Origin of the sequence: Pseudomonas sp. Bc-h (genome assembly GCF_002080045.1) — a bacterium.
GTDB lineage: Bacteria > Pseudomonadota > Gammaproteobacteria > Pseudomonadales > Pseudomonadaceae > Aquipseudomonas.
The window spans coordinates 57,672-288,357 of sequence record NZ_MUIN01000002.1 but is presented as its reverse complement, the minus strand read 5'-3'; the positions used below and the strand labels follow the sequence as shown (position 1 = coordinate 288,357).

The window sequence follows — 230,686 nt, the reverse complement described above, 5'->3', positions numbered from 1 at the left end:
TTCTCGGATCGGACAGCGCTTTTAACCAGCCGGAGGCAGCCCGCTGATGCACCCAGGTTCGCAGGATGCGAATGACCACCAGGTCAATGAGCCGTGAGACCATCAGTGCGCCGCCTGGCTGTGTATTGCCAGCTTCGAGAAGCATGAAGTGAAGAATCCCCTCAGACCACGCTGCAGCATCGTCCTTGGGAATCAAGATCGTCGGTGGAAGGGAGAAAACCATGGCTTCAAAACTGCTTGCGTCGAACCAGAAACGGCAGATCACGATCTCTGCGCGTTCAGCACCTGCGCTCAGGTTTAGCACGGATGACGAATGGGGAAGCAGGAGCACATCACCCGGCTGCATCGCCACCCCTGGATCTGCACCGCAGCGGATGTGCAGCGAGCCTGATCGCAACATGCATACGTGGGCACTTTTCTCATCCAGCATCAGGGGCTTGTTGCTCTCGAGCGTCACTGAATAAACGTGGTCACCGGTCAGACGAATTTTAGCCAGTACCTGAGAGAGCAGGTCCGCTGCTACAAAGCCTTCAAGTTGCATTTCTGGATGAACGATCAAGTTTTCCATGGAATTCATCATGTCTGAATGGGGGCGCGCTCGTTAGCATCCAGTGTCAGCACAAGCTTCTGCGCACAGGTAAGGCAGGATAACTGCTACGTGCCCAAGACGTGCTATGCGTATCATCCATCAAACGGAAAATCGTTGAAATGTTCGGAATCTCACCCATCGGCTGGCTCCATACACTGGGCAGTCTGCCCGCCATCCCACTCGCTGCTTACATGTTCGTGCGTCACGGTCGCATCGTCCCTCGTTCGACACCAGGGGTGCTTTACTTGATTTTCATGCTGATCGGCGCAGTGACGGTGTTTTTGGTGGCAAAGCAGCCCGTGAGCAATTTCATTGGCGTAATCACGCTGGCGTTGCTGCTAGGGGGATACGGTATGGGGCTCTTGGGATGGAAAGGCCGTGCGGTCGCGTATATCGAAACCATCCTCTTGAGCCTCACAGCGTTCTTTTTGATGATCCCAACGGTGTCTGAGACTTTGCGGCGCGTTCCAGACGGTCATCCATTCGTCACCGACCTGAAGTCGCCCCTCCTGATTGGTGCACAAGGTCTCATCTTCCTTGTGCTTGTCCTAGGCGTAGCCACGCAAGTTTACTTCTTGCGAAAAGGCCGTCTAGTTCGCTAGAACGCATACGATTACCACTATGTGTTGAAACCGTCCGATGTCATTGACCTGCTAACACGACTTGGCAAGGGGCCGCCAATGACATCGGCCCGTTTGGGCATTCGCGCTCATTCTTTCTGAACCTCGATGCACTGTGGCGCAATGCCATTCCTGTCTCCGCTCACAATCCTCCTTTTCGACGCTGTCTGCATTATCAAACGTGATCGCGTCAGCTGTGTCGCCTAGGTCTCCCCAATTCCCACAAAAAATCCACAACACCCTGTATCGGGATTGCTTGCAGTTTTGTTGTTATGTAGTTATAACAACATCACGTCAACAATCCGTAACTATTACAAAAGGAGGCGACATGACCCCTTCTACCCTCAGGGAGCAGCTAGAAGCACCTGGCATGATCATCGCGCCCGGCGCTTATGACGGCATCGGCGCAAGGCTTATCGAGCAAGCGGGATTCGGTGCGGTGTACATGACCGGAGCAGGTACTTCTGCGGCCCGCGGATACCCTGATTTTGGTCTGCTGACGATGACAGAGATGGTCGAAAACGCGGCGGCGATGGCCAGATCGATTGGCGTACCGTTGATCGCAGATGCCGATACCGGTTACGGCAATGAGTTGAACGTTACTCGCACTGTGCGTGAGTTTGAGGCCCGTCGGGTGTCTGCCATTCATATTGAAGATCAGGTGGCACCCAAGCGCTGCGGTCACCTAGACGGTAAGCAAGTTATCTCCCGCAGTGAGTTTGTTTCAAAGATCCGTAGCGCTGTACAAGCCCGTCGAAGTTCAGAGTTCGTGGTAATAGCTCGCACCGACGCGCGGGCCATGCATGACCTTGAAGAGGCGATCTGGCGTGCCAACGCGGCCCTGGACGCGGGGGCCGACATGGCGTTTGTCGAGGCGACGCAATCCTTGGCAGAGGCGGTTGCAGTGCCTCAGCAAGTGAATGGTCCTTGCGTCCTCAATGTCGTCCCAGGCGGGCGCACGCCGCTGTTTGACCTTCGTCAGGCTGAAGAATGGGGGTACAAGATGGCGATCCTTCCCGGGCTGATGTTCATGGCGGGTCTGAAGGCAGGAGACGAGGCGCTTGCCGCCCTCAAAGCCACCCTCATTGCCCCTGATTCCAGTGAGTCGGTTGCTCAGTTGTTTCGTCGCTTCGGGGCTGACGAATGGGACGAATTGCGTACGCGTTTCAATGCCGGCGCGACCATGGGGCTCTGATGATGACAAGCACGCTGTTCGATAAGCTGTGGAATGCCCATGTCATTCGAGATCTGGGTGATGGGTGGGCGTTACTGCACATTGATCGTCATCTGCTGCATGACTTGTCGGGGCCTCCTGCGTTAGCGGATGTCGATGCACGCGGGATGAAGCTACACAATCCTGAACTGGTGTTCTCGACTCCGGATCATGCTGTTTCGAGCCAGCCGGGCCGTGTGGCTTCGACTTATCCTGTGGGTGGAAAACTTCATGCGGCGCTTAAATCGCGTAGCGATTTGATGGGTGTGCGCATGTTTGATCTCGGGCAACCGGGGCAGGGCATTGTGCACGTTATGGGGCCGGAACTTGGAATAGTGCTGCCTGGGCTGACTTTGATCTGCGGGGATAGTCATACCTGCACCAACGGCGGGCTGGGTGCGATGGCCTTTGGTGTCGGTTCATCGGAAAGTACTCACGCTCTGGCCACTCAGACGCTGCGGCAGCAAAAACCGAAGCAATTGCGAATTCGTTGCGAGGGCACACTGCGTCCAGGCGTGACGCCCAAAGATCTCGCGCTACATATTATTCGTGAGCTGGGCGCTGCAGCAGGTGTCGGATCAGCGATCGAATTTGCCGGACCGGCCATCGAGGCGATGGAAGTGGAAGGCCGACTTACGCTGTGTAACTTGTCCGTGGAGCTCGGCGCCCGTTTCGGCATCATTGCGCCGGACGAGCGTACTTTCGAGTACCTGCGCGGCAAACCGTATGCTCCCCAAGGGGCAGTGTTTGATGCGGCGGTCAGCGACTGGCGCAAGCTTTTCAGTGATCCGGATGCGCATTTTGATCGAGAGGAAGTCATCGACGCCTCGTTCGTGACTCCGACCATCACCTGGGGAACCAGTCCTGAACATGCCATCCCGGTTGACGGTCGGGTGCCGGATCCAGATGACGTCACCGATGTGGCCCGTCGCGCCACGTTGCGGGCAGCACTCGACTATATGGGGTTGAAGGCTGGCCAGGCTATCGCCGGAACGCCCATCGACTGGGTATTCATAGGCTCCTGTGCGAATTCGCGATTGTCTGATCTGCGTGCGGCGGCCGAAGTGATACGTGGGAAGCAGGTAGCAGACCGAGTAACAGCATGGGTCGTGCCGGGATCGGAACTGGTCAAGCGAGCAGCAGAAGCGGAGGGGCTGGATAAGGTTTTCAAGGCCGCGGGCTTCGCTTGGCGCGAACCGGGTTGCAGCATGTGCGTAGCAGCGAACGGAGAGCAAGTACCGCCACAACAGCGTTCAGTATCGACGTCGAACCGGAATTTCGTGGGTCGCCAAGGACCTGGTGCACGCACGCATCTGGCCAGCCCCGCGATGGCTGCCGCCGCTGCTATTGCTGGTGCGATTACGGACGTGAAAGGGGTAATGCCATGAGCCTTCGACCGTTCACCGTTGTAAGTGGCCCGGCTGCGCATTTGCCACGAACCAATGTCGATACGGATGTGATCATCCGTATCGAACGGCTGACTACCCTGACCAGAGAAGAGCTTGGCCCATACGCGTTCGAAGCCCTGCGCTATCGAGAAGACGGTAGCGAGGATCCGGAATGCGTGTTCAACCGGTCGGAGTTCCGAAATGCCCCGTTTCTTCTCGCGGGCGAAAATTTCGGTTGTGGCTCGTCCCGTGAACCTGCGGTATCCGCGCTTCAGTGTCTGGGTATTCGATGTGTAATCGCGCCGAGCTTCGGCGATATCTTTTTCAGCAACTGTTTTCAGAATGGCGTGTTGCCGATTCGTTTGCCAGCCGCTGACATCGACAGAGTGGCTGCCGCTTGTCGCAACGGCGAACCGCTTAGCGTCGATCTCAATGCGCAAACACTAAATACCCACGATGGATTTTGCGCCAGATTTACGGTTGATCCACTGCGTCGCGAAGCACTGTTGCACGGACTGGACGACATCGGTTTGACCCTTCGAGAAGAGGCATTGATCACCGAGTGGCAACGGCTGGACCGAATATCCAGGCCGTGGGCATGGCCTGTGAAGCGCTGATCGATCACGCGAACGAAGCGCTGCTGCCCACGATTATAAGTGCGGTGAAAGGGTCGTCGCGACCCATGAGCAGACCGGCCGCTGGGTCTGCTCATGACGTACTGCAAGTACGCGTTTTGGATTCAGTGAGCACCGCATTCCAGGCAAACAATGACAACAATAAAGCAGGAGTATTTTTATGCGTGAACACGTCTTCGATGTGTCTGCCGTAACTGTCGACAGTCCCGAGCCTTGCGCGATGACGGCTGGCGACATTGCTGCGCGCTTGGACCGGCTCCCGGCAACGCGCACGATCTGGTCGATGGTGCTGCTGCTGTCGGTAGGGTCGTTCTTTGAATTCTACGAACTTGTCTCAACCGCATACGTCATGCCTGGATTGATCCAGAGCGGAGTCTTCAGCGCGACCACGCAAAGCCTGTTTGGTATGACGGGTGCGGCGAGTTATATCGCGGCAACGCTCGTCGGCATTTTTCTGGGCGTGCTGCTTCTCGGTCCAGCCACCGATCGAATGGGGCGTCGGGCTGTTTTCACATTCGCGTTACTAGGCTACTCGGCAGCCACCGCCATTCTGGCTTTTCAGTCGGATGCGTATGCCCTCAGCTTCTGGCGGTTGGTGGTCGGTATCTTTCTGGGGGTAGAAATCATCACGATCGACACCTATTTGAGTGAGATTGTTCCTCCCAGGATTCGCGGACGTGCTTTTGCAGTTCTGAGAACGTGCAGTTGGGTGGCCGCCCCGGTCGTTGCGTTGATTGCGTATCTGTTGGTGCCCACACAGGTGCTTGGTTTTGATGGCTGGCGCTGGGTGTTCTGGATCGGCGCATGCGGTGCATTTCTTATCTGGTTTTTACGCCGAAACTTGCCCGAAAGCCCCAGGTGGCTGGCCAGTCGCGGTCGCTTAGATGAAGCCCATGCTGTGCTGAGCGAGATCGAAGCCAAGGTGGAGAAAGACTTAGGGGCCGCGTTGCCCAAACCCTTACCAGCGGCTCTGCCAAAATCCAGCAAAGTGGATCGTTTGCCCGGTATCTGGGGTCGGCCTTATCGCGCTCGCACTGTGATGCTACTCGTCTGTCAGATCGGTATGGGCATCGCCTTGTACGGTTTCACTTACTGGATGCCGACCTTTCTCGTCGAGCATGGCATCAGTCTCACCAAAAGCCTGGAATACAGCCTGATCATCTCCTGCATGTATCCGCTGGGGCCTTTTGTGGCGGTTTTCTTTGCGGATCGAGTGGAACGCAAATGGCAACTGCTCTTCGTCGGGAGCATGCTGATTGTGGGAGGGCTGTTTTTCATAGATATGCGGAGCATGGTGCCTCTAATTATCGCGGGATCGGCAGTCTCGCTAGCGATTGCCGTCGTGCCGATGGTGGTCCACACCTATCAGAACGAGCTTTACCCCACACGCCACCGTGCTTTCGCGACGAGCGTTGTGGTCGCAGTGGGGCGTCTTGGGGGCGCGATTAGCGGGTTTCTGATCGCCGCCGCCCTTAGGTATGCGGGAGTGACAGGCGCGCTGACTGTCATCTGTGGGGCGATGGCCGTGTCGATGCTGGCTGTAGTGCTGTTCGGACCCCAAACGCGAGGTCGTTCGTTGGAGGAGTTGAACAACGAGTGATCGAGCTTCTATTTGCTGGTGCATGTGATCCAGCGCAACTGAGACTTGGAAGGAGTCATACAACAATGAAAACCAATGACATCAAAACTGACGCGAGACGTGTCATCGACATCGTGAAAGACGGAGGCATCGGTCTTGTACCGAATGACACTGGCTATGCCTTTGTCGGGTCGTCACTCGAACCGTTGCGCAGGATTTTTGAAACGAAAATGCGCGGTAGTCATAAGCGCAACGCTATGGCGGGCACGCTGGATATGCAGCGCGAGTTACATACGCTCGACAAGCGTGCCCAGCAGATGGTCGACGCGCTGGTACTCGATCACAACTTACCCATAGCTGTGGTTGCACCTTTCCGCCCAGACCATCCGATGATTCAGAAACTGGGTCCGGAACTGCTGCGCGCTAGTTCTGCAAAAGGGATGATCGGCGTGTTGTTGAACGGTGGGACCTTTCACGCCGAACTCTGCCGCCTCAGCTACGAAGAGACGGTGCCGCTGCTGGGCTCTTCGGCGAATTACACCGGGACAGGATCTCCGTTTCGCATTGAAGACATTCCGGATGAGCTTCGCAAGATCGCCGATATTGAGGTCAACCATGGCCTGCGCCGCGGGCACGTCTATCAACGTGCGGGAACGGTCATAAATTTCAGCACGATGGAGGTGATTCGCATCGGTGGCTGTTACGAGCTGATTTCGGACGTTCTGCGTCGCTACTTCGATGTCGAGCTTCCGGCAGATCCAGGGCTGGCCACGTTGCCCTCGGGCCACCTCAATGAATTCGCGCTCAAGGGCGTGGAGTAAGCTCGTTCAACCTCAACCGTGCCCATACGGGCACGGTTCTTAAGGCTCGTGCTGCTACATGAGGTGCACGTCGCATTCGCCGGAATGGTCGGTCGATCCGCGTGACGTTGTCAGGATGGCTGGTCACATTGCGGGCCGATTCGGGGCCTGCTATCTGGAAGGGGCAATCAGGGAAGAGGTGTCGAGGATCACCTGACCGGCCGCCAGTGTGTTGACGTCCTCGCCAGATATCTCCATCAGAATGCTGGAGCGGTCTGCAACCATGTAGATAGTCAGATGCAGCACAGGTCGCTCATCCAGGTCGTGCATCAAGCGGACCATCTTCAGCAGCGGGCTTCCTACTTCCGTGTGTAGCAAACGCGCCCTGTTCGGATCGCCTACGGTTGCGCTGATTTCCTGCACAACGCGCCCGAACTTGATTCCCTGATCCATCAGGATTTCGTAAAGCGCTTTCTGAGCAAGGGCCGCCTCGTTCACGTCTTCGGCGACCGAGGCGAGTACCCAGGCATCCGTCAGCATGGCAGGGACGCCCTTGTGATTACTGCGCAATCTCAACGCGTGGACGGCATGAGCCGTTGGGGGGAGATGCAGCAATTTGGCGATATCTGGCGGAGGCACGGCTTGCTCCACCTCAAGCACCTGCACCACTGTTTCAACTGCGGCCTGGCGCAGGCTGTCAATCAGATTAAGGCTGGGGGGCAGGCGGGTGTAGGCGGGATTTTCCACAACAAAGGTGCCGCGTCCGTGCCGCCGCTCGACGACGCCTTGGGCGGCTAGATCGGCCAGTGCACGGCGGACTGTGATGCGCGATACACCGAAACGCTCGCACAGCGCTTCTTCATTCGGAAGTGCGCCACTGGGGTAAAGCTCACGAGAAATTTCTTCGCGCAAGACGAGATAGATCTGACGATGCAAGGCGGTTCCCTTGGCACCGGATAGCGGGGGAGGCGTCGTCGTTATGTTCATGGTCGCAGCATAGCAGGTAGATCTCTTGTCGATAATCCCGCCGCCAGGGGCCAGTGACGGCCTCTGGCGAGTCCCTGACTGGCGCTCTCGGCAGGAAGTGGGTATCAGGCAGGCAATTCGGTCGGACAGACTTGAATTGCAGTCATTATATGGTTATAACAACGATACATCACCATTTCGTTTTACTACCTGATAAGCGAGGAGTGACCCATAGCACGGGACTGGACGCGGTGGTACCGATCCGGCGGTGAATGAGGCCGGAGCATTACAAAAATAAGATCTACAACGAGAAGGCTGATTCTAATGATAAAAAAACCTTGTCTGCCCGTTCGCACGACCCTGCTTTTGACGGCAGTGATGATAACCCCGCCGGTCAATGCCGATTTTTTCAGCGACGGCAAAGGTCGGCTGGATTTGAAAAACTATTACTTCAGCCGGGATTTTCGCGACGGTTTTCCCTCGCAATCCAGGCGCTCAGAGTGGGCGCAGGGGGTCGAGCTCAACCTCAAGTCTGGATTCACTCCCGGCCCTATTGGGTTCGGAGTGGACGCCGTTGGCTTGCTCGGCATCAAGCTCGACTCCAGTCCCGCTCGCGCCGGAACCGGGATATTGCCACGTGGAGAGCACGGCGCCAGCGATGACTTCTCTACATTGCTCGTGACGGCGAAAGCCAGGTTCCATGAGAGCGAGCTGCGTGTGGGAAGCTTGAATCCGGCGCTGCCGCTGCTGCTTTCAAATAACACGCGACTGTTCGATCAATACTTCAATGGCGCCCAAATTACCTCCAAGGAGGTCAAGGATTTTACGTTTCACTTTGGCAAAATCGACAAGACGAAGCTGCGTGACTCTTCTGGCATGGACCCGCTGACGACATCAGATCACCGCGAAACCAGCGACAGCTACACCTATGGCGGGGTCGACTACAAGGTCCTGCCGAACTTGCAGTTGAGCGCACATGCCAGTGAGCTCAAAGACTTTTACACGCGACACTTTCTTGGGCTGACCTATAACGTCCCTATAGGGCCGGGCAAGGCGTTCACCGACCTGCGTTACTTCCAGGCTAGGCAGACGGGACAGGAGGTTATCGGCAAGCTCGACAACCGCGTCGTCAGCACCAATTTCGGTTACCAAATTGCCGCGCATACCTTCAGCGGCGGCTATCAGAAAGTCATGGGGGACACCGCGTATACCTATTTGGGCGGGACTGGTACTTACCTCTTTAGTGAGCAAATGGCGAGTATCTTTGCCGCCCAGGATGAGCGCGTTTGGCATTTCCGGTACGACTATGATTTTGCAGCGTTGGGTATCCCGGGATTGAAGTTCAACGTCCGCTACGTTACAGGCGATCAGGTGGATCCTGAGAACCTCACCACGCGCAAAGGACGCTTGCTTCGCGCCGCAGGCGAAGAAGGAAAGGAGTGGGAACGCTCCACGGATATTACCTACGTGGTTCAGAGCGGCCCTTTGAAGAATTTCGGTGTGCGCTGGCGTAACAGCACCAATCGCTCCACCTATGCCGACAGCGTCGATGAGAATCGTCTGATATTGACGTATGGCGTCAGCTTCTAGCCGATTTTCTATCTTCCACAAACCCGATATTCATCTCCATCCCTACGACGTGCCGTTGAGCGAGCGTACCCGCGATGCCTGCGTACGTTGGGGGATTGCTACCGGAGTGCCAATGCTGCAACCTCCTCGCACATAATTGTACGGGGTAGGGTGATGGACTGGAGTGATATGCGGGTCTTTCTGGCGATTGCTCGCAGCGGATCACTGGGCGCCGCAGCGAAGCAGTTGCGTGTCAGCCACCCCACAGTCGGTCGGCGCCTGCAAGTGCTTGAACAGACGAGTGGCCAGCCTCTGTTTTTACGCACGGCCCAAGGGCTGGTCCTCACCGACACAGGCGAGCGGATTCTCGGTCTGGCGGAGGAGATGGAGCAGAATGCATTGTCGATCGAACGCCGCCTGGCGGGGGATAGCGACCAGCCTGAAGGTCTGTTGCGGATCTCGTGTGCGGAGTGGTTCGCCGGTTACGTTCTGACACCGGTGTTTCGTGAGTTGGCTCTACGTTATCCATTGATCGCACCCGAGGTGATTCCTGGCCATCGCCTGTTCGATCTGGCGCGGCGTGACGCGGATATCGCCTTTCGCATCGTGCCTTTCACCGAGCCCGATATCGTGCATCGTAAACTGACCACCATGCGTTATGGCTTGTACGCGAGCGCTGGCAGTTCTGCGCCAAAGCCCGATGGCAAGGGCTTGGGGCTGATATTGATGAACATAGCCCAAGCCCACTATCCCGATGTGCACTGGCTGCAGCAGCGATTCCCACTGGCTCGCACCGTGTTTACCAGCAGCAGCCGCACTGTGCAGGCCCAGGTGTGCGCGAGCGGCCTCGGCGTTGCGGTCTTGCCGCGTCCGCTCGGCGATCGCACTCCGGGACTTCAATTGCTAGACCCGGACGAGCCGCCACCGGGTCGTGACATTTGGATGGGTTACCACCAGGACATGCGCCAGATGGACCGGCTGCGAGCGCTCGCTGACCTGGCTTCGAGCATGATTGGCTCCGAGTGATGATGCGCTGATCCCTGTGGGATCGGGCAGATCATTGAAGGGATTCAGGGGGTGGCAGGCTGGCGCAACAGACTGAAGCTCAGCGCTGCGCCCACTGCCAGGAAGGCGGCGATGCAGAGCACGGAAACGCTGAAAGCATGCGTAATCACTAACGCGTCGCTCTGTGTGCCCACGAGCGTGTAGAAGACTCCGCCAATCACAGCGACACTCAGCGATGTGCTGATCTGCAATGACGCGCTGGTGATCCCTGCGATCATGCCCGAGTAGGCTGGTGCTACTCTTCCCGTGACCATCCGCATCAGCGTCGGCAGGGCCAAGCCTTGTCCGAATCCGATCAAAAACAGAATGATAGCCAATAGCGAGGCGGACGGAGCGACGTCAGTGGGCGTCGCCTTCACAAGCCAGGCCAGCGCCAAGAAACCGATGACTTCCAAGGCCATACCCACAGGGTTGACGAAAGCGCCGAAGAGGCGTTTGAACTGTCCGGTCGACAGCGGCCCCAACAGAAAGCCCGCGCCGAAAGGCAGAAAGATCAAGCCCGCGTGGAGTGGGGTTGTGTGTAGAGCGCCTTGCAAGTAAATCGAAAACAGCAGGAAGAAGACGCCGATCGCGTAAAAGCACAGAGCGACCATCAGTGCTCGGCCGAGGCCAGGCGCCTTCAACGCGGCGGGATTTAGGAGTGGTGTGCCACCTGCGCGATGCAAACGGATTTCGTATTGCCAAAACAGCCACGCCAGAACGGGTGCCACAGCTAGCGCTAGCCAGGCCCACAGCGGCCAGCCGGCCTCGCGGCCTTCGATCAAGGGGACGATCAGAGCACCTAGTGTCAGGATCGACAAGCCCGTGCCGCACAGGTCCAGCTTACTAGCATGCGCCGCGCGGGTTTCCTTGAATACGGGAATCCCGAACACCACGACTAACAATGCGATGGGCAAGTTAACCAGAAAGATCGCCCGCCACCCCATACCCATGACGTTGAGGGAAATCAGAATGCCGCCCAGCGCCTGACCGATTACCGATGCCAGCCCGAACACGGCGCCATAGATGCTCAGCGCCAGCGGCTTTTCAGATTCAGGGAAGATCGCCTGTACTGAGGCGAGTGCCTGAGGCGCCATCACCGCTGCGGTTATACCTTGCAGAGCCCGGCCGGCAATTAGCATCCAAGGTGACGTCGCGAGTCCGCAGAGCAGCGATGCCGCCGCGAACCCGACCAACCCCAGAAAAAACATGCGCCCGCGCCCGTAAAGATCACCCAGGCGTCCACCAGTGATCAATGTGACGGCGTAGAGCGTCGCATATGAAGAAATTACCAGTTGTTCTGCGGAAGAGCCTGTTCCCAAATCATTCTGAATGGAAGGCAGCGCAACGTTGACGATGAAGAAATCAAGAGGCGGTAGAAACGCGCCGACCAGCAGGATGACGAACATGAACCATCGCTTGGGATCATGTGTGATATCTGCGTTTTGAGTCATTGTGAAAGACATACGAAGGGTTCCTTTAAGAAACCGTTTGGTTCCAGATAGGTTGATGGATTGATTAGCTGTTGAGCAGATGCATGCTGCGTTCGACCAACGCGGTCATTTGCGCCTCGCGTGCCCCGGTCTTTCCGAGTACTCGCATGCCTTCGATCTGACAGACCAGGAAATGCGCCATTTCCTGTTCATCGCCTTCTCCGAATTCACCGGCTACCTGTCCACGAATGATCGCGCTGGCGTATAGCTGCTGAGTGCGGTGGAGCATACGGGCGATCCGTTGACCCACCTCAGGCTCTTGCGCGACCAGTTCATTAGCCACCGCAACCAGCATGCATCCTCGTCGTCCTTCCTCACCAGAAGAAGCGCGGGCGTGGCGTAGCATGGATTCGTGGATCGCCTGCCTGGCGGTACCCGGCTGGGAAAGGATGTCTGCCGTCACTTTCAATGCGTATGCGCAGTAGATATCAAGGGCTGCCAGGAGCAGGCCCTTTTTATCGCCAAAGGCTTTGTACAAACTTCCGCGGGACAACCCGGTGCCTTCGATCAGGTCGGGCAACGACGCACCTTCGTAGCCGCGATCCCAGAACACGTTCATCGCATTGCGGGCGGCATCCTCCAGTTCGAACTGTCGTGGACGCCCAGGTCCGGGTACATGAGTCATCGATCAGAGCTCCTGAATGTCGGTTCAGGCCAAGAACCGATCGGTTCCAATCTAAAAGAATTTTTGCGGGTTTACGCCTCACAAAAATGTACGGCCCGCGTGCATTTGTGGCAGTGCCCAGCACGCTGAATGACTCCCACAATGGCTCACTGTGGTTCCAGTTGATCCACCCAACCAACACTGAGGAGTCAGACATGCCAGGAAAATTCACTGATCAAATTGCAGTCGTCACAGGCGCATCCACCGGCATCGGGTTTGCCATCGCACAGGGGCTGATCGAGCAAGGTGCCAAACGCGTTTACATCACCGGCCGTTCGGCAGGCACGCTGGAAGCTGCTGTGGCCAAACTGGGTGAGAGGGCAGTGGCGGTAATTTCCGACGTTTCCCGTCAGACTGACCTCGATGAACTCAAGTCGGTGATTAAGGCGAACGGCGATCAGGTGGACGCAGTGTTTGCCAATGCGGGCATCTGCGAAAAAAATCCGGTTGGCGAGACCAGTGAGGCCGCTTACTACACGATGTTCGACATCAACGTGAAGGGTGTCTTCTTCACTGTGCAAACACTGTTGCCGTTGATGAAGAACGGCTCCGCGATTGTTTTGACCGCCTCGATTTGCTCCAGCAATGGTCTGGAAGGATTGAGCCTGTACAACGCATCCAAAGCCGCCGTTCGGTCCTTCGCGCGTACTTGGGCCAACGAGCTTAAAGGCCGCAAGATCCGCACGAATGTGGTCAGCCCCGGTTTCACCCGCACCCCGATCCAGGATAACGGCCTGGGGATGAGCGAAAGCGAGATCGCAGAGCTCCGCAAATATGTTGAGCAGATTACACCGCTTGGTTACATGGCTGAACCGGAGGAAATCGCCTCGTCCGCACTGTTCCTGGCGTCCGACGATGCGCGGTATGTCAACGGTGTCGAGTTGATGGTCGACGGCGGTCTGTCGCAAATCTAAAAATCTACCAAACCTTGAGCAGCCTCTCGCAGTGGGGCTGCTCCCAGCAGGACAACGTCATGAATATTGAACAATTGATAGCCAGGCTGGACGCGCTGGAAAGCCGCGCGGCTATCGACGCCCTCATTGCCTCTTATGCAAATGCTTTTGACCGATTGGACAGGGTGCTTTTGCAGGGCATTTGGCACGCAGACTCGAGCCTTGATTTGCCAGGCTTCGGGAGCGCCTCGAGCCGTGATGAAATTTTGCAGATGGCTGAAAACAGCTGGCGGAAAATGCCCCACATGCATCACTGGATGGCTAACCCCCTGATCCAGATTGAAGGCGACAGCGCGACGGGAACGGTCGCCGCAGACTGCGTGTTTCATGACATCGAACTGGGCCCTGTGCAAGTCAGTGGGCTGTATCACGACAGCTTCGAACGCAGATCAGGGAAGTGGGCATTCAAGTCGAGGTATTTCGAGCTTCACTACCTGACACCTCTGAAAAACTGGTTGCCGGTTGCGGGTAGCGAGCGTTTTGGACAGGAAGAATTGCCTACCGAACAAAGTTGATTGTCCGCTTTAATATCCCCCGCCTGCCCCCTGAAATCTCATTGATGAAGGGGGCAGCTTCAGTCACGCCCGATCCATTCTTCGAAGCCATCGAGCAGTATTGCGACGCCTGTTTCATAAGTGTCAGGGCTGCTTAGAGCTGCAAACGGCGCCGCGAGAAAAGCCGCACCTGGGTAGCTGTCGTCTGCGAAGCGGGCGAGGTAGCCACTGATGAAGTCGCCATGGGTTTGGGGTGACTGGCGGTTCTCTTTCTCCGCCGCGATCACTGTCACGAACAACAGCAACAGGTGATAGATCATCGCCCCCATCACACCGGGCACTCCCATACTCATGAGAATTCGCCCCATGTGATCGAAGTAGGCCAGGCCGTAATCGGTCTCGCCGGGCTGTACCCGCTGAAACAGTCGGAATTTGTTTTCAGTCAGAATGTACGTCGCCAATCCCGGCCAACGTCCCATGGTATCAAGCGACGACAGTGCGAACTGTTCCAGATCGTGACGCCAGGCGCCGGTGGGTGTGGGAAGCCGTTCCAGACGCTCCTTGAATGCTGCATTGATTACCGCGCTGATCAGATCGTCGCGGCTACCCAGATGGTAGTGAACCATGCCCGCAGCCACCCCGATCTCCTTACCGATACGGACCATGCTGACTTCGTTCAACGACTCGCTGCGTGCGATTCTGACAGCGCATTCAATCATTGCGTCCCGCGAAACATCCTGACCGCTCTTGGGGCGACGACCGACCTTTTTGACGGGCGCGGCGCCGGGGGTCTCAGTGGCTTTGGTTTTCTCTGACATCCGACAGTTCTCTGACATTAATTGATACGGCCTCAGATTATCACTGCTCGTGACATTTGCTAAAGCCCTCAGTGGATTCAAGGCAGCAGCAGGGTTTCAGTATCAGGTGGGGAAACCTCGGAAACTATTTTTCAAAGCTCTAATTGACACCCTCTCAGATAGTGATCTATCTTCTGCTCAAGGCTTAATTGAGCCTGTCTCAAAAAGGCGATTTCAACGGCCCTTCGGGGCTTGGCAGGAGGGCCCAAAGTGGCTGATCCCAATAACAAGAGAGTGGCGGTGACGGCGGGGTTGCGCGGCGCGTCCTGGCAGGCGGATCGAATGACTGCACCGTTCAGCTCGACCCCAGTCCCTCTCAGCACGCAAGACGGGCAAGGTGCGTTGGGTGTGCTATTCGCCCGAGGTGGCGAACGCAAGGTCCTGTTCATCATGCACCCCCGGGAGTTAGTGGTGACCCACTATCTGGTGCCGGATGCGCTAGACGCGGGGTGGGCATGCTGGGTGCAAGGCGCCCGTTCCATCGGCAATGACCTACGTCTGGAGCACGAATTCGCTCTCTACGACGTCGCAGCGGGGATGCGTCATCTGCGGTCGGCCGGGTTCGATAACATCGTGCTGCTTGGTAACTCGGGTGGCGCGGGTCTGTTCGCCTACTACAACCAGCAATCGGTGCTTGCAGCGGAAAACCGAGTGGATAAAACCCCAGCTGGCCGTGCTACGAACTTCGACACCGCGCAGTTCCCCGTGGCTGACGGTATCGCGCTGGTGTCGCCGCATCCCGGGCAGGGCGTTTTGCTGATGAATGCACTGGATCCGTCGGTGACTGACGAGCTCGACCCGTTTTCCACTGATCCGACCCTGGATCCGTTCAGCGAAGCGAATGGGTTCCGCATGCCCCCGGATTCGGCCCGTTACAGCGCAGAATTCATCGAACGCTACAGGGCGGGGCAACGTCAGCGGGTCGCCCGGATCGATGCTCACGCGCGGTCGTTGGTGGAGCGTCGTCAGGCAGCACGTCATCGCCTGAAAAACAGTGGCGCGAATGTCGACAGGGCGCTGGCGGCTCACGGGGCGATCTTCCAAGTCTGGCGAACCGATGCTGATCTGCGCAGTTGGGACACCTCGCTCGATCCGTCCGACCGTTTCGTCGGTTCGCTATGGGGTGCCGATCCTTTTGTTTCCAATTTGGGCAGCGTGGGATTCGGCCGCATCGTTACGCCGGAATCGTGGCTGTCGACTTGGTCGGGCCTGTCATCGAACGCATCTCTGGCCAAATGCGCGCAGTTCATCGAGCAGCCCACGCTGCTGATCGAGTACAGCGGCGACAACGCGGTATTTCCGCAGGATGTCGACGCAATTTATGAGGCGATACCGGCCTCGCACAAAGAACGGCACCGCGTACGTGGTAACCACCACGGTCAGGCTCTGGAGGCGGGTGAGACGTCCGGCCAGGTCCTCGCGGGTGAGCACCTGAGACGTTGGCTTCAAGAAAATTTCTGACAAGACAAAGGCGTTAGTCATGACAATTACAAAAAATGAAACCGCTGCTGAACACACACCACGACTAAACCGGGTCACTCAGCCGATTCCGGGTGTTGTCTACCCGCCACAGGCCGATCTCGACCGCTACGTTGCAGGTGGCGCACTGCGTCACGAAACCCTCGTCGACGGGCTCAAAGAAGTGGTCCGGCATCACCCGGACAACATCGCGTTGTTGGGTCCGAACTTACGCATTACTTACCGCGAGCTGGATGCGTTGTCCACTCGGTTGGCCGGCGCGTTCATCAAACAGGGGCTCAAGCCGTTGGACCGTGTCATCTATCAACTGCGTGACAGCGAGCAACTGGTCATTTCGTTCTTCGCTTGCTTGAAAGCCGGACTGATTCCGATCTGCACGATGGCCGCCCACCGCGAGCGTGAAATCGGCTACCTGGCCAATCATGGCGAGGCCAAGCTGCACATCGTGCAGGGTGATGAGGTCGAGAAGTTCGACAGCGTGGCCTTTGCGCGCAAAATGCAGGAAGCAACGCCGTCGCTGAAACTCATCATGCAAGTGCGTGGCGAGCCTCAGGAGGGTGTGCTCTTCCAGGATGCCCTGATCGCAGGCAACGACCTGGCTGAAGCAGAGGCATTGGTTGGCCGGGTGCATCTGGACCCGTTCCAAGTAGCGGTCTTTCAATTGTCGGGCGGCACCACCGGCGTACCGAAGATCATTCCGCGCTTTCATAACGAATACCTTTACAACATGCGCGCCGTTGGCAAGTGGCTGGGCTTCCGACCGGACGACACCTTGTTCATGCCGCAACCGATGGTGCACAACCTGAACATGGGTTGCTGCTTCGGCCCATTCCTGATGACCGGCGGCACTGTGACGGTCACCCCAGACCTGCAACCTGAAACATTGATCTCGTTGATCGCCACCACCAAGCCGACCTGGCTTATGCTGGGTGGCCCGATCATCGCGAGGCTGGAATCGGCGATTCAGGAAGGCCGTGTTGACCTTTCCAAGTCCCGCGGCGTGATCGTTGCCAACAGCGCCGCCAAGCTGCAGAAACTGCTAGGCGTACGCACTCATAACATCTTCGGCATTACCGAAGGCGTGATCGCCCTCACTCACCGCGATGATCCGGCCGAAGCCCACGATACCACCAACGGTCGTCCTGTCTCCGAGTTCGACGAGATCCGCATCGTGGTGCCGGGCACTGAGCAAGATGCCAAGCCCGGTGAAATCGGCGAGCCGGTGTTCAGGGGGCCGTACACCATTCACGGCTACTACAACGCCGAAGAGCGTAATCGCGAAACCTTCACCAGCGACGGCTACTACCGCTCCGGCGACCTGATGTACACCAAGCTCATCGACGGCAAGACCTATTACGTGTTCTGCGGTCGCTTGAAGGATCTGGTCAGCCGCGGTGGCGAAAAGATCAATTGCGAAGAAGTGGAAATGGCGGTCTCTGGCCATCCGGCCGTCGCCGCGGTGGCCGCTGTTGGTTATCCGGACCCCGTCTTCGACGAGCGTCTGTGCGTGACGCTGGTGCTGCGCGAAGGCTTTGCTGCACCCACTGTGACTGAGCTGGGCGAATTCCTCCAGGACTACGGGATGGCCAAGTTCAAGTGGCCCGAGCGCGTGGAGGTGTTGGCTTCGTTTCCGCTGACCGCGTCTGGAAAACTGAGCAAAGAAGGCCTGCGCGATATCGTGAGAAAGAGTGTCGAGCTTGAGCGCGCCCAGCTCGTGGGCTAAGTCCGGCCTGTTGAGTTCATTTGATTAAAGGGGCTGCGCGCCAGCCCCCTGGCAACAGGCGTCACCCGATGCCGTTCAAAGGAGTCGTTCCCATGACTGTAAAACAGCCCGTTCTCAAAGGCGTTCACCACAGCGCCAGGCCCACCTGGAAGCTGCGTGAAACCGTGGAGTTCTATCGGGACAAACTCGGCCTGCCACTGGTGCATGCCATCTCGGCACGTGCTTGGGGGCCCTCCAATCATCCCGATTTCCTGCACTTCTTTTTCGATAGCGGCAACCACAGCACCATCGCGTTCTTCTACTACATCAACACCGAGCAGCCGGACTTCACCCTTCCGGTGGCGGACTACCGCTACGAAGCGACGCACACCGCCTGGCGTGTCGATACCCGCGAAGAGTTGCTGGAATGGCGTGACCGTCTGGAGGCGCAGCAGATTCCGTTGATCTTCCAGATTCGCCACGAGTTAATCGAGTCCATCTACTTCAACGACCCGAATGGCTACTACATGGAAATCACCATTCAGGAGCGTCCGATGAACGCCCTTGATGGTGAGGACGCGACTCGCACGCTGGAAGCGGCCATGGCCCATGAAGACGCCCACCTTGCCGGTACAGCGCCGTTCGTGGGCATCGATCAGGTGTGGTTGAACAAGGCCGCTGATATTGCACCAGACAACACCGACGAGATTGCGCTGTTCGTGCTCGATGCTCCGGAATTCCAGCCGCTGGTGGACGCCGCCCGAGAGAACCCGGACTACGGCCTCGAACAACTGAGCAATGGTTACTGGAAAATCACCGCCCAAGACGCTCTCGTGTTTGAACGCAAAAAACTGGGTTTCGTCCCGGCGCTGTGGAATGCAGCACTGACCGGCGGTTTCGTGGGCCAGGTTACCGAGTTCGACCGCTATCGGCTGCAGATCAGCCGGGGAGCGCGATAATGAAGGTGGCCATCGTCGGCGGCGGTCCGTCCGGTCTTTACCTTGCACTACTGCTCAAGCGCAGCGAACCTGAGTGGACCGTTGAAATCATCGAGCAAAATGCTGCGGACGCCACATTCGGTTTCGGTGTGGTCATGGCAGACACCGGGCTGCAGCAGTTACGTGAGGCCGATGCCTCGTCGTACGACGCGCTGTCCGAGGCTACCCGTCAGCACCAGCATCAAATCATCGTACAGGATGAAACCGCGATCCATTTCCGTCTGCCGGTCAAGGGCGGTGCGATCCCGCGTTTGACCCTGCTACAGATCCTTGAGCGGCATGCCGAGAAAGCGGGTGTAGTCATTCATTACCGCGAGCGAATTGAAAATACTGCCGATCTGGCGCGCTTCGGTTTGCAGGACGCGGACGTGGTCGTAGGGGCCGACGGCATCAACTCGGTCATTCGCCGGGAATTTGAACAAGCTTTCGGCACCACGACGAACATCTTGGGCAATCATTTTGCCTGGTATGGCACGCCGAAAGTCTTCGACGCCTCAGCACTGGTCTTTCGCAAGTACGAGGGCGGGCATTTCGTCGCCCACTATTACGCCTACAGCGATGACATGAGCACCTTCGTCGCCGAGTGCGATGACGCGACGTGGGAGCGCTTGAATCTGGGCGCGCTGTCCGAGGAAGAACGCCAAGCGTTAATGGAGAGGATTTTCGCACCGGAACTCGAAGGTGCGCCATTGTTAAGCGGCAACGTGCGCGTGGTCTGGCGTCAATTCCCGGTGATCCGCAATGCCCAATGGACGTCCGGTCGCCATGTGCTGGTGGGTGATGCCCTAGCGAGTGCGCATTTCTCCATCGGGTCTGGCACGCGTATCGCGATGAATGACGCCATTGCCCTAGCTAATGCATTGCTGGTCCACAAAGACGACGCACTGGCCGGTCTGGAGGCCTACGAAAACACGCACCGTCCAAGCAAGCAAAAGCTGATCGGCGCGTCTGAGCGATCCTACCTCTGGTATGAGCGGATGGGCCAGTGGATGGACAATTACTCGCCCGAAGAATTTGTCTACCAATTCATGACACGTACCGGTCGCGTTGACGACGAACGCCTGCGGGTTCAATACCCCGAATTGATGGCTCGGCTGGGACGTGCGGGAGGTGCAGCATGAGCGGCGGTATCGAGTATGTCATCGACCAACGTCTTTTCACTGTCCGCCGTACGGTGCGTTGGATCGATTGTGACCCTGCCGGTATTGCGTACACCGGTCGCTTCACAGAGTTTCTTATCGGCGCTGTCATGCACTTCTACAACCACATTGGTTGGGGGCCGGAAGCTAAGAGCGGCAATGGCGGACTTGCTTGCAAGCACATGTCGTTGACCTTTCACAAGGCTCTACCCCCGCGCTCGGTTGTGGACATTCGCATCCAGGTAGGCGACATCCGCGAGCGTACTTTCGACTTGCATGCTACGGCGTTTTTGCCAAACGGTACCGTGGCGTTTGAAGGGGTGTTCTCACCGATCTGTGTCACACCGCAGATAACCAGTTTGCCGCTGCCTGACGCCCTGCAAACAGCGCTTCGTGAGCATCAGCGAGCCGCGGGAGGCAGTCATGCGTGAAGCCCTGATAGTTTCAACCGCACGCACGCCCATCGGCAAGGCCATACGCGGTTCGCTCAATAACATCAAGTCTCCGACCTTGATGGCCCACGCGCTGCGGCATGCCGTGGTGCGTGCGGGCATTGATCCTGCGCTAATCGATGACGTTGTGATCGGCACCGTGCTGGCGGCGGGGACGGCGGGGTCGAACCTCGCGCGCAATGCGGTGTTCGCAGCGGGATTGCCGATCACTGTGAGCGGCATGACCCTTGATCGTCAGTGTTCCTCAGGCCTGATGGCAATCGCGACAGCGGCCAAGCAGATTCTGCATGACGGCATGGAGGTTGTGGCAGCAGGGGGGCAGGACAATATTTCCGCTGTGCAGGACGCCTACTTTCAATGGGTGGCCCAAGAAGCCGACATCAATGTCCAGACGGCCGTGCCTCACGCTTACATGCCGATGCTGCAGACCGCTGAACACGTTGCACGCGCCTACGGCATCTCCCGCGAAGCTCAGGACGCTTTTGCCTTGTGTTCGCAATTGCGTACTGCTCTTGCCCAGAAAAACGGAATGCTGAGCGATGAGATTGTACCGATCAGCGCCAAACGGCGTGTAGTCGACAAGGCAACCGGCGACGTCTGTTACGAATCAGTGCTGCTGGAGAGCGACGAAGGCAACCGCCCCGATACCACTTTCGACAGTCTGGCTTTGCTCTCGCCGGTGATCGCTGGCGGCAGCATCACGGCGGGAAATGCCAGTCAATTGTCGGATGGCGCCAGCGCCTGCGTGCTGATGGACAGTCGGCGTGCGGCGCAGGAGGGCATTACTCCATTAGGCATCTACCGCGGTATCGCCGTGGCAGGCCTGGCGCCGGAAGAAATGGGCATTGGGCCAATCTTCGCCATCCCCAAACTGCTTAGGCAACACGGGCTGAGTGTCCAGGACATTGATCTATGGGAGCTCAACGAGGCGTTTGCCTGCCAGGCGCTGTATTGCCAGCAGCAACTAGGCATCGACCCTGAACGTTGCAACGTCAATGGCGGCGCCATATCCATCGGGCATCCGTACGGCATGACCGGTGCACGTCAGGTCGGGCATGTGCTGCTAGAGGGGCGGCGGCGCAAAGCACGGTATGCCGTGGTGTCCATGTGCGTAGGGGGCGGCATGGGGGCGGCAGGGCTGTTTGAAATACTCTGATTTGTCTGAGCTGTGGGTGGCGACGAAGAAGATTTTGTGTGCATGAACAACACCGTCCACCTGAACGGTGATTCCAACTCTCCCTAACAACAAAGGTGGTATGCGACATGTCCTCACAACAACAAAAATACCTGGTAGAGAAGCTGACCGACGGCTTGATTTTCGGTGAAGGAACCCGCTGGAGGGGCGGCAAGCTGTACGTCTCCGACATGCTGGGTAAAAAGGTCTACACCGTCGATGCCAGCGGCAACAAGACCGTGATTGCTGAAATGCCGCACAAGCCCAACGGCATGGGCTTCCTGTCAGACGGCACGCTGATTCTGAGTTCAATGCACGAGACCAAACTGTACCGTTACCTTCCGGGCAGGCCGTTGGGTGAAAACCTCGAAGTGTACGCCGACCTGTCAAGCCTGTTCACTGGCTACATCGGCGACATGGTGATTGATGAAAACGACCGCATCTACGTTGACGACGTTGGCGCCCGCGTTTTTGAAGGCGAAGGTCTGAAGCCGGGTCGTATCGTGATCGTCGAACCCGGGGGCAAGGACATCCATGTTGGGCTTGAGGACTGCCACTTCCCGAATGGCATCGTCATCACCCCGGACAAGAAGCACATCATCTTTTCCGAGACTTTCGTCGAGCAACTGTCGATCGTGGACATCGTCGACGGCAAGCTGGTGAACCGTCGCGTATTTCTCGACATGAAGAAAGCCTTCCCTAGCGATGAAGACCGTGCAGGTCAACTGGGATGCGTGGACGGTATTGCCATCGATGCCGAAGGAGGTATCTGGCTAGCCGTCCTGCGCTCGCACCAATTTGCGCGTATCGATGCCCAAGGCAATATCACCGATCGAGTCCACATTCCGGGTCATGAAGTGGTCTCCGTGGCACTGGGCGGCGAAGATGGCAAGACGTTGTACATGACGGGCACCAAGCTCAAGGGCGATCACCCGAACATATTCCTGGCCATGGTGGCGCTGGACGTTGAAACCACCATCTTTACCACCCGTGTGGCTGTGGGGCGTGGCGAAGGCCGTCCGTAATCCTTTGACGTTTACCGGGGCAGGCGCACTGCCCCGTTTTTAACAAGCATTGATCGTGTCTATCGGCGCCGGCGTCACGCGGACGTTGCGGGATCGGCTTGCCCGACGCAAGGCCGTGGACATTGACCTGTCAAAAATAAATATAAAGGAATCAGGGTCATGAAGAATTTGCTGGGAGTTATCCTTGCGGGAACCGTCATGTTATCGGCAAGGGTAGAGGCGGCAAACGGCGATCAATATGCCGGTTATGGTGTCACTGCCATGGGGATGGGGGGAGCATCCATCGCCAACCCGGTGGAAGCGACGGCGGCTGTGAACAACCCAGCCGGCATGGGTGCTGTCGGATCGCGGGTCGATGGAAACATCATGGCTACCGTGGGACAGTTGCGTTCCAACGTGCATGGCGCCAAGAGCGACGATGATATCTTTCTGCTGCTTCCGGGGTTCGGCGCCAACTATCAATATTCACCCGACGTAACATTCGGGATCACAGCGGCGGGTTACGGCGCGGGTGTTGACTACGGCAAGCCGATTCCCGCATTTGGCACCTCCAAGGTCAAATCCGAACTGGCTCAATTGATTCTTTCGCCAACTGTCACCTATCAGGTGGCGCCGGGGCACTATCTGGGGGTCTCGGTGAAACTGGGGTATGAAAGCCTGATGTTGCATGGGCTGGAAAACTTCGGGGCCACGAATGACACCGACCACGCGTTAGGTATCGGGTTCGGCGTCGGTTACCTGGGAACCATCGCCCCCAATCTTAGATTGGGCCTGACGTACTCGTCCCCGGTGTGGTTTCAGAAACTTGATGCCCACGACGATATCATTCCCGATGGTCGCTTGAATGCGCCGCAGCAGGCGGGGGCGGGCCTTGCCTACGATTGGGGCGACTGGACGTTCGCCTTCGATTATGTGTGGCTGAACTGGGCCAGCCAGAAGACCTTCAACAACTCGCTCGCCGAAGGCGGTGCCCCTGGCTCCAGCAATGGCCCAGGTTTCGGCTGGCAGAATCAAAACGTCTTCCGCTTCGGGGTCAACTACAAGGTCAATGAGCGCCTTCAGATGCGAACCGGGGTATCGCTGGCTAACCATCAAGTGCCTAATGACGAGGCGACCTTGATTGCTATCTGCCCCTGCAATCAACCTAAAACAGTCACCGCTGGACTGACATACACCGTTTCCAACAATCTCGACGTGAGCGGTTCGTACATGTACGACTTTCGCCACATCACCAAAGGCACCGGCCCAAGCGAAGGTACGGAAGCGGGGGGCGAGCTGCATATGCTGGCAGTCGGCTTTGGCTACAAGTTCTGACGCCGGGCTCTGCCACGGTCCGGCACCACGCTGCCGGACCGTGTTTTTTATCACTCCATTACCAAAGATGCGCGCAATCCCATCCCGGCATGCTGGTCTCCCTGGAACATATAGATACTGATCGGTACTCATGTCATTGACCTAGCTGTAGCTGATCATTATATTTATACCGATAGGTATATTAGTGAAGGGAAGGGTGATACATGACTGCAGCCGAACGAAAAAGTACCGAGTTACCGCTCGGGGCATTACTTGCCTTGGCCATGACCGGATTCATCTGCATTTTGACTGAGACGTTGCCAGCAGGCCTGCTGCCGGAAATGAGCGAAGGTTTGGGAGTCTCCTTGTCTCTGTCCGGGCAGATGGTGACGGTGTATGCATTAGGGTCATTGCTGGCTGCGATTCCCCTGACCATCGTGACGCAAAGCTGGCGCCGCAGAACCGTGTTGTTGGTGACCATCATCGGATTTTTTATATTCAACTCGATCACCGCGCTGTCTTCCCATTATTGGCTCACGTTGGTTGCGAGGTTTTTTGCCGGGGTTTCTGCGGGCCTCGCCTGGAGCCTGATAGCAGGCTATGCACGGCGCATGGTGGTGCCGCAATTGCAGGGTCGGGCCTTGGCGGTCGCGATGGTGGGTACGCCGATTGCGTTGTCGCTGGGTGTGCCAATCGGGACGTGGCTGGGTGGGGTCATGGGCTGGCGCATGGCCTTTGGCGCGATGTCCGTCTTGACCTTGGTATTGATCGTCTGGGTGTTGATCAAAGTGCCGGACTACGCTGGCCAATCCTCTTCGCAGCGCTCGGGGTTACGACGGGTGATTCTCACCCCTGGCGTACGCTCTGTACTTGGGGTCGTTTTCACGTGGATGCTGGCCCACAACATACTCTACACCTATGTCTCACCCTTTGTTTCCAAAGCCGGTTTGACCCGTCAGGTCGATCTGGTTCTGCTCGTCTTTGGGGTGGCGGCACTGGCAGGTATCTGGCTGACAGGGCGGCTGGTTGACCGTCATCTACGAACGATGGTGCTGATCAGTCTGGCGACCTTCGCGGCAGTGTCGATATTCCTTGGCGTGTTCTCAAGCGTTGCCCTGGCCATCTATGCGGGCGTGTTTATCTGGGGTCTTACCTTCGGCGGGGCGGCCACGCTCCTGCAAACCGCACTCGCGGATACCGCAGGCGAAGGGGCCGACGTAGCGCTGTCCATGAATGTGGTGGTCTGGAACGGCGCTATTGCCGGAGGAGGATTGCTGGGTGGCGTATTGCTTGAGCAATGGGGCGCAGGTGTATTTCCAAGCGTGCTGCTGGTGTTGCTTTTGCTCAGCCTGACCATTGCGTTTCGGGCCCGGCTACACGGTTTTCCTGGCGGCCAGCGCAGCGGCGGTATGGCGGTGGTGGGTCATTGACTCACCAGCACCATGATGTCCCCATTTCTTTATTTGGGTGTGAGCAACCCAGCGGTTTCCCCGCCGTCGACCGTGATCGTTGTGCCGTTGATGTAGCTGGCGCCCGGCGAGAGTAACCAGCAAATCGCATCCGCGACTTCCGACGCCGAGGCCAGGCGTCCTTCGGGGATTCTTGCGGTGAGGGCTGCCAGGCGGGCTTCATCATTGATGATTTTGTCCATCATGCGGGTGGCTATCTGGCCGGGGCAGACCGCATTGAAACGAACCTGCCCGCCGTATTCGAGGGCAAGGGCCTGGGTCAGGCCGAGGAGGGCAGCTTTGCTCGCGCAGTAGGCGGCCAGACCTTGTTCGCCGGTCTTGCCTGCGATGGAGGAAACGTTTACCACAGCACCACGCCCCGCTATCAGCCCCGGCAGTGCGTGCTTGGTGTAGAAGAATACCGAGCGCGTATTGACCGCGAATAGCTTGTCCCATTCCTCCTGAGATGTCTCGGTAAAGACTTTTCGACCGGACATGCCTGCGTTATTCACCAGCCCCGCCAGCTTGCCATTGCCCAGTTGCAGCGCTGTCTGCACCACGTTGCGGCACTCGTCTTCATTCCTTACGTCGCCTGCAACGAACGTGCAATTGGAAAGGCTGGTGGCCAGTCGGGTGCCTGCTGCCTCATCACGTCCGGTGAACACCACCGGGTGGCCGAGGCTCACAAGTTTTTCCACGGTTGCGGCGCCGATGCCTTGGGTGCCGCCTGTAACGATGTACATGGATACTGCTCCTGAAAGTGTCGCCGGCCATTATCAGGCCGGCAGCTCTGAAAGAGGACGTGGCGCTGAAAATCAGGCGGCCGGTTGATTCAAGGTTCTGCTGGAACGCAACGAGAGCCAGGTCGTTGTCAGCAACCCCGCCAGACCCACTACCAGCAGGAACGATGACATTGCGACAATCGACGGATCGATGGTGTCACGAATGCCATCGAACATCTGCCGTGGCAGCGTGCGCTGGCCGGGGCCGCCGATGAACAGCACGACGACGATTTCGTCGAACGATGTCATGAAGGCAAACAGCGCCCCGGAGATGACACCGGGTGCAATGATTGGCAGGGCGACGTTGATGAACGCGCGCAGCGGCGATGCCCCCGACATCGCTGCGGCCTTCAGCAGGCTCATGTCCAGACCTTGCAGGCTGGCGGCGACGTTGATTAGCACAAACGGTGTCGCCAATACGGTGTGGGCCAGAATTATCCCGGTCAGGGTGCCCGTCAGACCGAGTTGGCCGAACAGAAAGTACATGCCTAGTCCGGAGATCACCGGCGGGATGATCATCGGCGAAATCAACAGCGCCAACACGTTGGTCGCGCCTGGCAGGTTGCGCCTTGCGAATGCCAGTGCCGCCAGGGTGCCTAGCAAGGTGGCGAGCAGTGTCGAAGCGCATCCGACCAGCAGGCTGTTGCGCAAGGCTTGAAGCCAGGGGCCGGCACTGAAGACCTTGTCATACCAGCGAAGGGACAGCCCTGGCAGCGGATACGAGAGGAAAGTGCCGCTGCTGAACGAGATCGGCACCACGGCCAGCAAGGGGAGGATCATGAAGACGATCATAACGATCCCGAACAGGCGCAGCAGATTGCGACTAATGAAGCACAGCGTGAAATGGTTCATGGCAGGTTCCCGATTACTTGAGGCCGGCGATCTGGCGAATGCCGACAAGCCGCGCGGCGACCAGATAGATCGCCATAACGCAGAGGATCAGCACCAGCCCCAGCGCCGAGGCCATGCCCCAGTTGACGGTGGTGTTGGTGTAGAAGGCGATGAAATAGCCGAGCATCTGCTCCCGCGCACTGCCCACCAGCGTAGGCGTGACGTAGTAGCCGGCCGCGACGATAAAGGTCAGCAACGTGCCGGACCCGACGCCGGTGAGGGTCAGCGGCAAATAGACATGCAGGAAGCCCCGAACCGGATGCGCACCCAGGGAACCCGACGCGCGCATGTAGTGGGCCGGAATGCCTTTCATCACGCTGTACAGCGGCAGCACGGTGAAGGGCAGCAGGATATGCACCATGACGATGTAGACCCCCAAGGCATCGAAAATCATTGGCAGCGGTTGGTCGATCAGTCCAAGTTTTAACAGCAAGGTGTTGACGATGCCTTTCTCTTGCAGCACCACGATCCAGGCGGTGGTCCGTGCGAGCAGCGATGTCCAGAACGGCAGCATCACCGCCAAGATCAGCAGCATCTGAAACGGTCGCGAGGCTTTGACCAGCAGGACGGCGAACGGAAACCCCAGCAACAGGCACAACACAGACACGACAAACGCGATCTTCAAGGTTTTGAACGTGAGGTCCAGATACACGCGTTTATCTGGGGCGACGCGCTGGATGCCTTGCGTCGTGCGTTCAAGGTCCAGGGCGGTGAGCAGGTAATAAGAGGTATAGGCCGGTGATGCGCGCTCAAACGCTTCCCATAGCTCAGGCGTTGACCAGCGAGGGTCGATGGCAGTCAGACGCGCGTGGGGTGATTCACCGCTGACCGGTGGCTGATTGGCGGGCCACTGGTAGCGGCGAGCTGTGGCGGTGATGAGGAAACGGTAGCCGCTGTTTTCGTAGTTCATGCGCCGCGCGGCTTCACCGATGACACCCAGATTTTCGACGTGCATGAAGTCCTGTTCAACGGCCTCGAACACGGCATCACCCGGCAGGTTGGAGCTATCGCTGCGCGTTTGCTGTTCCAGCGCCTGAACGGCGCGGGGGAAGGCTTGCACCAGCTCCGGATTGCTGATGGCGCGATACAGCATCATGCCGATGGGGAGAACGAAAAAGACGGCGGTGTAGATCAACAGGGGCAACAGCAGCAACACCGAGACGAGGCGTCTTTGTCGACTCGACTTCTGGTGGGCGCTTGCAAGTGATTCCAGCGCAGGGGCGGACATATCGACTGACCTCGGAATTCGAAGGCAGCGGCTTCGGTTGAACGAAGCCGCCATTCAAGCAAAGGACGGGCTTACTTCGCCGCCCAATTGGTGAAGCGTGCCATCAGGTCTTCCTCGTAGTTGACCCAGAACGGCGTGTCGAGCAACAGGGCGTTTTCCAGGTTCGCGGGGGCTGTGGGCAGATTGCTCAGCGTCTGCTTGTCCAGTGCAGCCTGGGCTTTGGCGTTGACGATGCCGTAGGGGATCGCTTGAGCGAAGGCGGTCTGGGCTTTGGGGCTGACCATGTAGTCGAGCAGGGCGTAGCTGTCTGCGAGGTTTGGCGTGCCCTTGATGATCGTCCAGTAATCCATGCTGTAGAGCTGCTGGTTCCAGATCAGGGGGAAGTGTCCGCCTTGCTGATTGGCGATGGCGATGCGACCGTTATAGGCGGCCGTGACCGCAACACTGCCGGACGACAGCCATTCAAGGGGTTGAGCACCGGTTTCCCACCATTGGATGTAGGGCTTGATCTCATCCAGCTTGGCGAAGGCGCGATCCTGACCCGCCTTGGTCGCCAGTACCGTGTAGACATCGGCAGGCTTGACGCCGTCGGCCATGAGGGCGATTTCCAGCGTCATGCGCGCTTGCTTACGCAGGCCACGCTTGCCGGGCCATTTCTTGACGTTCCAGAAATCGGCCCAGGTTTTTGGGCCGTCGCTGGCGAATTTCTTGTTGTCGTAGGTCATGACTTCCGACCAGACAATCGCGCCGACGCCGCACGGTGCGAACTTGTCCGCGGGGATGTCGGCGGCGTTGCTCAGCTTGCTGTGATCCAGGGGTTCCAGCAGGCCTTGCTCGCAGGCCAGGGCCATTTCGTTTTCGTCCATTTGCACCACGTCCCAAGTGGGGTTGCCGGCCTGGACCATGGCTTTCTGTTTGGCGATACCGCCGTCGTACGTGTCCTGCACCACGGGTTTGCCGCTATGTGCTGCGTAAGGTTTGAAGTAGGCCTTATCGAACGCTTCCTGAGTGGCGCCACCGAAGCCGACGGCGGTCAAGTCTCGGGCCTGTACCGCGTGGCTGGCGAGTAAGGTGGTGGCGCAAATCGAACAGACCAGTGCGGTGCGACGGAATATCGAGGACATGTTTGTCCCTCCTGCTGTTTGAGGATGTAAAAGGAAGACCAGGTTCACAAACGGGCAGTGACGAACTAAACGGTTTCAGGGATGGTGTGCATGGTTGCCTCTCGGATCGTTATTGTTGTCGAGACTTATCGTTATCGGTGCAGCGGTGGATCAGCTCAATTCGAATAGGTGGGCGTCGTCGGTACTCCAGTCAAAGCCGGTCATCTGGCCGGGTTGCAATTGTTTGAAGAGGGCGTTGTTGGGCACTTTCACAATCAGTGGCTGCTGATTGCTCAAACTCAGATGCACCCGCAGGTGGTCACCGAGGTAAACGCTGTCGGTCACCGTGGCCTGCCTGGGCATGCTTGCCACCGGACCCAAGCGAATGTTCTCCGGGCGGATGACCAGTTCGACCCGTTCAGGTCGCAGGCCCTTGAGCGCTTTGGCGGAGCCTGTGACCTGCAGGCCGTTTTCAAGAATCACTTCACAGGTCTGCTCATCGCGATGCCGGGCGGCGCCGATCAGCACGTTGTTCTCACCGATGAAGTTGGCGACGTAGGCGTTTTCCGGTTGCTCGTACAGCGCTGTCGGCGAGCCGATCTGGGCGATGTCACCCTGATGAAACACGGCAACCCGATCCGACATCGTCAGCGCCTCGCTCTGGTCGTGGGTCACATAGACGATGGTGACGCCCAGGGATTTGTGCAGTTGCTTGATCTCGTACTGCATGTGTTCGCGCAGGTTCTTGTCCAGTGCGCCCAACGGCTCGTCCATCAAAATGATTTCCGGTTCGAAGACCATCGCCCTCGCCAGAGCAACGCGCTGTTGCTGCCCACCGGAAAGCTCGGTGATGCGCCGTTGCTGCATGCCATGCAGCTGCACCATGTCGATGGCGCGCTTGACCTTGGCCTGTAGATCCGTGCGATTGAGGCCTCGCATTTTCAGGGGGTAGGCGAGGTTTTCCTCGACACTCATGTGCGGGAACAGCGCGTAGTTCTGGAACACCATGCCCATGCCTCGCTGATGAGCCGGTTTTTTCTGGATCGGCGTGCCACCCATGAGAATCTCGCCCCGGGTCGGAGTTTCGAAACCAGCGAGCATCATCAGCGTTGTGGTTTTGCCGGAGCCCGAAGCGCCGAGCAGGGTCAGGAATTCGCCCCGACTGATGCCGAGATTCAGATCCTTGATGACTAGCGTCTTGCCGTCATAGCTTTTCTGAACGCCTTTGAACTCGATCAACGGCAGAGTGGTTTGAGGGACAGCGGCCTTGGCGTTCATCACAGTGAGAACCCGTTGGCCAGAGCGACGACATCCAGCGCGCGCGTCAGGCGGGCGACCAGTTCGGCGATCTCTTCGGCGGTAATGATGAAGGGCGGCGCGAGGGCGATGGAGTCCCCCATGTTGCGTACGATCATGCCTTGTTCCCGGGCCGCCCGCTCGACTTGGGCGCCGATGCCGATGTGCGCTGGAAAGGACGCACGGGTCGTTTTGTCCGCGACCAGTTCCAGCCCGGCCACCAGGCCGATGCCGCGCAGCTCGCCGATTAGCGGGTGTGCCAGCAGCGGTTCCAGCTGCTGATGCAGCAGGCGGCCCAGCTCCTCGGTGCGCTCAGGCAAATGCATTTCCTGGTAGATGGTCAGGGTTTCCAGCGCTACTGCGGCCGCCACCGGATGGCCCGAGTAGGTAAAGCCGTGGCCGAAACCACCCAATTGCTGGCTCTGCTCTTCAATGGCCTGATAGACATTCCCCGCGACCACCACGCACGAGATGGGTTGATAACCCGATGACAGGCTCTTGGCGCACGCCATCATGTCCGGCGCAAAGCCCAGGGTCTGATGACCGAACCAGCGACCGGTGCGGCCAAATCCGCAGATGATTTCATCGGCCAGGAACAGAATGTCGTGCTTCTTCAGCAGCGCCTGAACGCCTGCGAAGTAGCCCGCAGGAGGGACAATTACGCCACCGGCACCCATCACCGGTTCCGAGATGAACGCGGCGATGGTGTCGGCGCCTTCCGTTTCGATGCGTCGCTCCAGTTCCCGCAACAGGCGCTCGGTGAACTGCGCCTCGCTTTCGCCCTCAGTGCCGTAGCGGTAGAAGTGCGGGCACTGCACGTGCAGGACGCTGTTTTCCAGCGGCAAGCCGAAGGCCGCGTGCATGTTCGGCAACCCCGACAGGCTGGCGCCCATCACCGTCGAACCATGGAAGCCTTTCTGATGAGCAATGACCTTGCGCTTGCTGCCATTGCCGCGAGCCCGATGGTACGCCCAGGCGAGCTTGATCATGGAATCGTTGGCTTCCGAGCCTGAGCAGGCAAAGAAAATCTTCGGTTGTTCGAACGGTACGAGGCTGGCGATGCGTTCGGCCAATTGTGCAACCACGTTCGGCACCCGGTGGTTGAACGTGTGGTAGTAGGGCAGCACGGCCATCTGGCGTTGCGCCGCCTGCACCAGCCGAGGATTGGAAAATCCAAGCCCTGCGCACCACAGCCCCGACATCCCTTCGATGTAATCGCGGCCGTGTTCGTCAGTCACGTAAATCCCTGACCCTCGCTCGATCACCAGCGGGCCGTGTTGTTGATGCGCCCGCAGATTGGTCTGCGAATGCAGATGGAAGCGCACGTCCGTGCGGGCCAGTTCGGTTAGGGGAAGGGTCGTTTCCTGCATCATGAAAGCCTCGTTGAGCGTTGCTGATCACTTATAACTTATATGATTGGCACCGAATCTGATGCCATGCAAGCCCTGGCCGCGAAAAAATAAAAACGTCCCTCGGTGGTTGATTCTACAAAATATAACTTATAAGTTGTAAGAAGAAGGCCGCGTCAGGCCTCGATCAACCCACTCAGGAGTGCCCTCATGCCCGCTGCAAATCTCGCGGTTCGTGATCCCGTAACGCCGTTGACGCCCGAGCAAATCGCTCGTCTGAAAGAGCGCGCACTGTTCGTGCGCCTTGAGACGGTGCGGCTGATTTCCATCGCCAAAGTCGGCCACTACACCTCGGTGTTTTCCTGCGCGGAGATCTTTTCCGCGCTGTACTACGACGCCATGCGCCTCAAACGCGGCGAGCCGAAGTGGCCGAGACGCGACCGTTTTCTGATGGGCAAGGGCCACGCTGCCGTCGGCCTCTACCCGCTGTTGGCCGACTGGGATTTCTTCGACAAGGCCTGGCTGGATGACTACACACGTCTGGGCAGCCCACTGGGCGATCACCCGGACATGCGCAAGGTGCCGGGAGTGGATTTCAGTTCGGGGTCCATCGGTCACGCCTTGTCAGGCGGCCTGGGCATGGCGCTGGGCGGACGTTTGCGGGGTAATGCCTTCGATGTCTACGTGCTGCTGGGCGATGGCGAGATGCAAGAAGGGCAGGTCTGGGAAGCGGCATTGGCGGCAGCGCATCACAAGACCGGCAACCTGATCGCCATCGTCGATCGCAACGGTTACCAGCTCGACGGCAAGGTCGATGATGTGGTGGGTATCGAACCGCTGGCGGACAAGTGGCGGGCCTTCGGTTGGGACGTCCGGGAAGTGGACGGCCATGACGTGGCCGCCGTGGCGATGTTGTTCCGGGAGTTGAAGGCGGAGCCTGCGCGGGAACGGCCGGTCTGCGTGATCGCCCTGACCGCCAAGGGCAAAGGTGTGGAGTACATGGAAACCGAACCCGGCTGGCATCTGGGCTGGCTTGCGCCGGAAGACGAGTTGCTCGCCATCGAAGAAATCAAAGCCAATGGAGGTGTTCAATGAGTGCGCCAGTCAACCCGAAAAGCTGGCAGTACCGCCAACTGAACGCAATCAACCCCGGGCTGGATTACCTCTCGGAAGGATTGCTGGATCTGGTCGCCGACGGCCATCCCATCGCCGTCGGCACAGCCGACTTGCAGTATTCCAACGGCCTGAACCGCTTTGCCGAAAGGCACCCGGATCTGTTCATTCAGTTCGGCATCGCCGAGCAGAACATGGTCAGTGCTGCGGCCGGCATCGCCACCACCGGGACCATACCGTTCGTGGCCACTTTCGCATCATTTCTCGCGTTGTTGTGCTGTGAGCAGATCCGTATGGACGTGGCTTATTCGGCCTTGCCGGTACGCCTGATCGGCCACCACACCGGCATCAGCCTCGGCTTTTATGGCACCTCGCACCACGCCACGGAAGACATCGCGATCATGCGCAGCATCGCCGATCTCACGGTGGTTGCTCCGGCAGACGGTCCACAACTGGCGGCCGCCATTCGTGCCTCGATTCACCATCCGCAGCCGATTTATTTCCGCATCGGGCGTGGGCAGGAACCGGCTGTTTACTCGGATGACGTCACCTTCGAATTTGGCAAGGCCATCGTGCATGCCGTGGGCCGTGATGTGACCCTGATCGCCACGGGCAGCATGCTGCATCCGACTCTGGAAGCCGCCAAAGCACTGACCGAAAGCGGTCTTGCGGTCGGCGTGGTTGACATGCACACCCTCAAACCCATCGACCGCGAGGCGATCCTGAACGCTGCCGCCGGAACCAACCTGCTGATCACCGTCGAAGAACACAACGTCCTCGGCGGCCTTGGGGGGGCCGTGGCCGAAGTGCTGGCCGATGAGGGCGCCGGCGTTCGATTGGTTCGCCATGGCATCCATGACGAGTACAGCCTCATCGCCCCGCCTACGCATCTCTACAAGCATTACCGGCTGGACGCGGCGGGGATCGAAGCGGTCACCCGCGAAGCGTTGGCCAACATTCCAGGCAAGGAGCAGCGCCATGTCGGCTAATCAAGCGTGGTATGCCCGTGCCGAAAAAGTCCTGCCGGGCGGTCATCTGAGCCCCAGCCGCAAGCTTGGACAACCCTATGCATTCGTGCGCGCAGAAGGGGCGTATCTCTTCGACGCCGACGGTCATCGCCACACGGATTTTCACTGTGGATTTGGCGCCCATGTTTTGGGCCACGGGCATCCGGCAATCCGTGATCGGGTCTTCGAAGTGGCGCAGCGCATGGACTTGATGGGGGCGGGCATTACTGACTTGGAAGTCGAAGTGGCCGAGGCGCTGGTCGGTTACATTCCTTGCGCCGAGCAGATTGCGTTCTGCAACAGCGGCTCGGAGGCGACCTATCACGCGCTGCGCCTTGCGCGTGCGGCCACGGGTCGCAAACGGATCCTCAAGTTTCAAGGCGGATACCACGGCTGGCACGATTACGTCGCCATGAACGGTCAGACCGCCAGAGAGAGGATCGGCCAGTTCGATCCGATGTCCGACGGTATTCTCCACGCGGCTGCCGAATACACCGCCGTCCTCCCTTACAACGATGCCGATGCAGTCGAGCAGTACCTCAAGGCTCATCCGGGGGACGTGGCGGCCATAATCGTCGAACCTATCGCGCATAACATGGGGGCGGTGGCGGCGACGGACGCTTTTCTTAAAGACCTGCGTAGCCTGACACGCGACCATGGCGTGGTGCTGATCTTCGATGAGGTGATCACCGGTTTCAGACACGCGCTGGGCGGCTATCAGTCGATCGTCGGCGTGACGCCGGATTTGGCCACGTTCGGCAAGGCTGCCTCGTCCGGCTATCCCGTGGGGTTCATTGCCGGGAAACGTGAGTTGATGCACTTGATCGGTTTGACCGGTCCCAAGGGCGTCTTCATGGGCGGCACCTGCAATGGCACGCCTTCGACCTTGGCGGCGGTGCAGGCCACCCTCGAAGAACTGGCGCGCCCCGGTACGTACGAGAAGCTGTTCGAGTTGGGCGACTACATGCGCGCACAGCTGAACACCATCGTGCAGCGCTTGGGCATTCCAGCACAAAGCGCCGGTTATGGGTCGGCGTGGTTGCTGTATTTCTTCGAAGGGCCGTACCGCCAATACACCGATCTGTTGCGCAATGATGACTCGCGGGATGTGGCGTTTCGTCAGCTTCTGATCGAGAAGCGTCACATCTTCCAGCCGATGCAACTCAAGCGCCTGTACCTATCGACGGCACACACCCGGGAGATACTTGATGAGTCCCTTGGAGTGATAGAGGACGTCTTGAAAACCCTGGTCTAGCCGCTCATGTCGCGATGCGCCGAAGATGGAATTGCAGCCGACTTCGGCGCTGCGTAACCATCGGCACCTCAGTGCCTATATGTTATAAGTGGCACCTTATCGCGTATGGGTGAGCAAGCCGTTGTGCCGCCATCCGGGACCGAAACCATCAGGAGCTAACTGTGCAGATTCAACCCTTGGAGCAAGGCAACCTTTCGGCTCGGGCGTATTTTTCGATTCGTGAAGGACTGATCGCTGGAAACTTCAAACCGGGGGAGCGGTTGGTCATGCAGGACTTGGCGGAGCGACTGGGGACCAGTGTCACGCCTGTGCGGGAAGCCTGTCTCCGGCTGGTCAGCGAACGCGGTCTGGAACTTCGTTCTGGCCGGTTTGCAACCGTGCCGGCATTGACCCGGGCGCGTTATCTGGAGGTTCGTACCATCCGCATTGCGCTGGAAGGGCTGGCCGCCGAAATGGCGACCCATCATGTGACCGACGCCGACTTGGTCAGGCTTCTGGAACTGCACAATCTGTTCGAGGCGGCTGATCGAAAGAACGAAGCCATGGAGGCCATGCAGTACAACCGCGAGTTTCACTTTACGCTCTACAGGCTTTCGGGAATGGACATGCTCACTGCCCAAATTGAAAGCTTGTGGGTATCCATGGGGCCGATTCTCAATCTGTTCTATACCTTTGGCCATAATTCCTACGTCGGAGCGGATGAGCATTTGGTTTTGATCGCCGCTCTACGTGAAAGAAAGCCGGCGAAGGCCCGTAAGGCTATTGCAGAAGACATACTTCGCGGCGGAGTCAGCATCCTTAGATTCATTGATGAAGCACATGAACAATCGGCTTAAGCAGTCCTAAGGTCGCAGATCCGCTGATTGAACCGGCCTGTGTTCATATCATCAGGCCGGCGAACCTGATCTGCGGCGGTAGTCGCCCGGCGTGATGTCCAGATGCTGACGAAAAGCGCTGCCCATGTGGGACTGGTGGGCGAAGCCGACCTCCAGGGCAATGATGGCCAACGGAAGATCGGTCTTTTCAATCAAATGCCTCGCAGCCTGCAGCCTGATTTCGATCAGATAGGCATGGGGCGTAGTGCCCACTGCGCGAGTAAAGTCGCGCAGCAAACGCAGCGCATTGCAGCCATAGGTTGCGGCCAGTTGCTCAAGTGTAAGAGGCTGCCGGTAGAGCTCGCTGATTTGATCCAGCACTGGTTTAAGCGCATTCCACTTGAGGCGTTGTGGACGATCGTGAGCTGGCCTGGCCAGCTCGACCAAAGACATCGCGGTCTGTTCCAAAGACAGGTGATCGACCTGCGGGGAAATCAGCGCACGGCGTATCTTTTGCGCCACGCGCAAAGCCCTGATATTGCCTGCTGATTGAATGCGATGGTCCAGCATCGGCAGGTGACAATTGGCGAAGTGTCGATCCATACGCAGGACCAGATATTCGCCACCGCTCATGGACTCGGAAAATACGTCGACTCCGATGGGGGCTTGCGCGAGCACGCCGGGGAAAGTGTCAAAATCGACCCGGCGATCCGAATTGATGGCGTGCACTCCCTTCTGACGCTCCAAAGTGACGCCCAATGTATGCCACTGTGCAGGGTCATGGGCACTGTAAGCTGCACGCGGCAAGAGTTGGATGCAGACCGCACCGTCCAATATGTCCCGACTCAGCATGTGAAATTTCCTGATAGCTAAGTCTTTTGAAGAATGTGAATCTTTTTCGACACTAATACGTTCATTTTTGGGGAGGCAGCATGCGCACTATTGGCCTTATCGGTGGCATGAGCTGGGAATCCAGTATCGAATACTATCGGCTTATCAACCAGCAAGTTAGAACCCGACTGGGCCGGCTGCGCTCCGCTCAGTTGCTGATGTACAGCGTTGATTTCGGTCCGATCGAGCAAGCGCAACACCTGGGGCGCTGGTGTGATGCTGGCGCTATTTTAGCGGACGCCGCTGGCAGGCTCGAGTCAGGCGGCGCGGATTGCGTTGTTTTGTGTACCAACACGATGCACAAGGTCGCCGAGCAGATTCAGCAGGCGATCGGCATTCCATTTCTGCACATCGCTGATCCCACAGCACAGGCTGCTTTGGAGGCAGGCGTGACAACAGTGGGTTTGCTGGGTACGTCATTCACCATGGAGCAGGACTTCCTCAAGGACCGGTTGAAGACGATGGGCTTGAACGTCTTGGTGCCAGATGCCGATGACCGCCGGGTCGTTCACCGCATCATATACGACGAATTGTGCATGGGAGTCATAAACGAGACGTCTCGGTTGTCGTTTCAGCACGTCATCGAGTCTCTAGCCGCGCAAGGTGCGCAAGCCGTTATTCTGGGGTGTACCGAAATAGGCCTGCTAATCAAACCTGAGCACAGCAGATTGCCCTTGTTCGATACGACCGAACTGCATGCCCGGGCAGCAGTGACCTTTGCCTTGGGTCAGTGATTTGCGAGGCAGAGACATTGCAGAATGGCAATGCTGGCATGATTCAAAGAGAGGTCATGAGTCGCCGCGCCTACCTACCCATCTCGGGGTAGCCGGAATCACTGCCATTGAGCAGTAGAAGAGTAATGGGTGGTGTGTAATGCCCTAGATTCTTTCAGCGCCGGGGGAATAAGTTTAGGGGAGCTTCGTCATACAGGCATCAAAAGATAATGCCTTGTGAAGGAGTTTACATGAAGTCTAATTTGATCGCTTTGACATGCGTTGCTTTGAGCGCCTGGGCCGTGAATGCGTTTGCGGACAACGATCACACCCAGGACGTTCAAGAATATACCTACTCTACAAAACTTGATATCGCTGAGGTGACCATGAGCCCAGATCTGGATTTTTGCGGCGTTCGGCCGGTCGTCATGAGCTACGTTGACCGGATGGGTAAATCTCACAGTCTGCATTATGAGGCCAATGGTAATGCTTGCCTGAATGAAAACTGAGCGGAAAGGTCTGCCGTGTTTAATTGATTAATGAGGACTGACCCGTGTGCAATGGCACCTGGGTTAGTTTTTGAACCCGTTTTATATCTTGGGCTGTACAACCATGACTGATCGTCAGATGATTGTTCCAGATGGCATGAAATTGCTTTACGACCAAGCTGGTTATGCGCCGGCTGTCAAAGTAGGAAAAACGCTTTACTGCGCTGGCCAAGTAGGCCGGACGCCGGAATTATTAGTTATCGCAGATCCAGAGCAGCAGTTTCTAGCGGCATGGGAGAATCTGCGACTCGTACTGGAAGCCGGTGGCTGCGATTTTGCAGATGTTGTCGAAATGACCACTTATCACGTCGATATGCATTGCCATATGCCCATTTTCAGACGCGTGAAGGATGAAATCTTTCCCAGGGGAATCTGTGCATGGACTTGCATAGGTGTCAGTGAGCTGGCTCGCCCTGGACTTCTCGTGGAGATCAAATGCGTCGCTGTGCAGCGATAGTTCCTCTGATCGGCTCATGAGTGTGCAATTCCTTGCGCCGCAAATTGCCCATCACCAGCATGTTCAAACACGCCTCATGACCGATGCTGCGATCATCCTGTTCGGATGACCGCAGTAAGCTTTTAGAATTTGAAGCGTACACCCAGACCGTTCGGCTGCACGGAAATATCGGTCAAACGTACCGAACCTGAGTGAGACGAACTCGCGAATCAGAGGTGGTCTGTTTCTCGTGGTTCTGATCACCTGACCGCCGTTTATTGGCAGAGTGCCCGTCCTCAATCTTGCGCTGGCCACCGCGACATGAACTCGCCGATGGCGCTCAATAGCCTGGCCTTGGATGCGCCGTCGGCCGTTTCAATCGACAGGCCGCTCATGAAAATAAACACCGAGGCCGCCAATGCGTCTACGTCGGTAGAGGGAGGGATCTCTGCTTCAGTAAGCGCACGCTGAAGTCGCGCAGCCAACTGTTCTCGTTTCAACTCCCGTTGCTTACGCATGACTTCTCGAACATTGTCGGGCGATGGTGACATTCCCTTGTCGCCCAATACGAGCAGACAGCCTCTGGGGCGTTCTGTGTGAGTGAGCAAATTCACTGTCTCGATAAGGAGTGATCGCACGCCGTCGCGAAGTCGGTCAGCTTGCTCAAAAGCTTGCCATGATTTCTCTGCCTCGGTCGCCAGGTACAGCGCGACTGCTTCTTCAAACAATCCTTCCTTGCTTCCGAATGCAGCATACAAACTCGCGGGAGCCAGCCCCATTGACTGCGACAGTTCATGAATAGAGCTGCCTTGAAAACCGTTCACCCAAAACACTTCCATCGCTTGAGCGAGGACCTCTGCACGGTTGAAATGGCGCGGCCTTCCTCGTTTGGAAGGCGGGTCCGATTCTTCTTTCACGTGGGAATGCGACATGATCGAGCCTCGGTATCAACGTAGAAATGCATTCATTGCTGCCACTGTTTCCAGTGGGGCCTCTTCAGCATTGAAATGACCGCCAGGAACTTCGACCCCTAACGCCTCCGGGGTAAGGGTGCGGCGCCATGTGTCCAGAGGGGACTCCGGAGACTGGCCCAAAAACGCCTGCCCCCAAATGATTAGGGCAGGGGTCGTGATCCGCTTGCCCGCCTCGAAATCCTTCCTGTCCAACGCCACGTCCGGGCCAGCGCCTGCCCGGTAATCTTCTGCAAAACCATGAATCCGATTCGGGTTCGCCCAGGATTCGCGATACTGAGCCATAGCCTGAGGCGTCAAGCAATCCAAGGAACGACTCTCAGTGTGGTCGCGCATGAGATCCACCATCCATTCCAGGGTCAACATTGATTCACTGGTGGGGGTGGCCATCTCTCGCCAGTGCGGAATGAAACTGGAGTCCTGGTTTATTCGATCCCACAAAACGAATGTGGGCAGATTGTCCATCACGATGAGGCGCATAACGCGCTCAGGTGCAAACAACGCTAGGCGGCATGCGACGAAGGCGCCACGATCGTGGCCAGCCACGCAAAAGCTTTCGATGCCCAATTCGTCCAGCACGGCCAGGCAGTCCAGTGCCATTTCCTGTTTGGAATAACGCAGATGCAAGGCGTCACCTTGAGGGGAATCGGAATAACCATAGCCGAGCAGATCGATGCAGATGACCTCCCGCGTTTCGGCCAGAGCAGGCGCCACCTCACTCCAACAGGCGTGTGACTGAGGGAATCCGTGTATCAGCAGTAAGGGCGTGCCTTCCCCTCGGCGGCGGATGTGGAAACGTCCACGGGTTGTCTCGATGAGCTCAGTGGAAAAACCGGCGAAGTAAGCTGTCGTCATCTTCAGAACCTATTTATTTAGTGATCACTAAATAAATACATGGAATTGCTTGGCAACACAAGCGCCGCCTGCATGCACGTTCTGGGATGCGACTCCGTTGAGGCGGCAGTGGGTTGGCAGAGCGAATCGCGTCCGCCAACCCTGCAGTCTATTGAGAGTGGATCGAAATGCGCCTCCACTCGGCAAAGCTGCGAAATGCCGCAGCCTCAATTAAATGGAAACACCCCCGGCGACTTCAATCCGCTGGGCATTGACCCATCCGAATTCATCGGACAGCAGGCCTGCGATCACTGACCCTACCTCTTCAGGCAAGCCCACTCGACCCAACGCTGTCTGGGCTGCGATGAGCTTGTTGACTTGCGGATTGTCCCGTACAACGCCGCCACTGAAGTCGGTCGCAATGGCGCCTGGAGCCACGACATTAGCAGCGATTTTTCGCGGAGCGAGTTCCAGAGCCATGTAGCGCGTGAGCGATTCAACGGCGGCCTTCATTGAGCCATATGCTGCTCGATTAGGCATTGCGAAGCGTGCCAGCCCTGATGAAAGATTCACAATCCGTCCCCCGTCGCGCATCATGGGTACCAGCCGTTGGGTCAGTAAAAATACGCTTTTGAAATGCACTGCAAACAGAGCGTCCATTTCAGCTTCTTCGGTTTCGTAAAAGCTGGAATTTGAAGATGTTCCTGCGTTATTGACCAGGTAATCGAAGCACTCGACACCCAACTGCGCCAACGACGCCTGTACCCGGCGGGCGAAATCCGCAAATGACGTTGAGTCCGCGACATCCAACTGCAGAGCAATCGCTTTCGCTCCGGCTTCGGCGGTCAACGCAACAACCTCATGCGCCTGTACCTCGCCGGTCTGGTAGGTAAAAATCGAATGCACGCCTCGTCGAGCTAGGCACATCACGGTGTGACGGCCGATTCCTCGGCTGCCACCAGTCACGATGGCTACTTGGGTGGCTTGTTTTACGGGCTGATCTACGGGCATCGTATTGGGCCTTTATCATGGAGGTGCCTCAATGATGAAGCTTATAACGCGCAATCTGGATACCCGAACTCTTCGAGTTTTTGCCTATTCCTGTTCTCAATAATCAGATCACTTGCAGAGTGAGCAGCATGTCACGCCAGTTGATAGATTTGATCTTGCACTACACAGACGCCCAAGCGGGTCACGGCCCTTACGTCACACCCATTGCCGATGTACTCATTCTTCGCTCCGATCAAGAAAAGCCTCCCACGCACCGACTCTTCGCCCCGGCGATCTGCATCGTCGCCCAAGGTGCCAAATGCGCCGTGTTCGGAGATCGTTCGTTCGAATATCGTGCGGGTGAAGCGTTAATAGTGTCCGTCACGGCCCCCTCCCTTGGCCGTGTAATTCAAGCCAGTTCGGCCGAACCCTGTCTGGTTATGGCAATTGCCCTGGACCTGGCCCTGATGCGGGATGTCGCCGAAGGTCTGCACGTTTTAGACTCGATGAGCGCCGATTGCGAACGCGGTGTTCTCGTGACTGATTTCACGGGTCCGTTGAGTGACTGCGCGGTGCGCATCATGCGGCTGTTCGATACACCTCAAGCCATCGATACCATTTATCCGCTGATCATGCGGGAGATGTGTTTCTGGCTAATGGCCGGCCCAAATGGTCAGAGAATTGCTGAACTGCTCGTGGGAAGTCCCTCTGGCAAGCGAGTCAGGGAGGCCTTGGAATGGCTGCGTCACTGCTTCTCCCAGACCGTTCGACTGGAGCAATTGGCGGCGATTGCACAGATGAGTACTTCGGCCTTCCATCGTCAATTCAAAGCGCTGACGTCGATGACGCCTTTCCAGTATCAAAAAAAATTACGACTAATCGAGGCCCGGCGCCTTATGACATCGGAGGGCATCAATGCCGAGTCGGCCGCATTCCGGGTGGGATATGCCAGCCAGTCGCAGTTCAGCCGTGAATATGGACGAACGTTCGGAGAACCCCCAAGACGTCATATTAGAAATTTTTCTATTGGGGAATTTGCGAATTTGTCAGTTGACGATGGGCCGGAGCCGATTCAACTCAGGAACCGGGACACGAGCAACGTGAAGCATTGATCGGCTACAACCACCAAGCACCGGGTCTTCGGTATGGGACTTGAGCCTAACTTTTGCAAGGCGGTTGGGCTCCAATCCTAACAACTGATGCCGAGCTCCTGTCTCACAAAATTGTACGGCCACCGTACATTATTGAATATCCTCGGCAGAGCGCGCGCTTCAAACCGTAGTTCGATCTGAGCAGCCACACCGTTCTAAATAGCGAATCTCGCGGGTCTTCGTCCCGCGGCATGCTGAAAGTGCGAACAGCGCTCTAGGTGGGAGGAGTCAGGCTTTTCAGGAACATAAATACCAAGTGGTACAAATATCATTGACGAGTGATGCCGCTGCTTATACTGTACCGATCGTTACTTATATGACCTACTTAAAATAATTGACGATCACAAGCAGCCGCCTAGCAATCGGGGATAACGATCCGTGAATGGCGAGCCTCAGCCCGAGGGGTACACGACGTGAAAAAGCATTTTAAATGGGCTCTCGCAACGGCAGCGATCACCATGGCTTTGCCATACTTTGCCCAAGCGGCGGAATTTCCTGTTCCGAAGGGGTTCCAGAGTCAGTTCAAAACCGTAGACGGTATCAAGCTCCACTACGTAAAAGGCGGCTCCGGGCCTATGGTTTATCTGGTCCATGGCTTTGGCCAGGCGTGGTACGAGTGGCACAACTTGATGCCAGAACTTGCGAAAAATCACACCGTAGTAGCAGTCGATTTGCCAGGGTTGGGAGAGTCGCAGCCGCCTAAAACCGGGTACTCCGGTACTGCCGTCTCGAAATACCTGTTTGATCTTGCTACGCAGCTAAGCGGCAACCAGCCGTTTGATCTGGTCGCGCACGACATCGGCATCTGGAACTCGTATCCAATGGCAGTGACACATCAAAGCCAGATCAAAAAACTAGTGTTCATGGAGGCGCCGATTCCCGATAAGAGCGTGTACGACTTCCCGGCCTTCTCCCCGGAAGGTGAATCACTGGTCTGGCACTTTAGCTTCTTCGCCGCGGACGATCACATGGCCGAAACATTGATCACTGGGCATGAGAAATTCTTCCTCAAACGATTCATTCAGTCCCATGCTGCCAAGATGGATGCGTTCACGCCCAAGCTGATTGATCTATACGCCAAGTCTTACGCCAAGCCCCAAACGTTGAATGCGTCGTTCGAGTATTACCGCGCCCTGAACAAGTCGATTGCTGAAAACGCTGAACTGTCGAAAACGCCCTTGAGCATGCCGACATTGGCAATCGGCGGTGGTGGACGTAACGGCTTAGGGCAGTTTCAGATTGATCAAACAAAGAAATATGCAACTAACGTACAAGGTGAAATCTTGCCGGGTTGCGGGCACTGGTTACCAGAAGAATGCTCTGCTGGGTTGAATGCGACGGTGGTCAAATTCCTGAATAACTGACGGTATTGTGTCCAGCTGGTCAGGAGTGCGGTCATGGGCCACTCCTGATCAGTGCCACCGTTTATATCAACTGTTGCAGTGACAAATCTCGAGGTATTTGGTGATGTTGTGCGCGGAACCCGTGACGTCGATGTCGTTTCTAGACTCAAGATTGAGAGCTAAAAAATCATGAATGCAGAAGAGTTTCGCAAGTACGGTCATACACTCATAGATTGGTTGGCAGATTATCGGAGTGGCATTGCAGAGCGACCCGTACAAGCTTCCACGCAACCGGGAGAGGTGCGCGCTCTGTTGCCTCAATCACCACCCGGCCAACCAGAGCCCTTCGATGCAGTGATTGCTGATCTTGACACGGTAGTGCTACCGCATTTGACGCATTGGCAACACCCCGCATTCTTTGGCTACTACCCCGCAAATAACTCACTAGCCGGCGTTCTGGGCGAGCTCGTGAGCACGGGGCTCGGAGTGCTTGGCTTATCTTGGCAGTCTTCTCCTGCGGTGACAGAGATCGAGGAGGTGGTAGTCGACTGGTATCGCCAAATGGTCGGGCTCTCTACCAGCTGGGTCGGAGTTATCAATGACACGGCTTCGACGAGCACCTTAGTCTCGCTGATCTCGGCACGCGAGCGCTCTACAGAATATGGCCTGGCTCGTGGGGGGCTTCAAGGGGAGTCTCGGCGGCTCATCGTTTACGCATCAGCCGGTGCTCATTCCTCGGTGGAGAAAGGCGCTCTGCTGGCAGGTTTCGGACGCGAAAACATCCGCTTAGTACCCCTTGACGATAAGCAGGCCATGCGCACATCGGAACTCAAGCGCATGATCGAAGCCGATCTCGCGTCAGGTTATTGCCCTTGTGCTGTGGTTGGATGCCTTGGCGGGACTGCCACTGCGTCGATTGACCCTATCGGCGAGATTGCTGACATCGTTCAGGAGTATGGCCTGTGGTTCCATGTTGATGCCGCTATGGCAGGTGCTGCCATGATCCTGCCTGAATGCAGATGGATGTGGGAAGGCATTGAGGGGGCGGATAGCGTTGTGATCAATGCGCATAAGTGGCTGGGAGCGCCTTTCGACTGCTCGCTTTACTATGTCCGCGATGAACAGCATTTGTTGCGGGTCATGTCCACTAATCCCAGTTATCTACAGTCCTCAGTTGACGGGCAAGTACGGAACTTGCGTGATACGGGCATTCCGTTGGGGCGCCGGTTCCGAGCCTTGAAAATGTGGTTCCTCATCCGCGAGGAGGGCGTTTGCGGACTGCAATCGCGCCTGCGTCGTGATATTTCCAATGCGAAATCGCTTCAGGAAAAAGTCGCAGCAATGCCGGGTTGGAAAGTTCTGGCGCCAGTGCAGTTGCAAACCGTGTGCGTCCGATACGAGCCTCAAGAGGTGAATCCAGAGGCACTTGACCAATACACCCGTGCCTGGGTGGATGATCTGAACCGATCTGGAGAGGGGTTTCTCACGCCTGCAACTATCGATGGACGCTGGATGGTTCGCATCTCTATCGGAGCACTGGAGACTGAAGCCGATCATGTGGACGCAATCTGGGAGGCAATGCAACGACATGCGCAAGCGCAATTGAAGCGGTATGTCAGTTAGTAAACATCAAGGCCTGATTTGAATGGAAAGTTGGTAAGGGGGTAACGCTTCTCCAGTAGGTAACTCGAGTGCATTTGAGGCCCGGCGCAAGTCTACAACCACTGAGCACACCTCTCTGGCTGCCAACTGGCAGGTCGTCCTGATGGGGGCGCTGGTAGCGATGATGACTACCGTGTCGTTTTATACCCTGAAAGGCTACACCCCGACATTTGGGCGTGAAGTCCTGCATCTCACCCGGGTTGAAAGCCTGGCAGTGACCTTCTTCGTGGCGTGCGCAAGCTTTGTCTGGCTACCATTGAGTGGCGCGGTATCCGATCGTCTGGGCAGGTTGCCCGTGCTGCTCACTTGCACGCTGCTTGCAGTGCTGACAGCCTACCCGGCGATGACCTGGCTCGCTGCAGGCCCTTCTTTCGAAAAACTCTTGATCGTCAGCCTGCGGCTGTCCGTCCTCTAAGGTCTGTTAAATGGGGCGATGATTGTCTATCTCATCGAAATCGTGCCTGAGTCGCTGCGCACACTCGGGTTTTCGGTCGCGTACAGCCTTGCAGCCATCGTGGGCGGGTTCACTCCAGCGATCGATACATGGTTGATTCATGAAACAGGCGATCACGGTATGTCGGGGGCATGGATGGGAGCGGCAGGCCTCGTGGCATTACTGCGACACTGGCACTGCGCCGCTACATGAGGAGCAAATGTAGTCACGCGCTGATTGGGGATCAGACAGCCGCAGCGACCAGCGCGATGACGACTCGCAATTAGTTGACAGTTGCGGTAATCGTTAAGAATGGGCGTGCAGACGATAGACAAGTTACATATGCCTACCGACCCCACCAGCAAGTCGATCATCCCGGACATGAGGGTAAATCCGATGGAAAGCTTTGGTCTGCTGTTACTGCGCAACGCTTGGGACTGGCTCGCGGCTGGCGATCGCGTGTTACTGGCGACTAGCGTGCGAACCTGACGTTACTCGCCACATCCGGTGGGTTTGATGATCGCCTTGCGTAACGACGGTCGCGAGATCGGGAGCGTGTCCGGCGGCTGCACGCGGGCAGAAACGCGGTTAATGTCATCGACGGCAGGATGCCCAAAGCCTCGGAGGCCTTGTTGAAATTCTTTGTCTCCACGACCCGGCTAAAAACCTGCATCACTTGCAAGTGGTCTATCTCGATCTCCTAGTCGACTAAAACGAGTCGGTTTCCGTGGCTGAAGCTGGCTAGTAGGGACAATCGAGCAATGTTAGCTGTTGATACCAGCGTCAGCGGAAAGCCGAAAGCCGAAAGCCTGGGTGATCAGCTCAGAATGATCAGCGCCGTGTCGACCAGCGCGATCATGTCGGCTCTGCTGACACCGGTTTTGCCCAACACGCGCATCCCCTGTATATGGCCAACCAAAAAACGCGCCTTTGCTTGTTCATCACCTTCCTTGAATTCCCCGGCGGCCTGCCCACGGATGACCGCACTCGCATACAGTTGCTGAGTGCGTCGGAACATACGGCCTGTGAGCCGCGCAATCTCCGGGTCGTGAGCGGCCATTTCACTCGCTACCGCGACCACCAAACATCCGCGTTTTCCAGCTTCATCTGCGCAGGCGTAGGCGTGGCGCGGTAACGATTGGCGAATGGCGTCTTTGACAGTGCCTGGTTGCGACAGAATGTCTGCAGTAGTCTTCAGCCCTTCGGCCATATAAATTTCCAGCGCTGCGAGCAGGAGGCCTTTCTTATCGCCAAAAGCCTTGTACAGGCTGCCGCGGGACAGCCCGGTGCCTTGAATGAGGTCGGGGAGGGACGCGCCCTCGTAACCTCGATCCCAGAACACGTTCATCGCGTCCCGAGCCGCGTCTTGCAAATCGAACTGCCGCGGGCGGCCGAGATAGGCTGACTTGGTCATAGATCATCCCCGTAAATGAGCGAGCATGCTAGGAACCGGATAGTTCCAATGTCAACGGTATGCCGCTCACTCCATGAGATGAACGTCAAATACTGACCGGCTATTCCAAGCACCAGAACGCACTCGGACGTACGAGAATATTATACTACTCAATACATAAGTTATTGACTGCGGCAGCAGGTTTCTGATTAATTATGTACTGATCAGTATTGATCTTCGGATCAATTCGGACCGTTGTCAATAAAACAGGAGTGCACGACATGGTATCAACTTCCGTAAAGAAAGCCTTGGTGTTGGGAGGTAGCCGCGGCATTGGCGCTGCTATCGTGCGACGTCTTTCCAGCGAGGGCATGCAAGTGACTTTTACCTACTCGGCATCAGAAGAACGAGCCAAGTCACTTGCCGAGGAAACAGGAGGCGATGCTGTTCGGCTGGACAGCAGCGATCGCGAGGCGTTGATCGCAGCAATCGGCCAACAGGGTGCAATCGATGTGCTTGTCGTGAATGCCGGTGTGGCAGTCGCCGGTGATCCACTGGGGATGGATCCGAACGAGGTCGATCGCTTGTTCAGCATCAATATCAACGCGCCTTATCATGCCGCCGTCACGGCCGCACGGCATATGCCCAACGGTGGTCGGATCGTCTTTATCGGCTCCACCAATGCCGACCGTTCTCCAATGAACGGCCTTGCCGCCTACGGTGCCAGCAAAGCTGCGCTTAAAGGTATGGTCAAAGGCCTCGCTCGGGACTTTGGTGATCGCCAAATCACGGTGAACGTTGTCCAGCCTGGCCCCACCGATACGGACATGAACCCGGCCGGTGGGGAAATGAAAGACTTGATGCACAGCTTCATGGCCATTAAACGCCATGCGCATGTTAGTGAAGTGGCCGCGATGGTCGCTTGGCTGGCATCCCACGAGGCAGCGATGGTTACCGGAGCAGCGTTGACAATCGACGGCGGGATGGCTGCCTAATGAACTTTGGACTAGTCAGCTAAGGGGGCTTGGGTTTTCGCAGTCGTGTAATCTGAATTCGTTTCAGACGCTAAAATGGCAATAAAGGAGAAACCAATTCTTGCGGATAGCGGGTAAGAGGAGGCCCGGCCTGATTTCTAAAAGGCATGCCTGTGCAGCCTTGGTTGGGGCAAAGTAAAAATCCCGCGACATACCTCAAAACCGCCGAGGCTGGATTACAGCGTCGGCGTCTGATTCTATGTCATCGTAACTTCGAACGTTTATCCGATATCCCCCCGGGTGGGAGGGCTTGCAGTGGTCGGGTTGGCCAATTCATTGAACACCTGTCGCCATGATAGGTTTCTGACGTTAAGTCAGATGCGGTAACCCTGCCCAAACGTGCCAGAGAACGACTGCTCTTTTTCGCTCCCACGAGTCTTCTGCGCAATCCGCTTGAGTGGATTACACGGAGTGGTGGTGTGTTCAACAGCGCGCCAGCCGTTTGCCGAATCTGCAATTTCTCTTTTCCCTAGCGCGAAGCTGGGAAGGCTTTAAGAGATGCAGGAAATATCACGGGTGGTTGACTTAGGATTGGATGCCAGTGGATTCCAGACCCGTGAATCCAGTTGCGATCCTGCGAGGGATGGCTATTTAGATTTAGGGGGCGAGGGGAGTAGAGCAGATGGTTCGCAATCCAGACTTTGGGCAATTTGATAAAGCTTCTCAAGCGTCAGGTTCACCTCACCTCTTTCAATGCGGCCCATGTAGCTGCGATCAACCCTACACATCAGTGCAAGGCTTTCTTGAGAAATCCCTCTGAGCTTTCGAGCGCCTTTGATTTTCTTGCCCAGCTCCTTCGCCAGATCCCACATAGCTGCCTCTTCTACCTGAGGCGGCACTATCTTGCGTTTGCGGACAGCCAGGCCACGGACTATAATCCGTATTTCTAGATTCACAGCCTCTCTTCACACTCAGTCCGGGAGCCAAATCATTGGCCAATCCGACAGAGCAACTTGCTGGTTCAGAAGTGAGGGCGTTGACAGATCTCAACTCGTGCTGCAGCAGGGAGCCAGCCAAACTCACGATGGTGTATCAGTGATATACGTGCTCGACCCCGCACGCCGCTCAGTTGAAACCCGGTCCCATTGCGAAGTGGAGGGCCTTTGCTTTCTCGCGACGATCACTTCAATTCATACTGGCAAACGGGATCGGGCTGCGATCGTACGTTGCGCCTATGAGCTCCAGAGCTATTTGAATTTTGCGAAGGGCGTGGTCATTGAAGGAGTGCAGATGTTGTGCCCTCCCGATTTAACCGGCCGACCGGCCTGGAGCTTGGAAACGCTGGTCCAGATTGTCTGTTTCAGGGGTGTTGATACCGAGGATTCAGCGGTGGTTTACGAGACCTCCATGGGGACTTACAAGCTTGGAGAGCTGGACCTTCGTAGGAAGAAGACGCGCCATGTGTGGTACTCAGAGCGGCACCTTCGCGCTCATAGCCCACGAGTGTCAAACCACACTGTTGACATAAGCGAGCCGCAGCTCTACGGCTCAATGTTAAAGGATCGCGCCTGAGATATTGCGTGTTGGACTCTTTCAAACCTTGTTGATCAACCCGTTGCTAGAGGGGATTCAGTGGCAATCCTGGAGCAAGCTGCAAAAGCCCTGAATGACGCCAAAACCATTGTGTGCTTTTCCGGCGCAGGCATCTCGGCAGAGAGTGGTATCCCTACCTACCGTGACGGGATGACCGGGCTATGGGCAGGTCACTCTCCTCAACAGATGGAGACAGCTAAGGCGTTCCGACAAAGTCCTCGACTTATTTGGGGATGGTATCTGTGGCGAAGGCAACAGGCGGCCCGTGCACAGCCTAATGCTGCTCATCTGGCGCTCAGCCAACTAATTCGCGGCGAGCAGCCAATCCCAATCATCACGCAAAACATAGACGATCTACATGAGAGAGCGGGATCACTGGAGGTCGTGCATCTGCATGGCAGTTTATCGTCTTCGAAATGCTTTGCCTGCCATCGACCAGCCTTGGTGACGCCAGTTCCCATTCAGGAGGAGGGCCTTCTCGTCGAGCCACCGCGGTGCGTTCACTGTAACGGGAAGCTGCGTCCAGGGCACGTGTGGTACGGGGAGGACCTCCCTGCGGGCATCTGGAAATCATCCGTATCACTGGTAAAAAATTGTGACGTTTTGCTGTCCGTTGGAACATCTGGAGTGGTCACGCCCGCTGCCAACCTTCCAGGGATTGCACTGTCTGCCGGCGCCACGGTTATTCACGTTAATACAGATGACGTAGGCTCAGGCGCGCCCAATGAGCTCATGCTCATTGGCAAAGCGACTGAAATCCTCCCACGGCTGTGCTCACCCTTAGTTACAGAGGAGCATGCTTGATGACGACGACTCATGAGCGAACACGCGGCGTCGTGGATGCGGGAGAGTTTCTTGAAAGGCTTTCGAAAGACAGCTCTCTGCCTCGCCCGGTGAGGCTTGAAGCCAAGCGCCTGCTCCGTCATTTTCCCAGCGGGCAGGACATTTCGCGGGCCGGTCGCCTAGAAAACATCCGACAGCGAGCCATCGATGAGCTGTTGGGTAACGGCGTGGAGTTACCTCCTGTCCTTAGCACTTGGCCGATCAGCGAGACGTTTTTCTCTGGCGATGGCGACGAGGCCGCAACCATCGTTACGATGCGGATCTAGAGAACCGGTTATGTACAACAATTACTCTATGGTGGACTGGTGCTCATCTTGGGCGCTGGTTGGCGGGAACGTAATCTGTGTTTCGTGTATGAAATGGCAGACGCTTTCAGAGGCGCATGAAGGCTTTCCTCACGACCTGACATGTAGGGTAAAGGATGAACTGACTCGTTATCCGTGGGTAGAGCTCCATCAGATTCTCGACAACGACCGTGGGTAATCATCGGCCTTAATTTGAGAATTCTGAAGGTGTGTTCGCTGGCCGCGTACGAATAGGAAAATTCCTGTGACGACCGATTTACTCTGAATGTTGGTCAGGTTGTTCAGGATGGATCGGTACCGAGGGGGAGGGCTTAGGTCCAGATGGAAAGCTTCAAAAAAGACAATACATGTGCCTCAGTCTTATCTGAGGCAGTGGATGAGCGAAGCAAAGGCCCTAACTTACAGGTTGTTGGTGCCGCATGAAAAATGTGAGGCCTGGAAGCCATTATCACCAAAAAACATGCCAAGCTCGAGCACCGGTACACCTATTTCTCCGGCTCAAAGATAGTGATGAAACAGAACGCTGGCTTTAGATCGTGATTTTAAAATACCTGCAGCTTTATCGATCACTTACGTCCCGCTTTCGCCTTGGGTACGTCAAAGCAGGCCAGGAAACAGGGTCATGATGGAGTGCCCAGAAAGCCTCATCGAGACCTGACTGTTATCACCCATCGCTATCAACCCCTCTCTTGCCATCTGGCCGAGTAAATCACGTGTTGTTGATTCACTAAGACCCAACTTGGCTTGGATGTCTGAATATTGCATGGGGCCGGACTCAAGAAGGCTGCGGTAAAGGTGAAGGGCTTCGAGGCGTAGAGTCGGCAGCGATTTACCGTCGGCCCTCGGAAGTCCGGAGCATTGACGCATGTGAAAGTAGTGATCGATACGTCGGTTAAGCGTGCGAGGTTCCAAAAGCGCGCTGACGAAACGCGCCTGCTCGAGCGCGATACTGATGAAGTACTCGGTAAATTTGAGCAGCCCGCGGTCGGAGAGAGCTCCTCGGCCGTCTAGATCGCCTTTACGAACATGGTCGGCAGCTCTCAAGGCAGCATAATATGCATCCGCGTCTCCACCGAATCCGCGGCTCATTGACCACAGTCCGTAACCCTTCAAACCGCCGGCAGTTAAATACTCGTCGGTGAAAAGGCGCCCCGTCCTTCCGTTTCCATCGATAAATGGGTGCAACCAGAGTAAACGATGGTGAGCTCCCGCAGCAGCCAGGAGCGGCGCCAGCCCATGTAGCCGGTTCAGCCGATAAGCATTTTCGAACCACGTCAGGTAGGTCCCGATTTCATCCGCGTGGGGCGGAATGTGAAGGCCCACCTTTACACCTCGAGTTCGGTACTCACCTGGTGCCAGTGAGGCAGGTTCGCCATCAGCCCCGACCTTGATAAGCAAGTGCTTCGCGGGCAGCCCCGTATAGAGCTCGCTATGAAGGCGCGAGATGGATTCGCGAGTGCAGATTGCGGCCGCATCGATCGGATCCTTAGCCAGACGGAGTTGAGCGTCAGCGTGGTGTTTGATTTCCAGTAGGTCCGGCGCCACCTCCGCATCTTTTGAATCATTCTGAGTACACAGCAAGTCGCCGGGCGACGCCCGGTTTCCCTCGATCTTGTTGCTGTAATACGAGTTGGCCAAGCGTTGCAGGCGGATCAACGGTAAGCGCATCGGTTTAGGGATATTTGCATTCAGTGAGGCGTCAAGGTGCATGAGCTCGAGAACGGCGTCCTTGAGGTCGCCGGGCGCGCGGTCTTGCGTGGTGAATGGAGTTAAAGCCATTTGTCCACCATCATAAGCGCACAGTAACAAATTCGTATCCGTTCGCACCAGTTCTCACACGAGTAGAAATGGTGCAGGCGTCGCAAACCACATCAGCGACGGTCTCTATCTCGGCTTTGCCGACAATCTTCATGGTGACCTCATCGCAAGGGGCGAAGGCGAAAGCTTCTCTTGTCAGAACTAGGTCGCTTAGCCAGGATCCGGGGGACAGACAGTGTAGAAATGAGCGGAACATCGAACAAGTCTTTAACAGCGAGAAAAGCCACGACTCTGAATAGACCTACGAGATATTCTTCAACCTGAGCGCAGAGCAGGTCGACCTTTTCAATCTGACAAAGACACGGATGACTTACCAAGGCACAGCAGATACGCCGCGGCTCAGTCGAATTTCCGCCAATTCACATAGGCGGAAATTGGAATATAGGAGGAGGGTGGTCGTCAGCTTTCAGGTTGAGAGGAAGTGGCGGTGTGTATTCCTTTTTCCAATGTGCAGGCTGCCAACATGGCGCAGAAGCTGCTCGACGACTGGGGCTATATACACTGATGCAGGTACTGCCGACCTACTACACGAGCGGATCGACGCGTGCAATCAAGATTAGTAAAGCAGTAATACGGATGCGCCACGTCTTTCGACAACGACTTCAGCAAGCAGGCAGTCAAGCGGGGATGGCCTTGGCTGCGTTGTTTTACCTTGGAAAAAATGGGCTGACTAAATAGGTCGCAGATAAGATCTGCCAACTTGCTCAGTGTTGAGGAGTTCAGGAAGCTCATAGGCTGTAAAATGCCTGGATGGATGCAATCTGGTTTAACGAATTCTGGTAGGGAATCGAAAGCTCGATAGAGACCGTGTCCGGGAAAGGCTGGCTCATTCGTCGGTGGGCAAGACTAAGTGATCACATGCGTACAGCCTTGCCTAGCAAGGAGTTTCACATTTGTGCAGGCGCGAGGGTCGTCGACGCGTGGGTATGAGCGAGGAAGTTTTAAAACGCGCAAGCAATGATTAGTTCCGGTACTAAATACGGAAGCAAAACGAAGAACTGGTGAGAGCTATCGGCAAGGAAAAAACTGGTGGAGTGTTCGGACTAGAGTATCGGATGCATGATTGGTGTTACGAGCACCCCGTCGTGCACGTCAAGTTTTGAGGAACTCCAAGCGTAAGCGGTCAGGAGAAACTTATCCAAATCATAGGCTTGGTCGTGCCACCACACGCCGTAGTATGTCGCGGCGAGGTGGAACAACTGATGACATTCTTTCTATTCAATTGGGCATTAATTATCAGAAGCCGAATACCCCTAGGAAGTAATAGGATGGCCCCGAGTTCGGTAGGAAGCAAGAACCCATTCGTCATGAGCTTCGGAAGGAAAGAATCGGTGCGGTGCGTGTTACGAAATTTTGGCCACATATCCACTCAAATCGCGGAAGCAATTCGTTGGTCAAGTGTAAGACGCGCCAGTGCTCACGATTACTTCACGTTCCGAATATAGAATTGCTTCCGAGGACTTCAGTCGAAAGGCAAGAGAGACGAAGAGGACGTGCATGATTTTATGGGATTTTGGTAATTCGTGGACAAGTCCAGCTTTTAGGTACAGGTCACATATGGAGACCGGCGACCTGAGACATAATTTAACATAATATACATTATACGTAATAACATATTACAGTTCAGGGTGGCAGTCCTCTTGTCGAGATTGCTTAAAGATGCGAAATCTGTGACTGAAGATGCGAAAGCCTTAAAAACCAGGGCCTTGATAAAATTTGCTTGCTCTGGAGATCAAGCCGCATCATTTTTTAAATTTGCGAAACCTCATGTCGAAGTTATCGCTCGCAACGCTCAGGCCATGCCTCAGTCAGACGCTCCATCCATTTTAGCTTACTCATGGCTACTGCCCAGGTCCTCCGTCGGGATGGGTTTCCCGATCTGATCCAGCAGTCCTCGGAAGTGACTTGTAGGACGTTTGCGGAACTAACTTCTAGACTGCGGTATTTTCCCTCCGAGTCCATAAATTACTTCCTACCTCGGTAGCGTCCCGACCCTGTCATCCGCAAGCGTCGTGTTTTCTCTCCGTCTTTACAAATCACTCCCTGCCGCGACTGAGTCCGGCCCTCGACGTGAATTAACCTGGAAGGTGGTAGTTTTTAGATTTCCAGATGTTTACAAGCAGCAGGGTTCACGTTTCGGACATCGCCGAACGGAGTTGATGGGCAAATTAGTGAACGGACCAGCAACAGCGAGCTTGGAGCTGTCTTCTATTGGCAGCGGTTCAGCTGAGATCGGATCCGCATAGCATAGATAGCGCAAGCCAGTTGCCTTCCAGCGGCAATCAGTCCTGAGATTGAGGCGACTAACAGAGGCCCTAAGCAAAATGCCGAAGCGCCAGATGAAGGTGCACCCGCTAAAGGAGGCACCTTCCTTCAGGCTTCATGGAAGACTGTTCAGACGCTTTAATTCCGCTTTGATCCCGTTGAACGCGCCTAGCACAGGCGCGAAATAGATCCTTGGTGCCTGTTTGGCGGCCTTGAGAAATTCCTCGATAAATGTCCTTTGCATAGCGTTCACTCCATTCTCAACTGTGGCGAGTGTACATATAGCAATTTCGGTTGCTTCTTGCCAAGACACGTGTTCGACACCAAATGCATGCCTGCCAGCTTCGGAACATTGCCCCCTCTTCTGACTGGGCACATTGTTTTTTTGTCAGCTAGGTGATTTTGACGCGACGCAGATGAACGTTCATCTGCGTTAACAGATTGAGAAATGCAGCAGAGATATCGGCATGCATTTGAACAGCGATCAGAGCGAGTTCATCGTGACCTTGAGCGGAGTAGAGACCACTGTGCATGTGTAATATCCGATAATTGTCAGACCCGGATATTGCATCTCTGCGCTCTGGAGCTGATCCACACGTCGCTCCTTCATCGTCCTCCCAAACGATCCTAAGTCTACGCCTTCGACTCCGTGCCCGCTTTTCGACACATAAGCCCGGTTTGGCGAACTCGGCTTCAGCTTGCTCAAGCAGAAATAGCTTTACTCAATATTAGATGGCATTTCTCTGCGAAAGCTTGGCTTATCCGGATAATGAATACACCTTCAATCGGTGCTCTGTTCAATAAAGTGCGGCTTGTCGGCACGCGTTTCTATAGACAACAATCGGATGTCATAGCGATTTCAATACTCTATCCACCTGCTGAGATAGCAGCACGAAATCTCCCCTCAACAACTTCCCGTCGAGCTTGAGGACTCGCCCGTCGGCAATCACGGTGTTGACGTCTGCGGGAGTTGTGGACTGAACTACGGTCGCGAACGGGTCATTGTTCGGGAACATCCCCAATCGGCGCGTATCAATCAGGGCAATATCGGCACGTTTCCAGGCGTGATGGAGCCTAGCTCTGATCCAAGTCCCATTGCATCGGCAGCGCCCTGCGTTGCCCAGTAAAGAACATCTCGGGCAGTAAGAGCCTGCTCGTTGCCACTGACACCCACTGCCAGATTCAGCAGCGTCTGCATTACCATGAAGGGATTGGCATCGCCGCTGAGCACCAGTGTGTCGATACCCTGCGTCAGAGGGATTTTCGCCTGATGCAGCGCATTCACAGGAGCGATGCCGTATCCGACGCGCATTTCAGTCAGCGGTGTAAGGCAGACCGAAGCTCCGGACTGAGCGATAGCGTGAATGTCCTCAGCGTCGACGTGAGTGGCATGGACCAACTGCACGCTGGGCCCCAGCAAGCCTTTGCGTGCCAATTGCTGGAGCGCTTTTGCTTTCTGTGCCTGCGCTGTTACGGCGATATGCGTGGAAAGCGGCAACCCTCGAGTACCGGCGAACGCGAACTCCGCTTCCCAGATCCTGCGCTCGGTCCGCTCGGGACCACGGATAGCCAGACCCAGATCAAAACGCGAAGAGGAGACTGATTGAAACTGTAACTGAACCCGCTCAATATCGGCGAAATCTATAGCTGCGCTGGGTGCCAGATCCTGAGGATACCCGTACCAGAATCGTCCACGCAGCCCGCTCTCGAACATGGCCTTCAACTCTGCTTGGGCGAACGCGGGGTTGCGCAGGTTGTGTGCCCAGTTGTTGACCGTCGTGATACCTGCGTTCATTGCCTCCATTAGGCCCATTTGCACACCCAGCGCTGCCATTTCAGGGGTGAAACGTTTGCTGATCGCCACCTGTGATTTGAAGAATGCCTCGCCACCTGGCGCAGGTGCGCTGTTGCGCAGAATACTGTTCCAAAGGTGCCAGTGAGCATCCACCAGGCCCGGGATCAATATCATTCCCGTTGCATCAATGAGTTCGGCGCCCTCTCCTTGTAAACCTTTGCCGACCGCCATTATTCGCCCTTCGCGAATCCAGACATCCGTGTCGGGCGCAGCCGCAGTATCTGGCGTCATCGGTAGTACCGTGGCATGACGGATGATGCAGTTAACGGGCCGGTCCAACGCTGGCATGACCGCTGTGCTGACGGCAGGCAGCCCGAGGCCGGCGCCAACCACCGCCCCCAGTTTCAACAACGCTCTGCGATTCAGGCTTGCATCCAGGGGCATTCAGGCCTCCTTCGAGTGATCGTCAGCGTTTCGAACGTGCGGACATCAATGACTTGCCGACAACCGCAGGTACGGCTTCACGGTTTCCCAGATGGTCTGGGAGCCGAATCTTGTAAATCTTGAACGGCAACTGCAGGGCGTTCACTCCGTTCGGACCCCGGTTGGAGGCCATCCGCGCGCTCTGCGGGACCGGAATGTACAACTCACGCTGGTTGGAGATGATCATCGCGTCAGGGTTCCACAGCCGTGGGTCTTCCACTGCAACGCGCAAGGTCCCGTCCGGTGAAAGCACGGTAACGCGCGGTTTGTCGTATTCGCCAAGGTAGAGGTTGCCTGCGCTGTCGATGGCGGTGCCGGTGAGCGCCCCGGTGTCGTAGACGAACTCGACTTTTTCACCCAGCGCTTTTTCGGTTACCTGCGTGTCGCGCAGCGCGGCGGTCGGGACTTTCCACAGCGGGCCGGTCAGCGGCTGGTAATACAGCCATTGCCCGTCGGGACTGATTTCCAGTGGGTCGGAATGCACCTGATGATCGCTGCCATCCGGCGTCAGCAACGGTTGTGCGCCCTCCCCCAGCGGACGTCGCTCGGGGCTCATTTTGGTTGAAGGGTGATCGGCAAGCCGCCGCAATGCCGCGCCTGTTTTCAGGTTGACCACGATGATCGCCCCCAGGCCCGAGTCGGTCAGATAGGCGTGTTCGCTGTCCAGCCGCAGGTCATTGAGATTGGCACCCGCTGGCAGCACGCTTTCAGGCAGCGTGATGGAACGCAGCAACTTGCCGTCGCGGGTGTCGAACTGCAGGATTTTCTGCCCTGGGTTGATGCCGTGGCGGCCTGCGTCTTCGCCTTGGTCGATTGCCCACAGCGTATCGTCGTCGAAGATGTGAATGGTGTTGATCTTGACCAACGCATGAGCGCTGGATTTGCCCGACTGCCAGTCGTTCCACGCACCGCCGGGAAACGGCTTGAGCGTGCCGTTGGGCAATACCTCGGCAATCGAGGGTGTATTTTCAAAGCCAGGCCAGCGTGGCAGCCCTACGAAGAGACGCCCGCCGGACGTCAGCCCGACGGCGTTGCACAGCCAATCCAGGCTTGCGACCTCGATCAGCGCAGGGCCGGATTTGATCAGCGAGGCTGCCTGGGTGAGATTGCTGGAGGCCAAGGCAGCGGCGCCGCACGCCAGCACGGTCGCTTTGCAGAAATGACGTCGATCAAGCATGGATATCCCGTTTATTGTTTTCACTGAAGGCTTTCACTCAATGTCCTGCCGAGGCGGTTTGCCCGATGACGGGCCCCGCAGCGTCAGGCACCGTGTCATCCGGCCGCCGCAGCTCACCGACGATGAACATGTAACTGATGAACGCCCCGGCAGCGTTGAGCGCCACGTACACCAGAGCACCGTTGAACGACCCCATCGATTGCACCATGTAGCCGATCACCAGCGGCGTGACGATCCCCGCGACACTGCCAAAGGTGTTGAAGATCGCGCCATTCATGCCTGCGCTGCGCTTGGGCGAAACGTCAGAGATGATCGCCCAGCCCAGCGCGCCCATGCCCTTGCCGAAAAATGCCAGCGCCATGAACAGCACCACCAATAGATCGGTCTGCACGTAGTTACACAGGATCATGCTCATCGAAAGGGCCATGCCGATGTAGATCGGAATCTTGCGCGCTCGGGTCAGCGAGACGCCTTTGCGCAGCATCCAGTCGGAAACCATGCCGCCGCCGATGCCGCCGATGAAGCCGAAAATCGCCGGCACCGCAGCCAGCAGGCCGGCATTGAGAATCGACAGGCCGCGCTGTTGCACCAGATACACCGGAAACCAGGTCAGGAAGAAAAACGTCAGGGTGCTGATGCAGAACTGGGCCAGATAAATGCCCAGAAACATGCGCTGCCCCAGCAGGTCACGAGCACTGGCCCAGGTCTGGGCCCAGCTTTGCTTCTCGCCGGCCGAAGCGGGACGTTCCTGCAGATTGGCTCCGCCGTCGCGGATCGTCTCCAGCTCCTTATGGCTCAGGCTCCCATGATCCACAGGCGCCTTGATGCGGATGATGAACACGATGCCGATAAGGACGCCGGCCACGCCCATCACATAAAAGATCCATGGCCAGCCCCAGCGGGTGGAAATCCAGGCCAGCAACGGCGTGAAGACCACTGCGGCGAAGTACTGTGAGGCGTTGAATATCGCTGTCGCCGTGCCCCGCTCCGCCGTCGGGAACCACATCGAAACGATCTTACTGTTCGACGGGAAACACGGTGCTTCCGCGGCGCCTACCAGAAAACGCAACGCGAACACGGCAAAGAACGCCACGCCGACCGGCATGATCGCGACGGTACCGATGGCGGCCGTAAACACCGACCACGCGACAATGGCCAACCCCAGCACCTTGACGCTGCCGAACCGGTCAATCGCCAGCCCTCCCGGCAACTGCAGCAGCATGTAGGCCCAGGCGAAGGCGGAAAACAGCCAGCCCATTTCCGCATGGCTGAGCCCCAGCTCCTGAGAAACGCTCGCCCCTGCGATGGACAGCGTGGCGCGGTCGCCCTGATTAACGATCATCATGATGAACAACAGCACGATGACTTCGTAACGGCGGTGCTCGGCGATGAAACGCCGCAGAGAATCTATTTTTTTCATTGTGTTCTCGATAGCAGACAGCTGGAGTCATGGAGCGATCAGGCCGCTCCCCGTTGGCGGTTGCTCCGCCTGGACGACACGATCAAGCACGGGTCTCGCGAATGATTGCGTCATGACGCCTGCGCACTTCCGGGCGCAAGGCCGTGCCCAGCCCCGGCAGCGTAGGCGCCAGTGCATGACCGTCGACGATTTCAGGCAGATGCGTGACGAGGTCGCCATACCAGGTGGAAAGCGATGCGCGAACCACTTCCTGAAGCACAGCGGTCGGTGCATGCAGCCCTATCTGCAGGCCGGCGAACAGCGCGACAGGTCCGGTGCAGTCATGAGGAGCCAGCGGTTTGTTGTAGACCTGAGCCAGCGCGGCGATCTTGCGTGCCTCGGTGAAGCCACCGCACCACACCAGATCGAGCATCAGATAGTCCATGGAGCCGGCTGCCAGCAGATCGCGATAGGCGACGCTGCCACCCAGGGTTTCGCTGGCACAGATCGCCACGCGAGTGCGATTGCGCAGATCGGCCAGCGCCTTGGCATCGTCCATTTTGCACAGAGGATCTTCCACCCAATAGACGTCGAATTCTTCCAGCGCCTGACAGATACGCAGCGCGGCCGTGCTGTCCCAGAGGCTGTGCAATTCACACATGATCTCTATCCGGTTGCCGACGGCCTGACGAATCTGGCGAAATGCTTCAACGCCCTGCTTCACCTCGGCAAGACTGATGGTATTGGCCCCCGCCTGACGAGCAAAACGATCGAACGGCCAGATCTTCATCGCCGTATAACCTTCTTCGACCAGGCTTGCCGCCAACGCGCCCGCATCGCGGGTGAACGCCAGTTGATCGTCGTAAGGACCCTGAGCGCGATCGGAGTTGGTGATCTCACGGCGGGCACCCTGCTGGGTGTTGAACTCATAACCGGCGCAGGTGTTGTAGACCCGAATGCGGTCTCGGCAGGCACCGCCAAGGGCTTCATGGATGGGGATTCCGTGCCGCTGCCCCTTGAGATCCCAGAGCGCGATATCCACCGCGCTGGCGGCACGGATCTCGGCACTGGCGCTGTGGTAACCGACATAAGGCGTTGTCAGTTCCAGCGAGATCGCCTCGATCTGGCGCGAGTCGCCGCCAATCAACCCCGGAGCGATGAGTTCATGGACAGCGGCTTCAACGGTGGCCGCGCCGCGAAAGGTTTCACCCAGCCCGATCAGACCCTCATCAGTTTCGATTTCCAGCCAGATCAGCTTCGGGCGTTCAGGCAAACGCAGGGTTCGTACGCAGGTTATCTTCGACATTATTATTTTCCAGATCATGTGAGGCGCGAATGGGAGCGCTACCATCTCTGGTCAAAAATATAGCTTATGTTCAGTTGTAGGACAACATACGATCGGCACTTTCGATTTCTGCTGGAATGGTAGCGTTATCATGGAACGGATTCAGGAGCCGACGTTTCAAGAAAGCTTCGAGGTGCTGTCCCGATCTATCAGGCTGAAACCGATGTCTTTGATGACTTCAACGTCGTCTGCCCCATTGAGCCGCTCAAGCAACATCAGCGCTGCGCTGTCGCCCATCTGCTGGCCGTCGATGCGCACTGTCGAAAGCGACGGGTACGTATATGCCGCAAAATTCATGTCGCCAAAGCCCATCACCGCCAGCTTCCCAGGCACAGAAATTCCACGAGCGGCGGCTTCGGTGAGCACGCCATGGGCGATGGTGTCGGAGGTGCAGACAATCATAAGCGGGGCGTCGGAGGACAAAGCGCCGCTGTCGATCAAAGCAACGAGCCCCGCACGACCATGAGCCAACGTAGGCAAGCCTTCCCAGACCTGGCGCGGTACATCGACGATACCCTGCTCGCTCAGTGCACCGAGAAAACTGTCGGCGCGGCGCAGCCCGCGGGGGTCATTCACCGCCAGCAGCGCGAACCGGCGATAGCCCTTGCCAAGCAGATCGCGAGCAACGTCGCGCCCGACTTTTTCATGGGAAAACCCCACGAGCATGTCGATAGGCTCGCTGCTCAGGTCCCAGGTTTCCACCACCGGTACTTTCGACGCGCGCAGGCGATGGCGGCTGGCCGGGGTATGCAAGGTGCCGGTGAGGATGATGCCGTCAGGGCGACGGCTGAGAATGACTTCCAGCAGTTCCTGTTCGTGCTCGGTCTCATAGCCGGAAACGCCGAGCAGCACCTGATAACCCGCCTTGGTGAGGCGCTCGTTGATCGCCTGAAAGGTGTCGGAAAAGATCGGGTTGGTGACCATCGGCAGCACCACCGCCACCAGACGACTGCGACTCGATGCCAGAGCGCCAGCGAGTCGGTTGGGTACATACCCGGTCTGATCGATGGCGCGCTGCACCTTCAGGCGGGTTTCGCTGCGCACGGTTTCCGGCTGATTGAGGCAGCGGGACACCGTCATCGGCGCCACGCCCGCCAGCCTCGCGACATCGCCCAACGTGACCCCGCGATTGCCGCGGCCGTTGTGGTCCGGTTTTTTGCCCGTCATTGTCTGCCTGTCCGTTCGCCCAAGTTGCGGGGCGGATCGTACCAGTCGAGAGGTCTTTGAGGCGAGCGAGCCAGAGGCACTACATGCAACGCTGTGGCCTTATCACCTCAGGCATGCAACGCCTGGTCGATCGCAGCCATCAAACGCGGGTCATCGGCTGCCACGTCCGGTGCGAAACGGCCGATCACCTTGCCGTCGCGGCCGATCAGGAACTTCTCGAAGTTCCACAGCACTTCCTGAGGGTCGCCGCTCTCGATGCCATAGCCTTTCAAGCGCTCGCGAAATGGCCCGTCACCGGTGGCCGATGGCTGGGCCGAAGTCAATTCGCTATAGAGCGGGTGCTTGTCCGCACCGACCACGGAGATCTTCGAGAACAGGGGGAACTGCACGTTGTAAGTCGTCGAACAGAACGACTGAATCTCGCTGTCGCTGCCTGGCTCCTGCTCCTTGAAGTTGTTGGCGGGAAAACCCAGCACCTCCAACCCTTCGCCACGCTTGTTCTGATAAAGGCTCTCGAGCCCCTCGTACTGTGGGGTCAGCCCGCACTTGGACGCCACATTGACCACCAGCAGAACCTTGCCTTTGTACTGGCCAAGGTTGCCGGGAGTGCCATCGATCTGCTTCAACGGGATGTCATACAGTGAATCACTCATGCCTTTCTCCTTGAATGTTTTTATCGGGTGTCGTACGCATTCCAGCTTAAAGCGTACGACCGATAATTTCCTTCATGATTTCCGAAGTGCCGCCGTAGATCCTCGCGACCCGTGCATCGACCCAGGCCCGGCTTATCTTGTATTCGCTCATGAAGCCGTAGCCGCCATGCAATTGCAGGAACTCGTCCAGCAACTTGCCCTGCATCTCTGATCCCAACAGTTTGGCCATGGCGGCAATCTCGGGGGTCAGCTCGCCTCGCATGACTTTATCCAGGCAGTCATCGACAAAGACCCTGAGCATGGTCGCCTGAGCCTTGGCTTCTGCAAGCTTGAACCGGGTGTTCTGAAAATCCAGCACGGGTTTGCCGAACACCTTGCGCTCACGGGTGTACTCGATGGTTTCTTCTAGCAAGGTATCGATCGACTGGGCGGCCCGAATCGCGATGATCAGGCGTTCCCAAGCCAGTTGGTGAGTCAGGTATTTGAAGCCCATGCCCTCCTCGCCCAGCCTGTTACCGACCGGCACGCGAACCTGATCGAAGAACAGCTCCGAAGTGTCCTGCCCCTTGAGCCCGATCTTCTCCAGCAGACGCCCCTTGGAAAAGCCCGGACGGTCTTCTTCCACACAGATCAATGTCAGCTCTTTGGCCGCAGGGTCGAGCTTGGTCGCCGTGACCATCAGCCCCGCGTTACCACCGTTTGTAATGAAGGTTTTCTGGCCGTTGACGATGTACTCGTCGCCTTCCTGGCGCAGGGACGTTCGCATCGAGCGCAGATCGCTGCCGATACCTGGCTCGCTCATGGCAATCACACCGATCAGCTCGCCGCTCACCATGCGCGGCAGCCATTTGCGCTTCTGCTCTTCGCTGCCGTAGGCGACGATGTAAGGCGTAACGATTTCCGAATGCGTGGTGAAGCCCACCGCAGTCGCGTTCGCTCGTGCCAGTTCCTCAATCATGACCGCCGAATGACCAAAGTCGCCGCCCGAGCCACCATATTCTTCTGGCACGGTCGAACACAGCAGGCCGGTTTCCCCAGCCTTGAGCCAAAGCTCCTTGGGGACGATGCCATTTTTTTCCCACTCGTGCAGGTGAGGCACGATCTCCCGCTCGACGAAGCGTCGGGCCTGGTCCCTGAACATGTTGTGATCTTCACGAAAGACACGGCGCATGACTGTTCTCCCCATCCACTCTTATTGTTGTCTGATTACTTGTCCCGATAGGAGGCCGGGCGCTTTTCAACGAACGCGGCGACCGCCTCTTCATGATCGGCCGTGTGATGAGCGATGGACTGGTACGCCGCCGACAGTTCCAAAAGCGAGTCCAGACGCATATGCTGACCTTCACGCAGCAGCCGTTTGCACAAGCGCAAGGCGTGCCCGGGGTTGCTGGCGATTCGTTTTGCTAACGCCTGCGCTTCGGACTGCAATGTTTCATGGGTGCAGACCTGCTCAACCAACCCCCAATCCAGCGCTTTAGCCGCGTCGATGGTGTCGCCGGTGAAGGCCATCAGGCTGGCTTTAGGAATGCCGATGATTCGCGGCAACAGCCAGGCGCCTCCATCACCGGGCACGATGCCCAGGCGTACGAAGCTCTCGGCGAAGATGGCGGTCGGCGACGCAAGGCGGATGTCGCACATGCAGGCAAGGTCCAGCCCGGCACCAATGGCCGGGCCGTTCACTGCGGCGATCACCGGAATGTCCAGCTCGTAGAGCGCCAGCGGGATGCGCTGAATCCCGTCTCGATAGGTGTCGCGCAGCTCGTAGGGAGAGCCCGCGAAGATGCCGCTGCGATCCCGCATGTCCTTGACGTTACCCCCTGCGCAAAACGCACTGCCGTTGCCGGTCAGCACCATTACCCTTGCAGAACGGTCGCGGCGCAGTTGGGCGCACAGCTGCACGAATTCCTCTATTTGCTCGGGGGTGGTCAGCGCATTTCGCGTGTCGGGATGGTTCATGCGCACAGTCACGATTGGACCGTCGCGCTCGATTTGCAGGAACGGGCTCATGCTGATGCTCCACTGACGGAATCCTGGGTCAGCAACGGCCAGAACCCGTCGCCTCCGACCGCACAGACCTGGGCGCCGATCTGCTGGCTCCAGCGAGTCGCCGTGCCGAACTCGCCGCGCCAGGCCCACAACCTGCGGGTGTAGAGTTGCAGGGCGTATTCCTGAGTGAAACCGATGGCGCCATGGACGGCGTGAGCAATGTTTGCGCACTGGGTGGCCGCTTCGGCGGCGGACACCTTGGCAACGGCGATGGCAAACCAGTTCAACGCGCGGTCCGACTGTACGAATGCCGCTTCTGCCGCGATGTTGGCGGCGGCGGTCTGTTCGGCAAACACGGCAAGCTGTTGCTGAATCGCTTGAAACGCCCCGATCGGCTTGCCGAACTGATTGCGCTGCCCGGCGTATTCGCTGGTTATCTCGAGCAGTCGAGTCAGCGCACCTGCGATCTGCGCGCTGCGGATCAACGCGCCGCCAAGATGGAGCACCTCGCTGCTGAGCCCGTTGGGCAAAGGTGCGCTGTCCACCACTACGGCATCGTTGAAGAACAACGTGTCCCTGGGTTCGCCGGCAACGTTCAGGCTCTGCTCGATGCCTTGAGCCTGTGAACGGGCGAGAACCACCAGGCTTGGTCCGACGCCATCGTTGTCGGCGATGGCAATGACCGTCTGCACATGATGCCCCCATGGAACGTCGCGCAATACACCGCTGACCCGTCCCGCGCTCAACGTCAGTTGCGCATTGGCGGCAAAGCTCAGGCTGCCGCTCTGTGGTTCCAGACCGCAGCCACCCAACAGCCAGTTGCCCAGCAGCGCTTCGCTCAGCGGCAGCGGCACCGCGTAGCGCCCGGCAGCCCGAGCGATCACGTACAAGTCAGCCCAACCGGCATCGGCGCCGCCCAAAGATTCGGGGGCAGCAGCCAGGGTAAAACCTGAATCTTCAATGGCGTCCCACAATGTGGCGGACCATACCCCGCCCTCGCTCGCGAGTACGGTTTCGCTGCCCGAGCCATCGGCCAGCAGGCGTTCGATGGTCGACTCAAATAGTTCGCGCATGATTATCGCAACCCCAGGCCACGGGCGATGATCCCGCGAAGAATCTCGCGGGTGCCGCCACGCAATGAGAAAGAAGGCGCCATCTGCGTCAGATAGGCCAGAACCTGTGCGTGATCGCTGCCGCCGTGTTGCCTCGGCTCGATGTCCAGCAAACGTTGGGCGAGTTCGGGAATGTCCTGCTCGAACGCGTTGCCCAGATCTTTCACACACGACGCTGCCCAGGCCGGGTGACCACCCGAAGCCAGTTGCGCAGTGACCGCCAGCGACATGTTGCGCAACGTCGCAAGCCTTGCAGCCAAGCGACCGACTTCGGCTGCTTGCAGTGCATCCGGCTGGGTCCCGATAGCGTCGATCATCGTCTTGATCAAGGCCATGGAACTCAAGAAACGCTCAGGACCGCTGCGCTCGAACGCAAGCTCGGCGGTAACCTGCTCCCAGCCCTTGCCTTCACTGCCAATCAGCGCGTCATCGGCAAGATAAACGTCGTCGAAAAACACTTCGTTGAAGTGCTCACCGCCCGCAAGATCACGTATTGGTCTCACGGTAATGCCGGGCAACCGAAGGTCGACGATGAACTGCGACATGCCTTCATGCCGTGCGGTCTGTTTATCACCCGTACGCAGCAAGGCAATCATGTAATGCGAGTGATGGGCATTGGTGGTCCAGACTTTCTGTCCGTTGACTCGCCAGCCTTCACCGTCGCGCACCGCAGTGGAACGAATCGACGCCAGGTCCGAGCCGGAACCCGGTTCGCTCATGCCAATACAGAAATAACTTTCGCCACGGCAAATGGCGGGCAAATAGCGGTCACGCTGCGCGTGCGTGCCGAACTTGTTGATCAGCGGCCCGCTCTGCCGGTCGGCGATCCAGTGCGCCGACACCGGCGCACCCGTGGCGAGCAATTCTTCACTGACGACGTAACGGGCAAAAAAGCCGGCCTGCGTTCCGCCGTATTCCCTGGGGAGCGCCATGCCGAGCCAGCCTTTGGCGCCAAGCGCCTTGCTGAAACTCGCATCGAAGCCCATCCACGATTGCGCGCGCAGCGCAGGAGGATAGTCGGCCAGCGTATGAGCGAGAAACTCGCGCACCTCGGCGCGCAACGCTTCAGCCTCAGCTGGAATTGCGCTGTAGGTAAATTCATTGATGGCCATGAATGCTCTCGAAGACTGGACATGCAAAAGCGGAAGAATCATCCGCATGACGAGCACAACCGCTTTGCTGCTCCCCGACAAGTGCGTGGCTTGCCGGGGAAACAGCGCGACGGCTTTTACAGCGCGGTTTGCGCGTCCGCTTTTTCGAACATCGCGTTGATGTCGCCGGAGGTCACCGGCTTGCCGTCTTCACGTCCGTGATCGGCACCGCCCAGACCCAGCGCCGGCTCGATCTTGACGTGGGTGGCCTGGGCGCGCAGCGCGCCGACGGTGCAGTTCTCACGCCCAAGGATGGCGAATGGATCGTAGGAGAACTCGCGCATGGCATTGAGGTGAGTGAGCTTGTTGATCGTGTGTTCAGGCAGATGCTTGAGGCCATCCCACGCAGTCTCCGGCGACTCCGGCCAGGTGCAGTCGGAATGTGGATAGTCGCTTTCCCACGTCACCATGTCTTCGTTCATGAAGCTCAGGTTCTGCAGACCGAACTTGTCTTCGATGAAGCAGGTGATGATGTGCTTGTGAAAGATGTCGCTGGGCATCTTCCCGCCGAAGTTGGAGTTGGTCCAAGCGTTGTGGTGACGATGAGTGAAGTCGGCACGCTCGAGCAGGTACGGAACCCAGCCGATGCTGCCTTCGGACAGCGCCATGCGCAGGTCGGGGAATTTCTTCCACATCGGCGCCCAGATCCAGTCTGCGGCAGAGTTGGCAATGGAGATCGGCATGGAGGTAATCCACGCGTCGATCGGCGAAAGGTCCGAGGCATGGTTGGCCTTGACCCCTGTCCCGATGTGGCAGCAGATCACCACCTTATTGTCGGAACAGGCTTTCCACAGCGGATCCCAGTAATCACTGTGAATCGACGGATAACCGTGGATGGCCGGGTTATCGGACAGGGACAGAGCATGAACGCCCTGTTTCGCCATACGATTGACCTCTGCGGCGGCGGCCTGCATGTCCCACCACGGCACCAGCATCAATGGGATAAAGCGACCTGGGGCAGCATTGCACCAGTCATGCAGGTGCCAGTCGTTGTAGGCCTGAATCGCTGCCAGCGATACATCGCGATCGGCATGAACCTGAAAGCGTTGCCCGGCGAAGCCAGGGAACGTCGGGAAGCACAATGAGCCCAGCACACCGTTGGCGCTCATGTCATCGACGCGGTCCTTGATATTCCAGGTACCACGGCGCATCTGGTCGTATCCCAATGGCTCCATGCCATATTCTTCTTTCGGACGTCCCACCACGGAGTTCAGGCCCATGTACCCGGTAGCCTGCTCTTCGAATACCCAGACATCGCGATCACCGGTCTTCACCACGTGAGGCTCGCGCCCCTTGAAGCGTAGAGGCATGTGACGGGCGAATGCGTTCGGCGGCTCGATGGCGTGGTCGTCGACGCTGACGAGAATCAGATCATCAATTTTCATTGTTCTTCCCTTCGCAACGGGTTGTTTGTTGTTGTGCCTGAATCATAGATCACACTCAATAAGAATTAAACACTTTATTTGATTGTGTTCATATAAATTCAGATGAAACGTTGCCCCCAGGTAAGCGCGAAAAGAAAAAACCCGCGCCTTCTCAGGCACGGGTCCGGGGTTGCGAGACGGTTGCGCAGGGTTTTCAGTCCCAGATCACGTGGACCTCATGGGGGCCGCGCAGCTGGGCGCCCACGATCTGGGGCGCAGGCTTGGACGGGTCGAGGCGGATGTTCGGCAACAGGTCGAGAATCGCGTTGATGGCGCAATTTATTTCAGTCTTGGCGACGAACTGACCGATGCACATGTGCGGCCCGAAGCCGAAACCAAAGGAAGGTCGCGGCTTACGGTCGATGTCGAACCTGTGAGCGTTCTCGAAGGCGTCTTCGTCACGATTGGCCGACGAGACGATGCACTGGACCATTGCGCCCTTGGGAATCTGTACGCCTCGAATCACCGTTTCCTGAGCTGTCTGGCGGACCTTGAACGTAGCGACTGGCTCGAAACGCACCGCTTCGTCGATGGCCTTGTTGACCAGGCTCCGGTCGTTGCGTACCCGCTCCAGCGTTTCCGGATTCTCCAGCAGGAGCGTCAACAGCGTACCGAATGTGCGCGTCGTGGTTTCGCTGGCCGCCGGCAGCAGGGACCGAACGAAGGTGGCGATTTCATGATCGTCGAGGGAGCGTCCTTCGTACTGCGCCCGGATCAGGCGGCTGATCAGGTCATCGCCCTCCGCGCCCGCCTCGCGGCGCTCGGCAACCACCACCTTGACCACGTCGTAAAGGGCCTGTGCTGCATGCATGGCAGCGCCGCGGGCTGCTGCGGCCTTCTCCGGGTCCACCTGTGGGCCTGCGAGAATGGCCAACGCCCAAGCCGCGTACTGCTCGATTTCCTCGGGCTTGTCTTCGGGAAAACCAATCAGCGCGTAAATCACCCGAATGGGGAAATACAGGCCGAAATCCATTAGATCCGCCGATTTGGCTGCCACCAGGGGTTTGATGTATTCCTCCCGGATCACACGGTCGATCTTGGTCTCCTTCCAGCGATTGACGGTCTCGGGCATGAACACCGGCTGCAACAGATTACGGATGTTCTTGTGAGCGTCGCCGTCCATCGCAGTGAGGATCAGTCCGTCGAAAAATGCTCCCAGCCCCTCGGCGATGAACCCGCTGGTGAAGTTCTTCCCATCACGCATGACCGCCATGACGTCGTCGTATTTGAATAAGGTGAAGGTTGGGCGGTTGGGATCCAGACCCGCAATCGACGGCACGCCAAGGCCTGCCATGAAGTTGCCTTCAAGAATCGGCGTGTTTTTGCGCGCCTCGGCATAAACAGCCTGCAAATCAACATCGCTGCCACGGTAATTGCTGGCGACGTTGGCAAATTCCTTGTTCAGATTGCTTTGCGCCTGAACGGACATGATCATCTCCTTTCTTATTGTTCATTGTTGGCTGATGCACCTGGCTAACCGGCGCCGTAACGGACTGAGTCTAGGTTACAAAATATTATCTGAACATAATTTGCGTATCTGACTCGTTACTTTGCATTTCGATATCAGTAGGCCTGCTGTACATAGGTCATACGACCGCCGGCCAGCATCAGGGCGCAGTAGAGGTTCAACTCGACAATCTGTGCAGTATCGAAATAACAGCCCAGGCGTTGGAAGTGCAGATCTGTAACGGACTGATAGTCACTGGCGAACAGATCGGCAAAGTTCAGCGCCGCACGTTCGGCGGGCGTGAAGTGCTCGCTGTCGGTGGCAATACAAGCGATATCGCGCTCATCGACCTGCTCAGACTTGCGCGCAAGCTGGCAGGCCTGGCACTGCGTCAGGCTTGCGATCTTCAAGCGCACAAGTTCACGCAGGCGCTCATCGAGCAGACTGTCCTCATGCAGGCTTTCCATCAGTGCCAGCCAGGCCAACGCGACCTTGGGCCGATGGGCCCAAACCTGAACCGGTCGGCTGGTACTGAGCATCCGAGAGGCCAGGCCACGCTCGATTGCCGCGCACAACTCATCAGGCAGCAGGTCCAGAGCAACCAGTGGCAAACGCGCCGAGCCATCGCTCTGATCCACAACCCGCTGCCCGCTCACTCCAGCCGCTCGATAATGGTCGCTGTTCCCAGGCCCCCTGCGCAGCAGATGGCCTGCAGGCCATACCGGGCGCCCCGTCGCTCCAGTTCGTTCAGCAGCGTGGTCATCAGGCGAGCGCCACTGGCGCCCAACGGATGCCCAAGGGCGATGGCGCCTCCATTCACATTCAGGCGTTCATGACTGACGCCGGTCTCATGCATCCAGGCCAGCGGAACCGAGGCAAACGCTTCGTTGACTTCGAACAGGTCGATGTCCTTGAGCTGCAAACCGGCCTTGCGGAGTACCTTGGCCGTCGCCTCGATGGGACCTGTCAACATGAGCGTTGGATCGGTGCCGACGGTGGCAAAGGCGACAATTCGTGCGCGGGGTCTTAGCCCGTGTCGGCGTGCGGCCTCGGCATCCATGATCAATAACGCGGCAGCACCATCGGAAATCTGCGAAGAGTTGCCTGCCGTGATTCGCCCGTTCTCCGGGCGGAAGCTGGTTTTGAGTGTGGAAAGCTTCTCCCGTGAGGTGTCGCGTCGGATGGTTTCGTCGGCAACCAGCGTTACCGCGGGTTCCGTCAGGGTCTTCTCGTGAAGCGATTCGACCGGCACCGGTACCAGTTGGCTGTCAAAACACCCCGCATCACTGGCCTTCGCCGCCCGCTCGTGGCTGGCGAAGGCGTAGTCGTCCAACGCATCGCGGCTCAGTTTCCATTTATCGACAATGCGCTCGGCCGCTTCGCCCTGGCTCGTAAGCTCGTAGCGTTCGCTGGCCATCCAGCCAAATGCCTCGCCGTGCAGATCGCGGTTGCTGCCCATGGGCACTCGACTCATGTTTTCCGCGCCACCGGCCACCACAGCTTGTGCCATTCCCGAAGCAATGGCACCGGCCGCGACGTGCACCGCCGCTTCCCCCGAGCCGCATTTGCGGTCCAGCGTCAGCCCGGGAATGCTGACCGGCCAGCCAGCCCCCAGCAGCGCAGTCCGCGCGATGTTGGCCGATTGCTCACCGATCTGGGTCACACAACCAAAAACGACATCGTCGATCACGGTGGGGGACAGATCGTTGCGTTCGACCAATGCGTTGAGCACCAGTGCGCCCAGATGATCGGCCCGCACGCCGGCCAGGCTGCCGCGAAATCGACCGACAGGCGTGCGCACGGCATCGACAATCACGATCTCTTTCATAGCACGCTCGCTCGCAGACCACTGCCAGGCACCGCCTTGTTGTCTTCATAGCGATAGACGCCATGCCCGGTTTTTCGGCCCAGGCGCCCAGCTGCCACCATCTTGATGATCAATGGGCATGGGCAGAATTTCTCCCCCAGCGTCTGATGCAAATAGCGCAGGACAGAAAGCCTTGTATCCCAGCCGGTCAAATCTCCCAGTTCCAGCGGCCCCATCGGGTGGTTGAAGCCCATGCGCAATGCAGTGTCAATGTCCTCGGCGCTGGCGATGCCCTCCTGCAACATGTACATGGCTTCGTTGCCAAGCATTGCCGACATGCGGCTGGTGGTCAGGCCCGGCGACTCGTTGACGATGATCGATGTCTTGCCCAATGCATCGCACAGATCGCGGGTACGGGCGACGGTCTCGTCACTGGTGGCCAGCCCGCGCACGAGCTCGACCAGCTTCATCTTGTGCACCGGATTGAAGAAGTGCATGCCGATGACTCGGTCGGCACTGTCGATCGTCGCCGCAATCTCGGTGACGCTCAGTGCCGACGTGTTGGTTGCAATGATTGCATCCGGCGCCATCAGTGGCGCGGCCTGGGCCACAATGGATTTCTTGATCGCCAGTTGCTCGGAAACGGTCTCCACCAGCCAGTTCGCGCCGATGGCGGCCTCACCCAGATCACCTGCCGTACTGAGCCGCGCCATGGATGCGTCGGCCTGTTGCGCCGAGACCTTGCCCAGGCTGACCCCGGCCTTGAGTATGTTTTCAATGGCCGTTCTGGCGTTGCTCAGTGATTGCGCACTGGTATCGACCAGCACCGTATGAAAGCCTGCGCTGACAAAACCATGGGCAATACCCGTGCCCATCAGCCCGGCTCCGACAACCACCACTTTGTTGTTTTTATCAGTACTCATGCCGAGACCTTCGATTTGACGGGTGTTTTTTCCCCCACGACGTTACGCAAGGTGCCGATGCCTTCGATGCTCGCTTCGACCACATCGCCGGGATCCAGAAATATGCCGGTACCCATGCCAACCCCTGCCGGGGATCCTGTGAACAACACATCGCCACAGGCGAAGCTGGAACGCTGCTGCACGAAAGCGATCAGCTCGCCGACATCCCAGGTCATGTCGGCGGTGTTGCCGTCCTGACGCATCTGGCCATTGACCTTGAGCGTCAGGCGAAGCTTGGGCGAGCCTTCGGGAAGTTCGTCCTTGGTGACAACCCAGGGCCCAAGACCGGTGGTTTTGTCCTGGCTCTTGGCGGCGAAGAGGTCCATGCCGATGCCTTTCGGCCCACTGCGTTGCAGATCCCGGGCGCTAACATCGTTGCCGACGGTGTAGCCCAGGACACACGCCAGCGGGTCGTCGAGATCCACGTCGTCGCTGCCGATCACTGCCACCAGCTCCACTTCGTGATCCAGCTCTGTGGTGAGCGGAGGAAAGCGAATCGGATCATGGGCGCCGATCAGCGCGCCGTAAGCCTTGAGAAATGCGACCGGCTGGGACGGTGCCGACAAGCCAAACTCCACCAGGTGCTTGGCGTAGTTCGCCCCTGCCACCACCACCCGATTCACCGGCTCGATCGGCGGCAGCAACGTGACCTGGGACAAGGCCAGCGGCGGTCCCGAAAAGCGCAGGGCGCTGATTCCAGCCCCCTGCGCGACCTTCGGTGCCCAGGTACGGAATTCGCCGGCGATGGGGGTGACCATGTCCTGCTGAACATCGACCACCGCCCAGAACACGCCGCTCTCGAAATAGGAACAGCGAGCCAGTTTCATCAGACCGCTTCCTTGGCAGGTGTGACCTGACCGATTTTCGCAGGGTCCAGATGAAGCAACTTGCACGCGTTCTGCCAGCGAATTTTCTGCAGATCCGCGTCGCTGAGCTTCAGGCCATGGGTCAGGTCGTGACGGACGGCATCGCTGCCACCGAAGTTGCTGCCATAGACCATCTGATCAGCGCCGATGACCTCAATCAGAGCCTGACGCATCGGCAGCTCGTGCAGCTCGACATCGAAATAGAAGTTTTTCATGTAGTCGAGAACCGGACGCTTGTTATGCACCACGTCGAGGTTCTTGTTGGTCTGGGCCAGACGACCCAGCTGATAAGGCACATAACCGCCGCCATGGGTGATGTAGACCTTCAGATCCGGGAAGCGGTCCAGCACGCCACCGCATATCAGGTTCCAGAAGCAACGGGTTTCGTCGTACTGCATCCCGACAATCGCAGTGGTTTCGTAGCGGTCTTCATTGGCGCGATCACCCCAGGTGACCGACTGGTTATAGCCATGAATGAACATAGGCAGATCGAGGTCGCAGAGGGTTTTCCAGACCACATCCAGTTCCGGAGAATCGAACTCCAGCCCGCCGAAATTGGCGCCGCCCGCAGAAAGCCCCTTGGCGCCCAGCTCGGTACACGCACGGCGCAACTCGATGGCCGCCGCTTCGGGCGCGTTCAGTGGTGCATGTGCCCAGAACATCAAACGATCGGGTGCGGCGGAGCAGTATTCGGCAAAGGTGTCATTGACGGTGCGCGCATAAGGCACCGCGTACTCGGCCTCGGTCCAGTACATGTAGCAGTGGGAAGGGACCGACACGACCTGCAGGTTCTGCCCTGCTGCGTCCATACCCGCCAGTCGGACTTTCGGATCGGCCCACTTGGCCATGTATTCCTCAAGCCTCAGGCCTTTGCCGGCACGCACTGCCGCCTTGCGCTCCGGCGAGCCTAGCGTGAGCTGCCATTTGCCCACACGCAAGCGGATATCGCCGTCATCGCACTGTTCAAAAAACGGACCCCAATGCGGGTGCTGATTGTAATAGCCAGGGAGCGGAGCGTGAGCGTGAAGATCGATAAGCATAATCCGGGACCTCTACGTAGAAACTTTATGGTTCTTGTGATTGTTCTGGGTGTTGCGAGTCCCGAAGCACGGCACCTGGAGCGCCCATCAGGCTGCCCGGCGAATCGGCTCACCCCGCTTCGGTCTGATCGAAGCATAAAATTAAATTGGGCATAAATCAAAATAGTGTTCAGTTTATTTTCATGAACCGTACAAGAAGGCCGAGCCAGAGCCGTCCGACACGGCGCCCCACTGACCGAAATCCGCCCAATCCGACGAAAATAGGCGCCATAACCTGTTTTCAGGCGAAAAAAAACCGGCCGCTGCAATGGCAGCGGCCGGTGTTGTATTTTCGAAAAGTGTCTAACTAAGGCGAGTCAGCGACGGGTGCGAGAAGTCGAGCCCATGGTCAAGGCAGCGGCCAGCTTCTTCACTCGCACCGGCAACAAGCGCCGGCTGGCACTTTCCGGTACCAGTATTTCGCTGAGCACGTAGCGAATGATCATCTCGCACAGCAACTCGCGGTCCAGACGCACGCCGAGCTTCTCGTCCCAGTCGTCGAAAACGATGTTGAGCACGTCCTGAAAACGCACGATCGAATCATGAAAAATACGCCTGAAGAAGCCAAGGGCGTAATCAGGTGCGACCACCAGCAAGCGGCGCGCACGGCTCTGCTCGAGATAATTGTCCAGATAGACGAACAAGGCATTGAGCCGCGCTTCGGGATCTTCGATCTGGCCGAGCGCCGCGGTCAGCGAGACGTGGAAGCTGTCGCGCTTGTGGCGGGAGAACGTGTCGAGAAGATCCTCCTGGGAAGAGAAATAGCGGTAGAACGTGCCCCGGGAAATTCCAGCGACCTTGCACACGTCCAGAATGGAAATGCGGTCGGCACCGGACTGCAGCACGACCTCTTCGGTGGCAGCAAGAATATTGGAGATGGTTTCTTCGGAGCGGCGATTGGGTTTGACCTTGGCTGGCGCCGTCGCACCGTTGCTGCCAGCGCCTGCAGGCGCGGCTGTCTTGGCGTTGGCGCGGGCAGGTTTGGCAGGCGCTGCCGATTTCTTTTTTGCAGAGGATCCGGCCTTTGGCGCAGCGGCTTCGGCCTGTTGTTTTTGAGGTTTTGGCATGAATGGAAAGACCCATAGACATTTCGATGTGTCACGGTAGCATAGGAATTAAGCATATAGCCTAGAATTTGTTCAACTTCTGCCTAGAGACAAGACATAAATCTTTCCATAGAATCGGATTCTCTCACCAAAATAAGATTTGGGTACGCCTTCGCTGGAGCGCCCACAAAGAGGAGAACATTCATGAGCGGCACTGGGAATCCCGAAGCCTGGGCACTGGGTGAAAGAGACACGGTAATCTGCGCACTGGAGCGAGCAGTAGCAAGGGCTCCAGACAAGGTTTTGCTGGATTTCAGCGGAACATTGTACACATACCGAGAAGTTGATCAGCTTTCCAACAGGATGGCCCATGCCCTCGCCGACCTTGGCGTCGTTGCGGGCGCCACTGTACTTACGATGCTCGACAACAACATCGATGCTGTCGTGACCTGGCTGGCCATCAACAAGCTCTGCGCGGTCAGCGTACCGATCAATACGGCCCTCAAAGGGGAATTCCTGCGCCATCAGATCGCGGACACCGGCACACATCTGGTGATCTGCGAAGCGGATTATCTTTCACGCATCAGCGCAATCGCTGACCAGCTCACGGATGTCCACCGCGTTCTCTATCGCAATGCCAGCGGCCAGCAGGTCACTTCACCTTCAGCTCCTTTCCCTATCGAATCACTGGATGCCCATCGCGGCTCCGATGATTCGGCCTTCGAGCGCAAGCCGCAGCCATCCGACCTTGCCTGCCTGATCTACACCTCCGGCACCACCGGACCTTCGAAAGGCTGCATGATCAGTTACAACTTCATGTGCAACCTCGCCCGGCTGCAACTGCGAGCAGGCCCGGCGAGCGAGGATGATGTGACGATCACTCCCCTGCCGCTGTTCCACATGAATGCGCTGTGCGTCAGCATCATCGCCAGCATTCTGGTAGGCGCCCGCGCCGCCATCCTGCCGCGTTTTTCGGTGTCCAACTTCTGGCCGGAAGTCGAACGTTCGGGCGCGACCATCGCCTCGATCCTCGGCGGCATGGGTGGCCTGCTCGCTCAGGCCCCGGATAACGAAGCGATGTTGCGTTGCCGAGGACAGATTCACACCGCCAGAGGCAACCCCTACACCGAAGAAACCAAACAGATATGGCGTGAACGCTTTGGCACCCGGCTGGTGGGAGGAAATGGCTACGGCTTGACCGAGGCATGCGTGGTCACCTCACTGGCGGCCGGCGAATACGCAGCGCCGGGGTCATCAGGCAAACGCATCGCGGATTTCGATGTGCGCATCGTCGATGAACAGGACAATGAAGTTCCGGGTGGGACGCCGGGCGAAATCGTGGTCAGACCGCAACGCCCTGACATCATGTTCCAGGGTTACTGGCGCCGTCCCGAGGACACCCAGAAACTGATGCGCAACATGTGGTTCCACACAGGAGACGTCGGCAAGTTCGATGACGAAGGCTTTTTCTACTTCGTCGACCGCAAGAAGGATTACCTGCGCCGCCGAGGCGAGAACATCTCCAGTTTCGAGATGGAGGCCGCGTTTGCCACACACCCCGCATTGTCGGAAGTGGCGGTACATGCGGTGCCGTCGGACAAGGGCGAGGATGACGTAAAAGTCACTGCGGTGTTGCACGAGAACACCGAACTCGCGCCAGAAGCGTTGTTCCACTGGGCGGCGGACACGGTCCCTTACTACGCGCTTCCCCGCTACATCGAGTTCCGCACCAGCCTGCCGAAAAACCCTCAGGGTCGGGTGCTCAAGTACCTGTTGCGCGATGAAGGGAAAACGGCGACTACCTGGGATCTGGACGACACCGATATCAAGGTCGCGAAACGCTGAACGGCGAAGCGGCGTGTCTGACACGCCGCGTCCCCTTATGAATCAATACTCCCGAGCGGGAATATCCTTGGGTCTGGAGTTGTAGCCAGGCAAATGCAGGCCGCCATCGACGTGCAAGGTCTCACCCGTCACGAAGCGCGACATCTCGGATGCCAGGAACACCACCACCGGGCCGATATCTTCTTCCGGTTCCCCGCACCGTCCCAGTGGCCGCAACCCAGCCGACATCTCGGCGAATCCCGGGTTTTCTTCCGCCAGCTTGTGAAAGGTCGCGCCCATGGCGGTGGGGGCAATCGCGTTGACGCGGATGTTGAAACGTCCCCACTCGGAAGCGGCGCTGCGGGTCAGGCCGACCACGGCGGATTTCGCCGTGTTGTAGTCCCCGTGCAGCCACGCGCCGATCTCGGTGTCGATGGAGTAGAAGTTGATGATCTTGCCGCCGCCTCGTGCCTGCATGTGCGGGAACGCTGCTTTCATCGACCACCAGGCGGCCCAGACGGTCGAGTTCAGTGTGCGCTCGAGCATGTCGTCGGTTTTTTCCTCCAGCAGCACGTTAGGCGTGGGCGCAAATGCATTGTTCACCAGGATATCCAGCCCTCCGAAATGCGTGACGGCTGCATCGATGGCCGCCTGGATATCCGCTTTGCTACTGACATCGGTCCTGATGAACAGGGCCTGCGCACCAAGCGCCTTAAGCTCCTCGGCAACCGCTGCACCGCTGGCTTCGTCGAGCTCCGCGACCACCACCGATGCACCCTGTTTGGCGAAACTCAACGCCACACCTCGTCCGATACCACCGCCAGCGCCGGTGATCAGCGCCACTTGTCCTCGCAGCAGGCTCATAGCCGCTCCTTTTTTGTTGTTGTTCGAGTGAATTTCCCATGCCACATATGTGAACATTATCCGATATAGTGTCTAAATAAAACCGATAAAAAACACTCGCTCAGCCAGACAAAAAGGATAAGCCGGATGAGTATGTTTCGCCGCCGTGTCGTGATCGTTTCCAGTGGCCAGATAGAGGGCGGCGAAGTGCGTGCCGCTCTGGAGGACGATTTTCACCACTTTCGCGTATCCCTGCGCCATGAACACGGCGTACTGAGCCAGGTCACCGGCCAGGCCCTGAGGTTTCCATACTCTGCCTGCCCCGAGGCAATCGAGCCGTTGCACGCACTGTCAGGCATGGTGTTGTCACCCATTGCCCATTCAGTCACCCGAGAAACGGATGCCCGGCATCAATGCACGCACCTGCTGGATCTCGCGGGGCTGGCTGTCGCAGCGGCGCTACGGCCGGCACAGGTCCGCCGTTACGACATTCAGGTGCCCATGCGCCTGGAGGGACGAACGCAGGCCATGCTGCAGCTCAATGGCCAACCGTTGCTGGAGTGGCAGGTCAAAGGCGCGATCATCGAAGATCCACAACCGTTCTCGGGTGTGAACATCCGCGAGGGCATGGCCCGCTGGGCACTGAATACACTGACCCCGGACCTTGCCGAGGCGGCTTTGTTGCTGCGGCGCTGCACCATGATCTCCATCGGCAAGACTCATGATCTGGATAGCCAGATTCACGCCTCCAGCACCGATCGCTGCTTCAGCCAGCAGACGATCAGAGCGCCGTACGCATTGCGTATTAAGGGCTCGACGTGGGATATCGCGAGCAACGAGACCCTCTGCGCAGCTGACGCGGACTGGCTGAAGGAATGCACGTAGACGACTCGCTGATCGGTGCCAGAGCCAGCCACAAAAAAGCCTGCTGAACCGATCAGCAGGCTAAAGGTGCGACACGATGAACGCTTTCAATGATGTGGACGTTTAGAGGAATACCGCCAGGTTCGGGGTCCCCAATACGGCCTGATCGAGAATGACTTCACGTCGGGCGAGCTTGAAACTGTCGCCATCCACACGCAGCAGATCGCGCCGCTCCCCGCTGATGATGTCGACGTGGTGATCCTTGAAGCGGCTGCGGGTCAGGAGCAGATAGCTCGTCACGATGAACTCGTCCGGCTTCTCGGTTTCTTCGACGAACACGTTGGTGACCAGCCGCCGCGTGCGCGACGGCGGATCTTCGGCCCAGGCGCTTTTACCGGACAGACGCAGTATGCGACCCATGATGGATCGATAGTCATCGTGGTAGTGCTGCACGCTGCGAACGATGGTGGCGGAGAGTTCAGCGGCCGTACGGGTATGGCGCAGCGGTACGGTGTAGATGAGGTCCGTCGCCAGGCGCGCGGCCCATTCCTGCAGGCGGATCTGGTCCAGCAGCGTCGCTTCTTCATACAGAAACGTGACCACTTCGTTGTAAACAGGCGAGCCGACAGGCACTCGCTTGATACCCAGCGGCGAGCCGGGTTGCACATGGTCGGCGCCGCGCTGCTGGACGTCGACCCGCGGTTTTTCCGCCAATTGAGTGTCAGACATGAATGTATCCCCGAATCTTATTGTTGTTGAATCACGGAACGCGAACGCCGTTACTGATCTTCACCGACAGGCGCGGTCATCAACTCATGCCAGTACAGCCACCAGTGCCACTGGGTGTCGTCCTTGGTAAAACCTTCATTGACAATTCCGGGGCCGGGCCAACCTTCCGGGGCGCCGGTTTCGAACACCGCCTGATACTTGAGCGTGCTCTTGCGGCCCATCGCGCCCTTGGCAGCCAGCGTCATGTGCGGCCAGGTGTCAGAGTCATCCTGCTCGACCATCCCGGAGGTGCCGAACAGCTGAATGGTCTGCTTGAGCATCTTCTCGCGCAGCTCGGGAGAGGCGTCCTTCTCGGCGAAGATCCAGTTCACGAACTCCAGCTTGTCCGGTCCTTGTGGCACATAGGCATGTAAGGTCATGGAACCGACCACCGTGCCGTCTGGCTGGGGAATGTAGACGAAGCCAAAGAGAATGTTGGGGAACATCCCGCCCACTTGAGGCGGCATGCTGGTCAGCACTTTGAGCTGATCTTCGCTGAGGTTGCGCGCCAATTGCTCGACCATGTCAGCGGTCATGCCCGCCGGTGGCAGGGCCTGAAGTTTTTCCTCGACGGTCAGCGATTCGGGGTCCAGGCCGGTCAGACGCTTGATCTTGCGCGCCAGGTCGATGCAGCGCAGCGCATGGCCGTGAGGCGAACTGATCTCCACGCCATACATTTCGGGACTCAGGTCGGCACTCTGTCCGTTTTCGTCCTTTTTCGCATAGTTGCCGACTTCGCCCAACCAGCGGTGCAGCGTCAGCGTGTGGAAGCCATCGGCGGCAGATTGTTCACCCGCCGTCTTCCAGTTGGCATTGACGATGAAGCGTTGCGGCGGGCCCAACACCTCCATGCCTTTGTCCGATCGCAGGAACAGCATGTCGTAATACCACTTGGCGTCGCCCAGAAACTCGTCGAACGTCGGGCCGTCAACGTTCCACGTGGCGAATACCAGGCCGCCGTACAGGGTAACCCTGGCTTTTCTCAGACCCAGCTGTTCTTTGGGCAGCATCTTGCCGTGCATGCACTCGCGATCGACTGGCGAGCCGATGAAGTCACCGTTGGGACGGAATGCCCAGCCGTGGTAGATGCATTTATGGATCTGGGTGTTGCCGCAATCGGCGGTGCTGATGCGCATGCCACGGTGCGGGCAGACGTTGAGGGTGACGTGGACTTCGCCTTCCTTGTCGCGGGCGACGATGACCGAGTCCGAACCCAGGTCCCGGACCATGAAGTCTCCGGAGTTGGGGATTTCCGATTCGTGCCCGAGAAGAACCCAGATCTTGCCGAAGATCTTCTCCATTTCAATTTCGTAGATCTCGCGGTCAGACAGCACACGCATCTGCACTTCGCGAGTCGAGGGATAGATAAGGTCAGCGACCTTGGTACCATCGGACAGTACGGGGCTTGTTCTTGTTAGCATATTGGCCTCCAGTTCAGGGTGTCACGGCTACTCCGAGCCGGTTGAATATAAGACAGATTCATGAAATATGTATAGCACTGTCGTTTGTCTCGCAGACAAATCAATCAGTGAGCCGTTCAAACCTGCTGCGCACTACCCACCTGGGTGCGCAGCACGCCTATCCCGTCGACCTCCAGCTCGACCCGGTCTCCAGGCTTCAGATAGCGCAGTTGCTCCAGGCCGCAGCCGTTGCCGACCGTTCCCGAGCCCAGGAACTCGCCCGGATAGAGCGTCTCGGAGCGTGATATGTGGGCGATGACGTCTTCGAACCGCCAGCGCATGTCTCGCGTGTTGCCCCTGCCCCACTCCTCACCGTTGACCCTGGCAACCATATTAAGGTCGTAGGGGTCATCCAGTTCATCGGCGGTCACCAGGCAGGGGCCCATGATATTCGCTGTGTCGAAATCCTTGCTCTTCGCCGGGCCAAGCATGCCCGGCATCTCGGCGGCCTGTGCGTCACGGGCGCTCATGTCATTGAAGATGGTGAATCCGACGATGTGATCGCGAGCGTTGTCCCGGGAAATGTCCTTGCCTTTCTTGCCGATGTAGCAGCCAAATTCCAGCTCGAAGTCCAGCGCTTTACTGAACGCAGGCCAGAGGAATTCATCATCGGCTCCGATCACGGCGAAGCGATTGCATTTGTAGTAGATGGGCTGACGGTTGAAGGTCTCGATCACCCGCTCGTCGGCGCGGGTGTTCATCGCTTTGAGCGTGGCCTCCGGGTCTTCTGTGCGAAGGGCCCGGGCGCGTCTGGCCGCGGCAAAAGCCTGACGCAAATGCAGCTCGAAACAGGAGCAGTCGCGCATCTGTGGCGGCGGCTGGATCGGCGCACGCAGCCGGACCTCGTTGCGCGCAATGACGCTGGCTGTCGGGGATTTACGCAACAGCGTGCGCGCCAGTTCCAGCGCCTGCTCGCCCCCTTCCACCAGCTTCAGCACGCTGCTCAGCGCGGCGCTTTCGCCACCCTGCACCTGACGGTGGGCGGCCTGCAGGTCAACCACCACCTGATCGTTGTCGATCAGCGCGCCGGCACGTTCGATGCCATCGTCCTGAGTGAAGGTTACCAGCCTCATACCCGGCCACTCACTGGCAGGCAGGCTCCGGTCACGGCGTCTGCGTCGTCGCAGAGCAGAAAGGCGATGACAGACGCCAGTTGCGTCGGCCTCACCCAGCGGCTGAAGTCGGCATCAGGCATGTCGGTGCGGTTGGTCGGGGTGTCGATGATGCTGGGCAATACGGCGTTAACCGTGATGCCGCGATCCTTGAGTTCTTCGGCCAACGCTTCGGTGAGCCGCGAGACACCGGCCTTGGAGGCCGCATAAGCGCCCATGCCCATTCCTGCCTTGAGGCTGGCCTGAGCGCCGATATTGACGATCCGCCCGCCATCACTGGCCAGCAGATGCTCAAGCACCGCCTGCGAAGCGATGACGGCGGTACGCAGGTTCATCTGGTAAAGGTGGTCCCAGGTCGCCAGGCTTCCGCTCTCCAGCGTTTCCCAGGCGAAACCGCCGGCGACATTCACCAGGCCGTCGATCCGCCCGAAGTGTTCGGCCACTTGCGCAAACGCCGAGCGGGCCGATTCGACAGAAGTCAGGTCGACACCTCCCAGCGCAAGCACGTTGGCGTCGTCGCTGACCCTGGTCTGAGACGTCTCGGCCCGATCCAGCAGCGCGATACGGGCACCGCGGCCACTTAAATACTGACCGAGCGCTGTCCCGAGAACCCCGAATCCACCGGTTACAACGATCACTCTGGCTTGCAAGGATGAGTCTTCAAGCGCCTGGTCCTGGCGAGAACTGGACATCACGATTTCCTCTTATTGTTGTTGGGCGCACCCTATGGGGGTGAGCGAGGCACGCCAACAATATAAGACACTTTTTAAAAATATGTACAGATGATACTGTGCATTGGTTGACTGGAATCAATAAAACCTCATCCGGACTTCCACGCCCATGCCCAGAAAACTTCCTGCACTGAACGCCGATAACCGTGCCTTCTGGCAAGGTGGCAAAGACGGTCAGCTGCTCATTCACCACTGCGATGCCTGCAGGCGGTTCTTTCATCCGCCCTCGCCCATCTGTCCGCGCTGCGCCAGCTTCGACGTCAACCCCCGCGCCGTTTCCGGCAAGGGCTCGGTCGCCAGCTTCACCGTGAATCATCAACAGTGGACGCCCGAACTCGACATCCCCTTTGTGGTGGCGATCATCGAGCTGATCGAACAGCCTGGATTGCGCTTCCTGAGTAATGTCATCGGTTGTGACCCGCTTTCGGTCAGCATCGGCATGCGCGTGCATGTCACATTCGACAACGTCGAGGATGTCTGGCTGCCCCTGTTCGAGAAGGATGAAGGATGAATGATGTTCGATCATCGTTACGAGAAAGACGTCGCCATCACCGGTATCGGTCAGTCGGAGGTGGGCCGACCCTCCAGCAAGTCGGCCATGCGCCTGACACTGGAGGCGTGTCTTGAAGCCATCGCCGATGCCGGGCTGACCCGTGAGGACATCGACGGTGTCGCCTGCTGGCCCGGTGACAACAACAATGGCGATCCCTTTTCCCCGGTGGGGCCCAGTGCGCTGAAGACTGCACTGGGGCTGAACGTCAACTGGTTTGGCGCCGGCTACGAAGGGCCTGGCCCGTTGGCGGGAGTCATCAACGGCGCTATGGCCATCGCCGCAGGCTTGTGTCGACATGTGCTGGTGTTCCGCACCATTACCGAAGCCTCGGCCCGCCAGCACAACAAGCAGGCCGGGGCCTTGAGTGCAAAAACCCAGGGGCGGGACAGCAGTCATGCCTGGCAGTGGTTTACCCCGTTCAACGTCCATTCGGGCATCAACCTGATGGCGCTGTATGCGCAACGCCACTTCCACGAATACGGCACCCGGCCGGAACAACTGGCACAGATCGCGTTGACCTGTCGAGCCAACGCTCAGCGTAATCCCAAGGCCATCTATCGCACGCCCCTGACCCTGGACGACTACATGGCATCGAGGATGATCTCCTCGCCGCTGCGCATGTTCGACTGTGACGTTCACTGCGATGCTTCTACCGCCATTGTGCTGTCTCGTCGGGACGTCGCCAGAGATACGCGGCATCAGCCGATCCGTATCGAGGCAATGGGGGCGGCGCTCGATCAGCCTTGGTCGTGGGACCAGATCTCGTTGACGCAAATGGCGGCGTTCGACGTGGGCCGCATGATGTGGGCGCGCACCGACTACGCGCCGTCTGATGTCGGTTCGGCACAGCTTTACGATGGGTTTTCGATCCTGACGATGATCTGGCTGGAAGCCTTGGGCCTGTGCCCGACCGGGCAAAGTGGTGCATTCGTCGAAGGTGGGGAGCGTATTGCATTGACCGGCCAGTTACCGATCAACACCAATGGCGGGCAATTGTCCGGCGGCCGGACCCACGGGCTGGGTTATGTGCATGAAGCGTGTCTGCAGCTTTGGGGGCGCGCCGAGGGTCGTCAGACCCGGCCTCACACCGTCGCCGCCGTTGCCGCAGGGGGCGGCCCGTTGGGAGGCAGCCTCCTGCTGGCCAGGGACTGAGCAACAGGCTGGGCAGAGTGCTTAAAACAGCACCTTGCTCAGCTCTGCGCAGAACGTCACGAGGGTCCGACCGATTTCCTCGATTCCTTCTTCATCGCGCTGGCCTCTGAACAGCACGGCCGATACCGTGAAGTCTATGTTGCCAGACGGGGAAAACACTGGCGCCGCAATGGCCAGGATGCCGATGGAAAAGTATCCATCATCCACCGCCCAGCCCCGCTCGGCCGCAAGCGCCACATCCTGGCGATAGACCTTGAGCGGCAAAGGACGCGCCCACCGAATGGCCTCGAAATCGTCCCTGATTTTTTCCTCATCCAGATCCATCCGGGTGGCGAACAGCCGCCCGCTTGCCCCCATCAGAATCGGCAAGCGTTGCCCTTCGGCCATGTCGATGCGTACGTCGGTGGGACTCGCGGCAGAGCTGACAATGACAATGCGGTCAGGGCCCATGCGGCGCCACAGGGTTACCGTGACGCGCAAACGGGCAGCCAGTTCCTGCAGCAATGGTTTGGCGAACTCGACTCGCTGGCCCTGAGTCACCAATTGTTCGACCAATCGCGCAAGGCCCAGCCCTGCGGAATACCGTTTGGACAGTGGATTGAAATCCACCACGTCTTCCATGACCAGGGTGCGCAAGATGTTGAAGCAGGTGCTGGGATTGATACCCAGAATTCTCGCCAGATCCACCGAGCGCTCCGGAGTGCCGGCCTGGCTCAGGTGACGAAGGATGCGGATAGCATTCGAAACCGGCTTGACGCTGACCGCGCCTTTCTGGACGTCGGTGGTGGTTTCAGCCGTGTCGGGACGTTGTGGAGCACTGCTGTCGGTCTGGGTACGAGGCATCTTGAATACCGGGTGATCTGGCGATGCGGCATTCTAGCCTGAGAACGACAGCGTATTAAAAGTTTAATACTGAAACCACTCAGTTATTTTCCGGGGCACCGGCGAGCGGCTGATGAATGTAGCGCCTCGATATCTGCGCGTCACAGCGCATGCCACTCAAGCGGGCCTCCAGAAGCTGATCTGCCTGAGTGGTTCGCGACTGCTGACGTAGGTAGTCCAGCCACGACTCGACGATGAAACGCTCCACATAATGGCCGTCTTCGTCGAGGTCGTGATAAAGCCGCCAATTCTTCGCTCCGTTGCGACGCCTGGACTGGCCAACCGCGTAAGCAATCGCGATGAAGTTGGCACGGTCGTCCGGGGCGACCCGGTACGCCAGTTCAATCGAGACCGGGCCGGGGCCAGGGTTCAACTGCTCGGGTACCAATAATCGGTCTGTCGGCTGAATCGCGCTGGCGTAATCGGCCTCTTGCCCCAGTTCCAGGCGACCGCTGCGAGTCAGAATCAGACCAACCCCAAGTGTCACCGCTGCCAGCACCAGGCTGTTCTGCAAGCCCAGGTACTCGGCGAGTGTTCCCCAGATAGCGCCGCCGATAGCCATTGCCCCCATCAGCATCAGCAGGTAGACCGACGCGACCCGGGCGCGTACCCAGTTCGCCGCGCAGGTTTGTACCACTGTTGAAATCGTCGCGTTGACGGCCATCCAGGACATCCCGGCGATCATCAACGTTCCACACACCGCCCACCGGCTGTGGGACAGCGCGGCTACCAGCGTGGCAAGCGCGAATCCCGCAGTGCCTGCGATGATCAGAACACGCAGGGGAAAGCGGCGGTACATGGCCGTGAGATTCAAAGCCCCGACCACCGCACCGGCGCCCAGAAAACCCATCAACAGGCCGTAGCCTCCGGCGTCCATTCCCAACTCGTGCTTGGCGACCAATGGCAGCAGCGCCCACAGCGCGCTGGCACTCAGCGTGAAGATGAAGACCTGTTTCAATGCGCTGACCAGCACCGCGGAATGCCGTATGTAACGCACGCCACTGCGCAGGCCTGCGGCAAAATTTTCCGCTGGCAGGCCGTGAGGCGTCTGACGAGGGGTGAATGCGGCAACCAGCACGATGACCAGCGCCAGGCACACCGTGATGATCACGAACACCGAGGCGGCATTCCAATAGGCGATCAACCCGCCAGCCAGCGCCGGGCCCAGCGCGCGGGCGGCATTGGTGGAAATACCGTTCAGGGAAATCGCCGCCGGAACCTGATCCCGCGGCAACACCGAGACGATCGTGACCATCCAGGCTGACATGCTGAGCGCACTGCCGGTGCCCAGCAAAAACGTGAACGCCAGCAATGACCAGTCGCTGAGCATGTCCAGCGACGACAAGACGCTCAGGGCTGCCGCCGCGATCAGCATGACGCCCTGGGTCATCATCAGCCATTTGCGACGGTCGACCAGATCGGCGATCACGCCACCGGGCAATCCGAACAGAAATGCTGGCAGGGAGATTGCCGTCTGCACCAGCGAGACCATCAGCGGTGAGGTCGACAGCAAGGTCATGATCCAGGCGGCACCGACGGTCTGCATCCAGATCGCCAGATTGACCATGGCGCCACCGCACCACAACCAGCGGAAACTGCGATTGCGTATTGGCGCCCACGCTGAGGCCGGCTGGGCGCGGGTTACCGCTGGCTCGTCCGGGCTTAGCCCCGAAAGATCGCTCATGGGCTGACAGGCTGGCCAAGCCTGCCCACCGAACGTGCTGTAGTGAGAACCCGTGGCTGGCTGACGCGGTTGCTCATGCTGCCAATCCCCTCGATACGAACCTCGACCCGATCGCCCGGCTGGAGAAAACGGCCATCCTCAAGGCCCACACCGTGGGTTGAACCCGTGAACACCAGATCGCCGGGCTGCAGCGTTATCCGAGCGTCGACGTAGTTGAGCAACTCATCGATTGGGAAAAGCATCTGTCGGGTGTTGTCGAACTGGCGACGTTCATCGTTGACCGACAATTCGATGTCCAGGTGCGGTTGTCCGACGCCGATTTCATCGACGGTGACGACCCATGGGCCGACCGGCGTCGTGCGATCCATGGCCTTCTGGGTCAGCAGATCGAGGCGGCCGATCCGTTTGCCCGCATCCCGGGCGCTGATGTCATTGCCGCAGGTGTAGCCGAGCAGGCAGGCACTGGCGCAAGGCTCATCACCCAGGGCACGAGCGATGACCGCGACAAGCTCCACTTCGTAGTCGAGTTGCGCGGTCAGCGCGGGGTACTGGATGTCGTCTGAAGCGCCCACCAGCGCAGATTCCGGCTTGATATAGCCCAGCGGGTGCTCCGGGGCGGTACTCCCCAGATGCTGCAGGTGGCTGAGGTAATTCAGACCCACGCCAAAAACCCGAGCGCCGGGCTCCAGTGGCGGCAGGATCCGGCATTGCGCCAACGCTATACCGACCTTGTCCAGCGCCAGCGCGGCAATGCCCCGGGATGCGTATTCGCCAGCCCATTCGGCAAATGGCCCACGAATACGCTGCAGGTTGGCTGAGTCAGCATCGAGCAAGGCCCAGAAGCATTCTGCGCGATACTCGACCCTTAACAGGCGCATTTCAGCGCGTGCTCGCCAGGTATTCCGGGTCCAGGACCTCTTCGGGCGTCTTGACGCTCGGGCCAAGAATCGGCCCGACCATTTCATGCCCCCACAGACTCAGGCACTCAGGATTGAGTTCGAAAGGGTCGCCCTGCCAGGGTTCGATTTCAGCGATGGTTTCGAAGGCGAAACCCGACGGCGTGAAGTGATAGAACGAAAGATGCGGATCCTGGGTGTGTTGCCCCAGCGTCATCATCATCGGCAGTTCGCGCTTCTTGACGATATCGTAGGTTTCACCGACGTCGCGAATGCTGTTCACGAACAGGCCGACGTGCTGGACACCCATGCGCCCGACACCATGACCATAGGCGATGTCATGGCTGGTGTGGTGATTGAGTTTGGAACGGAAGAATCCGGTACGCCCCTTGCCTGCTCCGGCGCCGTACCAGTGAAAACCCATGATCCGCGTCAGGAAGTCTTCCAGTTCGTCGGTGTACTCGGGGGTGATGACGACCACGTGCCCTGCCCCCCGCTCATTGGCAAGAAAGCCACCATGGGGACGGCCCGGCATGAATGAACGGGGCGTCCACTTCTGGCCGTAGAACAATTCGTGTTGATAGCCGACCGGGTCGCGAAAGCGAATCAGCTCGCGAACACCGCGCTTCTCGCAGAGGGCAGCGTCGCCGCGGGTGATCTCGACGTGATTGGCTTCGAAGGTCTTGATCGCCGCATCGAACGCCTGTCTGCCCATGGCCTCCCAGCCGATGTAGGCCAGGCGGTCGACTTTGCCGGGGTGGAAGGCAAAGCGGTGCCGCCGGTCGTCTATCTTGAAGTACAGCGATTCTTTGTCGCTGGCAGGCGACGGCGCGATCCCAAAACCCATGACCTGCGGGCCGTATTCGCGCCACGCGTCCAGGTCTGGCGTTTCAAAACCCAGATAACCAATACCGATGATGTCCATGTGAATGCGCCTTTTGTTCTTGTCAGGTGGGTGTCAGTCAGATTGCCAACAAACCGCCATCGATGACGATGTCGGAGCCTGTGATGAAGGAGGCCTCGGCAGAGGCAACGAACAGCGCCATGGCAACGACCTCTTCCGGCTCTCCCGGTCGATCCATCAGCACGCCATCGAGCAGCGCTGCACGAACCTTCGGGTTTTCCATGAACGCCGCAGTGCCTGGCGTGGCGATGAATCCAGGGCTGATGCTCACCGCCCTTATACCCACCGGAGCGCCTTCGACGGCAAGTTGCCGGGTGAAGGCTATGACCGCGCCTTTGGCGGCGGCATGTGCGCTGATGCCCGCGACTTTTGAACCGCCCCAGCCTGCCGTCGAGGAAATATTGATGATGACGCCGCGCTGTTCAGCCAGATGATTCCAGGCATATTTGGTGGTGTAGAACAGCAAATCGATTTCGTTGCGCATGGTGAATTGCCAGTCCTCGATGGACAGCTCGCTCACCGGCCCGAATTTCGCCGCCGAAGCGTTGTTGTACAACACATCGATGCGGCCATGTTCCTGCACGGCTGCTTCGATCCAAGCCTTGGCTTGCTCAGGATCTCCAAGATCGACGGGTGCCGATCCGTGTAATTTCAGCCCTTCTGCACGCATCAGCGCGACGGTTTCCTCGTGCGCGCCGGCGTTGGTATCACACCCCACCACGACTGCGCCTTCACGAGCGAATTTCAGCGCCGCTACGCGACCCTGTCCACCACCGGTTCCGGTGATCAAAACCACTTTTTCCTGCAAACGACCTGCCATCCTTTCCTTCCCCTGTTCATGCGCACACGGTTGTTCGATTGCTGACGGCAAAAGCGTCGTCAGGCAACGACTCAGGCAGCGTTGTCGGGAGTATCGAGGGGTTCGAGCCAGATCGCTTCGGCCGGGCAGGCTGCGGCGCCTTCGCGGGCTTCGTCTTCAAGCTCGGGAGGTACTCGGTCATCATCAAGATAGACCAGTCCATCGTCGTCAAGCTTGTAGATGCTGGGGCAAACGGCGGCGCACAGGCCATAGCCGCAGCAGCGTGAACGGTCGGCCACCACTTTGAATTGCGGTTTTTCTGAACTCATTTCTTGTCTCCGTTGTAGGTTCAGTTGCGCCAATAATGAACACTTTCTTAGCATGTGTAAATATTTCATCCGCATCCTGTGCTCTTGGGTGCAATGTAGCTCCATGACCCCCGATTTTGAGCATCAGCGAGTTTTTCAGCGGGCAGCCATGGATTTTTCGGCCTTCTGCTATGACGACTTTTTGGCCTATTTGATGAACATATATTCGATTTATGTCTATTATTTGGTCGAGACGCGGGGTCAGACGGCTAGACAGACATAACCAGCTGCCATATTCTCGATCCTGCACGCGATTCTTCAGGGAGAACGACCATAGCGTCGCTGTTGCTTGCACGGCTCCAACACCTGGCTCGACAAAACCTATAAAGGAAGCCAATTCATGACCTCTTCGAAAAGCGAAGCAGCGATCGATTTCACCGAATTTCGAAGCGCCTGGAAGATCCTCATCCTGTCCGTGGCCGGCGTTGCGATCAGCATCAATGCTGCGCTGCTTTATGGCTTTGGAACCCTGGTCGTTCCATTGAACCAGGCGTTCGGCTGGACCAGGCCGGAATTGCAGGCGTGCATCACTTTCCTGTTCGGCGGCGCCGTCATTTCCCTGCAATTGGTCGGCTGGTTCAACCTTCGCTACGGCATCAAGCGCGTGACGGTGATCTCATTGCTGTTGCTGGTGCTCGGCTACCTGGCAACCACCCAACTCACTCATTCGATCTGGTCGATGTATCTGGCATTCGCACTGCTGCCCATCGTCGGCATGGGCACGCTTGCGGTCACCTGGACCCAACTGTTGAGCCTCTGGTACGAACGCAATCGCGGGCTGGCGCTAGCAATCGGCTTGTCGGGCACTGGGCTGACAGCAGCCATCGTCCCGCGCCTGATGAGCTGGGGTATCGAACAGTGGGACTGGCGGGCGGCGTTCGTGATGCTCGCAATCCTGAACCTTGTGGTGCTTCTGCCGCTGACCCTGCTGTGGTTCCGCTTGCCGGGTGTCGAAGTCAAACGCTCCGAGCTAGCCGAGAAAGCCGCTGACCATCTGTTGCTCACCCTCCCCGGCGTGAGCTTTCGCGAGGGTATGCGCTCCGGCAAATTCTGGATCTGTAATCTGGCCCTGTCGCTGGTGGTGTCCTCGGTGGTCGGCATGGTCACCAGCACCATTCCGTTGTTGCAGTCCAAAGGGCTGAGTGCCTCTGATGCCGGACTGATCTTCAGCGGGTTCGGGATCTCCCTGATTGTCGGCCGGATGTTGATCGGCTATCTACTCGATCGGCTCTGGCCGCCCGCCGTGGCAGCGGCCAGCCTGATGATGCCAGCCGTCGGTTGCATGATTTACCTCAGTGGCACCACGGATTTCCAGATGTTGCTGATGGCCGCCATGCTGGTGGGTTTCGGAGCCGGTGCCGAGTTCGATATCGCGGCCTTTCTGGTCGCACGTTACTTCGGCCTGCGTGAGTACGGGCGCCTGTTTGGTGTGCACCAGGGCCTGAATACCGTGGCCTCTGCCCTCGCTCCGCTGCTGTTCGCCTTCATGCTCAGCCGCAGCGGCGACTACTCGGCGATGCTGGTGTATTGCATGGCCTGCTGCCTGATCGGGCCGCTGCTGTTACTGATGCTGGGACGCGCCCCCCGATTCCAGGGCGCTGCACTGGCGGCGTCCTCCTGAAGGCCCGTTGCCCACGCCAACACTCTTGACTTCCGACAATAAGAAACAGAGGAAACCCGTATGCCCGTTCTGACCTTGATCGAATTCAACGGCACCGAACATCGCGTCAACGCTGACATTGGCCAATCGGTCATGCAGGCCGCCAATTTTGCCAACGTCCCGGGCCTGCAAGCCGATTGCGGTGGTGCCTGCAGCTGCGCGACCTGTCACGCGTTCATCGACGATGCCTGGCTGGCACGCGTCCCTGCCGCCGAAGAAACGGAATCGGACATGCTCGATTACGCCTGCGGCCGGGCCGAAAACAGCCGGCTGACCTGCCAGTTGATCGTCAGCGACGCACTCGACGGACTGGTGCTTCGGTTGCCGGAATCCCAGTACTGAGCCTGTTTTCCGATCCGATCAAGTTCAAGGAGTTGTCATGTCACTTGCCTCAATCGTGATTGTCGGCGCAGGTCAGGCGGGCTATCAGGTCGCCGCTTCGCTGCGGCAGGAGGGTCATACCGGCCGTATCGTTCTGATTGGCGACGAACCCGGCCTGCCTTATCAGCGCCCTCCATTGTCCAAGGCGTACCTTCTGGGCAAGATCGCCGACACCGCACTGTTGTTTCGCCCGGCCGATTTTTTCGCCACGCAGAACATCGAACTGATCCACGATCAGGCGACCGCCATTGACCGGCTCAACCGCCGGGTGCTGCTGGCCTCAGGCGAAGCGCTGAGCTACGACCATCTGGTGCTGGCGACCGGCGCACACAACCGCCCGCTGGCGGTGCCTGGCGCGCAACTCGAAGGCGTCTTCGGCATCAAGACCAAACTGCACGCCGACACCCTCGCGCCCTTGGTCCATGCCGCGCGAGACGTGGTGGTGGTGGGCGCCGGGTTCATCGGTCTGGAGTTCGCGGCGGTGGCCGCAGCCCTTGGAGCCAACGTACACGTGCTGGAACTGGGCGACCGCCCTATGGCACGTGCGGTATCCCGGGAGATGTCCGAGATGTTCCGCAAGGCTCATGAAGGCTGGGGGGTGCATTTCGATTTTCGCCAGGGGCTGGCCAGCATTGAAAGCGACAACGGCAAAGTCTGCGCGGTGATCACCAGTGACGGTCGCAGGCTGCCAGCCGATCTGGTGGTGTTCGGCATCGGCGTGATCGCCAACGTGCAAATCGCCAGTGAAGCCGGGCTGCACATCGAAAACGGGATCAAGGTCGACGCTCACCTGCTGACCAGCGACCCGCAGATTTCAGCGCTGGGCGATGTCGCGTGCTTCCCCTGCCTGCACAACGACCAGCAGCCGATCCGCCTGGAGTCGGTACAAAACGCCGTGGATCAGGCGCGCTGCATCGCGGCTCGGCTCATGGGTAAACCTGCTGCCTATGAAGCCGTGCCGTGGTTCTGGACCGATCAAGGCGCACTCAAGCTGCAGATCGCGGGCCTGTCCACCGGCTACGACAGCAGCGTGATTGTCGGCTCGCCCGAAACCTCGCAGTTGTCGGTGCTGTGTTTCCGCAACGATCAACTGATCGCCGTTGAATCCTGCAATCGTCCGGGCGACCACATGGCAGCCCGCAAGATCCTCGCCCGTGCGCCGCAACTGACTGCGGCACAAGCGGCAGCGCCGGGGTTCGAACTCAAGGCATGGGAAGTGGCCAACAGGCCCTGAATCCGAACGGACTTTTACAGGAGTCGAACGATGAGCAAGGTCTGGATGATCACCGGCGCCTCGCGCGGGTTGGGTGCGTTCATTGCCAGGGCCGCCTTGGCCGCTGGCGACCGCGTAGTGGTAACGGCGCGTCGTATGCAAGCGCTGGACGAGTGTTTCACTGAAGGCCCGGATCAGCTGCTCAAGCAGGTGCTGGATGTCACCGATCCGCAGGGGGCAAACGCCGCAGCGGATGCGGCATTGACGCATTTCGGGCGCATCGATGTGCTGGTCAATAATGCCGGCTACGGTCAGTTAGGGCCGTTTGAGACCAACAGTCAGGCCCAGGTAGAGCAGCAGTTTCAGACCAATGTCTTCGGTGTGTTCAACGTTTGCCGCGCCGTATTGCCACTGATGCGCAACCAACGCAGCGGCCACATCTTCAACCTGTCGTCGGTCGGCGGTTTGATCGGGATGGGCGGAGCGTCGTTGTACAGCGCCTCGAAGTTCGCGGTCGAGGGGTTCAGCGAAGCGCTGGCCCAGGAAGTCGCCAGCTTCGGCATTCGCGTGACGCTGGTCGAACCCGGTGGGTTTCGCACCGATTTCCTGGACGGCAGTTCAATGGCGTTCGGCACCCTCCCCGTGAACGACTATGCGGCACTGGTGGACAAGCTGCAGGCGTCTTGCGCGGCTGGAAATCATCAACAGACAGGCAATCCGGCGAAGCTGGGTGATGCGCTGGTAGCCCTGGCGAACCATGACGCCCCACCGCTACGCTATCTGGCGGGCAGCGATGCATATAGTCAGGTCAATGCAAAGCTTGTGCGCATGCACGATGAGATCGAGAAGTGGCAGGCGCTATCGGCCTCAACCGACGGATTTTGAACGCCGCTGGTGCCAGGCGGGATTCTCATCCCGCCTGCTCGATATATCAGGCCGCGATGAAATACCGCACCGACAACAACCCCTCTTCGAACCGATACAACTCGATGGTTTCGATTCCCCCCTCATTGCCAATGAAGGCATTGCGGTGGTGACAGGCAGCCTCGCTGCCGTTGATGACCACCAGCTTCACTTCTATGCGGATACGCGTCTGCTGCTGGGCCCACATACCTTCCAGTACCTGCCAGGCATCACGCTCGGGCTGGCCGACGTATTCGATACTCAGCCCCTTGCTCGCGACCTCTCGGTAATGGGCGAAGAACCCTTGCTTGTCGCCTTTGTTCCAGCACGCCACCTGGCCGTGCAGGAAATCTTCGATGGTCTTACGATCAGGAATACTCATGGATGTACCTCGCGGGAAATGGAGCCGGTGGACGATCGGTACAGGGGGACAGAACCCAGGGTCAGCATCACCAGCGGCGCGATGACGGCGCACGCCAGGCAGTAGAAAAGCACCGGATTGTAGTTGCCGAACACGGTAAACAGATGCCCGAACATGGCCGGCGCCAGGCCGGAAATCACGGTGACCAATCCAAGGTGCAAGCCAAAGATCCGCGCATAATCGCGAAGCCCGAAATAGCGCGCGATCAGAAACGCAGCGATATCGAATTCCGCACCGGCACTGAATCCGATGCAGATCGTCGCCAGCACCAGCAAACCAATGGCTTCGGGACCACTGAACATGAACAGCAGGCACCCCAGCGCGGGAACGCAAAGACTGGCGGCAGCGATCACATGGGGTGCGAAGCGATCCAGCAGATACCCCACCAGCAGCCTTCCTGCGATAATCGAGATACCGAAGCTGCTGAAGATCTGGCTGGCGGTCAGGCTCGGCACCCCCTTGTCCTGAAGATACGGCACGATGGTCGTCACCATGCCGACGATCAACGACACGGACAGAATCAGCGCCAGATTGCAGCCCCAGAACACCCGCGTGCGGATAGCCGACGCAAACCTCATCCCTTCGACAGCCGGTTGCGCAGTGGAGGTATCCGGCGAAGTCGACAACTGCGCCGGAAACCTGAGCCACAGCAGCGCCATCGGCAACGTCAGCAGCAGCGGCATGGCCGCGAGCAGGATAAACGCCGAGCGCCAGCCTCCGTGCTGGATGGACCACGCCAACAACGGTGGCATGGCCATCGCCGCCACCCCCGAGCCACTGAGGATGATCGCCAGGGCCACGCCCCGGTTGCGCTCGAACCAGAGACTGACCAGTTGGGTCCAGGTAATCGCAATGGTGCCCACGGCCAGAAGCGGCATCAGGAAGAACGCCGCGTATAACCAGTAAATGCTGCCGCCGAGCATCGTCAATGCGCCATAACACAACACCTGAAGCACCAGGGAAACCAGCGCTACCCGTCGCAACCCATAGCGGGCATAAAGGCTGCCCAGCAGCTGGGAGCCAATGGCGACGCCGGCGAACAGAAACGTGATCGATGTCTGCAATTCGCCGCGACTCCAGCCGAACGCCTCCTGCAGCGGTATCACCAGCGTGCCGAATCCGTAGAGCAGTGCCGCACTCATGCTGGTAAGCACTCCCGCCAGCCCCAGTAAGACCACCGGCCACCCCTGCTGGAACTCCCCCACTCTGGCGCGACTCGTCAATGAATCCTGTAAAACGGTCATGATCATGCTCCGGCGTCAGACATGAATCGGTGTCTGACGCATCGAAAGTTAATGGGCGTTTTTCAGTGAGGCATCGATCTTGGGCAGCGCTACCATGGTCGCGCCGCCGTCCACCAGCAAGGAGGTGCCGGTGATGTATGACGCCTCGTTGGAGGCGAGAAACATCACCGCCGATGCGATCTCTTCAGGCCTCCCGACCCGTGGCACCGGGAAGTTCGCCGCCAGCGTGTCCGGCAGCTCATGACCGAGGGTTTCGTGCATGTGATCGGTGCCGATCAGGCCGGGCTCGACCACGTTGACCAGCACATTCAGCGCACCGAGCTCCACGGCCAGGCCTCGGGCGAAAGCGTTCATGAAGGCCTTGGTAGAGCCATAGGGGATCAGGCGCGGCGTGTACTTGCGGTTGGCCTCGCCTGATGAGATGTAGATCAGGCGCCCCTTGTCGGCGGCTCTGGAGAGATGCGGCGTGGCATCTTTGGCCAGCCAGAACAGCGCCTGCACATTGCTGCGTACGATGTGATCGAAGGTTTCGTCGGCCATCTCGACAATCAGGCCGCTGCTGGTGTCGGCAGCGCAGTGCACCAGAATATCCAGCGCTCCGAAGGCATCGACGCCGCCTTCGATCATCCCCTTGACGGCGGCGCGATCCGCTACATCGCCGCCCACCAGGCACGCAGAACCACCGGCAGCCTCGATCAGCGCAACCGTTTCCAGCCCTCGGCTCTCGGTGCGCGCGCTGACCACCACCTTCGCACCTTCACCTGCAAAGGCCAGCGCAATGGCCCGCCCCATGCCACGACCAGCACCGGTCACCAGAACCACTTTGTCTTGGAATCTCATTGCCCAGACCTCTTTTTATTGTTGTGTTGTATCCGCGCCATGAACCGCTCCTGCCCCCTTGGTTCCAGAGGTCCGGCATGCCGCTGGAGACGCCATTCAGCGTCCCCACCGGCAAGCCGCACTGCTACAGGAAAGGGACAAGGGCGGTCTCGCCGGGGTCAGATTTGCGAACCCTTCACATTGCGCGACGGGCCGTTGCGACGATCGGATTCACCCCATGCCAGCCAGCGGTCCGGCTCACGGGTATCGCCGACCCGGCGCCAGCGTCCTTCCTGCTGTGCGGTGACCGGGAACCCACCTACGAAATCAATCATTTCGCCCTTCGGATCCGGCAAAAACTCCCACTCTTCCTGGCCATCCAGCACGATCCGCGCGGTATCGACGAAGTAGCTGCCTTCCTTGTGCTTGACCAGCCCTTCGATGTCAGTGGTCACGCGCACTTCACCCTTTTCGTTGGCAAAAATCGCGTAACCGAGATGGTCGTGGCCGACCATGAACGAACCGGTATCCCAGGTGCCGTCCTTGTAGACCGTGGCGAACGTCCACCAGATCACGTGTTTGTTGTTGTTCACCACCAGGTCTTTCTTGAAGTGAATCGCGCCGCCTTCGGCCATATAGAACTGATCCAGCGCCATCGCGCCCTTGACCGGTTTGCCATCACACACGCCGGCGATGTCCCACACCTGAGAGACATAGAACGTTCCCCACTCCACGCCCGGCAGATACCACTGCAAGCCCGGTGCAAGTAGGCGTCCTTCCAGGTTGAACAGCCCGTCTTCGCGGTAGGTGATGCGCTCACTCGACGCGGTGATCTCCCAGCCGTTGCCAGGTTCACCGGGCTGGCTGCTCCAGCGCACGGTATCGCCTTCGACCACTTGCACAGGTTTGGGTGTCAGCGCCTGCCGGGCGATTCTCGTCTGGTCCATGCGCAGGTTTTTACCGTCGACCAGGGTGGTCATGAAGAAGAATTTGGTCGGGTTCGGCGTGCCGGTCGGGGCCATGATCGAGCGCACGAACGAGTAGATGTTGCCCTCCTCGTCGCGCACTGAACCGAAGGGCGCGCTTTTGCTCAGCTGCAGGCCGAAGAATCCTCGCTCGCCGGCCATGGCAGGGCCCGTTACCTTGTGCGGGCCTACCAGTTGCTGGAAGCCGAAATCGCCGCGTTCAGGGATGGTCTTGAAGGTTTTCATGCTGTGTGATCCCTCTTTTTGTTGTTGAAATTCTTTGCTGAAAGGCAAACCGATGACCTGGCCGTATCAGTCCCAGATCACCGGCAGGCTCGACGCCCCACGCAGTTGTGCGCCACTGATCACCGGAGCGGGTTTGGAAGGGTCCAGACGTACGTTGGGAAAAAGATCGAGGATCGCGTTGATCGCGCAGTTGAGCTCGACCTTGGCGACGAACTGTCCGATGCACATGTGCGGGCCGAAGCCGAACCCGAAAGACGGCTTGGGTTTGCGATCGATGTCGAATGCATCCGGGTTCTCGAATGCCTCTTCGTCGCGGTTGGCCGACACGACCATGCATTGCACAAATGCGCCCTTGGGAATCTTCACGCCACGGATTTCCACATCCTTGGCGGCTTCGCGCACCTTGAAGGTGGCAACGGGTTCATAGCGCACGGTTTCGTCGATCAGCTTGCCGATCAGGGTGCGGTCGTTGCGCACCCGGTCCAGCAGGCCCTCGGTGGTCAGCAGCAAGGTGAGCACGGAGCTGAACGTGCGTGAGGTGGTTTCGCCAGCCGCTGGCAACAGCGATCTGACGAACGTCGTGACCTCGTGATTGTCAAGCTGACGCCCTTCGTGCTCGGCACGCAGCAAGCGGCCAATCAGGTCGTCGCCGTCACTGCCGGTGGCGCGGCGCTGGATCACCACCTTGAGGATCTCGTCATACAGGGATTTGACCGCAATCCCCGCCAGACGCCGCGCCTCGGGCGCCTTGGCCGGGTCGATCTGATTGCCCCCCACCATTGCCAGCGCCCAGGCCGCGTATTGTCGATAGGTTTGCGGGTCGTCCTCGGGGAAGCCCATCAACGCGTACATTTCGCGGATCGGGAAATTCAGCCCGAAGTCCATCAGGTCGGCGCGCTTGTCGCCAATCATTGGGATCAGGAAATCCTCGCGGATCACCCGATCGATCTTGCCGCGCCATTTGTTCACGGTTTCCGGCATGAACGCCGGTTGAAGCAACGCGCGTACCTTGCGGTGCTGCTCGCCGTCCATTGCCAGAATGATCAGACCGTCGAAAAAAGCCCCCAGACCTTCGGCGATGAAACCGCTGGTGAAACTGGCGCCGTCGCGCAGCACCGCCATCACATCCTGATACTTGAACAAGGCGAACGTCGGCCGGGTTCCGGCCTGCATGCCAGCATTGGTAGGTACGCCGAAGCGGGCAACGAAGTCGCCTTCATGGACGGGCGACTGGTGGCGCATTTCCCGACACAGCGCGTGGATGTCCAGGTCCGCTCCCTTGTACATGTCGGAGACGGCCGAGTAAGCGGATTCGAGGTTCAGAACGGTACTGTCGGCTTCAAGGACGGTATTTTCGCTGCTCATGCTTCACCTTTTTATTGTCGTTCTTGTAGGGGGTATCGAGTGAATGTCGCGCTCCATGGATGGTATCCACAGAGCTGTTCCGGGCGTGTTCAATTCGTTGTACGTGGGGTAAAACGAAACGTCGTGGTGCAGAAGACGCGTACAGGGATTGCTTGTTTCGCGGTACGGCGGCAGTGTGTCCCTCAGCGTTGCAATGGCCTGCTGCGCAATAAAAAACAGCACACAAGGAGACACCGGTGAAAAGCCCCGAACAGCCCGAGGTCGGCAAACTCAATACCTTGAAGCGGATTCTGGCCTCGGCCCGTCAGGCGTTTTCGGACAGCGGGCTGGCGGGCGCACGTATCGAGGACATCGCCCAGGAAGCGGGCGTGACCAAACAGCTGATCCATCACTACTACGGCACCAAGGAAGGCCTGTTCGTCGCCGTGCTCGACGAAGCCTCTGACAGCATCATGTCGGAACTTTTGGGGCTGGAAGTCGAGCATCTGGCACCCGCCCAAGGGCTACGAAGGGTGCTGAATCACTTCTTCGATCAGTACGCGCTGGACCCGCTGATGGGTTCACTGGCGCTGGAAGGCATCCGCTACCATGATGCGCACCACACCCCGCGCAATCACTTTCTGGAACAGGCGCCGCGATTGGTGCACAAGCTTGATGCCCTCCTGCTGCGCGGTTCGCAAAGCGGCGTTTTCAGGAAAGGTATCGACGCCCGTCTGTTCCTGGCCACCGCCGCACTGGTGACCACGGGCTGGTTCACCAATCGTTATTCCACATCAGCCTTGACGGGGCTTGATACCTACTCAGAAGAAGGCCTGCGAGTGTGGCGCCAGCATTCGGCCGACTTCGTACTGGCGAGCATCGCGGCGCCCGGCCAGCCAGGCGCCTGACGCATACCTCACTTGAGAAAGCGCTTGACCCTTCCGGCGGCGATCTTGCCCGGCATGCCGGTCACGCCGCCGCCTGGATGGATGCCCGCCCCCCCGAAAAACAGTCCTGCGATGGGCAGCGTCTCGCCGCCCAACCCGGCCGCGGGCCGCATGGTGCTGGAACGGAAAATCGAAGTGTCGATGTGCAGTACGCAGCCATTGTGAGCGTTGAGCCGTTTCGCCAATTCAGGAGCGGTTTCCACTCGACGACCTATTTCCATACTGGCGATTTCGGGAACGTACTGGCTGGCGAACTCGATGGTCTGGCGCACCGCCTGTTCGCGAATGGCATCCCAGCCCTCACGTGGATTGACTGGCATGGCCGGCGGATAGAGATAAACGATGTCCTGCCCTTGCGGCGTCTGTGATTCATCGATAGCGCTTGGCGTCGCGATCCACATCCACGGCAGTTTGGGGACTTCACCGCGGGCAGCGGACTCGAAGTTTTCGATCACCGCTTCTGCCGTTCCCACCAACAGCACAGGGCCGCGCAGGTTGAGCCCGTCAGCCCGTCTGGACTGGTGCAGCGGCACGCTGATTTGCCCGCTCAGGGCGATGTCGACTTTCAAGGGTGAACCGCCGTGGGCGTTGGCGGGCGCCATGGCTATGCGCGTCAGCCATTTCCTTTCCAGCTCACCGGCCGTGACCATGTCCAGTGCCACCTTGGGATGACAACTGGCGACCACGGCACGTGCCTTGATCACCTCGCCGCTTTGCAGACGCACGCCAGTTGCCTTGCCTTCACGGGAGATGATCTCGGCCACTGGAGCCTCTGTGCGCACCTCGCCACCCAGCTCCTTGAAACGCGACAGCATCGCGTTCGGGATCGTCTGCATGCCGCCGATCGGCCGCCCGATGCCGAAGCGATGAAGGAAGCCCAATACCGCGAAGTACAAACCGCTGCCATCGGCTTTCACCGGCCCTGCGGCACCGGTCAGACAGGTCAGCGCAGAAATCGTGACCGGATGCACGAAGCGCTCGACAGCTGCTCCGTAGGCCGAGCCAGTGGCGAGTGCGACGATGTCCGGCTTGATTGCCTTGTGTTTGCGCAGCGTGCGGAATGCCTTGAATTTCACGCCAAGATTCTTTTGCGCCGGGTCGACTCGCATCATGGGGTGGACCACGTCCAGCAAGGCGAAGATCACTTCGACGAACTTGACGTAGGCATCGGCGTCCTGCGGGGAGAATTTGCGAATTTCTTCTGCGGTCTTCTTCGGATCACGCCAGAACACCAGCGAGGTGCCGTCCGGGTGCAGATAGACATAAGCGGGTTTGAGCTCTACCTGTTTGAAACCGTGGCGCTCCAGCTGCAATTCCTCGACCACTGAATGGGCCCGCAGCGACAGCAGGTCGGCGGCGCATGGGTGCACCAGATGGTTCGGCGCTTCGGGAATCAGGTAACCGGAGGACGCCATGCCACCGACTTTGTCCAGTGCCTCGAGCACCAGCACCGACTTGCCTTCACCCGCCAGATAACAACCCGCCGACAGACCGTTATGGCCACCACCGACAATCACCACATCGTATTCGGATTTCTGCGCTGCACTATTCATCTCGAATCCTTTTCAACCTGCATCAGTGGCCCACACGCCGACACCGCACCGGGTCGTGCCGGTGCGTGGGCAGGAAGGCAAGAAGAGTGGAGCGGGCGTTACATCCCCGAACGGCCCATTTTTTCGAACAGCGCACGCATCGCCACCAATGACGGGGTATGGCTGCTGAAGCCACCGTCGGCCACCAGCGTGGTGCCGGTGATGAACGACGATTCATCGCTGGCCAGGAACGCCACCACATCGGCGATCTGACGAGGCGTACCCAGCTCCGGGGTCAGGTGGTTGTCGCGAATGATGTCCAGCAGTTCGGGCGGCATCGAGCCGTGGGCGTTGTCTGCCGGGGCCAGGCCTATCTGCACGGCGTTGGCACGGATGCCCTGCTTGCCGTACTGCGCGGCAATGCTGCGCGGCAGCATCATCAGCGCAGCCTTGGAACAGGCATAGCCGGTCAGGGACATGTCGCCCTGCATCCCCAGCCCCGAAGTGGCGAAGATCACCGAACCGGCCTTACGCTCCAGCATCACCGCGATTGCGTACTTGGAGCACAGCACCGCGCCTCGCAGATTGACGGCAATGGCACGATCCCAAGCCTGCATATCGAGATTGCAGATGTCGCGGTCGCGCTGGCGCTGATCCACGCTGAGCACTGCTGCGTTGTTATGCAGAATGTCGATGCGGCCGAAGCGCGACTTGACCTGCTCGACCATGTCCTTGACTTGCTCCTCCGAGGAGACATCGCAAGCGACGGCCAACGACTGCACGCCCGATGCGGTCACCGAAACGGCGACCTCGCGTGCGGCATCGCTGTCGATATCCACGACCACCACATGGGCGCCCTGGCTGGCCAATACCCGCGCGCATTCAGCGCCCAATCCGTTGCCACCACCGGTAACGATGGCGACCCGCTCTGCCAGTCTTGCTGTGCTCATGATCTTCTTTCCTGTCATTGATCAGCTTTTCATTCACCGGTAAAACGCGGTTCCCGGCGTTCGGCGAACGCCATTGCCGCTTCCCGGGCATCCTTGCTCGGCGCCAGCAGTGCGAACAGGTCCAGCTCCAGATCCAGCCCTTGCTTGAGGTCCAGTTCGAGGGCCGCCCGCGCCGCGCGCTTGACCGAGGCCGACGCTGCGGGCGGCTTGGCGGCAATACGTTGAGCGAAAGCGAGCACTTCGGCATGCAAAGTCGCCGAGTCACCGGCAAGACGACTGACCAGCCCGATCTCCCGGGCTTCCTGGGCGCTCATGCGGTCGCCAGTCAGCAGCATGTCCAGAGCCCTGCCCGGCGCGACGACCCGTGAAAGACGCTGTGTGCCGCCGCCACCGGGTATCAGCCCCAACCCGGTTTCAGGCAACGCAAACACAGCGTCGGGCGCGGCGAAACGGATGTCGCAGGCCAGTGCCAATTCCAGTCCACCCCCCATGCAGTATCCATGGATTGCGGCGATGACCGGCTTGGCTATGCCGTCCAGGCTACCGATCCAGCGCGAGCCTTCCAGGCGTTGGCGCACTTGCAGCGCGGTTTCCTCACCACGCCTTTCCTTGATATCGGCGCCGGCACAGAACCCGCGTGCGCCTTCACCACGAATCACGATGACGCGGATCTGCGGGTCGGCCTCAAGTTGGCGGAGGCCTTGAGGGGCGCCCTGACGAATCTGATCGTTGATCGCGTTGATTTGTCCGGGCCGGGTCAGCACCAGCCAACCCACCGCCCCCTCCCGCTCGATCGATACCGCTTCGTTGATGACAGTCCTGACTGCTTGCTGCGAAGGCTCGGCGGTCATCTCAGCACTCCTCGAACTCGAACAACTGGCCGTCCAGTTCCTTCGGATCGATGCGGATCAGCGGCTTGCCACCGACCGCTTCGCTGGACTCGATCCACTTGAACGCCGTTCCCCGAGCGCGCAGGTCTTCAGCCTTGGCTTCCAGACCGTTTACGCCGATGCGAATGTAATACGGACCTGGTCCCCAACTGTTGAGATACAGCCCGGCCTCACCGTCCCAACGGGTCGCCTCGATGATGTCTAGGGTCGCACTGTTGGCGAGCGTGAAGCCCATGCGGGCGCGGCGGTAACCTTCGTCATGCAGGGTCTGGATCGGGCCACTCGGCTCCCAGTCCAGATTGGCGGAACAGCGACGCAGAGTGTCATCCAGATCGCGTACCAGATAGCCTCGCGCAGTGACCCGCACCATGTCGCCCGGTTTGAGATCCCGTGGCTGCACAGGCGGCTCGGCGAAGGTCTCGGGTGGCATCTGCAAGGGTTCCATGGGCATGATTTCAATGCACAGGCCACCGTCCACCGACGGCTCGTAGTACGGTCTTTCCGGCGTGACACCCAGCCACAAACGGTCGAACGGCATCTCGTCGGTACGCTGGGCCATGCGAAACGGCAAGCGCCTGCGCATCAGCTTCTCCACCAGCGCATTGAACTTGTCGCCGTGGGTCGCCAGGACAATGGAGTGGGTGATCATCGGTCGATGATGGCCCTGAAACTCTTTCAGGCTTTCCAGAAAATCATGGAACAGCGGGTCGCCGGGGTTTGGCTTGTCCAAGTGCCATTGCGGCTCGACACGGGTCGGTGACACCGCCAGCGACTTGTGCACCCGCAGAAAGTGCGCAATGTAAGGATGGTTGTCGAACGCCTGACGCCAGCGCTCGTGCTTGTAGATACCCAGCTTGTCGACCAGTTTTTCGGTCATGGCATCCGGGTCCGGCACCATCATGTCGGCACTCATCAACAACTCAAACATACCCTTTCCCCTTGTGCTTCTTGCTGTACCCGCTGGCCATGCAGCGGTTTTTTTATGGATTGGCTGCGTCAGCCTCGTGGCGGCAACGGTGCCTCAGTGAGCGACGACAGCGGTTGAAGATGCCCTGGGACGGTCCTTGGGCAATAGCGGCTGTGCAGCGTCGAAGGCATCGCTCTGCTGGAGCTCGGCGTCGTTGCCGGCTCCGGGATTGAGCAGGTAATGGGACAGTGCTGGAATCAGGACCAGCGCACCCAGCATGTTCCACAGGAACATGAAGGTCAGAAGGATGCCCATGTCCGCCTGGAACTTGATCGGCGACCAGGCCCAGGTAATGACGCCCGCCGCCATGGTCAGGCCGATCAACGCGACCACGCGGCCGGTGAAGTCAAGCGAACGGCGATAGGCCGTGGCCAGCGAACCACCGCGCTGTTGAACCGCCAGTTGAACGCTCAACAGATACAGCGCGTAGTCGACACCGACCCCTACTCCGACGGCGATCACCGGCAACGTCGCGACTTTCAGGCCGATGCCCAGCCAGACCATCAGGGCCTTGCAGATGATCGTGGTCATCACCAGCGGAATCAGCGCCACCAGCGTTGCCCGCCAACTGCGGAAGGTCAGAAGGCACAGCAGCGCCGTGGCGCCATACACCGCGAAATACATGGTGACGATGCCTTTCTCGACTTCGATATTGGTCGCTGCCTCGATGCCCGCATTGCCCGCCGCCAGCAGAAACAGCGGCTGATCGCCAACGCCGGACGCTTTGCTCTGATCGGCGAATTCCTGCGCCACGGTGAGCACCCGGTTGAGGGTGTCTGCCTTGTGATCCGCCAGATAGGCAATCAGCGGCGTTACCGAGCACTTCTGGTTGGTGATGCCAGGCTGCGAAATCATCGCCGCGTCCACAGAGGCGTTGGTAATCGCCTGGTCACGGCTGATGGTGAGCCATTTGCCACTGCCTTCGGCCATGCCCGAGGTGATGAAGCGCACGGCCTCAGGCAACGAGCTTGTGGTTTGCACTCCTGGAGTCTGCCGCAAACGCCAGGCCAGGCGATCCATGGCCTGCAGGGCCGGGTAAAGGCGACAACTGTCCTCGGGCGTGGTCATGATCACCACGAACTGGTCGTTGGAGAGCCCATAGTTTTTCGAAATGAAGGCGCTGTCCTGGTTGTAGCGTGAATCCGGTCGCAGCTCCGGCGCCCCCGGGTCGAGGTCACCCACCTTCAGATGCATCATCACCGCGCTGCCACCTGCCGTGACCAGCAGCGATACCGCGATGACCAGGGTCGCCCAGCGACGCTCGGTGAAGCGGTCGAGCCCGCGCCAGATTCTGCCCAACACACCTTTGTTCGCTTCACCGGCGCGGTCTTTCTCAATGGCGATGCGCGCGGCGCGTTGGCTGACGCCCAGGTAGGACAGCGCAACGGGGATCAGCAGCAATTTGGTGAAGATCAGCACCGCGACGCCGATGCTGGTGGTCAGCGCCAGGTCACGAATCACCGGAATATCGATGATGACCAGCACTGCAAAGCCGACGATGTTGGTCAACAGCGCGGTCAGGCCGGTCAGGAACAGGCGGCGGAAGGTATAACGCGCGGCGATGTATTTGTGGGTGCCACGACCGATGTCCTGAAGAATGCCGTTCATCTTCTGCGTGCCGTGTGACAGGCCGATGGCGAAGATCAGGAATGGCACCAGAATCGAATACGGGTCCAGCGAATACCCCAGCAATTCCATCAGGCCCAGCAGCCAGATCACCCCGGCGATCGCTACGCCCACCAGCAACAGCGTACTGCGCAGGCAGCGGGTGTAGAGATAGACAAACAGTGCAGCGATGACCACCGACACACCAAAGAACATCATCACCGCGTACAGGCCATCGATCAGGTCACCGACCAGCTTGCTGAACCCGACGATGTGAATGCCGATCTTGTCGCTTTGCAGCGAGCGGATCTGGCTCTCAAGCTGCGTCGAGAATTCGCCGTAATTCAACGGCCCGCCAGTCTGCGGGTTGGTCTCGAGCAAAGGGGCGACGATCATGCTCGACTGGCTGTTGTTGGCCACCAGGTTGCCAATGATGTTCGCCCGCGCAATGTTCTGGCGCAGCTTGTCGATGGAGGCCGCGCTGCCATTGTAGTCGGCCGGCATCACGGCACCGCCTTCGATGCCTTCCTCGGTGACTTCTTTCCAGCGAACGATGGGCATCCACAGGGATTTCATCCATGAACGATCGACGCCGGGAATCAGGAACAGCGTGTCGTTGACCTTCTGCAGCGCCTGGAGATACTCAGGGTCGTAGATGTCGCCGGTCTTGTTCTCGACGACGATCCGGATCGTGTTGCCAAGGCCTGGGAGTTCGCTCTTATAGGTCAGGTAGTTCTTGATATAGGGGCTGGCGCTGGGAATCATTTTTTCAAAGCTGGCGTTGACCTGCAGTCGGGTCGCAAAGAACCCGAGAATCAGTGTCGCCAGCACGCAGGCGATGATGACCGGAATACGGTTATTGAAGATGACCCGTTCCAGCAGCCCGCCGGACTTCATGTCGAAGTCCTTGAGATCTGCGATCACCGGCATTCCGCTGTTGTACTTTTGCTCTACCATCGCTGCGTTCCCGTTGAAGATGCTTGCCAGCCAGACAGCTGTCGTTGCAATTGCAATGCGTTGCCAGACTCACTCTGCCGTAGCGATTTCCACGACCCTGGCGCCCGAAAAGCGCGACACCACCAGCGCCCCCGGTTTGCCGCTGTCGCTGGCGCCGTAGACCTCACCGCCCTTGGCGGCGCGCAACTTGCCAGTTGTGAGTGCCTTGCGATCGAGGCTCGCGAGTTCACCGCCCTGCCCGACCACCAGCCATCGATCGCCCTGCTTGACGATGCTCACCAGGCTTGAGGTGATACCGGTCTCGATCTTCTGCCATTGCTGGCCGTCGTCACGACTGGCGTACAAGTTGCCGCGCAAACCATGAACCAGAAGCAGGTCGTCCAGCGCAGCCACGCCGAACAGAGTGCCGGCATACGGCAGCTCGACATGGGTGAATCGCTCTGCGGCGACGTCTTGCTTGAGCAGCAGACCCTGTTCACCGCTGATGTAAAAAACGCCGTTGCGTTGCGCGAGGCCATAGAGGTGCATGCGCGGGTCGTTGTCGCTTCGCTCCACCCAGGGTTGCCAATGAGCGCCATTGTCAGTGCTGTGCAGCACCATGCCGAAAGCACCGACCACGAAGCCATTGCCGTGGTCATCGAACAGTACATCGAGCAAAGGTGCTGCGAGGACTCCCGGCGTTGCGCTACTGCTACTGGCGGTAGCGGTTTCGTTGAGCACCCTGGCGGCTTCGTCATCGCCTTTGTCGGCAAGCGGTTGGTAGTAGTCGTTCAACAGCTTGAGCAAACTACGGCCGTCCAGCTGGACCTTCCAGTTCTGGCCGCCATCACTGCTGTGCATCACCAGCGAATCATGACCAACGATCCAGCCATTGCGATCATCGACGAAGCGCACTTGCACCAGATCGCTGGAGACAGGACTCGGCATTTGCTTCCAGCTCTGGCCACCGTCGATGGAGCGCTGTATGACTCCATGGGGACCAACTGCAATGAGCGCATCGCCAACTCTGGCCACTGACAGCACTGGCACCGACAAACGCTCGTCGACCGACTGTGCCGCAGCATCCAGCACCTCGCTGACCGTGCTGGTCGAAGCCGCAAGTACCGAGTGCGTGGCCGCCATCAAACAGGCTGTCATCAGGCAAGTTCGAACAGCGGTGAAACACGCAAGCGCCGGTTTTGCTCCGGCCCGCGACAGGTTGCGATGGTTAAGAGGTTCACGGCTGATCATTATTATTGTCCTCATGCGGACGACCTTGAATGGTCGCCCGATGGCATTGCTCAACGGCTCGATCGAAAGACCCGGGAGAGTGAAACGCACCCGGGCTGGCTTTCATGGCAGAACCGTCTGTTTCTCAGCGCTGCGTAACCCGAGCAACCACGGCTTCCATGTTCATGTCGCGCTCGTTCAGCGGCTTGTCGACGAACTTGTAACCGCCTTTCAGACCGTCGTTGAGCAATGCGTACATGCCTTTGTTGAAGTCATAGACGACGTTCTTGACGTTGTACGGGATGGTCTTGTCGTAGAGCTGAACGCCACTGAGGAAGATCGCGCGATACAGGCTTCCGCTCTTGTCCCACGCGTCGTACAGACCTACGCCATAAGTGTCTTCATCGAGGTAGTAAGTGCGCTTGCCATAGACATGGCGCATGCCTGGCTTGAGCGTGGCTTCGACCACCCAGACCCGATGCAGCTCCCAGCGCTCATTCTCCGGATTGGCAAAATGCGGCTTGAATTGATCGTCCTGTTTTGCCGTGAAGTAGAACTTGTAAGCGTTGTACGGGATGTACATTTCCTTGCGGCCGACCAGCTTGTAATCGAAGCGGTCCTGGCTGCCGGAGAACATCTGCAGTTCGTCGAACAGGGTAACGCCGCCCTGGCTGGCTACCGGTGTGTCGAAGTTGAATTCCGGGGCCAGTTTTACCCGACGCTGGCCTGGCGAATAGCTATAGGAACGGCGGGCCTTGGACCCCGGATCGAGGAAGTCCTGAAGCATCACCACTTCCCCGGAGCGGCGAGCCGGGTAGTCGTTTCGCGAGAACACCCGGGCATACATCAACGGGTCGCGGTCCGCCTGGTTGACTTGGTAGTACGGCGTTTCCTCGAACGTGGCCTGCTCTGCGGTCTTGGTGATGGAGCCGTTGGCGTCGACCACCCAGCTGTTGGATGAAGACGTGGTCGAGTAACCCGTGCCGATCTTGTAGCGAACCTGCTGGTTCCACATGACTTCGTTGCCGGTCTTGGGAATGGGGAACGGAAGACCGCCACGGCACGCGGGATCGACCGCCAGGCCGTCCTTCTGGATCTGACAAGCAGTGGCATTGCGCGCAGTGGCGTCCAGCACCGCTTTTGGATAGGCAGTGGTGCGGTGAGTCGGGTAGATATCCAGATAGTAATCGGGGTATTTCTTCAGCAGCGTCTTTTGACCTTCGCTGAGTTTGTCGGCGTACTTGTCGACGTTTTTCGAGTCGATTCGAAACAGTGGCTTCTCGTCCTTGAATGGATCTACCCAGAAGCCACTGTCCGGTTTGAAACCTGCCGGAATGCTGGTCAAACCACCGGTATAGGCCGGAATGCTGCCATCGGCGTTGCCCGCCGCAATGGCACCGAACGGCGTCAGGGTCTTACCGATTTCCGCGGCTTCATTGGCGGGAACCGCAGCCATGCTGCATGTGGCGAATCCCGTCAGCACAAGGGATAAGGCAAGTTGTCGTTTCATACACACTTACTCCGATTCTTATTGGACTTGTCAGAATGAGGTCTTGAACGTGAAAGCGAGCCAGCCGCGGTCGGTGCCGCCGACGTTACCGTTACCGGCGACCGTGCCATTGGCCAGGTTTTTCGAGCGCGCGTCGGTGTCTGCATAACGCAGGCCAAACTCATACAGTTGCGCGTAGGTGAATTTCACGCCGACCGAATAGGACAGCGCGCCTTCGTTACCACCACCTGCTGTCGGGGCGTTGCCATGCAAGCCGTAGTTGACGGTCAGCGGCACATCCAGGTCCCACGACGGGAAGATAGAGAGGTATTGCGGGGTGTAGTTGACAGCTACGGCGTAGTAGTTCTTCGACGAGCAACCGTCCGATTCACTACCCGAACCTGCGATGGTCGGCGTGCGGGCATTGGTACAGGCGGCGTTGCCGACACCTTTGTACAACTCATCGTGTTCGGTCACGCGCAGCAGATGGCTGTAAGCGAATTCGCCTACCAGCGTGCCGTTATCGGAAATGAAGTTACGCGGCACGCCATACACGGCGTTAGCGATGAAGTGCAAGGTGTCGCCGCGTGGGCCTTCGTTGTCCACGGCGCTTACGCCAGTGGCATTGAGTGCGCCATTCATGCGGTAGGACAGTTCACTGCCGACTGCCACTGTATCGATCACCCGGGAGAAGCTCAGACCGGCCAGTTTGACCCCGCGTGGATAAACCACCCGGTACAGACCTGAGGCTGCTTTAACCTGCGGAGCGAGCCACGGCTGGTAGTCGTCGAACTCACGGTAGTAAGCGCCGAACGTAGATTCCAGCTCTTCTACGTTGAGCTTGGCCATCACACCCCAGTTGTGCCCGTCACGCCCGAAGCGCGAATTCTGACGCTGAAACACCGCGCCATTGGCTGCCAGAGGCAGGCGGTCAGGCCCTTCGAACAGGGGGTCTGCCCCACCGAAGTAGGTGCCGCCGTATGGGATGCGGGTCGGCTCCCACTCATAGAAGTACTGCCCCGCCACAGACAACCGATCCGAGACCTGGGCCTTGGCGGAAACCTGGCCGACCGGCAGGAACACTTCCTTGGTTTCGATACCTGGACTGGTCGCGGCCTTCACGCCGTCGCTCGGCGCCTGGGAATAGGAAACCGCATGAGCACCGAACAACAGGCCTTCACCCCAGTAGTTGGTGTGACGGCCTGCCTTTACGTTGACCGGGGTGTCGCCAATGTTGAAGTTGCGCCAGACAAAGGCGTCGAGGATCTCGCCGGACGGCCCGCGCACATAGCGCTTCACTTCGCCGCTGTAATGATCGTTTTGATAGCTGGTGGCGTAGCCGGCGACGTTACTTTTGACGTCGTCGTCGTGATAAGCCTGGTCGTACCAACCGGCCGCGCTGAGACGCGCGCCCCAGTCGTTCAGGTAAGAGAAGTCGATTTCGGTTAACACATCCAGGCGATTTGTCACAACATCGCCCCGATCAAACTTGCCGTCGGACTCATCGTAGTTGGGGGTGTTCATGATGCGACCGTTCTGCCCATCGGTACGCATGCCCAGGTTATAGCGCAGCGTATTGTCCCAGCGCAGGCGGTAGTCAGGGTTCGGCAGGTCAAAGGAAGCGGCCAACGCAGACTGTCCGCATCCCAGCACCAACAGCGTGATAGCACCATGGGTCAGCGCGCAGCGACCCCGGTTGGTCATCTCTTTCATACAAACTACCTTTTATTTTTATTTTCAGTCGTTTATGTGCGTCCAGGCCTGCTGCTTCGCGCTCTGCTCCGGAGGATAGATCGCTTTTCCATCTCAGGCCGGACGATTGGCTACTGAGGTTTGCATCACCTCTGTTTACCGCTACCTCGTCAGCTGAAACTCAAGGTAAATGATCTGATCCTGAAATTCCACATAAAGATTCACGTTCTATATACAGAATAAGAGGAATCGTTCAGCTTCCCCCTTCCCTACCTTGCACAGTGCCGCTGCAGACGCAATACTGCACACAATAGTTATTAATGTTCAATTAAAGTTTTGATGCGGATGTATCCAGGCATTTCCGCTGCAAGGACAGTTAATCGCTTCAGCCAGACAAGCTCTAGCCTGCCCTTCGAGGCGAAATTCGACACACCACTACAAAAAGAGAGAATTTGATGAATATCGACCTAAGCGCCAAACGCGTCATCGTCACCGGTGGTTCAAGAGGCATCGGCGTGGCAATCGCTAAAGCCTTCGCCGCCGAGGGGGCCCGTGTTGCGATCTGCGCCCGCAGCGAACAAGCGGTCAATGAAGCGGGCCAGGTTCTGGCGGCGCAGGCGCAAGGCGTTATCGCAAGGGCCGTGGATGTCACCGATACAGCTGCAGTCCAGGCATTCGTCTCAGAGGTGGTGCAGGCGTGGGGTGGGGTCGATGTGCTGGTGAATAACGCCGGCCAGGGACGCGGCGGCAATCTGGACACCCTCACACCGGAAGCCATTCTCGAGCACGCCAATGTGCTGCAGATGGGCCATTTTCGTTTCGTCCAGGCGGTCGTCCCGCATATGCGTGAACAGCGATGGGGACGAATCATCGAAATCAATGCGCTGGCCGGCGCGATCCCGACACCGGACGGCATCCCGTCGGTGATCAACCGGGCGTCCTGCATCGCGCTGTCGAAAACCCTCGGCATGTCGCTGCCCAAGGACAACATTCTGGTGAACAGCCTGAACATGGGCTGGATCGACACCGGCCAATGGGACCGTCACTACAAGGAAATGGGCCCGGGCGTGAGCCGCGAGGAATTCGACGCAATGGTAATGAAAGTCGTCCCTCTCGGACGCTATGGCAAGCCTGAGGATGTCGCCGGAATGGCGTTGTTTCTGGCCAGCGAGTACGCGAGTTTCATCAGTGCGGCCTCGATCGATATCGCCGGGGGGATGGGCGGACAGATAGCCTACTTCCCTCAGCTCAAGCGTGACTTCGCCGCCATGATCAAGGCACGCAATGCCGATCGGCAATAAGCCCTGATGGGGAACGAGCCGCGTCGGCGCGGCTCGCAATGGCGCATTTATGCCTGGATCACCGGGGCGGGCACGCCCAATTTCAGTAGCTCTATCGCGTTGCTGCTGCGAATGCGTTCACGCTCTTCCTGGCTCAGCCCAAGGCCTTCTGTCAGGTCGCCATGATCGTATGCGCCGCCGAAGTTGGTGCCGTAAAGCAGTCGGTGGCTGCCCACCACTTCTGCCACGGCGCGACGCAGCGCCGGGGCATGGACGTCCAGGTCAAAGTAGAAGTTATCCATGTAGTCCATCAGCGGACGTTTATTCCTTGAGTCCGGTGCCATGGCCCGATTCAGCTCGCTCAGCCGCCCCAGTTGAAACACCGCCATACCGCCCGCGTGAGTGATGTAGGTTTTGAGCTTGGGGAACACGTCCAGCGCACCGCCATTGATCAAGTACCAGAAGAACAGGGTCTCATCCACGCAATCGCCGACGATCGAACTGGTCTCGAACTTGTCCTGCGTATGACGCTCGCCCAGCCAGATCGACTGGTTGTATCCGTGGACCATGATCGGCACATCAAGCTCGGACAGTTTTTCCCAGACTGGAAACAGTTTCTCGTCGTGGGCTTCAAGCCCGTTGAAATTGGCGCCTCCCACGCAGACGCCCTTGGCACCCAGGACCCTGACCGCACGGTCGATTTCCCGAGCTGCGGTCTCGGGCTCGGCGATGTTGGCGTGGCACCAGAAATCGAAATGCTCTGGATCGGCGCGACAGAACGCTGCGATCTCGTCATTGCAGATTCGCGCGTATTCGGAGCCGAACTCGCCAGCCCAATACATGAACGCGTGGGAAGGCGTCGACAACACCAGCTTGTCGACGCCCCGCTCGGCCATGAGTGCCCGCCGGCTGGCATGGGTCATCCTGGCAAGCAGATTGGCCTCCGCTTCTTCGTCCGTGGCGGCCTTGGCGGGCTGTTTGGTGCCCAGTGAGAAATGCCCCACGGTCAGGCCCTGAGTCTTCATGAATGGCCCCCAGAATTCGTGCTGGTTGAGCATTCCCTTGGTGAGCAAATGTGCATGGACATCAATGAGCATCGTCTTCTCCTTCTTGTTGTAATGATCCAGGCTCACGGTTGATACCCGGCATTGCAGCGCCGGGCAGTTACCGAACAAGGACGTCAAGGTCAACCGGTGCAGGCCATGATCAAAAATTGCCGGAAGGCCTGCGCCGGCTCGCTCAGGCTTTTATGGGGGTGCCAGATCAACCCGAGCTCCATGGGCGGAACCGCGTCGGCCAGCGGGCGGATATCGATTTTCTTGCCCTCCAGCGACCAGGCCCGGTAGAGCATGTCGGATAGAATCGTCACCCCGAATCCATGGGCCACCAACCCGCGCAGCGCTTCCATGGATGAGGTGCGAAACGCGACCCGGGGCGTCAGGCCTTTTTCCTGCCAGTAACGCTCGGTGGACACCTCCCCCTCATCCACCGTGGCGAGGATGTACGCATGCTCCGCGACATCGTCCAAACGGGGTAAGGGCTCGCTCGCCAAGGGGTGCTGGTTCGAAAGCCAAAGACGCCTGGGTGAACGGATCAGCACGCGGTGTTCGAAAACGTGCAGGTGCTGGGTGTTGGAGACGATGGTCAATCCCAGATCGAGGTCGCCCTGGGCGACAGCGCTTTCAATGTTCACGCGGTCAAGGTCCAGCAGATCGACTTCAATCTGCGGATAGCTGCGCTTGAACCTTGCCAGCAACGACGGCAGAAAATAGCCGAGCACCGTATACGACGCTCCGACCCGCAGGCTCCCGGCGATGGCATGGCTCAGGAACAGCGGTTCACTCAAGGCGTCTTGCAGCGTCTCCAGAATATGCCGCGAATGCTGCACGAACTTGTGCCCTTCGGCTGTCAGCGCGACGCCATGAGGCAGCCGATCGAACAGACTTACCCCCAGAACCTCTTCGAGTTGCAGCACCGCGGCGGTCACCGCCGATTGCGACACGTGAACCCTCAATGCTGCCTGAGAGAACTGACCCGCGTCGGCTGCGGCCACGAAGTAGCGCAACTGACGCAGGGAGACGTCGCTGGTTCGCGCCATCCGTCAACCGCGAATCCGCGCAGTGATCTTGGCGTGCGGACCTGAGACCTGATCGGCCCAGGCCTGATCTGCCTGCTCCAGGGTGTAGTCAGCGTAATCGACGTGAATCTGCTGTTCCCGCGCAGTGCGCAGCAGACGCTCCCAGATCTGCTGACGGTCCGCCGGAGGTCGTTGACCGGTGCCGATACAGGAAAGGTTGCGAAACAGCAGGTCGGCGATGTCCAGTTCGATCTTGCGTCCGGCACCGGTGCCGATCGTCATGATCCGCGCGCCACGGTTGGTGGCTTTCAGCGACGACAGCAGCGGTTGACCGCACACCAGATCCAGGACCACGTCGAAGCCGCCGTCCGCCGCGTCTTTCAAGGCAGCACTGTCATCGTCCCCTCCAAGGCGTACGACTTCATCGGCGAACCCTCGGGACTTGAGCCCCGCCAAGGCTTCAGCGGACCGGGCAGCACCCACGACGCGCCCGGCACCCAGAAGCCGTGCCAGTTGCAAGGCAATCAACCCCAGGGTTCCGGTCGCGCCCAGGATCAATACTTTTTCGCCTTTCTGAATGTTCGCCAGCTCCAGAGGCACGACCGCACCTGTCGCTGCAATGCCCATGCTGATCGCAGTCTTGTCATCCACGTCGTCCGGTACGTTCCAGACCTCTTCGATCGGCACCAGGGTGCGTTCTGCCCAGGCGCCGAATGGCTGCACCGAACGTTCTCCGAAGTACACGCGCTTGCCATCTACCGTGCAACCGACGCCTTCGCCTCGAATGGCACAGGGATAGCTGACGCCCAGCCGGTAGGCGCCAAGGACATCCCAGCCACCCAGCCCGGCAGTGTCTATATCGATCAGCACGCAACCGTCCTGGGGTTGTGGCTCGGGAAAATCCTCGACGACAGGTGGGGCATTGCGTTCGTGAATGACAGCAGCTCGCATGGATCGGACTCCTCTTGTTGTTGTAGTCAGCAATCGATTCGAACGAAATAGTAGAACAGATTTCGTGATTGTGTCTCATATTTTAATGCGTTACGTTAGGTACCTGGCTTCAGGTATCGGTTTTTCAAATAGCGCCGGTGCAATTTTGTGATTTTACGATCCGCGCCCCCGTTGCCAGACTCGGCGCCACAACAGCTCTGCCCTCGAAGGCAGGCAGATAACAAGACCGGAGAACGCCATGTCCGCAACACCGTCCCTGGAAGACAAATACGTCCAGCTCACCGGCAAGGTTCTGTTGACGGGCGTTCAGGCGCTGGTCCGCTTGCCCTTGATGCAGCGCCAGCGCGATCTCGCCAATGGCCTGAACACCGCCGGCTTCATTTCCGGTTACCGTGGCTCCCCTCTGGGTGGCTTCGATCAGGCATTATGGAAGGCTCGCGATCACCTGAAGGCCCACCACACTGTCTTCAATCCGGGCGTCAACGAAGACCTGGCGGCGACCTCGGTCTGGGGCACCCAGCAGGTGAGCATTTTCGAAGGCGCGACCTACGATGGTGTGTTCGGCATGTGGTACGGCAAGGGGCCGGGAGTGGATCGCTGCGGCGATGTGTTCCGCCATGCCAACGCTGCAGGGACCTCCCGATTCGGCGGGGTGCTCGCGGTGGCTGGCGACGATCATGGAGCGCGCAGCTCCTCCCTGCCTCATCAGACCGAGCACGTATTCAAGGCGGTGATGATGCCGGTGCTGGCGCCTTCCGGCGTGCAGGAGTATCTGGACTACGGACTTCACGGCTGGGCCATGTCGCGCTACTCCGGTTGCTGGGTGGCGTTGAAGGCGGTAGCCGATACCGTAGAAAGCGCCGCCATTGTCGACCTTGACCCGGACCGGGTGCAGCCGGTCATTCCGGACATTCCCCTGCCCGAGGGCGGTTTGAACATTCGCTGGCCCGACCCGCCACTGGCTCAGGAAAAACGCCTGCTGGAACACAAGCTGTATGCAGCGCTGGCCTACGCGCGTGCCAACCGGCTCGACCAGGTGGTCATGGACGCCGAGAAACCCAGGATCGGCATCATCACCTCCGGCAAGTCCTATCTGGACGTGTGTCAGGCGCTGAAGATGTTGGGTATCGACGATGCCCTCGCCCAACAGATCGGGCTACGGGTCTACAAGGTAGGGATGATCTGGCCGCTGGACGCCGAGGGTGTGCGGCACTTCGCCGAAGGACTGGAAGAGATCATCGTGGTGGAGGAAAAGCGCCACTTGCTGGAGTATCAGCTCAAGGAAGAACTCTACAACTGGCGCGAAGACGTTCGGCCGCGCATCGTTGGCAAATTCGACGACAAAGGCGAATGGAGCCTGCCCCATACCGGTTGGTTGCTTCCCGCCGTGGGCGAGCTCACGCCGTCGCAGATCGCTCGCGCCCTGGCGCGACGCATATTGCGCGTTCACCAGAGCGGCCCGCTGCAGGTGCGGCTGGCGGTACTGGATGCGCAACTGGCAAATTGCAGCGCCCCCGCCAACCTGATGGAGCGTGTGCCCCATTACTGCTCTGGCTGCCCGCATAACACCTCGACCAAGGTCCCCGACGGCAGCCGCGCGCTGGCTGGCATCGGCTGTCATTACATGGCGGCGTGGATCTATCCGCAGACCCAGACCTTCAGCCAGATGGGCGGCGAAGGTGCCGCGTGGATCGGCCAGGCGCCGTTCACCCGTACGCCTCATGTATTCGCCAACCTGGGCGACGGCACCTATTTCCATTCGGGATTGCTGGCGATTCGTGCAGCCGTCGCGGCGAAAGTGCCGATTACCTACAAGATTCTCTATAACGACGCAGTGGCCATGACCGGCGGGCAGCCTGTCGACGGCACCTTGAGTGTCTCCCGGATCAGCCGTCAACTCGCCGCCGAGGGTGTGCAGCGAATCGTCGTCGTGACCGACGAGATCGAGCGCTACGAGGACATTACCGACCTCGCCGCGGATGTGCCCGTCTACCACCGCGAACGCATGGATGAAATCCAGCAACAGCTTCGTGAATACCCTGGCGTGTCCGCCCTGATCTACGACCAGACCTGCGCTGCCGAAAAACGTCGTCGGCGCAAGCGCGGCAAGTTCGCCGATCCGGCGCGTCGAGTGATCATCAACGAATCAGTATGCGAAGGCTGCGGCGACTGCAGCAGTCAATCCAATTGCATGTCGGTAGTACCGGTGGAGACCGAGTTCGGACGCAAGCGGGAAATAGACCAATCGTCTTGCAACAAGGATTTCACCTGCCTTTCGGGCTTTTGCCCGAGCTTCGTCACCGTGGAAGGCGCAAAGCCGCGCAAACCCAAGGCTCTGGCCAGCAGCGCGGAAGAGCAGTGGGCACTGCCTGCCCCGCTGACTCAGCCGCTCGATCAGCCCTACAGCATTCTGGTGACGGGGGTTGGCGGCACAGGTGTCGTCACCATCGGCGCTTTGCTGGGGATGGCGGCGTTCATCGAGGGCAAAGGCGTGCTGAATCTGGACATGGCAGGCATGGCGCAGAAAGGTGGCGCAGTCTGGTCGCACATCCGCATTGCCGAACGTCAGGAGCAACTCTATGCGCCGCGGATTGCCGAGGGCGAAGCAGACTTGCTGCTCGGCTGCGATCTGGTGGTAAGCGCCAATGCCGAAACGCTGGTCAAACTGCGTCAGGGAGTGACCCATGCGCTGATCAACTCCGAACAGAGCGTGACCAGCGCATTCGTGCGAAGCTTCGCCAGGCAGGCTGAAAGCGGCGACCTGCTCAGCCATCCCGACCCGGTGTTTCGTACATCCGACATGTCCCGGCAAATCAGCGAGGCCGTGGGCGCACAGGGCACGGTGTTCATCGATGCCAGTGAGCTGGCCACCGCCTTGCTGGGCGACTCCATCGCGACCAATACCTTCATGCTCGGCTTCGCCTATCAGAAAGGCTGGCTTCCTGTGGGAGAGCCGGCGTTGATGCAAGCCATCGAACTCAACGGCACGGCGGTGGAATTCAATCGCATGGCTTTTCTCTGGGGCCGGCGCGCTGCAGTGGATATGCCGCGCCTGGTTTCACGGCTGGAAAAACTCAAGGTGCAGGGAACCGATCGTGAAGTGGTGCAAACCCTCGAACAACGCATCGAGCGTCGCGTCGATTACCTCACGAACTATCAGAATGGCGCTTACGCCAGCCGCTATCGTAAGGGCGTGGAGCGCTTCATTCAGGCCGAAACTGCGCTGACGGGCAAACCCGGCGTACTGACCGAAGCAGTGGCTCGTGATTACTTCAAGGTCTTGGCGATCAAGGACGAATATGAAGTCGCGCGGTTGTATAGCAACGGCGATTTCCTGAAGAAGGTTCAAGCGGGTTTCGAAGGTGATTACAGTCTGCGGTTTCACCTCGCCCCACCACTGCTGCACAAGGTGGTCGATGGTCTGGCACCGAAAAAAAGCAGTTACGGGCCCTGGATGATGACGGGCTTCAAGGTGCTGGCCGGACTCAAGTTTCTGCGCAACACCTGGCTCGACCCTTTTGCTCGTACCCACGAACGCAAAGTCGAACTGCAATGGCTGGCCGATTACGAGTCCGTCCTCGACGAGCTACTTGACCAGCTGAGCAATGACAATCTGGAACTCGCCGTTTCACTCGCAAGCCTGCCTGACGCAGTGCGTGGCTTTGGCCCCGTACGAGAGCGCTATCTGACCCATGCGCGGCAGCGTCTTGCCGTATTGCTGGAGCAATGGCATGGCGGTGACGCGCAAACCGCAGGTGCGGGCGCGGTGATCGAAGTGCAGCCGGCACGGATTCGCGTGACCCAGTTGTAAGCCAAGCTGCGCCAGGCGGTCAGCAGGCCGTCTGGTGTCTATTCACAGTCCACAGTTCTTTTCCGAGGTGCAATTCATGCAGGCTCTCGCAACGCAAGACGTGATGCCAACCGATGCGCCACTTTCGCCCCACGAACAGATCCGCACCACAGCCCTGCAGTTGTTCGTCGAGTACGGGTTTCAGTCTGTCAGCCTTCGTCAGCTGGCGACCGCTGTCGGCATGCAGGCGGGCTCGCTTTATAACCACATCGAGAGCAAGGCTGCGCTGCTTTTCGAGTTGATCGAGGAGTATGAGACCAACATGCTGCAGGTCCTGCCAGGAAAGCTGCTGATCCTGTGTGACCCGCTCAAGGCGCTGAACGCGTTCATCAAGAGCCACGTCGCGTTCACCGTCGAACATCGCCAACGCTGGTTGCTCGCGCGTCTGGAGTACCGCTGCCTGACGGCCTGCCAGCAGAAAAGTGTTCAAGCCTTGCGCGATGAAACCGCCGAGCGCCTCGGCGCTATCCTGCAGGCTGGCATGGACCAGGAGCGCTTCATGAAAGTGCCCATCAAGACAATGGTCCCGTGCATGCTGGCGATGCTCAACGAGATCAGCAGCTGGCACAGCCCCGGCCACACCCCTTCCCTGACCGCCACCGTGGGATTGCACACCAAGATGATCCACGGTGTGCTGCTGCCCACATCGGTCGAACCCTTCGCAGACTCAGCTCAGCATTAGCATACCGCCGTCCACGGGCAGGGTTTGCCCGGTGATGAAACGTGATCCGTCGCCCGCGAGAAACACCAGCATGGGCGCAAGGTCCTTACGCGCATCACCGAGCCGCCCACCCAGAGGAATGTGCGTTGCCATGAAGGCGTCGTGATGCTGAAGCTGCTCCGGGTTCATGCTCGCTCTCGTAGCGTCGTACATGGGTGTCCACATGGCCGGGGCAATGGCATTTACGGTAATGCCCAGCGGCCCCCACTCACGGGCAACGGTCCGAGTCCAGGCCAGCACGGCACCTTTGCTCGCGGCGTAGTGCGCCTTCCCCGGCTGACCGATGACACCGGCGGCAGAGGCGAAATTGATGATGCGGCCGCCCGATTCTTTCATCAGCGCGTGCGCTGCCCGATTGGTCAGGAACGTACCCCTGGCATTCACCGCGAACACCTGCTCCCACTGATCCAGTTCGATATCCTGCGCCATGGCGTTCGGTGCAATGCCGGCTGCATGCACGAGCACGTCCAGACCGCCCAGTCGCTCGGCAGCCCAGGCAAACGCCTCGTCGACCGACCGGCTTTGGGCGATATCGCAATGACGGTGAAAAGCCCATCCCGGCCCTTGCTCGTCCTCGACGTCGATGCGGTTACCAATGTCCAGGCTGATGACGTGAGCCCCCTGCTCCACATAGGCGCTGACCACCGCTGCGCCGATACCCCGTGCACCGCCGGTGACGATGATTTTCTTGCCGACGAGTTGCCTGTCAGTTGCCATTTACCTGCCTCCGGTCAAAGCCTTCATGATTCCTTCGCGATGCGCATCCGGGCCTGTTCGAAAAGGCGCACGGCGCTGGCGTGATGGGTCAATGCGGTGTCCATTGTGGATTTCCCGGCAGAGGCCCGCGCATAACTGCCTTCGAGCAAGATACCGAGCTTGAAACCGGCGAGCACGATGTACCAGTCCAGGTTGTCCAGGTTGCGTGCAGTGCCGATGCGATAGCGCTCGACCAACTCTTGCGCAGTGGCAAAGCCTTCCCATGGCTGTACATGAATGGTTCCCGCCCCCCGCCCATCTGCGCCAGGCCAGGTGACCAGCAGCCAGCCGAGGTCCAGCAACGGATCGCCGATGGTCGCCAGTTCCCAATCGACAATTGCAACGACTTGGGCGGTGGTATCGCTGAACATCACGTTGTTGAGGTGATAGTCGCCATGCAGGATTCCCGGAGCAAACTGCGCCGGACAGTGCTGTTCCAGCCATTGGGCGATGATGTTCAGCCCCGGCAGACCTTCGGTTCCGGGCCAGCCTTGGTAATCCTGATAGCCCTGCAGTTGCGACAACCAGCGCTCAACCTGACGCTGCAGAAAGCCTTCGGGTTTGCCGAAACCATCGAGCCCCACCTGCCGGTAGTCGACCGCGCCCAGTCTAAGCAACGCGTCAACCATGGCAAAACCCATTTGTCGACGAATGCCGGGGTCGTTGGCATGCAGCGCGGGCATCCCAGCAGACGCATTGAAGCCCGCGACAGGCTCCATGAGATAAAAGCCGGCCCCCAGAACCGAAACGTCGTCACAGGCAGCGATCAATCCCGCATGGGGCACCGACGTGCCGGCCAGAGCGGCGAGCACCCGCGCTTCGCGTGCAATCGTCTTGCTGCCGTCCTGACGGGGATGCATTGGCGGGCGGCGCAGCACGTATTCCCGTCCCTCGCGCAAAAAGTGCAGCAACAGGTTCTGGGTGCCTCCGGTCAGGCGCCGAGGGTGTTCGATCGCCCCGCTACCCAACCCTTGCCGATCCATCCAGCCAGCCAGTCGGTTGATATCGACCAGTGCCTCCCAGCCAGTGCCGGTCATGCATCACCTTCCGCACGTGACAGGGGCTGCAACACCTCGTGAAATTTCGCGCGCGCGGCACGGGCCGCAGTAGGCCGGTGACAGGCTGGAAACATCTCGGTTTCGGGGCTGTAGTCGCGTAGCAGCTGCTTTGCCAGGGTAATTTTGTGCACCTCGGTCGGGCCATCCGCCAGGCCCATTTGAAAGGAGCGAATGATCAACCCGGCGAAAGGCATCTCGTCGCTCACCCCAAGGCATCCATGGACCTGCAACGCCCGTGCGGCGATGTCGTGCAGGACCTTGGGCATCGCGGCTTTGACGGCGGCAATGTCTTTGCGGACCTTGAGGTAATCCTGATACTTGTCGATACGCCATGCGGTACGCATGACCAACAGGCGAAATTGTTCAAGCTCAATCCAGGAATCGGCGATTTTCTCCTGGACCATTTGCTTGTCTGCCAGCCGGCTGCCCTGCGTGCTGCGCGACAAGGCCCGCTGACACATGGCATCGAGCGCTTTTTGGGCCTGGCCGATCACGCGCATCGCATGGTGCACGCGGCCGCCACCCAGTCTGACCTGCGCCACCACAAAGGCCTGGCCTGGCTCACCGAGCATGCTGTTGGCAGAAAGCCGCACATCGTCGAATTTCAGGTAGGCATGGGTCGCCTGTGGGTCGTCGGCGATACCCACGTTGCGCTCGATGATCAGTCCCGGCGTATCGGCTGGCACGATGAACATCGACATTCCACCGTGGGCGCCGAGTTCGGGATCGGTGACGGCCATGACGATCAGAAAAGCGGCGTAACGCGCATTGGATGCGAACCACTTTTCACCGTTGAGCACCCATTGATCTCCCTCACGGGTGGCTCGCGTAGTGAAGACATTCGGGTCCGCGCCTCCCTGCGGTTCGGTCATGGCGAAACAGGAGACGATCGAGCCATCGAGTAGCGGTTGCAGATAGCGGCGTTTCTGTTCGGCACTGCCGAAATGCGCGAGAATCTCGCCATTGCCGGAATCCGGTGCCTGACAGCCGAACACAATGGGCGCGAACAATGCGCGTCCGAGAATCTCGTTGATCAATGCCAGGCGAACCTGCCCGTAGCCAGCCCCTCCCAGTTCAGGCCCCAGATGACAGGCCCACAGGCGACGTTCGCGTACCTGCTCCTGGAGAGGAGGAACCAGCCGCTTGAACAGCGGATCGTGGATATTCCAAGGGCTGCCCAATAAATGTTCCAGGGGCTCGACTTCCTCGCGAACGAAGTGGTCGATCCAGTCCAGTTCTGCCTGAAAATCGGCGTCGGTTTCAAAATCCCAGGCCATGGGCCCTCCTTGTCTGTTCGCAGCCGTGAGTCAAGCCAGCAGCATTCCGCCGTCGACCAGCAACGTCTGGCCGAGCATGTAACCGGCCAAGGGCGATGCGAGAAAGAGCGCGACATTGGCCATGTCCTGCGGAGTTCCAAGACGCCCCAGCGGAATGGCGCGAAGTGCGCCTTCAAGGCGTTTGGGGTTGTCGGTGGTGATTCGCGTCAGCTTGGTCTCCACCAGGCCCGGCGCTATACCGTTGACCCGGATGCCATCGCGTGCCCATCCCTCGCCCAGGGTTCGGGTCAGCCCGAACGCTCCGGTCTTTGAGGCGTTGTAGGCCGGATTGCCGCGCGTGGAATGAAAAGCCGCCGCGGAACTGATAACGATCATTGCTCCCCTGGCTGCCTTGAGGTGCGCATGAAATTTTTGCGCGCAGATCATCAGGCTGGTGAGGTTGACGTCGAGTACCCGGCGAAAGCCTTCGGGCTCGAACTCCTGCCGGTCGTACAGCACCGTGCCCTGCGCCTGAACCAGCACATCCAGCCGTTCGAACGGCACGGGTGCGGCATCGATCTGCGAAGCCTGAGCCACGTCGACCTGGTGGTAATGCAACCCCTCGAGATCGGAGTCCTGGGAAGTGGCATAGTCGGCTGCGCAGCCACGTGTGCCCCACACATGGACCTGGGCACCCCGCTCAAGAAAGCTGCGGGCGATGCCATTGCCAATACCGCTGGAGCCGCCGATGACCAGCACAGTCCTGCCGCTGAAATCCAGTTCCCCCATGATGTTTTTCCTCTCGATGACCCGCTCGGTGTTCATACGCGCAACAACCCGGCGTCGATCAGACGCTGCTGCTGGACGTCGTGAAATCCCATTTGCATCAGTACCTCGCGACTGTGCTGACCCAGCGCTGGCGGCGCGCGATCGAGCGCCAGTGGCATGTCGGCGAAGTCCCAGAACGCACCGACCTGCTGCAGGTGCCCATAGACGGGATGCGGATAATGGGCGTGCAGGCCAGCAGCTGCGTTCAACGGGTCATCGAGGAAGGCATCCAGTTGCGCTTCACGCACGGCTTCGACCGCAATGCCGTGGCGCTTGAGTTGAGTGATCGCCTGGTTACGCGTACGGGTCAGAAACCAGACACCGGGGTTGGCGCCCAACAACGTCAGCAAACGCTGAGCCTCGTCGTCTTCTAGTGCCGCCACTGCCAGCCAGGCGTTATCGCCACACAAATAGAGGCGATGTGTCACGCTCACCCCGGCCTGCGCGCTGTCCAGCACCTCCACTGCGCTGATAGAACCGTCGTCCAGCGCCACGGCTTCGGCCATCGTCAACAGCGTCGCGCCCAACAGCGAAGAGGCGACCATCTGCCCTCTTCCTGTACGGTTGCGGGCATACACCCCCAGCAAAAGCGCGTACAGCGATGAAAGACCTGCAAAGAAATCGCCGACCCCGAAACGCAGCCACTGGGGTGGATTACCCTCGCCTCCCTGGGCGGTTTCCCAACCGGTGGACGCTTGCATGAGTTGGTCGAAACCCGGCCAGTCCGCACGAGGTCCTTGGGGGCCGTAGGCGCTGACGTGGCAGTAGAGAAGTGTCGGATTCAGCGCCTTGAGATGTTCGTAATCGATCTTGAGCTTGTGTGCGGCAGGCAGGCGCATGTTGTGATGGACGACATCGGCCCAGCGCACCAGCGCCTCGACCACTGGCTGGGTCGCTGGATCGCCGAGCTTCATTGCAACGCCGCGCTTGCCGCGCTGGGTGCCGCTGAACGTCCGCTCCAGGCGGCGCATGGCATCGCCGCTCGGGGGCTCGACCTTGATCACATCCGCGCCCAGATCGGCCAACAGCATGCAGGCGAACGGCCCGGCGAGATAGGCGCCCAGATCCAGCACTTTCAGGCCTTGCAGCGGCGGTAGATCACAAGGGGGCGTGTCGGCCACGGCGGGCTTCGGCGAACGAACTTCGATACTGGCGATATCTTCGCTCTGAATACTCAGCGGCCCGCGCAACCTCGCAGCCGGTTCCACCGAATAACAAGGTCCGGGCTGCAGAGTATTGCCCAGCAGCGGATCGTCGACTTGCACGACGTAGCCGTTAGCCTTTGCCTGCTCGTCGAAATAAATGGCGCCAAAGGGTGCGGCGATCTGCGCCGCCACATCCGACTGCCATAGGTGCTCCACCCATTCTTGAGCCGGGCGCGTGGCAAAAATGTTCCGGTTGGCGCCGAAGTTGGGCGCTACGTGACTCTCCGGGCAGGCTGCATTGAGTCTCGTCACTTCATCGGGGCCCAACCGCTCAAGCGCCTGCGCCATCAGCGGCGCCTTGTCCGGCGAGTAATGCACATGCAGCCAGCGCCCATCACTGCAGCGATGCAACGGAATGGGAATGTGCTTGTCCAGTCCCTTGGCAAAAACCGGCGTTGGGCTCTCGGCTCTGGACCAGTGCATGCTCATGGGAACCAGAGCCGCCTGCGCAAGGCTGGTATGAGCGGCACCGCCACGGCCATCCCGGTCCCGCGCAATCAGCCGCGCCATGACGCCGACCACGCATAACCAGCAGGCGATCCAATTCGCATAGGGCATGCGCACGAACACTGGGCCGGTGCGGTGCCCCGGCTGCTCATCAAGCAAGCCCAGACGCGCCAGCACCAATGTCTCCCTCGGCACCGCCTCGGCCAGTGCATGACGCTGTGGCCAGCCGCCAATCGCCGAGACAACCAGCGACGGAAACAGCCGCCTCAACGAGTCATCATCAACCCCGTTTGCGCTCGCCTGCGCGGGGGTGAGTTCGTGAATGAACACATCTGCGCCGTTCAACAGCGTCAACAACTCTTCGAACGACGAAAGCGATACCTTGCGCTTGCCACGGTCGAGCACGGAAAACAGAGCGCCCTTACGCCTGAACGGTCGCGCGGCCAGTTCGACCTTGATCACCTCGGCACCGGCTTCGCTGAGTTGCAGCCCCGCCGCTGAACCGGCGATGCCCTCGCAAAACTCGATCACGCGTAACGAATCCAGTACTCCATTTCTCATCTTTTCGTACCCGAACCTTGATTCCGCTGCGAGGCCCGTCTCCGCCTCGGAGTGGCGAGCGCCTCAATGGGATTCAGGAATAGCACGATTCCACTGTAGGAATAGGGTTCTCAATAGGAAATAAACCACATGAATATGCCCGGTATAGGAAAGGCATGTATACAAAGGGAAGCCTGAATCACGCCCAGAGCATTCGTTCAAAGGGCATTCCGAAGACGCGACGCATAGATTGACAGGGGCAATTTAATGCGGCGGGGATAAACTCTGTCGGGCCAGCCCTTCCAGCGTAAATCGGGCCTGAGTAAGCACGATGCTTCTGATCAATTCCATTTCCTTATGATCGACTTCTTTCCAGTTCAGCGCTGACAACAGCCGTGATTTGTGAGCACGAAACGCTAACCCTTGAGTGAACAACGCCGTGGAATGAAGGATCGTGCGCTCGTCTCCAACCTCGAATCCAGACAGACGAGCAATTAGAAGCCGCATGACGGAATCGATGCGGGCTTTGAATTTCCGCTCAAAAATCACGGTGGCGCTTGGAGGACACAAACCCGCCTGCTGACGATCGAAAAAAATGCGCCACGCCCTAATCTGTGTAGTGTCTTTAGTTGTCGAGAGCACCGCTCCCAGAATCCCGATAGCGCCCTCGATCAACATCTGATCGCTCGAGGTACCGTCGCCAACCGCACGTTCGGCGGCGTCAACTGCCGCGCCCATCTTCTGCCAGAGCAGCGTAATCAGATGCTCGACGCACTGGAGATACACGCCTTCCTTGCTATCGAAGTAGTACTGAATGGAAGGCGCGTTGACCCCGGCAGCCTTGGCGATGTCACGGGTGGAGGCTCCCTCGTACCCACGTTCTCCGAACACTGCGACGGCGGCCAGGAGAATGGCAGCACGGGTCTCTTCACCACGCTGATACCCCCCCTCGCTTGCCGGTCTGTGTCTTGCCATTTACAGCTCCAATTAAGATCCGTATGAATATGCCAGTCTGGCAAATACACGCTGGCAGAATCTATAGATAATTCGCTGCTCTACAGCCGCTCACTCTTCGCGTTAGGGCTATTCAATAATGATCATTTCGTTGCAAAGCGATCCCGCCATACGATGCCCCCCAATTGCCGCTGCGCAGAGGCCGCAGCAGTGCCCGCCCCTCTGATTCGTTTACTCCCGCACCGCTTCTGGCATTTGGTAAAACCCTGATGCTGTTTGACGGTGTCCGCAAGCTTTGTAACGGCTGCGCTAAATTTTTGATCCGATATGACCGTTACCATCGCGTCGACTGGCAACTGTGCAGTCGCCTGAAGGCCACGCGTTGTTCTCCTGAGCAGGTTTAGCAGTGGATACATTCGGCACCATGGCGGTCGTTCGCGACCACCACGCAGGTAATGAGGCGGATTGAGTATCCACCCTAAATGCATACACTTCTGTCTTATTTTTGCCGCTGCAGACGAGCAGCTTCAGGTCGGTAGGTGTCTCTGAGCCAATTCCACGAAGCGGGTTTCGTAGGGCGTGGACCGCTTCGCGAAGTTAACCAAGGGTGAAGGCATGCTGGTCTAGCCAATTTTCTTCAACCGGCAGATATCGGCCGATTTTGTTGAAAAAGTCGAATGCGGTTTCCACGGCAGAAAAGTGCGAGCGTGAATCGCCGCAAAAGCATTCAGACTCAGATTTCACGTAGCAGTGCGCGAAAAAGGGGCTTTCACCGATCAGTCTTCTGGCCGTTTGGGAAAACCAACTTTTTCAACAGAATCGGCCAGGAGCAGCCGTTGGCTTCAGGTATGAGCTATCGGTCAGAACATTTTTTTGGTTCGGAATTAACAAAACGGCAGCTGGGCTTTTGACGTCGCGTCTCAGTATGCGTACATATTCAATTCACGCATTACGGCTTCGATGATCTCGAGTGATTGAAGTCGTTGGTGATGGTGGTACACATTGGAAACGACCATTAATTTATCTGGTTCAGTCTGCCGTAAGAACGGCTGAATTTAGCTCTGTGTTACCAGGGATGGCTCTGCCTGGTCAATCCGGTGCATCCGCAGCTGGCAGCGGTGCCTTCGCCGGACGGATACGTGGCTGAAAACCATGTAGCGATCGGCACAGGGACGGGCGTTCAGATCGACAAGGCACTCAGGGACCAAGGCGAACGACGCAAAGTCGCTGACACTGCCGTGCTTTCTGGGGCTTGGGGGCATCATTCCGGCAACTGATCTGACCGCTACGCTCCCGCGCCGGATCTGCGCAACTTTGGCGCGTACGGCCTTGCAGATGCTCGGATACCCAGTGCGGCTGACTGAAGTGAGCGTCAACCGGCACTGGCATGCGCGCTCCCACGACAGGCCAGCAAAATCGTTAATTGAGAGGCATTTTGCGCACATGGTTTCAATCTTTGGAATTACACGCCACCGCGTCAGTCATTTATAAGCCTGAGCCAGAACATCATGCAGTGCACTCTCCTCGATGATCCACTGCCGCAGCAACCCAACCGCCTGCAAGGTCGGTGATTGCTGTGGCTCAAGCATGTACAGGCCGCGGCCTGTAACGAGGCGCGCCGTGAAAGGCACTACCAACTTGTCGTTGGCGATGTCCGCCGCCGAGACGATGACCTCGGCAAGCGCAATGCCATTGCCGGTGATGGCCGCTTCGTAAGCCAGTGTCGAATTACTGAAACTCAGCTGCCGCGCGCGCGCTTTGTGCATGCCATGGTGCGGATGGGCATCGAACCATTTTTGCCAGTCTGCCGCTCGGTTCGTCGAGTGGATCAAGCAGGCTTCCTGCAAACCAGTGGTATCCAACGCCGCAGCCACCACGAGCGAATGTTGGAGGCATTTTTACAGCGGCTGCACAGGTTTTAGATGTTAACCAAAATTACGGGGACTATGCAGAAATCCTTATTGAATCGCGGATCTAGTTCAATAAAATGCGCCAGACTTAGGATTATTCTGTACGTCACTCAACTTGGCGGCTGTCCTCCTACAGATCGACGTCGCCGTTCGATCCCCAAAGCTCGTGTCGAGGCAACTGGATGTTTAAGCTGAATGATTATTTTGATGGCCGCGTGAAATCCATCGGATTTGAACCTATAGGAAAAGAAGCAACGGTGGGGGTAATGGCGCCAGGCCAATACACCTTTTCCGCCCGACGAAAAGAAATCATGCACGTCGTGGAAGGTTTGATTAAGACGAGGCCCGTCGGCGCGCCTGCATGGAATACATTCTCTTCAGGGCAACAATTCACCGTGCCCGCAGGCACTGACTTTGAAGTAGTGATACAGCAGGATACTGCGTATCTGTGCGAATACTTGTGAGGAACGACGATTCAGGGTCGTTGATGCTGATGCACTCTCAGAACGGCGTACGAGCGATGCTCGTCAGATCGTGACAGCTATCGTGGATAGAATCGCCCTGTCATTTGCAGTAAATGAGTCTTCTGGAGCTTAGATGTACATCAGCGAGATCAGCGAAAAGGCCCCTGTTGCATTTCTTACATCTTTGCAAAATGAGGTCTACGCGACGCTCGACACCCTTGGCATTCCCTTCGAACGAGTAGAAACCACTGACCTGGTGACGATGGAGGATTGCGCGTTGGTTAACGCAAAATTCCAGGCTAGCATGGTAAAGACGCTATACCTGTGCAATAGCCAGAAGACTGAATATTTTCTGTTCATCACTGAGGGGTCGAAGCCCTTCAGCTCCAAACGCTTCAGCCAGGCACTGTCAACCTCCAGAGTGTCCTTCGTCGACCGTAAAGTCATGGAGCACCGCTTGGGCGTAAAAATAGGCGCAGCCACTGTTTTTTCCATGTTGCTTAAACATAATGACGCGGTACGCGTGGTACGCGTGGTACTCGATAACGATGTGATTATTCAGCAGTGGTATGCCTGCAGCGATGGCACGACAAGCAGCTACCTGAAATTCAAAACTCAGGCTCTGCTCGACACTTTACTGCCCTACCTGGGGCATCGACCGTGCATTGTCACTCTTTAATGTAGTTGTGAAGATCGCAGTAGTCGCCGTAAGGACGGTAGACAGCTCACGTGCGTGTCGTGGCCATTCGATTTCAAGATTGTGCAGTGGTAAGCTGATCCCGGACACGGTTTTAAGTTTTTTTTCAGTGTTCGCCGTGGCCAACCCTTAATTAAATTGATGAGGTCGGATCCAGTTATAGTGATGCATCAGATACTGGCTGATGTCTCTCTGAGCCTGCTGGCCGGTCATGTACCGGTGGTTGAGATCCATTCTGTATTCAAGCTGCGAAACACCCTTTCCATCGGCGCATTGTCCCAGCAGTTTCCTCGGCGACTCATACTCTGGCGCATGCGGTGGCGCCACAGCCATTGGCGAAAGTTGCGGCTGCCATCGTGCGATCCCTGGTCGGAGTGAAATAGCAGGCTTTGAGGTTTGCCGCGCTGCTCGTAAGCCACGTCCAGCGCCTTCACCATCAGGCCTGAATCCGGCTTTTCCGATAACGCCCAGCCCACCACCCGGCGAGCATAGAGATTGATGACAACCGCAAGGTAGTGCCATTTCCCCTGTGCCCAGATGTAGGTGATGTCGCCACACCATACCTGGTTAGGGGTTTCGACATCAAACTCCCGGTTCAAGACATTTGGTATATCAGGCCGCTCGACTGTTGCTTTTTTATAGGCGTGGGATCCCGGCTGCTTGCTGACCAGTTCCAGTTCCAGTTCGCGCATCAGCCTGCGTGCTTTGAACCGTCCAATTTACTCACTTTCTTCTTGCATCATTAACATGATGCTTCGACTGCCCGGAGCACTTCGTCCCTGGGTGAACGTCTCGTTCACTCGGCTGCGCAATCTGAGTCGATCAATGTCGGGTGTTCGCCGCCTCTACAAACTAATCCTGCCTGATCGAAGGCTGTTTCAGTCCAGTGGCAACGCGACTTTGACCTCAAGCCCACCACCGGGCCGGTTGCGCAATGTCAGCGACCCTCCATGCTCCAGCACTGTCGCCCGTGCCGCTGACAGCCCCAAGCCAACACCGCCAGTGTGTTTGTTGCGCGAACCTTCGATACGATAAAAGGGTGCGAACACCTGATCCTGCAACTCTGGGGCGATGCCCGGCCCGCGATCCTGTACCCGGATCTCCACGAAATGAACATTGGCATGGAACTCTAGGCTGGCGTCGTGACCATATTTGAGGGCGTTATCAATCAAGTTGACCAGGGCTCGCTTGATGCCAATCGGACGCCCGACATAAACAAAACGACTGGCGCCGACGAACGCTACTTCTATGCCTGCATCCTTGTAGTCATCGACCACCGTAAGCAACAGCTCAGCCAGATCAAATGCGGTGGCCGGTTCCAGTCGGGCGTCATCGCGAAAGAAGTCCAGCGCGGAATTGACCATGCTCTGCATCTCATCCACATCCCGGAACAGCTTGGATTGCTGCTCGACGTCCTCGATAAACTCTCCCCGAAGGCGCATACGGGTCAGGGGGGCGCGCAGGTCGTGGGAAATGGCGGCCAGCATCTGCGTGCGGTCGTTGAGGAAATGCTGAATCTGCGCCTGCATGGCATTGAACGCGAGGATCGCTTGGCGAATTTCGTGAGGTCCAACCACGACAATCGGCGGAGCGCGAAAATCTTTACCGAACCGTCTGGCGCCTTCGGCAAAACGCTCCAGTGGTGCGGCCAGATGACGTGTCGCGATTAGCACGACCATCAAGGTCGACAACATTGCCAGCACAACTACGACTAAAGTGCGTTTGAACGGGTTAAGACCCCATTTGCGCGTGGGCACTGAAAACTGTAGCCAAGAACCATCTAGCAACTGCAGCATTAACACGTAAGGCCGCTCGACGTGCTGGCCGCCCCAGTCATCGGGCTCGTAGGCTTCGATGCTGGCGTTAGGCATCTCCAGTAAATCGCGCAGCAACTGTTGTCCGGCGCTGAAGCCGGGATCGTTGGCATCGGGCAGGTATGCGTCGTCGTGGCGCAGCAACCACTGCACGTTGAAAGTCTTGTCAGAGGCGGCGCTAGCGATGCTCACCCGCTGTGGCAAAGGCGCTGCATTGATGATGCGCCCGATGGTCGCGACTTTTTCCATTAGCCCGGTTTCGAGAATGGGCGGTCGGGCCCACACCCCCGCGAGAAGGGTGAAGGCGCCGTTTAGTGCCAAGGAAGTGAGCATCGCCAGCAAAGTAGTCAGGGCAATCCAGCCGGCCACTGTGTCGTGGGAGCGTTTCAGTCGAGTGCACCAGCCGGATATAACATTCATCGCCTAACCACCGACGGGCTGAACAGATAACCGCCGTTACGGATAGTGCGAATCATCGGCTCACTGTGAAGGTCCGCCTCCAGCTTGCGGCGCAACCGGCTGACCTGAACGTCAATGCTGCGATCAAACGCGTCATGAGCCTCGCCACGCGCCATGTCGAGCAACTGCTGGCGGGTGAGCACGCGCCGCGGGTGTTCGGCAAATACCAACAGCAGTTCGAACTCGCCCGTGGATAGCGGGATCATGACTTTCTCCGGCGATCGCAGCTCACGGCGAGTAACATCCAGTTGCCAACTGGCGAACTCGAGAACCGCGCGCGCCGCATCGTTCGACCCTGTCACAGCCTCGCTCACACGCCTGAGCACGGCGCGCACCCGGGCCAGCAACTCCCTAGCGTCGAAGGGTTTGGTCAGATAATCGTCAGCGCCGAGCTCCAGGCCCACGACACGGTCGCTCAACTCGCCCATCGCTGTCAGCATGATCACGGCGACCGAGTGCCGAGCGCGCAGCTGCTGACAGAGTACAAGGCCGCTTTCCCCAGGCAGCATGACATCGAGAATCACTAGGTCAGGCAACCGCCGTTTAACCGCCCGCCATAGCGAAGGCCCGCCGGTGGCGACGGCCACGCTGTAGCCATGTTGCTCGAGGAATTTCTGTAGGAGGGCTAGGACTTCAACGTCGTCATCGACCAGTAATAAGTGGCTCACTGTGGGGCTCGCTGCGGGGTGTGGATTCGTTGCGCCCATCTAAAATCATTCCGCGCGCCGAGTCATATATTTCAATTCGGCAATAAAGCGACGTGCACGCAATAAAGCGGAAATTTTCAGGCAAGAAACCGCAGGCAGGATCTCGCTCAGTCCTAGCCGAGATCCTCTTGCATGCCCACTCCCACACACGCTTCAGCCATTATTCGAACTGCCTTCGCCGGTTGCGTTGTCGCGCTCGTCGTCGGTTGCGCCAGAACGCCCTCTGTGCCGATTGGGCTTTGCGACGATGTCCGTTACACCGTTCATGACCCGGCGGAGTCGGTCAACCGTGGCATCTTCGCCTTCAACCGCAGCGTCGACGATTACGCCTTAGCGCCTGTCGCCCGGGGTTACCGCCACTTGCCTGGGTTCTTCCAAGTAGGCGTTCATAACTTCGTCGCCAACTTTGGCGAACCTAAGGTTTTCATCAACGACGTGCTACAAGGCAATGGCAACCGCTCCGTAGCCACCCTTGGCCGCTTCATTATCAACTCCACCGTGGGTATCGTCGGCCTGATCGACGTCTCTGGCAGGATGGGGATTGAGCGCCACAAGTCAGACTTTGGTCAGACATTTGGCGTTTGGAACATCGCCAATGGGCCCACCGTGGAACTGCCATTGCTAGGCACAGGCAACCTGCGCGACGCCACCGGCAAAGTCCTGAGCTTCATGGTCGACCCGCTAGGCAGCAACAGCGATACAGTTCAGACCTTGGGCACCCTCAACACGGTAGGTGGCATCGTTGACGGCCGTGCTGTGCTGCTGCCCGTCACCGACCGGTTGCGCACAAAGCCGGATTATTACGTCGCACTGCGAGACATGGTGGCCAGCAAACGCGCGCGCCTTGTATCGGAAGGAAAGGCAGGCGCGGTCAACTCAGCGCATTCAACGTGTCCCGGGAGTGAGCGTGATGACCAGTAGAGCGCAAGCGTTGGTTCTGCACCGAATAATCCGAAGACCCGCTCCGGCCACACTTCACAGTCGGGAAACCGAGCTGCGCCTGAGCGACGATGGCCGCTACGTGACGCTCAGCCGTTACGTCGAACGATTTGGCGATACTGAAGCCGCATGGTGCGTTGTTCGTCATCACCGCGTGCCGGTGCTGCACATCATCCGTTGGATGATCAGCAGCGGGATTGTGGAGACACATTCTGAGACAGATGCCCCTGAAAACTACACTCTTGGATGACGTGCTTAGAGGCAGCCATGCATATCGGCGGTGCTCAACGCTGTTCAATTCGAGATGCAACATGCGCTCTAGATGTTCATGCCTGTAGTTCCTTAGATATTTGAGTAATGTATGCCGGTGCTAGCCCCGGCATTCTGGTTTTTCTGCTGTTTACGGAAGGACTCACCAAAAGATGACGCTAAGCGCCATATGGCTGCAGGCTTCACACGGAACTACCCATCCTCAGGCTTCCTCTCAACCCCGGGATCCTGAGGACTTCGTAATGACCGATGCACTCGACGAATCCAACAAGAAACCGGAATTCGACGCGACGCCAGATCTTTCAGGAGGCGCCAATAAACGCACGCGGAAAGAGGCGACGAGGCAACAGTGACTAAGGTTCGAGCGGCTGCTTTGGGTCGATAGGTATCTGTGGAGGCGGGCTGTCCTCTACTACGAAGTCTTTCCGTTCGCGATAAAACTGTGGACTGTGCGTCATCTGTGTAAATACAAGGTCATAGCAGTGATCGACCAATATGCATAACTAGCGATGACTAGTGAAATTCGCTATACATCGGTAGCTTTCGCTATTTTTTCCTTCTTTTTGGCGTTTTAGGGCACCAGACTCTGCCCACCGACTGCTAATGGCCGGCTTTTTCCGGTCATCATCGACCGCTATGGGTCGATAGTGTTGAAAACGTTGCTCCACTTAAACTGCCCGGAAATTGAGCCGGGAAAACGCCGTTTTTTGCACGGTGCTCCGTCAAGTCCGAGCTTGGAAGCCTCAGCCGAAATTAAAGATTTCAGTCTCAGGTGCGTACTTTTCTGCCGTGGAAACTAAGACCGATTTTTTTTCAACAGGATCGGTCGATTTCAGCCGATCGCCAAAGGCGGAAAACTGCCAGAAATGGCCATCAGCACTGCATCCTATAATCGCTCTATAATTCCCTATAAACCGTCTCCCACCCTGAGCCAACGGCGCTTTCGCGGGCACGAAAGTGTTTTTACACACTCTGGACCGAATCCCGCCCCTCGTGACAGGCAGCGAGCAGCCAATTTCCGCCAGCCCCGAGCGGCAGCAAGAGGCCAAACCCATCAGGACGGTCAAGGCGCCGGACGTTATAATTGGTCTAGTGTCCGATATCCTGGGCTGCACCTACGAAAATTGGCAACCGATCCTGGTTGCCTGCCTTTGGACGACGATCCCACACGAGGAGGCCCAAATGACAATGCCATTTGAACGGACCAGATCCGTCGCACAAACTCACACTTTTCTATTTGAGCTTGCGCGCGATACGGAGGTGCCCGAACGCGTGAGACAAAACGCCTATTTCCTTTTGCGCCACTTTCCTACTAAGCAGGATGTCCTGCAGGCAGGCCGTATTGAAGAACAAGCGAAGAAACTGGGGATAGGTACATTCGGCCCCGTTTTTTGCTCCTCTACTAATGACTGGTAGGCGCCTGAAAGGCAGCCATCGACCAAAAGCTGCCGCCCCCTGCTGATGCACACCACAAGAAGGAAAAAACCGATGCCCGTCGGCGAAGCCACAAGTTAACCCAGTCCCTTGATTCTGACTGGTGGAGTCCGTCAAGGTTGATAGGTGGCGCTCACGCGATTGCCACTCGCCGGTAGGTTAAGCTTAGCGTCGGTCGGCGGTAGGCTTTTATTGTTGTGTAGCAACGCGTTGTTCGGACTAAAATCGAGCAGAGATGATTGTAAAAGTGACCTATGGGCGACTCTATCCATGCCGGCGGCATCGTCCCGGACTTCTGAAAACTCTCCGTACAATAGAGGGACCTCTTTGCAGTGATGGGACGGGAGCATGGATGGAACACGCAACATCGAATCTGGCGTACAGGGAGACGTGGTGATCAAGCAGCCTCAAGCGAAACCATCCAAGCCCGCAGATGAAAACGTCAAGGCTGTCATTCATGCTGATCTTGTCGTTCACCTAGTAGTTGCCAAAGTCCTTTCTGGCAATGTATGCCGCCGCCCTTCTGTGAGAGCCCGTGCGGCTCGTGTACCACGCCTGCCAGCGATCGAGCAGGAACTCGGAGAATTGAAAATGATTATCGAGGCACTGGCCGTGCGCTCAATCGCTCACGAGCGGCAGCATTCTCCTTTCGATGTGGAGGGCCTGACAGTGCTTGATGCAGATGTTGCCTGTCGTTTGCTCGACGATCCTCCAGAGCCCAATGCAGCGCTCCGCAACATCCTTTCGCTACGCTAAGCGCCGCGCGGAGTCACTACAGCCGCAAGCACGACTGTTCTCCCCACAGGCAGAACGATCGGAAGGAACGGCGACTACGATCACACGATCAGAATTATTATCGAACTGCATCCAGAGAGATGAGGACATCGATGGTATGGTCCAGCGCGCAGGTCTGATCTGGCTATGATCGGAGGCGTCAGATGCTAGGGAGCAGCTAATTTAGGGCTAGTTTTCTTACGCGCTGGCTTCAGCAGCGAGCGCAAGTGCACAACCTGCAGCTCTAAAGTGTCCGCCCTTGCCTGTTGTGCCACCTCCCCGGTCAGTGCTTGAGATAGTTCAGTTTGCACCGCCTCCAATTTTTCCAATGTATGCTGCCGCTGCTGCTCGCTCTGCTCCGCCAGCGCCTGCGATGTTGCACTCTGAATTTGGAGCTCAGTCACCTGTGCGACCGCTATCTCCCAACGTTGACGCAGCTGATCCGTCTGTTTAGCGAGCTGCTTCAACTGCAGCTGCATTGATTTGTTCTCTTCGCGTGCTCGATCAACTTCACGATAAGCGCGATCTTCAACTCCCCGCACATAGATATCGTGAGCTTTGCGCGCCTGTTCGGCCTCATGTCTGGACGCCAGCAAGAGATTCTCCATTTCCTGGACGCGCTCGCGAACGGAATTGCGCTCAGACTTGAGCGCGTCGCGTTGCTGCGTCAGGTCGATTACTTGTCCCTGACTTTGATCGAGCAACCGCTCTAGATCTGAAAACCGGCGCTCCGCGTTCTGTTGAGCCGCCAAGGCAGCGGCGGCCTGTTGGCGATACTGGGCCACACCTTGTCGTGCCGCAGTTTCCGCAGCGGAAACTGCCGCGCGTTCTTCAATCACCACTGCACGTTGCTCGACCAGCCCTGCTTCGGCCACACCTTGAGCGTAGTGCATCGCTTCTTGCCAGACTGTCACAAACGCCTGCGACACCTCAGACGGTAGCGAGGGAAGCCTAGTTTCGCCGCGCAGGCGCTGCGCCAACCGATCCCACCATTGGTCCAGGAGACTACCGACCCGCGCAGGACTCCCCCGCCCCAGCTCCAGACGCACTCGCTCGACCGTGGGCCGTTCGCCTCTGGCCAGCACAGCATCCGCAGCAGCAAACACCTCATTTTCTGGAACTCCTACCGCCACAGGGCACCTCAGGCTATATTAGGTCTGATAAATAGATGTTATCCGATCCTATTATTAACAAACGAATATTTTACTACGTTGAACGTAATGAATAACACAGATGAGCTGAAAACTGTGGTCGAGATCCCGCTGGAGTTGGATCGACTGGCGAATAATGCTGAAGAAGCTGCCCGGGCCTTCATCGCTGCGGGCACGGCCGCCAATACTGTCCGCAGCTACCGCAGCGCCCTCACCTACTGGTCGGCCTGGCTGCAACTGCGTTACGGCCGGGCTCTGGGTGACGGTCCATTGCCCGACACCGTGGCCCTGCAGTTCATTCTCGATCACCTGGCGAGGCCGTTGGATAATGACGACTGGTCTCATCTCCTGCCGCCGGGGATTGACGCCGCATTGGTCGCAGCCAAGGTGAAGAGCAAAACGGGTGCACTGGCCTTCAACACAGTCAGTCACCGATTGGCAGTGTTGAGCAAATGGCACCAGGCCAATCAGTGGCCGAGCCCCACTGAGGCCGTCGGAGTCAGAACCTTGCTGCGCGAGGCTCGCAAGGCGCAAAGTCGGCAGGGTGTGCAGGTACGCAAGAAAACCGCGGCTGTTCTGGAACCTCTGCAGGCGTTATTGGCCACCTGTACCGACGGGGTGCGCGGTATTCGCGATCGCGCCCTGCTGCTGCTAGCCTGGAGCGGTGGCGGTCGGCGACGGTCCGAAGTAGTCGGTCTTTCAGTCAATGATGTGCGGCAACTGGATGCCGAGACTTGGATTTACACCTTGGGTGCGACCAAGACGGACAACAGTGGCGTGCGCCGGGAAATGCCCCTGCGTGGACCTGCTGCCCAGGCATTGGCTGCCTGGATCGAAGTCGCAGCCGCCACGTCTGGCCCACTGTTCAGACGACTGTACAAAGGCGGTAGGGTCAGCGGTAGAGGGCTTTCCGGTGATCAGGTGGCACGAATCGTTCAGCGTCGCGCCAAACTGGCCGGATTGGAAGGTGACTGGTCGGCGCATAGCCTGCGCTCCGGCTTCGTTACTGAGGCAGGACGGCAGGGTGTACCGCTGGGTGAAGTGATGGCCATGACTGAACACCGCAGTGTGGGCACAGTCATGGGCTATTTCCAAGCGGGATCCCTGCTAGGTAGTCGCGCATCCAGGTTGCTGGAAAATACTAAAGCTGAAGAGACCGGTGCCAATCTAGAGGTCCATCCATATTCGACAGAGGCCAAAGCGAGGTAAGACTTCCAGTTCACTGCCCGAGACGACGCACCACTCACCTGCCCTACTTGAGCTTAGAGAACTCCGAAGAATTACGTTGAAAGCTAGCTCCCTTCCGAAATTTCTGCATGCACCCGCTTTAGCAGTGTGTCGACGGTCTGATCAGGCTCGGACGTAAGGAATGTCTCTGCGATCAGCGTTAAGGGGTGAATACCTAGGACCGATGCAAGCTCGACCACTTTGTCCAGAGTAGGGCACTTGATACCCCGCTCGAGACTGCTCAAATACGTTCTGCTGCTCAGCTCCGAGAAGTCTTCTTGAGTTAGGCGTTGATGCAGGCGGCGGTGTCGTAACGCGATACCGAAAGCTTTTCTTGTGTCCATTTTCCGTCGTTCTCAAAAAGAACGATGAAGCCTTTTTGAACACTTTAGGGCTACAATCTATAGGGTTCATTGGAATTGAGACTTACAGAATGTTTTTCACACAGCCAGCTGCCGAATTTCGCCCACCGCTTCCATTTGATTTGGAAATTAAACGATGGGCAGTGATTGAGCACGAATTGGAGGATAGGTGGTTCCAGCTTTCCCTGACGTTGCGTGAGGGTGGAATGGATATCTCGCGCACAATGCTGATCGCTAATATCGAACATCTTGCCCAAATACTGGATTCGCGACCCGCATCCACGCGAGTCAACGCCGTCATGATGATGACTTCGCCAAAGATAAACGGATCCAATCTCTGGCAGCTGTTGCAAGTGCTCAGCATTGATGCAGATTACAAGGCCGGATCTGAACGAGGACGCTACCTTGTCGTCACTGAGCGTGGGGCTGTTGAGCTGCCTGCTTCATCGCTGATGGCTTCCGAAACGATTTACACCTCAGCTTGAATGTGCTTTCTAACACCCTAAGACGATCGTTGGAGTCCTACATGTCATACGCAGAGGGATCTTCGTGCCTATTCCTAAGTTTGATCCCGATCACGCACGACGAGGCTCAAGTAACGGATCCCTACACGACAATTCGGAGGGCGGTCCTGCGGAGGATCGCCCGGCTTAAGATTCGCGCTCGTACTAGGGAGCTCTCAAAGCGGCTGACTCATTGACGATGGAGCTCAAGCGATTTTACCTCATGTAGGCCTCAATAAACCCGTGTTGACCAGCGATCCATAAGCCTAACTCGTCCCGGTGATCTCCAACTGCCATTCGTAAAACTTGGAGAAAAATATCAAATACGCCCTCCCCGTGATGGGCGCGGGTCGGTTCAATATCGATACGCTAACAAATACCCAAAGACTTTTTGAATCGCCGGGGCCCACGCAGCTGATCGGACTTGTAACCAGTCATAAAAAGCTTTATTTCGGCCCAAATCACTGTGCATTCCCCACCAAAACCTCTCAATACCCTCTCCGTCAACCTTACTCCGAGTGTTCACTCTCCAGACATGTAAACATTTAGGTAGTTTCAGGAGAAGACCGAGCAATGCAAACATGGCCATCCGCACCGGCGGTGGATGTTCTCTAGGATCAAAACACAACAGGTTTTCATATCCAGCAGATGGTGAATCGTCAGCGCTAAAACTTGACCAAGACTTTATGTCAAGCAATCGTGCAATATAAGAGCGCTCATCATACGGGTAGCGTCGCTTTTTCCCAATCACTGCCAAAAGGTCATCCATGAAAGCTTCAAACTGCTCAGGAGTTGCATCGATTGTTTCGCCCCCTATGACGAAGCGATTAGAACGTACCGCGTTAAGATACCATCGTTGAAAATCACACGCCATTAAGTTCAGCATTTTGTATGCAGGCGTTCCGAGCTTGGTCATTTGCCACACCATGTAAGCCGTTTGCTTTCGCCAAACTGGGATGAACCCCAAGTCCAATAGCGGGTCACCTAGCGTTTTGGATAGACTTTCTGCCGGATCAGTACTGTGCGTCTCATGCAGTACCCAACCATGTTCGGGGCATACATTAAACCATAGATGAGCCCATTCGCCTCTTAGGGTTGGCTGCCGATTCATTCTAAAGTCCTCGATTAAACAGTGCTCACACATCATATTTCGTTGCTTGGGCGGCAGAAGCAGCCAGTTACCGGAGCGCTGAAACGTGCGCGCCAATAGTTCCGGCGAGGAGCCCAGAGACCTCGAAACAGTATCGAGGTAAAGAGGAGGTATCACTTGGCAGGCATCAAACGCTTCATAATGCAGCATCTGCTCACGAGCACGAATGAAAGGTAATTTATTTCGACTCTGCTCTCCCCGGATTAGCCAAGACGAAAATGATTCGTTTGGCAGCGGCTTAATTAAGCCATAGAAAATGCTCCTACTTCTCATCAGCTTTCCAATCATAAAACGGAGGGATGTGAGCAGCTTTTTGTAAGCTCTCTAGATCAATCGATTCCTTGCCGCTCATAATTGACCATACGGCGGCGCGCTTAATTCTCTTTACAATCCCATCGGTCACGCCCGCCGTGGCACCGAGCAGAAATTTAACTTTCTCCTGTTGCCAGAGTTCCGACGGCTTCTTCAACGGTAAATAGCTTTCGTACGCAGCTAGAAAGGATCTGAAATCTTCGTTTTCCTGCCACGGTTTCAAGTCATAAGACTCAAAGCGGCTGTTCAGCTGTTCGTCGCTCACTAGCGCGTGTTTAGCCTCTTGGGTTCCAAAGGCGACGATTGACAATGATAAAGGCGGGCCAGTCATGGCTCTGCAGAACGATAGAAACTTACGCTGCTCTATTTTATTAGCATTGAGCAAATCATGAATTTCATCAATCATGATTATTCTCATGGTTCGCAAGTGCATCAACCGACTGAACGAACGAGGAATGAGTCCATTTTGAATACTACCAATAGGAACCCCGAGCGCTTCCCCCATTGCCTGCTCGAAAGACTTTAAGGTAGGGTCAGGCGCCAATGGGAATGATACGTAACCCCGAGACTCAGGGTGGCGCTTGCGAAGGGAGCTAAGGTCAGACTCAATTTTTTCAAAGAGGCTGGTCTTGCCCATCCCAGTGACCCCCGACACTACGATACACTGAGCTCTTGAAATTGGGGGCATTGCATAGACAGCTCTAACAGCAGATCGGATTGAGTCTACGCTAGGATGGTTTACCCAGCAGTCTCTCCAAATGCAGTCGAATCTTAATTTGTCACTTTGCTGGGCAATGTGCCTTCGTGCAGGGAGCATATGCTCCAAGTCTTGAGTAGATTTTCTAGCCACGGCACACCACCATTAGCAATTACTCCTCGACGATAAAAGGCCTGGGCTTGCGACTGTAATCAACCGACACCATTTTTTTGTCGTCTCCTTTGATTCCATTTAAAGGATGCCCTCTATCTGTGCGTCGCATTTTATTACGCTCGTGATGCTTCCGAGCTAACTTTGTCTGCTTTATCGAGCTCTGTACCAACGCTTCGTTTCGTTTGATTAACGCAAAAACCTGCTCTGGCGTGACCCGCCTACTGCTTTCAAATGAGAGCTGTTTTCGAGCGTGCCTGAATTCAGCCAATGAAATATCCGGAAGGCGCACGTCTGCATAGCCTAGCTCGATGTAATTAATTTCACCATCTGGTAATATCCAGATTTTGCTCATGGACTCAGGATCAAAACGCACCTTGCACCGAGTTCTAATATTCAGTCGTTTCAATGCGGCTGAATAGTAGTCAAGGTTATTAAGCCTGATACCACGCCTCCCTATCACCCTGCGTTTGAACGGCATGAAATCGATCAGCAGCCTAAGCCTATCCTCCACGATGGGCGGGTGAGAAACAACTCCGTGAGAATCAGTATAGTGCTTTTCCCATTTAAACAATGGCGAACAGCCCAATTCAGAATGCTCTTTCTTGTGGTAGATTTCAGCTTCCCGAATAAACCACTCACGGAATTCAGGAAATGTCAGAGCTGCATGCTTTTCGCTATCATAGTTTTTTCGGTCTTCTACTGAAGACATTGTTGCTCCGGGGAGCATATGGACTTTTCTCATGAACGTACCAATCAATCGTTCTATATGAGCTCCATTATATGGTTTTCCGCGGGGCCTGTAAGTCAGACTGGTGTTGTACAACCGGCAACTGTTTTGAAGATTTTGCGACCGAAATTCTTTGGCGTTGTCGACATGAATTCTTTTCGGAACGCCGTAGAAGGGATACTCTATCATCTCCAGACCATATCTATTTAACCACCAATCTTTTGGCAATAACCCATTTGAAATACATAGAGCCACTGACATTGATGATGGATAGGCCAGGGACAGGTGCATCCCGACCATTGATCGCGTGAATACGTCAATCGCTAATGTTGCCCAGGGCCGACATAGCGGTAAACGCTTATCACTGTCTACGATTATGCAGTCCACCAGAGCATGATCGATCTGGACAAGCTGAAGCGGAGCCGACAGAAGAATTTTGCCTCCGCGGACATCATATAGCTGCGAAGCCGCTTCCGCGCCCTCAGTTTGCTGTACAAGAATTTTTGGATCATGACTTTTAATTCTGTTTGAAATCGTGCTATCACTAGGCACCGGAATGGCAAGTTCGCTGCAACGCTCACGCACCTCAAGTATCACTGATTGAATGGTGGCGCCTTTGCCTCTGTACTTGGTACGTATGATTTCGCTTATTACGTCTTCCGCACTTGCGGCAATTATGTGTTCGCCCTTCAACCTGCCTCTTTTCTGGGGAATTAAGCTCACAAATCCTGATTCAGGATCAAGCTGTGCAATCAGCCTGTATATCTGTGACTTACTTACTCCTAATCGCTCAGCTGCTGTCTGGACTTCTTGCTTCGTGAGCTTTTTATCAATCAGAGGCGACAGTACATCATAACGACGGACTGCAAGGTCGATCTCTGACTGGTTGACGCCGTCTAGTGATGTGTTCTTCCGCGACGCCTTATAATCGGGCTCGGGTTCTGCCATGCGCCGGTCTATTTCGAAATCGATCTCACCTGCCCTAATCGAAATGACTTCTCCGGTAGCTATATCCCTGGCCATCAATAGCGAGGCGCTCTTCGACGAAAGCAGCTCGAGCCTCCTCGCTCCCGCCATCACCCATATGCCTGGCTTCAAATCAATCGATCTCATTGGCGCCCTCGCAAATATTGATGCGAATATGACTATTCACCGTAGCAAAATCTGCGAAAATCTCCAGCCAGGGGTTGGTAAAATCAATCCACTTTGTTTTTATCTAGGCTTTTCAGTAGGTTAAAAGAGTCGCAGCAATCATAAATCTCGACACCTCTTGGATTGCAGGCTGCGTTCCTGGTCAACTCAAGCTCCCTTGGCTCCAGATTCAATTCTGACGCCCATGACTCTGATTTTGGCTTCGACCACGCGTGCATCGATCCTTTGCTTTCTAACCGTCCATATCGCTCTCAACCTTCTGCGCATTTGTCGCTGGGTACCAAGCCACGATTACCACTGGGGTCAACTCAGTCGATGACGCCAGTCATAGTCACTCGTGCGCAATGTTCGTCAGGATTCGCCACACCTCACGCTCAGTTCACGTGGGTTCTCACTCACCAGGCTGCGCGTGCCAACACCAACTGGATCTGACGTGGCTAATTGAATGTCGTCGCCGATGCTGCAGGCAAATTCGTCAACGGATCCATCAATAGATTAACTTTCTCAAACGCCATCGCTGAAGATGCCGCACCAGGAATGATTCATTACCAGAGCGGCAAAACGGACGTTGACTGACCAGATATCGACTGACTTGGGATACAGCCGCTAGCAAGGCTGACTGGGAAGCGCCAAAAAGCGCAAAGATCAATGAATGAAGTGCTCGACCCTGCGTGCAAGAAAATGGAACAAACACCGATGAAAGCCTGAACCCACCAAATACCATATTTGTTCAGATGAGCATCCAGGAAGGATAAATGTAATATCCGATAATCCCCAGACCCGGATATTGCACCGCGGGACATCACTAACCAAAATCGCGGCCTTGCGCTCAGCGTTGAGCGTTGAGCGCACCGGCGAACTCTGCGTGTTTGCCTGCCATATGAATAAAGCTAAGCTTCAGAGTTGCCCCCCTCCATAAGGTAAGACTAATGTGCATTTCTCGCTCACTGACTGCAGTTACCGTATGTCTGGCGTTGCTGAGCAGCCCAGCAATAGTGCTGGCTGATCCTGGCAACGGTAATGGTCAAGGCAAAGGACACAGCCAAGGCAATGGCAAACAGGGAAATCAGGGCAACAAAGGCAAAAATACCGGTAATGATGGTTGGGGCCAAGGCCCCAGCGTCAATCGAGGGAGTGTTCTGGGGATCGTGGGTGGAGCAAGAGATTACTGGGCGCCCGGCCCTGCTCTGCCTCCAGGTATTCAGAAGAACCTCGCTAGAGGCAAACCTCTTCCACCGGGCATCGCGAAAAAGCTAGACGGTCGATTACTCGGCCAACTGCCTCGCTACGATGGATACGAGTGGCAGCAGGCTGGCACTGACTTGATCCTGGTTGCATTGGCAACCGGCCTCATCTACGAGGTGTTGAACGGTGCTTTCGACTGACAACGGCCGTGAAGATTATCCAATGCGAGCCGTCAAAGACGCCGAATATCTCAAGCTTACGGTGTTCCCTGCCCCCCCTCCTCCTGCTCTGGTTCGCTTCCATACTCATCGTAATCAGGAGGGGTGAGGCCCCGCCCCCGGGGGCTTTTTTCGACAGGTTTGCGGACCGGCATCACATCAGATCGTCCAGGCTCAATGGGATCGGTCGAATGAGGGTTTTGTTGGGGTTGTGGCTGCTCTTTGAAATCGTTCATTTACTTCCCCTATTGCAAGCATTTGAACGGCGCTTGGTCCGGTACGTATCGGCCTTTGCACGCCTGCGCTTGATTTCTGTACGAGTTCAGGATCGCTCTTCATCGGCCGGGCCCGGCTGCACGCGTGCGCCTGTGCCTGGAGCGTCTTCTTCACGTCGCACCCGCTGATCATCGGTCAATCCGACTTCTTGTCCGTCAACGACGACAGGCGCGTCTTTGGTGTCAGCTTTCGACGGCGACGTTCCGGTCACCGGTAATGGCTTGGTCATGGTGAGCTCCTGGGTGGTAACGGTTTAAACACTTGAGTGTTAGAGAGCCCTCTCCAAGCAGCGTTCAGTCTTTCGCCCATGAACCGCGCTGGCCGTTTCGACCAGCAAACGAGGATTGAATGCCACCTGCTCATCTCAAACAACGCGGTGGCGGTGCTGGAGATTCCGTGTTGGCTTGTGCTCCCTACGTCCCGGACTGCTTAGATGCCAAGCGACAGAGCAAATCGACAAAACCGTCATAGTCCACAGGTTTTCCAACGGATTGATCGAAGCCACGGGCATTCCTCCCAGCGCTGACCTGATCCGCACCATAGCCTGTCAGCGCCACGCAGGGCGTCTGACCGTAGGGATCAATCTCCCTGAGCAACTTGATGAATTGGTGCCCGTCCATGCCGGGCATGTTGACATCCGACACCACGACATCAAATGTTTGCCGCTTTGCAACCTCCAGCGCCTGCCTTGCATCCGAGATGGCGACGACTTCTGCGTGCTCCATTTGAAGTAGAAGTGTCATCGTTTCAAGAACATCAGGAGAATCGTCCACCAGCAGTATGCTCACACCGACAAGCAGCCCTTTGTCATCCGCTGCTGTTGCCGCGTCTGAGGTGACCTGAGAACAGGTAAGCGGAAATTCGACCCTAAACATCGCGCCTTTACCCATCCCCTCGGAATAGGCGTTGATCGATCCGTCATGCTCCTCTACGAGCTGCTTGACCAGAGATAATCCGATTCCCAGCCCTCTCTTGTGTCCCCTGCTCGGACGATGATTTGCTTGTCCGAACATCTGGAAAATATGTTCAAGCTCGGACTTGGCAATACCAGGTCCCGTATCACTGACTTCTAATCTTGCCAACCCTTCGGCAGCGCCGACAGTCACCGTCACTGATCCACCCACCGGGGTAAATTTGATCGCGTTATTGATCAGGTTCCAGACGATCTGCTCCATACGAGTTGCATCTGCCTCGATGAAAATCCCCTGATCGTCGGCAGGCATCTTGAACGTAATGTGGCGCTGGTGATCGCTGTGCTCGACCACATCCTGGATCTCTTTGAGCAACGCGAGAAAATCCAATACCTTTGTTTCAAGCTTGAGTTTGCCGGTGCGAATGCGTGCCACGTCCATCAAATCGTCAATGATGCGCGCCTGGCTGTTGACCGCGTCGTTAATGGATGTCACTGCTTTCAACGCAGCCGCCTCGCCCTTGACGACCGGCAAGCGACGCAGGAGGTGCGCGTTGAGCTGAATGAGATTCAGAGGGTGCTTGAGCTCATGAGACATGACGGCAAAAAACTCGTCCTTCATCTGGCTCGTCTGCCGGGTGTCCCTCAGCGACTGCAGTTGCTCTTCTTGCAGAAGCATATGTTGGGTCAAATCCCTCGCGATCTTGACGAAGCCTTGAAATCCTTCCCCTTTGAGCAGCGTCACTTCACCACTGCAGTAAAAGCGGCTGCCGTCCTTACGGACATGCCAGCGTTCATCTTCACTTCGCCCCTGCTCTTGAGCGACGCTGAGTTCCTGTTCCGGGATACCCGCGCGCTTGTCTTCATCGGTAAAAATAAATGAAAAAGGCTGGCTGAGTGCCTCAGCCTTGGAATAACCGAATACCAACTCTGCGCCGCTGTTCCAGCTTGAAATATTCTGGTGCTCATCAATTACGATGATGGCGTAATCGCGGGTATTCTCAGCAACCAGCCGGAACCGCTCCTCCCCAAGCCTCAGCTCTTCTTCCGCTTCACGCCGGCTGGTGATATCGATGAATGTCAAAACAATACCGTCGATCTGGTCAGACCCTGAGCGGTAAGGGAGCAGGCGTGCGATATACCAACGACCATTTTTTCCCTGTATCTCACGCTCAATGACGGCCAGCGTTTCGAAGACTTTCAGCGCGTCATCCATCATCCCGTCGTAATCCAGGCGATGGGTGATGTCCATCAGGGGGCGTCCGGTATCGACGGTGAGCATGCTGAAAATATCGGTGGCGCGCGGCGTGAACCACTTGATGCAACAGTTTCTGTCAACGAAGACAGTGGCAATGTCCGTCGATGAAATCAGGTTGCGGAGGTAGTCGTTGACCTGGTCCGTTTCTTCCACCTTGTTCTTCAATTCATAATTGACGGTCAACAGCTCTTCATTAATGGACTGCAACTCTTCTTTACTGGTCTCAAGCTCCTCGGTGGCGGATCGAAGCTCCTCGTTGACGGCCTGCATCTCTTCGTTGGACGCCTTGAGCTCTTCACTGGAGATTTCCGAATGTTCTATGGTGTCTTGCAACTGTATTTTGGTACGTTGCAATTCGCGCTCCAGATTGGAAAGCATTTGATTTTCAGATTGGGTCTTGGGATTGGCGCTTATATTCTTCGCGTCAATCTCGTCCTCTGCGAAGACAATCAGGATGCACTCCGTGTCACTTTGCTCGTCCGTGAACGGATAGGCCGTCACTGCCACCTGGAAATGACGACCGTCCCGACTAAACGTGACCGGGCGGGTTTTGACCGACTGTGAAATTTGCTGGGCCTGAAACACTGCCGTCCTGATTTCCAGTCTTAATTCCGGAATGATCAGCGATAGCAGATTGCGCGTGACCTCGCCGGTGACATGATGCAGGTACCGGCCAGCGCCATCGCTGATATGCAGGATGTCAGCAGCCGTGCTCACGAGAATACTGGGCGTGACCAGAAACTGTTGCAGCGCACGTTGGTGTATCGACGCCACTGCCGGTTTTTGTGCCGGCTCTATGAAGGGCGGTCGGGCTGCAGTCGAGACCTTGGTATAGCCGCCACGAGGCAGCGTGGGCATTCGATGGGTTGGCACCACGCCTGTTCGCGCTCGGAATATTCTGTTTTTCTTATCGACGACGATGAACAGCTCATGACAAAGATCTGCGGATTCCGAACTCCCGAGAAACAGGAAGCCACCCGGGTTCAACGCAAAATGGAACATTTGCAGTATTTCTCGCTGCACCTCGCGGTCGAGGTAGATCAGCAAGTTACGGCAAACGATCAAATCAATCTGCGAGAACGGGGGGTCCGTCAATAAGCTGTGCTTGGCGAACAGGACGCAATCGCGCACTTCTTTACGGACACGGTAACGATCATCTTCCTTGATGAAATATTGTCGTAACCGCGTTGGCGACACGTCCGTCACGATCGCTTGAGAGTACAGACCTGCGCGGCCCGCCGACACTGCGCGGTCATCGATATCGCTGGCAAACACCTGAATCCCGATATCAGAACTTATGCTTTCCTTGTAATCAGCCATCAGCATGACCAGGGAATAAGCCTCCTCTCCCGTCGACGTGCCCGCAGACCATATTCTCAAATCTTGCCCGCCGACTGCCCCGTCTGCGTAACGCGAGAACAACTGCGGCGCGACGTCTCTTTCAAGGGCGTCGAAGGATTCACGGTCTCTAAAGAAATTGGTGACGCCAATCAGCATGTCGTCCAGCAATGCTTTGGTCTCGGAGGGATGTTCATTGAGGTAATTGTAATACCCCATCAAGTCCGACTGAGCGGTGACCTGCATGCGTCTTTCAATCCGGCGCAGAACGGTTGCTCGCTTGTAATGTTTGAAATCGTGCCCGGTTCCGTTGCGCAGTTTGACGAGGATATCGTGTACCACTTGCTCGACCATGGCGATAGAGCGCTCATCGTTCTGCGTCACCGCATAGGCTCCCAGATCGTTTGAAGCAGGTATCTGAATGTGCCGAGCGTTTTCCCACAGTTCGAGGAGCTTCTGTGGCAGCTCCACCGCCGGGAGTACGAAGTCAACCATCTGCGTCTTGATTGCGGCCTGAGGCATACCCTCATACTCGGCATCGGCCGGAGACTGAACCAGCGTCACGCCGCCTTGTTCCTTGATTCGGGATAGTCCGACGGCTCCATCGGCCCCGGTTCCGGACAACACAAGACAAAACGCCTTTTCTTTGTGCACATCCGCCAGGTCGCGAAAAAAATGATCGATGGTCACATGGCCTCCCCGACGCGGCCCTTGGGGCAGTACCCGCAGATAACCATCGTTCATGGACAGGTACTGAGCCGGGGAAATCACATAGACGTGGTTTTTCTCGATGGCGGTTGCTGAGGTTACTTGGGTGACCGCCATCTTGGTGGTTTGCGCAATCAACTTTCCGGCACTGCTCTGATGATCCGGGGACAGATGAAAAATCACTACGAATGCCATGCCGTTGTCGCTCGGCATGTGTTCAAAAAAGCGTTTGACGGCATCCAGGCCGCCAGCCGAAGCGCCTATGCCCACCACGGGGAACGACAAATGGCTTGGTTCCTTACTCGCGGCTTTTGACGGGCGGGGCTGGGGGGCGGAGGTATGAGACATCGGTGCGTCCTTACGATAAATCCCCTCGGCTGGCTTGCGAAGGAATACCAGATAATTCTTTTGAATGGACATAGTGGTAGGAATACCGGACCGCGTCTAGGCCGAACGTTGACGATTTGGCCGTATGCCGTCTGGCCGCCCCCACTCGTTTGAATAGCAACGGCAACAACTTGTTGAACGAGGCTTCTTCACATGCCTGCACACGTCGTTCGGGCGCTCATGGTAGTCAGCGCGCTTGTCTGGCTTACAGAGTCGAATGAATGGTTTGTACCTGGGGATTTCTCGCAGCCAGACCAAGCGCCAGCACCTCGTTGGTTGGGGTATGCCGTGGATGGACCTCATCTCTTCTTGCGCAACACTGTTGAGCGGTTCATGCCTATGAACGTACTCGCAACTAACGAAACGGCAATACAACGAAAGCCCGTTGAAGTGGGTTGTTCAGAGGGGCAGTGCCTCGCGACGAACGGAAGATTGCCGGATCAATCGCCAACAAGCATCCAACGAACGGCAGTTAACCGCCATCAAGCGATCAGGCAATGAGTTGCATCAAGCGCTTGCGTCCAGAACCCGCTGGAAGAATTTCATGCACGGATTATCTTGGATCACGAAGGGATTTGACTCTTCGGTTCCGGTAGTCAGCATTGCCCGCCTTGATTCATCAAGGCGGGCTTTTTTGTTTGCAGTGTGCTGGTTTCAATCAATCCGCTTTGCAGAATCGGTTCGCCGTTCATCCGACCAGATCTTTTCGAAGTGGAACCTCAAGCGGTGAGGCTTTTTCTATCGAAAACATTCACTGACAGAGGGTCTTGCCATGGCAACGGTCCAGGAAAATCTGCTCGACTGGCTGCGTGACGCACATGCGATGGAACAGCAGGCGGAAAACATGCTCAAGGCACAAGCCGAGCGTCTTGAAAATTATCCTGATCTCAAGCGCCGTATTGAACAACATCTTGAAGAAACGCTCGGGCAGCAAAAGCTGCTCGAGACCTGCATCAGCCGGCTCGGCAGCAGCCCGTCCACGCTAAAGGACATTGGCGGCAAGCTTATGGCGTTCGGTCAGGCGGTGGGCGGCATGACCATGAGCGATGAAGTCGTGAAAGGTGCCATGAGCGGTTACGTCTTCGAAAACGTGGAAATCGCAATGTACACCGTGCTGACCGAAACCGCGCGTCTTGCCGGAGACAGTGAAACACAACAGGTCTGCGAACAGATCCTGCCCCAGGAGATCGCAATGGCCGACTGGTTGAAAGAACATTTGCCACAAATAACCGCCGCATTCCTGCAGCGCTCGGCAAATCCTGACGTGCAGGCCAAACGATAACGTACGCGTAGAGAGAAAAGGCGCTTTCAGATTGGCCCACGTGCCGCCCGCGCCTTCAGCGCTACGCAGGGAATCAAGGAGTTTTAAAATGTCTGAACAACCTTTGATCGCACTACACAAAGGTCGCGGGCGCAACGCGTCGGCGGCCATGACCCCGCTCGAGCGCGGCGTCTCGCTGACCGCCGCGGCGGTGTTGATCCTCAATGGCCTGCGTCGCGGAGGCATCACGGGCGCCTTGCAAGCCGTGATAGGCGCTTATGGCCTGTTCCGCGGAACCACGGGGCAATGCGCGTTGAAACGTGCCCTTTCGCCAACGCCCTTCGAAGAGCGTTTCAGTGCAGAACATGACTGGCCGATCAGCGAGACGATAACGCGCAGCGTCACCATCAATCGGCCACTGGAGGACGTTAGATCCTTTATTGCCGAACCTCAGAATATCGGGCCGCTGCTGCGCTGGGTGGACAGTGTGAAAGACATGGGTAGTGATACAACGTGCTGGACGGTGCGCGCGCCTGCCGGGCGCACGTTGCACTGGACGCTGATACGTGTCCAGTCGCAGGACGAAAACATACTGCACTGGCGCACCCCCGATCAATCACGCTGGCAGCACGATGTTTCGGTGCAAATGAGCGAGGCACCGGCCGGGCGCGGCACGCAGGTCAAAGCCGTCGTCGTTTGCAAGCCGTCTCTTGGCAAAATCGGCTACGGCCTGGCGCGCGCGATCAGTGTGTTCTCGGACAAGGCCTTGCTCAATGCATTGCAGGCGGTCAAACAGAAACTGGAAACAGGTGAGGTGGCCACCAATCGGTTGCATCCAGATGACGACCAGGACTTCTTTTACCTGCACGCTCAAACCCACGATGTGCGAACTGAAAGCGATGCGCCCGCCAATCAGTCTTCAACGGTAAAGACAGGCGTGTCTGTTGAGCGGGGGGTGGTGTGATGCGTGCACTTACCTGGCAAGGCCCCAATCATCTTCAGGTCGATAATGTCCCGGACCCGTCAATACTCAATCCACGAGACGCTATCATTCGCGTCACGCTGTCGTCCGTATGTGGCTCCGATCTGCACCTGTTGGGCGGATACGTTCCGGCCATGAAACCTGGCGACATCATCGGTCACGAATTCATGGGCGAGGTTGTCGACGTCGGCCCTGGCGTGAGCGGCCTGGCGAAGGGCGATAAAGTCATCACCATTTCCATCATCGGTTGCGGGCATTGTGAGCACTGCCAGCGCGACGATTTTTCCTGCTGTGACAACTCCAATCCCAACCCCACGGCTACCGATCTCGCTTATGGCCAACCGTGCTGCGGCATCATTGGCTACAGCCACGCGTTCGGCGGATACCCTGGTAGCCATGCGACTTACATCAGGGTCCCTTATGCCGACGTCAATCTTTTCAAAGTGCCCGAAGGCGTCAGCGACGAACAGGCTGTCTTCGTCTCGGACGCTGCGCCAACCGGCTACTTCGCCGCTGACAATGCCGATATTCAACCAGGAGACACGGTCGCGGTCTGGGGGTGCGGTGGCGTTGGCCAAATGGCGATCTGCAGCGCATATCTTCTAGGCGCCGAGCGTGTGATTGCCATCGACCGCTATCCCGACCGTCTCAGGCTCGCACGGGAGCGCGGCAAGGCAATCACCATCAATTATGAAGAGGCCAACGTGCACGAGGCGTTGCTGGAGCTGACCGGTGGGCGCGGCCCGGATAGATGCATTGACTGCGTCGGCATGGAAGCGCATGGCACTGAAATTGATTACGCCTACGACAAAGCCAAGCAGATGCTGCGCCTGCATACCGAACGCGGGACTGTCCTGAGGCAAGCCATACGCGCCTGCCGCAAAGGCGGGACGGTGTCTGTGGTTGGGGTTTATGGCGGGCTGCTGGACAAGTTCCCGATGGGTGCGATCGTCAATAAGGCACTGACCCTTAAATCCGGACAGCAGCCTGGGCAGCGGTATGCCAACACCCTGTTCGAACACATCCAGAATGGCGAACTCGATCCCTCCTATCTGCTCACTCATCCCATGAGCCTTGAGGATTCGCCGCAAGGCTACAGGATGTTCAAGGAGAAATCGGAGCACTGCCTGCGCGCCGTGTTCAAGCCGTAACGTCAAGCTGCCCGGTACGCGTCGTTACGTACCGGGCGCCTCCCCTGCTTCGATCTCCACGCCAGCAGACGCCCCCGCAAATCAGCCTTCCGCGCTCCAAGGGACTCTATCGTCGACAGTCGATGAGCAACCGGGAGCACTGTTCTGTGGCCAAACCTATGGTCGATTCACTGCAAAATCGGCGGAACGTTTGCCGCAGCGAATTCCTCCGACTTAAACGAGGCTTGTCGTTTGAAACGCAGGCTGACTAAACGGAACAAGTACATAAAGGAACGCTGCGATGCCTACCCAAAATCAGTATTCGATGCAAGACCCTCGGACTCAGTATCCAACGCCTGAGTTTCCCAAACAGCCACAGGCGGCGCCTGGCACCGTGCATAAACTGCAACCGCCTGCCGATCATGGCGAGACCAGCTATCAGGGCTTTGGCCGATTGCGGGGCCGTAAAGCGCTAATCACCGGTGCGGACTCAGGGATTGGACGTGCAGTAGCGATCGCCTATGCCCGAGAGGGTGCCGATCTGGTGCTCACCTATCTGCCGGAGGAGGAAGCGGATGCGCGCGAAGTCGCCGAACTGGTCCAGGCAGAAGGACACAAGGCGGTCTGCCTTCCGGGCGATCTCACCAGCGAGGCGTTCTGCAAAAAACTGGTCGCGCGCGCTGCCGAACAACTGGACGGCCTGGACCTACTGGTCAACGTCGCGGGTAAACAGACGGCCCAGAAAAGTATTATGGAACTGAGTACAGAGCAGTTCGATGCCACCTTCAAGACCAACGTTTATGCAATGTTCTGGCTGTGCAAGGCCGCAATACCGCTGCTTAAGCCGGGGTCAACAATCATCAATACCGCGTCGATACAAGCCTATCAGCCCTCGGAAACCTTACTTGATTACGCGCCGACCAAATCCGCAATCGTGGCTTTTACCAAAGCACTGGCCAAGCAGGTCATTGGTAAAGGCATACGCGTCAATGCAGTAGCCCCCGGTCCGTTTTGGACACCTTTACAGCCCAGTGGCGGCCAACCGCAGGAAAAGATTCCGTCCTTTGGCTCCGAAACGCCTATGGGGCGACCGGGACAACCCGCCGAATGCGCGCCCATGTATGTACTGCTGGCGACCCAGGAGTCCAGCTACATTACCGGCGAGGTGTTCGGGGTGACGGGAGGCAACCCACTACCGTGACGGGCTTGAAATGAAGCGCGGATGCATTAAGTCACTGACTAACGCCATTAAGCCGGGTTGAAGAAACTTATACGGAGCGGTCAATTGAATGGAGCATTTGTACAACTTTTTTTCAAACATCACCGTTCATCGGGACGGGCGAAATTTCAGAAAGCATTTTACGCAGGGACGATATCGGAGAATGTATCCGTCGCTGACGATGGATATAACTGCAAGAACTCATTGATATTGGAGAGCTATCATGACTACAGGAAACAAGAACCCAGGTAACTTCGCAAACGATCGTGAGAAGGCATCCGAGGCCGGTAAAAAAGGTGGACAAGCGTCCGGCGGTAACTTTGCCAACGATCGCGAAAAGGCGTCAGAAGCCGGTAAGAGGGGCGGCCAACACAGCCATGGCGGTGGACGTAACTCCTGATTAACACAACAGCGCTTTTACTTATAACTCCTCGAGGTTCCACAGGATGGATCATTACAGTGTAAATAATCGGAGCATGGCAATAACAGCGGAAGTGTCGAATGGCCATTTGAGCAGTCGTTTTGAAACAGTCGAAACGTCACTGCTCAGGGAGCGCGGCGTGATCTACGCCTGTGGAGCCGACAGGCAAGTGTATGAAAAGCGCTCGTTAAAAGGAGAAACAGAGGGACGGTGCAGTCGTGCTCACCTGGAACATGACTGCCACGCGTACGGTAGTCGCACTCCCCCTCACTGTGAACGGAGTCGCTAGTTCGTGTGTTGGGAGTCATTGGGGCCCAATGCGATATCAACTGGAATTGAGGTAGTTTGAAAATGGCACAAGACAAACAAGGCGGTATGTCCGTCAACGAAGCGGGAAAAAAAGGCGGCGAAGCCACGTCCGCAAGCCACGACAAAGAGTTCTATCAGGAGATTGGCAGTAAAGGCGGTCAGAACAGTGGCGGCAACTTCAAGAATGACCCTGAACGCGCCGCAGAAGCGGGCAGCAAAGGGGGCCAGAACAGCGGTGGCAATTTCAAGAACGATCCTGAACGCGCCGCAGAAGCGGGAAGCAAGGGCGGTCAAAACAGCGGAGGCAACTTTGCCAATGATCGCGAAAAAGCTTCCGAGGCCGGCCGTAAAGGCGGACAGAACAGTCATGGCGGTGGACGCAGTGAATCTTGATTCGCACGCAAGGGAGCCGGGCTCCGTTGCACCATGATGAATACCCTGAACGTGCCGCAAGACAGCGCCAGCCTTGGCCGGTTGCCTATTGCGGCATACCTTCAGGGGCTCGTCTATCCCGCGTCCCGCGAGGATGTTCTGCGCCATGCCGCCAGCCATGGCGCCACGGCACAGATGCAGGCCATGCTAGGCAGACTGCCCAGTCGTCAGTACATCAACGTCACGGATCTGATCGATGGGTACGCTGACAGCCTCTGGTAGGTGTGATACCCGCACACCGTTCGTTGTCTGGATGGGCACTGCCAGCGTCGTTTCGACTATCACTCGTCAGCATGCTTATGGGCATCGGCACATGGCAATCTTCCGGACTCCCCGCCTGCTATGCGTTCTGCTTGATCCACCCCACGCTTCAACGCATCCTGAACCGTCCATTCTGCGCCCGGCAGTCTCTGGAGACGCTCAATAACAGGGTTGCCGTCGGTTCCATAGACGCTGACAAGCATCTCGATATCGCCCTGTTTGTTTTCACGCGCACGAACTTCCACGTGACAGCCGTTTTCAACGACCTGGGTATAGCACTCGTCCTGCCCACCTTGAGCGGCCCACTTCTTATACGTATCGCCGTAATTAAACATAATGTTCTCCTGACGTCTAAGGGCAGTACTCTTGGGAGACAGTGTAGCCACAATGATTCGATGGACGGGCGCAACAGCGTGATTGTGACGATGAGTGGTCACCACCGTTTCGGTTGTTTAACCGTTCGTCACCCCGCGATTAACTGACACTAAACCAACCCCGCGAGGCTGTTTCAACATTCATACTCGCGGCGACATCTCTGCCCCGCTTGTCGCTGGAATCACTGACCCATAAAAGAGAACGCACATTATGAACGCAACCCCTGACTCACAATGCGCCTGCCCGGAATGTACATGTTCCGTTGATGTGCAGAACCCGATTAAACGCAACGGCAAACTGTGGTGCAGCGACGCGTGTGCGGACTTACATCCCAACGGAACACCCTGCCCTGACAATAATTGCCATTGCGAGCAAAGTACTCAAGTGACAGGGCGAACGATCAGCGACTCGCAACTTGACGAAGCGGTAGAAGAAACGTTTCCGGCCAGCGATCCTATTTCTCCATAAACAAGCGAAGCGAATAGAACGCTTCGGTCGTTGCAGTACGATCGCACCCGTATACACAGGATCATTAATGACTTGCACGGCGCGGCTTATTCAGAGCGCGGCGTGGTTTCAGGGAGGCAGGCCATGAGACGGCTAGTTTTACAGTGTCCAGGTTGGGTGGCTGCGTGTTTATTATTGTCCGGTTGCAACTTGATTGTTTTTAATCCCAAAGGTCAGGTTGCACTGGATGAACGCGACCTCATTATTCTGTCCACGGCATTGATGTTACTGGTGGTGGTGCCGGTGATCATCATGACGTTTGTATTTGCCTATCGCTATCGGGCCACCAACAAGCAAGCCAGATATTCGCCGCGCTGGGCCAGTTCCCACAAGATCGAAGCGGTGGTCTGGGGCATACCGTTTCTGATCATCGTCGTGTTGGGATGGGTTACCTGGGAAACCACCCATGCGCTGGACCCCTACCGCCCGCTCGATTCAGACACGCCCCCCCTGAACGTACAAGTGGTCGCCACTGACTGGAAATGGTTGTTCATCTATCCGGACCTGGGCATTGCAACGGTCAACGAACTGTCTCTACCGGTTCACACACCGGTGAGTTTTACGATTACCTCTGACGCTGCAATGACGTCGTTTTTCATCCCTGCACTGGGTGGCCAGATTTACGCCATGGCAGGCATGCAAACCAAGTTGCACCTGATTGCCAACGAAACCGGCGAATTTCGTGGCATTGCCGCGAATTACAACGGGCCGGGCTTCTCCGACATGCATTTCAAGACGCTATCCACGACGCCGGCTGAGTTCGATGCATGGGTGGCGAAAGTCAAACGCTCGCCCCAACAGCTTGACCAAAACGCGTACGCGGAGCTGGCCAAGCCGACGATCGCTCATCCCGTCACTTATTTTTCCAGCGTTCAGGACCGGTTATTCCTCAACATCGTGGACAAATACGAAGGCATGAACAAAAGAACTGGAGCGCAGCATGAGCAGGCAGCGATGCCACGTGTTGATCGCGCTGCCCGCCATCCGGGTTTGCTGGCTGAGGAGCATTGAGCATGTTTGGAAAACTGTCGTGGGATGCCATCCCCACCAACGAACCCATCGTCATGTACACGCTGGCGATTGTCGGGCTGATCGGCATCGCACTGGTCGGTTCGATTACCTGGAAACGCCAGTGGGGCTATATGTGGCGTGAATGGTTCACGTCGGTGGATCACAAGAAGATTGGCTGCATGTACATCATCGTTGCGCTGGTAATGCTGCTTAGAGGTTTCTCCGATGCCATCATGATGCGCACCCAGCAGGCGGCGGCGTCCAGCGGTGGCCCGGGTTACCTGCCTCCAGAGCATTACGACCAGATCTTCACCGCCCACGGCGTGATCATGATTTTCTTCATGGCCATGCCGTTTGTCGTCGGCCTGATGAACATCGTTGTGCCGTTGCAGATCGGCGCGCGCGATGTGGCCTACCCCTTCCTCAATGCCTTGAGTTTCTGGCTGTTTGTCGTCGGCGCTGCGTTGGTCAACATTTCACTGGGAGTTGGCGAGTTTGCCCGCACAGGATGGGTTGCCTATCCGCCGCTGTCGGAGCTGGCCTACAGCCCAGGCGTGGGGGTCGACTATTACATCTGGTCGTTACAGATCTCCGGCATCGGCACCCTGCTCACGGGCGTGAACTTCTTCGTGACGATTCTAAAGATGCGCACCGAAGGGATGACGCTTTTCAAGATGCCGGTCTTCACCTGGAATTCGCTGTGCACCTCGATATTGATCCTCGCAGCATTTCCGATCTTGACCGCCACATTGCTGATGCTGACCGTGGATCGCTACCTGGGCATGCATTTCTTCACCAACGAAGCGGGCGGGAACCCGATGATGTACGTCAACCTCATCTGGGCCTGGGGTCATCCGGAGGTGTACATCCTGATTCTGCCCGCGTTCGGCGTTTTCTCGGAAATCGCGGCAACGTTCAGCAGCAAGCGCCTGTTTGGTTATGTTTCGCTGGTATGGGCCACCATCGCGATCACCGTCCTTTCGTTCATCGTCTGGCTCCACCACTTCTTCACCATGGGTGCTGGAGGTAACGTCAACGCCTTCTTCGGCATCATGACGATGATCATCGCGGTACCGACCGGCGTGAAGATTTTCACCTGGCTGTTCACCATGTACCGCGGGCGAGTGCGCTTCGAAACACCGATGTTGTGGACGCTGGGCTTCATCGTGACTTTCAGTATCGGTGGCATGACCGGCGTTCTGTTGGCGGTTCCCGGCGCTGACTTCATGCTGCACAACAGCCTTTTCCTGATCGCCCACTTCCACAACGTCATCATTGGTGGGGCAGTGTTCGGGTACATGGCCGGCCTGACCTACTGGTTCCCGAAAGCCTTTGGTTTCAGGCTCAACGACAAACTGGGGCGCATCGCTTTCTGGTGCTGGCTGACAGGCTTCTACTTCGCGTTCATGCCTTCATACGTGCTGGGCTTCATGGGCATGACGCGACGCCTGAACCATTTCGATAACCCTGCGTGGCGGCCATGGCTGTTACTTGAACTGGTCGGCGTAGCAATCATCCTGTGTGGCGTGGCCTGCCAGGCACTGCAGCTGTTTACCAGTATTCGCAACCGTGACAAATACCGAGACCTGACGGGCGATCCATGGGACGGCCGGACCCTCGAATGGGCAACCGCCTCCCCTCCTCCCGTCTACAACTTTGCCGAGCAGCCCAAGGTCGACGACCTCGACGCGTACTGGGGCATGAAAGAGCGCGGTGTCAGCACCCTCAGTCACACCGATTACCGACGCATCCATATGCCCCGCAATACCTCGGCGGGTCTGATCATCAGCCTTTTCGCACTCGTCAGCAGCTTTGCTTTGGTGTGGCACATCTGGTGGATGGCGATCTTCGGCCTGGTGGCATCCGTCATCACCCTGATCGTTCGAAGTTATGACGAAGACACCGACTACTTCATCTCCGCCAGCGAGGTTGCGCGGATCGAAAAAGCACGTTTGAAAGACATGGCGGAGGCTTGAGCATGACTAACACCATTCTGGAAAAGGATATTGCTCACACCCATGAGCAGGGTCATGAGGATGCTGGCTCGCTGAGAATCTTCGGCTTCTGGATCTATCTGATGACCGACTGCATTCTCTTCGCGACGTTGTTCGCTGGCTATGCCGTGCTGCGCGACAGCGTCGCGGGGGGGCCCTCGACCGTAGACATCTTCGAACTGCCTTACGTCCTGACCGAAACGATGCTGCTGCTGTTCAGCAGCATCACCTATGGCTACGCGATGCTGGCGATGAACAGGAACGAACCCAAGTATGTGATTCGCTGGCTCGGGCTGACATTCCTGCTGGGGTTAGGGTTTATCGGGATGGAGATCAACGAATTCCATCACCTGATTCAGGAAGGTTATGGGCCCGACCGCAGCGCATTCCTGACGGGCTTCTTTACGCTCGTTGGCACTCACGGTGCTCACGTCGCCACCGGTCTGATCTGGATGGCCGTACTGATGGTGCAGGTTCGCAGCAGCGGCATTACCGACAGCACATCGACGCGGCTCAGTTGCCTGAGCCTCTTCTGGCATTTCCTGGATGTGGTGTGGATCTGTGTGTTCACCGTTGTTTATCTATTGGGAGTGGTCTGACATGTATCACCAAAGCCCCGTACACAGCAGCGCCGGGACCAGCCATGGGAGCAATCGCTCCTACCTGATCGGCTTCATTCTTTCCGTGGTGCTGACGATCATTCCGTTCGCACTGGTGATGTACCCCTCCCTGCCGCGCAACATCACGGCATGGCTGGTGGTGGTCATCGGCGCCATTCAGATCTTCGCCCACCTCAAATACTTCCTGCACCTGGATACGGCGGCGGAACAACGCTGGAACCTGATCGCACTGATTTTTTCCGCCGTTATCATTCTTTTGCTGGTTGGACTTTCGCTATGGATCATGGACAGCATTCACCACAATATGCTGGCGCACTGAAGCATCACGCTGCGCCGCTGAACATCATTGTTCAATTGACGAAGCCGGGCATTATTTTCGGCAATCTCGCTTCGTTGTCAGGCGGATACTTCTTGGCGAGCGATGCAAGCCTGGAGTCGCCCTCCAATCTGCTGGCGGTCCTCGTCGGCACCGCGCTGGTGATCGGTTGCGGATGTGTGCTGAACAACTGCATCGACCGAGACATCGATCGCCGCATGGTCCGCACCTGTCATAGGGCACTGGCCATTCGGGCGATCTCGTTGAAGGCCGCGGTGTGCTACGCGATTGTGCTGGGCATCGCCGGATTCGCTCTGCTATGGACCGCCAGTAACCTGCTCGCCTTCACATTGGCGCTCACCGGGCTGGTGATATATGCCGGGCTTTACAGTGGCTGGCTCAAGCGCCATTCCCATTGGGGAACCTTGGTCGGCAGCCTGTCGGGCGCCATGCCGCCGGTGATCGGGTACTGCGCCGTCAGCGGAAAATTCGACTTGATTGCCGCGTTGCTTGTCTTGGTTTTCTGTTTGTGGCAAATGCCCCATTCACATGCCATTTCGGTCATGCGCCGGGATGATTTTCGCGCAGCGGGGCTGCCGTTGCTCACCTTCAGCGCAGCCAGACGGCAGATCATCGTCTACATGCTGGGTTTCGTCTTGAGCGCGACGGTGCTAGGGGTGGCGGCCGATTTGAACGTTGTTTATTTCGGCGTCGTTCTGGGCCTTGGGGGCTATTGGTGTGCGCTTGCGTTCAGAATTCCGTCCACGGCCGATCGGCGCCAGTGGGCCCGCAGCATTTTCACGTTTTCCATCATCCTCATCCTGGCGCTCAACCTGGCGATGTCGCTGGGCTCGGTGCTTGTTCGTCCTTTAGCCGGGCCAGGCCATTAGCAGCCCGCGCTCGGCCTGGCACAGACCTGGTTGTCGTCACCTCGCATCCATCCATGAGGCAAGGTGACGAATCCTGGTGGAGCCGCCGACACACACGCCAGGCATTGAAAAGAGAGTGCTGCAATGTCCTTCGCCTACGATGGCTTCGCGTCCGTGACCTTATTTAGCCTGAACGATGGCGTGACCTCTGCGTCAACCGTTAACGACAACCTGTTGATCAAGCTGCGCGAGGATGAGTCCCTCGATCTTGCAACGGTTCATTGGGCAGGACGGATTCAGGCTTCGGGACACATCAACCGGGTGATCATTGACCTGCCGCGGGGGCCGCGCTTCGAAGGCGCCCTGGTAGACGGTTTCCCATTCTGCGACGTGGACTGGTTCTGTTTTCAGATCGAGGCCCCTTGATGAGACAGGAAGTCGGCGACGCAGCCAAGCGTCGTGCAAACGCGCCAGATCGCTGCGAGCCATTCAGGCGCTTTCGGGAGGTAGAAAAAGATGAATTTATCTGCAATGGAGCGAGGCCTGCTTTGCCAGCGAAGAATACTTGCAGAATTCGGGGAGCTGGCTGTGATTGGCGAGGATCTGGACGCGATTCTTGAGTCTGCTTGCAAAGGAGCGGGTGAGGCGCTGGGTACACACCTGGCCAAGTTCATCCAGCTCGACACCGATCATCGGCAAATGTGGGTACGTAGCGGCGTGGGCTGGAAGCCGGGGGTGGTCGGCCACACGAGGCTTGAACTCGAACAGGGCACGCCAGAGTGGTATTCGCTCAGTGTCGACCATCCGGTCATTGCGCCAAGCATCGCGCTGGAGCGTCGGTTCGTGATCCATCCGTTTCAGGAGGAAAACGGCGTCACTGCTTTCGTCAATATCATCGTCTACTCGCCGCATGACCATAAGCCGATCGGCATTTTCGAAGTCGACAGCCGAACGCCTCGCGCCTTCAGCGAAAGCGACGTGGATTTTCTGCGCAGCTATGCCAGCCTCATCGCGGCTTGCTTTGGACGGTTCCGCATTACCAATGCCATCAAAGACGCTGAGGCCAGACTGCGCGAAAGCGAGCGTCGCCTGCGAATAGCGGTTGAGTTGAACCCACAGATTCCCTGGACCGCGGACCCCACCGGCGCGGTAACCTCAATCGACAGCCGCTGGACCGGATTCTCAGGCCTGCAACGCGAAGACACCCTTGGTCAGGGCTGGCGGGAATTCACCCATCCCGAGGACCTGCCCACGGTCGTCGAGCGTTGGGGTGAAGCGTTGGTCAGTCTGGCGCCTTTCGACGTGCAAGTGCGGCTGCGCAAGAACGATGGTCATTACGATTGGTATCAAGTGCGCGCCTTTCCTGAACTGGATGAATCGGGCCGCTGCCAGCATTGGTACGGCACCGTTGAGGACATCACCGAACGCATCCGCCTCGAAACCGCGTTGAGAGAATGGAACGAGAATCTTGAATCGCGTATCTCAGAACGCACCCAGCAGTTGCAGGAAGAACAACGCGAACGCGAGGCAGCCGAAGCGAAGCTTCGCCAAAGCCAGAAAATGGAAGCAGTCGGTCAATTGACGGGCGGTATCGCTCACGACTTCAATAATTTGCTGGGTAGCATTTCAGCGAGCCTCGAACTGATGCATTTACGTATCGCCGCCGGCCGCTTTGCCGACGTTGCCAAATATCAGGCATTGGCGTTGACCTCGGTCAGGAGAGCGGCTGCATTGACCGGCCGATTGCTTGCCTTTTCTCGGCAGCAGCCACTGGATGCCAAGGTCATCGATCCGAACGAGGTCGTCGCAGGGCTCGAAGACCTGATCCGTCGAACAATGGGGCCCACCGTGCAAGTACGCTGCGAATTGACATCGGTGGGCAGCATCAGCTGCGACCTCAATCAGTTAGAGAATACGCTGCTCAATCTTTCCATCAATGCCCGCGACGCCATGCCATCGGGAGGCACGCTGGCCATCCGTACGCGGCTTCTGGAGGTTGACGCACGGACAGGTCAGGACAAAGACATACGGCCCGGACGGTACGTCATCATCTCCGTTACCGACGATGGCTGTGGAATGGACGAAGACGTCCTGAGGCGAGCGTTCGACCCGTTTTTCACGACCAAGAAAATGGGCCAGGGAACCGGTCTGGGCCTGTCGATGATCTACGGCTTCACCCAGCAGTCGGGCGGGCAAATCCGTATCCACAGCACGCCGGATGTGGGCACGACGGTTTCGATGTATTTCCCGCTGGATCAACGCAACGCCGACACATTAACGGGAACCATGACTGACGCCCCTGTGTTACCTCGTGACAAGGGTAACGGCGAAGTCATATTGCTAGTTGATGACGAGACAGGGATTCGCGAGGTAGCGGTCGATCTGCTGAATGATCAGGGCTACACCCTGTTCGAAGCGATTGACAGCGAGTCGGCGCTAAGCCAATTCGACAAGCTCGATCGTCTGGATTTGTTGCTCACCGATATCGGCCTGCCCGGTGCGATGAACGGACTTGCCCTCGCCAAGACCCTGAAAGCTCGGCGCCCTGAACTGAAGGTCCTCTTCATAACGGGGTATGCCAAGGCCGAAGGCATCAGCGAGGGGGCGTCGCTGGGTAGGGTCCTTACCAAGCCTTTCAAAGTCGACGAGCTCTTGGATTGCGTGAAAGCCGTACTCGACTGAAACAGACAACAGGAGAAAACCATGACAGTGCATGTCATTAACTTCACTGCTCCCATCAACTCTACTACTTGCGGTCAGCTCATCGAAAAGTCTTCGGTTGCGATAGAGCGCGGCGCATCCACTTTGGTAGTCAATATCGCGACCATGGGCGGCGAATGCAGCTACGGATTCACGATGTACAATTTCTTGCTTTCGCTGCCGATTCCCGTGCACACGCATAATCTGGGCACCGTCGAATCGATGGGCAATGTTGTATTTCTGGCGGGGGAGCGACGTACAGCCTGCGCGCATAGCAAATTCCTCTTTCACCCCTTCCACTGGCACCTCAACGGCTCCGTCGACCATTCACGCATGTCGGAGTACGCGATGAGTCTGGATTACGATCTGCAGTTGTATGCACGCATCGTCGCGGAACGCACACCCGACGCCCGTGAGCCACTGGATATCGAGAAATACCTGACCGCGGCACCGCGCATCCTTGATCCTCGGCAAGCGCTGGCCAGCGGTATGATCCATGCGATCGAATTGCCGCAAATCAACGGCGCGTGTGTCAGCTACTGCATTCACTCGTAACGCGCTGCGCCCAGAGGGACGCTGCGCCCAATCGGCGCCGTCAGGCTCATCTCAGGCAGGTGGGCGCGGGAAACCACCCGCCGCCAGTTTTTGATGGCGTGATGGTGCCGCTCGCTGGCTGCTGTCCATTCGGGACCGAACGCAGCACCCCGCCGAACCAGACGCATAACCTCTTCAGTGGCGGCCAGCAGTTCAAGTTTTACGCTTAACCACTTCCATCTCGTATGAGTCAGGCATTGCATTCGCTCGTAGCCGAAATGGTCAGGAAAGAAAAATGTACCGCCAAGCAGTTGTAGCGGTCCTGATGGGCAGAATCAACCGCATTTCAGTGCACCCTGACGAACGTCGCTGCCTGAATCGTCCTGAGCGCCTGCTTCAACGTGTCTGATGCAGGCGTTGCGTATCTTGTCGTCGCCTACGCTCAATGTGCGATCCCGGAAATAACGACCTCCTTGCCCGCATGTTCATACTGCGCTACGAGGGCATTTGCCAGGCTTCGTTTTGCCTGAGTTTCGCCATGTACCAGACGAATTTCGGGGGGCCATTCCTTCATCCGCGTGACGAATCCGACAAGATCCGCCTGATCTGCATGGGCCGAGTACCCTCCCACGCTCTCAATGCCGGCACGAATGTCTACCCGTTCGCCGTCAAGCACCACGAACCCTCCATCGGGCCCACGAGTCTGGATATCTCTCCCCGGGGTGCCCTTGCCCTGATAGCCGATGAACACCACGTTGTGCCGAGCGTCACTCAGCAGTTGCTTGAGGTAATTGACGATTCGACCGCCCGAGCACATGCCATTGCCAGCGATTACAACCGCGGGCCGACCTGTTTCACGGAGGTGGTCGACAACGCGAGTGTGTTCGTCGTGAGTGTCTACCGTGATCAACTGCTTGAAGGACAGCGGTTTACGTCCCTCCTGCAGACGATGCACCGCCTCTTTATCCCAATAACCCTGAAGTTCTTTGTAAAGGGTGGTGAATCGGCTAGCCAGTGGTGAATCCAGCAGGATCGGTAGCTGTGGCCAGCTCACATCCAGCGCCTGTTGCGCAGGTTTCCCTGGTGAGTCCTGAGGGGGCCTTGCGGTACGCTCGGCCTGTTCGTGGATGATCTCTTCGAGTTCGTACAGCAAGTCTTGTGTACGGCCAATGCTGAAGGACGGTATAAGCACGGCGCCCTCATCCGCCAACGCTCGTTCCAAGGCAGCCTGAAGACGTTGCCGCCGATGGAGACGGTCTTCATGAAGCCGGTCGCCGTAAGTGCTTTCTAGAATTAACAGGTCCGCGCGTTCCGGAGGCACTAGATCCGGCAATATCGGCGAATGCGACGCCCCTAGGTCGCCACTGAATACAATGCGACGAGGGGACCGCCCAGCCTCGCCCAGGTCCAGCTCGACATAGGCAGATCCCAGCACATGCCCTGCCGGCTGCAAACGCAGTTGGCATGTGATCTGGTCACTCTCATGCAGGGTGAACCAGCGTCCATAAGGCAAAGCGATCAGTCGGCTTTCTACAAGGGCCAGATACCGTTCCAGTTCATGCTCGTCTCGACTCACTGAAAGCTGAAACGCATCTTCCAGAACAATTGGCAGTAACCTGGCCGATGGCTCGCTACACAGGATCGGGCCGTCGAACCCCGCCGCCAGAAGATTCGGGATGCGACCGACGTGGTCTATGTGGACATGCGTGATGATCAATGCCTTGATGCCGGTGATGGGAAAATCCAGCGCTAACCCCTCCCCCGCGCTCTCGAATTCTTCACCTTGAAATTGGCCGCAATCGATTAGCACGCTGTTGTCTTTGTCCACCCAGAACTGATGACAGGAACCGGTGACTCCTTCGCCTGCACCGTGATGAACGATTTTCGGACTGTCCATGTACACTCCATCGACCGTGAACGTCATAGCCTATCTGCTGGATGGCAAACCTGCGCACTAAACAGTGGCCAGGCTGCAGCTCCTGGCCATAACGCTGCTGACCTGAAGTTCGGGCTTATTCCGCTCTTTGAAATGCCGCTTGCAACTGCTCACGAGCTTGATGCCAATACTCATCCTCAGAACCGTCTACTCGGCCGTTCGACTCCCACAACTCATAGGCGCGTTGGCGAATATCCTCCTCGCTGACGGTGGGCGCAGGGTTGTGCGCTTCACGATCACTGTCGACCCTATCTCCCTCAGTCGATGACTGGGTCGGTGAGTGAGGAGCGTCGGCTAGAGCCGATGTCAGCTCTTGCGGGTCGCCGGACGTAGGGTGTTCTACAGTGTTGTCATTGAAATTTGCCATGCTGATCACCTCTCATCAATGAATGCAACGCCCACAGGGGCTGTATCCCATTCGATGAAGTTCAACAGACCGAGTTTTATAAGCCTGTTCGCATCGCGACAGATGGCTGAAAGATGGCGCAGGGTTGGTTGAAACCCAGGGCATGGATAACAGGATGCTCAGTCCTTTGCCGCGCGTACTTTGCCGCTGAACACCCTGAATCCGAATGTGTTGTAGAAAAGCGTCACCGGGATCAGGACAGCGAAGCCGATCAGCATAAATCGCTGACTGACCGGCCCCGAAGCAGACCCCGACAGCGTTAGGCCAGGCGGAATGATCAGCGGGTATAACGTTGCGCCCATGATCATAAATCCAATGACAAAAACGCCGAGCGCGCTGAACAACGGCAAGAAATGAAAACGAGTTCGCAATCCTGCAAAGAAGCCCGCTATCAGGGTCAAAATCGAAACGCTGGCGGGTACTACGACTTCCGTCATGGCAAGTCGTGTCGCGTATTGCTCGGCCAATGTAGAGGTCCACAATACAAGAACAAGCAGCAACGCAATCGTCAGGCAAGCAAACGCCTTTGAGCTTGCACGTACCGTCAGTTGAAGTTCGTCCCCCGTCCGCCAGTAAAGCCAACATGCACCAAGCCACAGATATGCCACCACCAGGACCGCGCCGCAGTAAATTGGAAATGGGCTTATCCACTCCCAACCCGTCCCGCTGAACTGACCGTCCCGGATCGGCACACCTTGAACCAATGTTCCCAATACGGCGCCCTGGCACACACCGACTACCAATGATGCCAAACCGAGCAGACGGTCGATCACCCGCTTCAGCCCACGGCGGGACGCTTCATCGCGAAACTCCAGCGCCATGGCCCGCACGATCAGCGCCATGAACATGACGATGAAAGGGATATAGAGCGCTGGTAGCAGAACTGCATATGCTTTGGGAAATAACGCGAGCAGCCCACCGCCACCGAGCACCAGCCAAGTCTCGTTGGCATCCCAGATGGGCAGGATGGAGATCGCCATGGCGCGACGGTGCCGGGCGCTTCGGGTCACGCCCATCAGCATTCCCACGCCTAAGTCGGCGCCATCGAGCAGGACATAGCTCAACACCGAAAATGCAAGCGCTGCGCCTGATAGCACAATGGTCCAGTCACCCCAGCTCATCGACCCTCCTCATGATCTGCCAATCTCATCGGCAATCGTCGGCTGTGGACCTGCTTCGCCCTGTTTCACTGGTTTACGCAGGATACGCAGAAGGACCCAACACCCGATTCCGAAGACCACCAGGTAACAGCTCAGGATCAGCACGGTCGAGCTCAGGACCTGCTGATGAGACACATGAGAGACGCTGTCGGACGTTCGCAATAAGCCCCAGACCGTGAAAGGCTGCCGGCCGGTTTCGGTGACTACCCAACCGCTTATCATCGCCGCGAATCCGGCGGGTGCCATCACTACGCACCATCGCTGCAGCCACCTAGCTTCGTAAAGACGTTTTCTGTACCTGAGAACCAGGCTCGTGACACCCAGGCCCAGCATCAGAATGCCCAATCCCACCATCACGCGCAAAGCCCAGAACACGACAGGAACGGGCGGGATATCTTGGGCCGGAAACTCATCCAGCGCCGCTATCGTTCCGCTGAGATCGTGGCGCAGATACAGGGAGGCAATTCGAGGGATCGCCAGCTCGAAATGATTACGGCGCTCCTTCATATCAGGGATGGCAAACAAACGTAGCGGCTCCCCGGCGCCCTCCGGCGGACGAGTCCAGGAGCCCTCCATTGCCGCGACTTTCTGGGGCTGAAACTTGAGGGTGTGCTCCCCATGCAGATCCCCGACGACCACTTGCACCGGAGCCAATACAGCAACGGCCCATAGCGCGATGGAAAACTGCACTCGCGCATGCCTGCTGGTGCGGTCCCGAAGCAAGTGCCAGGCAGACGCTGCGGCGATAAACATCGCCGTGGCCAGAAGCGTGGCTAACGTCATGTGGGCGAATCGATAGGGAAAGGAGGGATTGAAAATGATCGCCCACCAATCCTGCGCAACAAAACGGCCATCCGCTGCAATCGCGTAACCGGCCGGTGTCTGCATCCAGGAATTGGCCGCCAATATCCAGAACGCGCTGATCAGCGAACCGATCGCTACGGCACAGGTTGAAAAAAAGTGCAGACGTGGGCCGACTTTTTTCATGCCGAAGATCATGATTCCCAGAAAACCCGCCTCCAGGAAAAACGCTGCCATGACTTCATAGAACATGAGAGGCCCGATCACTTCCCCCGCCTGGGAGGAAAGACGCGACCAATTAAGGCCAAACTGATATTCCAGAATCAAGCCAGACGCCGTTCCGATTGCCACGTTAAGGGCAAAGATCTTCAGCCAGTAGCGATAGATGTCCAGGTAAGTCCGGTCTCGGCGCCAAAGCCAAAGCGCCTCCAGCACCATCAGGAATTGAGCCATGCCGATGGTGAAGGCAGCCAGCACAATGTGGAAACTGATGGTGATCGCAAACTGGACCCGGGCGGCCAGTAGAGCGGCTCCAATACTCTCCATACAAAACCCGCCCTCCGCCGCCTAGATAACCTGATCTTTATCAGGTATGGCATGGTCCGCCTCTGAAGCGCCTGGCTGCGATCTGATTAGCACCACCGGAATGGATTTAGCGGCAGGCACCTTGCTCCGTTTCGCATGGTGCCAGACAGGAATCAATGGGTTCGACTCAGGGTAGTAAGAGGCTGCGCAGCCCTCTGGAATGTCATAGGCAATGATTTGAAAAGGCCCAACTTCACGCGTCACCTGAGGCTCGATGGCAGTACGCAACCGGACCCATTCGCCAGGCGCATACCCTAGACGGACGATATCGCTCCTGTTCATAAAAACGACGCTGCGCGTACCCTTTACACCACGAAAACGGTCGTCGTAGCCATAGACGGTTGTGTTGAATTGATCGTTGCTGCGTAAAGTCATTAGCTGAAGAACATCTCTACGGCCGGGATCGACATCCGCATCGTCGTTTTCGTCCAGACCGGAGGGTGATACGAACTGCGCTTTACCCGAAGGCGTTGCCCATTTGCGCTGGGCGGCACCCAGCGGACGATGAAAGCCGCCCGGCTCCCACATGCGAGCTTCCATGTCATGGAAGATGTCAGGGTATACGACGCTGATCGCGTGCCGTATTGCAGCGTAATCTTGCTGCCACTGCTGCCACGGGATCTGGGTCTTGCCGCCAAGGGTCGCCTGCGCAAGCCCCGAAATGATGGCCACCTCGGATAACAGATGGCTGCTGGCAGGCTCGGCATTACCGCGCCAGCCGCGAATGCACCCAGTGCTGTCCTCGGTGCTGTAGGCCTGCTCCAGTCCGTTTTGCCGGTCTACCTCGATTCGGCCAAGGCAGGGCAGCAGCCACGTCTGTGCGCCAGCGACAAGATGGGTGCGATTGAGCTTGGTGGCAACCTGAACGCTGAGCGACAAGCCCGACCATGCAGGCTCCATGCGGCTGGTATCAGGTACCGCCCGCAGAAAATTGCCACCCAACCCGATAAAGCCTTTGACGCTACCCTTCAATATGCCTTCGCAGGCATCAATGGTCGTCAGGCCTTTTTGTTCTGGGACCTTGAAGCCGAAAAGCCCTTCTATTTTCTCCTTGGGCACTTTGGCCGGGTCTTCGGTGATACCGACTGTTCGTTGCCCCTGGACGTTGGAGTGGCCTCTGACCGGACAGATCCCCGCACCTGCTTTACCTATGTTGCCGCGTAGCAGCAGAAGGTTAACCAGCATCTGCACGTTCTCGACCCCATGGCGATGCTGAGTCATGCCCATTCCGTAAATGACCATCACTCTCTCGCTTCGCGCGTACACCGTCGCAGCAGATTCCATAGCGGCGCGGCCAAGGCCCGAAATCCGCTCGAGCTCTTGCCAGTCGTGGCGTTCCACCTCAGCCTGGAAAGCGGAAAATCCTTCGGTGTGTCGGTCAATAAAATCGTAGTCGATCACTGCCTGGCCATTGTTATGTCTGGCGCGGTGATCCATATCAAAGAGTGCCTTGGCAATTCCAAGCACCGCTGCAGTGTCGCCGCCGATCTTGACCTGATGATATTGCGTGCTGATGGGCGTCGACTGGGGGCCCAGCATCTCGGTCGGCGATTGCGGGTTCACGAAGCGCTGCAGCCCCCTCTCTCGGATCGGGTTGAACGTGATGATGGGGACTTTTCGCTTTCGGGCCTCCTGGAGCGGATGGAGCATCCGAGGGCTGTTGCTGCCCACATTCTGGCCGAAGAAAAAAATGCAATCCGTGTGTTCGAAGTCAGCCAGCGTCACGGTACCTACCGGTACGCCGATACTTTCCTGCAAACCTACCGAAGTGCTCTCGTGACACATGTTCGAGCTATCCGGCAGATTATTGGTCCCGTATGCGCGGGCGAAGAGCTGATACATGAAAGAAGCTTCGAGCGATGCCCGCCCCGATGCGTAAAACACCACCTCGTCCGGTGAAAGGCTGCGCAGACAATCACCCACTCCCACGAAGGCCTCTTCCCAGGTCGTAGTGACGTATCGGTCTGAGTTCGGGTCGTAACGCAACGGGTGAGTAAGCCGACCGTGTTGCTCAAGATCGTGGTCGCTCCAGTTGCGTAGCTCGCTCAAGGAATGCCGCTGAAAGAAGTCAGGTTCAGTGCGCAACGACGTCAATTCCCATGCGGTCGCTTTGGCCCCGTTTTCACAGAATTCCAGCGCATGGGGTTCACCGGGCTTGGCCCAGGCGCAACTCACGCAGGCGAAACCGTGAGGCTTGTTCTGCCTGAGTAACGCTTTCGCACCCTTGAGTACGGTCTGTTCCCGCCAAAGAATGTTCATCACCGAATGAGCGGAGCCCCACCCTCCCGAAGCGGACGTATACGGACGAAAACGAGCAGACGAGTGGATCAGTCGCATAGGGCACCTTCTCGAAGAGCAGTCATTACTGGTGTGTCTAAATGTTACGAGCCTGTGGCCGGTGAAAGGTTCGTGATATCTGCGCTTGCTGTTTCGATGATTGCCGAAGTGCTCCAGATGGATACCGCTGGCTTGATCGCCATTCCTCGGCGGGATGGAACCAAGCTTGATACCCGATTTTCAACACTTCACTGCTCACTCGATCAATCCAGTCTGGAGTCATTTATGAGCCCTCGATCAAGTTTCGCCACGCTCGCTATCAGCGCGTTTATTGCCGGTGCGGGGTTTGCACAAAGCGTTGCCGCCGATCCGACCCACAGTCTCAAAAAGGTCGCCAGCTTCGATCATCAAGTGACCGGTGTTACGGCCAGTGAGTCGGGGCGGTTGTTCGTCAACTTCCCCCGATGGACAGAAGACTCCGAGGTCTCCGTCGCGGAGTTGCTTCCTGATGGCGATCTCAAATCCTATCCCGACGCCAAATGGAACGGCTGGCGAAATGCATTGCAGGACAGCTTGACCGCCAATGACCGCTGGGTTTGCGTGCAATCGGTCGTGGCAGACAAGAAGGGTAATCTTTGGGTAATCGACGCAGGAGCTCCAGCGCAGGCTCAGGTCGTACCCGGCGGGCCGAAGCTGGTGAAAATAGACCTTGCCAGCAACTCTGTGGCCAAGGTGTATCCGTTTGGGCTAGATGTTGCGCCGCAGGGAAGCTATCTCAACGATGTGCGCCTGAGCCCGGATGGCAAGTTCGCTTACATCACCGATTCAGGGACCAGCGGCGCTATCGTTGTGCTGAACCTTGAGACCGGCCAGGCCCGTCGTGCGCTGGATGGCGCACCGAGCACCCAGTTTGAAAAAGGCCTGATGGTCAAGGCCGATGGCAAACCACTGCAACGGCCCGATGGCCGTGGCGTGCAGTTTTCAGCGGATGGCATCGCGCTCTCGCCCAACGGCGACACGCTGTATTGGCAAGCTGTCAAGGGCAAGACCTTGTACCAGATCCCCACGGCCGCCCTGCAGACCTCGCCACTTGCGGACCTGTCAAAGTCGGTTGAAAAGGTGGGCGACAATGGACCTGCTGACGGCCTGCTAATGGATAGTGCTGGCACGTTGTACGTCAGCTCTGTCGAAGACCACTCGATCAAGGTACGCAAGGGCGGCCAACTCAGCGTGCTGTTGCAAGACAAGGACATGCGCTGGCCAGACACCTTCACCCAAGGACCGGATGGGACGATATACGTCACCGATTCGCGTATCCCCGACATGAATTTCTACGACCCCAAACAAGCGCCAGCGCTGAAGACCTCGCTTTATAAAATCGTGACGAAGGACTGATGCCGTGAGGTGAATGGTGATAAGAACCAGCACGCAGCCAACTACAGCAAATGTACGCCACGGATGGCAAGCATGGATGATAAGTGACGCTTGTTTGTTGATCATTAACCTCACATGCCGCTTTATGGCCGCTTGGTCGTTCTGTCGGTTTAACCAAGTGAGTTAGAACAGGCACGCCAACACTACGATCGATTTAATAAAACCAGATTCGCTTCTATCTGTCTTAGGCTGGAGATGGCCAGTACTTATGGAGCGTTCTCATGATCACCGAAGAAACGGTAGATTATCTGCACAAGAATGGCTTGCTGTTGGCGACCGCCGAATCCTGCACAGCGGGCCGGATTGTTGCTCTGCTTGCCGAGGTGCCAGGAAGCGGCTCGTTGGTGGAATGCGGGTACGTCGTTTACTCGCCCGAGGCCAAACAACGGCTTTTGGGCGTCAAGCCTGAGACGATCGAGCAGTTCAATTTGACCAGCGTCGAGGTGGCACGAGAAATGGTCTTGGGCGCGCTACATGACAGCCCGGCCACGGTAGCTGTCGCAACCACCGGCCTTTGCGGTAACGAAGATGTAGACGGCATCCCGGCCGGCACAGTCTGTTTCGCCTGGGGTTTTGTGGCCAATGGGAGGCGAAGCGTTTTCACGCAGCAACTGCGGTTTTTTGGTGACAGGGAAACCATGCAGCACTACGCAGCATTGCATGCCCTAAAAATGCTGCCGCATTTCCATCAGCGAATGCTGGCCGGCGAAACGAGCTAGAGCAGCCGTTTATGCTCAAGCACCTATACCGTTCATCGCCTACGTAATTAAGCGCTGGAAATCTTTTTGTTTCCCCACCCCTCGAAACTTATGCAAGCGTCGAGGCCCATAGAGGCCGAGCGCACTACCTGAGCCAGAGGAAAGCCTAATGTTTCTACACAATAAGCGCCTTCAATATACCGTTCGCGTGGCCGAGCCAAACCCAGGCCTTGCAAATCTGCTCCTTGAGCAATTTGGTGGAGCACAAGGCGAACTCGCTGCCGCGGCGCGCTACTTCACTCAGGCATTGGCAGAAGAAGATCCGGGTCGCAAAGACCTGCTAATGGATATTGCCACTGAAGAACTAAGTCATCTGGAAATCGTAGGGTCCATCATTGTGATGCTCAACAAGGGCGCCAAGGGTCAGCTCGCCGAGGGGGTACAGCAAGAAGGTGAGCTTTATCGCGCTATCAATGGTGCAGGTAACGACTCTCACATCACGAGCCTTCTCTACGGTGCAGGCGCTCCCTTGGTGAACTCGGCTGGCGTTCCCTGGACCGCTGCGTATGTGGATTCGATCACTGAGCCTACTGCCGATTTCCGGTCAAACATTGCGGCAGAGGCGCGTGCCAAGATCGTTTACGAACGCCTGATGAACGTAGTCGACGATCCAGGTATCAAGGACGCTTTGGGCTTTCTGATGACGCGCGAAATCGCTCATCAACTGTCCTTCGAGAAAGCACTGCACTCCATTCAACCCAACTTTCCACAAGGTAAGCTGCCTGGCATGCCGGAATTCGCGCGCACCTATTTCAGCATGTCGAACGGTGAGCCAAATGTACGTGGTCCCTGGAACAGCGATGCAGAGTTCGAGTACGTAGAGAATCCCCATCCAGCGGTCGATGGCGGCGACGGTACGGCCTCCGTCGAGCTGAGCGAGGCTGATGCCGTCACCTTGACCATGATGAAGGAGCGCACCAAGTCAGACCTGACGGCGAGCCCCGTGACAGGGGCGGACCTTGGCTCAGGTTTGTCCCAAGGCAAAAAAGAGATTTAAACAACGTTTGGGATGCTTGGTCAGGCATCCCTTTTTCATCTCCAACAAGGAACCGGACATGAAAGCTTTGAATAATATGCCGCAGTCGAAAACGATCACCCGCCTTGGCTCCCGCCCCTCTTTGGTCCTGGGCTTGTTCATCTTCATCGCTGGCAGCTCAGTGTTGGTCGCCGAGGGATTGGACCTGCTGACCAGGTGAGGTGGCTGACATGCGTCGCGTTAATTTATTTCCACTGCGTCTTGCCCGCTTTCTTATTGCGTATTTTGCATGGATGGTTCGGCCAACCGGACCTCGCGATCGACTTCTGCGTAAGTGCAGACGCGAACATGAAGTGGACCCGTCACGACAAAAGCAATCGCACCTGTACATGGATGAAAAGGCATCGATTCGAAGGAACGCTCGTCGGACATGACCATGCCAATTGCTACGCCAAATCCGCATCGATTAAGAGGGGAAAAAAGTGGATCTGCTCATTCTGGGTACCAGCGCTGGCGTACCCACACGGATTCGTAACGTCAGCGGCACGGCAGTCGTCGAATCCACTGGAAAAAACTGGTGTCTGGTGGATTGTGGCGAGGCAACGCAGCATCGTCTGCTGCGCACCTCCCTCTCACTCCACACCCTGCGCAGCATCTTCATCACCCACGTCCATGGCGATCACTGCTTCGGCTTGCCCGGTCTGCTGACCACTGCCAGCATGTCGGGCCGCACCGAAGCGCTCGATGTGATAATGCCGCAGGCGCTGCATGAGTGGGTGCTTCAAGGGCTAAGCGTCACTGGATCACATCTGGGCTTCGAGCTTCGCTTGCAGGCAGCCGAGACATTCGCCGGCTGGCAGGCGGGCAATTTCCAGGTCAGCGCGGTAGCGCTTTCACACCGTGTGCCTTGCCATGGCTATGTGTTCGACGAAATCAACCGTGACGGGCGCCTGGACGTGCAGCGCTTGGAGGACGAAGCCATTCCACGCGGCGAACTGTGGGGAGAACTCGCCCGTGGTCATGATGTCGAGCACGAAGGACGTTTACTGTTTGCCACCGATTATCTTCAGCCCGCACAGCCCTCACGTCGAGTCATTGTGTGCGGTGATAACGATACGCCCGAATTGCTCGAAGATGTCGCGCGGCATGCCGATGTTCTGGTGCACGAGGCAACGTTCACCGAAGCGCTGGCCAAAGGTCGAGAAAACTATGGACACAGCACTGCAGCTTCCGTTGCGCGCTTTGCTGAAGACGTCGGCGTCAGGAACCTTGTATTGACACATTTCAGCGCACGGTATCAGGACAATCCCGAACGCAGCCCCTCGATCGAGGACATCCACGCTGAGGCGCAACAGAGCTTCAGTGGCGAGCTCATTTTGGCCAGGGACCTCAGGCGTTATCGCCTGGCACGTGACGGGCGGCTCACCTGGCTCCCCGACTCTGTAAGGACCATACCCAATGAGCTTTAGGCGGCAGCGGCGGCGATCGAACAATCACCGCCTCCCCGGCATTTCAACGATTGCCTGCCCACACGCCCGGATGACGATCGGCCCAAGGAAGGGCGCGCTCCAGTTGCCCTGCCAACGCCAGGAGCATGCCTTCAGCGCCAAACCTGGCCATGAACTGCATGCCAATCGGTAATCCGCTGTGAGGGTCGTGTGCCAGCGGTACTGACATCGCTGGAGCACCGATAACATTTGCCAGCGCAGTGAACGGTGATTGGCTGAACACCTGACTCATCCAGCCTCGCCCATCCAGATATTGCTGTTGCGCATTGTACTGACCGATCACTGGCGCCAAGTTCGGCAAGGTCGGCGAAAGCAATAGATCATAACGCTCGAAATAATCGCCAAGCTTTCTGGCGACAACATTGCGCTCAAACAACGCGCCCAATAGATCGGTCGCACTTAAGGTCTTGCCGTATTGGTATAGGGACAGAGTCGCCGGCTCCAGGTGAGCGGCATCGACACCGCGGCCGGTTGCCGCTGCAATTGCGTCGATCCAGGCGGCGGTGTTGGCAGACCAGAAGCGGCCATTGAGCTCTACAAACCCCTCCCAGCTCAATCCAATATCCGGCTTGACCTCCTCGACCCTGTGCCCAAGACTTTCAATCTGCCGCACGGTCTCCTGCAGTGCAGCTTGCACCGCGGGATGCAGCGCTTGACCGTCAAGCGGCCGAGTTTGCACCCCGATGCGTAATCCACTGGGCTCACGCCGGGATTGCTCGATGAAGCTGGTTGCCGGCGACTGAATCTGAAAGGGGTCACCTGGAACGTAGCCCTGGACAGCGTCCAGCAATGCAGCACTGTCACGCACCGTACGAGTCAGGACACCATGCACGGCAAGGCCGCTCCAGACCTCGTCAACATCGGGGCCCATTGGTACCCGCCCACGACTGGGCTTCAAGCCGAACAGACCGCAAAGCGAGGCTGGGACACGGATTGAGCCACCACCATCCGTGGCGTGAGCCACGGGTACCATGCCGGCCGCTACCGCCGCCCCCGAACCACCACTTGACCCCCCTGCACTGCGTTCCACATCCCAAGGATTACGGGTGGGTCCAGTCAGACGGCTTTCAGTCGTGGTGCTTGCGGCGAACTCGGGGGTCGTGGTCCTGCCCAGCGGCATCAAACCGGCACGACGGAGGCGGCGCATCAAATGTGAGTCGGCCTCGGCCGAGCAACCAAGTGCCAAGGCACTGCCCAGTTCACTGCGACGTCCCTGCGCGGCGATGCCCAAATCTTTGATCAGAAAAGGCACGCCATAGAAATCGCCTGGTTGCGGCGCAGGCTCGTCGAGCCACGTCTCCACCAGCGCGTTAAGGTGAGGGTTAAGCGTCTCGATGGCTTGCAAAGCCGCAGCACGAACCTCAACCGCACTGACCTGTCTGGTCTGTATCAGTTGGCTCAGCCCCGTGGCATCGTGAGCAGCGTATTCTCGAAGGTGCATGACATTCTCCAGTTCAGTATGATAGTTACTCACCAGTATCGGGAGATACTTATTAGTATCATGCGATACCAATGGGTATCACTGTCAAGAGGAGTTTTCATGCGCGCGTCACCCACACCCCAGCTTCCGCCAAGAGAACGCATCATCGAGGCGGCTCAGAGATTGTTCATGGAGCAAGGGATCACCCGCGTCAGCGTGGATGCGATCGCGGCACTGGCAGGGTCAACCAAAATGACCGCCTACCGACACTTCGAAAACAAGGACGCATTGATTCTGGAGTGGCTTGAGCGGCTAACCGAAAGCTACAGCGATGTCTTCGACCGCCTGGCATCGCAGCATCCAGATTCGCCACGCCAGCAGCTCTTGGGATTTCTTGACTTCATCGTTGCGGGTCTGGAAGGTTCGGGTTACCGCGGCTGCCCGTTCACCAATACGTTGGCAGAGCTGCCAGAGGTTGATCATCCGGCCCGTCAGCTGATCGTGGCCCACAAAAAAGCGCAGTTCGCTCGAATGACTGCACTCTGCACCGCCATGGCTTTGAGCGAGCCTGAGCAGGTCGCGCAGGAGCTGACTGTACTCATGGAGGGCGCTCAGGTCGTGGCGCAGAACAAGGGGATTGAGAATATAGGCGAGCGCTTGATCCAGATGGTGAACCGGCGGTTGGGGCATTAACGCCCCCCTCGTGCGATGCACCGATCAATCGTGATCACTGCATCCATAGTCATGGCGGTTGGAGAAAGAGGCACCCATCAAGTAAAAACACCCACCTGCCACGATGAAGGCAGCGAGCATATAAAACATGAAATGCGGTGGCTGGGATGCCAATGCAAATCCGCACAATACCGGGCCCAGTGCGCCGCCAAGGCTCGACAGGTTTTGCGCACCGTAATACATGCCGCGCAAATGCTCGGGCGCGATGCGATCGATGAACATGTACTCGGCGGGGAACACAATGACTTCCCCCACGGTGAATATTCCTACTGCCACGGCCCAATGCAACACGCTGGTGGACAACGCAAATCCGACAACCCCTAGCAGAAACAGACTGAAGCCCGCGGTCAACCATCGATTCAGATGCTCGTTGGTGATGCGCTTGCCGACGAGGTACTGCAGACAGATCACCACCGTCGCATTCACGGCCACCACCGCGCTGATGACCTGATAGGTGAATTCGGGTGTGCTTGTAGTCACAAGGTATTGCGAGATATAGCCGGTGAACTGGCCGAACGCTACTGCGCTCAGCGCGCCGCCAATGGTGAAGCAGACCAGACGGTAATCTTTCAGCAGAATGCGCCCCACAGAAGCGAAGGAGATGGGCGGACTGGCCCGGTCAGTGGGGGTGAGCGTCCTGTCACCCCAGATCATATACGTCAGAAAGGTCCCGACGCCCAGGGCCGCTGAGATGAGGAACGGCAATTTCATGTCCATGTGCGCGAACCCTGCGCCAATGAACGGCCCCACCGCGTAGCCGATATTGATCAGCGAGTAGCGCACCGAAAACACTTTGCCCCGCTCGGCTTCTGGCAGCAGTTTGCCGAACGCGGCCTTCACCACAACATCGATCACCGAATAAGCAAAATTGAATGCCACCAGAAACAGGAAAAACATCCAAAGGTGCGCAGTAACGCACATCCCGATGAAGCCCAGGGTGAAAAACCCCGTAAAGGCCAGGATCAGTCGATAGCTGGATATTTTGTCTGTCAGGTAGCCGCCGTACACGCTCAGCAGCGAGCCAACGAGCATGGCGCTGCCGACTACCAGACCGATGTCACTGACTCCCAACGCGAAGTTGGAGGACAGATAAATAACCATGTAGGGCAAGGTAATTGCTCGGCCCATTGTCAGGAACAGCGACGACAGCAGCAGCAAATTGACCGAAAACGGATAATGTCTGAAGGCAGCGAGCATCTGCATCGTTTCCCAGGGTGGCCGCATCAGAGCCGAGAAACATATCGTTACACATTCAGCGTCGGCTTCCCAGCACCTGCTTGATGCTTTGTCAATCCGCTCTTACCAGCCCATCCCAACCGCGCGTCACCCGCCTTAGAAGCCTACTTGCTACAACCGAAACGACTGCCGCATCGCGTGCGCCAATAGGTCCACAGCTTTATCTGCGCGAGATGCAGTGTTGCGCACGAACACAATGTCATGGTCAGGAATGACCGGCAGCCCCTCCAGTATCTGCATGCGCTCGGTGACTTTGCCACGGTCAATCAGGCTGACCGCCAGCCCTGCCTCCACACACGCCTTGACTGCCTGATTGGAGGGGCTTTCGAGGACGATCCGCGAGCGGCGGCCCGACGCCTTGAGCGATGCATTCATGGCTTCGCGATAAGGACATTGCACGGCGTGAACCGCCAGTGGCAGCGGATCCTTGAGCGCCATCGCAGCATTGGCCGCTCCGACCCAGACGGGCGTGGTGGACATCAGCACCTCAGTGTCGGGGTCTGCCTCTCCCTTGGGCTGCGCGACCACCGCGGCCTGCAATTTGCCGCGTTGGACCAGGTCTCTCAGCGCATAGCTCGGCCCGGTCTTGAGCTCCAGCACCACGTTTGGCCAGGCAGCCACAAAGGTCGGCAGGATGTCTTGAATGACATGCGCCGCGTATTCGTCAGGAACGCCCAATGTGATGCGTCCTGCGAGCTGAGCGCCACGCAGATCCGCCAAGGCTTGATCGTGTGTACGTAACAGCTCGGCGGTCGAGATCAGCAGGCGCTTTCCCAACGCAGTGAGGGAGACTGACTGGTTATCTCGGTTCAGCAGACGGCCGCCGGCCACCGCCTCAAGACGCTGGATGTGGACACTTACCGCAGCCGGGCTTTTATGCAGCTGCTCGGCTGCTGCGCTGAATTTCCCAACGCGCACCACAGCATGGAAGGTGCGTAACAGATCGATGTCGAGAATCGCCGTCATGATTCAATCCGGTTGAACAACTGATGCAAGATATTTTGATTTATTAGATTACTCTACGCTCGTAGCCTGTGGGCATGAATCAGCACATTTCGACTCATCATAAAAAGCCGATCCGTCGCCACGGGCTTCACACATTGCCGCTGCCCTTGCTTGAGGCGGGGCTACTGCTGACCTGGAGTTCCGGATTCATTGGCGCACGCTTTTCCATCGATTACGCCCCAGCGCTGCTGGTGGTGTTCTGGCGATGTGTGGTGGTTTCCCTCGTTCTGCTCCCCTTCGTGTATCGGACGCTACGCAGAACCCCTTTTTCCATCCTGCTAAAAAATGCAGGCATAGGGCTGCTGGCGATGGCGGGCTATCTGACTGGCGTGACTCAGGGCATCGCGCTCGGCGTTCCGGCGGGGCTGGCGGCGCTGTGCGCAGACCTGCTGCCACTGGGGATGGCACTGCTGGCAGCACTGGCATTGGGCGAGCGGTTGGCTCGCCAGGTCTGGATGGGGCTGATCGTTGGATTGGTCGGCGTATTGTGGGTGACCCATGGCGCGCTGGTGGTGGGTGATGCACCGCTGTGGGCCTACGGCCTGCCGGTGGCGGGAATGCTTTCTCTGGCAGTGGCGACGTTGTGGCAAAAACACGCCAGCAACTCACAGTCATTGGACCTGCTTGCGAACCTCTGGCTCCAGTGTTTCGTCTCGAGTTTTGCCTTCGCCGCCATTGAGGGGAGTCAAGGCAGTCTGATGCCGATCCCCACGGCGGGTTTCGCTATGAGCGTACTTTGGACGGTCGGGCTGTCTACACTCGGCGGCTATGGGTTGTACTGGGTATGTTTGCGTCGGACCTCTGCGACCCGCGTCGCCAGCGTGCTCTACCTTAGCCCGCCGATCACCATGCTCTGGGCCTGGGCCATGTTCGATGAACCTCTGTCATGGGAGATGGCGGCCGGGATGGCGATTTCTGCCACAGGTATCTGGATGGTCGGGCGCGCCGAGGCTAAAACCGCGTCATATGACACCGATAGCCCGGCAGGTTGACTGCTACTTCTGGCCGGCAAATGGTGGGGCCGAGGACCCCGTGACCGGCTCTATCCATGCCGGCCTGGCGCCTTACTGGGCGCAGCGTTATAACAAGACGCGCCTGTCGGCGTTGCAGGCCTCTCAGCGCGGCGGTGTGCTGGACTGTCGCGTAGCAGATGGGCGCGTGTTTGTGGCGGGGGATGCCGTGCAGTATCTGGAAGGGATTATCAGCCTCTAACCCAGCCGCGCGGTTAACGCCTCAACAGTCTGCCTCAGGTGTAGTTACGTGCCCGTGGGTGACGTCAGTTGTCGGCCGATTCTGTCCCTCGGCAGATCCATATTCACAGGATGACCTGCCTAATCCTCAAGCCACCGTCCATAAAGTCGAGGGAACTGCTCGCGCACCCAATCCACAAACACCTCAACCTGCGGCGCCAGGTGCGAGCGGCTTGGGTACAGCACTGAGACAGGCCTTGGGTGCGGACGATAGGGGCGCAGCACCTCAACCAATGTGCCTTGCGCAAGAAACCGATCCAGCGTAATCCCAGGGGCCTGGAGAATGCCAAAGCCTGCGACCCCGCACTCTACGTAAGCGTTGGACTCGTTGACGGTGATGCCTTGGCGACTGACATGAAATTGCTCACGACCCCCATCGACGAAGCGCCAGGCCTGTGGCCGCTGGTTGTGGCCTGACAGGAAGGTCACGCCGCGGTGCGCATTCAAGTCCTCAAGGCTTTGGGGCTCGCCATGTTCCGCCAGGTATCGCGGCGCCGCGCAGGTGACCATGGTCGCCAGGCCGATGCGACGGGCCACGAGGCTGGAACTGGGTAATTCACCAATCCGCAAAGCACAGTCCACGCCCTCGGCAACCAGGTCCACAGTCCGATCAGTCACCCCGAGGGCCAGCTCGATTGCAGGGAAGAGCGTCGCAAACGTACGCAGGCTTTCGATGAGACCAGGTTCGGAAAACGCCGTCGGAATGTCGACTCGCAGTCGACCACGGAGGGTTGAGCGTGGAGACGCAAACATCGCCGTCGCACTCGCGACTTCGCCAAGAATCGATTTGACGCGCTCGTAGAACTGCTCTCCTTCGGAGGTCAGTCGCACCGTACGGGTGGTGCGCTGAAACAGACGTACGCCCAGGGAGGCTTCCAGTTCCTGGATCGCTCGCGTGACTTGAGGGCGGCCGATCTGCATCGCGTCGGCTGCGCGGGTGAAGCTGCCGAGTTCGGCCAACCGGGCGAATACCTGCATGGACTGGAGCAATTCCATAACGTCATCTCACTCATGATTTGTTGCGTATCCAACGCAAGCAGTCACTCTGATTGTTATCTCCACAAATAACAATCCTGTGCCGTACCAGGCATTTATCCCGCAGCCACCCTTGATGAGAATGTCGTCAACTGGGAACCCAAGTGGAGAACGACACATGAAAGCATGGCTTCTGAACGACTTCGGTCTCGATAATCTGGCCCTCGGCGAGACGGGCACTCCTGACCCCAAAGCTGGCGAGCTGCTGGTGAAAGTGGGCGCGGTTTCGTTGAATTTCCGCGATAAGGCCATCGTCGATGGCTTCTATGAACCCCATCTGGTGCCCAAAGCTCTGATCCCGGTCAGCGATGCTTCAGGCACGGTCGTCGCGGTAGGTGAAGGCGTAAACCGCTTCAAGGTTGGCGACCGCGTCAATTCGCACCTCTACTCGCGCTGGCTGGATGGCGAACCGGGGCCGGATGAACCCGCCTACTGCTTTGGCATGCCCCTGCCCGGCGGCCTGGCCGAATACATGATCATTCACGAAGAAAGTGCCGTGCGTGCGCCAGACAACATGTCAGACGAAGAAGCTTCGACGCTTCCCATCGCCGCCCTGACGGCATGGTTCTCATTGGTTGATTATGGTCAGATCCAACCTGGCCAGACCGTTCTGGTGCAAGGCACCGGCGGCGTGTCGATTTTCGCTGTACAACTCGCCACCGCGCTTGGCGCCAATGTGATGGTGACCTCAAGCAGTGATGCCAATCTCGAGGCGGTGAAGAAGCTCGGCGCGGTGGCTGGCATCAACTACCGGACATATCCGCGATGGGAAGAAGAAGTTTTGAAGCTCACCAACGGCAAGGGCGTCGACCTGCTACTGGATGTCGCCGGTGGCGAGGGTTTGAACCAGTCGATTCTGGCGACCAAGGCAGCGGGGAAGATCGCGCAAATTGGCTTTCTCACCGGGCAAAGCACAACACTGAGCCTGATGCCGTTGATCTTCCGCCAGACCACCGTCCGAGGAATCGCCGTGGCACCTCGATCAGCGTTTGATCGCATGAACGCATTCCTGAACGAACACGCGATCCGGCCGGTGATTGACCAAATCTACGCGCTCGAAGATGCCCGCAAAGCGTTCGAGCATTTGGCAAGGGGAGCCTTCGGCAAAGTGGTCATCAACGTTTCCTGATTCAGCGGGTGAAACCCGGTTGCCACCATTGGGCAGATGGTGGCTGGCCCGCTCGATAGCATCAACTTATGTCGGCAATGGTCCATATGCACGATAGGTATCTATCAATGAGTCGAATATCGAAATGTCTGATCGGCTTCTGGCGATAAGCTGAGCACCCGCCACGGCCGAAAAAATCGCGCGTGCCCGCTTCTCGCTGTCTGCCGGCTCGCATACGTTGGCGGCTACCAGAAGCTTGCTCAGCCAAGCCACATTCACTTCTGCAAAGGCCTGAATTTCCTGAGTCATCTCTGCCGGCAAATTGTCAGTTTCAGCGCCCACAAAGCTGCCCAAACAGAGACGGTTATCGGCCTCCAGTGAGCGCCGAAAAATCTCGGGGAAACGACGCAGTGCGTCGAGAGCGTCTGGCGTTTCCTGAGAGATCACCTCCAGCGCCGCAGCGCCGTCTTCCCAATACCGCCTGGCGACAGCAACACCAAGATCAGCCTTGCTCGGGAAGTGGTAATAAATACTCGCAGGCTTGATTCCGACCTCAGTGGCCAGATCGCGGAAATTCAAGCCGTTGTAGCCTTGGGACTGGGCGATATTTCTTGCCGCCAGCAGGATGGCCTCTCGGGCGTTGATCGTCATTGCTTTGCCTTTGTCATTTGGCCAGGTTATCGGAAGACCGCCATACTAAATCAAAAGCCTACCTTTTGTTAGGTAGCCGCCTTCTGCATCTGGCACCGGACTTTAATGGTCCAGCTCATGCTGATGAGGCATGTTGATTACCTCCCATCATCTGAGCGTTTCGCGTTAGAAATAGCTCCGCCGGGAACGCCATGCATTGCGGTCCCGACGACTCTACTCACGCAGCACGAGGTCACTCAGACGGCGAATCCAATTCCGGAATTCCGCTGCTCCGATCAGCATATGCAGCCTGAAAGCTTGGGCGTTTCTGCCAGCGCTGCCAATAGGCGTCAATGAACTCGAAACGCTCATCCAGAGGGGTCGCGTTGACCGGGAATTTGGAGAACGCAATCGCGGTTGCCAGAGTGATGTCAGAAAAGGTTGGAGCATCGCCGCCCAGCAACCATTCGCGGCCATCGGACAGATGACGATTGACCAACGCTGCATGGGCTAACGCTTCCTTGCGACAGTGCTCGCCCCACGCCTCGTTCTTCGTCAGTTCAAGCTTGAAGCCCAACCCGGTGTGCAACACGTGAAACGCCGTCACGATCCGGTACAGGATATGCACCCAGACCCGGTTATCCCACATGTTGTCGAGCCCCTGCTCCAATGCGGTTTCACCCATGATCTTGCGACCCGGATAGGACTGATCGAGATAGCGAACGATCGCTGCCGTCTCGGAAATGAAACTGCCGTCTGCGAGTTTCAACGTGGGCGTTTCACCCCATGGATTCATATTGAGGTGACGCCACCCGCGCTGCTCCCCTCCAGGTGCCATGTCATAAATCGTTTCTTCGAACAGATCCGCGATTCCCTTTTCGTGCATGAACAAGCGCAGGCGCTGAGGGTTCGGGAAAGCCGAGGGAGAGGTGAAGAGTTGCAGTTTATCGGTCATGGTCAGCTCCAGAAGGAAGAGGGAAATCTACCTAACGTTCGTTAGGTGTAGTTGAATCTATTCCTCATTTTCCTTCCAGTCAACACCTACCTCACGATTGTTAGTCTTGCGGGTGCTGCTGATTTTCAGGCGCGCCCGACCATGAGCTCGTGGGACCAGTGACGGCGAGGTCTGACGTTGAATATGGAAAGTATTCGTAGACAAAAAACAGCGGCGCCTGCCCCCCAATTGGGAAAGCTTTAAGGTTCGGTTGGCTTGTATAACGTGACAGTGAAGTCAAGCAACTCTCGGCCAGGCGCAGTCACTCCCAGATGAAACGGCCGGGTTTTCAGGAGGCGGTTTAATCCATGGCGGGACGGATGACCCGCGCCCGCTCGTTATGCACATCATGAATCAGCTGCGCAGCCTGCTCGTCAGTCACCGCACCCTCGTGGCGGGCTTTTTCGATCCGTCCCTTGAGCGCTTCACAACTGGCCTCCAGACGCGCCCGGCTGACGTGCCGCAGGTAGCGAATAGAGTGCGTCAAAGCGTCGTGCATGATGGAGTCCTTTCGAGTCATTCGTTCAGCAGATGGCCATTCGCATCCCGCCTGGGCTGCCAGTCTTCCATCGCTTGCTCCACCTCGTCTACCAGCGCATCGAACAGCCCGGCATTGATGATGCCCAGGTCAGGCACCTGCCGCAGGTAAACGACCGTCTGCGCAGCGTGGTGCTGGGCAAACGCCCGGCTGGCCCCGTGATGGATCTACTTGACCAGTGTCGCAACGCGCCCGGCCACCACCTAGGGGGTATTGCTTCTCTCAACTCTTCTTATTGAATTCTGAGCTCTGCGTCTCGCCCAGCAATACATCAAAGGCCTCCGCTTCCAGCGGACGACTCAGGAAATAGCCTTGACCTTCTTCGCAAGCAACCGCTTTCAACAATGCGAGATGTTCGGCCGTTTCGATGCCTTCCGCCGTGACCGTCAACGAAAGCGCCTTACCCAGACCGACAATCGCCTGAACGATGGTCTGGTCGTCTTCACTCTCACCCAGGCGGGTCAAAAAGGAGCGATCTATCTTCAGGCCATCAAAGGGAAAAGTCCGCAGATAGCTGAGTGAAGAATATCCGGTACCAAAGTCATCCATGGCAATGCGAACCCCCAGGCGTTTGAGTTTGTGCATCACCTCCAAAGCACCTACAGCGTCTTCGAGCATCACACCCTCTGTAATCTCGAACTCAACGCGAGACGGTGCAATGCGGCTCTCATCGAGGGCCTGTTGTACGCGTGCAATCAGATTACCGCGCTTGAATTCAGCGGGAGAGAGATTCACTGAAACGAACAGGTGGGCCGGCCATTGCGCTGCATAGTTGCAGGCTGTCCTCATGACCCAGTCGCCCAGCGGCAAAATCAGCCCCGTTTCCTCGGCAATCGGTATGAATTTCTCGGGCGATACCAACCCTCTTTGAGGATGTTGCCAGCGGACCAACGCTTCGGCCCCTACCATCTTGCCGTCAGCAATCCTGAACCGAGGCTGGAAGTGCAACCTCAGCTCACCGTGCTTGATCGCAAATCGCAGATCACTCTCCAGGCGACGCCGCTCGATGATGCGGGCATTCATGTCACCGGCATAAAAACGCCAGGTGCTACGACCACCGGCTTTCGCTTCATAGAGGGCGATGTCTGCATAACGTAGCAACTCGGCGGCCTCTCGTGCGTCGGTCGGCGCCATCGCGATACCGATACTGGCGCTGACAAACACTTCCTGTTCATCGACTACCACAGGCATCTCGATCGACTCAATGAGACGGCGGCATAACGACTCAACCTCCTCCGGGTCCTTTGCATCGGTGAGAATCAGCACGAACTCATCCCCGCCTACCCGCGCTACCAGATCTCCGTGGCGAACACACTCCGACAGCCGAGCTGAAATGTCGTTAAGCACTCTGTCACCAGCAGCGTGTCCCAGCAGATCATTGACAGGTTTGAATCTGTCCAGGTCCAGACTGAGCATGACCAGCGGCTGCTCTTTGGTCGGCAGCGCCTTGAACTTTCCGTCCAGAAACTCTTGCAGCCTGACACGGTTTGAAAGACCCGTCAGGGCGTCGTGCTGAGATAAAAACTCAATGCGCCGACGCGCTTCGACTTCCTCAGTAATGTCAGTGGCGGTCCCGCGAAAACCGCCTTCAGGTAGCTGCCGAGCAGAAAGGCGAGTGACACGTTCCTCGCCCTGGGTATCGATGTAGCGGCAGGAGATCGTTATGTCCGGTTTGCGATTCGGGATCGACAACCACTGCGAAACCGTCCCCATCTGACTGTTGAGCAACGTGTCTATGGATACGCCGATCCAGTCCTGTCGAGAGAACGCAGTGACCGCCTCAAATCGCTCGGAAAGATAAGTGAAGCACCAGTCCTGATCAATCTCCCAGACCCAGTCTGAACTCGCTTCGACGACATCGCGAAACCGGGCCTCGCTTGTGGCCAAGGCCGCTTGGCTGCGCTGCAGCGAAAGATAGCTTTCATCCAGCGCACTTGCAGCAGCGGTGGTGCGGCGCAAGATCACCCATGCCATCAAGCAGACCAGCAAAGCAGCGAAGCCCGTCAGAGGTAATCCAAGGGCGAGAAGGCGATGCCCCGGCGTGGGCGGCGTCCAGCGCAAGGCACCGCCCTCACCGTTATCTCCAAGCGCAAAATAGGATGCCTGATGCCGTTCGGTTGGGGCGGCGACACGCAGATCTTGTACACCGTAATCCCGGCCCAGCTTAGCCAGTTTGTCGTCGGTCAGTACGTCGACAAAAATCAGCACAGACGCAGATCGATCATCGGGTTCGACCGTCGGGTCCGTGCCTGGGGTTATGGCCGCAGCGGCGACAATCGCGGGAACACCGTTCACGTTCATGAAGGAGGTTACAGGCGTCTCCTCAGATGCCACCTTTCGCGCCTGGGCAACCAAAGCGCCTGATGGCTGCCCCAGCCAGTCCTCAATCGAGATATTTTTCAGTTCACCGTCGACCACTGCATAAACGGTTCTGCCACTCTCGTCGATGACGAACAGCCCTTGGAACCCGAAGTCTGCATAGAGCGTCGCCCCGATATTCTGGCGAACATAGGCCCATTCAGGATCGACCTGTAGATGAAGGTGTTTATAAGCGTCTCCCCAGAATGCGTAGTCCTTAAGCGTCGAAGCCACGCCCCTCTCTGAGGCATGCACGGCTTTGGCGGTGTAAAAAGCGCTTTCTTCTTCCTCGGTTTTATCCAGATCCCTGGCCAGAAACAGCAACATACAGCTCGCCAGCAGGAAGACACCTATCAACAAGGCGACGAAATTAAAAAGAGAGCTGCGAGTCAGCGCAACCGTGGAGCGGTGGTTTTCCGGCTTAAGGGATTTGGGCAGATTTTTCATAATTTCCGTAGCGCATTTTTTCGAGCCATGCATACGAGTTGTATCGGCATGATGCGCTCGATGTTGAGCATGTTCGTCTTACCGTGAGGCTTGCCCCGCAACTCGAGGTCCAAGTTGATCTTGTCGGTCGCCAGCGCAAGCGCCGAAAATCCACCCTTCGAAAACCTGTCGGCAGTCCGAGGCTGAAGAGCTTTATCGGGCATTTCGGGATTTTGCGGAATCTGGATAAGGCGCTGGGAGGGGCTGAGTTGCCAATTGGCATCAAATGGGTGGCGGCCGCCCCCCACCATCGCAGGCGTCGACTGTTCGCTCGACCTGACAAATGCCCTGGTGATACCTCATCCAGATGTCCCACCCTGGCGACAACGCAGGGTTGTCGTGCCGGATCGAATTCGGGGCTCAAGTCCATCGGCCTCTGTCACAAGCCGTCGCGCGCCACCTGCAAGCTTGGGCCCTATGGCGTCGGCGGCAGTGCACCGCTTGTTTTGTCGCCTCAATCCTGCGCCGGCCCTCGCAGGTGGCGCGATCAACCGTACGTGATTCTCTTCATTCGTCATGTCTCCCCTCTCCTGCTGACAACAATGAACCTTCCTATAAAAAAAACCGTCCGCTCGATAAAGCAATCAAGTCATGTTCACAGCCCCTTCCGTATAGCCTCGACCTTATTGTCATAAAAAAATAAGGATCGACACATGCGACTGGGTTGGTATTCCGATCTTACGTCCACCGAAAAGCGTACCTATTGGGCGTGTTTCGGCGGTTTTACTCTCGACTCCATGGACGCGACGATTTTCGCGTTGATGATGCCGGTGCTAATGACAGTGCTCAGCCTGAGCAAGTCAGACGCTGGCCTGCTGGGCTCGGTTTCGCTCATCGGCAGTGCCTTGGGCGGATGGGGCGCAGGTATGCTGGCCGACCGCTACGGTCGGATCAAAGTGATGCAAGGCACCGTGCTTTGGGTGGCGGTGTTCACGTGCATGGGCGCTTTCTGTACAGGCTTCTGGAGTTTTTTGCCGGTTCGGTTCTTACAGGGCATCGGATACGGCGGTGAAGCAGTTGTTGGCGCAGTGTTGATCAGCGAGGCGATCAAACCCGCTTTACGCGGGCGCGTCGCTGCCTCGGTGCAGAGTGGATATGCCGTGGGCTATGCGATCTCTCTGGCCACTATGCCGGTATTGTTCAATTTCTTGCCGGAAGACGTCGCCTGGCGCGCATTCTTTGCCATCGGCCTGCTTCCCGCACTGCTGATCTGGTTCATCCGCCGATTGGTGCCAGAGTCCGCCGCATTCAATCAAAGCCGCAAAAACAGCAAAGGCATCGACCTCAAAGCCATCTTTGCTGCCGAGCATCGTCGAGTCACGATCATCAGCACCATTCTTGCCAGCGGCATTTTTGGCGGTGCTTACATTATGATCACCTGGCTACCGACCTATATGCGCACCGTGCTGAACCTGCCGATCGCATCGACGTCGGGCTACCTGGCCGTGAACATTATCGGTTCGTTGATTGGCCCCTTCGTCTACGGCCTGCTCAGTGATCGCATTGGCCGGGGCCGTGCGTTCATGCTGTTTCTCGTCTGTCAGGCGGTGGTGGTATCGGTGTACATGTTCGCTGACATCCATATGAGCATCATTCTGGCGCTAGGCTTGTTCCTGGGCGCGTTTCAAGGAGGATTGGCTTCCGGTTTGCCGTTGACGTTCTCGGAGCTTTATCCCACTCGCATGCGCGCCAACGGCGCCGGGTTCTGCACCAGCTTCGGTCGTGGTTTCGGGTCGATCATGCCCGCGGCAGTCGGTTTCGCATCTGTTCATATGAGCTTGCCGGTGGCCATGGGCTCATTCGCGATCGGCTCCTACTTGATCGGCTTTCTGGCCGCGCTGTGCCTACCAAATGCCACAGGGGCAGACTTGACGGCTGTGGAAGCCGCAGCGCCAGAGTCGCCCCACAACAGTAACGGCATAAGCGAAAGGTATAGCAGTACAAGCTGAACGCATTATCCCTGGGTGGCCGGTCGTGCCACCCTTTCTCTCGACAAAAAAAATAAATGTCGAGAGACCTATGAAACTACTCGCAAAGCTTTACATACAAGTCCTCATCGCAATGGCACTGGCCATCGCACTCGGTCTGCTTGCCCCCGAAATCGCAGTAAAAATGAAACCTCTCGGGACTGCCTTCATCGCGCTTCTGAAGATGCTTCTTGGGCCCATCATTTTTTTCACCGTCGTTCACGGCATCGCCCACATCGGCGATTTTCGTCGGCTGGGAAGGATTGGTATCAAGACGCTGATCTACTTTGAAGTGGTCAGCAGCCTGGCGATGGTGGTGGGTTTTACCGTGGTATCGCTGGTCCGCCCCGGCGACGGATTGCATGCTCATATGGGCGATAGCCTCGCCGCAGGCCAGGCCGCCACGGTCAACGCCGCCATGTCCAACGGCGGCTTCAGCCTGGAGCACTTTCTCCTCTCCATCATCCCCAAGACGTTTGCCTCTGCTTTCGTGGGGGGCGACATTTTGCCGGTGCTGTTCGTATCGGTGCTGGTGGGGCTCGCGCTCGCACGGTGTGCCAAGCCGGACTGGATCGGCATGCGCCTGCTGAATGAAGGTCAGACCGTCACGTTCAAGTTGTTGGCTTACATCATGCGGCTGTCCCCTCTTGGCGCTTTCGGGGCGATGGCGGCAGCTGTAGGCAGCTTCGGCTCTGAAACGCTGCTGTATTTGCTCCGCTACATCCTCACGTACTACGCCAGCGTCTTGATCTTCATCTTCCTGATCCTGGGCAGTGTTGCGGCCCTGGCCGGTTTCTCGATCCTCAAGATACTGCGAGTCATTAAAGAGGAAGCTGTGATCGCCATGGGCACTGCTTCGAGCGAAGCGGCCTTTCCCAAGCTGGTTACCAAGCTGACTCAGGCCGGTTGCGATGAAGCAGTTGTCGGGTTCGTTCTGCCCGCCGGGTACAGCTTCAACATTGATGGCGCGTGCCTTTACATGGCGTGTGGCCTGGGATTTCTGGCCCAGGCAACCGACACCGCGTTGAGCTGGGAGCAGCAGCTGAGCTTGCTCGCCGTGATGCTGTTGACCTCCAAAGGCGGCGCTGGCGCAGCGGGTGGCGCCGTCATCAAACTGGCAGCGACTCTGGAGTCGGTGCGGGTTTTACCGTTAGGGGCGCTCGGTTTGCTCTTTGGCATTGATCGCGTGCTGGCCATTGCCACATCGACCACCAATGTCATCGGCAACAGCGTCGCTGTGTTCGTGATCTGCCGGTGGGAAAAGCTCTTTGATCAGCAGCGCTTCGACGCCTGCCTGGCCCCCGATCAACCCCTATCTGAAGTCGCCCACCAGCCCCTTGAGGAAACTGCAAAATGACAACGAGCAATTCATTACAGCGCGTCGCCGTGATTGGCTTTGGCGAGGCCGGCGGGATCCTCGCCCAGGATCTGGCTGCACAGGGCGTGTCGGTGCAGATTTATGATCGTCTGCTCCACGACGCGGCCCGACGCGATGCTGTCAAAGCCAAGGCGCAGACAGCGAATGTTGAAGCTTGTGCATCTGCGGCTGCAGCTGTTCAGAATGTTCAACTGGTGATTTCGGCAGTGACGGCCGGGTCCGCTTTATCGGTGGCCACCGAGCTCGCAGAGGCGCTACAGCCAGGCCAGCTGTTCATGGACATCAATTCCGTTGCCCCCGCCACGAAGCAGGCAGCCCGAGCTGCACTCAAAGCTTGCGGCGCCCATTACATAGATGCGGCGGTGATGGCCCCAGTCCCGCCACAGCGGCTGCAGACGCCGATCTTGCTCGGCGGTACAGAGGCTGCCGCGCTTGCTCGGTGGCTCGAGCCTCTGGAGTTTAACGTTCGGGTCGTCGCCGACAGCATCGGGGTGGCATCGGCTATCAAGATGTGTCGCAGCATCATGATCAAGGGCCTTGAGGCCCTGACCACTGAGTGCCTTTCAACGGCACGACAATACAATGCCGAAGAAATGGTGCTGGCATCACTGCACAAGAGCTTCCCGGACATGGGTTGGAATGCGGCACAACCGCACTACCTGATCAGCCGGGTTGCCGAGCACGGGCGCAGGCGTGCCGAAGAGATGGAGGAAGTCGCCAAGACGGCCGCAGATGTCGGTGTAACGCCAACAATGAGCCAGGCAATTGTCGCCACACAGCGAGGACTGGTCGACGCGATGGCGGACCGGGGAATCGTTTACGCGGACCCTTTCAACTGGCAGTCCCTGGTGGACGCGCTGTACCCGTATGCGGACATCAGAGAGTTTTCCAATAAATAAAAGGGATTCCTGCTTAAACAGTTCACAGACGAAGCCTGGCCGCGTTTGATTTAAGCTTTGGCTACGAACGCGAGCCCGGGTCGGGCTGGCTGATTCGCCCCTCAATAATAAAAAGGTAAACCCATGAACAGCTCTGCCGTGGACATCAAGCAATGGATCGATGGGCGCTCCGTCACACCCTATCAATGGCTGATTCTGCTTCTGTGCTTCCTTATCGTTACGTTTGACGGGCTAGATGCCGCGATCATGGGTTTCATCGCGCCAGCGGTCATCCAGGACTGGAATATTTCCCGGACCGCCTTCGGGCCGATCATGGCAGCTGCGATGGTTGGGCTGGCGGTTGGTGCACTTGTATCGGGCCCTTATTCGGACCGTTTCGGACGTCGACGTGTGTTGCTCTTGTCGGTGGCGGCTTTCGGTATTTTCAGTGCGCTCAGCGCTGTCGCCAGTTCGCCGATGGAGTTGGCCGCATTGCGTTTTCTGACCGGCCTTGGTTTGGGCGCGGCAATGCCGAACAGTACGACGCTTTTGTCGGAGTACATCCCCCAACGCCTGCGAGGTTTGCTGATCACGTTGATGTTCATGGGGTTCGGCCTGGGTTCGGCCTCAGGCGGCTTCATCTCTGCCTGGATGGTGCCGCAACTCGGATGGCACGCGGTGTTACTGCTGGGCGGAGTTTTACCGCTGTTGCTGCTGCCGGTTCTGTACTTTCTGCTGCCTGAATCCGTAGACCTGATGATCAATCGCGGCTTTCCGCGGCCTCGGATCATGTCTGTGCTACGACGCATGGGTGGCAGCTTCCCCGACAGCGTGGTATTTGCAACGACGGCTGCCATCACCCAGAAAACCGGCAACAAGGTTCGGCGCCTGTTTGACCCCCAATATCGTGGTCGCACCCTGAGTTTGTGGTGCACTTACTTCATGGGGCTGGTGGTCATCTACCTGTTGACCGGCTGGATGCCAACCTTGATCAAAGATGCTGGCGTCAGCCTTGAGCGCGCCGCCATCATCACGGCTATGTTTCAGTTTGGCGGGCTGCTCGGCATCGTCCTTGTCGGCGCCGCGATGGATCGATTCAACCCAAAAGCGATCATTGCCCTTGCCTATATCAGCGGTGCGCTGTGCATTTTTGCCCTGGGTTTCGTCGAAGTCGGAACCACCGCCTTGGGCGCGTTGGTATTCGCCGCCGGATTCTGCATAAACGGCGCTCAAACCGGGCTCAACGCTTTTGCGCCGGGACAGTACCCCACCGACTTTCGCGCCACAGGCGTGAGCTGGATGCTGGGGATCGGACGTACGGGCGGTATCCTTGCCTCAATGAGCGGCGGCGCTTTGTTGAGTCTGGGGCTGCCCATGAATGTGATTTTCGCCGTGCTCGGCATTCCAGCGGTGCTGGCCGCTATCTCGATCATGGCAGGCCCTAAAGCGACCCCTGGCCAGTTAAACGCGCAACCGGGTCATTAACACTGTCGAGCGCGCAAAACGCGCTCGCTACCAACGTTTAATCATGGAGGCCTGACATGGCTCGAATCATAGGCGGGTTAGCCGTCTCACATACGCCGACCATCGGCTTTGCCGTCGATCATGACAAGCAGGAAGAGGCAGCGTGGGCGCCCATTTTCGAAAGCTTCAAGCCCATCAAAAACTGGTTGGCTGACAATAAGCCCGACGTGCTTTTCTACATCTTCAATGACCACGTCACATCGTTTTTCTTCGATCACTACTCCGCGTTCGCACTTGGGGTGGACGAGCGCTACGAGGTTGCCGACGAAGGCGGTGGCAAACGTGACCTCCCAGCGATTGGTGGTCATGCTGCGTTGTCGCGGCACATCGGCAACAGTCTGATGGCCGACGAATTCGACATGTCATTCTTTCGCGACAAACCCGTCGACCACGGTCTGTTTTCACCGATGTCCGCGCTCATGCCTTTCAAAGAGGGCTGGCCTGTAGACGTGGTCCCTCTGCAAGTGGGCGTGCTGCAGTTTCCGATACCGTCAGCGAAGCGATGCTACAACCTTGGCAAAGCACTGCGGCGCGCCATCGAAAGCTACCCGGAGGACTTGAACGTCGCGATAGTCGCAACCGGCGGCGTTTCGCATCAGGTGCACGGTGAACGCTGCGGATTCAACAACCCTGAATGGGACGAGCAATTCGTCGATCTGTTTGTTAACGATCCCGAGCGCCTTACCGAGATCACGCTGGCGGAGTACGCCACGTTAGGCGGCATGGAAGGTTCGGAAGTCATTACCTGGCTTATCATGCGCGGAGCCTTGTCGGCCAACGTCAATGTTCTGCACAAGGACTACTATCTGCCGTCCATGACAGGGATTGCGACACTGCTTCTGGAAAACCAGTCTCGCGAAGTCCCGGTTGACGTCTTGCAACGTCATCGCGATCACATCAACCATCAATTGGCCGGCGTGGAAAAGCTCGAGGGCACCTACCCCTTCACTCTGGAACGCAGCCACAAGGGTTATCGACTCAATCGGTTCCTGCACAACCTCATCGATCCGTCCTGGCGCGCTCGATTCCTGCAGAATCCTCAGCCGTTGTTCGATGAGCATCAACTGACGGAAGAAGAGCAGCAATTGCTTCAAGCTCGAGATTGGCGCGGGTTGATCCAGTACGGCGTCATTTTCTTTTTGCTGGAAAAACTGGGCGCCGTCGTTGGCGTTTCCAATCTGCACATTTATTCAGCGATGAAAGGCATGACCCTGGAGGAGTTCCAGAAAACCCGCAATCAGCAGGTAACGTACTCGGTGGCTGGACGCCAGCCCGCCAAAGCGACTTAATCGCCTTCGAGGACTTCCTGGGTTACTTCGCGGATTTTTTTGATGAGCGCTTCGGCGGCTGGGGAATGCAGACCGTTGGTTCGGTATATCAGCCCGATGGAACGATGAGTGTCCTGCAGCTGTAGATCCAGCCGTTGAAGTTCTCCGGACGCGATTTCGTACTCCAGCTGGTGTTCGGAAACGATCGCCAGCATGTCCGAGCGCATAAGCAGGCCTCTGATGATTGCCATATCGCCCGTCTCCACGACGGGCTCCGGTGCTTTGCGCCCGAGTTGAGCGAAATGGGTTTCCAGCAATAGCCTGGCCGGGGTGTCGGCCCGTGGAAGCACCAATCTTGCGCCGGCCAGATCATCCAGGGTAACGGCGCGGCCCAGCCAAGGGTGACCTCGGCCCGCCAGGATAACCATCTCCTCAGTGATCAGTTTTTCGCCGTGCAAGTCACTTGCGTAATCCTGCCCCCGCAGCGCTCCGAAGACGAAGTCCACATCTCCAGCGCGTAGTTCCAATGCCAGCAAGTTGAAGGGACTCTCGTTCGTGGCGATTCGAACGCCGGGATGGTCGGCCAGCAGCCGCACGAAAGCCTGCGGCAGAATGCGTGTTCGCCCCAAAGGCAACGCGCCCACAGTGACCAAGCCTTGCAGCGAGCCCTTGATCATTGCCACATCAGCCCGAATGTGGCGCAAATCGTTCAATGCCCGGCGTATCGGATAGAGGATCTCGGTGCTCGCTCGTGTGGGCCGAAGGCCCCTGGCGGTTCTTTCGAACAACGGCTTACCCGCGCCGTTCTCGAGCATTTTCAGTGCAGCACTGATGGCTGGCTGCGTGAGATTGAACGACCGCGCGACCGTCTGCATGTGTTGCGTTTCGCACAACTTCACAAAAATCTGCAGGCGGCGGGTATTCAAAAGATACAGGGGCTCATGAGGCGCATGGCCGATCATCGTCGGAATTGACTCAAGTTCGACCATGACCCTTCGCGCCCGAGGCAGGATGGCTTTGCCGTAGGGCGTGAGCAGCATGCCGCTGGCGTGCCGCTCAAACAGCGGAACGGTGAGGCTTTGTTCGAGATCGCGGATCGCGCGGGTGACGACCGATTGCGCGCGGAGCAATCCATCGGATGCCCGCGACACGCTCCCCTCGTCGGCGATGCGGATAAACGCCCGGATCTGCATCAAATGTGGAAGAGCTGTCTCAGACATCGTCGCCTCACTGCTGTAAGAATCCCCAATAAAGAAAACGTATGGGTACACCAGCCTTACGCATTAGTCCCTTCTTGGCAAGCCTGTCAGCATCTGTGAAAACCAATAAGGGAGCCTGCCCCGTCATGAATAATCCATTGCAAAAATCCGCGCTGGTTGTCAGCGCCCACTCAGCAGACTTCGTCTGGCGCGCCGGTGGAGCCATCGCGCTGCACGCTGCACAAGGTTATGCCATGCACATCGTGTGCTTGTCGTTCGGCGAACGAGGCGAATCCGCGAAGCTTTGGCGCAAGGGCGCCGAGATGACGGAGAGCAAGGTCAAGGCCGCACGACGAGAAGAAGCTCAAGCGGCAGCTGACATTCTGGGCGCCACCGTCGAGTTCTTCGACATCGGCGACTACCCGATGCGAGCCGACACAGACACCCTCTTGCGTCTGGCCGATGTGTTTCGCAAGGTACAGCCCGAGTTTGTCTTGAGTCACTCGCTCAAAGACCCTTACAACTACGATCATCCGCTGGCGATCCATCTGGCCCAGGAAGCGCGGATCATTGCCCAGGCTGAAGGCTACAAGCCCGGCGAAAAAATCGTCGGCGCTCCTCCCGTCTACAGCTTCGAGCCGCACCAGCCAGAGCAATGCGAGTGGAAGCCCGACGTGCTGCTGGACATCACATCGGTGTGGGACAAGAAGTACGCTGCGATCCAGTGCATGGCCGGCCAGGAACACTTGTGGGAGTACTACACCCGGGTGGCGTTGCAGCGTGGCGTGCAAGCCAAGCGCAACATCGGCATCACGGCTGCCAAAGACATCATTTACGGTGAGGGTTATCAAAGTATTTTCCCTCGTGTCACGGAGAATCTGGGATGAGCAACCTGGTAGGCAAGACTGGCATCGTGGTGCGTAACATCGAGCGAGGCGACGCGGCCCTTATCGATGAACTGACTCGCTATGGCGTGGCTACGGTTCACGAGGCGCAGGGCCGCAAAGGCCTGCTTGCGTCAGAGATTCGCCCTGTTCAGCACGATATCGCCATGAGCGGATCCGCCGTCACGGCGCTCGTCGCCCCCGGCGATAACTGGATGTTCCATGTGGCCGTTGAGCAATGCAAGCCGGGGGACGTGTTGGTCGTGACGCCAAGTTCACCCTGCACCGACGGTTTCTTCGGAGACCTTCTCGCAACCTCGCTCCAGGCTCGCGGTGTTCGCGGTTTGATCATCGATGCAGGTGTTCGAGATACCCGAACATTGCGTGAAATGGGCTTCCACGTCTGGTCTCGAGCCGTGCATGCACAGGGAACCATCAAGGAAACGCTGGGGTCAGTGAACATTCCCGTGGTCTGCGCCGGGCAACTGGTCAATCCAGGTGACGTGGTGCTGGCGGATGATGACGGCGTTGTCATCGTACGCCGGGAAGAATTGCAGCGTGTCGTCGACAGCAGTCGCAAACGGGCCGACCTCGAAGAGCAAAAGCGTCTACGTCTGGCCGCGGGCGAATTAGGGCTCGATATCTACAAGATGCGTGAGAAGCTGGCCGAGAAAGGCCTCAAGTATTTCGACAATGTTGAGCAACTGGAGGACTGATTGATGGCTCAAGCCCGTATCCCCTGCTTGCTGATCCGTGGCGGCACCTCCAAAGGTGCTTACTTTCTGGCCGAGGATCTGCCTGCCGATTCTCAATTACGTGACAGTGTGCTGCTGGCTGCGATGGGTTCGCCCGATGTGCGGCAGATCGACGGAATTGGCGGCGCGGATTCACTGACCAGCAAAGTGGCGATCATCCGTCGTTCCCGTCGGCCAGGTGTGGACGTCGATTACTTGTTCGCTCAGGTGGCTGTGGGCGAGGCACGCGTCGATTACGGGCAAAACTGCGGCAACATTCTCTCTGGCGTAGGCCCTTTTGCCATTGAGCGCGGGCTGGTCGCCATTCAGGGAGAACAGACCGCGGTCAGAATTTTCATGGAAAACACCGGGCAGACGGCAACCGCGATTATTCAGACGCCAGACGATGCTGTGAACTACGACGGCGATATCAGGATCGATGGCGTCCCGGGGACAGCAGCCCCGGTTGTTGTCGAATTTGATGATATTGCGGGCTCAAGCTGTGGGGCATTGCTGCCCACAGGCAACCCTGTCGATCAACTGGACGGCGTACAGGTCACATGCATCGACAACGGCATGCCTGTCGTTCTGATCCGTGCAACCGATTTGGGCTGCACAGGCTATGAAAGCTGTGCCGCCCTCGATGCCAACGCCTATCTGAAACGCCGCATCGAGGTTATTCGGCTGCAGGCTGGCATCCGGATGAATCTGGGTGATGTCACTCACCGCACAGTGCCGAAAATGGTTCTGATCGCGGCTCCTGTCGCTGGAGGGGCTATCAGCAGCCGCAGCTTCATCCCGCATAAATGTCATGTCTCTATCGGTGTCTTCGGCGCGGTCAGCGTCGCGTCCGCTTGCCTTATCAAGGGCACCGTTGCTGATGGCCTCGCACGCACGACGGATCTGGCTGAGCAGCAGTTGTCGGTTGAGCATCCTACCGGCGAATTCAGCGTGCGTTTGCGGCTGGACAATGGCGAACTCGCCGGATGCGGCTTGGTGAGAACCGCCCGGTTATTATTCGATGGTCATGTGTACGTGCGCCAATCAGTGTTCAGTGCTGCAGTTGAGAATGACAAGGGTGAATCAGCATCGACCTGATCCGACGCAGTGTGGCCCCTCTATCGAGTGGCCCGCTCTCCCCCGCTAATTTTTAAATCATCAATAAAGAAAAAGCATGGGCGCACAAGCTGAACGCATTAGGCGACCGCTCACTGTCATGCGAATCTCGGTCACAGAATAAAAAATACCGAGAGCACCATGAAACTACTCGCGATATCTCCTCTACCCTCGCTATTGCTGACAGTCTCCCCCCAGGCGTCTCGACGCAGGCATCCCCACATTTCCGGACGTTGACGAAGACTCGCACGAACTTCTTCCTCCAATAAGGAGCAATTAGTTACGGAAAACCGTGCATAAAAACTAGAAGCTGAGACAACGGCAGCCATCAGGCCCAGCACTCTATCGACTGACACTAAAAACAAAAACTTACAGCCTGTAGCGAGACAATAACAATGAGAAACGGTCTGACCACTTTCACCAAAAACGCGGTTCTGGCGAGCATGGGTTATGCGGGATGCGTAGCCGCTGTAAATGCTGAAGGTTTTGTAGACGATGCGAAGGTGAATCTCAACCTGCGCAACTTCTACATGAATCGAAACTTTGTCGACAACGGCCCTTCGGAGGCCCTCCCCGGGACAACGAAACGCGGTCAAGCGGCTGAGTGGACGCAAAGCTTCATCCTCGATGCACGGTCTGGGTTCACTCCCGGCACAGTCGGATTTGGTGTGGATGCGCTAGGTCTGTACTCCATCAAGCTCGACGGAGGCAGAGGCACTTACGGCACACAACTGCTGCCCACTCACGACGGGAACACCCCAGCTGATGATTTCGGTCGCCTTGCGGTCGCGGGCAAGATGAAAATCTCTAAAACCGAACTGCGAATCGGCGAATGGATGCCGCTGTTGCCAATCCTGCGCGCAGACGACGGTCGCTCACTGCCTCAAACGTTGGAAGGCGCGCAGATCACTTCAAAGGAAATCCCCGACGTGACGCTGTATGGCGGCCAGTTCCGAGGAAACAGCCAGCGCAACGACGCTAGCATGGAAAAGCTCTCACTCAACAACGCAGGCACTGTTGTACACGGCAAGAACACCATTGAGTCTGACCATTTCAACTTTGCAGGAGCCGAGTACACCTTCAACAGCAAGAGGACCATGATCGGAGCATGGTATGGCCAGCTCGAAGACATCTATCACCAACAGTATTACCAGCTTGTTCACAGCCAGCCGCTGAGCAATGACGTGACGCTTGGCGCCAACATCGGCTATTTCATCGGTGATGAAGACGGCGCAGCACTCGCAGGCAATCAGGACAACCATACTTTTTCCGGCCTGTTTTCGTTAAGAACAGGCGCCAACACCTTCATGATCGGTCTACAGCGTGTCGCTGGCGATGCAGCCTGGCAGCGCATAACCGGAGCCAGTGGCGGAACACTGGCCAACGACAGCTACGGCTGGAGTTACGACGGCGCAAAGGAGCGTTCATGGCAATTGCGACATGACTATGACTTTGCGGGGCTTGGCGTGCCGGGACTCACGATGATGAACCGTTTTATCAAAGGCACCAATGTGCATACAGCAACGGTCGACGATGGCGAAGACAGAGGTCGGGAAACCGAGCTGGCTTATGTCTTACAAAGTGGCACGTTCAAATCCCTGGTCGTACGGTGGCGTAATTCCACGTTGCGCCGCAACTATGGAAACACCAACAGTTTTGACGAAAACAGGTTGATCGTGAGTTATCCGATATCGATCTTGTGAAACAGTTCGAGTACGCTGCGGGCATCTATCAATCTGGGTAATCCCATCCTTGCCGCGCTTGATCCACACACTCACCAGCCGGTGGGCGTATCGGTCGATCTCGCCAACGAACTGGCCAAGCGCCTGGGCGTGCCGTTGCAACTCGTTGCGGTAACATCGGCGGGCGCCTCGGTAGAGAACGTTGAGCAGGACAAAGCCGATATCGGGTTCTTTGCAATCGATCCAAAACGCGGGCAGATCATCGAATTCACAAAGCCCTACGTGCTGATCGAGGGCGTGTATGCGGTACGCAATGACTCACCGATCGTCAGCAACGCACAGGTTGATCAGTCGGGTACTACCGTTGCGGTCAGCAAAGGCAGTGCCTACGATTTATTCCTGAGCCGGGAGCTGCACCACGCAACCATAGTGCGGTTGCCAACTTCGCCCGGGATTGTGCAGGGTTTTGTGGATCATCATCTGAGCGTTGCTGCCGGCATCCGTCAACAGCTGGCCAAAGATGCCGCCAAGGCAGGCGGAATGCGTTTGCTCGACGAGCACTTTATGGTGATACGTCAGGCCATGGGTCTGCCCAAGGCCAAAGGTGCCGAAGCAGCGCAGTACCTGGCGGATTTTGTAGAGCAAATGAAAGCATCGGGGTTTGTCGCCGCTGCGTTGGCTCGGCACCGTATCGAAGGCGCGGGGGTGGCGGGCAAGGACGACTAGGTCCGCGGCGCCTCCTCGCCTGCGCGAGACCCATTGTTTTCGCCGTCTGCCATCCGCCTTGCACAGGTCGGCATGCACATCTCTGGTTTCGATGTGCATGCGCGGACGCGGAACAGGGTGTCAGGCGATAGTCACTGCGTTCCTCAGCTCGGCGACGGCTTGGGCAGTCACCTCACCTCGGCACTGCAGCCCACCCCTGAGACCTCGTGTTTATCGAAACGGACGCTCCTGGAAACCTGTCGCCGATCTTGCTGAACCATCATCAGTTGTTCAACTGCTCGACCAGCGCCTTGTTGAACCCTACAGGGTCCTCCATCTGCGGCGCGTGCCCTTTGCCAGGGAACTCAACAAGGCGCGAACCAGGGATCATCTTTGAGGCCTGCTTGCCCAGCACGTTGTAGTGTCCAATCTTGGCTTTGACGTCCTGCGGTGCGATGTCGCTGCCAATGGCCGTCGTGTCAGCATCACCGATCATCAACACCGTCGGCACCTTGAGATTGGGCAACTCGTAGTAAACGGGCTGAGTGAAAATCATGTCGTAGATGAGCGCTGAGTTCCACGCCACCCGCTCATGGCCAGCCCCCTTGTTCAGGCCAGCCAGCATATCCACCCAGCGGTCGTATTCAGGCTTCCAGCGGCCAACGTAATAGGTGCTCTGCTCATACTTGCGAATGCCTTCGGCGTTGACCTTGAGCTCGCGTTGATACCACTGATCGACGCTGCGCCACGGCACACCCAAAGCCTTCCAGTCTTCCAGGCCGATCGGATTCACCAGCACTAGCTTCTCCGTGTCTTGCGGATATTGCAGGGCGTAACGAGTACCGAGCATGCCTCCGGTTGAGTGGCCGACGATTACTGCCTTGGCAATACCCAGACTGCCGAGCAAAGCGTGGGTGTTGGCTGCAAGCTGCTGAAAGCTGTACTGGTAGCTGGCCGGCTTGGTGGATGTACAAAAACCGATCTGGTCTGGCGCTACCACCCGATAACCAGCACCCGCCAAAGCCTTGATACTGTCATCCCACGTCGCCCCACAAAAATTCTTGCCATGCAGCAGCACGGCGGTTTTACCGTTAGCTTGGCCAATGGGGGCAACGTCCATATAGCCCATGCTGAGCGTCTGGCCTTGGGAGTCAAAGCTGAAACGATGAACAGGATAGGGATAGTCGAAACCCTGGAGCTCTTCACCGTATACGCCGCCAGTGCCGGTATCGGCAGCCGCATTGTCGATGACGGCCAAGGCAGGCGCCAGCGCACAGACAATCGCAAGGGTTGAAGTTTTTAGTCTGGACATGGGTGCTCCTCTGAAAAAACACAGCGTTGCGACATGCTATTACGTCAGGATTAACTTCACAGCGCGCTCAATCCCTAACAGCCATGCACGGTGAACATACCCGGATGGGCCTGTAGCCAACCTGCTGGTGGCTACCTCTGACGCTCCCATCGCGACCGCATAACGGCTCATGCTCAAAGGATATGTGACAACCACTGCTCCACTGAATCCCCGCTGGATATACCAGGATGAACCAAGCCATCGATCATGAAGGTCTGGGACACATGAATGCCGTTTTGCCTCGCGTATTTACACTGCCATTTTATTGCGTGTTCAAGCTCTGGAGCCGCAAACGCATCGGCCAGTTTGATGCCACTATAACGCTCTATCCGCGCGACGATATCGTTAGGCGTCGCATCCATGTTCGGGCCGGTCGCATGATGCTCAAACTCGAATTCCTCACGATGCGCAGCAACGGCAGCCATCACGTCTTTGGCACTTTCTCTACCCTCGGGAAGCGAGGACGCAGCCAGAATGGCACGCACGACCACACCTGAAAACATGTGCCAGGGCTGAGACTGAAGCCGGATCTTGAGCGTTATCCGGTCCTCTCCGGCCTTTGCGATCAGCTCATCAAACTTAAGGAAAGCCTTGACCGAGAACGGGCAAGTTGGCTCAAGAAAAACTTCAAGTACGCGAGGCCCATCGCCCCATGAAAGGATGTCTGTTTGCATTGTGTGTCCAACTATTTGCGTGTGATAGAGAAACCCAAGGTGTAAGGACGCGGCGCAGCACCCATACGGCTCAAGCGACTGAGTCCTGGATTGTTAATTGCGTTGCAATGGCATCAATCAGCGCTGAGACCCTGCGAGGCTGAACCCGCGAAGGCGGATAAACGATCTGCAGTCTGCCGAAGGTCCATAGCGCACGGCAAAGTCCAGACCTTGGCCGACCAAGTCTACAAAGCTGTCGGTCAGCGTGATGTCGACGGTGACGTCTGGATGAGCCTTGATGAAACGGTCAATGATCGGTACCACGCGATTTTGACCGAGATCGACGGGTGCAGTCAGCCGTACAGGGCCGGATATTTTCTGCGTACCCCAGCGAATGCGGCTCTCCAGTTCGTCAGCATCTGCCAGCAACCTCTGGGCCCCCTCAGCCAGTACCCTGCCCTCCTCGGCCAGACTGAGTGATCGCGTCGTTCGCGTCATCAGCGTTGCCCCGTAATAGGCTTCAAGCGCGGCCAAACGTTCAGAGACCGTTGCCGGTGACAGCCCTAACTCGCGGCCGGGGGCTGAAAGACCCTCTCTTTCAATGATTGCAAGGAACAGGACAAGGTTATCCAGCTTTTTGGTGAGGTGACATGAGCACACGTTGTGATGAACAAAAAGCCTTGGTCGTGGGTGGCAGTCCAAGCATTTTCTCGGAAAAATTGAGGTCCTCGGACCCTCTATTCACGAACATGAAACCGCCGTTTCGTCGAAAATAGCCACCGCTCTCACGAAGCCCGCCGACGCATGCTTGATCTTGTAGGGGAAACAGGAGACTTGGAATCCATGGGCTGGCAGCTGTTCGAGGTTGGCCAGTTTCTCCATCTGCCCATAACCAATGTCCCGTCCCGCTTTGTGCCCTTCCCAGATAATCGCGGCATCACCTGTCTGGGCAAAACGCTCACGGGTGTACTTGAACGGTGCATCCCAACTCCAGGCGTCTGTCCCGACAACCCGGACGCCGCGCTCCAACAGGTACATCGTCGCTTCGCGACCTATTCCCACGCCTGCATCCAGATAACCGGGTTGACCAAACAAGGCGCCGGCACGGGTGTTGATGAGCACGATGTCCAGCGGTTGAAGCTCGTGGCCGATGCGGGTCAGTTCCTCCTCGATCTCGCGCGCAGTGACGACGTGGCCGTCAGGCAAGTGACGAAAATCAAGCTTCACCCCTGGCTGCAGGCACCACTCCAGCGGCAGTTCATCGATGCCCCACGCAGGATGACCGCCGTCTGTGGTCGACGCGTAGTGCCACGGCGCATCGATGTGCGTTCCGCTGTGCGTGGTGATCTGCAGACGTTCCGCCGCCCAGGACTCATTGCCGGGCATTTGATCCAGCCGCAGCCCCGGGAACATCGCGGCCATTTCAGGCCATCCCTGTTGATGGTCCATGTACTCGATTTTTGGCAGCAGCGGTGGCGGATCGGTGTAGGGGTTGTTCTCGAGGGTGACAGACAGGTCGACCAGGCGGCGCTTCGTGGTGCTCACAGGGATTTCCTCACGGCAGTCAGATTAAGGGCATTGCGAATCAGCGCACTGGCGCTGCCATCGTGGCTAAAGCCCGCAGCACGAGCCCGTGGCGTCTTTAGCGCCGGCATCGCGCCAAACAAAGCCTGAAGGTGTGCATCGGGTTCGAACGTGATACTTCCCCGCCCCGCTTCTCCAAACCGCCCGGCCAGTGCATCGATGACTTGCAGGATGGACAGACGAAGCACAGGCAGTTGCCAGACTCGCTCGGTATCGAACGACAGCGACGACAGTTCTGCGGCATGAATCAGGTTACCGACGCAGCAGTGAGCGGACATCCACCAGGCGGTCGCTTGCGGACTGACCGGGCAGGTGTAGGCCTCTCCTGCGGCGTAAGCCTGCAAAAGGTCACTCATGAACGCGGAGCGCAATCCATTGGGTTGCCTTGGGCGCGCAACGATGCCGGGCAATCGCAACGCGCGACCATCGACCTCGCCACGCCGTGCCAGATCGCGAAGCGCAGTCTCGATCATCAGTTTGTGCGTCCCGTACGACATCTGGGGCCGGGGCGACGCGTCCTCACCCATGCGGTCGGGCAAATGAGCGCCGTACACCGCGACGCTGCTCGCATACACCAGCACCGGTGGCCGGGGCTGACGGCGCAGTTGATCCAGCAGCTCAAGGCTCGCCATCAAGTTGACCTGGTAGCCCACGTCGTAGTCCTGCTCGGCCGCGCCGCCCGCCAGACTCACCAGATGGAATACGACGTCGACACCGTCCGCCAAGACCCGTCGGATCAAGGCGGCGTCGGTCACACTGCCTTTGTGCAAACGAATCCGCGGGTCTGACGGGAAGCCCTCGAGCTGGGCATCGAGCAGGAGAAGGGTGTTGATCGCTTTACCGTTAATGGCACCTCGCGTCAGCAACTGCAGCGTCAGGTGCCGACCGACAAAACCATTGGCGCCGGTTATCAAGACACGCATGGGAGCCCCTCAGCCGTTGGCCTGAACGATGCGTTGATCGATAGCGCCAAAGACTGACTGACCGTCTGCGCCGAGCACCTCCATCTTCACTCTGTCGCCGAACTGCATGAACCCCGTCCGTGCGCTGCCGTATTCGATCATTTCAATGGCGCGTCGCTCGGCGATGCACGCAGAACCTGCGGCACGATCCCTGTTGGAGATCGTGCCCGACCCGATCAACGTGCCTGCCCCCAGCTTGCGGGTAAAGGCAGCGTGAGCCACCAACGCTCCAAAACTGAAATTCATCTCGCCAGCATGAGGGTTGCCGAACCACTGGCTGTTCCACTCCACATTCAGTGGGAGTTGCACACGCCCGTCGCGCCAGTCGTCGCCCAATTCGTCGGGCGTCACCGCAACAGGGGCGAACGCCGAAGAGGGCTTGGCCTGAAGAAAGCCGAAGCCGGTTTTCATCTCACGCGGCGCCAGGGCACGGAGGCTGACATCGTTGATTTGCACCAACAGTTTGATATGGCGCAGTGCGTCCTGGGCCGAACAGCCCAGTGGTACGTCATCGACCAGCACGCCGAACTCACCTTCGAAATCGATTCCCTGGCTGACGCTCGGCAAACAGATGTCCTGCTGTGCGCCGAGAAAGTCATCGCCGGCGCCCTGATACATCAACGGCGTCTGATCGGCACCTTCGATAGGCTCAAGGTTGAAGGCTTTCTGCATCAGGGTGCCGTGGTTGAGGAACGCCGAGCCATCGCACCATTGATAGGCCCGTGGCAAGGGTGCCATCGCCTTGGCCGGGTCGAACGCGAAGGCATCTGTCGCGTTACCGGCATCCAGCGCCGAGGACAACGTCCTCAGCACCGGTTCGGATCGCGCCCAGTCCTCTATCGCGTCGCGCATCGTTGCGATCGGTGCGGCCACGGCTCGCTCTAAATCCCGCGACACCACCACCAGATAACCGTCACGGCTGCCGTCGCGCAGCGTTGCCAGCTTCATGGCTGCAGCTCCTGCGCGAACTGACCATCGAGGAGGATGAACACCATTCGGGCCATGGCGTCGGTCCGGTTGCTCCAGGCATGGTTGGTGCCGCGCTGGACCACCACGTCGCCGCGTTGCAGATGCACTTCCTCGTTGTCCAGCACCAGCCAGACCTCGCCCTCGGTGACAATGCCGTAATCCACGGTTTCAGTGCGGTGCATCAGCTTGTGCCGGGAATCGGCATGCCCTGTTCCGGCGTGCACCTGGCCGATTTCGGCGAAGGCAGCCGCGGCGGCCTCGTCGCTGACAGCGTTCTGCACGCTGTCGGGCGGGATGTCCACGACCCGAATCAGGCTGCCCAGTGGAGCAGGACTCAATTGCAATGCTCGAGCGGTGGGATCGTCGCCGTTGTCGATGATCGCCGGGCTGGACCCGGTGTTCCAGATTTCATGGAACACGGTGCCCGGCACCGACTTCAGGGCAAATGTATTAGGCGCTGCCGCACAGTGACTGACGGTGGCCAGTCCTTCGACGGTATGGCCCGTCACAACACGTTTGAAAGCAGGTAATTCATTCATTGGGCAGTCCTTATCAATGACCATCGCCAGGGTTGGATCGTCGGTGAGGGGGCGGGCTGAACAGATCGTGATTCACGCCCGTTCCTCTAGCACAACAGGAGAGGAAATCCTTAAGCAGCACAATGCGATCACACACTGCACGGCGCTGATGATTGCGACCGCTGTGGGCAGCGCAGAGCTGCCACCCTGCGTCATCATCAGCACCACCAGCGGGCTGATGAATTCACCGGCGAATATCGCAGCGGTAAAGAATCCGCTCGCCCGCCCCCGCTGGTTGAAATCAACCAGCGCCATGATCCGGGTGATCAGCGTCGGCAACATCAGGCCAATGCCCAGGCCGTTGATGAAGACAGCTATCGACAGCGTTCGATGTGATCCTGCCGCCGCCATGAGTAAGCCGCCGATGCCGGCAAGGGCAAAAGCCAGCAGCAGCAAACGCGTTGGCCGTGCGCTGCCAATCAACCGAAAACTCAACGCCCCTAGCAAAACGCCCAGCTGGTTGCCTCCCATGGTCATGCCGATCTGTTGAGGTGAGTCGACACCCAACAGGTTGAGCAGGTAACCGGCCTGCACGGGCACGATGAACAGGCTCAACCCTGCCAACAAGGCCAGACCCAACAGGGGTCGTAATCTCGACCAAGGCATCGCTGCCCCGCCATGCTCAGCCGCCTTTTGCGACATTGGCTCCCACAGCCAGAACGTCATCAGCGGCAAAAACACCAGGCCGACCGCATACAACGTGAATGGCGTGCGCCAGCTGTCCTGTCCGAGGTAGCCGCCGACCCCCATGAATACGGCGGCAGACAAAGAGGTCGCGACCATTTGCAGGGCAAACAATCGCTCACGTCGCTCGCCTCGGTAGTAGTCGCCCATCAGCGTGGTGCAGCAGGTCATGATGCCCGCTTCAGCCAGTCCGATGCCCGCGCGACTGATCACGATTGACTGCAACGACTCCAGCCACAGCGGCAAGGTGCCGCAGACGGTGTAGAGGAGCATCGACATCAGCAGCAGCGGTTTGCGCCCGACACGATCAACAATCATCCCGGCCAATGGTGCGAGGACGGCAATCATCAGCGCGGGAAGCGTCAGCGCTACCGGTACGAGCACAGCGGCACCCGGTGTATCGGCAAAGTGCGCCTGCATGCGGGGCAGCACAGGCGCCAGCAACACCGCACCGAGAACCGGAAGGCAACTGCCCAGCAGCAACAGGACAGATTGGGGCATACCCGCAGAGCGTTGTTCAGCTTTCATGACGCACCTCCAGACGCTGCAGTGCCTTGTGCTTCGACGAAGGCCGGCTAGCCGATGCAGCAGGCGCAGGTGTGTTCACCCGCACCTGCCGTTGTGGCAGAAGGAAATAAGCCAGTGCGGGCAGAAGGACCAACGCGCCGACCATGTTCCAGACAAACATGAAGGCCAGCAGCACCCCCATATCCGCCTGGAACTTGATGGGCGAAAACATCCAGGTGCCGACACCGATTGCCAGCGTGACGCCGGTCAACATCACGACCTTTCCGGTGAACTGCAGCGCTCGGTAATAGGCTTGGGACAGGGTCGACCCACGGCGCATCTCGGCCAGGACAATGCTCATCACGTACAGCGCATAGTCGACGCCGATGCCCACGCCCAGGGCAATGACCGGCAACGTCGCCACCTTCACTCCGATCCCCAGCCAGACCATCAATGCTTCGCAGAGAATGGAGGTGAGCATCAGCGGCAAGACCGCGCAGAGGACGGCCCGCCAACTGCGGAACGTGACGAGGCACAGCAGACAGACCGCGCCGTAGACCCACCAGAGCATCTCGTGGCTGGCTTGCTTGACCACGATGTTGGTGGCCGCTTCGATGCCCGAGCTGCCGGCCGCCAGCAGGAACTGCGCCTGGTCGCTGTCGTTTTCTCTCGCAAAGCCCTGGACACTGGACACCACGCGCTGCAGGGTGTCGGCTTTGTGATCGGTCAGGAAGGCGTACAGGGTCAGCAAACTGCAGTCCTCGTTGTACAACCCGCGCGGCGCACCCGCCGTGACCATGTTCAGGGTGGCCTGGTTATTGAGCAGCTCGTACCATTTGGGATTGCCCTCGGACAGGCCTACCAGCACCCGGCGATTGAGCAGCGCCAGCGAGTTGGTGGAATCCACACCCGCAAGGCCGCGCAACTGCCAGTCGAGGTTATCGACCCGTTGCAACGTGTCGTAGCTGGAACAGCCGCCAGCGGGCGTCTTGACCATGACCGCAAAGACATCGCTGCTGGCACCGTAGTGCTGCGTCAAATAGGCGTTGTCCTGGTTGTATCGGGAGTCGGCACGCAACTCGGGTGCGCCTGCATCCAGGTCACCCACCTTGAGCTGCAGACTCACCAGATAACCCGCCACGGCAAGAACGGACGCGACCAGCACGCAAGTCGCCGCCCAGCGTCGCTGCGTGAAAAGATCGAGAAAGCGCCAGGCCGGATGGCGCGCGGCGCCTGACATGTCGGCCTCTTCACTGCGCAGGCTCCGCTTGGCGGCCACGGCGCTGACGCCCAGGTAGGACAGCAGTACCGGTAGCAGAATCAGATTGGTGAAAATCAGCACCGCCACGCCGATACTGGCGATCACCGCAAGATCCTGGATGACCTGGATCTTGATGATCATCAGCACCGCAAAGCCGACTGCATCACACAGCAGTGCCGTGAGACCGGCAAGAAACAACCGGCGGAACGTGAAACGAGCGGCCACCAGTCGGTGCATGCCCCGGCCGATGTCCTGCATGATCCCGTTCATCTTTTGTGCACCATGGCTCATGCCGATGGCGAAAATCAGGAACGGCACCAGCACTGAATAAGGGTCCAGTTCGAAGCCGAGTACCGGAAGCAGGCCCAACTGCCAGACCACCGCCACCAGCGAGCAACTCATCACCAATACCGTGCTGCGCAGGCACCGGGTGTACCAGTAGAGCACTGCTGCGGTGATGGCAATTGCCGCGCCGAAGAACAGCAGGATTTGCCTGAGGCCCTGAATCAGATCCCCCACTACTTTCGCGAAACCGGTAATGCGAATCTCGATGGATGCATCCTGATACTGGGCCCGCAGCGCCTCCAGTTGCTGCGAAAGCACGGTGTAATCCAGCGCTCGGCCGTCGGCCGTGGTGGTCAGCAATGGCACGTAGATGATGCTCGATTGCTGATCGAACGCTACCAACTGACCGATCTCGTTGGATCGTTCGATATTGCGTTTGAGCGCGTCGAGACTCGCGGGTGAGCCGTCATACCCGTCGGGAATGACCGGTCCCCCTTCCAGGCCTTCCTCCGTCACACCTACCCAACGGGTAGCGGGCGTCCACAGCGACTTCATGTAAGCACGATCCACCCCCGGCAACAGGTAGACGGCATCATTGAGCTTCTGCAGCGTTTGCAGGTAGTGCGCGTCGTAGATGCCACCTCGGGTGTTGATGACCGCGATGCGTACGGCATTGCCGAGCCCCGAAAGCTCTTGGCGGTGCTGCAGATAGTTGGCGATGAACGGATGATCGGTCGGGATCATCTTCTCGAAGCTGGCGTTGAGTTGAAGGCGCGAGGCCTGCCAGCCCAAAAGCGCCGTCACCAGCAGACAGAGCACGAGGACAATACGACGGTGGTTAAACAGGGCTCGCTCAAGCAAAGAGCCAGAGCGCTGATCAAAATCGGCAAGGTTGCCATTCAAGGGCATCGAGCCTGGTTGGTTCGCGACATGCATGTCCTTTACTCCACAGCGTTCAAGGGCGTGGCCAGGCGCGCAGGTCCGGCAAAACCGACGCCCACCAGAGTGCCGTCGGCCGCCTGGGCAATAGCCGTCAGGGGTGGTCCGGGTGGCAGCGCGAGTGGAGCCAGATGGGTCCGATCAACGGAGGCTTGTAACAGCCCTCCCGCTTGATTGACCAGCAACAGCTGCTGACCAACGACGCGCATATCGTTGATGGAAATCGGCAGTGGATTGGCGACTTCGGCAAAGCTGCGTCCGTCATTCAGGACACGAAAAACCTTGCCGCGCAGCCCTGCGACCAGAACGGTGCCGTCGCTCTGTACCGCGAGGCTGAAATAGCTGCCCTCGTACGGCGTGTCTACAGCTTCGAAATGTTCGCCATGGTCGAGCGAAAGCAGAAACAAGCCCTGCTCACCCGCGACGTACACCTGACTACGGGTTTGGACTACGGCATAAAGATGAAGCCCCTGAGGGTTGGGGAGACTTCCCATGAGCGACGACCAGGTCTGACCACCGTCATGAGTGATCAGCGCCAGTCCGTATGCGCCAACGACAATGCCGTTGAGCGCGTCGGTGAAGCTGAGCGCCAGGAGCGGTTTGTCGGCGCCATCGCTCGTCAGGCGGCGAGCCGACGCTAGTCGACGCTCATCGCCTGCCCGCTGTGCGGCATTCAACTCCACGGCCGCCAGGCTTCGGCCATCAAGCTGAAGTGCCCAGTGCTCTCCACCGTCGGAACTGTGAAGGACTACGCCAGCGTGCCCCACCGCCCAACCCTGTTGCCCGACAAACTGCACGGCGGTCAGCGTGCTATTGACTGGCACCGCCACCTGGCGCCAACGGATCCCGTTGTCATCGGAGAGCAGCACGGTGCCCCGCTCGCCAACCGCAACCAGACGATCCTCGGCACGGGTGATCGCCTGCATCACCGCGTGAAGTGCCTGGGCCGACTGCGTTGCAGGGCGGCTCAACACATCGACGGGAGGGGCTGCCAGTAGCGGCGGTACAACCGCCATCAGGCACAGGGCCAGCCAGCTTTTAGCGCTCATATCAACGCACGCCTTCGCCAGCCAGGGCGTCCGGCGTGAACACCGAATCCTTGTAGGCCTGTACCACGCGGTACTGCTCAGACTTGCCCGCAAATATGTCACCGGTAAACCAGGTACTGGACAGCAGGTCGTAGAAGCCGTTGGTAATCGTCACCACGCCCGGCAAGTCCGGCAGCACGACCGGCGTGGTCCACAGTACTTTGGCCAACTGGTTCTGACCGTCATAGCGCTCGCCAAGCACTGCGGCCCAGGTATCCTCGTCCAGGTAATAAGTGCTGCGTGGCATCACGTGACGCTTACCGGATTTCAGTGTTGCCTCAACCACCCAGACACGGTGCAGTTCCCAGCGCAGTACATCCGGATTCAAGTGGTGCTCACCCAGCAACGCTTCGGGAGTGGCAGCCGTGAAGACCTTGTTGGAGTTATACGGGATGTACATTTCCTTCTTGCCGACCAGCTTCCAGTCAAAGCGATCAACCCGACCGTTGAAGACATACAACTCGTCGAAACTCATCACGCCCGCAGTGGCAGGAGTCGGCGTATCGCAACATGCGTTCGGCAGACGGCGGACGCGCCTTTGACCCGGCAGATAGGTCCACGCGCCTGTGTTGTCCGCGTTCACGTTTTCACGCCCGGTGATGGCTTCGCCAGCGCGCAACGGCGGGCCATCGTTGATCATCCGGATGGTCCAGAATGTGCCGTCTTTTTTCCCGCCGTCCGGCAAATACCAGGGCATCTGATAGTCACCACGCGAATCGTTCGTCAGCACGTGCTTGCCATCGGCCGTCGTCAAGTATTGGGTGAAGTCGGTGCGCCACGACGCCGCGCGCCAGCGCATCAGATGGTTCCAGATGGCTTGCACACCGTCCTTGGCCAACGGAAAGGGAATGCCACCCTCACCGTCCTGGGGAATCAACCCGGCTGAACTGTCGACCAGTCGGGTCTTGCCTGCGTTGGCGTAGGTGGCGTCATACACCGACTGGGGCGCCGCAGCGGTCCGGTGCGTCGGGTAGACGTCCAGACGATAACTGTCCGGATACTTCTTCAACATCGCCTGAATGCCCGGCGTGACTTTGTCGGCGTACTCTCCAATGTTCTTCGAGGTGATGCTGAACAGCGGCTTCTCGGCCGCAAAAGGGTCGGTACGCTTGCCGCCCTCTTTGTAGCCAGGGTCGACTTTGGTCAAGCCCCCGGTCCAGGCAGGAATGCTGCCGTCAGCGTTGCCAGCGCGCTCGGCGCCCAGCGGCGTGAGGGTGTTTTTCAGGTCAGCGGCGTCTGCTGCCATGGCGCCCTGAGACACCAGCGTGGCGACCGCCAGTGAAGTCAGAAGAAGGGTCATTTTTTTGCGAAGGGGCACGGTTTTACGCATATTCATGGCAGTTGTTCCCAGGCTCAAAAAGTACGGCTGACGCTGAAGGCGACGAAATCTCGGTCCTTGAGCGACTGTTCAAAGGTGTAGTTATTACTGGCGTCGAGAAAGGTATTGGCCGGGCCGTAGTAGTGGGTGTACGTGAGCCCCAGATTCCAGGTATTGAGGTAGTTACCCTTGACGCCGATGTTGATGTCGCCGCCTCGATCGGTACCGAACGCGGTACCGAGGGACTCTGAAGCGCCATGGGTAAAACTCACGCCGAAGGGGACGCTGATGTCCATGCCGGAAAACGCCTGGCGGTACATCGGCTCGTAAACGGTTCGAAAGCTCCAGGCATCGCGATCGGCGTTGTGATCGACCGCGTCCGGATTGTGGGTAACGCTCAGGGTGCGGTTCCAGGCAAACTCACCCAGAAAGCTGGTTTCCTGCGCCAAGAAATTCGGACTCAACGTCGCCAGCCAAGAGAGGTTGGCGTGCAACGTGCGGCCAGTCGCGTACAAAGCATCGTCAGCTTCGTTGGAGATGCCTTCGCCGGGGAGAAGTGCGCGCGGGTTGGTGGAGGCCAGCGGCTGGTCCCATCGAGTCGACATTTCGCCTGCAATGTTGAAAGCATCTACAGTGGTGGAGAAACTGGCTCCCAATGCTTTAATGCCTTCCGCGTACACCCAGCTGTATTCACCGGCATCACCGGTAAGCGGGTTCAGATTGGCGAAGTCCGGGCGAGCGAGTAGCTGCGGGTTTTTGTCGTGGAATCGAATCGCATAGACACCGAAGTCATAGTTTTCGGTGCGCCACTTGACCTGTACGCCACCCTGCCCCGAGTCCTTGGCCTGTTTGTCCGCGCCGTGATAGAACGCCAGCGGCTGGGCACCGGGAAAGAGAGGCGCCCCGACGAACAAACGCTCATTGCCTTCGCCTATTGAATCAAAAGACGAGAAGTAACTGCCCGCACCGAGTAACCGGTTCGCCTCCCACTCAAACTGGTAATAAGCGCCAATAGAAACATCAGGCGTGATCTGCAACTGACCGGACATCTGGTTGACCGGACGTATCAACTCCTTGAACTGGGTGTTGGGCACTGACACCCCCTTCACAACATCAATAGGCGCCATGCCTCCGGCAATACCATTCATGCCGTAGAACAGACTTTCGCCCCATTGCATCGCGTACTGACCGAGGCGCCCCGACACTGGCATTTCACCCAGATCGCCCTTGCCGTAGATGAAGGCGTCAAGAAGTTCCCCCTGGCGACCGTGCAGGTTGCGGGTGTTATCGGTGAAATGGTCGTAGTCCACGGAAACGCTGTTGACGGTGCCCGGGGAGTTGTTGTCGTTCTGCTTGTTATAAACGTCGTCGTACCAGGCAGCGCCGCTCAGTCGGGCACCGAAATTCTGATAGCTGAAGTCGAATTCAGAGAGCAGATCAAGGCGACTGGAGATCAGACCCTTGCCAAAGTTGCGATCCCCATCATCTCCGTTTACCGAGGTACTGCTGTCAGTGAGTTGCGACGAGGCACCTTTGGTCCGCCATGCCGAGCTGTACTTGAGGGTGTTGTCCCAGCGCGTCCGGATATCCGGATTTCCCGTGTCGAAATCAAACGCTTGCACCAGCGGTACACCGCCAAATACGGCTGTTAAAGCAAATACCAGTGGGTGCCGAGCAAATATCGGGCGCGAGTTTGCCCTTGCCCCTTTATGAGTGGCCATCAACTATCCCTCTTTGTTGTTTTTATCCGTAGGACTGACGTTCTGATTTCACGCGGGCAAAGAGCGCTCCCCGTCATACAGGTAGCCGCTGACTACACGCTCAAGCGGAGTAAATATCGAGATTGAAACAATGCTGAGTGAGGCCTGCCGAAGAAGGCCACGATGCTTGCGAGGGCGATGGGTGACGGTTTGCTCGAGATCATGGTGAACCTCACTCTTCTTATTTTATGACCCCTACTGCTAACGAGTAACAGTGGGTGGGTAAGTACAGCTTCAGGCTAAACAGGTGTTTTGACTAATCGACTCTTGAGATGCGATGTATTGCAAAGCTGGATACCTGAGCGGGTCGCATGCGTGCATAAGAAATGGCTGGCGCACCCCACTCAACCATGATCACGCTCAAGGCTGGAAAGTGGCTCAGCCTGAACCCGCATCGGCAACAAGTCCGACGGCAGCGATCGCCGCCATGGCGCAACGCTCATCGTTGTCCGAGGTGTCTCCGCTGATGCCGATGGCACCCACGATGTCGCCAGCGTCGTCTCGAATGAGCACGCCACCTGGCACAGGCAGCATGTTCCCGCCCGCCAGATCGCTCAGAGCGCTGAAAAACGCCGGCATCAATTGCGCCCGACGAGCCAGCTCACGACCGCCGAAGCCCATGCCAAGCACGGAGCTGGCTTTACCGTTGGCAATTTGCGGGCGCAGCAGGCTTGCACGCTCGTCACGTTTGAGTGCCAACAGATGCCCGCCCGCGTCCAGCACGGCGACGCAAAGGGGTTGAAATCCTTGCCCCGCGCCTTCGCTCAGCGCCTCGTCAACCATGCGGTCAGCGAGGGTCAGTGTGAGTCGGTTCATGCCACGCTCCTTATTGCTGATTCAGGGTGGACAGCGGGCGTTTGCCCATCTCCACGGCGCGTTGTCGCGTGTGCAGCTCCGACCACTTCACGGTATTGAAATCGCTGACCCGGTTAGGGTCATAACCCGGCACCTGGGCCTCGATACGACGACCACCCAGGTACACCCCGCAAATGCGTTGGCGCTCTTGAAGGATGGCGACGTTGTCCAGCGGCGAACCGTCGACGCGAATGAAGTCTGCACGACGCCCCACTTCCAGTGCGCCGACCCGTTGCGCGGCAGGCATCATCCGGGCCGACACCGAGGTGGCTGCCCGCAAAGCCTGGGCGGGAGTCAGGCCTAACCAGTCCACCAGGATTTCTATTTCTCGCGCATGCCACTCGCCATAAGGGGTAATGGCAAAGCCGCTGTCACTGCCGGTCATGAACGGAACCCCGGCCTCAAAGGCTTTTTTCAGGTTGCGACAGCCTGCTTCGATCACCCTGCGCTGCATCGAGGCGTAGCCTGATTTGGTCGACGCTTCGTAGGGCTCGGCGAACTCGGTGTTGTTCGCCAGCATGGTGAAGGTAGGGGCCACATGGCTGCCGGATTTCAGGATGGCTTCAATGCACTCGTCGTCCATGAAGAAGCCATGAAAGATCACGTCAACGCCGGCCTTGGCGGCGTACAGGACGGCTTCGCGGCCATAGGCGTGCACGGCCACTTTCTTACCCAGACGATGGATTTCGTCGACCATGAACCGCGTTTCATCCTCGGTGAAGGCCGCAATGTGCTCACCGTTGGGACGAAAATGGGGGCCATCCATGGCGATCTTCATCAAGTCCACGCCGTCCTTTGCCTGACGGCGTATCTCGGCGATCTGCTCGTCGCGCGTGGCGCACAGCCGGCCACTGAAATACTCCGGCGTGCCGACCCAACTGGGAAACCAGTCGTTGAGACTCTGCCGGTTGGAAATGACGTTGCTGCTGGCGGCGATGCGCGGGCCTGTGAACATGCCGGCGTTGATCGCGTTGCGTACCGAAATACTGCACTGGCCTGCATCCCCGGGCACCACGACAGAGGTGTAACCGGCCGCGAGCACATGCTGGGTGAAAAACAGACCGCGCAAGGCGCGAAACTCAGGTGACACATGCAGATCAATGTCCTCCTCGCTTTTCGCGTTACCGAACACGAGATGGGTATGCACATCGACCAGTCCCGGCATGACGAAATGCTCGCCGGTGTCGATGACTTTCTCACCGGCACCAATCGCCGGTGCTGAGTCCTGCGGGCCGACATACGTGAAGACGCCGTCTTCGATGATCAGTCGCTGATGTTGCCGCGCGGTGTCTTCGAGGCCGGTAAACAGGGTGTTGCAATTGACATGAGTGCGAGCCATGGCTGGGTTCTCTTGTTGTTATGCCGTGAGGGGTTGCGCAGGGGTATCCATCAGCCAGACAGCACCGCCTTCGTCGATGATGATCGGTTGCTGCTGCAGCGTTTGTCCAAGACAGGGGCCCAGCACACACCGCCCGTCATCCGGTTGGAACAGGGCGCCATGGGCGAAGCAGACAATGTGTTGGCCGTCTCCAGACATGAACCGGTCTTTGCGGTATTGCATGGCGACGTCCATGTGCGGACAGCGGTTCAGCCAGGCACGAAGCACGCCCCGCCAGCGGACGACCAACAGCGTGTCGCGCCCCTGGGCATGAGGATCGAAACCGCGTGCCGAGCCGTCCACGATCTCGTCTTGCCGGCACAGGAAAATTCGGCTGAATGTCATTGGGAACGGCGCCTCACGGGCTAAAGGTCCAGCACCAGGCGTGGGCTTTTGGATCGCGAACAACAGGGCGTAAATTGATCGTTCAGGGCCTGCTCGGCCGGGGTCATGAACATGTCCCGATGGTCCGGCTCGCCCTCGAGTACACGGGTCAGGCACGTGCCGCAAATGCCCGCTTCGCATGACAACGGCAGGTCAATGCCATTCTCGAGCAGCACTTGGGCCACCGAATAATCCGCGGGCACGACGAAGCAGCGACCGGTGCTCGCCAGCATCACTTCGAAGCTACCGTCATCGGCTTGAGCCACAGCCTGTGGCTGGGCGGCAAAATACTCCCGGTGCAGACTGTCTTCAGGCCAGCCAGCCAACCGGGCCTGCTCTAGGATGAATGCCATGAAGCCGCCGGGTCCGCAGACATACAAGTGATCGCCTTCGCAATACCCGCTTAACCCCTGTGCTGCGTCAAGCCGCGTCTCGGGCTGGTCATCAAAGTGCAGATGCGCCCGTTCGGCAAAACGCGATTGCTGGATACGCTCGATGAACGCGACGCTGGCGACCGAACGGCCACAGTAATGCAACTGGAAAGAGGCATCGGTCTGCGCCAGACATTCAGCCATGCAAAGAATCGGCGTGACGCCAATCCCCCCGGCAAACAACAACGAGCGCCGGGCACCGTGCGCCAGGGCGAACAGATTGCGCGGCTCGCTGATCTGCACAACGGAGCCTTCTTCGAGGGCATGCATGGCCTCTGAGCCGCCTCGGGAAGCAGGGTCCAGCAATACACCGATCTGATAGCGAAACTGCTCGTCGGGGTGATTGCACAGCGAATATTGGCGCACCAGCCCTGAAGGCAGATGCACGTCGATGTGCGAGCCGGCACTGAATGGGGCCAGTGCGGCACCGTCAGTGCGGGCGAACTCGAAGCTCGAAATTCCCTCGGCCTCGCGTTTCTTGCGGGTGACGATAACGTCGATCATTGCCGCTACCTTGCTTGTTGTTCATGCCGGTGCCATAGCAATGGCACGCGAGGTCAGATGGGCTCGGCGGTGAGCGTGAGCATTTGCTTGGTCAGGCCGATGCGATCAAAACTCTGATCGCGCGCCATTTCCCGATCCCCCGCCAGGACTGATTTCTCGCTGATGAACTTGCAACGCTCGAAGCGGCGATTCATGAAGCGCTGAAGCTTGTCTTCCATGCTGCCGTCTGCGGTCAGCTCCATACTCAGCACTAGGGCATCTTCGATGGCCATGCCAGCGCCCTGCCCCAGATGCGGGGTCGTGGCGTGGGCCGCGTCGCCGATCAGCAACACGCGTCCTTTGAACCAGGGCTCGTCAACGAACACAACTTCCATGGGCTTGTAGACGACCTGGCTGCTTTCGGTGATCTGCTCGCGCAGGCTGCCGACAAGCCCACCAATATTGCCGATGCGTTCACGCATCAGTTCGGCCAACTGCTCGGGCGGATACCAGGGATTCTCGGGCTCATGGGAAGTGGAAAACATGTACATGAGGTTGTCAGAGAGCGGCACCAGACCGGCGTTCCCGCCGGGCCCCATGTAGCTGGCGAGATGATCGATAGAGGGGTCGCGGGGAAAGTTGTAGCGCCAGACGGCCTGCCCGGTGAAACGTGGTTGATACTTGTCGCCAAACATCAGGGTGCGAATTTTCGAGTAAACCCCGTCGGCCCCGACCAACAAGCTGTAACGGCCACGCGTGCCGTCGGTGAAGGTAACGTCTACGCCTTGTGAGTCCTGCTCGAATGTCTCGACGCTCAGGCCTAACCGAATTCCGGCGCCCAACTCAATCGCCGTACTGCTCAGGACCTTGTGCAGCGCCAGCCGCGAAATACCCACGTTGGCCGGGTATTGCGGCCCCGCCAACCGTTGACCGGGAATGCGCGCCAGCGGCTTGCCTTCCAGGTCATAGATGCCGACGTCTTCGAAGCTGTACGCGGCATCCAGGTACCGGTCAAGGACGCCCAGCCGGGCCATTTCCCGCACGACGTTGCTTTGCTGAATGATCCCCACTCCGTAAACGGTCCAGTCGGATTTGATTTCCACCAGATCTACCGCCACGCCTTCACGACGCAACGCGATGGCGGCGCACAGACCACCGATACCACCGCCCACGACCAGGACCTTATCGACTTCGCTCATTAGGCGTTCCTTTCGTTTTTGTTGTTTTGATCAGCAATCGTAAAGCGCTGGCCGCACGGCTGCGCTGCCGCAAAAGCCATCATCGGCCGAGGCGCCACGCTTACTGTTGAGCTGACGATAAGCAGGAAAAGATGCGTTGACTAATCGGGAGTTGCCATGGAAAGTATTTCAAAAATAAATACAACAATGAGCCAGCTACCATGCGTTTCAACCACCTCGATCTCAATCTGCTCGTCGCCCTGGATGTCTTGCTCGAAGAACAGAACATCACGCGTGCTGCGGGACGCCTGCATATGACGCAGTCCGCATTGAGCGGAATCCTGCGCAGGTTGCGCGCCTACTTCGAGGACGATTTGCTGGTCCAGGTAGGGCGGACGATGACGCCGACGATGCTCGGCAAGGACTTGCAGATCCCGGTGAGGGAAGTGCTTCTGAAGATTCAGACGTCGATCGCTGCGAAGCCTGTCTTTGACGTCGCCCAGAGCAAGCGCCATTTCCGGATCATGGCCTCTGATTACTTGATCAACGTGCTGTTTGCCGAGGTGATTCAGCGCATCGTTTCGGACGCCCCGCACGTCACGTTCGAGCTGATGAGTCCCGGAGAAACCGCCGTCGAAATGCTGATGCGCGGCGAAATCGACCTGATGATTGCGCCTGAACAACACATCAATTCAGAGCATCCCTCACAGCTGTTGTTTGAAGAACAACATGTGTGTGTGGTGTGGGAAGGCAACACGAGCGTCAGAGAGCCCTTCACGCTGGAGAACTACCTGGAAATGGGTCATGTCGCAGCGGCTTTCGGGCGCAGCCGCACGCCGGCCATCGAGCAATGGTTCATGGACCAGTACGGCTGCCAGCGCCGCATGGAAGTCATTACTCACGACTTCAATACCATCCCTCACCTGCTCATCGGCTCTCAGCGAATCGCGACCATGCACAGCCGCCTCGCCTCGCTGTACGCGCAACTGCTGCCACTGCGGCTGCTTCCACCGCCCGTGAAAATTCCTGTGATGCGTGAGTACATGTCATGGCACCGCAGCCTCGACGGCGATGCGATGCTGATCTGGCTTCGTAACAAGCTGCTTGAAACCGTTCGGAGTTTTGAAACCCCTCCCCTCGCCTGATAGCTCTCCCTTCCTGCTAACGCTTCGCGCACCGATCTGCTGGCCCACCTATCGCGAACCGCGATGGCTGGCATGTGAACTCGCAATTTGTCGATCAGATGCAAGCGTGCGAGCTTCCTTGCGTGCTGGCACTGATGCGTGTGCCCGCTGCGGCATGCGTCTCACTGTGCCGCGCCTCGGAACCGTTAGAAGGATAATAAAAATATGTTTCGCTACTTCCCCACCAATTACGTCTGGAATCTCTCTGTAGACCTGGCCATCGAGATGGGTGCCCGCATTGGCGAAATCGAAGAGATGTGCGCGCCTCTTCAAGAAAGTGCCAAGCACCCCGACGCAACCGGCACACAGGCGTTTCGTGAGACCTGGTCAAAGATGGCTGACAAGTTGTGCAGCCTGGCCGAGGAAGACGAGGCGCGCGGCCGGCTGTTTTCGGCCGGCGAGAAATACAACCGTGCGGCGACGTATTACATCACCTGCGAACGCCTGCAGGCCCACGGCGCCCCGGCACGTGAAGCGCTCTATCAGCGGTTCCTGGACACGTTTGCGCGCGGTGTACGCCTGTCTTCGGAAAACTGCGAACGCGTTGAAATTCCCTATGAAGGCAGCCACTTGTCAGGGCTCTATACCCGCGCTGAAGGTGTGCAGGGGCCTGCGCCCATTTTGGTTCAGGTCAATGGCCTGGATTCCACCAAGGAGATGAAATACCGGGTGGGTCTGCCAGCATGGCTGGCAAAACGCGGTATCGCCTCCCTGGTCATCGATCAGCCGGGGACTGGCGAGGCCTTGCGCCTGCAAGGGCTCACAGCACGCTATGACAGCGAGCACTGGGCCAGCCGTGTGGTCGACTGGTTAGAGACGCGTGACGACATCGACCCGAAACGCATTGGCATGGAAGGTGTTTCGCTCGGCGGCTACTACTGCCCTCGCGCCGTTGCGTTCGAGCCACGCTTTGCCTGTGGCGTGGTCTGGGGAGCCAACCATGACTGGCGAGATGTGCAGAAGCGTCGCCTGGCCAATGAGGGCAACTTACCGGTCCCGCACTACTGGAAACATGTGTGCTGGGTGTGGGGAGCCAAGGACATTGATGAGTTCATGACGGTGGCCGAGCTCGTTCATCTGGATGGCGTGCTGGATCGAATCAAGGTGCCGTTCCTGGTGACCCACGGCGAAAAGGACAGCCAGATTCCGCTGAAATGGGCGCATCGCACCTACGAACAGTTGATCAACAGCCCGCAACGCGAATTGAAAGTGTTCACCGAGCGAGAAGGCGGCGTGCAGCACTCAAGCTTCGACAACAGCATCAACGCGGGTCAGTACATCGCTGACTGGGTCGCAGAAACTCTGGGCGGCCGTACGGCCTGAGCCACAACAAGAGAGACAGCTCATGAATATCATCGGACCTGAATATCTGGTGTTCGGCGTCGACAACGTTGGCGTTTGCGTACAGTACCTGACCGACTATGGCCTCAAACCCGTTGATCTCGACGACACGGGCGGCTACCTCGAAGCGCTGGACGGCACGGGTGTCCTCATCCGGCATCGGGATGATCCACAGCTGCCGCCCGCAATGGGCACGGCCAGCACCCTGCGCGAGACGGTATACGGTGTTGCTGATGAAGGAACGCTGCTGGCCATCGAGACCGAATTGCGCAGGGACCGTGAGGTCAGCCGCACAGAGGATGGGGTGCTGCACGCGGTAGACGATATGGGGTTCGCTGTCGGTTTCAGGATCACCCAGCGGCGTGAACTGTCACTGCCGGGCGAGGTGAGCAACGCACCAGGCTCGTCGACGCTGCGCGAAGTCAACAGCCTGGGCGCCAGCAACGAAATGCCTGCCCTGCCCCGAAGCCTGTCGCACGTTGTCTATTTCGTCCCGGATGCCGATAAAGCAGAAGCGTTTTACACACGGCTGGGTTTCGTCTGCACCGACCGGTTCATTGGAACCGGCCCTTTCCTGCGCCCGGCGGGCACGCAAGACCACCACACGTTGTTCTTTATTCAGACGCCGCCGTTCATGAAAGGCATTGAGCACTTCACCTTTCACATGGCGGGTCCCACAGAAGTCATGCTCGCGGGTACGCGTTTCGTTGAAAAAGGCTACGAGTCCTTCTGGGGTCCGGGTCGACATCAACTGGGATCGAACTGGTTCTGGTATTTCAACAGCCCCATGGGCTGCCATGTCGAGTACGACGCGGACATGGACTTGCACGACGACAGCTGGTCGCCGCGGGTTGAGCCTTCCAGTGCCGATACCTCTCAGTACTTCCTGCTCCAGCACCGCGAAAAGTGGATGCCGGGTGGAAAGCCGGAATAAATCACCGGGATAACGCGCGTTAACCCTGCGCAACAGAAGAGGCCGCTGCTCACCAACAAGGGTTGCAGCGGCCTCGTCACGTCTACCTCACAACGAGCGTACACCTGGCTCCTACAGCTTCCAGATGTACGTCAATCAAGCTGACGCAACCGCTCGATAATTCGCCGAGCACGGTTCGCACCTACGTCGACGTGTATGTCGACTGTCGCCGGCTTGCCAAAACGACACATGTTTCGGTACTGCGCTTCGATCACCACCTTGTCCTCGTCGAACGTCAGCACCGTCTGCTCCACGACTTTCGCTTTAACGGCCTCCGGATCGCTCAGCGGATTGGTCGCTATCGTCCAGAAGTAGTGGCTGGTCGTCTCGGTCTCCGGTGTCACGCCGTGAAAGCCACGCATATGAAAACCGCCGCGATCCGGGTCATCAATCGATTCGGTCCCTGCATCGACGGCGCCTGTCCAGATCCGAAGATGGCTGACGTGGAATTCGATTTCCTGCCACCGATCCACGTTGCCCAAAAACGGATAAGCAGCGGTATAGGTAGGAGGCGGCACGGAGTCAAGCATCTGTCGCACCACCCTCACCTTCTGATCATCGCTCTGCACCTCCATGCGCGCGTTCATGTGGATGCTTGCGTTGCCACCAATGGTGTGCAGATGCACGTACCCCAGGTGACTTAGATCCAGCAGATTGTCGTGTATGAGCTGGTAAGGCGCATCGTAGTGATAGACATCGCCGTCATAGAGGTAAAGGCCGCTGCTGTGCACGTCATAGGCAGGCGGTTCGAACAGGGGTTCAGGGTGCGCCTCGCTGCCGTGCCAGATCCACACAATCTGGTCCTTTTCCCTGACCACATAAGCGGGCACTTTGGCCTTTCCGGGAATCCGATCCTGGCCCGGCACCTCGATGCATTTACCTGCAGAGTCGAAGAGCAGACCGTGGTAGCCGCAGCGTATCCCACGTTCTTCCAACGTCCCGTTTGACAGTGGCAGCGCACGATGGCAGCAGCGGTCCTCCAATGCGGCAACCGAGCCATCCGCGCATCTAAAAAGGACTACCGGGAAACCCAGTAACGTTCGAGCCAAGGGCGCATCCTTGAGCTCTTTGGACAAGGCCGCAACGTACCATTGGTTGACCGGGAACGTCGCTAGCTGCGGGATAGCCAGGTTTTGTACGCCCGGGTCGAAGACGGTAGCGCTCATTATCATCTCACCTCGCTTGTTTTTAGTATGAGGTGCCCAACACAGTCATGTGGCAATCACTCGCCGACTATTGAGCAACTATGCCGGTAGACCTTAGCGCTCCCTACCCCACGGGCACTAATCAGATCCTCCGCTAGGAGGTATCGCCAACCGCGATGCTTGCCTCTCGAACAGCTGTTATCGAGGGCGTGCAGAGGTGTCAGGAGCTACGAGCCGAGAGGGCTGTCTGAAGCAGGCCCTGGCTACGAAAATCTGAAGGAGAAAGCCCGGTGAGGCGCTTGAAAAAGCGCGAGAAGTACGCCGGGTCGGCGAAGCCCAGCACATCGGCCACCTGGGCGACGGTCATGCTGGTGTAGATCAGGTTGCGCTTGGCCTCCAGCAGCATGCGCTGGTGCACGACTTGCAATGCACTGAGGCCGGCCAGGTCGCGACAGATATTGTTCAGCTGGGCGACTGAGAGGCCCACCTTGTACGCCAGGTGCTCGACGCTGGGCTGCTCCCGAAAATGGGTTTCGATCAGGCTGACAAAATGTGCAAGGTATCTTCGACCTCGCTGCGGTGCCTGCCTCGAACTATTGCGTGCCGTGGCTTGTCGGCCAACCCAGACCAACGCCACGTTGATCAGCGAATGAAGCATCACATCCCGGCCCGGCTGCAGGTTCTGATACTCCCGCAGCAAAGCAGAAAACAGCGTCGTGAGGTATCCACGGTCAGTGCCTGCCAAATAAAGTGCCGGATGGGCCAGAACATCATGGGTCGCGCCAGTCTGAGCCTGCAATTGAGCGATGAGCGGAGCAGCGAGCGTTACCACGTAACCGTCGATATCTTCTGAAAAGCGAAACCCGTGCACGCATTGAGGTGGAACGACTTGCAAGGCCGCTTCGCGCACCACGAGTTGCTGCCCCTCGATATCGATCTGCGCCTGCCCCTTGCGAACGTAGAGCAACTGGCACAAATCGGCGTGCCTGTGCGGCTGTATTTCCCAGTGATGGAGGCGACTGCGTTTGGCAATGGTCTCGCAATGCAGCAGGTCCGGGGTCGCCCAGCGCTGGCCCTCTCCGTACAGCTTGAACACCGGGATGTTATCCAGCACCGCCCTGACCATGCCTGCTCCAGACTGCGCGATAATCGCCCAGATTACTGAAAAGTACCTGAAGATCAGGATTTTTAAACTTCTAAACCGCCCTCAGCAAGCGAAAAATGCAAGTTCATAAACATAACAAGCTTGCGTGGGATAACAACAATGAAGACTCAAGTCGCAATCATCGGCGCCGGCCCGTCCGGTCTTCTGCTCGGCCAACTGCTGCACAACGCTGGCATCTCCAACATCATTCTCGAACGGCAGAACCCTGAATATGTGCTTGGCCGCATCCGCGCGGGAGTGCTCGAACAAGGGATGGTCGACCTGCTCCGCAAGGCCGGTGTGGGCGCTCGCATGGACAAGGAAGGCCTGGTACACGACGGTTTTGAACTGGTGTTCGCCGGCAAGCGCCAGCACATCGATCTGAAGCGCCTTACCGGCGGCAGGACGGTGATGATCTACGGTCAGACCGAGGTCACTCGTGATTTGATGGCCGCACGTGAGGCTGCAGACTGCGAGACCATTTATGAAGTGGAAAACGTACGCCCTCAGGATCTGAAAACCGAGCGCCCCTACGTCACCTTTGAAAAAAACGGTGAAATTATGCGTCTGGACTGTGATTTCATCGCGGGTTGCGACGGTTTTCATGGTGTGGCTCGGCAATCAATTCCCACTGATGCTTTGAAGATCTTCGAGCGGGTCTACCCGTTTGGCTGGTTGGGCGTTCTTGCCGATACTCCGCCTGTCAATGAGGAACTGGTCTATGCCGCCCATGAGCGTGGCTTTGCATTGTGCAGCATGCGCTCCGCTACCCGCACCCGATACTACTTACAGGTGGGGGCTCAAGAGAAAGTTGAAGACTGGTCCGATCAGCGCTTCTGGGATGAGCTGAAAACCCGGTTGCCGACAGAACTTGCGGACCGTCTGGTCACCGGCGATTCCATTGAGAAGAGCATCGCGCCGTTACGCAGCTTCGTGGTCGAACCCATGCAGTTCGGCAAACTCTTTCTGGTTGGCGATGCAGCCCACATCGTCCCGCCCACCGGCGCCAAGGGCTTGAATCTGGCTGCGAGCGACGTCAGCACTTTGTTCGACATTTTCTGCAAGGTTTACAAAGAAGGCCGTGTTGATGCCACTGCGCAGTACTCGGCCGTATGCCTGCGACGCATCTGGAAAGCCGAGCGTTTTTCCTGGTGGATGACCTCAATGCTGCATGCATTCCCGGACACCGATGCGTTCGGCCAGCGCATCAAGGAAACCGAGCTGGATTATTTCGTGGAGTCTCTGGCTGGGCGTACCACCATTGCCGAGAACTACGTGGGATTGCCGTACGAAACAGTTGAGTAAAAAAGCAACAAAGGGCGCCGGGCAGCGACAATGAAGAGGCTGCGCAGTCCCCTGCTCTGGTGAAGAGCCTCTCGGCGCAACCTCGACGTGTAACTGAAGATCAAAAGCCGTCGACTCAGCCCAGGTCACCGCCTCCCACCGGCAACGTCACGCCGGTGATAT

General features: G+C 57.9%; 206 protein-coding genes and 5 pseudogenes (2 of these 211 only partly in view). 96 read left to right on the top strand and 115 right to left on the bottom strand.

Annotated elements, in window-relative coordinates:
• Nucleotides 1–568: the 5' portion of an AraC family transcriptional regulator gene (locus BWR59_RS03430; protein ID WP_230981949.1), read on the bottom strand. It extends 323 nt beyond the left edge of the window; only the first 568 of its 891 coding nucleotides appear in the window; it begins with the start codon at nt 566–568; the stop codon falls past the left edge of the window.
• Between the two features lie 140 nt (nt 569–708).
• On the opposite strand from BWR59_RS03430, the gene BWR59_RS03425 reads away from it, so the two are divergent.
• From BWR59_RS03425 to BWR59_RS03400, 6 genes are all read left to right on the top strand, one after another.
• On the top strand, nt 709–1,191 hold the full coding sequence (locus BWR59_RS03425; protein WP_081564231.1) for a hypothetical protein: 483 nt from the start codon (nt 709–711) through the stop codon (nt 1,189–1,191).
• A 346-nt stretch (nt 1,192–1,537) separates the two neighbouring features.
• Entirely contained in the window at nt 1,538–2,404 is an 867-nt protein-coding gene (locus tag BWR59_RS03420) for an isocitrate lyase/PEP mutase family protein (protein ID WP_081564230.1), read from the top strand.
• Nucleotides 2,404–3,810: a 3-isopropylmalate dehydratase large subunit gene (gene leuC / locus BWR59_RS03415; protein WP_081564229.1), complete on the top strand. Its 1,407-nt coding sequence runs from the start codon at nt 2,404–2,406 to the stop codon at nt 3,808–3,810. Before BWR59_RS03420 ends, leuC begins: the two co-directional genes overlap by 1 nt.
• Nucleotides 3,807–4,427, top strand: a complete 621-nt coding sequence (gene leuD, locus BWR59_RS03410; RefSeq protein ID WP_081564228.1) for a 3-isopropylmalate dehydratase small subunit — start codon at nt 3,807–3,809, stop codon at nt 4,425–4,427. The genes leuC and leuD overlap by 4 nt, the downstream gene beginning before the upstream one ends.
• 178 nt (nt 4,428–4,605) lie before the next feature.
• Nucleotides 4,606–6,045, top strand: coding sequence for an MFS transporter (locus BWR59_RS03405; protein WP_218191139.1), 1,440 nt, complete (start codon nt 4,606–4,608; stop codon nt 6,043–6,045).
• A gap of 65 nt (nt 6,046–6,110) precedes the next feature.
• Nucleotides 6,111–6,845 (top strand): Sua5/YciO/YrdC/YwlC family protein, encoded by a 735-nt coding sequence (locus BWR59_RS03400; RefSeq protein ID WP_081564227.1) that lies wholly within the window; start codon nt 6,111–6,113, stop codon nt 6,843–6,845.
• A 150-nt stretch (nt 6,846–6,995) separates the two neighbouring features.
• On the opposite strand, the gene BWR59_RS03395 is transcribed toward BWR59_RS03400, so the two are convergent.
• On the bottom strand, nt 6,996–7,760 hold the full coding sequence (locus BWR59_RS03395) for a GntR family transcriptional regulator (RefSeq protein WP_218191137.1): 765 nt from the start codon (nt 7,758–7,760) through the stop codon (nt 6,996–6,998).
• Nucleotides 7,761–8,114: 354 nt separating this feature from the next.
• On the opposite strand from BWR59_RS03395, the gene BWR59_RS03390 reads away from it, so the two are divergent.
• The gene (locus tag BWR59_RS03390; protein ID WP_081564225.1) at nt 8,115–9,380 is read left to right on the top strand and encodes an OprD family porin; all 1,266 of its coding nucleotides are present in this window, start codon (nt 8,115–8,117) and stop codon (nt 9,378–9,380) included.
• Between the two features lie 153 nt (nt 9,381–9,533).
• Nucleotides 9,534–10,385 (top strand): LysR family transcriptional regulator, encoded by an 852-nt coding sequence (locus BWR59_RS03385; RefSeq protein ID WP_081564224.1) that lies wholly within the window; start codon nt 9,534–9,536, stop codon nt 10,383–10,385.
• Between the two features lie 44 nt (nt 10,386–10,429).
• Here BWR59_RS03385 and BWR59_RS03380 read toward each other — a convergent pair whose 3' ends face one another.
• A complete protein-coding gene (locus BWR59_RS03380; RefSeq protein WP_230981948.1) occupies nt 10,430–11,869 on the bottom strand; it encodes an MFS transporter in 1,440 nt (479 codons plus the stop codon).
• Nucleotides 11,870–11,921: 52 nt separating this feature from the next.
• Complete coding sequence (locus tag BWR59_RS03375) at nt 11,922–12,521, bottom strand: TetR/AcrR family transcriptional regulator (protein ID WP_081564223.1); 600 nt, start codon at nt 12,519–12,521, stop codon at nt 11,922–11,924.
• A gap of 113 nt (nt 12,522–12,634) precedes the next feature.
• Here BWR59_RS03375 and BWR59_RS03370 point away from each other — a divergent pair, with 113 nt between their 5' ends.
• Complete coding sequence (locus BWR59_RS03370) at nt 12,635–13,474, top strand: SDR family oxidoreductase (protein ID WP_230981947.1); 840 nt, start codon at nt 12,635–12,637, stop codon at nt 13,472–13,474.
• A 59-nt stretch (nt 13,475–13,533) separates the two neighbouring features.
• Nucleotides 13,534–14,028: a nuclear transport factor 2 family protein gene (locus BWR59_RS03365; RefSeq protein WP_081564222.1), complete on the top strand. Its 495-nt coding sequence runs from the start codon at nt 13,534–13,536 to the stop codon at nt 14,026–14,028.
• A gap of 59 nt (nt 14,029–14,087) precedes the next feature.
• On the opposite strand, the gene BWR59_RS03360 is transcribed toward BWR59_RS03365, so the two are convergent.
• Entirely contained in the window at nt 14,088–14,825 is a 738-nt protein-coding gene (locus BWR59_RS03360) for a TetR/AcrR family transcriptional regulator (protein ID WP_081564221.1), read from the bottom strand.
• Nucleotides 14,826–15,074: 249 nt separating this feature from the next.
• Between BWR59_RS03360 and BWR59_RS03355 the strand changes: the two genes are divergently transcribed.
• The 9 genes from BWR59_RS03355 to BWR59_RS03315 all read left to right on the top strand — a co-directional run bounded on the left by BWR59_RS03355 (nt 15,075) and on the right by BWR59_RS03315 (nt 25,556).
• Complete coding sequence (locus BWR59_RS03355; RefSeq protein WP_218191135.1) at nt 15,075–16,325, top strand: alpha/beta hydrolase; 1,251 nt, start codon at nt 15,075–15,077, stop codon at nt 16,323–16,325.
• Between the two features lie 19 nt (nt 16,326–16,344).
• The gene (locus BWR59_RS03350) at nt 16,345–18,066 is read left to right on the top strand and encodes an AMP-binding protein (protein WP_081564219.1); all 1,722 of its coding nucleotides are present in this window, start codon (nt 16,345–16,347) and stop codon (nt 18,064–18,066) included.
• Between the two features lie 92 nt (nt 18,067–18,158).
• Nucleotides 18,159–19,004, top strand: a complete 846-nt coding sequence (locus BWR59_RS03345) for a VOC family protein (RefSeq protein ID WP_081564218.1) — start codon at nt 18,159–18,161, stop codon at nt 19,002–19,004.
• Nucleotides 19,004–20,164, top strand: coding sequence for an FAD-dependent monooxygenase (locus BWR59_RS03340; RefSeq protein ID WP_081564217.1), 1,161 nt, complete (start codon nt 19,004–19,006; stop codon nt 20,162–20,164). Before BWR59_RS03345 ends, BWR59_RS03340 begins: the two co-directional genes overlap by 1 nt.
• Nucleotides 20,161–20,613, top strand: a complete 453-nt coding sequence (locus BWR59_RS03335; protein ID WP_081564216.1) for an acyl-CoA thioesterase — start codon at nt 20,161–20,163, stop codon at nt 20,611–20,613. The genes BWR59_RS03340 and BWR59_RS03335 overlap by 4 nt, the downstream gene beginning before the upstream one ends.
• Nucleotides 20,606–21,790 (top strand): acetyl-CoA C-acyltransferase, encoded by a 1,185-nt coding sequence (locus BWR59_RS03330; protein ID WP_081564215.1) that lies wholly within the window; start codon nt 20,606–20,608, stop codon nt 21,788–21,790. The genes BWR59_RS03335 and BWR59_RS03330 overlap by 8 nt, the downstream gene beginning before the upstream one ends.
• Before the next feature lie 107 nt (nt 21,791–21,897).
• Nucleotides 21,898–22,833, top strand: a complete 936-nt coding sequence (locus BWR59_RS03325; RefSeq protein ID WP_081564214.1) for an SMP-30/gluconolactonase/LRE family protein — start codon at nt 21,898–21,900, stop codon at nt 22,831–22,833.
• Nucleotides 22,834–22,992: 159 nt separating this feature from the next.
• A complete protein-coding gene (locus BWR59_RS03320; RefSeq protein WP_081564213.1) occupies nt 22,993–24,147 on the top strand; it encodes an outer membrane protein transport protein in 1,155 nt (384 codons plus the stop codon).
• 203 nt (nt 24,148–24,350) lie between these two features.
• Nucleotides 24,351–25,556 carry an MFS transporter gene (locus BWR59_RS03315; RefSeq protein ID WP_081564212.1) on the top strand — a complete coding sequence of 402 codons (1,206 nt, stop codon included), beginning with the start codon at nt 24,351–24,353 and terminating at the stop codon, nt 25,554–25,556.
• Nucleotides 25,557–25,585: 29 nt separating this feature from the next.
• Here the strand turns inward: BWR59_RS03315 and BWR59_RS03310 are convergent, their stop codons facing one another.
• The 6 genes from BWR59_RS03310 to BWR59_RS03285 form a co-directional block, all read right to left on the bottom strand.
• Nucleotides 25,586–26,317, bottom strand: coding sequence for an SDR family NAD(P)-dependent oxidoreductase (locus tag BWR59_RS03310; protein WP_081564211.1), 732 nt, complete (start codon nt 26,315–26,317; stop codon nt 25,586–25,588).
• 72 nt (nt 26,318–26,389) lie between these two features.
• Nucleotides 26,390–27,208: an ABC transporter permease gene (locus BWR59_RS03305; RefSeq protein ID WP_081564210.1), complete on the bottom strand. Its 819-nt coding sequence runs from the start codon at nt 27,206–27,208 to the stop codon at nt 26,390–26,392.
• A 13-nt stretch (nt 27,209–27,221) separates the two neighbouring features.
• Nucleotides 27,222–28,475, bottom strand: a complete 1,254-nt coding sequence (locus BWR59_RS03300) for an ABC transporter permease (RefSeq protein WP_081564209.1) — start codon at nt 28,473–28,475, stop codon at nt 27,222–27,224.
• Nucleotides 28,476–28,546: 71 nt separating this feature from the next.
• Nucleotides 28,547–29,599 (bottom strand): ABC transporter substrate-binding protein, encoded by a 1,053-nt coding sequence (locus BWR59_RS03295; RefSeq protein WP_081564208.1) that lies wholly within the window; start codon nt 29,597–29,599, stop codon nt 28,547–28,549.
• Nucleotides 29,600–29,749: 150 nt separating this feature from the next.
• Complete coding sequence (locus BWR59_RS03290) at nt 29,750–30,856, bottom strand: ABC transporter ATP-binding protein (protein ID WP_081564207.1); 1,107 nt, start codon at nt 30,854–30,856, stop codon at nt 29,750–29,752.
• On the bottom strand, nt 30,856–32,247 hold the full coding sequence (locus BWR59_RS03285) for an aminotransferase (RefSeq protein ID WP_081564206.1): 1,392 nt from the start codon (nt 32,245–32,247) through the stop codon (nt 30,856–30,858). Before BWR59_RS03285 ends, BWR59_RS03290 begins: the two co-directional genes overlap by 1 nt.
• A 186-nt stretch (nt 32,248–32,433) precedes the next feature.
• On the opposite strand from BWR59_RS03285, the gene BWR59_RS03280 reads away from it, so the two are divergent.
• The 4 genes from BWR59_RS03280 (at nt 32,434) to BWR59_RS03265 (ending at nt 36,434) form a co-directional block, all read left to right on the top strand.
• Complete coding sequence (locus BWR59_RS03280; protein ID WP_081564205.1) at nt 32,434–33,318, top strand: transketolase; 885 nt, start codon at nt 32,434–32,436, stop codon at nt 33,316–33,318.
• Nucleotides 33,315–34,325, top strand: a complete 1,011-nt coding sequence (locus BWR59_RS03275; protein ID WP_081564204.1) for a transketolase C-terminal domain-containing protein — start codon at nt 33,315–33,317, stop codon at nt 34,323–34,325. Before BWR59_RS03280 ends, BWR59_RS03275 begins: the two co-directional genes overlap by 4 nt.
• Entirely contained in the window at nt 34,315–35,598 is a 1,284-nt protein-coding gene (locus BWR59_RS03270) for an aspartate aminotransferase family protein (RefSeq protein ID WP_081564203.1), read from the top strand. Before BWR59_RS03275 ends, BWR59_RS03270 begins: the two co-directional genes overlap by 11 nt.
• A 161-nt stretch (nt 35,599–35,759) precedes the next feature.
• The gene (locus tag BWR59_RS03265; RefSeq protein WP_081564202.1) at nt 35,760–36,434 is read left to right on the top strand and encodes a GntR family transcriptional regulator; all 675 of its coding nucleotides are present in this window, start codon (nt 35,760–35,762) and stop codon (nt 36,432–36,434) included.
• Between the two features lie 51 nt (nt 36,435–36,485).
• On the opposite strand, the gene BWR59_RS03260 is transcribed toward BWR59_RS03265, so the two are convergent.
• Complete coding sequence (locus BWR59_RS03260) at nt 36,486–37,265, bottom strand: AraC family transcriptional regulator (protein ID WP_081564201.1); 780 nt, start codon at nt 37,263–37,265, stop codon at nt 36,486–36,488.
• Between the two features lie 80 nt (nt 37,266–37,345).
• Here BWR59_RS03260 and BWR59_RS03255 point away from each other — a divergent pair, with 80 nt between their 5' ends.
• The 3 genes from BWR59_RS03255 (at nt 37,346) to BWR59_RS03245 (ending at nt 39,022) form a co-directional block, all read left to right on the top strand.
• Nucleotides 37,346–38,038: an aspartate/glutamate racemase family protein gene (locus BWR59_RS03255; RefSeq protein WP_081564200.1), complete on the top strand. Its 693-nt coding sequence runs from the start codon at nt 37,346–37,348 to the stop codon at nt 38,036–38,038.
• A 230-nt stretch (nt 38,039–38,268) separates the two neighbouring features.
• Complete coding sequence (locus BWR59_RS03250) at nt 38,269–38,526, top strand: DUF2790 domain-containing protein (RefSeq protein ID WP_168184442.1); 258 nt, start codon at nt 38,269–38,271, stop codon at nt 38,524–38,526.
• Between the two features lie 103 nt (nt 38,527–38,629).
• Complete coding sequence (locus BWR59_RS03245; RefSeq protein ID WP_081564198.1) at nt 38,630–39,022, top strand: RidA family protein; 393 nt, start codon at nt 38,630–38,632, stop codon at nt 39,020–39,022.
• A 275-nt stretch (nt 39,023–39,297) separates the two neighbouring features.
• On the opposite strand, the gene BWR59_RS03240 is transcribed toward BWR59_RS03245, so the two are convergent.
• The 3 genes from BWR59_RS03240 to BWR59_RS03230 all read right to left on the bottom strand — a co-directional run bounded on the left by BWR59_RS03240 (nt 39,298) and on the right by BWR59_RS03230 (nt 41,817).
• On the bottom strand, nt 39,298–39,933 hold the full coding sequence (locus BWR59_RS03240; protein WP_081564197.1) for a TetR/AcrR family transcriptional regulator: 636 nt from the start codon (nt 39,931–39,933) through the stop codon (nt 39,298–39,300).
• A gap of 15 nt (nt 39,934–39,948) precedes the next feature.
• Nucleotides 39,949–40,827, bottom strand: coding sequence for an alpha/beta hydrolase (locus tag BWR59_RS03235; RefSeq protein ID WP_081564196.1), 879 nt, complete (start codon nt 40,825–40,827; stop codon nt 39,949–39,951).
• A gap of 210 nt (nt 40,828–41,037) precedes the next feature.
• Nucleotides 41,038–41,817 carry an SDR family oxidoreductase gene (locus BWR59_RS03230; protein WP_081564195.1) on the bottom strand — a complete coding sequence of 260 codons (780 nt, stop codon included), beginning with the start codon at nt 41,815–41,817 and terminating at the stop codon, nt 41,038–41,040.
• A gap of 128 nt (nt 41,818–41,945) precedes the next feature.
• Here BWR59_RS03230 and BWR59_RS03225 point away from each other — a divergent pair, with 128 nt between their 5' ends.
• From BWR59_RS03225 to BWR59_RS31870, 5 genes and pseudogenes are all read left to right on the top strand, one after another.
• Nucleotides 41,946–42,908, top strand: a complete 963-nt coding sequence (locus BWR59_RS03225) for an AraC family transcriptional regulator (RefSeq protein WP_081564194.1) — start codon at nt 41,946–41,948, stop codon at nt 42,906–42,908.
• A gap of 452 nt (nt 42,909–43,360) precedes the next feature.
• On the top strand, nt 43,361–44,311 hold the full coding sequence (locus tag BWR59_RS03220) for an alpha/beta hydrolase (RefSeq protein WP_275532520.1): 951 nt from the start codon (nt 43,361–43,363) through the stop codon (nt 44,309–44,311).
• Between the two features lie 168 nt (nt 44,312–44,479).
• Nucleotides 44,480–45,913: a pyridoxal-dependent decarboxylase gene (locus BWR59_RS03215; protein WP_081564192.1), complete on the top strand. Its 1,434-nt coding sequence runs from the start codon at nt 44,480–44,482 to the stop codon at nt 45,911–45,913.
• Between the two features lie 109 nt (nt 45,914–46,022).
• Nucleotides 46,023–46,367, top strand: a pseudogene (locus BWR59_RS03210) (citrate-proton symporter); the annotation flags it as partial.
• 414 nt (nt 46,368–46,781) lie between these two features.
• Nucleotides 46,782–47,021: pseudogene (locus BWR59_RS31870) on the top strand (XdhC family protein).
• 181 nt (nt 47,022–47,202) lie between these two features.
• On the opposite strand, the gene BWR59_RS03205 reads toward BWR59_RS31870, so the two are convergent.
• Nucleotides 47,203–47,799 carry a TetR/AcrR family transcriptional regulator gene (locus BWR59_RS03205; protein WP_081564190.1) on the bottom strand — a complete coding sequence of 199 codons (597 nt, stop codon included), beginning with the start codon at nt 47,797–47,799 and terminating at the stop codon, nt 47,203–47,205.
• A gap of 260 nt (nt 47,800–48,059) precedes the next feature.
• On the opposite strand from BWR59_RS03205, the gene bdcA reads away from it, so the two are divergent.
• Nucleotides 48,060–48,773, top strand: coding sequence for an SDR family oxidoreductase (gene bdcA / locus BWR59_RS03200; RefSeq protein ID WP_081564189.1), 714 nt, complete (start codon nt 48,060–48,062; stop codon nt 48,771–48,773).
• 626 nt (nt 48,774–49,399) lie between these two features.
• Here the strand turns inward: bdcA and BWR59_RS03195 are convergent.
• Nucleotides 49,400–49,624, bottom strand: a complete 225-nt coding sequence (locus BWR59_RS03195; protein ID WP_081564188.1) for a helix-turn-helix transcriptional regulator — start codon at nt 49,622–49,624, stop codon at nt 49,400–49,402.
• A gap of 760 nt (nt 49,625–50,384) precedes the next feature.
• Here BWR59_RS03195 and BWR59_RS03185 point away from each other — a divergent pair.
• Together BWR59_RS03185 and BWR59_RS03180 are read left to right on the top strand one after the other, a co-directional pair.
• A complete protein-coding gene (locus BWR59_RS03185; RefSeq protein ID WP_081564186.1) occupies nt 50,385–51,149 on the top strand; it encodes an NAD-dependent protein deacylase in 765 nt (254 codons plus the stop codon).
• Nucleotides 51,149–51,454, top strand: a complete 306-nt coding sequence (locus BWR59_RS03180; protein WP_081564185.1) for a BPSL0761 family protein — start codon at nt 51,149–51,151, stop codon at nt 51,452–51,454. The genes BWR59_RS03185 and BWR59_RS03180 overlap by 1 nt, the downstream gene beginning before the upstream one ends.
• Before the next feature lie 636 nt (nt 51,455–52,090).
• Here BWR59_RS03180 and BWR59_RS03175 read toward each other — a convergent pair.
• Nucleotides 52,091–53,272, bottom strand: coding sequence for a Fic family protein (locus BWR59_RS03175; protein WP_081564184.1), 1,182 nt, complete (start codon nt 53,270–53,272; stop codon nt 52,091–52,093).
• A 543-nt stretch (nt 53,273–53,815) separates the two neighbouring features.
• Between BWR59_RS03175 and BWR59_RS32750 the strand changes: the two genes are divergently transcribed.
• Entirely contained in the window at nt 53,816–53,989 is a 174-nt protein-coding gene (locus tag BWR59_RS32750) for a hypothetical protein (protein WP_230981959.1), read from the top strand.
• 2,623 nt (nt 53,990–56,612) lie between these two features.
• On the opposite strand, the gene BWR59_RS03160 is transcribed toward BWR59_RS32750, so the two are convergent.
• The 18 genes from BWR59_RS03160 to BWR59_RS03075 form a co-directional block, all read right to left on the bottom strand.
• Nucleotides 56,613–57,815: an amidohydrolase family protein gene (locus BWR59_RS03160; protein ID WP_081564182.1), complete on the bottom strand. Its 1,203-nt coding sequence runs from the start codon at nt 57,813–57,815 to the stop codon at nt 56,613–56,615.
• A 22-nt stretch (nt 57,816–57,837) separates the two neighbouring features.
• A complete protein-coding gene (locus BWR59_RS03155; RefSeq protein ID WP_081564181.1) occupies nt 57,838–59,031 on the bottom strand; it encodes an L-dopachrome tautomerase-related protein in 1,194 nt (397 codons plus the stop codon).
• A gap of 37 nt (nt 59,032–59,068) precedes the next feature.
• A complete protein-coding gene (locus tag BWR59_RS03150) occupies nt 59,069–60,451 on the bottom strand; it encodes an MFS transporter (protein WP_081564180.1) in 1,383 nt (460 codons plus the stop codon).
• 82 nt (nt 60,452–60,533) lie between these two features.
• Nucleotides 60,534–61,736 carry a mandelate racemase/muconate lactonizing enzyme family protein gene (locus BWR59_RS03145; RefSeq protein WP_081564179.1) on the bottom strand — a complete coding sequence of 401 codons (1,203 nt, stop codon included), beginning with the start codon at nt 61,734–61,736 and terminating at the stop codon, nt 60,534–60,536.
• A gap of 156 nt (nt 61,737–61,892) precedes the next feature.
• Nucleotides 61,893–62,942 carry a LacI family DNA-binding transcriptional regulator gene (locus tag BWR59_RS03140; protein ID WP_081564178.1) on the bottom strand — a complete coding sequence of 350 codons (1,050 nt, stop codon included), beginning with the start codon at nt 62,940–62,942 and terminating at the stop codon, nt 61,893–61,895.
• Between the two features lie 107 nt (nt 62,943–63,049).
• Entirely contained in the window at nt 63,050–63,595 is a 546-nt protein-coding gene (locus tag BWR59_RS03135) for a glutathione peroxidase (protein ID WP_081564177.1), read from the bottom strand.
• Nucleotides 63,596–63,641: 46 nt separating this feature from the next.
• Nucleotides 63,642–64,766 carry an acyl-CoA dehydrogenase family protein gene (locus tag BWR59_RS03130; protein ID WP_081564176.1) on the bottom strand — a complete coding sequence of 375 codons (1,125 nt, stop codon included), beginning with the start codon at nt 64,764–64,766 and terminating at the stop codon, nt 63,642–63,644.
• Between the two features lie 35 nt (nt 64,767–64,801).
• A complete protein-coding gene (locus BWR59_RS03125) occupies nt 64,802–65,602 on the bottom strand; it encodes a crotonase/enoyl-CoA hydratase family protein (protein WP_081564175.1) in 801 nt (266 codons plus the stop codon).
• A complete protein-coding gene (locus BWR59_RS03120) occupies nt 65,599–66,654 on the bottom strand; it encodes an acyl-CoA dehydrogenase family protein (RefSeq protein ID WP_081564174.1) in 1,056 nt (351 codons plus the stop codon). The genes BWR59_RS03125 and BWR59_RS03120 overlap by 4 nt, the downstream gene beginning before the upstream one ends.
• Before the next feature lie 2 nt (nt 66,655–66,656).
• Nucleotides 66,657–67,805 carry an acyl-CoA dehydrogenase family protein gene (locus BWR59_RS03115; RefSeq protein ID WP_081564173.1) on the bottom strand — a complete coding sequence of 383 codons (1,149 nt, stop codon included), beginning with the start codon at nt 67,803–67,805 and terminating at the stop codon, nt 66,657–66,659.
• Between the two features lie 116 nt (nt 67,806–67,921).
• Nucleotides 67,922–69,229 carry an amidohydrolase family protein gene (locus BWR59_RS03110; RefSeq protein WP_074750847.1) on the bottom strand — a complete coding sequence of 436 codons (1,308 nt, stop codon included), beginning with the start codon at nt 69,227–69,229 and terminating at the stop codon, nt 67,922–67,924.
• 193 nt (nt 69,230–69,422) lie between these two features.
• A complete protein-coding gene (locus BWR59_RS03105; protein ID WP_081564172.1) occupies nt 69,423–70,697 on the bottom strand; it encodes a cytochrome P450 in 1,275 nt (424 codons plus the stop codon).
• Between the two features lie 134 nt (nt 70,698–70,831).
• The gene (locus BWR59_RS03100) at nt 70,832–71,353 is read right to left on the bottom strand and encodes a carboxymuconolactone decarboxylase family protein (protein ID WP_230981946.1); all 522 of its coding nucleotides are present in this window, start codon (nt 71,351–71,353) and stop codon (nt 70,832–70,834) included.
• A gap of 14 nt (nt 71,354–71,367) precedes the next feature.
• On the bottom strand, nt 71,368–72,543 hold the full coding sequence (locus tag BWR59_RS03095) for a thiolase family protein (RefSeq protein ID WP_081564171.1): 1,176 nt from the start codon (nt 72,541–72,543) through the stop codon (nt 71,368–71,370).
• Nucleotides 72,540–73,445 carry a 3-hydroxyacyl-CoA dehydrogenase gene (locus BWR59_RS03090; RefSeq protein WP_081564170.1) on the bottom strand — a complete coding sequence of 302 codons (906 nt, stop codon included), beginning with the start codon at nt 73,443–73,445 and terminating at the stop codon, nt 72,540–72,542. Before BWR59_RS03090 ends, BWR59_RS03095 begins: the two co-directional genes overlap by 4 nt.
• A complete protein-coding gene (locus tag BWR59_RS03085; RefSeq protein ID WP_081564169.1) occupies nt 73,442–74,311 on the bottom strand; it encodes a fumarylacetoacetate hydrolase family protein in 870 nt (289 codons plus the stop codon). Before BWR59_RS03085 ends, BWR59_RS03090 begins: the two co-directional genes overlap by 4 nt.
• Nucleotides 74,311–75,390 carry an amidohydrolase family protein gene (locus BWR59_RS03080; protein WP_081564168.1) on the bottom strand — a complete coding sequence of 360 codons (1,080 nt, stop codon included), beginning with the start codon at nt 75,388–75,390 and terminating at the stop codon, nt 74,311–74,313. Before BWR59_RS03080 ends, BWR59_RS03085 begins: the two co-directional genes overlap by 1 nt.
• A 356-nt stretch (nt 75,391–75,746) precedes the next feature.
• A complete protein-coding gene (locus BWR59_RS03075; protein ID WP_081564167.1) occupies nt 75,747–76,496 on the bottom strand; it encodes a TetR/AcrR family transcriptional regulator in 750 nt (249 codons plus the stop codon).
• 183 nt (nt 76,497–76,679) lie between these two features.
• Here BWR59_RS03075 and BWR59_RS03070 point away from each other — a divergent pair, with 183 nt between their 5' ends.
• Nucleotides 76,680–78,320, top strand: coding sequence for an ATP-dependent acyl-CoA ligase (locus BWR59_RS03070; RefSeq protein WP_074750858.1), 1,641 nt, complete (start codon nt 76,680–76,682; stop codon nt 78,318–78,320).
• A gap of 42 nt (nt 78,321–78,362) precedes the next feature.
• Here BWR59_RS03070 and BWR59_RS03065 read toward each other — a convergent pair whose 3' ends face one another.
• On the bottom strand, nt 78,363–79,163 hold the full coding sequence (locus BWR59_RS03065) for an SDR family oxidoreductase (RefSeq protein WP_074750860.1): 801 nt from the start codon (nt 79,161–79,163) through the stop codon (nt 78,363–78,365).
• 126 nt (nt 79,164–79,289) lie between these two features.
• Here BWR59_RS03065 and BWR59_RS03060 point away from each other — a divergent pair, with 126 nt between their 5' ends.
• Entirely contained in the window at nt 79,290–80,027 is a 738-nt protein-coding gene (locus tag BWR59_RS03060; protein WP_081564166.1) for a DUF2889 domain-containing protein, read from the top strand.
• 102 nt (nt 80,028–80,129) lie between these two features.
• Here the strand turns inward: BWR59_RS03060 and BWR59_RS03055 are convergent, their stop codons facing one another.
• The 4 genes from BWR59_RS03055 to BWR59_RS03040 form a co-directional block, all read right to left on the bottom strand.
• Nucleotides 80,130–80,735, bottom strand: a complete 606-nt coding sequence (locus BWR59_RS03055; RefSeq protein ID WP_081564165.1) for an aromatic-ring-hydroxylating dioxygenase subunit beta — start codon at nt 80,733–80,735, stop codon at nt 80,130–80,132.
• Between the two features lie 50 nt (nt 80,736–80,785).
• Entirely contained in the window at nt 80,786–82,195 is a 1,410-nt protein-coding gene (locus BWR59_RS03050) for a Rieske 2Fe-2S domain-containing protein (RefSeq protein ID WP_074750867.1), read from the bottom strand.
• A gap of 116 nt (nt 82,196–82,311) precedes the next feature.
• Nucleotides 82,312–83,307, bottom strand: coding sequence for a fumarylacetoacetate hydrolase family protein (locus tag BWR59_RS03045; protein ID WP_081564164.1), 996 nt, complete (start codon nt 83,305–83,307; stop codon nt 82,312–82,314).
• Nucleotides 83,304–84,038 carry an SDR family NAD(P)-dependent oxidoreductase gene (locus tag BWR59_RS03040; RefSeq protein WP_081564163.1) on the bottom strand — a complete coding sequence of 245 codons (735 nt, stop codon included), beginning with the start codon at nt 84,036–84,038 and terminating at the stop codon, nt 83,304–83,306. The genes BWR59_RS03045 and BWR59_RS03040 overlap by 4 nt, the downstream gene beginning before the upstream one ends.
• 148 nt (nt 84,039–84,186) lie before the next feature.
• Here BWR59_RS03040 and BWR59_RS03035 point away from each other — a divergent pair, with 148 nt between their 5' ends.
• Together BWR59_RS03035 and BWR59_RS03030 are read left to right on the top strand one after the other, a co-directional pair.
• Nucleotides 84,187–84,588 (top strand): OB-fold domain-containing protein, encoded by a 402-nt coding sequence (locus BWR59_RS03035; RefSeq protein ID WP_081564162.1) that lies wholly within the window; start codon nt 84,187–84,189, stop codon nt 84,586–84,588.
• A gap of 3 nt (nt 84,589–84,591) precedes the next feature.
• Nucleotides 84,592–85,782 carry a thiolase family protein gene (locus BWR59_RS03030; RefSeq protein ID WP_081564480.1) on the top strand — a complete coding sequence of 397 codons (1,191 nt, stop codon included), beginning with the start codon at nt 84,592–84,594 and terminating at the stop codon, nt 85,780–85,782.
• Between the two features lie 21 nt (nt 85,783–85,803).
• On the opposite strand, the gene BWR59_RS03025 is transcribed toward BWR59_RS03030, so the two are convergent.
• The 6 genes from BWR59_RS03025 to BWR59_RS03000 all read right to left on the bottom strand — a co-directional run bounded on the left by BWR59_RS03025 (nt 85,804) and on the right by BWR59_RS03000 (nt 91,276).
• Nucleotides 85,804–86,625 carry an IclR family transcriptional regulator gene (locus tag BWR59_RS03025; protein ID WP_081564161.1) on the bottom strand — a complete coding sequence of 274 codons (822 nt, stop codon included), beginning with the start codon at nt 86,623–86,625 and terminating at the stop codon, nt 85,804–85,806.
• A 79-nt stretch (nt 86,626–86,704) separates the two neighbouring features.
• Nucleotides 86,705–88,348 carry an MFS transporter gene (locus BWR59_RS03020; RefSeq protein ID WP_081564160.1) on the bottom strand — a complete coding sequence of 548 codons (1,644 nt, stop codon included), beginning with the start codon at nt 88,346–88,348 and terminating at the stop codon, nt 86,705–86,707.
• Nucleotides 88,345–89,226 (bottom strand): fumarylacetoacetate hydrolase family protein, encoded by an 882-nt coding sequence (locus BWR59_RS03015; protein WP_081564159.1) that lies wholly within the window; start codon nt 89,224–89,226, stop codon nt 88,345–88,347. Before BWR59_RS03015 ends, BWR59_RS03020 begins: the two co-directional genes overlap by 4 nt.
• A gap of 1 nt (nt 89,227) precedes the next feature.
• Nucleotides 89,228–90,169: a VOC family protein gene (locus BWR59_RS03010; RefSeq protein WP_081564158.1), complete on the bottom strand. Its 942-nt coding sequence runs from the start codon at nt 90,167–90,169 to the stop codon at nt 89,228–89,230.
• 37 nt (nt 90,170–90,206) lie between these two features.
• Nucleotides 90,207–90,968 carry an SDR family NAD(P)-dependent oxidoreductase gene (locus tag BWR59_RS03005; RefSeq protein WP_081564157.1) on the bottom strand — a complete coding sequence of 254 codons (762 nt, stop codon included), beginning with the start codon at nt 90,966–90,968 and terminating at the stop codon, nt 90,207–90,209.
• A 71-nt stretch (nt 90,969–91,039) separates the two neighbouring features.
• Entirely contained in the window at nt 91,040–91,276 is a 237-nt protein-coding gene (locus tag BWR59_RS03000; protein ID WP_074750888.1) for a ferredoxin, read from the bottom strand.
• 379 nt (nt 91,277–91,655) lie between these two features.
• Here BWR59_RS03000 and BWR59_RS02990 point away from each other — a divergent pair, with 379 nt between their 5' ends.
• Genes BWR59_RS02990 through BWR59_RS02975 form a run of 4 tightly spaced genes read left to right on the top strand, consistent with a single transcriptional unit; the run spans nt 91,656 to nt 95,454 of the window.
• Complete coding sequence (locus BWR59_RS02990; RefSeq protein ID WP_081564155.1) at nt 91,656–92,936, top strand: MFS transporter; 1,281 nt, start codon at nt 91,656–91,658, stop codon at nt 92,934–92,936.
• A gap of 60 nt (nt 92,937–92,996) precedes the next feature.
• Nucleotides 92,997–93,317 carry a 2Fe-2S iron-sulfur cluster-binding protein gene (locus tag BWR59_RS02985; RefSeq protein WP_074750895.1) on the top strand — a complete coding sequence of 107 codons (321 nt, stop codon included), beginning with the start codon at nt 92,997–92,999 and terminating at the stop codon, nt 93,315–93,317.
• 37 nt (nt 93,318–93,354) lie between these two features.
• The gene (locus tag BWR59_RS02980) at nt 93,355–94,590 is read left to right on the top strand and encodes an FAD-dependent oxidoreductase (protein ID WP_081564154.1); all 1,236 of its coding nucleotides are present in this window, start codon (nt 93,355–93,357) and stop codon (nt 94,588–94,590) included.
• Between the two features lie 30 nt (nt 94,591–94,620).
• Nucleotides 94,621–95,454, top strand: a complete 834-nt coding sequence (locus BWR59_RS02975; RefSeq protein ID WP_081564153.1) for an oxidoreductase — start codon at nt 94,621–94,623, stop codon at nt 95,452–95,454.
• Nucleotides 95,455–95,500: 46 nt separating this feature from the next.
• Here the strand turns inward: BWR59_RS02975 and BWR59_RS02970 are convergent, their stop codons facing one another.
• The 5 genes from BWR59_RS02970 to BWR59_RS02950 form a co-directional block, all read right to left on the bottom strand.
• Complete coding sequence (locus BWR59_RS02970) at nt 95,501–95,854, bottom strand: hypothetical protein (RefSeq protein ID WP_081564152.1); 354 nt, start codon at nt 95,852–95,854, stop codon at nt 95,501–95,503.
• A complete protein-coding gene (locus tag BWR59_RS02965) occupies nt 95,851–97,137 on the bottom strand; it encodes an MFS transporter (protein WP_081564151.1) in 1,287 nt (428 codons plus the stop codon). The genes BWR59_RS02970 and BWR59_RS02965 overlap by 4 nt, the downstream gene beginning before the upstream one ends.
• Nucleotides 97,138–97,185: 48 nt before the next feature.
• Nucleotides 97,186–97,977 (bottom strand): SDR family oxidoreductase, encoded by a 792-nt coding sequence (locus tag BWR59_RS02960; RefSeq protein ID WP_081564150.1) that lies wholly within the window; start codon nt 97,975–97,977, stop codon nt 97,186–97,188.
• A gap of 158 nt (nt 97,978–98,135) precedes the next feature.
• Nucleotides 98,136–99,167 carry a hypothetical protein gene (locus BWR59_RS02955; RefSeq protein ID WP_074750907.1) on the bottom strand — a complete coding sequence of 344 codons (1,032 nt, stop codon included), beginning with the start codon at nt 99,165–99,167 and terminating at the stop codon, nt 98,136–98,138.
• 66 nt (nt 99,168–99,233) lie between these two features.
• Nucleotides 99,234–100,532, bottom strand: a complete 1,299-nt coding sequence (locus BWR59_RS02950; protein WP_081564149.1) for a cytochrome P450 — start codon at nt 100,530–100,532, stop codon at nt 99,234–99,236.
• A 236-nt stretch (nt 100,533–100,768) separates the two neighbouring features.
• On the opposite strand from BWR59_RS02950, the gene BWR59_RS02945 reads away from it, so the two are divergent.
• Nucleotides 100,769–101,419, top strand: a complete 651-nt coding sequence (locus BWR59_RS02945) for a TetR/AcrR family transcriptional regulator (protein WP_074750911.1) — start codon at nt 100,769–100,771, stop codon at nt 101,417–101,419.
• Nucleotides 101,420–101,427: 8 nt separating this feature from the next.
• Here the strand turns inward: BWR59_RS02945 and BWR59_RS02940 are convergent, their stop codons facing one another.
• From BWR59_RS02940 to BWR59_RS02905, 8 genes are all read right to left on the bottom strand, one after another.
• Nucleotides 101,428–103,011 (bottom strand): NAD(P)/FAD-dependent oxidoreductase, encoded by a 1,584-nt coding sequence (locus BWR59_RS02940; RefSeq protein ID WP_074750913.1) that lies wholly within the window; start codon nt 103,009–103,011, stop codon nt 101,428–101,430.
• Between the two features lie 98 nt (nt 103,012–103,109).
• Nucleotides 103,110–103,940: an SDR family oxidoreductase gene (locus tag BWR59_RS02935; protein ID WP_074750915.1), complete on the bottom strand. Its 831-nt coding sequence runs from the start codon at nt 103,938–103,940 to the stop codon at nt 103,110–103,112.
• Nucleotides 103,941–103,969: 29 nt separating this feature from the next.
• Nucleotides 103,970–104,791, bottom strand: a complete 822-nt coding sequence (locus tag BWR59_RS02930; protein WP_081564148.1) for an enoyl-CoA hydratase/isomerase family protein — start codon at nt 104,789–104,791, stop codon at nt 103,970–103,972.
• A 1-nt stretch (nt 104,792) separates the two neighbouring features.
• A complete protein-coding gene (locus tag BWR59_RS02925; RefSeq protein WP_074750919.1) occupies nt 104,793–105,758 on the bottom strand; it encodes a lactoylglutathione lyase in 966 nt (321 codons plus the stop codon).
• 93 nt (nt 105,759–105,851) lie between these two features.
• A complete protein-coding gene (locus tag BWR59_RS02920; protein WP_081564147.1) occupies nt 105,852–108,359 on the bottom strand; it encodes an MMPL family transporter in 2,508 nt (835 codons plus the stop codon).
• A 69-nt stretch (nt 108,360–108,428) separates the two neighbouring features.
• The gene (locus BWR59_RS02915; protein ID WP_081564479.1) at nt 108,429–109,496 is read right to left on the bottom strand and encodes a YCF48-related protein; all 1,068 of its coding nucleotides are present in this window, start codon (nt 109,494–109,496) and stop codon (nt 108,429–108,431) included.
• 217 nt (nt 109,497–109,713) lie between these two features.
• Nucleotides 109,714–111,078 (bottom strand): DUF1329 domain-containing protein, encoded by a 1,365-nt coding sequence (locus BWR59_RS02910; RefSeq protein WP_081564146.1) that lies wholly within the window; start codon nt 111,076–111,078, stop codon nt 109,714–109,716.
• A 30-nt stretch (nt 111,079–111,108) separates the two neighbouring features.
• On the bottom strand, nt 111,109–112,770 hold the full coding sequence (locus tag BWR59_RS02905; protein WP_081564145.1) for a DUF1302 family protein: 1,662 nt from the start codon (nt 112,768–112,770) through the stop codon (nt 111,109–111,111).
• A 434-nt stretch (nt 112,771–113,204) separates the two neighbouring features.
• Between BWR59_RS02905 and BWR59_RS02900 the strand changes: the two genes are divergently transcribed.
• A complete protein-coding gene (locus BWR59_RS02900; RefSeq protein ID WP_081564144.1) occupies nt 113,205–114,050 on the top strand; it encodes an SDR family oxidoreductase in 846 nt (281 codons plus the stop codon).
• A 47-nt stretch (nt 114,051–114,097) separates the two neighbouring features.
• Here the strand turns inward: BWR59_RS02900 and BWR59_RS02895 are convergent, their stop codons facing one another.
• The 3 genes from BWR59_RS02895 to BWR59_RS02885 form a co-directional block, all read right to left on the bottom strand.
• Nucleotides 114,098–115,126, bottom strand: coding sequence for an amidohydrolase family protein (locus BWR59_RS02895; protein ID WP_081564143.1), 1,029 nt, complete (start codon nt 115,124–115,126; stop codon nt 114,098–114,100).
• 89 nt (nt 115,127–115,215) lie between these two features.
• Nucleotides 115,216–116,127: a LysR substrate-binding domain-containing protein gene (locus tag BWR59_RS02890; RefSeq protein ID WP_081564142.1), complete on the bottom strand. Its 912-nt coding sequence runs from the start codon at nt 116,125–116,127 to the stop codon at nt 115,216–115,218.
• A 3-nt stretch (nt 116,128–116,130) separates the two neighbouring features.
• The gene (locus BWR59_RS02885; RefSeq protein WP_081564141.1) at nt 116,131–117,057 is read right to left on the bottom strand and encodes a zinc-binding dehydrogenase; all 927 of its coding nucleotides are present in this window, start codon (nt 117,055–117,057) and stop codon (nt 116,131–116,133) included.
• A 238-nt stretch (nt 117,058–117,295) separates the two neighbouring features.
• On the opposite strand from BWR59_RS02885, the gene BWR59_RS02880 reads away from it, so the two are divergent.
• Together BWR59_RS02880 and BWR59_RS02875 are read left to right on the top strand one after the other, a co-directional pair.
• Nucleotides 117,296–120,868 carry an indolepyruvate ferredoxin oxidoreductase family protein gene (locus BWR59_RS02880; protein WP_081564140.1) on the top strand — a complete coding sequence of 1,191 codons (3,573 nt, stop codon included), beginning with the start codon at nt 117,296–117,298 and terminating at the stop codon, nt 120,866–120,868.
• Between the two features lie 76 nt (nt 120,869–120,944).
• Entirely contained in the window at nt 120,945–121,589 is a 645-nt protein-coding gene (locus BWR59_RS02875; RefSeq protein ID WP_081564139.1) for a TetR/AcrR family transcriptional regulator, read from the top strand.
• Here BWR59_RS02875 and BWR59_RS02870 read toward each other — a convergent pair.
• The 6 genes from BWR59_RS02870 to BWR59_RS02845 all read right to left on the bottom strand — a co-directional run bounded on the left by BWR59_RS02870 (nt 121,575) and on the right by BWR59_RS02845 (nt 128,693).
• Nucleotides 121,575–122,345: an SDR family oxidoreductase gene (locus BWR59_RS02870; protein WP_081564138.1), complete on the bottom strand. Its 771-nt coding sequence runs from the start codon at nt 122,343–122,345 to the stop codon at nt 121,575–121,577. The two genes, BWR59_RS02875 and BWR59_RS02870, sit on opposite strands and share 15 nt — an antisense overlap.
• 23 nt (nt 122,346–122,368) lie before the next feature.
• Nucleotides 122,369–123,421 (bottom strand): phosphotransferase family protein, encoded by a 1,053-nt coding sequence (locus BWR59_RS02865; protein ID WP_081564137.1) that lies wholly within the window; start codon nt 123,419–123,421, stop codon nt 122,369–122,371.
• Nucleotides 123,418–124,719 carry an acyl-CoA dehydrogenase family protein gene (locus tag BWR59_RS02860; protein WP_081564136.1) on the bottom strand — a complete coding sequence of 434 codons (1,302 nt, stop codon included), beginning with the start codon at nt 124,717–124,719 and terminating at the stop codon, nt 123,418–123,420. Before BWR59_RS02860 ends, BWR59_RS02865 begins: the two co-directional genes overlap by 4 nt.
• Nucleotides 124,720–124,749: 30 nt before the next feature.
• On the bottom strand, nt 124,750–125,487 hold the full coding sequence (locus BWR59_RS02855; protein ID WP_081564135.1) for an SDR family oxidoreductase: 738 nt from the start codon (nt 125,485–125,487) through the stop codon (nt 124,750–124,752).
• A gap of 32 nt (nt 125,488–125,519) precedes the next feature.
• Nucleotides 125,520–127,739, bottom strand: a complete 2,220-nt coding sequence (locus BWR59_RS02850; protein ID WP_081564134.1) for a CoA transferase — start codon at nt 127,737–127,739, stop codon at nt 125,520–125,522.
• 243 nt (nt 127,740–127,982) lie between these two features.
• Complete coding sequence (locus BWR59_RS02845; protein WP_081564133.1) at nt 127,983–128,693, bottom strand: CerR family C-terminal domain-containing protein; 711 nt, start codon at nt 128,691–128,693, stop codon at nt 127,983–127,985.
• A 248-nt stretch (nt 128,694–128,941) separates the two neighbouring features.
• On the opposite strand from BWR59_RS02845, the pseudogene BWR59_RS32745 reads away from it, so the two are divergent.
• A pseudogene (locus BWR59_RS32745) lies at nt 128,942–129,063 on the top strand (thiol-disulfide oxidoreductase); the annotation flags it as partial.
• 1,090 nt (nt 129,064–130,153) lie between these two features.
• On the opposite strand, the gene BWR59_RS02835 reads toward BWR59_RS32745, so the two are convergent.
• Nucleotides 130,154–130,546, bottom strand: a complete 393-nt coding sequence (locus BWR59_RS02835; RefSeq protein ID WP_269140306.1) for a LysR substrate-binding domain-containing protein — start codon at nt 130,544–130,546, stop codon at nt 130,154–130,156.
• 218 nt (nt 130,547–130,764) lie between these two features.
• On the opposite strand from BWR59_RS02835, the gene BWR59_RS02830 reads away from it, so the two are divergent.
• Both BWR59_RS02830 and BWR59_RS02825 read left to right on the top strand, forming a co-directional pair.
• Complete coding sequence (locus BWR59_RS02830; protein WP_081564131.1) at nt 130,765–131,046, top strand: pyrimidine/purine nucleoside phosphorylase; 282 nt, start codon at nt 130,765–130,767, stop codon at nt 131,044–131,046.
• A gap of 133 nt (nt 131,047–131,179) precedes the next feature.
• Entirely contained in the window at nt 131,180–131,725 is a 546-nt protein-coding gene (locus BWR59_RS02825; RefSeq protein WP_081564130.1) for a YbaK/EbsC family protein, read from the top strand.
• Between the two features lie 147 nt (nt 131,726–131,872).
• On the opposite strand, the pseudogene BWR59_RS02820 reads toward BWR59_RS02825, so the two are convergent.
• The 3 genes and pseudogenes from BWR59_RS02820 to BWR59_RS02810 all read right to left on the bottom strand — a co-directional run.
• Nucleotides 131,873–132,594: pseudogene (locus BWR59_RS02820) on the bottom strand (IS3 family transposase); the annotation flags it as partial.
• Between the two features lie 27 nt (nt 132,595–132,621).
• Entirely contained in the window at nt 132,622–133,977 is a 1,356-nt protein-coding gene (locus BWR59_RS02815; protein ID WP_081564129.1) for an ATP-binding protein, read from the bottom strand.
• Nucleotides 133,974–134,684: a response regulator gene (locus BWR59_RS02810; protein WP_081564478.1), complete on the bottom strand. Its 711-nt coding sequence runs from the start codon at nt 134,682–134,684 to the stop codon at nt 133,974–133,976. The genes BWR59_RS02815 and BWR59_RS02810 overlap by 4 nt, the downstream gene beginning before the upstream one ends.
• A 171-nt stretch (nt 134,685–134,855) precedes the next feature.
• On the opposite strand from BWR59_RS02810, the gene BWR59_RS02805 reads away from it, so the two are divergent.
• The 4 genes from BWR59_RS02805 (at nt 134,856) to BWR59_RS02790 (ending at nt 138,122) form a co-directional block, all read left to right on the top strand.
• Complete coding sequence (locus BWR59_RS02805) at nt 134,856–135,644, top strand: VacJ family lipoprotein (RefSeq protein WP_081564128.1); 789 nt, start codon at nt 134,856–134,858, stop codon at nt 135,642–135,644.
• Complete coding sequence (locus BWR59_RS02800; protein ID WP_081564127.1) at nt 135,634–135,912, top strand: hypothetical protein; 279 nt, start codon at nt 135,634–135,636, stop codon at nt 135,910–135,912. The genes BWR59_RS02805 and BWR59_RS02800 overlap by 11 nt, the downstream gene beginning before the upstream one ends.
• A 1,202-nt stretch (nt 135,913–137,114) precedes the next feature.
• Nucleotides 137,115–137,348 (top strand): BPSL0761 family protein, encoded by a 234-nt coding sequence (locus tag BWR59_RS02795; RefSeq protein ID WP_081564477.1) that lies wholly within the window; start codon nt 137,115–137,117, stop codon nt 137,346–137,348.
• Between the two features lie 366 nt (nt 137,349–137,714).
• Nucleotides 137,715–138,122, top strand: coding sequence for a hypothetical protein (locus tag BWR59_RS02790; protein ID WP_081564126.1), 408 nt, complete (start codon nt 137,715–137,717; stop codon nt 138,120–138,122).
• Between the two features lie 185 nt (nt 138,123–138,307).
• Here BWR59_RS02790 and BWR59_RS02785 read toward each other — a convergent pair whose 3' ends face one another.
• On the bottom strand, nt 138,308–139,246 hold the full coding sequence (locus tag BWR59_RS02785; protein WP_343286964.1) for a DNA-binding protein: 939 nt from the start codon (nt 139,244–139,246) through the stop codon (nt 138,308–138,310).
• 105 nt (nt 139,247–139,351) lie between these two features.
• Here BWR59_RS02785 and BWR59_RS02780 point away from each other — a divergent pair, with 105 nt between their 5' ends.
• The gene (locus BWR59_RS02780) at nt 139,352–140,500 is read left to right on the top strand and encodes a site-specific integrase (protein WP_178111207.1); all 1,149 of its coding nucleotides are present in this window, start codon (nt 139,352–139,354) and stop codon (nt 140,498–140,500) included.
• 83 nt (nt 140,501–140,583) lie between these two features.
• Here the strand turns inward: BWR59_RS02780 and BWR59_RS02775 are convergent, their stop codons facing one another.
• Nucleotides 140,584–140,862, bottom strand: a complete 279-nt coding sequence (locus tag BWR59_RS02775; RefSeq protein ID WP_081564124.1) for a helix-turn-helix transcriptional regulator — start codon at nt 140,860–140,862, stop codon at nt 140,584–140,586.
• Between the two features lie 89 nt (nt 140,863–140,951).
• Between BWR59_RS02775 and BWR59_RS02770 the strand changes: the two genes are divergently transcribed.
• Nucleotides 140,952–141,365, top strand: coding sequence for a hypothetical protein (locus tag BWR59_RS02770; RefSeq protein ID WP_081564123.1), 414 nt, complete (start codon nt 140,952–140,954; stop codon nt 141,363–141,365).
• Nucleotides 141,366–141,738: 373 nt separating this feature from the next.
• Here BWR59_RS02770 and BWR59_RS32740 read toward each other — a convergent pair whose 3' ends face one another.
• The 3 genes from BWR59_RS32740 to BWR59_RS02755 all read right to left on the bottom strand — a co-directional run bounded on the left by BWR59_RS32740 (nt 141,739) and on the right by BWR59_RS02755 (nt 145,556).
• A complete protein-coding gene (locus tag BWR59_RS32740) occupies nt 141,739–142,299 on the bottom strand; it encodes a hypothetical protein (RefSeq protein ID WP_230981945.1) in 561 nt (186 codons plus the stop codon).
• Between the two features lie 496 nt (nt 142,300–142,795).
• Entirely contained in the window at nt 142,796–143,662 is an 867-nt protein-coding gene (locus BWR59_RS02760; RefSeq protein WP_081564121.1) for a TniB family NTP-binding protein, read from the bottom strand.
• 52 nt (nt 143,663–143,714) lie between these two features.
• Nucleotides 143,715–145,556, bottom strand: a complete 1,842-nt coding sequence (locus tag BWR59_RS02755) for a Mu transposase C-terminal domain-containing protein (protein WP_081564120.1) — start codon at nt 145,554–145,556, stop codon at nt 143,715–143,717.
• A gap of 968 nt (nt 145,557–146,524) precedes the next feature.
• Between BWR59_RS02755 and BWR59_RS02750 the strand changes: the two genes are divergently transcribed.
• Nucleotides 146,525–146,980 (top strand): anti-virulence regulator CigR family protein, encoded by a 456-nt coding sequence (locus BWR59_RS02750; RefSeq protein ID WP_081564119.1) that lies wholly within the window; start codon nt 146,525–146,527, stop codon nt 146,978–146,980.
• A 340-nt stretch (nt 146,981–147,320) separates the two neighbouring features.
• Here BWR59_RS02750 and BWR59_RS02745 read toward each other — a convergent pair whose 3' ends face one another.
• Together BWR59_RS02745 and BWR59_RS02740 are read right to left on the bottom strand one after the other, a co-directional pair.
• Entirely contained in the window at nt 147,321–147,503 is a 183-nt protein-coding gene (locus tag BWR59_RS02745) for a hypothetical protein (RefSeq protein ID WP_081564118.1), read from the bottom strand.
• Nucleotides 147,504–147,687: 184 nt separating this feature from the next.
• Nucleotides 147,688–151,836 (bottom strand): CheR family methyltransferase, encoded by a 4,149-nt coding sequence (locus BWR59_RS02740; protein WP_081564117.1) that lies wholly within the window; start codon nt 151,834–151,836, stop codon nt 147,688–147,690.
• Nucleotides 151,837–152,647: 811 nt separating this feature from the next.
• On the opposite strand from BWR59_RS02740, the gene BWR59_RS02735 reads away from it, so the two are divergent.
• The 7 genes from BWR59_RS02735 to BWR59_RS02705 all read left to right on the top strand — a co-directional run bounded on the left by BWR59_RS02735 (nt 152,648) and on the right by BWR59_RS02705 (nt 157,851).
• A complete protein-coding gene (locus BWR59_RS02735) occupies nt 152,648–153,157 on the top strand; it encodes a DUF892 family protein (protein WP_081564116.1) in 510 nt (169 codons plus the stop codon).
• A gap of 148 nt (nt 153,158–153,305) precedes the next feature.
• The gene (locus tag BWR59_RS02730; RefSeq protein WP_230981944.1) at nt 153,306–154,100 is read left to right on the top strand and encodes an SRPBCC family protein; all 795 of its coding nucleotides are present in this window, start codon (nt 153,306–153,308) and stop codon (nt 154,098–154,100) included.
• Nucleotides 154,100–155,269 (top strand): zinc-dependent alcohol dehydrogenase, encoded by a 1,170-nt coding sequence (locus BWR59_RS02725; RefSeq protein ID WP_081564114.1) that lies wholly within the window; start codon nt 154,100–154,102, stop codon nt 155,267–155,269. Before BWR59_RS02730 ends, BWR59_RS02725 begins: the two co-directional genes overlap by 1 nt.
• 280 nt (nt 155,270–155,549) lie before the next feature.
• Nucleotides 155,550–156,449, top strand: coding sequence for an SDR family oxidoreductase (locus tag BWR59_RS02720; protein WP_081564113.1), 900 nt, complete (start codon nt 155,550–155,552; stop codon nt 156,447–156,449).
• Between the two features lie 241 nt (nt 156,450–156,690).
• Nucleotides 156,691–156,867: a general stress protein gene (locus BWR59_RS02715; protein ID WP_081564112.1), complete on the top strand. Its 177-nt coding sequence runs from the start codon at nt 156,691–156,693 to the stop codon at nt 156,865–156,867.
• A gap of 372 nt (nt 156,868–157,239) precedes the next feature.
• Nucleotides 157,240–157,590, top strand: a complete 351-nt coding sequence (locus BWR59_RS02710) for a general stress protein (protein WP_081564111.1) — start codon at nt 157,240–157,242, stop codon at nt 157,588–157,590.
• A gap of 33 nt (nt 157,591–157,623) precedes the next feature.
• Nucleotides 157,624–157,851 carry a DUF2795 domain-containing protein gene (locus tag BWR59_RS02705; RefSeq protein WP_081564110.1) on the top strand — a complete coding sequence of 76 codons (228 nt, stop codon included), beginning with the start codon at nt 157,624–157,626 and terminating at the stop codon, nt 157,849–157,851.
• Between the two features lie 59 nt (nt 157,852–157,910).
• Here BWR59_RS02705 and BWR59_RS02700 read toward each other — a convergent pair whose 3' ends face one another.
• The gene (locus BWR59_RS02700; protein WP_081564109.1) at nt 157,911–158,225 is read right to left on the bottom strand and encodes a hypothetical protein; all 315 of its coding nucleotides are present in this window, start codon (nt 158,223–158,225) and stop codon (nt 157,911–157,913) included.
• A 250-nt stretch (nt 158,226–158,475) separates the two neighbouring features.
• Between BWR59_RS02700 and BWR59_RS02695 the strand changes: the two genes are divergently transcribed.
• The 9 genes from BWR59_RS02695 (at nt 158,476) to BWR59_RS02655 (ending at nt 166,837) form a co-directional block, all read left to right on the top strand.
• Complete coding sequence (locus BWR59_RS02695; RefSeq protein WP_081564108.1) at nt 158,476–158,733, top strand: metallothionein; 258 nt, start codon at nt 158,476–158,478, stop codon at nt 158,731–158,733.
• A 123-nt stretch (nt 158,734–158,856) separates the two neighbouring features.
• A complete protein-coding gene (cyoA, locus tag BWR59_RS02690; RefSeq protein ID WP_081564107.1) occupies nt 158,857–159,783 on the top strand; it encodes a ubiquinol oxidase subunit II in 927 nt (308 codons plus the stop codon).
• A gap of 2 nt (nt 159,784–159,785) precedes the next feature.
• Nucleotides 159,786–161,759, top strand: coding sequence for a cytochrome o ubiquinol oxidase subunit I (gene cyoB / locus BWR59_RS02685; RefSeq protein ID WP_081564106.1), 1,974 nt, complete (start codon nt 159,786–159,788; stop codon nt 161,757–161,759).
• Nucleotides 161,760–161,761: 2 nt separating this feature from the next.
• Nucleotides 161,762–162,376 (top strand): cytochrome o ubiquinol oxidase subunit III, encoded by a 615-nt coding sequence (gene cyoC / locus BWR59_RS02680; protein WP_081564105.1) that lies wholly within the window; start codon nt 161,762–161,764, stop codon nt 162,374–162,376.
• Nucleotide 162,377: 1 nt separating this feature from the next.
• Nucleotides 162,378–162,716: a cytochrome o ubiquinol oxidase subunit IV gene (gene cyoD / locus BWR59_RS02675; RefSeq protein ID WP_081564104.1), complete on the top strand. Its 339-nt coding sequence runs from the start codon at nt 162,378–162,380 to the stop codon at nt 162,714–162,716.
• Entirely contained in the window at nt 162,674–163,603 is a 930-nt protein-coding gene (gene cyoE / locus BWR59_RS02670; protein ID WP_081564103.1) for a heme o synthase, read from the top strand. The genes cyoD and cyoE overlap by 43 nt, the downstream gene beginning before the upstream one ends.
• Before the next feature lie 123 nt (nt 163,604–163,726).
• Nucleotides 163,727–164,008: a hypothetical protein gene (locus BWR59_RS02665; RefSeq protein ID WP_081564102.1), complete on the top strand. Its 282-nt coding sequence runs from the start codon at nt 163,727–163,729 to the stop codon at nt 164,006–164,008.
• A 90-nt stretch (nt 164,009–164,098) separates the two neighbouring features.
• Nucleotides 164,099–166,264: an ATP-binding protein gene (locus BWR59_RS02660; RefSeq protein WP_081564101.1), complete on the top strand. Its 2,166-nt coding sequence runs from the start codon at nt 164,099–164,101 to the stop codon at nt 166,262–166,264.
• A 21-nt stretch (nt 166,265–166,285) separates the two neighbouring features.
• Complete coding sequence (locus tag BWR59_RS02655; RefSeq protein WP_081564100.1) at nt 166,286–166,837, top strand: ATP-dependent Clp protease proteolytic subunit; 552 nt, start codon at nt 166,286–166,288, stop codon at nt 166,835–166,837.
• Nucleotides 166,838–167,258: 421 nt separating this feature from the next.
• Here the strand turns inward: BWR59_RS02655 and BWR59_RS02645 are convergent, their stop codons facing one another.
• From BWR59_RS02645 to BWR59_RS02625, 5 genes are all read right to left on the bottom strand, one after another.
• Nucleotides 167,259–168,713 (bottom strand): MBL fold metallo-hydrolase, encoded by a 1,455-nt coding sequence (locus BWR59_RS02645; RefSeq protein WP_081564099.1) that lies wholly within the window; start codon nt 168,711–168,713, stop codon nt 167,259–167,261.
• Nucleotides 168,714–168,828: 115 nt separating this feature from the next.
• Complete coding sequence (locus BWR59_RS02640) at nt 168,829–169,119, bottom strand: DUF2934 domain-containing protein (RefSeq protein WP_081564098.1); 291 nt, start codon at nt 169,117–169,119, stop codon at nt 168,829–168,831.
• Nucleotides 169,120–169,277: 158 nt separating this feature from the next.
• Nucleotides 169,278–170,279, bottom strand: coding sequence for a cytochrome d ubiquinol oxidase subunit II (gene cydB, locus BWR59_RS02635; protein WP_081564097.1), 1,002 nt, complete (start codon nt 170,277–170,279; stop codon nt 169,278–169,280).
• 9 nt (nt 170,280–170,288) lie between these two features.
• Complete coding sequence (locus BWR59_RS02630) at nt 170,289–171,665, bottom strand: cytochrome ubiquinol oxidase subunit I (RefSeq protein ID WP_081564096.1); 1,377 nt, start codon at nt 171,663–171,665, stop codon at nt 170,289–170,291.
• Between the two features lie 21 nt (nt 171,666–171,686).
• A complete protein-coding gene (locus tag BWR59_RS02625; RefSeq protein WP_081564095.1) occupies nt 171,687–174,041 on the bottom strand; it encodes an FdhF/YdeP family oxidoreductase in 2,355 nt (784 codons plus the stop codon).
• A 96-nt stretch (nt 174,042–174,137) separates the two neighbouring features.
• On the opposite strand from BWR59_RS02625, the gene BWR59_RS02620 reads away from it, so the two are divergent.
• From BWR59_RS02620 to BWR59_RS02605, 5 genes are all read left to right on the top strand, one after another.
• Nucleotides 174,138–175,376 (top strand): major royal jelly family protein, encoded by a 1,239-nt coding sequence (locus BWR59_RS02620; RefSeq protein WP_230981943.1) that lies wholly within the window; start codon nt 174,138–174,140, stop codon nt 175,374–175,376.
• Between the two features lie 260 nt (nt 175,377–175,636).
• Nucleotides 175,637–176,134: a CinA family protein gene (locus BWR59_RS02615; RefSeq protein WP_081564093.1), complete on the top strand. Its 498-nt coding sequence runs from the start codon at nt 175,637–175,639 to the stop codon at nt 176,132–176,134.
• 148 nt (nt 176,135–176,282) lie between these two features.
• Entirely contained in the window at nt 176,283–177,170 is an 888-nt protein-coding gene (locus BWR59_RS02610; RefSeq protein WP_081564092.1) for a manganese catalase family protein, read from the top strand.
• A 58-nt stretch (nt 177,171–177,228) separates the two neighbouring features.
• A complete protein-coding gene (locus BWR59_RS32325; RefSeq protein ID WP_168184439.1) occupies nt 177,229–177,369 on the top strand; it encodes a hypothetical protein in 141 nt (46 codons plus the stop codon).
• A 262-nt stretch (nt 177,370–177,631) separates the two neighbouring features.
• Nucleotides 177,632–178,618 carry a ribonuclease Z gene (locus tag BWR59_RS02605; RefSeq protein WP_081564091.1) on the top strand — a complete coding sequence of 329 codons (987 nt, stop codon included), beginning with the start codon at nt 177,632–177,634 and terminating at the stop codon, nt 178,616–178,618.
• A 43-nt stretch (nt 178,619–178,661) separates the two neighbouring features.
• On the opposite strand, the gene BWR59_RS02600 is transcribed toward BWR59_RS02605, so the two are convergent.
• Nucleotides 178,662–180,098: an amidase gene (locus BWR59_RS02600; protein WP_081564090.1), complete on the bottom strand. Its 1,437-nt coding sequence runs from the start codon at nt 180,096–180,098 to the stop codon at nt 178,662–178,664.
• A 99-nt stretch (nt 180,099–180,197) separates the two neighbouring features.
• Here BWR59_RS02600 and BWR59_RS02595 point away from each other — a divergent pair, with 99 nt between their 5' ends.
• Nucleotides 180,198–180,770: a TetR/AcrR family transcriptional regulator gene (locus BWR59_RS02595; protein ID WP_081564089.1), complete on the top strand. Its 573-nt coding sequence runs from the start codon at nt 180,198–180,200 to the stop codon at nt 180,768–180,770.
• Between the two features lie 24 nt (nt 180,771–180,794).
• Here the strand turns inward: BWR59_RS02595 and BWR59_RS02590 are convergent, their stop codons facing one another.
• Both BWR59_RS02590 and BWR59_RS02585 read right to left on the bottom strand, forming a co-directional pair.
• On the bottom strand, nt 180,795–182,006 hold the full coding sequence (locus BWR59_RS02590; RefSeq protein WP_081564088.1) for an MFS transporter: 1,212 nt from the start codon (nt 182,004–182,006) through the stop codon (nt 180,795–180,797).
• Between the two features lie 150 nt (nt 182,007–182,156).
• Nucleotides 182,157–183,011, bottom strand: a complete 855-nt coding sequence (locus BWR59_RS02585; protein WP_081564087.1) for a LysR family transcriptional regulator — start codon at nt 183,009–183,011, stop codon at nt 182,157–182,159.
• 74 nt (nt 183,012–183,085) lie between these two features.
• Between BWR59_RS02585 and BWR59_RS02580 the strand changes: the two genes are divergently transcribed.
• Both BWR59_RS02580 and BWR59_RS02575 read left to right on the top strand, forming a co-directional pair.
• Nucleotides 183,086–184,042, top strand: a complete 957-nt coding sequence (locus BWR59_RS02580) for a DMT family transporter (protein ID WP_081564086.1) — start codon at nt 183,086–183,088, stop codon at nt 184,040–184,042.
• A 4-nt stretch (nt 184,043–184,046) separates the two neighbouring features.
• Nucleotides 184,047–184,262, top strand: a pseudogene (locus tag BWR59_RS02575) (PhzF family phenazine biosynthesis protein); the annotation flags it as partial.
• Between the two features lie 119 nt (nt 184,263–184,381).
• On the opposite strand, the gene BWR59_RS02570 reads toward BWR59_RS02575, so the two are convergent.
• Nucleotides 184,382–185,296 (bottom strand): LysR family transcriptional regulator, encoded by a 915-nt coding sequence (locus BWR59_RS02570; protein ID WP_178111206.1) that lies wholly within the window; start codon nt 185,294–185,296, stop codon nt 184,382–184,384.
• A 157-nt stretch (nt 185,297–185,453) separates the two neighbouring features.
• Between BWR59_RS02570 and BWR59_RS02565 the strand changes: the two genes are divergently transcribed.
• Complete coding sequence (locus tag BWR59_RS02565) at nt 185,454–186,464, top strand: NAD(P)-dependent alcohol dehydrogenase (protein ID WP_081564085.1); 1,011 nt, start codon at nt 185,454–185,456, stop codon at nt 186,462–186,464.
• 66 nt (nt 186,465–186,530) lie between these two features.
• Here the strand turns inward: BWR59_RS02565 and BWR59_RS02560 are convergent, their stop codons facing one another.
• From BWR59_RS02560 to BWR59_RS02545, 4 genes are all read right to left on the bottom strand, one after another.
• Entirely contained in the window at nt 186,531–187,094 is a 564-nt protein-coding gene (locus tag BWR59_RS02560; RefSeq protein WP_081564084.1) for a TetR/AcrR family transcriptional regulator, read from the bottom strand.
• A 232-nt stretch (nt 187,095–187,326) separates the two neighbouring features.
• The gene (locus tag BWR59_RS02555; protein ID WP_081564083.1) at nt 187,327–188,028 is read right to left on the bottom strand and encodes a glutathione S-transferase C-terminal domain-containing protein; all 702 of its coding nucleotides are present in this window, start codon (nt 188,026–188,028) and stop codon (nt 187,327–187,329) included.
• Nucleotides 188,029–188,368: 340 nt separating this feature from the next.
• Complete coding sequence (locus tag BWR59_RS02550; RefSeq protein WP_081564082.1) at nt 188,369–188,566, bottom strand: hypothetical protein; 198 nt, start codon at nt 188,564–188,566, stop codon at nt 188,369–188,371.
• Nucleotides 188,567–188,827: 261 nt separating this feature from the next.
• On the bottom strand, nt 188,828–191,410 hold the full coding sequence (locus tag BWR59_RS02545; RefSeq protein WP_081564081.1) for an EAL domain-containing protein: 2,583 nt from the start codon (nt 191,408–191,410) through the stop codon (nt 188,828–188,830).
• A 692-nt stretch (nt 191,411–192,102) separates the two neighbouring features.
• Here BWR59_RS02545 and BWR59_RS02535 point away from each other — a divergent pair.
• From BWR59_RS02535 to BWR59_RS02515, 5 genes are all read left to right on the top strand, one after another.
• On the top strand, nt 192,103–193,398 hold the full coding sequence (locus tag BWR59_RS02535; protein ID WP_081564079.1) for an MFS transporter: 1,296 nt from the start codon (nt 192,103–192,105) through the stop codon (nt 193,396–193,398).
• A 70-nt stretch (nt 193,399–193,468) separates the two neighbouring features.
• Nucleotides 193,469–194,773 carry a cation:dicarboxylase symporter family transporter gene (locus BWR59_RS02530; RefSeq protein ID WP_081564078.1) on the top strand — a complete coding sequence of 435 codons (1,305 nt, stop codon included), beginning with the start codon at nt 193,469–193,471 and terminating at the stop codon, nt 194,771–194,773.
• Nucleotides 194,770–195,693 carry an NAD(P)-dependent oxidoreductase gene (locus BWR59_RS02525; RefSeq protein WP_081564077.1) on the top strand — a complete coding sequence of 308 codons (924 nt, stop codon included), beginning with the start codon at nt 194,770–194,772 and terminating at the stop codon, nt 195,691–195,693. The genes BWR59_RS02530 and BWR59_RS02525 overlap by 4 nt, the downstream gene beginning before the upstream one ends.
• 123 nt (nt 195,694–195,816) lie before the next feature.
• Nucleotides 195,817–197,157 (top strand): aromatic acid/H+ symport family MFS transporter, encoded by a 1,341-nt coding sequence (locus BWR59_RS02520; protein ID WP_081564076.1) that lies wholly within the window; start codon nt 195,817–195,819, stop codon nt 197,155–197,157.
• A gap of 56 nt (nt 197,158–197,213) precedes the next feature.
• A complete protein-coding gene (locus BWR59_RS02515) occupies nt 197,214–198,485 on the top strand; it encodes a gallate dioxygenase (protein ID WP_081564075.1) in 1,272 nt (423 codons plus the stop codon).
• Here BWR59_RS02515 and BWR59_RS02510 read toward each other — a convergent pair.
• Entirely contained in the window at nt 198,482–199,684 is a 1,203-nt protein-coding gene (locus BWR59_RS02510) for a LysR family transcriptional regulator (RefSeq protein ID WP_081564074.1), read from the bottom strand. The genes BWR59_RS02515 and BWR59_RS02510 overlap by 4 nt on opposite strands.
• A gap of 125 nt (nt 199,685–199,809) precedes the next feature.
• Here BWR59_RS02510 and galB point away from each other — a divergent pair, with 125 nt between their 5' ends.
• The 5 genes from galB (at nt 199,810) to BWR59_RS02485 (ending at nt 204,805) form a co-directional block, all read left to right on the top strand.
• Nucleotides 199,810–200,550, top strand: coding sequence for a 4-oxalmesaconate hydratase (galB, locus tag BWR59_RS02505; protein WP_081564073.1), 741 nt, complete (start codon nt 199,810–199,812; stop codon nt 200,548–200,550).
• The gene (locus tag BWR59_RS02500; RefSeq protein WP_081564072.1) at nt 200,547–201,263 is read left to right on the top strand and encodes a 4-carboxy-4-hydroxy-2-oxoadipate aldolase/oxaloacetate decarboxylase; all 717 of its coding nucleotides are present in this window, start codon (nt 200,547–200,549) and stop codon (nt 201,261–201,263) included. Before galB ends, BWR59_RS02500 begins: the two co-directional genes overlap by 4 nt.
• 3 nt (nt 201,264–201,266) lie before the next feature.
• Nucleotides 201,267–202,379 carry a 4-oxalomesaconate tautomerase gene (locus BWR59_RS02495; protein ID WP_081564071.1) on the top strand — a complete coding sequence of 371 codons (1,113 nt, stop codon included), beginning with the start codon at nt 201,267–201,269 and terminating at the stop codon, nt 202,377–202,379.
• Nucleotides 202,380–202,840: 461 nt separating this feature from the next.
• Nucleotides 202,841–204,100: an OprD family porin gene (locus BWR59_RS02490; RefSeq protein ID WP_230981958.1), complete on the top strand. Its 1,260-nt coding sequence runs from the start codon at nt 202,841–202,843 to the stop codon at nt 204,098–204,100.
• 81 nt (nt 204,101–204,181) lie between these two features.
• Nucleotides 204,182–204,805: a transporter substrate-binding domain-containing protein gene (locus BWR59_RS02485; RefSeq protein ID WP_218191130.1), complete on the top strand. Its 624-nt coding sequence runs from the start codon at nt 204,182–204,184 to the stop codon at nt 204,803–204,805.
• A 262-nt stretch (nt 204,806–205,067) separates the two neighbouring features.
• Here BWR59_RS02485 and BWR59_RS02480 read toward each other — a convergent pair whose 3' ends face one another.
• The 17 genes from BWR59_RS02480 to BWR59_RS02400 all read right to left on the bottom strand — a co-directional run bounded on the left by BWR59_RS02480 (nt 205,068) and on the right by BWR59_RS02400 (nt 223,453).
• A complete protein-coding gene (locus BWR59_RS02480) occupies nt 205,068–206,096 on the bottom strand; it encodes an alpha/beta hydrolase (protein ID WP_081564068.1) in 1,029 nt (342 codons plus the stop codon).
• A 173-nt stretch (nt 206,097–206,269) separates the two neighbouring features.
• Complete coding sequence (locus BWR59_RS02475) at nt 206,270–206,809, bottom strand: thioredoxin (protein WP_081564067.1); 540 nt, start codon at nt 206,807–206,809, stop codon at nt 206,270–206,272.
• Nucleotides 206,810–206,926: 117 nt separating this feature from the next.
• Nucleotides 206,927–207,490, bottom strand: coding sequence for a LysR family transcriptional regulator (locus BWR59_RS02470; RefSeq protein ID WP_230981940.1), 564 nt, complete (start codon nt 207,488–207,490; stop codon nt 206,927–206,929).
• A gap of 39 nt (nt 207,491–207,529) precedes the next feature.
• Entirely contained in the window at nt 207,530–208,333 is an 804-nt protein-coding gene (locus BWR59_RS02465; protein ID WP_081564066.1) for a cyclase family protein, read from the bottom strand.
• On the bottom strand, nt 208,330–209,295 hold the full coding sequence (locus tag BWR59_RS02460; protein WP_081564065.1) for an NAD-dependent epimerase/dehydratase family protein: 966 nt from the start codon (nt 209,293–209,295) through the stop codon (nt 208,330–208,332). Before BWR59_RS02460 ends, BWR59_RS02465 begins: the two co-directional genes overlap by 4 nt.
• A 9-nt stretch (nt 209,296–209,304) precedes the next feature.
• On the bottom strand, nt 209,305–210,282 hold the full coding sequence (locus BWR59_RS02455) for a fumarylacetoacetate hydrolase family protein (RefSeq protein ID WP_081564064.1): 978 nt from the start codon (nt 210,280–210,282) through the stop codon (nt 209,305–209,307).
• Nucleotides 210,279–210,842, bottom strand: a complete 564-nt coding sequence (locus BWR59_RS02450) for a cupin domain-containing protein (protein ID WP_081564063.1) — start codon at nt 210,840–210,842, stop codon at nt 210,279–210,281. Before BWR59_RS02450 ends, BWR59_RS02455 begins: the two co-directional genes overlap by 4 nt.
• A gap of 72 nt (nt 210,843–210,914) precedes the next feature.
• Nucleotides 210,915–212,093 carry an MFS transporter gene (locus BWR59_RS02445; protein WP_081564062.1) on the bottom strand — a complete coding sequence of 393 codons (1,179 nt, stop codon included), beginning with the start codon at nt 212,091–212,093 and terminating at the stop codon, nt 210,915–210,917.
• Entirely contained in the window at nt 212,083–214,554 is a 2,472-nt protein-coding gene (locus BWR59_RS02440; protein WP_081564061.1) for an MMPL family transporter, read from the bottom strand. Before BWR59_RS02440 ends, BWR59_RS02445 begins: the two co-directional genes overlap by 11 nt.
• A 5-nt stretch (nt 214,555–214,559) precedes the next feature.
• A complete protein-coding gene (locus tag BWR59_RS02435; protein ID WP_081564060.1) occupies nt 214,560–215,606 on the bottom strand; it encodes a YCF48-related protein in 1,047 nt (348 codons plus the stop codon).
• Between the two features lies 1 nt (nt 215,607).
• The gene (locus tag BWR59_RS02430) at nt 215,608–216,981 is read right to left on the bottom strand and encodes a DUF1329 domain-containing protein (protein ID WP_230981939.1); all 1,374 of its coding nucleotides are present in this window, start codon (nt 216,979–216,981) and stop codon (nt 215,608–215,610) included.
• A 17-nt stretch (nt 216,982–216,998) separates the two neighbouring features.
• Nucleotides 216,999–218,684, bottom strand: coding sequence for a DUF1302 domain-containing protein (locus BWR59_RS02425; protein WP_081564059.1), 1,686 nt, complete (start codon nt 218,682–218,684; stop codon nt 216,999–217,001).
• 417 nt (nt 218,685–219,101) lie between these two features.
• On the bottom strand, nt 219,102–219,539 hold the full coding sequence (locus BWR59_RS02420) for a heme-binding protein (protein WP_081564058.1): 438 nt from the start codon (nt 219,537–219,539) through the stop codon (nt 219,102–219,104).
• Nucleotides 219,540–219,549: 10 nt separating this feature from the next.
• Nucleotides 219,550–220,917: an amidohydrolase family protein gene (locus BWR59_RS02415; RefSeq protein ID WP_081564057.1), complete on the bottom strand. Its 1,368-nt coding sequence runs from the start codon at nt 220,915–220,917 to the stop codon at nt 219,550–219,552.
• An 18-nt stretch (nt 220,918–220,935) separates the two neighbouring features.
• Nucleotides 220,936–221,301 carry a Rieske 2Fe-2S domain-containing protein gene (locus BWR59_RS02410; protein WP_081564056.1) on the bottom strand — a complete coding sequence of 122 codons (366 nt, stop codon included), beginning with the start codon at nt 221,299–221,301 and terminating at the stop codon, nt 220,936–220,938.
• Between the two features lie 20 nt (nt 221,302–221,321).
• Nucleotides 221,322–222,275 carry a PDR/VanB family oxidoreductase gene (locus BWR59_RS02405; RefSeq protein WP_081564055.1) on the bottom strand — a complete coding sequence of 318 codons (954 nt, stop codon included), beginning with the start codon at nt 222,273–222,275 and terminating at the stop codon, nt 221,322–221,324.
• 53 nt (nt 222,276–222,328) lie between these two features.
• Nucleotides 222,329–223,453, bottom strand: coding sequence for an FAD-dependent oxidoreductase (locus BWR59_RS02400; protein WP_081564054.1), 1,125 nt, complete (start codon nt 223,451–223,453; stop codon nt 222,329–222,331).
• 200 nt (nt 223,454–223,653) lie between these two features.
• Between BWR59_RS02400 and BWR59_RS02395 the strand changes: the two genes are divergently transcribed.
• The 3 genes from BWR59_RS02395 (at nt 223,654) to BWR59_RS02385 (ending at nt 226,891) form a co-directional block, all read left to right on the top strand.
• Nucleotides 223,654–224,577, top strand: a complete 924-nt coding sequence (locus tag BWR59_RS02395; RefSeq protein ID WP_081564053.1) for a LysR family transcriptional regulator — start codon at nt 223,654–223,656, stop codon at nt 224,575–224,577.
• 204 nt (nt 224,578–224,781) lie between these two features.
• Nucleotides 224,782–225,939 (top strand): prolyl oligopeptidase family serine peptidase, encoded by a 1,158-nt coding sequence (locus BWR59_RS02390; RefSeq protein ID WP_081564052.1) that lies wholly within the window; start codon nt 224,782–224,784, stop codon nt 225,937–225,939.
• 22 nt (nt 225,940–225,961) lie between these two features.
• Entirely contained in the window at nt 225,962–226,891 is a 930-nt protein-coding gene (locus BWR59_RS02385) for a VOC family protein (protein WP_081564051.1), read from the top strand.
• A 131-nt stretch (nt 226,892–227,022) separates the two neighbouring features.
• On the opposite strand, the gene BWR59_RS02380 is transcribed toward BWR59_RS02385, so the two are convergent.
• Together BWR59_RS02380 and BWR59_RS02375 are read right to left on the bottom strand one after the other, a co-directional pair.
• Nucleotides 227,023–228,096: an aromatic ring-hydroxylating dioxygenase subunit alpha gene (locus tag BWR59_RS02380; RefSeq protein WP_081564050.1), complete on the bottom strand. Its 1,074-nt coding sequence runs from the start codon at nt 228,094–228,096 to the stop codon at nt 227,023–227,025.
• A gap of 199 nt (nt 228,097–228,295) precedes the next feature.
• On the bottom strand, nt 228,296–229,201 hold the full coding sequence (locus BWR59_RS02375; RefSeq protein WP_081564049.1) for a helix-turn-helix domain-containing protein: 906 nt from the start codon (nt 229,199–229,201) through the stop codon (nt 228,296–228,298).
• A 129-nt stretch (nt 229,202–229,330) separates the two neighbouring features.
• On the opposite strand from BWR59_RS02375, the gene pobA reads away from it, so the two are divergent.
• Nucleotides 229,331–230,524, top strand: coding sequence for a 4-hydroxybenzoate 3-monooxygenase (gene pobA / locus BWR59_RS02370; protein WP_178111211.1), 1,194 nt, complete (start codon nt 229,331–229,333; stop codon nt 230,522–230,524).
• A 115-nt stretch (nt 230,525–230,639) separates the two neighbouring features.
• Here pobA and BWR59_RS02365 read toward each other — a convergent pair whose 3' ends face one another.
• A protein-coding gene (locus BWR59_RS02365; RefSeq protein WP_081564047.1) for a 1,6-dihydroxycyclohexa-2,4-diene-1-carboxylate dehydrogenase crosses the window boundary here: on the bottom strand, nt 230,640–230,686 show its end. Its footprint extends 715 nt past the window's final position; 47 of the gene's 762 nt are visible here — the last part of the coding sequence; its start codon lies off the right edge, out of view; it ends in the stop codon at nt 230,640–230,642.

What these genes read in the sequence shown, in the direction of transcription:
- BWR59_RS03425 (WP_081564231.1), top strand. Translation starts at nt 709, where the DNA reads ATGTTCGGAATCTCACCCATCGGCTGGCTCCATACACTGGGCAGTCTG.
- BWR59_RS03420 (WP_081564230.1), top strand. Translation starts at nt 1,538, where the DNA reads ATGACCCCTTCTACCCTCAGGGAGCAGCTAGAAGCACCTGGCATGATC.
- leuC (WP_081564229.1), top strand. Translation starts at nt 2,404, where the DNA reads ATGATGACAAGCACGCTGTTCGATAAGCTGTGGAATGCCCATGTCATT.
- leuD (WP_081564228.1), top strand. Translation starts at nt 3,807, where the DNA reads ATGAGCCTTCGACCGTTCACCGTTGTAAGTGGCCCGGCTGCGCATTTG.
- BWR59_RS03405 (WP_218191139.1), top strand. Translation starts at nt 4,606, where the DNA reads ATGCGTGAACACGTCTTCGATGTGTCTGCCGTAACTGTCGACAGTCCC.
- BWR59_RS03400 (WP_081564227.1), top strand. Translation starts at nt 6,111, where the DNA reads ATGAAAACCAATGACATCAAAACTGACGCGAGACGTGTCATCGACATC.
- BWR59_RS03390 (WP_081564225.1), top strand. Translation starts at nt 8,115, where the DNA reads ATGATAAAAAAACCTTGTCTGCCCGTTCGCACGACCCTGCTTTTGACG.
- BWR59_RS03385 (WP_081564224.1), top strand. Translation starts at nt 9,534, where the DNA reads ATGGACTGGAGTGATATGCGGGTCTTTCTGGCGATTGCTCGCAGCGGA.
- BWR59_RS03380 (WP_230981948.1), bottom strand. Translation starts at nt 11,869, where the DNA reads ATGTCTTTCACAATGACTCAAAACGCAGATATCACACATGATCCCAAG.
- BWR59_RS03375 (WP_081564223.1), bottom strand. Translation starts at nt 12,521, where the DNA reads ATGACTCATGTACCCGGACCTGGGCGTCCACGACAGTTCGAACTGGAG.
- BWR59_RS03365 (WP_081564222.1), top strand. Translation starts at nt 13,534, where the DNA reads ATGAATATTGAACAATTGATAGCCAGGCTGGACGCGCTGGAAAGCCGC.
- BWR59_RS03360 (WP_081564221.1), bottom strand. Translation starts at nt 14,825, where the DNA reads ATGTCAGAGAAAACCAAAGCCACTGAGACCCCCGGCGCCGCGCCCGTC.
- BWR59_RS03350 (WP_081564219.1), top strand. Translation starts at nt 16,345, where the DNA reads ATGACAATTACAAAAAATGAAACCGCTGCTGAACACACACCACGACTA.
- BWR59_RS03345 (WP_081564218.1), top strand. Translation starts at nt 18,159, where the DNA reads ATGACTGTAAAACAGCCCGTTCTCAAAGGCGTTCACCACAGCGCCAGG.
- BWR59_RS03340 (WP_081564217.1), top strand. Translation starts at nt 19,004, where the DNA reads ATGAAGGTGGCCATCGTCGGCGGCGGTCCGTCCGGTCTTTACCTTGCA.
- BWR59_RS03335 (WP_081564216.1), top strand. Translation starts at nt 20,161, where the DNA reads ATGAGCGGCGGTATCGAGTATGTCATCGACCAACGTCTTTTCACTGTC.
- BWR59_RS03330 (WP_081564215.1), top strand. Translation starts at nt 20,606, where the DNA reads ATGCGTGAAGCCCTGATAGTTTCAACCGCACGCACGCCCATCGGCAAG.
- BWR59_RS03325 (WP_081564214.1), top strand. Translation starts at nt 21,898, where the DNA reads ATGTCCTCACAACAACAAAAATACCTGGTAGAGAAGCTGACCGACGGC.
- BWR59_RS03320 (WP_081564213.1), top strand. Translation starts at nt 22,993, where the DNA reads ATGAAGAATTTGCTGGGAGTTATCCTTGCGGGAACCGTCATGTTATCG.
- BWR59_RS03315 (WP_081564212.1), top strand. Translation starts at nt 24,351, where the DNA reads ATGACTGCAGCCGAACGAAAAAGTACCGAGTTACCGCTCGGGGCATTA.
- BWR59_RS03310 (WP_081564211.1), bottom strand. Translation starts at nt 26,317, where the DNA reads ATGTACATCGTTACAGGCGGCACCCAAGGCATCGGCGCCGCAACCGTG.
- BWR59_RS03305 (WP_081564210.1), bottom strand. Translation starts at nt 27,208, where the DNA reads ATGAACCATTTCACGCTGTGCTTCATTAGTCGCAATCTGCTGCGCCTG.
- BWR59_RS03300 (WP_081564209.1), bottom strand. Translation starts at nt 28,475, where the DNA reads ATGTCCGCCCCTGCGCTGGAATCACTTGCAAGCGCCCACCAGAAGTCG.
- BWR59_RS03295 (WP_081564208.1), bottom strand. Translation starts at nt 29,599, where the DNA reads ATGTCCTCGATATTCCGTCGCACCGCACTGGTCTGTTCGATTTGCGCC.
- BWR59_RS03290 (WP_081564207.1), bottom strand. Translation starts at nt 30,856, where the DNA reads ATGAACGCCAAGGCCGCTGTCCCTCAAACCACTCTGCCGTTGATCGAG.
- BWR59_RS03285 (WP_081564206.1), bottom strand. Translation starts at nt 32,247, where the DNA reads ATGATGCAGGAAACGACCCTTCCCCTAACCGAACTGGCCCGCACGGAC.
- BWR59_RS03280 (WP_081564205.1), top strand. Translation starts at nt 32,434, where the DNA reads ATGCCCGCTGCAAATCTCGCGGTTCGTGATCCCGTAACGCCGTTGACG.
- BWR59_RS03275 (WP_081564204.1), top strand. Translation starts at nt 33,315, where the DNA reads ATGAGTGCGCCAGTCAACCCGAAAAGCTGGCAGTACCGCCAACTGAAC.
- BWR59_RS03270 (WP_081564203.1), top strand. Translation starts at nt 34,315, where the DNA reads ATGTCGGCTAATCAAGCGTGGTATGCCCGTGCCGAAAAAGTCCTGCCG.
- BWR59_RS03260 (WP_081564201.1), bottom strand. Translation starts at nt 37,265, where the DNA reads ATGCTGAGTCGGGACATATTGGACGGTGCGGTCTGCATCCAACTCTTG.
- BWR59_RS03255 (WP_081564200.1), top strand. Translation starts at nt 37,346, where the DNA reads ATGCGCACTATTGGCCTTATCGGTGGCATGAGCTGGGAATCCAGTATC.
- BWR59_RS03250 (WP_168184442.1), top strand. Translation starts at nt 38,269, where the DNA reads ATGAAGTCTAATTTGATCGCTTTGACATGCGTTGCTTTGAGCGCCTGG.
- BWR59_RS03245 (WP_081564198.1), top strand. Translation starts at nt 38,630, where the DNA reads ATGACTGATCGTCAGATGATTGTTCCAGATGGCATGAAATTGCTTTAC.
- BWR59_RS03240 (WP_081564197.1), bottom strand. Translation starts at nt 39,933, where the DNA reads ATGTCGCATTCCCACGTGAAAGAAGAATCGGACCCGCCTTCCAAACGA.
- BWR59_RS03235 (WP_081564196.1), bottom strand. Translation starts at nt 40,827, where the DNA reads ATGACGACAGCTTACTTCGCCGGTTTTTCCACTGAGCTCATCGAGACA.
- BWR59_RS03230 (WP_081564195.1), bottom strand. Translation starts at nt 41,817, where the DNA reads ATGCCCGTAGATCAGCCCGTAAAACAAGCCACCCAAGTAGCCATCGTG.
- BWR59_RS03225 (WP_081564194.1), top strand. Translation starts at nt 41,946, where the DNA reads ATGTCACGCCAGTTGATAGATTTGATCTTGCACTACACAGACGCCCAA.
- BWR59_RS03215 (WP_081564192.1), top strand. Translation starts at nt 44,480, where the DNA reads ATGAATGCAGAAGAGTTTCGCAAGTACGGTCATACACTCATAGATTGG.
- BWR59_RS03205 (WP_081564190.1), bottom strand. Translation starts at nt 47,799, where the DNA reads ATGACCAAGTCAGCCTATCTCGGCCGCCCGCGGCAGTTCGATTTGCAA.
- bdcA (WP_081564189.1), top strand. Translation starts at nt 48,060, where the DNA reads ATGGTATCAACTTCCGTAAAGAAAGCCTTGGTGTTGGGAGGTAGCCGC.
- BWR59_RS03195 (WP_081564188.1), bottom strand. Translation starts at nt 49,624, where the DNA reads ATGTGGGATCTGGCGAAGGAGCTGGGCAAGAAAATCAAAGGCGCTCGA.
- BWR59_RS03180 (WP_081564185.1), top strand. Translation starts at nt 51,149, where the DNA reads ATGACGACGACTCATGAGCGAACACGCGGCGTCGTGGATGCGGGAGAG.
- BWR59_RS03175 (WP_081564184.1), bottom strand. Translation starts at nt 53,272, where the DNA reads ATGGCTTTAACTCCATTCACCACGCAAGACCGCGCGCCCGGCGACCTC.
- BWR59_RS32750 (WP_230981959.1), top strand. Translation starts at nt 53,816, where the DNA reads ATGCAGGTACTGCCGACCTACTACACGAGCGGATCGACGCGTGCAATC.
- BWR59_RS03160 (WP_081564182.1), bottom strand. Translation starts at nt 57,815, where the DNA reads ATGCCCCTGGATGCAAGCCTGAATCGCAGAGCGTTGTTGAAACTGGGG.
- BWR59_RS03155 (WP_081564181.1), bottom strand. Translation starts at nt 59,031, where the DNA reads ATGCTTGATCGACGTCATTTCTGCAAAGCGACCGTGCTGGCGTGCGGC.
- BWR59_RS03150 (WP_081564180.1), bottom strand. Translation starts at nt 60,451, where the DNA reads ATGAAAAAAATAGATTCTCTGCGGCGTTTCATCGCCGAGCACCGCCGT.
- BWR59_RS03145 (WP_081564179.1), bottom strand. Translation starts at nt 61,736, where the DNA reads ATGTCGAAGATAACCTGCGTACGAACCCTGCGTTTGCCTGAACGCCCG.
- BWR59_RS03140 (WP_081564178.1), bottom strand. Translation starts at nt 62,942, where the DNA reads ATGACGGGCAAAAAACCGGACCACAACGGCCGCGGCAATCGCGGGGTC.
- BWR59_RS03135 (WP_081564177.1), bottom strand. Translation starts at nt 63,595, where the DNA reads ATGAGTGATTCACTGTATGACATCCCGTTGAAGCAGATCGATGGCACT.
- BWR59_RS03130 (WP_081564176.1), bottom strand. Translation starts at nt 64,766, where the DNA reads ATGCGCCGTGTCTTTCGTGAAGATCACAACATGTTCAGGGACCAGGCC.
- BWR59_RS03125 (WP_081564175.1), bottom strand. Translation starts at nt 65,602, where the DNA reads ATGAGCCCGTTCCTGCAAATCGAGCGCGACGGTCCAATCGTGACTGTG.
- BWR59_RS03120 (WP_081564174.1), bottom strand. Translation starts at nt 66,654, where the DNA reads ATGCGCGAACTATTTGAGTCGACCATCGAACGCCTGCTGGCCGATGGC.
- BWR59_RS03115 (WP_081564173.1), bottom strand. Translation starts at nt 67,805, where the DNA reads ATGGCCATCAATGAATTTACCTACAGCGCAATTCCAGCTGAGGCTGAA.
- BWR59_RS03110 (WP_074750847.1), bottom strand. Translation starts at nt 69,229, where the DNA reads ATGAAAATTGATGATCTGATTCTCGTCAGCGTCGACGACCACGCCATC.
- BWR59_RS03105 (WP_081564172.1), bottom strand. Translation starts at nt 70,697, where the DNA reads ATGTCCGTTCAGGCGCAAAGCAATCTGAACAAGGAATTTGCCAACGTC.
- BWR59_RS03095 (WP_081564171.1), bottom strand. Translation starts at nt 72,543, where the DNA reads ATGAAAGAGATCGTGATTGTCGATGCCGTGCGCACGCCTGTCGGTCGA.
- BWR59_RS03090 (WP_081564170.1), bottom strand. Translation starts at nt 73,445, where the DNA reads ATGAGTACTGATAAAAACAACAAAGTGGTGGTTGTCGGAGCCGGGCTG.
- BWR59_RS03085 (WP_081564169.1), bottom strand. Translation starts at nt 74,311, where the DNA reads ATGAAACTGGCTCGCTGTTCCTATTTCGAGAGCGGCGTGTTCTGGGCG.
- BWR59_RS03080 (WP_081564168.1), bottom strand. Translation starts at nt 75,390, where the DNA reads ATGCTTATCGATCTTCACGCTCACGCTCCGCTCCCTGGCTATTACAAT.
- BWR59_RS03075 (WP_081564167.1), bottom strand. Translation starts at nt 76,496, where the DNA reads ATGCCAAAACCTCAAAAACAACAGGCCGAAGCCGCTGCGCCAAAGGCC.
- BWR59_RS03070 (WP_074750858.1), top strand. Translation starts at nt 76,680, where the DNA reads ATGAGCGGCACTGGGAATCCCGAAGCCTGGGCACTGGGTGAAAGAGAC.
- BWR59_RS03065 (WP_074750860.1), bottom strand. Translation starts at nt 79,163, where the DNA reads ATGAGCCTGCTGCGAGGACAAGTGGCGCTGATCACCGGCGCTGGCGGT.
- BWR59_RS03060 (WP_081564166.1), top strand. Translation starts at nt 79,290, where the DNA reads ATGAGTATGTTTCGCCGCCGTGTCGTGATCGTTTCCAGTGGCCAGATA.
- BWR59_RS03055 (WP_081564165.1), bottom strand. Translation starts at nt 80,735, where the DNA reads ATGTCTGACACTCAATTGGCGGAAAAACCGCGGGTCGACGTCCAGCAG.
- BWR59_RS03050 (WP_074750867.1), bottom strand. Translation starts at nt 82,195, where the DNA reads ATGCTAACAAGAACAAGCCCCGTACTGTCCGATGGTACCAAGGTCGCT.
- BWR59_RS03045 (WP_081564164.1), bottom strand. Translation starts at nt 83,307, where the DNA reads ATGAGGCTGGTAACCTTCACTCAGGACGATGGCATCGAACGTGCCGGC.
- BWR59_RS03040 (WP_081564163.1), bottom strand. Translation starts at nt 84,038, where the DNA reads ATGTCCAGTTCTCGCCAGGACCAGGCGCTTGAAGACTCATCCTTGCAA.
- BWR59_RS03035 (WP_081564162.1), top strand. Translation starts at nt 84,187, where the DNA reads ATGCCCAGAAAACTTCCTGCACTGAACGCCGATAACCGTGCCTTCTGG.
- BWR59_RS03030 (WP_081564480.1), top strand. Translation starts at nt 84,592, where the DNA reads ATGTTCGATCATCGTTACGAGAAAGACGTCGCCATCACCGGTATCGGT.
- BWR59_RS03025 (WP_081564161.1), bottom strand. Translation starts at nt 86,625, where the DNA reads ATGCCTCGTACCCAGACCGACAGCAGTGCTCCACAACGTCCCGACACG.
- BWR59_RS03020 (WP_081564160.1), bottom strand. Translation starts at nt 88,348, where the DNA reads ATGAGCGATCTTTCGGGGCTAAGCCCGGACGAGCCAGCGGTAACCCGC.
- BWR59_RS03015 (WP_081564159.1), bottom strand. Translation starts at nt 89,226, where the DNA reads ATGCGCCTGTTAAGGGTCGAGTATCGCGCAGAATGCTTCTGGGCCTTG.
- BWR59_RS03010 (WP_081564158.1), bottom strand. Translation starts at nt 90,169, where the DNA reads ATGGACATCATCGGTATTGGTTATCTGGGTTTTGAAACGCCAGACCTG.
- BWR59_RS03005 (WP_081564157.1), bottom strand. Translation starts at nt 90,968, where the DNA reads ATGGCAGGTCGTTTGCAGGAAAAAGTGGTTTTGATCACCGGAACCGGT.
- BWR59_RS03000 (WP_074750888.1), bottom strand. Translation starts at nt 91,276, where the DNA reads ATGAGTTCAGAAAAACCGCAATTCAAAGTGGTGGCCGACCGTTCACGC.
- BWR59_RS02990 (WP_081564155.1), top strand. Translation starts at nt 91,656, where the DNA reads ATGACCTCTTCGAAAAGCGAAGCAGCGATCGATTTCACCGAATTTCGA.
- BWR59_RS02985 (WP_074750895.1), top strand. Translation starts at nt 92,997, where the DNA reads ATGCCCGTTCTGACCTTGATCGAATTCAACGGCACCGAACATCGCGTC.
- BWR59_RS02980 (WP_081564154.1), top strand. Translation starts at nt 93,355, where the DNA reads ATGTCACTTGCCTCAATCGTGATTGTCGGCGCAGGTCAGGCGGGCTAT.
- BWR59_RS02975 (WP_081564153.1), top strand. Translation starts at nt 94,621, where the DNA reads ATGAGCAAGGTCTGGATGATCACCGGCGCCTCGCGCGGGTTGGGTGCG.
- BWR59_RS02970 (WP_081564152.1), bottom strand. Translation starts at nt 95,854, where the DNA reads ATGAGTATTCCTGATCGTAAGACCATCGAAGATTTCCTGCACGGCCAG.
- BWR59_RS02965 (WP_081564151.1), bottom strand. Translation starts at nt 97,137, where the DNA reads ATGACCGTTTTACAGGATTCATTGACGAGTCGCGCCAGAGTGGGGGAG.
- BWR59_RS02960 (WP_081564150.1), bottom strand. Translation starts at nt 97,977, where the DNA reads ATGAGATTCCAAGACAAAGTGGTTCTGGTGACCGGTGCTGGTCGTGGC.
- BWR59_RS02955 (WP_074750907.1), bottom strand. Translation starts at nt 99,167, where the DNA reads ATGAAAACCTTCAAGACCATCCCTGAACGCGGCGATTTCGGCTTCCAG.
- BWR59_RS02950 (WP_081564149.1), bottom strand. Translation starts at nt 100,532, where the DNA reads ATGAGCAGCGAAAATACCGTCCTTGAAGCCGACAGTACCGTTCTGAAC.
- BWR59_RS02940 (WP_074750913.1), bottom strand. Translation starts at nt 103,011, where the DNA reads ATGAATAGTGCAGCGCAGAAATCCGAATACGATGTGGTGATTGTCGGT.
- BWR59_RS02935 (WP_074750915.1), bottom strand. Translation starts at nt 103,940, where the DNA reads ATGAGCACAGCAAGACTGGCAGAGCGGGTCGCCATCGTTACCGGTGGT.
- BWR59_RS02930 (WP_081564148.1), bottom strand. Translation starts at nt 104,791, where the DNA reads ATGACCGCCGAGCCTTCGCAGCAAGCAGTCAGGACTGTCATCAACGAA.
- BWR59_RS02925 (WP_074750919.1), bottom strand. Translation starts at nt 105,758, where the DNA reads ATGTTTGAGTTGTTGATGAGTGCCGACATGATGGTGCCGGACCCGGAT.
- BWR59_RS02920 (WP_081564147.1), bottom strand. Translation starts at nt 108,359, where the DNA reads ATGGTAGAGCAAAAGTACAACAGCGGAATGCCGGTGATCGCAGATCTC.
- BWR59_RS02915 (WP_081564479.1), bottom strand. Translation starts at nt 109,496, where the DNA reads ATGACAGCCTGTTTGATGGCGGCCACGCACTCGGTACTTGCGGCTTCG.
- BWR59_RS02910 (WP_081564146.1), bottom strand. Translation starts at nt 111,078, where the DNA reads ATGAAACGACAACTTGCCTTATCCCTTGTGCTGACGGGATTCGCCACA.
- BWR59_RS02905 (WP_081564145.1), bottom strand. Translation starts at nt 112,770, where the DNA reads ATGAAAGAGATGACCAACCGGGGTCGCTGCGCGCTGACCCATGGTGCT.
- BWR59_RS02900 (WP_081564144.1), top strand. Translation starts at nt 113,205, where the DNA reads ATGAATATCGACCTAAGCGCCAAACGCGTCATCGTCACCGGTGGTTCA.
- BWR59_RS02895 (WP_081564143.1), bottom strand. Translation starts at nt 115,126, where the DNA reads ATGCTCATTGATGTCCATGCACATTTGCTCACCAAGGGAATGCTCAAC.
- BWR59_RS02890 (WP_081564142.1), bottom strand. Translation starts at nt 116,127, where the DNA reads ATGGCGCGAACCAGCGACGTCTCCCTGCGTCAGTTGCGCTACTTCGTG.
- BWR59_RS02885 (WP_081564141.1), bottom strand. Translation starts at nt 117,057, where the DNA reads ATGCGAGCTGCTGTCATTCACGAACGCAATGCCCCACCTGTCGTCGAG.
- BWR59_RS02880 (WP_081564140.1), top strand. Translation starts at nt 117,296, where the DNA reads ATGTCCGCAACACCGTCCCTGGAAGACAAATACGTCCAGCTCACCGGC.
- BWR59_RS02875 (WP_081564139.1), top strand. Translation starts at nt 120,945, where the DNA reads ATGCAGGCTCTCGCAACGCAAGACGTGATGCCAACCGATGCGCCACTT.
- BWR59_RS02870 (WP_081564138.1), bottom strand. Translation starts at nt 122,345, where the DNA reads ATGGCAACTGACAGGCAACTCGTCGGCAAGAAAATCATCGTCACCGGC.
- BWR59_RS02865 (WP_081564137.1), bottom strand. Translation starts at nt 123,421, where the DNA reads ATGACCGGCACTGGCTGGGAGGCACTGGTCGATATCAACCGACTGGCT.
- BWR59_RS02860 (WP_081564136.1), bottom strand. Translation starts at nt 124,719, where the DNA reads ATGGCCTGGGATTTTGAAACCGACGCCGATTTTCAGGCAGAACTGGAC.
- BWR59_RS02855 (WP_081564135.1), bottom strand. Translation starts at nt 125,487, where the DNA reads ATGGGGGAACTGGATTTCAGCGGCAGGACTGTGCTGGTCATCGGCGGC.
- BWR59_RS02850 (WP_081564134.1), bottom strand. Translation starts at nt 127,739, where the DNA reads ATGAGAAATGGAGTACTGGATTCGTTACGCGTGATCGAGTTTTGCGAG.
- BWR59_RS02845 (WP_081564133.1), bottom strand. Translation starts at nt 128,693, where the DNA reads ATGGCAAGACACAGACCGGCAAGCGAGGGGGGGTATCAGCGTGGTGAA.
- BWR59_RS02830 (WP_081564131.1), top strand. Translation starts at nt 130,765, where the DNA reads ATGTTTAAGCTGAATGATTATTTTGATGGCCGCGTGAAATCCATCGGA.
- BWR59_RS02825 (WP_081564130.1), top strand. Translation starts at nt 131,180, where the DNA reads ATGTACATCAGCGAGATCAGCGAAAAGGCCCCTGTTGCATTTCTTACA.
- BWR59_RS02815 (WP_081564129.1), bottom strand. Translation starts at nt 133,977, where the DNA reads ATGAATGTTATATCCGGCTGGTGCACTCGACTGAAACGCTCCCACGAC.
- BWR59_RS02805 (WP_081564128.1), top strand. Translation starts at nt 134,856, where the DNA reads ATGCCCACTCCCACACACGCTTCAGCCATTATTCGAACTGCCTTCGCC.
- BWR59_RS02800 (WP_081564127.1), top strand. Translation starts at nt 135,634, where the DNA reads ATGACCAGTAGAGCGCAAGCGTTGGTTCTGCACCGAATAATCCGAAGA.
- BWR59_RS02795 (WP_081564477.1), top strand. Translation starts at nt 137,115, where the DNA reads ATGACAATGCCATTTGAACGGACCAGATCCGTCGCACAAACTCACACT.
- BWR59_RS02790 (WP_081564126.1), top strand. Translation starts at nt 137,715, where the DNA reads ATGGATGGAACACGCAACATCGAATCTGGCGTACAGGGAGACGTGGTG.
- BWR59_RS02775 (WP_081564124.1), bottom strand. Translation starts at nt 140,862, where the DNA reads ATGGACACAAGAAAAGCTTTCGGTATCGCGTTACGACACCGCCGCCTG.
- BWR59_RS02770 (WP_081564123.1), top strand. Translation starts at nt 140,952, where the DNA reads ATGTTTTTCACACAGCCAGCTGCCGAATTTCGCCCACCGCTTCCATTT.
- BWR59_RS32740 (WP_230981945.1), bottom strand. Translation starts at nt 142,299, where the DNA reads ATGACCAAGCTCGGAACGCCTGCATACAAAATGCTGAACTTAATGGCG.
- BWR59_RS02760 (WP_081564121.1), bottom strand. Translation starts at nt 143,662, where the DNA reads ATGCTCCCTGCACGAAGGCACATTGCCCAGCAAAGTGACAAATTAAGA.
- BWR59_RS02755 (WP_081564120.1), bottom strand. Translation starts at nt 145,556, where the DNA reads ATGAGATCGATTGATTTGAAGCCAGGCATATGGGTGATGGCGGGAGCG.
- BWR59_RS02750 (WP_081564119.1), top strand. Translation starts at nt 146,525, where the DNA reads ATGTGCATTTCTCGCTCACTGACTGCAGTTACCGTATGTCTGGCGTTG.
- BWR59_RS02745 (WP_081564118.1), bottom strand. Translation starts at nt 147,503, where the DNA reads ATGACCAAGCCATTACCGGTGACCGGAACGTCGCCGTCGAAAGCTGAC.
- BWR59_RS02740 (WP_081564117.1), bottom strand. Translation starts at nt 151,836, where the DNA reads ATGTCTCATACCTCCGCCCCCCAGCCCCGCCCGTCAAAAGCCGCGAGT.
- BWR59_RS02735 (WP_081564116.1), top strand. Translation starts at nt 152,648, where the DNA reads ATGGCAACGGTCCAGGAAAATCTGCTCGACTGGCTGCGTGACGCACAT.
- BWR59_RS02730 (WP_230981944.1), top strand. Translation starts at nt 153,306, where the DNA reads ATGACCCCGCTCGAGCGCGGCGTCTCGCTGACCGCCGCGGCGGTGTTG.
- BWR59_RS02725 (WP_081564114.1), top strand. Translation starts at nt 154,100, where the DNA reads ATGCGTGCACTTACCTGGCAAGGCCCCAATCATCTTCAGGTCGATAAT.
- BWR59_RS02720 (WP_081564113.1), top strand. Translation starts at nt 155,550, where the DNA reads ATGCCTACCCAAAATCAGTATTCGATGCAAGACCCTCGGACTCAGTAT.
- BWR59_RS02715 (WP_081564112.1), top strand. Translation starts at nt 156,691, where the DNA reads ATGACTACAGGAAACAAGAACCCAGGTAACTTCGCAAACGATCGTGAG.
- BWR59_RS02710 (WP_081564111.1), top strand. Translation starts at nt 157,240, where the DNA reads ATGGCACAAGACAAACAAGGCGGTATGTCCGTCAACGAAGCGGGAAAA.
- BWR59_RS02705 (WP_081564110.1), top strand. Translation starts at nt 157,624, where the DNA reads ATGATGAATACCCTGAACGTGCCGCAAGACAGCGCCAGCCTTGGCCGG.
- BWR59_RS02700 (WP_081564109.1), bottom strand. Translation starts at nt 158,225, where the DNA reads ATGTTTAATTACGGCGATACGTATAAGAAGTGGGCCGCTCAAGGTGGG.
- BWR59_RS02695 (WP_081564108.1), top strand. Translation starts at nt 158,476, where the DNA reads ATGAACGCAACCCCTGACTCACAATGCGCCTGCCCGGAATGTACATGT.
- cyoA (WP_081564107.1), top strand. Translation starts at nt 158,857, where the DNA reads ATGAGACGGCTAGTTTTACAGTGTCCAGGTTGGGTGGCTGCGTGTTTA.
- cyoB (WP_081564106.1), top strand. Translation starts at nt 159,786, where the DNA reads ATGTTTGGAAAACTGTCGTGGGATGCCATCCCCACCAACGAACCCATC.
- cyoC (WP_081564105.1), top strand. Translation starts at nt 161,762, where the DNA reads ATGACTAACACCATTCTGGAAAAGGATATTGCTCACACCCATGAGCAG.
- cyoD (WP_081564104.1), top strand. Translation starts at nt 162,378, where the DNA reads ATGTATCACCAAAGCCCCGTACACAGCAGCGCCGGGACCAGCCATGGG.
- cyoE (WP_081564103.1), top strand. Translation starts at nt 162,674, where the DNA reads ATGGATCATGGACAGCATTCACCACAATATGCTGGCGCACTGAAGCAT.
- BWR59_RS02665 (WP_081564102.1), top strand. Translation starts at nt 163,727, where the DNA reads ATGTCCTTCGCCTACGATGGCTTCGCGTCCGTGACCTTATTTAGCCTG.
- BWR59_RS02660 (WP_081564101.1), top strand. Translation starts at nt 164,099, where the DNA reads ATGAATTTATCTGCAATGGAGCGAGGCCTGCTTTGCCAGCGAAGAATA.
- BWR59_RS02655 (WP_081564100.1), top strand. Translation starts at nt 166,286, where the DNA reads ATGACAGTGCATGTCATTAACTTCACTGCTCCCATCAACTCTACTACT.
- BWR59_RS02645 (WP_081564099.1), bottom strand. Translation starts at nt 168,713, where the DNA reads ATGGACAGTCCGAAAATCGTTCATCACGGTGCAGGCGAAGGAGTCACC.
- BWR59_RS02640 (WP_081564098.1), bottom strand. Translation starts at nt 169,119, where the DNA reads ATGGCAAATTTCAATGACAACACTGTAGAACACCCTACGTCCGGCGAC.
- cydB (WP_081564097.1), bottom strand. Translation starts at nt 170,279, where the DNA reads ATGAGCTGGGGTGACTGGACCATTGTGCTATCAGGCGCAGCGCTTGCA.
- BWR59_RS02630 (WP_081564096.1), bottom strand. Translation starts at nt 171,665, where the DNA reads ATGGAGAGTATTGGAGCCGCTCTACTGGCCGCCCGGGTCCAGTTTGCG.
- BWR59_RS02625 (WP_081564095.1), bottom strand. Translation starts at nt 174,041, where the DNA reads ATGCGACTGATCCACTCGTCTGCTCGTTTTCGTCCGTATACGTCCGCT.
- BWR59_RS02620 (WP_230981943.1), top strand. Translation starts at nt 174,138, where the DNA reads ATGATTGCCGAAGTGCTCCAGATGGATACCGCTGGCTTGATCGCCATT.
- BWR59_RS02615 (WP_081564093.1), top strand. Translation starts at nt 175,637, where the DNA reads ATGATCACCGAAGAAACGGTAGATTATCTGCACAAGAATGGCTTGCTG.
- BWR59_RS02610 (WP_081564092.1), top strand. Translation starts at nt 176,283, where the DNA reads ATGTTTCTACACAATAAGCGCCTTCAATATACCGTTCGCGTGGCCGAG.
- BWR59_RS32325 (WP_168184439.1), top strand. Translation starts at nt 177,229, where the DNA reads ATGAAAGCTTTGAATAATATGCCGCAGTCGAAAACGATCACCCGCCTT.
- BWR59_RS02600 (WP_081564090.1), bottom strand. Translation starts at nt 180,098, where the DNA reads ATGCACCTTCGAGAATACGCTGCTCACGATGCCACGGGGCTGAGCCAA.
- BWR59_RS02595 (WP_081564089.1), top strand. Translation starts at nt 180,198, where the DNA reads ATGCGCGCGTCACCCACACCCCAGCTTCCGCCAAGAGAACGCATCATC.
- BWR59_RS02590 (WP_081564088.1), bottom strand. Translation starts at nt 182,006, where the DNA reads ATGCTCGCTGCCTTCAGACATTATCCGTTTTCGGTCAATTTGCTGCTG.
- BWR59_RS02585 (WP_081564087.1), bottom strand. Translation starts at nt 183,011, where the DNA reads ATGACGGCGATTCTCGACATCGATCTGTTACGCACCTTCCATGCTGTG.
- BWR59_RS02580 (WP_081564086.1), top strand. Translation starts at nt 183,086, where the DNA reads ATGAATCAGCACATTTCGACTCATCATAAAAAGCCGATCCGTCGCCAC.
- BWR59_RS02570 (WP_178111206.1), bottom strand. Translation starts at nt 185,296, where the DNA reads ATGGAATTGCTCCAGTCCATGCAGGTATTCGCCCGGTTGGCCGAACTC.
- BWR59_RS02565 (WP_081564085.1), top strand. Translation starts at nt 185,454, where the DNA reads ATGAAAGCATGGCTTCTGAACGACTTCGGTCTCGATAATCTGGCCCTC.
- BWR59_RS02560 (WP_081564084.1), bottom strand. Translation starts at nt 187,094, where the DNA reads ATGACGATCAACGCCCGAGAGGCCATCCTGCTGGCGGCAAGAAATATC.
- BWR59_RS02555 (WP_081564083.1), bottom strand. Translation starts at nt 188,028, where the DNA reads ATGACCGATAAACTGCAACTCTTCACCTCTCCCTCGGCTTTCCCGAAC.
- BWR59_RS02550 (WP_081564082.1), bottom strand. Translation starts at nt 188,566, where the DNA reads ATGCACGACGCTTTGACGCACTCTATTCGCTACCTGCGGCACGTCAGC.
- BWR59_RS02545 (WP_081564081.1), bottom strand. Translation starts at nt 191,410, where the DNA reads ATGAAAAATCTGCCCAAATCCCTTAAGCCGGAAAACCACCGCTCCACG.
- BWR59_RS02535 (WP_081564079.1), top strand. Translation starts at nt 192,103, where the DNA reads ATGCGACTGGGTTGGTATTCCGATCTTACGTCCACCGAAAAGCGTACC.
- BWR59_RS02530 (WP_081564078.1), top strand. Translation starts at nt 193,469, where the DNA reads ATGAAACTACTCGCAAAGCTTTACATACAAGTCCTCATCGCAATGGCA.
- BWR59_RS02525 (WP_081564077.1), top strand. Translation starts at nt 194,770, where the DNA reads ATGACAACGAGCAATTCATTACAGCGCGTCGCCGTGATTGGCTTTGGC.
- BWR59_RS02520 (WP_081564076.1), top strand. Translation starts at nt 195,817, where the DNA reads ATGAACAGCTCTGCCGTGGACATCAAGCAATGGATCGATGGGCGCTCC.
- BWR59_RS02515 (WP_081564075.1), top strand. Translation starts at nt 197,214, where the DNA reads ATGGCTCGAATCATAGGCGGGTTAGCCGTCTCACATACGCCGACCATC.
- BWR59_RS02510 (WP_081564074.1), bottom strand. Translation starts at nt 199,684, where the DNA reads ATGTCTGAGACAGCTCTTCCACATTTGATGCAGATCCGGGCGTTTATC.
- galB (WP_081564073.1), top strand. Translation starts at nt 199,810, where the DNA reads ATGAATAATCCATTGCAAAAATCCGCGCTGGTTGTCAGCGCCCACTCA.
- BWR59_RS02500 (WP_081564072.1), top strand. Translation starts at nt 200,547, where the DNA reads ATGAGCAACCTGGTAGGCAAGACTGGCATCGTGGTGCGTAACATCGAG.
- BWR59_RS02495 (WP_081564071.1), top strand. Translation starts at nt 201,267, where the DNA reads ATGGCTCAAGCCCGTATCCCCTGCTTGCTGATCCGTGGCGGCACCTCC.
- BWR59_RS02490 (WP_230981958.1), top strand. Translation starts at nt 202,841, where the DNA reads ATGGGTTATGCGGGATGCGTAGCCGCTGTAAATGCTGAAGGTTTTGTA.
- BWR59_RS02480 (WP_081564068.1), bottom strand. Translation starts at nt 206,096, where the DNA reads ATGTCCAGACTAAAAACTTCAACCCTTGCGATTGTCTGTGCGCTGGCG.
- BWR59_RS02475 (WP_081564067.1), bottom strand. Translation starts at nt 206,809, where the DNA reads ATGCAAACAGACATCCTTTCATGGGGCGATGGGCCTCGCGTACTTGAA.
- BWR59_RS02460 (WP_081564065.1), bottom strand. Translation starts at nt 209,295, where the DNA reads ATGCGTGTCTTGATAACCGGCGCCAATGGTTTTGTCGGTCGGCACCTG.
- BWR59_RS02455 (WP_081564064.1), bottom strand. Translation starts at nt 210,282, where the DNA reads ATGAAGCTGGCAACGCTGCGCGACGGCAGCCGTGACGGTTATCTGGTG.
- BWR59_RS02450 (WP_081564063.1), bottom strand. Translation starts at nt 210,842, where the DNA reads ATGAATGAATTACCTGCTTTCAAACGTGTTGTGACGGGCCATACCGTC.
- BWR59_RS02445 (WP_081564062.1), bottom strand. Translation starts at nt 212,093, where the DNA reads ATGAAAGCTGAACAACGCTCTGCGGGTATGCCCCAATCTGTCCTGTTG.
- BWR59_RS02440 (WP_081564061.1), bottom strand. Translation starts at nt 214,554, where the DNA reads ATGCATGTCGCGAACCAACCAGGCTCGATGCCCTTGAATGGCAACCTT.
- BWR59_RS02435 (WP_081564060.1), bottom strand. Translation starts at nt 215,606, where the DNA reads ATGAGCGCTAAAAGCTGGCTGGCCCTGTGCCTGATGGCGGTTGTACCG.
- BWR59_RS02430 (WP_230981939.1), bottom strand. Translation starts at nt 216,981, where the DNA reads ATGAATATGCGTAAAACCGTGCCCCTTCGCAAAAAAATGACCCTTCTT.
- BWR59_RS02425 (WP_081564059.1), bottom strand. Translation starts at nt 218,684, where the DNA reads ATGGCCACTCATAAAGGGGCAAGGGCAAACTCGCGCCCGATATTTGCT.
- BWR59_RS02420 (WP_081564058.1), bottom strand. Translation starts at nt 219,539, where the DNA reads ATGAACCGACTCACACTGACCCTCGCTGACCGCATGGTTGACGAGGCG.
- BWR59_RS02415 (WP_081564057.1), bottom strand. Translation starts at nt 220,917, where the DNA reads ATGGCTCGCACTCATGTCAATTGCAACACCCTGTTTACCGGCCTCGAA.
- BWR59_RS02410 (WP_081564056.1), bottom strand. Translation starts at nt 221,301, where the DNA reads ATGACATTCAGCCGAATTTTCCTGTGCCGGCAAGACGAGATCGTGGAC.
- BWR59_RS02405 (WP_081564055.1), bottom strand. Translation starts at nt 222,275, where the DNA reads ATGATCGACGTTATCGTCACCCGCAAGAAACGCGAGGCCGAGGGAATT.
- BWR59_RS02400 (WP_081564054.1), bottom strand. Translation starts at nt 223,453, where the DNA reads ATGAGCGAAGTCGATAAGGTCCTGGTCGTGGGCGGTGGTATCGGTGGT.
- BWR59_RS02395 (WP_081564053.1), top strand. Translation starts at nt 223,654, where the DNA reads ATGCGTTTCAACCACCTCGATCTCAATCTGCTCGTCGCCCTGGATGTC.
- BWR59_RS02390 (WP_081564052.1), top strand. Translation starts at nt 224,782, where the DNA reads ATGTTTCGCTACTTCCCCACCAATTACGTCTGGAATCTCTCTGTAGAC.
- BWR59_RS02385 (WP_081564051.1), top strand. Translation starts at nt 225,962, where the DNA reads ATGAATATCATCGGACCTGAATATCTGGTGTTCGGCGTCGACAACGTT.
- BWR59_RS02380 (WP_081564050.1), bottom strand. Translation starts at nt 228,096, where the DNA reads ATGAGCGCTACCGTCTTCGACCCGGGCGTACAAAACCTGGCTATCCCG.
- BWR59_RS02375 (WP_081564049.1), bottom strand. Translation starts at nt 229,201, where the DNA reads ATGGTCAGGGCGGTGCTGGATAACATCCCGGTGTTCAAGCTGTACGGA.